This is a genomic window from Desulfobaculum senezii, from assembly GCF_054657395.1.
Genome location: NZ_BAAHYU010000002.1, coordinates 62,672 through 292,834 on the forward strand (window position 1 = coordinate 62,672; position 230,163 = coordinate 292,834).

Sequence of the window (230,163 nt, forward strand, 5' to 3'; positions counted from 1 at the left end):
TGCTGGACAGGGACAGCCCCATCAGCGCGCTGTAGGCCAGGAACATGCCCGTTGCCATGCCGGCGCTCATGCGCTGGATGCCAGCAGACAGGAAAAGCACCATGATAAAGGGCGCGAAGATGATGACGTAGCCCATGATGGACCCGCCAAAGAGCAGGTTCAGCATGGCGGGGCTGGACGCCGTAAGGAAGGCGCACAGCGCGGTGACGCCAAGGCCAGCGGCCATCCAGTTATACACGCCACGCATGAACGCATTCACGCCCTCGATGGAGCGCGTCTGCGAGCTGCTGACACTACCGAATCTGTTCATTGTATGTCCTCCTTGAGGATATTTGAGGCGTTTTACGTATGGGTGAATCTAATACCGATTGCGCAAACTGGCAAGTGCCACCGGATGGTACGGCGTAGAATGTGGCGAAAGTGCAGGGTTTTTCACATCGCGCAACTGTTCTACAACAGCGAAGGGACCCAGCGCACCAGTCCAAGCAGCAGCAAAAGCAGTCCTTCCTTGCGGCTGACCTCCCAGCCCGTGCGGATGCACAGCAGCACAATGGCCACGGAGCCTACCAGCATAAGTAGGCTGGTGGTGGCCGCGCCGGAAATGGCCAACGGATGCAGCAGGCTGGTCAAACCGAGCACGCCGCAAAAGTTAAACAGGTCCGAGCCGATGAGGTTGCCAAGCAGCATGTCGTTTTTGCCGCGGACCGACGCCGCAAGGCAGGTGACAAGCTCCGGCAGGCTGGTGCCTGCGGCAACAATGGTCACGCCAATGGCCCATTCCGAAACGCCGATGTGGCGCGCCAATTCCGTTGCCGCGTCCACCATCAGGCTGCCGCCGAAGGACACGCATACAAAGCCCACCAGCAGTTTGGGCGCGTCCAGCCATGTGGCAATACGTTCGTCACAGGCGGGCTCTTCGGTGCAGGCGGTCTTGGGACGCCGGAGAATAAGCACAAGGATGTACGTGACAAGGGTGCCCAGCAAAATTGTGCCGTCCACGCGGCTGAGGGTGCCATCCAGCGTGGTGAGGGTGATAAAGCCCACAACGCCAAGCAGCAGCAGGCCATCGCGCTTCAGCACGGGCTTTGCCGCGGCAATGGGGCGCAGCATGGCCATACTGCCGAGGATGATGCCAAGGTTGAAGATATTGGAGCCAACAACATTGGACAGCGAAATATCCGACAGCCCCTTGAAGGCCGCGGACGCGGTGACCAGAAACTCCGGGGCCGACGTGCCGATGGCAACAATGGTCAGGCCGATGATCAGTTCCGGCACCTTAAAGCGGCGCGCAATGGCCGCGGCGGCGTCAACAATAACTTCCGCGCCGAACCAGAGCAGCGCGGCGCTTATGAGAATGAACACGAACTGAATGAGCATGAAATCCTCAAGAATCAGGTCCGTCCGGGCATGCCACAGGCAGAGGGCGGGCGGACCCGGATGAGTGTTGGGTGAGTTGTCGAATACAGGATGATGCGTGCTCGTACCACATCATGAAGCAGCGGGTGTTGGCAACCTTGGGCCGACGAGGAAAAGCCCGGTCCAGCCGCGGTGGCGTCCGGGTCGAATCGTAATGAAAATCGTGGCCGTTGCCCGGCTCGTTTCTGTGGTGTTGATTCGCCTCAGGACACCCGGTTCGCGTACTGACCAGGCTTTGTGGGATACTAAGCAATACCCGTGCCGTTAGCGCTTTTTGGGGTCCATGGCATTGCGCGTTGGTATGGCGTCCTGCCAGGTGCATTCCTTCCAGCCAAGCGCCGTCTCGCGTGAAGGGTAAATGGTGACGGTGTGTTCGGTGTCACCCTGTGTGACGGTAACGGTGATGTCCGTTTCCGCGCGGCGCGCCTTGGGCGAGAACGACGCCATAAAGGCGGCGGCGTCACGCACGGCGTCTTCGGTCCATGCGCCGGCAAATTGACGCCCCAGCGCGAGGGGACCGGGATAGCCCACCACGTCAAAGACGAGGTCCGTCTCGGTGATGTTGCGGCGGATCATTTCATTACTATGCTGGTCGCGGCCGATGGTCAGCCAGTGCGTACCCGCCCAGTATTGCCGCCCCACGTTGGACAGGTAGAAGTCCTGCGCCGTGGGCGCGGGGTGGTGCTGGAACACCGGCGCGTAACGGCAGGCCGAGGCCTGTTCCGTCAGGCGGCAGCCGCCAGCGGGGGTGGGGATGTCCGTGATGCCGAATTCTTCGGCAAGGCGCAGCTGGTCCTTACGGCCACGGCCGGAGATGCCGTGCAGGCGCTCGCGGTCCACCAGACCGGATTCCTCCATGGGCGTGGGCGGCAGGGTTTTGGCGCACAGCGGGCGCAGCAGCAGACCTTCGGTGCCGGATTCATTGATGACGGAGTTCATGGCGTCACGCCGTTGCGACATGGGGCGCTGGCCCACCACCTCGCCGGTGGCGATGAATGTGGCGCCGTACTTCTCCAGCAGCTGGCGGGTGTGGCGCAGCATGATGATTTTGCAGTCCACGCACGGGTTGTAATACTTGCCAAAGCCGTACTTCGGCTTATTCAGCATCATCTGGACGTAGTCGTCGCCGATATTCACGACGTCGATGTCCAGCCCGTAGGTTTTGCGCCAGCCGCGCACGCGGCCCGGATGCCCAAAAAAGGGCGTGACGAAGTGCAGGCATTTGACGCGGAGGCCCTGTGCCTGAAGAACCTTGGCCGACAAGAGTGAATCGAGCCCGGCCGAAAACAGGGCCAGAGCGTCGTATGTGGTGTTCTTGGTCATGGGAAGAAAGGCTATACCCATGCTCGGCGCGGGTGGCAAGGGGTGAGGCTGGCGGGAAAACCTTATGCCAAGCGGCTTCGTCAATTATTCCGAGAGAAATGGTCGGAATGTTTGCTGCGCACAAATTTTCTCCTGCCGCCTCCCCTGCGGGGACACGTGCGCAGTTGCCGGACGGCGGGGGTTCTGCTATGTGTCGGAGGCTTTCGCTATAAATATTTCATGGAGTGATACATATGGCCAAACGTCGTACCCAGCAGCTGAGTCCCGAAGAAATGCGCAGGGAGGCATTGAGCACCGCTCTGTCGACCATTGAGCGCAAGTACGGTCAGGGTTCTGTCATGAAGCTGTCCGACGATGCGCATGTCAATATACCGACCATTCCCACCGGCTCCATTGCATTGGATATGGCGCTGGGTATCGGCGGCATCCCACAGGGTCGCGTCACCGAGGTCTACGGTCCCGAATCTTCGGGTAAGACCACGCTGACCCTGCATATCATTGCAGAATGCCAGAAGCAGGGCGGCGTTGCCGCGTTTATCGACGCGGAGCACGCTCTGGATATCAACTACGCCCGTCGCCTCGGCGTCAACACCGAGGAACTCATCATCTCCCAGCCGGACTACGGCGAGCAGGCGCTGGACATCGCCGACATGCTCGTGCGTTCCGGAGCCGTGGACATCATCGTCATCGACTCCGTTGCCGCGCTTATCCCGCAGGCCGAGCTGGAGGGCAACATGGGCGAGACGCAGGTGGGCGGACAGGCGCGCCTGATGTCCCACGCCCTCAGAAAGCTGACGGGTACCATCCATAAGTCCCGCGCTTCCGTCATGTTCATTAACCAGATCCGTATGAAGATCGGCATGACGGGCTACGGCAGCCCCGAGACCACCACCGGTGGTAACGCCCTCAAGTTCTACTCCTCCATCCGCATGGACATCCGCCGCATTCAGACCTTGAAGGACAAGGAAGAATCCTACGGCATCCGCGCCCGCGTGAAGGTGGTGAAGAACAAGGTCGCCCCGCCGTTCCGCGAGGCCCAGTTCGACGTACTCTACGGCACCGGCATCTCCCGCGAGGGTGAGCTTCTGGACATGGGTGTCGAGAACGGCATCGTGGAGAAGAGCGGCTCGTGGTACGCCTTCGGTTCCGAGCGCCTTGGGCAGGGCAAGGAGAACGTCCGCGCCATGCTGCAGGAAAACACGGAACTGGCCCAAACCATCGAGACGGCCCTGCTCAAGCATCTGGGCGTCATTGAAGACGATGAGGCCGAAGCCCCCGCGGCGGAGACGGAAAGCACAACCGAAACCACCCCGGCCGAGGCATAACTTTACCCCAATCGGCGGGCTGCTCGCACGGAGCAGCCCGCCGACCTGCCTTTATACCCTTGACCCGCCAAAAGAATTTCATCGCCCCGCAAGGGGCGAAACGCATGTGTACAGGAGAGCTGCATCGTGTTGAGTGCCAATGAGATCAGGACGAAATTCCTGGAATATTTCGAACGCCACGGGCATACCATCGTGGAATCCGCCTCCCTCGTCCCCAAGGATGACCCGACCCTGCTGTTTACCAACGCAGGTATGGTCCCCTTCAAGAAGATTTTTCAGGGGCAGGAAAAGCGTGACTACAAGCGCGCCACCACCTCCCAGAAATGTCTGCGCGTGGGCGGCAAGCACAACGACCTCGAAAACGTGGGCCGCACCGCGCGCCACCACACGTTCTTTGAGATGCTCGGCAATTTTTCCTTTGGCGACTACTTCAAGGAACAGGCCATCGGCTTTGCCTGGGGCTTCATCACCGAGGAACTCGGTCTGCCCAAGGATAAGCTCTACATCACCATCTACAACGATGATGACGAGGCCGCCGAGCTGTGGCAGCGCGTTGCAGGCGTTTCCCCGGACCGCATCTACCGCCTTGGCGAGAAGGATAACTTCTGGTCCATGGGCGACACCGGCCCCTGTGGTCCCTGCTCCGAAATCCACATCGATCAGGGCGAGCACATGTCCTGCGGCCCGGACTGCGGCATCGGCAAGTGCGACTGCGACCGTTTTCTGGAAATCTGGAACCTCGTGTTCATGCAGTACAACCAGCACGCCGACGGCACCCGCACCGACCTGCCCCGTCCCAGCATCGACACCGGCATGGGCCTTGAGCGCATCGCCGCCGTGTGTCAGGGCGTGTTCTCCAACTTTGATACCGACCTCTTCCAGTCCATCATTGGCTACACCGCTGAGCTCACCGGCGTGAAGTACCGCCAGCAAGGTGAGGACGTGGACACCGCGCTGCGCGTCATTGCCGACCACAGCCGCGCCATCGCCTTCATGATTGCCGACGGCATCCTGCCCTCCAACGAGGGCCGTGGCTACGTGCTGCGCCGCCTCATCCGCCGCGCCCTGCGCTTCGGCAAGCTCATCGGCCAGAGCGAGGCCTTCCTGTACAAGGTCGCCCTCAAGGTCACCGACGACATGGGCGGGCAGTACACCGAACTGCATGAGAACAAGGACTTCATGACCCGCGTGGTCCGTGAAGAGGAAGAGCGCTTCGCCCAGACCCTCGACAAGGGCCTCGTCATGCTCGAAGACGAGCTGGCCGCCCTGAAGGACGCAGGCACGACGCAGGTTTCCGGCGAGGTCGCCTTTAAGCTGTACGACACCTACGGCTTCCCCCTCGACATCGTGAACGACGTTGCCGAGAAGCAGGGCTACACCGTGGACGAGCCCGGCTTTGTCGCCCTCATGAAGGAGCAGAAGGAGCGCGCCAAGGCCGCGTGGAAAGGCTCCGGCGAGACCACCCTCGCCAGCCGCTTTCAGGCGCTGCTTGAGGAAGGCTTGCGCTCCGAGTTCGTCGGCTACGACTATCTTGCCGCCGAGTCCCGCATCGTCTCCCTCATGAACGATTCCGCCGACGCCGTGGACCAGCTGGCCGAAGGTGAGGAAGGCTACATTGTTACCACCCGCACGCCCTTCTACGGCGAGTCCGGCGGGCAGAGTGGCGACACCGGCATGATTTCCGCCCCCGAGGGCACTGCACTGGTGCTGGATACCCTCAAGCCCGCCGCCGAGTTGACCGTGCATCACGTCAAGGTCGACAAGGGCACCGTGCACGCCGACCAGGAAGTGCTGCTGGAAGTCACCGAAGAGGAGCGCCTTGCCGCCGCGCGCAACCACACCGCGACCCATCTGCTGCACGCCGCGCTGCGTACCGTTCTTGGCGAGCACGTTAAGCAGTCCGGTTCCCTCGTGGAGCCGAACCGCCTGCGTTTTGACTTTACCCACATCTCCGCCATGACCGAGGACGAAATCAAAGACGTGGAAGCCCTCGTCAATCGCGCCATCATGGCCGACATTTCGCTGGATGTGCAGGAGATGGACTATCAGGACGCCGTCTCCAAGGGCGCCATGGCCCTCTTTGGCGAAAAGTACACCGAGTCCGTCCGCGTGGTGGAAGTGCCCGGTGAATCCATCGAGCTGTGCGGCGGAACGCATCTGCGCAGCACCGGTCAGGCCGGGCCGTTCATGATTCTCTCCGAGACGGGCGTCGCCGCTGGCGTGCGCCGTATCGAGGCCGCCACCGGCTGGCGCGCCATGCAGCAGCTCATGGACTACCGCACCGTGACCAACGAACTCGCCGCGTCTCTCAAGGGCAAGCCCGAAGAAGTTGTGGACCGCGTTCACGCCCTGCAGAAGGAAGTCAAAAGCCTTAAAAAGGACATGGAAAAGCTGGCCGCGCAGGCCGCATCCGGCAAGGGCAGCAACCTCATGGACAGCGTCGAGGAAATCGGCGGCGTGAAGGTTCTGGCCGCCAAGGTGCCCGCCCCCAACATGGGCGCTCTGCGTAAGCTCATGGACGACGTGCGCTCCAAGCTGGACTCCGGCATCGCCGCCCTCGTGTGCGAAGCCGACGGCAAGGTCAGCCTCGCCGTCTACGTTTCCAAGGACCTGCACGACCGCTTCACCGCTCCCGCCCTCATCAAGCCCGTAGCGGCTGAGATCGGCGGCTCCGGCGGTGGACGCCCCGACATGGCGCAGGCTGGCGGCAACAACCCCGCTGGCATCGACGCCGCCCTTGCAAAGGTGAAGGAACTCCTCTCCGCCTAAGCATCGGCGCAGTCGCAACGAGACCCCAACGGCCGGGCTCCCTTCAGGAGCTCGGCCGTTTCTCATCATGGCGCGCGGGCGCCAAGGTTGACAGGCGGTCAGCCATATGGAAAACGCACCATGTGCAGACAGATATTACAGACGGCGCAATATTTCGCGTTGTTATCAAAGGAGACAATTATGATGAAGCATATCGTTCTGGCAGTGCTGCTTGTCGGCCTTGTGGCCGGATGCAGTGCTGTGAAGGACAGCCAAAGGGAAGAGTCCTCCATGTTACACTCCGTGGCGGCGCTTCGCGACGCCGTTGAGCAGCATGACGTCAAGAAAATTCGGACTTACATCGACCTGCACCACATTGTGGAGCAGGCCGTTCGCAGCGATACGAAGCGGCGTCTGGAGGCCGGGTTGCCTTCGCCCTTTGGGCACCCTTATGAGCTGCTGCAAAAAAAAGGCACGCAGGATCACCTCGTCACCATGTGGTACACCATCAGCAAGGCCGAACTGAGGCGTGGTGAAGACACACGATACGACGAGCCCATCGATCTGTGGCCCTATTCCGTGATGACCTATCAGCGCCTGCGCGCCATGCTGGCAGAGGATCCCGAAATCCGAGAGGACGGCGGCGTGTACCATGCAACGTTTCATATTCCGGAATTCGAGGGCGTCGCTCCCGTGGATGTCGATTTTGTGATGGTCAAGTCCGGCGAGATTTGGCGGCTTTCCTCCATCGATAATATTCAGGCTGTGATTGACGTTTTTGCTACGTCGATAAACGAGTAATTCGGCCATCGGCCCCTTTGGGCGAGGCAGACAACACAGGCCGGAGGCGCACAAGTGCGTCTTCGGCCTTTTCTTTTTTTTCTTTTTTGCTCCGCAGGCCAAAGGGCCGCGGGCCCTTTGGAATCCCATTTGCGCACAGGCCGGGTGCCTTAGGAGAGGGCGGTCGTCACCCCTGACGACTCTCGGGAGAGGAGGTCGTGATGGCGTGTGTTGGAGTGGGGGCGGGGCTTTTTTTGCTCCGCAGGCCAAGGGGCCGTGGGCCCTTTGGAATCCCATTTGCGCACAAGCCGGGTGCTTTAGGAGAGGGCGGTCGTCACCCCTGACGACTCTCGTCCGTGTGGAGGGGGAATTTTTTTTGGGGGGGCGCTGTGGAAGGGCGGTGAGAATCCCTGTTTGGGGGGGAAGGGAAGGTGGCTGAGGAGTTGGGTATTGTGGGAGTGTGTAATTCCACCCTAAACCCTGTATTTTCGGGGGCGGCTTCCGCCCCCGAAAATCCTAAGGATTCTTAAGGAAATTATTTCCTTAAGTCGCCGAAGGCATGCTTTTTCTTCATTTTTGCCTCCACCAATGAGGTGGGATGCGTATGGGCCTTCATTCAGCCGTGAAGGTCCATACGCATCCCGAACCACAACCCGTTTTCCGGCCCGGCTCTCTGTGGGCCGAAATTTGGGTGCCTGCTGAGGGTGGCAGCGCCTGAGCAGGCAGGAGGCAAACGGGTGTGTGCTACGTGTTCAGCCGTGGGCGCCTTAGGACGCGATGGCCTTGCGCAGCACCTCCATGGCGGGCTTGCCGTTGGCGGCTTTGACGCCCTTCAGCCAGGGGGCGATGGTCTTCATATTATTTTTGATCCACTTCGCGGCGACGGTTTCGGGCGCCTGTTCCTTAAAGCCGTACTCGTTAATCCACTCACTCTGGGTGTGGCCGGAGATGTACAGGTTTTTCAGGAAGGTATGCACCTGCGGGAAGCGGTCCTTAAAGTCGTTGCTGGCGAGGGTGTAGACGATGGACTCGTTAACGAGGCCTTCGGTGCCCGGCACGCCCGTGAGGAATTTCATATCCATCTGGAAGTTCATCCAGTGCGGGCGCCAGCCGTGGAACACAACCCACTGCTTGTGCTTAATCTTGTCCTGCACGGCCTTAATCATGGCCGGTACGGGGCTGCACAGCATTTTCCAGTCACCAAGGTTGGCGACGTTGTTGTCGATGATTTTTTCCGTAGAGGTCTGCATGCCGCTACCGACCTCAATGCTGTAGATGGTGTTTTCAAACTTGTCGGCATTGGGGGCCAGGTCGGCGATGGAGCGCACGCCGGCGTCCCACACGTAGTTGGGCACGGCGAGGCTGACGCCTGCTTCATCGAGGTTAGTGCCCACGATTTCGAAGGCGTTCTTTTCGTTCAGGGGGTTGAACAGTTCGTTCTGGAGCGGAATCCAGCTGGCGAGGTAGGCATCAACGTCGCCGGTGGTCAGGCCGTTGTAGACCATAACGGCGCTCACTTCGACCTGCTTGCTTTCGTAGCCAATGGCTTCGAGAATTTGGGCGACGACTTCGGTTTTAACGGTTACGCCCGGCCACGGCGGAACGCCGAATTTAACGGGCTGCGCATGGGCGCTGAGGGGGGCAATGATACAGAAAACGGCAATGGCGAGAGTTGCGAGTATGTTTCGCAAGCGAACCTCCTGGTTATGGTGCATAGGGTCGGCTTTGCATCCCGTGAGCGAGGCGTGCAGGAGCCGGACCGGGCCATCCCCTGCGCTGCATCGGTACATGTGCCGTGAAGCGGCTTACGGAGCCAGTATGGTGACCGGCTGGATGGTCCGGGGCCACGCGCCAACGGCAGGCCGTGCGGGGGCTGATGCCGGGGCGCTCTTTGGGCGGTCTGTCGGCGCGATGGCGACAGACCGCATGCTCACATCGTTCTAACCGGCAAAGTCCCGGCGAACGGCGTCGATGGCGGGGGCGCCGTCGACAGTTGTGACGCCGTCAAGCCACGTGGCGACGGTGTCGAGGTGCTTTCGAATCCAATCCGAGGCGACTTTCTCCGGGGCGATTTTTTCAAACCCGAAGCTGTTGATCCATTCACTCTGCGTGTCCGCCTTGACGGTGAACTGCTTCAGGAACGTATGCGCCTGCGGGAAGCGGTCCTTAAAGTCGTTGCTGGCGATGGTGTACACCATGCTCTTGCTCACGAGGTCCTCCGTGCCGGGGACGCCTTCAAGGTACTTGATGTCCATCTGGAAGTTCATCCAGTGCGGCTGCCAGCCGTGGAAGACCACCCACTGGTTATTGCGGATGCGCTCCTGCACGGCGGAGAGCATCACCGGCGTGGTGCTGCTGACAAGCTGCCAGTCCGCAAGACCAGCGACGTCGTTCTCCACCATCTTTTCCGTGGCGGCCTGCATGGCAGAGCCAACCTCAATGGTGTACAGCTCGTTGTCAAACTTGTCCGCGTAGGCGTCCAAATCCGCAATGGAATGCACGCCTGCGTCCCAAACATACGAAGGGACACAGAAGCTGATGTTGGCTTCGCTGATGTTCATGGCCACGACATCAATGGCGTTTTTTTTCTTCAGCGGCAACAGCATGTCGTTTTGCTGCGGCAACCATGCGGCAAGGCACGCGTCCACATCGTCCGTAGTCAGCCCCTTGTAGATAATGGGCGGGCCAATCTCGAGTTGGACGGCGTCATACCCCATGGAGTCCAGAATCTGACAGACAACCTCAGACTTCACAGTAACACCCGGCCACGGCGGGACACCAAAGCGTATGGAATCCGCACTCGCGGAAAGCGGTACACACAAACTCAGTACAAAAAGAAGTACACTAAGACAGAGCCTACTCAATACGACCTCCAGGTTGTGGTGGGAAAGTCCGGCGCGAATTACAAGATGATGCGTTTCACTGCGCGCCAGCTGAAAGACTGTGCAGTGTAGTAGATAGAAAATGCCGCAGTCCTTGTCAAATTCATCCCCACAGTACCCTATTAACGGGTACGTATCGGTTATATTCGCATTCTGCGTTTCCGCGCCTTTTCTCAGGTTCCGTGCCGCGCTGCGTTGCGTCGCTAGCCCAATACGACAGCGGCTTTGCCGTCATCCGGCGCCCACGTTTTTCACGAGTTCGCAGGCGCTTGCGCTGGTGTTCGCATTCTTGGTTTGCGTATGCGCACATGGTGGCATGAGTGGGGCGGATCGTGTGAGTGGGGATGTTTTGGGTATGTGGCGTGCAGAAAAGAGGGCGAGAAAGAAGAAGGCGATGATTTGTGCTCCGCAGGCCAAAGGGCCGTGGGCCCTTTGGAATCCCATTTGCGCACAGGCCGGGTGCGTGTGGATGACACTGCCGTCACCCCTGTATGGCTCGCGTCCGAGTGGATGGGAATATTTTGGAGGGCGCCTGCGCTGTGGATGGGCGGTGAGGATCCCTGTTGCATGTGGGATGAGGCATGTGTGGAGTACGGGGGAACTGCGGGTTTGAAGATTGTCTTTTATCCCTCAAGAACCTGTATTTTCAGGGGCGGCTTCCGCCCCTGAAAATTATAAGGATTCTTAAGGAAATTATTTCCTTAAGTCGCCGAAGGCAAAAAAAGGCCCGGCATTCCCTCCACACCTCCGCATGGCGCTCTGCACGCCCCAACACAAAAGCCCCACGACTTCCGTCGTGGGGCTTTTGTGTTGCGATATGTCTGGCGAGTGGGGGGGGCTAGTCTTGGCACTTTTGCATGTAGCGGTAGATAGTTGCTTCTGAGGCGTCGAGGTACTGTGCGACGACGCCGACGCTGCCTTTGATGAGGAAGACGCCTTTTCGGTTGAGTTCGGCGACGATTTCGGTTTTTTCGTCGGCGGTCATGCGTTCTGGCGGAATATTGTAGCGGCGGATGACGTTGAGGACCATATTTTCGGTGAGGTCTTCGATATTTTCGTGGAAGCTCTCTTCGCCGTGCGTAGGGGCGATATCGGGTGAGAGCGACGCGCCGAAGCCACCGTTTTCGATCATATTATCGAGCAGTTCGCGCACTTGGCAGACTTTGGTGACGTCCATGTTGAGACAGAGCATCCCGAGCAGTTCACCGTCGGCGTCTTTGATGAAGTAGGTTGCGGAGTGCAGGCGTTTGCCGTCTTTGGACAGCGAGCTGTACTCCATGATGAAGCTGCGGTTCTCGTACTGTTTTTCGCGCAGGAAGCTGAGTGCGAGATCGGTCAGGGGCGCGCCGATGCGGCGTCCGCTGATGTGGTTGTTGGCGATGGCGACGACGGATTTTTCAACGCTGGTTGTGTCGTGCAGGACGACTTCGCAATCCTTCCCCAAGAATGTGCCCAGGAATTCCACAAGGGGAATGTAATCCTCGATAGAGCACAGATGCGATGTTTTTTGAAAAGCCACTGCTGGTTCCCTTTGTTGTGTGTTGCGAATTGATGTTTGTGTATACAATGGCGTTTCCGTGTGTGCAATGTTGCTGTTTTTCATCGTTTAAAAGCGGCCCCGAACTATTCGGGGCCGCTTTGTTGTGTCATCTCGTCATGTTGAGCACTGGCGTATGAGGTAGGGATGGGTGCCGGTTGCTCTATGCGGCTGTTCCTTGACGAGTTGCCGCGTGCGGGCAGCCTTTTGACACCATGGTTTTAAGGATGACCTTGTCGGTTTCCTTCATGCCATGAGAGCCAAGGCAGCCGAGGTTGAGGATGGTCTTTTCGACATCATTGTCGACGATGCCTTCACTGCCGGAGATGCTGTGTCCCTTCATGGCGAGGAAGGCGGACTGCAGGCCGGTGCTGACGGCGGAGGCGACCTTGAGGGCGCAGCCGTTTTTGGCACCGTCGCAGATCATACCGGCGATGCTGCCGACCATGTTGTTAATGGTCATCTCCACTTCCTTGATGCCGCCGTCCAGCAGAAGGACGAGGGCGCATCCGGCGGCGGTACCGGCCACGGTGGCTCCGCACAGTGCGGACAGGCGTCCGAGGCTGTGCTTGATGTGGATGCTGGTGAGGTGGCTCATGATGAGCGCACGCGCCAGCTTTTCCTCGGAGGCTTCGAGGCGGTTGGCGCAGGCCAGCACAGGGATGGTGCAGGTCAGGCCTTGGTTGCCGCTGCCGGAGTTGCTCATGACGGGCATCTGTACGCCGTGCATGCGGGCATCGGTGGCTGCGGTGGAGAGCTTGACCGCCTCATTGATGATGGAATCACCCATGATGTGGTCTTTGATGCTCTCCTCGATGTTTTTGCCCACGCCGAGGCCGTAGGAGCCGCTGAGGCCCTTCATGGCCATGGCTTCGTTCATGCGGGCGGCTTCGAGGATGAAGGAGATGTCCTCAAGGGGCGCATTGTTTGCGAAGTCGAAGATGCTGTCCATGGTGAGGGACCATTCTTCGTGCTCTGCGTCCTCTGCGCTGCCGGAATCCACATGCATGATGACGTCGCCGTTTTTTTCTACGTAGACGAGGCCGGTGTGGTGGCCTTTGAGGATGACGCGCGCGGAGTCGTCGCCTTTGGTGGCGATGACTTCGCAGTAGATGAGCTCGTCATTGTCTGCGACGTCGAGGACCACACGTTCTTCGGCCAGCATTTGCTTGGCCTCTTCGGCCTGCATGGGTGAGAGGTCTTTGAGGACCTCAAGCATGGCTTCGGACTTGCCGCCTATGGCACCAGCGGCGACGGCGATATTCAGGCCGCGTTCGCCGGTACCGGGGACGCCGACACCCATTCCGTTCTTGAGCAGGTTGCCCGAGACGAAGGCTTCGAGTTTCTCGGGGGTGGCACCGAGGGTCTCTGCGGCCTTGGCTGCGGTAAGGGCCACAGCGATGGGTTCGGTACATCCGATGGCGGGAACGACTTCACGGTGAAGCAGTTCGATGTATTGGGTCCATTCGGCTTTCATGTCTGCTATCTCTTATTCGTTAGCGGCGGCTGCTTGGGCGTTGGCCTTTGTAAGCTCGCCGTTTTTGTTGAACAGTCCTTCCAGCATGAGGGCGATGGCGCCGTCACCGGTCACGTTGCACGCGGTGCCGAAGCTATCCTGCAGGGCGAAGACGGCAACCAGCAGGGCGACACCCGCGGGGTCGAACTGGAGCACGCCGACGACGATGCCAAGGGAGGCCATAACCGTGCCGCCGGGGACGCCGGGAGCGCCGATGGCGAACACGCCGAAGAGGATGATGAACAGGAACATGGTGCCGAAGGTCGGCAGGTGGCCGTAGAGCATCAGGGAGATGGTCATGGCGAAGAAGGTTTCAGTCAGCACGGAGCCGCACAGATGGATGGTGGCGCCGAGGGGAATCATGAATTCGCTGGTGTCCTTGGAAAGTACCTTGGACTTGCCGGCGCAGCGCAGGGCCACGGGCAGGGTGGCGGCGCTGGACATGGTGCCAACGGCGGTGAGGTATGCGGGGCCGTAGTGCTTGATGACTTCGATGGGGTTACGGCCGGAGATGATGCCTGCGATGGTGTACATCACGGTCAGCCAGATGGCGTGGCCGAGCAGCACCAGCACGATGACCTTCAGGAACACGGGCAGCTGCTTGGTCAGGCTGCCTTCGTATGCCAGAGCGGCAAAGGTGGTGGCGATGAACAGCGGCAGGACGGGGATGACCATCTTCTGGATGACCTTGAGCATGATGGCTTCAAACTCGAACAGGCCTTTCTTAAAGCCATCGGCCTTGGTCCACAGCACGGTCACGCCGAGGATGATGGCGGTGACGAGTGCGGTCATCACGGACATGATGGGCGGAATGTTCAGCTGGAAGGTGATCTCCGGCAGCTCGCGCAGGCCAGCAACGGCGGTGGGCACGGACAGGTGCGGGATGATCAGGTAGCCAGCGACACAGGCCATGGTGGCCGCGCCCACGGCGGAGAGGTAGGCGATGCTGGCGCCAGCGCCCAGCATGCGGTTGGCGTTATTCTGCAGCCGGGTAATGGACGGCGCGATGAACGCGATGATGACCAGCGGGACAGTGTAGAAAATGAACTGTCCAAGGACGTGCTTCAGGCTGCACACCACTTCCATGACGGCTTCGTTGGCGACGAGGCCAACGATCACACCTGCGGCGATGCCCATCAGGAGCTGGAGAATGAAACCCCATTCACTCTTCTTTTTCTGACTCATTGCAAAACCCCTCTTCAAGAATCGGTTGAGTGTGTCGCATCACCGCACTGCACACGAGGTGATGCGAGCCGCCCCACACAGCGTGGGGCGGCACAATTCGGACGGGAACAACTATTTGGCGGCGATAACTTCGATCTCCACCAGTGCATCCTTGGGAAGTCTGGCGACCTGGAAGCAGCTGCGGCCCGGGAAGGGTTCGCCGAAGTAGGAGGCGTACACTTCATTCATAGCGCCGAAGTTGGCCATGTCGCTCAGGAATACGGTGGTCTTGACCACGTCGGTGAGCTGCGCGCCGCCGGCCTCGAGGATGGCCTTGACGTTTTCGAGAGACTGCTTGGTCTGCTCTTCGATGCTCTCGGGCATGTCACCGGTTTCGGGATTGATGGGCAGCTGGCCGGAGGTAAAGATCAGGTTACCTGCGACGCCGGCCTGAGAGTAGGGGCCGATGGCTGCGGGGGCGGTGGTGGTATTGATGATATCGGGCATTGTTGGAGCTCTCCTTTGCTGGATTACCGTTTCGTGTGTTTGTGTTTTTGGGATAGTTCTGTTTTTCACGCTGGTCAATAAAAAATTTGCACAGCGATAAGAATTTTTTATTACACTGCGGCACCAGCCGTGAACGGCGTGTTGATTAAATGCTGGAATTTAAAAGGGTTGGCCGACACTCGCAGCGTGAGAGAAAATCGTGCAAGCGTGAGAATTTTTGTCTCATGGAGAGAAAAGCGCGTGCGAAAGAGGTGGAAAGGCGGTGGTTTCGCAAAAGGGAGAGCAGCGCTGATACGGGAGCGAATTGGTGCTGCGGCGAGAGATGGGCGGCAGAAATCAGAAGCGCTGGCGCGGGCGAAACAGGGCGCGGGCGTGGGGCGGATGATGCTGAACAGATGCAGGTGATGGCACTTGAGAAATGGCGGCGGTGGTCTGCGGCGCGGTGTGGTGCAGGCCGGGATGCGGCGTGTGCGAAGGAGCGCGGCGAGTGTGGGCCGAAGTGGGAACCCTATTCGTGGTTGCGCAAAATGTCCAGAATCTCAAAGCGCGACGCCTGCCACGCCGGGTAGCCGCCGGCGGCCAGGCCCAGCAGCACGGACCCCACAAGAATGCCCGCCATCAGCCCCGGACGGTATACAAAGGGGAATCCCGCCACGGCGTAGACCACGCTGATGAGGCCAAGGGCGCAGATGACGCCAAGGGTGCCGCCAATGCCGGAGAGCAGCCCCGCCTCGAAGAGGAATTGACTGATGATGTCCGAGCGGCGCGCGCCAACGGCGCGGCGGATGCCAATCTCCATGCGCCGTGCGCGCACCAGCAGAATCATAATGGACAAGATGCCGAGTCCGCCAACGGCAAAGGACACCGTGGAGCTGATAAGCCCCAGCGTGCCCACAAGGTCGAGGGCCTGTTGCTGGAGCTTGATGGTATCGCGCGCGGTGAGCACGGCAAAGTCGTCGGGCTGGCCTTCGGAAATGTTGTGCCGGTGGCGCAGAATGGCTGAGGCCGACTCCTTGGCGCGTTCTGGGTCCACCCAGTCCGCAAGCTGAACATACGCGCCGGAGATGGCGTCGGTGTTGGCCATGCGGCGCATATAGGTCGTGATGGGGACGAAGACCTGCTCGTCTTGGTCCGTGCCCACGATGTCGCTGCCTTTAGGCTCCATAACCCCAATCACGCGCAGGCGCGCGCGAAAGAAGGTGACGCGCTGGCCGAGGGCTCGTTCCGGCTGGCGGAACAGGCGGGTGGCAATTTTTTGCCCCAGCACGCAGACCATGGCCTTGTCGGTGACGTCTGCGGCGGAGATGAAGCGGCCAAAGTCCGGCGTGAGGTTGCGGACGGTGCTGTAGCCGGGCGTGACGCCGATGAGCACGGAGGGAATTTTGGTATCGCCCGCGCGGATGGGCATATCCGTTTGGGTGAAGGGGGCGTGGCGGCGCGCCCCGGGCATGCCGTCGGCGAGGGCTTGCGCGTCGGCCATGGTAAAGGTGCTGGCTGTATCCTTGACGCGGGCGTCGCCGCGCCGCCAGCGGATGCGTCCGGCGCGGGCCATGAAGAGATTTGGGCCGAGCTTTTGGATTTCCACCTCGGCCTTGCGCACCATGGCCGTGGACATGTGCTGGACGCCCGTCAGCGCCAATGCGCCTAAAAACACGCCAAGCATGGCAAGCGCGGTGCGCAGCTTGTGCGTTTGCAGGGACCGTATGGCGATGTTCAGGCTGAAGTGCATGCAGGGCTCCGCGTGTGGCGTCTGGTGGAATACGCGGCTTTCGTACGCCGCACCGCAGAGAATACGGGAAAAGACGGCGGGGGCAAAGCCCCGAAAGGATGGAAAAACGCGCCGCCGTCACCAGCTGGAAGGTGACGGCGGCGCGGGTGGGTTACATTTCCTGCGGCAGCTCTTTCAGCTCGGCCCACGAGAAGACGGGGCCGTCCACGCAGACGAATTTGTCGCCGATATTGCAGCGGCCACACAGGCCTACGCCGCATTTCATGCGGCGCTCCAGCGTGGTGATGATGCGCTCGGGCGGAAAGCCCAGCTCCTCCAGAGCCTGCACGGTAAACTTAATCATGATTGGCGGGCCGCAGGTGACGGCCACCGCGCCCTCGGGCGAGGGGTTCATTTCGCGCAGGATGTTGGGGATGAGGCCGACGTGGCCGGTCCAGTCGTCGGTGCCGTTGTCCACGGTCTGCACCAGTTCCACGTCTTCGCGCGCGGCCCAGTCCTTCAGGTCTTCATCGTAGCAGAAGTCCTCGGGCGAGCGGGAGCCGTAGAGGATGGTGATGCGGCCGTAGTCCTCGCGGTTGTCCAGCATGAACATGATGAGCGAGCGCAGGGGCGCCATGCCGATGCCGCCGCCGATGAACACGATGTCCTTGCCCTTCATATCCTCATACGGAAAGAAGTTGCCCAGCGGCGCGCGCACGCCGACGGTGTCGCCAACGCTGAGGCTGTGCAGGGCCGCGGTGACTTCTCCCGCCTTCATGACGCTGAACTGGAGCATGTCCTTTTGCGTGGGCGAGGAGTTGATGACAAAGGTGGACTCGCCCGTGCCAAAGACGGACAGCTGGCCCACCTGGCCTGGCTCAAAGGTGAAGGCCTTCATGCGTTCGGGCGCATTGAGCACAACGCGGAAGGTCTTGATATTGGCAGTCTCCTCCACAATCTCGGTGATGGTGCCGAGATCGGGGAGGTAGGGATTCGCGTCAGGCATTGTGCTTCTCCTTGGCACGCAGGACGATGGTGCGGATGTCGACTCCGGCGGGACACTTTTTGACGCAGCGGCCGCACCCCACGCAGCCGAACTGTCCGCCGTGTCCGGCAGGATGGTAGTTGAACTTGTGCTGGATGCGGTTGCGCAGGCGGTAGTTCTTGGTCATGCGCGGATTGTGGCCGCTGGCCTCACGCGTGTACATGGGCGACATACAGTTGTCCCATGTGCGCAGGCGTTCGCCGGAGGTGCCGTTGGCCTCGTCCGTGATGTTGAAGCATGAGCAGGTGGGGCACAGGTAGGTGCACGCACCACAGCTGAGGCACTGGGAGGCGATGTCGTCCCAGAACTCGTCATCGGCAAAGCAGGCCTGCAGGGCTTCGGGCGCGTCGGACAGGTCCGGGGCATCGCCAAGGCGCTCGCGCGCGGTGTCGTGCACGGCCTTGGCGGCTTGCTCCTGTTCTTCGGTGGCGTCGGCAAAGGGCGCTTCGGCCACAAGGGCGGCGCCTTTTTTCGTGACGCCGTCGGCGACGTAGCCGCCGTCAACAGGGGTCAGCAGGATGTCAGTGCCTTCGGTGCTGTCCGGACCGCCGCCGGTCCAGTGGCAGAAGCACGTCGCTTGCGGCCGGGCGCAGGCCACGGACACCAGCACGGCGTTGTTGCGCCGCGCGGCGTAGTAGGTATCCTCCACCGGGCCTTTGAGCAGAATCTCATCCAGCACGGCAAAGCCGCGCGCACCGCACGGGGGCGTGCCAAAGATGAGAACGCGGTCCTCTGAGACGGTGGGTTGCAGGTCCACCTGCGCGTTGCCGTCGTGTTCCGTGTCGCGGCGGATGCGGAAGCGGAAGAGCACCTCGGTCTGCGGGAATATGGCGTCCTTGGGCGGCATGGAGGGCAGCGTCTCCAGCTCGGGCATGGACGAGCCGTCATGCTGGCGGAAGACCACAGCCGCGCCCTCGCGCATGGGGGCGATGACGCGGTGGTCCTGCCCCATGCGGGACAGCCACGGGACGATGTCGTCATGGGCAAGAAAGCGTGTGGACATTACCACTCCTTCTCTTCGATATGGTCTTCCTCCACCTTAAAGGTGAAGAGCGGCGGTGTGGCGCTTTCGTCCAGTCCGGCTTCATAGTCGAACAGGTCGAGGACCTCGCGGTTCAGCTTCTTCTTGAGCATGAGCACCGGGATGTCCATGGGGCAGGCGCGTTCGCATTCGCCGCATTCGGTACAGCGTCCGGCGGTGTGCATGGCGTGGATGAGTTGGAACATCCATTTTTCCTGCACGCCCGTTTCCTGCGACAGCCAGTGCGGGTCGCGGGTTTCGGCGATGCAGTGGTCGCGGCACACGCACAGGGGGCAGGCGTTGCGGCAGGCATAGCAGCGCGTACACCGGCTGAGCTCCTCCTGCCAGAAGCGGAAGCGGTCCTCCAGCGGCTGTTCCTCGAACTTCTCAAGGCGGGCGAAGCGGTTTTCAATCTCTTCGCGAGGCTGGATGGGCTCGCCCGCGATGTGGTCGAACACCAGCGGGTTGGGATACTTGCAGGATAAACACTTGTCCGCGGCAATGTCCGCAAAGGGGAAGTCGCGCTCGTCTTCGTCGGTGGTGATGGTGATGGTCTCGCCGTGGAAGGTGACGCCGGTGACGCGGTTTACGTCCATATGGCGGCGCAGCTTGTTGTGGCTGACCACGCCCTCGCAGGGCATGCCGAAGATGACAAGATTGTCGCGGGAGATGAGCTTTTCCTGCAGTAGCTGGATAACGGAGCGGCTGTCGCAGCCCTTGATGACCACGCCCACGGTCTTGTCCTTGAGGCTGGGCAGATAGGTCGCCAGATTGTGGACGCAGCGCTGGTCAAAGACCATTTTGTCCACGTCCTCCGGGGTGTGCATGCGCAGGGGCGAGGCGTGCAGCGGGTCGTACCCGGCCTGCCAGCCAAGGACAAAGTCCACATCGCCTAGGCGGTCGAGGATGAGCTTTTTGAGCGTCTCTACGCGGGCCATACGTCGCCTCCCTGCTGCAGTCGGCTGATGATCTCGGCGCGGGGTTCGCTGAGGCGCGGGCCGGGGCCGAGGGTGTGGATGTGCTCCGTGAAGGTGGTGACGACGTTGCGCCACTTGTTGCCCTCGGAAGCGGACACCCACGTGTATTCAAAGCGCCGGGGGTCTATGCCGAGCACGGGCATGAAGCGCTTGAGCACCTCAAGCCGCCGCCGGGCGTAGAAGTTGCCCTCGGTGTAGTGACAGTCATTGGGATGGCAGCCGGAGACGAGCACGCCGTCAGCGCCGCCCATGAAGGCTTTGAGCACGAACAGCGGGTCCACGCGCCCGGTGCAGGGCATGCGGACGATGCGCAGGTCCGTGGGCTGGCTGAACCGGGCCACGCCGGCGGTGTCGGCACCGCCATACGAGCACCAGTTGCACAGAAAGCCGACTATGCGAAGTTCTCTTTGTTCCATTTCCGGCATAGGGCATTGACCTCGGCAAGAATCTGATTGTCAGTGAAATGCTGGAGCTGAACGGCCTTGTGCGGGCAAGCCACGGAGCAGATGCCGCAGCCCTGACAGATGGTTTCCACCACCTGCGCCTTGGGATTGCCGAACCGGTCCTCCACACTCTGGATAGCGCCAAAGGGGCAGACGGAGATGCATTTGCCGCAGCCCACACAGCGCCGTTGGTCCACAAGGGCGATTTGCGGGTCCGTCTCCATGGTCTCCTTGGCGAACATGGACAGCACCTTGGCCGCCGCCGCACTGCCCTGTGCCACGGAGGACGGAATGTCCTTCAGGCCCTGACAGGCGCCAGCAACAAAGACGCCAGCGGTGTTGGTCTCCACAGGGCGCAGTTTGGGGTGCCCTTCCATGAAGAAGCCGTTGGTGTCGTACGAGATGCGCAGATGCTCCGCCAACTCGCGCGCGCCGTGGGACGGTTCGCCGCCAACGGCCAGCACCACAAGGTCCGCGTCAATTTCCACCTGCGCGCCGAGCAGAGTATCCATGCCGCACACCGTCAGATGGTCCGTATGCGGGTGGATGCGCGACACGCGGCCGCGCACGTACTGCACGCCGTATTCGATTTTGGCGCGGTCGATGAACTCCTCGTAGCCCTTTTGCGGGGCGCGGATGTCCATATAGAAGACATAGGTCTCGGCGTCGGGGATATGGCTTTTGGTCAACACGGCCTGCTTGGCTGTGTACATGCAGCAAAAGCCGGAGCAGTAGGGCCGGTTCTTGGCCTTATCGCGCGAGCCAACGCACTGGATGAATACCACGCGTTTTGGTTCGCGTCCGTCCGAGGGGCGCGTGACGTGCCCGCCCGTGGGGCCAGAGGCCGAGAGCATGCGCTCGTACTGCAGTGAGGTGATGACGTCCGGGTACCGCCCGCCGCCGTATTCCTCGTACTTGGAGTGGTCGAACACATCATAGCCCGTGGCGGTGACAATGGCGCCCACCTTGTGGGTGACGGTTTCGTCCTTTTGCTCAAAGTTCACGGCCTGCACCGGGCAGACCTTGGCGCAGACGCCGCACTTGTCCTTGGTGAGCTTGATGCAGTGGTCCGCGTCGATGACGGCTTTTTTGGGGATGGCCTGCGGGAAGGCAATTTTGATGGCCGACGTGGTGCCCACGCCCTCGTTGAACGAGTCGAAGGACTTTTTGCTGGGGCATTTTTCCATGCACAGGCCACAGCCCGTACACAGGTTCCAATCCACGTAGGTGGTCTTTTTGCGGATGGAGACCTCAAAGTTGCCCACGTAGCCGGATACCTCGTCCACCTCGGCATTGGCGATGAGGGTGATGTTCGGGTGCTGGGCGACGTCCACCATCTTGGGGCCAAGAATACAGGTCGAGCAGTCCACCGTGGGGAAGGTTTTGTCCAGCTTGGCCATTTTGCCGCCGATGGTGGGGCTTTTTTCCACCAGCACCACGTCCAGCCCGCCGTCGGCGCAGTCCAGCGCGGTCTGGATGCCCGCCACGCCGCCGCCAATAACCAGCACGCGGCGGTTCACCTGAAAGGTCTTGGGCAGAAGCGGTCTGTCGCGCCGCAGTTTTTCCACGGCGGCCAGCACCAGTTCGGAGGCCTTGTTGGTGTTCAGCTCCTTGTCGCTGCCCACCCACGAGACGTGCTCGCGGATGTTGGCCATCTCGAACATGAAGCGGTTCAGCCCGCCGCGCTCCACGGCGCGCCGGAAGGTGTTTTCGTGCATGCGTGGTGAGCACGAGGCCACAACCACGCCGTCCAGCCGGTGGTCCCGGATGGCCTGCACAATGGCTTCCTGTCCTGGTTCGGAGCAGGTGTACATATGGTCCATGGCGAACACCACGTCCGGGTATTCGCGCGCCATTTCCGCCACGCGCGCACAGTCCACGGTGGCGGCGATGTTGCTGCCGCAATGGCAGACGAAAACGCCTACTCTCATGCGTCGTCTCCTGCCGCGTTGGTGTTGGCGAGCACCGCCTGCGCGAGGCCCTTGGGGCTGACGGCATGCTGGTCCAGGCCAAGGTCGCGGATGTCCAGACCAAGGGCCAGTCCCACCAGCTGCGTGATGTAGAATACGGGAATATGGTGCGAAGAATGGTTCGCCCGGTTCACCTGCCCCTGACGCAGGTCAAGGTTCTGGTGGCACAGCGGGCAGGCCGTGACCACGGCGTCCGCACCCAGTTCGGCCGCGGCGTCGAGGATGCGCCCGGTGTTGCGCATCACAATGTCCTTTTTGGGGATGCCGTAGGCGGCGCCGCAACATTCCATCTTGTACGAGAATTCTTCGGGCACCTCGGCGCCCAGTGTGCGGCACAGGCGGTCCATGGACGTGGGATTTTCCGGATCGTCAAAGTCCATCAGTCCCGCCGGACGCGTGAGCAGGCAGCCATAGTAGGGGACAATGGTCAGCCCGGACAGGCTGTGCAGAGCGCGCTGGGCAATGGTCTCTTCGCCCACGTCCTCCAGCAGAATCTGGAGGATGCTGCGACAGTCCACATTTCCCGCGTAGGGGCGGTCCAGCAGGCCGTTGACGCGCTCGCGGAATGCCTCGTCCTGCATCTTCGTATTGGCGGAGCGCAGGTTTTTCAGGCAGCCGGGGCACGGCGTTGCAACGGTGTTTTGCCCCGCAGTGCTGGCGATTTCGAGGTTGCGGGCCGAGAGGGCGGCGGCCAGTTCATGGTCCACCGTGTGCGCGGGCGTGGAGCCGCAACAGCTCCAGTCCGTCATTTCAATAAGCTCCACACCCAGCGCGGCAAGCACCGCGCGGGAGGAGCGGTCGTTCTCCCGGGATGTGCCCTCTTGCGAGCACCCCGGATAGTACGCGTAGGCCTGACTCACAGCGCGTGGCCTCCTTCCTTCTTGCGGCGTTCCAACCATCTTTTGGCGATGGCGGCGACCTCGGCCTTGCCCGCGATGTCATGCGGGCGCAGGGACAGCTTGCCCTTGGGCAGGATGCGGTGGGCGAGGTCGGCCCCGGTAAACGGGCGACCGGAACGCAGGTTGTACTCCGCCATCAGCCCCATTTCGTACACCCGCCCATGGCGGAAGATGCTGCGCAGGAAGCTGTCGTGGAAGAGCTTGACGTTGCGCTCCGAGGCAAAGCCTTCGCGGCGGGCCATGTGGCGCAAAACGTCCATCACCAATGCCACGTCAATGCCGTTGGGGCACCGCGTGGAGCAGGTTTCGCACGTGGCACACAGCCACAGCGAACGGGCGGAAAGCACAGCCTTGCGCTGACCGGCCTGAACAAGTCGGAGTATTTGGCTGACGGGAACGTCCGACGCGCTGGCGGCAGGGCAGCCCGCAGCACACTTGCCGCACTGGTAGCACAGCGCAAGGTCCTGCCCGCTGGCCTCCCGGACGTCCTGAATGAACGTGCGGTCGGACTCGTCCGTGAAACGTATGGTCTTCTCCATGAAGGACGCCTCCAATGGATGCAGTGCGCGGCGTAAACCCAATCCCCACCAAAGTTCAAGGGATGGCTTTTGCGCCGGAAGGGAATGAAAGCATTACTTCATAATGTCATACTTTGTCACCCTACCCTTCTGCGTGGGGGTTGCAGAGGAAAGAGTGGTGCGCTGAGGTGTGGGCAATATGAAAATCCCCGCGCCCCAGAGGTTTTGGCATTATGGTCATCATGCTGGCCGTGGTAGGGGAGCGGCTGTGCGGCATGCGCATTTTTCGTTCCGCATCCCTTTTTTTGCCCCGGATGGGGCGGTTTTTCCACCGAATCCGTGGAAGTTTATATGAGTTTTTCAAGAGCCAGCGGCCCTTGCGACGTCATATGTTGTAAAAGCCAGACTTTATAGATTTGGACTGGCCGGGTCGTGGCGCGTGGGTCAAGAGGATATCTCCGATGGCTTAAGGGCCTTGCCCTTAAGAATCCCACCATTGGGCGTTTTCCTCTTGGTAGGGCAGTTGCCCGGTGTGCCCGCGCTCCCACCCTTAAGAATCCTACCATTGGGCGTTTTTCTCCTGACAGGGCAGTTGCCCGGTGTGCCTGCGCTCCAGCCCTTAGCCCTGATAGAGGCCCCCCTTCAGCGCACCCCGGTGCGTGGAGAGGGGCTTTGCCAGACGTTATGGCTTGGGCTGGCCGGGTCGTAGCGCGTGGGTCAAGAGGATATCTCCGATGGCTTAAGGGCCTTGCCCTTAAGAATCCCACCATTGGGCGTTTTCCTCTTGGTAGGGCAGTTGCCCGGTGTGCCCGCGCTCCCACCCTCAGCCCTGATAGAGGCTGTCCTTCCAACGCACCCCGGTGCGTATAAATGGGATTCTCAAGGGCCCGCGGCCCTTGAGCAGCGCTGCTATCTTTATCTCTAAAGCCCTTTGTCCCTTCGGGCCAAACGACTTAAGAGCTAAAGCCGCCGGAGGCACTGTCTTTTCTCTATGCCGGAGGCATCTTTATCTCTTCGCTCCTTCGGCCGGGATGACCGGAGGAGCAAAGAGCAAAAGTCGCCACACTGGCTGGGCCACCTGTTAGGGGTTCAGGGTAATTTCGAACTTTTTCAGGTAGCCGATGGGGTTGTAGGATTCTTTGGCTTTTCTCAGGCCGGGGTCGCCGAGGTCCTGTTCGCGGTTGACGGAGACGTAGTCTGTGGCGTCGCCGGAGAGGAACATTTGGTTGATGGCCTGGTAGACGCCTTTGTAGGGCGTGTGCCCTTTTTCGAAGTGGATGACGAGGGTGTCGTTGGTAAGGCGTTCGGCCACGGTGTAGGCGGCCTGTGCGCCGTCCACTTCGATAACGCCGCCGAACACGCCGCACAGGGCGTCCCAGCTGGTGAGCACGCGGGCGATGGCGCGGTTTTCCGCAGCGAGGGTCTGCTGGGATTCTTCGTCGCGCCACGAGAACCATTCGTGCTGCATGTCAAGGGCGGCCTCAACGCAGTCGGGCGTCATGGAGTGGTAGACGTAGTCGTATTTTTTCTTGAACTGGTTGAGCAGGTTCTTCTTTTTGTGAAAGCGGTTGCCCTTGAGCTGGGAAAGCTCGGCCACGTCGTAGATGTAGTCCCAGTGGTCGCGGGCTTCATTGATGGAGATGGCGTCGCCGAAGGTGGCGCCCCAGATGTCGGCCAGCACTTCGGGCACGCGGATATAGCGGCCGCCCGGGGCGTTGAGCACGGGACATTTGGTCCAGTCGGTATCGGTCCACGGGCCGACGGGCGCCCAGTAGACGATGTCGGGGCGGGTCTGGCGCAGCCAGACGTGGGACTCGCCAAAGAACCATTCCAGGCCGTATTCCTCGGCCCAGCCCCAGATGTTGACGAAGCTGTAGTCCGATGCCTTTTGCGGGCACTGGGCGAAGCGTTCGAGATATTCGGCCTGCCTGTCCAGCGAGACGGGTGTGAATTCCGGAGTTGTCATATTTTCTCCGTTGGGGGCTTGTCTATTTACGCAAGGGGTTGCCGTTGGGTGTCAGCGGCGTCCCGGCCGGAGTGGTCCCGGTGCGCGATGTTTTCACTCTCCGTTTAATCATGGAGAAGCGTTGCCATTTACCGAAGACGAAGGCGTACAGGATAAGAAGCGCCTGTACGATTTGGGACGTGAGCTGGGAAATCCAGATGCCCGTCGCTTCGCCGATGATATGGTGCCCCAGCGTATAGGCCAGGGGCAAACGCACGCCCCACACGGTGACGCCAAAGATGACCATGCTGTACCATGTGGCGCCCGCGCCATTGAGCGCGCCGCCGATGATCATGCTGGTCAGGGTGAAGGGAATGGCGATGAGGTTAAAGAAAAGGTAGTTGATCATATGAGACTGTACGGCTGGCTCTGGCGTGACAAGGGCCGAAAGCGGCGTGACGTACTGCCACACCACAAGGGTGACGAGGCTCATGCCCGCACAGCCCAGCGCCCAGATGCGCAGGCCGTAGCGTTTGGCTTCGTCAACGCGGCCTTCGCCAATCAGATTGCCCACCAGCACGCTAGCCGTCATGTTAAAGGCGAATCCCGGCAAAAAGAGAATGGACTCAATACGCAGGCCCGCCGTCATGCCCGCAAGGGCGGGGATGCTGTCGTTGGGCAGGCTGGCGGTGATGGCAAAGAGGACCAAGTAGCCGCTCTGCCACAGAATCTGCATCAGGCCGGAAGGCCATGCGACCTTAAAGAGATAGGGCACGGCGCGGCGAATCCAGCGCATGGGCGGAAAGGCCCCGGCAGAGAGCATGCCCTTTCTGGAGACGCGGAAGAGGTTCAGCACCGCGCCGGCGGTCACGGACCAGAAGGTGGCCCACGCAAGGCCCTTGTGCCCGAGTTCCGGCAGTCCCCACAGCCCGAGGCCAAGGCCGAAGTCGGCCAGCGTATTCACGGACGTGATGAGAATCATGGCGTACAGGGGGTACATGACCTCCTTGCGGGCGCGGAACACGGCGTTGGTGATGAGCAGAATATAATAGGGCGGCAGCACGAGGGCGTAGACGTTCAGAAAGTCGCCGGTGATGCCGGATATGGCGTCCGGAACGCGCAGGGCGGCGAGGAGCTGTTCGTTAAAGACGAGGCCCAGCGTCATGATGATAAGGCCGAAGATGAGCGCCAGCTCCAGACACAGCCCCACGTAGCGCTTGGCGCGCATGGTGAGCCCCGCGCCGATGGATTGGCTGATGGCGGCCACGGAGCCGTTGGCGACGCTGACGGCGATGATGAGCAAAAAGAACAGACAGGATGAGATGATGCCGAGGGCGGCCTGCACTTCCTTATTGAGGAGCCCGGCAACATAGACGTCAACGAAGCCGATCCAGAAGTGGAAAAACATCATGATGATCTGCGGCCACGAAAGACGCCAGATGGTGCGGTATGGTGAAGTGTCAGTCATTGTTGGTGCATATATCCTTGGAAAATTCGGCGGAGGGAGTGGAGCCGCAATATTGCAGGATAAGGCCCGGAAGGCACCGGGTCAACCCCGCCGCAGGGCGACACCGAACGAAAAAACGGGCGGCGGAGATGCATCTCCGCCGCCCGTTCGTGTGAAGAGGGTGAAACGTTTTACGCAGGCTTTTGCATGATAAAGAACTCATACCCGTAGCTGTCGCCGTGGGAGGCGTACATATCCAGCTCGGCCTGCATGGTTTGGAAGATGGTCTGCGCTTCTTCGTCACCGGCGTAGGCCTCGCGCTGTTCGTTCAGCCGCTGCTGGAAGGGGCCGTAGTAGTCGTGCCAGCAGGAGGCGGGCAGGGGGAAGGTGGTGACGATGGTGTAGCCGTGGTCCTCAATGCTGCGGCGCACGTCAGGGACGGTGCGCATGGCGGGGTAGACCTCGCGGAAGAAGTCCGCCGCAGGCTGTGGGGGCTCCGGAGTAAACCAAATAAGCTCCGAGACGCAGAAGGTGCCGCCCGGACGGAGCAGGCGCTTCCACAGGTCAAGGCCGTTGTCGAAGCCGGAGATAAAGGCGGAGCCTTCACACCACAGCAGGTCAAAGGATTCGTCGCCGTAGGTGATGGCGCTCATGTCCATGTTGACGGCGCGGACGCGGTCCGACAGGCCTTCGCGCGCAGCAGCGCGGGTGAGGGCGTCCAGCACGGGCTGGTGCACATCGATGCCGGTGACGGTGCCGCCGGTCTCCTTGGCGAGGACGATGCTGTGGCGGCCGGGACCGCAGCCGATGTCGAGGATGCGCGGGGCTTCTGGCAGGTCCGGCACGAGGGACAGGGCCCGGCGGGTGTGCGCGTTGTCGCCGGGGGAGTGGATGTCCAGCGGGGTCATGGTTTCGAGAAACAGTTCCATAAAGCGCTCGCTCATATCAAGGAGCCTCCTTACGCGGTTCGGGGCGTTGTAGAGTTTTTGGACGAGGGCGGACTCGTCTATGGGGATGCCGAGGGCCTCCACAAAGCGGCGGTGCTCATCTGGGGCGGCGTCGTGGAAGGCTTGGTGCCAGCGGCGCATGGTGTCATGGTCCAGCCCGGAGGCATCGAGGAGTGAAGCCCACGCCGCATCGTCGCTGGTGTCGCAGGCGTCCAGCATCTCGCTGCTGGCGAGCAGGCGGGTGATGACGTCCTGTTGAAAGCGCAGGCGGCGGTGCTCCTGCGCCAGTTCCTCAAGGCGCGATTCCAAAATGTCCGTGGCGTCCGAGGCCGCGCCGTCCAGTAGAGCGGCGATGGATTTGAGCGGCATTCCGGCGTTGCGCAGGCGGCAGATGCGGCGCAGGCGGTGCGCGTCGTCCTCGCTGTAGAGGCGGTAGTCCGCCGCGGTGCGGCTGGAGGGAACAAGCAGGCCGATGCGCTCGTAATAGAGAAGCGTACTGCGGGCGAGGCCAAGCTCCCTTGCCAGTTTTCCAACGGTGTAGTGCATGCGGCACCTTGTCGGTCTGTGGCGCGCCGGGCGCTGCGCCTGTGTGTGAACAAATGACTGACCCGGATGGAGGAAGCATGAACCCGTCACCTGTAGACAGGTCAAGCGGGAAAAAGCCGAAAGGAGGGTCCATGACTCGGCGGAAAGGGAATCGCCTCGGATGGCGGGCAGTTGCGGGAAAAATGAAAAGTGAAAAAAATTTTTCACCTGCGGTGTTGACACCTCTGAAAGCGGCTTTATTTTTCTTTTCACCAAAACGGAGGTGAAGAAAATGGTAATCGATTTTGGAACCTTCTATGATTTTCCTCGTGAACTCAATCGGTTCTTTGAAGAGGTCATGCAGCCTGTGTCGATAAGTCAGCGCAGGGTGTCTTACCCGCAGGTCAACGTCTCGGAAGATGACGATGCACTGTATATTGAGGCTCGCGTCCCCGGTGTTGCAGAGGAAGACATTGAGCTGACTGTCACGGAAAATGACATTGTGCTCAAGGGCATGCGTAAAGCCGACGACGGCAAATACTACCGTCAGGAGCGTGGAACCGGAGCGTTCCAGCGCATCTTCAACATTGCCACCAACATTGACCGCGACAACGTCACGGCGACCCTGAAAGATGGCATTCTGGAAATCGTTCTGCCCAAGGCAGAGGCCGTGAAACCCAGAAAGATCTCCATCAGCGCGTAGGAGGGAGTCAGACATGTCCACCGAACTTGAAAAGACCACGCAGCAGGCTAGGAAGATGGAACGCGTCATCCCGGCTTCGGATATACTGGAGCGCCCGGACGGCTGGCACATTGTTGTCGATATGCCGGGCGTAAAGAAAGATGACCTCGTCATCGATATGCAGGAGCGTGAACTCATCCTGCGCGGCAAAAGCGCCTACACCTTCAAGGAAGGCCGCGAACTGCTGCGCAGCGAGTTTGCCCCGGTTGAATATGCCCGTACCTTTACCCTCAGCGACGAGATTGACCGCGACAAGGTGAAGGCGGTGTTCACAAACGGTGTGCTGGACCTCTTCCTGCCCAAGGCGGAACGAGCCAAGCCGAAACGCATTGAAATAACGGCAGGTTAGCCGGAAACTCGGACGGAGCCGCATGCGGGGCGCGTTTCCCCTGCCCGCCCCGTCCAGCCGCCACATTCGCGGACGTTCCACCCGCACTGGCGCTGGATGCTCCGTCCACACCGGCAGACCGAACCATGTGTTCTCCTGTGCGCGGACCGGCGCTGCGCGGCCTCTCGTCAGGCAGCGCGCCGGCCCGCGCCTCTTTCGGGTCCCCCCCGCCCGGAGTGCAGAGCAGAGCGACTCAATCAGCCCTACCTCCATCCACAGAAAAGGCCCGGCATATATGCCGGGCCTTTTCTTGTGCGCGATTCGGCGCGCAGAAGTGTGGCAAAAAGGGAGTCCCGCACTGCGAAAGGGGTGGGGCGTGCGCATCCCCTCTTGCGCGCTATTCGCCCGTGCGCATGAGCTGGTAGAAAAACGTCTGCACGAATTTGCCGGAAATGACGTCCGGCAGAATGAAGGACAGCGGCGTGCCAGTGAGAAAGCGCGAGGTAAAGGCAAAGAAGAGGTTGGAGGAAATGGACGACAGGGCCGCGGGCATGATGTTGGTCATGAGCGGGTCGCCGAGCTTTTCCGGCGGCAGGTCCGTGAGGCGGCAGGGCAGGGGGCGCCTGTCGAAGATGCGGCATTCGCCCCATTCGTTCAGGGGGCAGACCGTGCCGAGGGCGGCGTAGTCCTCATGGATGGCTCCGGTCAGGGTGGTGGGGTCCTGCGGGTCGTAGCCCAGTTGGCGCAGCTGCTTCCCCGCACCCGCGCTGACGCCGATGGCGTTTTGGCGTTCCTGCTGGGAGAGAGTCAGGTTCATGGCGTGGTTGATGTACACCGCCTCGACAAGGGGCATGGTGACCAGTTTGGTGCAGCAGGCCGAGTGGTCGCGGCCGCACAGCCCGTGCTCCCCGCCCTCGCCAATGAGGGCGTCCACGTGCGAGACGACGCGCTCGTAGTCCTTGAAGAAGGGCGTCAGGTCCACGAGGTGGCGGCTTTCCAGCGAGGGTTCGCGGATGGTGAGTTGACGCTCCTGCTTGCCGTAGCGGCGGATGAAGCGCCATTGGTCAAAGTTTTGGGGCTTGGAGCGCAGGGACTTGAGCTTTTTGTGCGCCAGCTTGTGCCCTAGGCCTTTGCGCAGCAGGTAGGCGTTGAGCACCGTTCCCGTGCGGCCAATGCCGTGGCGGCAGTGGATGAGGACGTGTTTGCCGAGGTAGATGGACTCGTCCAGCCAGTCGAGGGCCTTTTCCAGTTCCGCAAGGTCCGGCGTTTCCTCGTCGGGAATGGGGAAGTAGTAGACGTCGAAGCCTTCGCCCGCTTCAATCCAGTGCAGGTCGCAGAATTCATCACACAGGTTCAGGATGGCTTCCACGCCTTCGGCGCGCAGGCTCTCTAGGGAAATATAGGACATGGGCGCGCCGCCCACGGCGAGCTGGTCCGTGACCCATGTGAGGTCGTATCCCGCTTTGCCTGTGCCCATAACCATGCCTTTCCCCGCGCCTAAAGGGAGTCCAGAAAATCGTCCACAAGTTGTTGGACCTGATTGTCGCCGGTGAGGGCCATGTCCATAAGCCGCGTTTTGCCAAGCAGAGTGCCGATGAGCGTGAGGTTCAGCTCAATCTTGGGCCGGGGCGCGCGGTTGAGGGAGGCTTCCAGCATGTCGCCGGTGATGCGCACGGTAAAGCCTGCGTCCTTGAGCACCTTGTCCACAAAGGCGAGGCGGAGCTTGCGCTGGCCGATGCCTGCGCCGCCGCCCTTGAAGCGGAAGTTGATGTAGTTGGAGTCCGCGTGGTCGGTACTCATGGTGTCCAGCACGGCGAAGTGGTAGCCGAAGCGGATAAGCGCGTGCATGTAGTCCCGCGCAAGGATGACGTAGCTGGACAGGGTTTTGGACTTAAGGCTCACCACGCCCGCGCTCATGCGGTCGAACTCTTCCCAGTCAAAGGCCAGCAGGCTGCCGTCCCACTGGATGTCCGGGTGGTTCAGCCCTTCCCACAGGGCGCTGATGCTGTCGCTGGCAAAGTGGCACGGGTCCACGGCGCTGGCCTTGTGCGCCTGCGGGGTCAGCCCGCCGCCAAGGTCCAGAATATACATCACCAGCGGCAGGCCGCCTTCCAGAATCTTGGCCTGCGCCAGACCGCGTCCGCCCTTGTCCACAAGATTGAACATCTCGGCCACGGCCTTTTCGTGGCAGAAGCGCACAATGTCGTGCATGGTCCGGCACCCGTCCGGGGCGAAGTCGTCGCCTTCGGGGTCGGTGAGGTTGAGGGGCACGATGTGGTCCATGACCTTGCGCAGGCGGCGGTGGAAGGGCGTATCCTGAACATTGGCCCGCATGGCCGCGCGCTCTCGCAGTTCGGGGAGTTCGCCGTCGTAGACGTGCCCATGGTCGGCGTCCACGGTGACGAGGGCGCCGTCTGCGAGTTCTCGCGTGGCAAATTTGGCGTCCACAATGACCGGCACGCCGAATTCACGCGCGACGGAGGCAAAGTGGCTGGCCTTGGAGCCGGTATCTGTGATGACGGCGGCAAGGCGCTCCAGCACGCTGGCAAAGGAGGGAGACAGGGTGTCCGCCACCAACACGCAGCCTTCGGGTACGTCGTCCAGCTCCATGATGCGGTGGGGCTTGCATATCTGGCCGATGCCGACTCCCGGGCTGGCCGGGACGCCGTTCAGGATTGGTTCCGCGTCCGGTTCGGGCGGCACGTCGTGCTGGTCGTCGAGGGGCGCTTTGCGCGTGCCGAGGGGGCGGCACTGGATCATAAACAGCGAACCCCAGCGGTCCATGCACCATTCAATGTCCTGCGGGCCGCCAAAGGCGTCCTCAAGGGCCATGCCCCATTTGGCAAGGGTCAGGGCGTGCTCTTCGCCGAGGGCGGGGCCGTCTTCAGGAATGTCGCCGGAGATAATCTGCGGGGCGGCCGCGCCGGATGTGCGCGAAAGGATGCGCGGCGCGTCCTCGCGCGAGAGGGTGACGATATCCGGCGAGGAACTGCCGTCCACAAGGGAGCGGGCCATGCCCTCCACGGAGTACACGGACAGGCAATCGCCGTCGTGGTCCGAGGGGTCGTGGGTGTAGACCACGCCGCTGACGCGGGCGTCGATCATTTCCAGCACCAGCACGGCCATGGGGGTTTGCATGTCCGGCATGCCGTAGCGGATGCGGTAGGTGACGGCCTTGGGCGAATATTTGCTGGCCAGCACTTTTTTGTAGGCGTGGGAGAGGTCCGACAGGGACACGCCAAGCTCGCTGTCGTACTGCCCGGCAAAGGAGGCCTCGGTATCCTCGCCCACGGCGGACGAGCGCACGGCCAGTTGCAACTGCCCACCGCGCGCGGCGGCAAGGGTCAGGGCGTGGTCGCGGTAGGCTTCCTCCACGGCGGGCGGCACTTCCGCCTCCATGATGAGGCGCTGGATTTCCTCGCAGATGTCCAGCACAAAGCCGGGCGAATCGAGGGTGACCTTGGACAGCAGCGTTTCAATGCGTGAGCGCAGTTCGTTATATTCAATAAAATAATGGAACGCCCGTGTGGTGATGACAAAACCACCGGGCACGGGCAGGTCTTCCACCTCGGCAAGGCTGGACAGGCGCGCGGCCTTGTTGCCCGCCTCCGCCGCCGAAAGGTGCGCTTCGGACAGCGGTATGGCGTAGGGCGGGGCAAAGTCGAACTCCGGCGGCTCCGTCTGCATGGATAGATAAAAATCTATCTTGCGGCGGTAGTCCGGCAGGTCGAGGTAATGGCCCGGGCGCATGCGCATAAGCTCACGCGTAAGGCTCTTCACGTCGGCGGAGAGGGTGCGCGTGAGCATGGTCACGCGGGCCCAGTCCGCCGGGACGCGGCCATAGTAAAGCTCCTCCATCTCGGCGATGTGCTTCAGGCACGTGCGGTCAAGATCGAGAAGCCGTTTGAACGCTTCGTACTTTTTGCGCAGAAGCGTTCCCGGCGCAAAGACCTGATAGGTCCAGTGGCGGAAGAGCTGCTTGAGTTCCAGACTCATGATGTCCTTATGTGGTCAGTGCCTTGGAGACTTTTTCTTCCAGTTCGTCCTTGTCGATGGGCTTGACGCAGTAGTCTACTGCGCCCAGCTCCTGACATTGACGGGCCGTTTCAAGGGTGGGGTAGCCCGTAAGCATGATGACCTTGACGGCCTTGGAAATCTTTTTGATTTCCTCCAGCACTTCCACGCCGGTCATCTTTTTGAGTTTAATGTCCAGTATGGCAAGGTCAACGGTCTGCTTGCGGATATGGTCCAGCGCTTCTTCCTCCTCGGTGAAGGAGTGGACCACATGGCCCTTGCGCTCCAGTATTCTGCGGATGAGAATTCCCGCATCCATTACATCGTCCAGTACGACTATCTCTGCCACGACAGGCCTCCTGCTGAATAGTCTCCTTTGGAGGAGAGAACTTCCGTCACTTCGGGGCATTCCTCGTCGGGCAGCCCCTCCTTGGTGAGGGGCAGTTCCACGATGAACAGCGTGCCCGGTCCCGGGCGCGCGGAGGTATGTTTGTCCCCGCTTGTTTCAATATAGTCCAGCGGTGCGGGACTGATGGCCGATATGCGGCCCTTGTGGTCGCTGATGATGCCAAAGGACACGGCAAGGCCGAGCCCTGTGCCCTCGCCAGCGGGCTTGGTGGTGAAGAACGGGTCAAAGATGTGGTTGATGTCCTCCTGCGATACGCCGGAGCCGGTATCCGCCACACTGATGACCACCCGCCGCCGGTGGCTGCACATCTTGGTGCCCACAAAGATGGACCCGTCCGAGCCAATGGCGTCGAAGGCATTGTTCAGAAGGTTCATCCACACCTGTTTCAACTTGTCCTTGTCGCCGACAATAGGAGTGACCGTCGGGTCAAAATCCGTCACGATGCTGACACGTTCCTGCTTGAAGATGTGGTCCACAAGGGACGTAACTTCCTCTATGGACTGGTTCAGGTCCATGGTTTCCATGCTGCTTTCAATGTGCCGTGAAAAGCCCAGCAGGTCGGCGACAATCTTTTTGCAGACTTTGGTCTGTTTCTCGATAGTTTTCAAGTCTTCACTGAGTTGCGACCCATCCGGCGCGTCCTCGATGAGCAGCTGGGCATAGCCCAGCACAATGCCGAGGGGGGTGTTGATTTCGTGCGCCACGCCGCCGGCCAGCTTGCCGAGGTCCTGCATCTTTTGGGAGTGGATGAGCCGCTCCTGATATTGCTTGATGATGGTAATATCACGCGCGGTCAGCAGCAGGCCGATGATTTCGTCGTTGTCGTAGACCGGCACCTTGATAATGTGGAACCAGCGCTTCTGGTCGCCGCTTTGCAGCAGCTCCTGCTTGGACATGGGATGCCCGCTGAGCAGAATTTGCATGTCTTCGTGATAGTTGCCATCGGCGACGTACTCGTCAAAGAGGTCAAAGTCCGTGCGCCCGACGATGTCGGATTCATTGAGATGATAATAGGTGCAAAAGGCCTTGTTCACGGCCATGTAGCGCAGGTCCGTGCCCTGAAGTGACACAAGGTCCGGCGTCACGTCGAGGATGGTCTTCATGAGCTGCTGTTGGCGTTCAAGGTCCGCCTGCGTCAGCTGCAGTTCCTCAAGGTGCTCCTTGAGGGCGAGGGCCATGACGTCAAAGGTTTCGGCAAGGCTTTGGATTTCATCGCCCATATTCTCCACAAAGACATCACACTCGCGGCAGGTCTGGAGCTTTTCCGGGTAGGACTTGGGCGAGCAGTCCGGGCACAGCGTGCCCGCCAGATACCAGCACCGCCGCCTGTCGTCCTTGTAGGCCGGGCACTCGGTTTTGCCGCATTGCTGAATCTCCCAGCAGTTGCGGTACAGGCGCGGGCCGGTCTGCACGTCCAGATTGCCGCGGACCACGTCCTCCGCGCTTTGGCGCAGGGCGTTGATGCGCGCGGCCACATTGCGCGAGAAGATGCTCCCCAGCAGCACGGCCACGGCGGCCACTGCGGCGGTGACGCCCACAATGGTGGTCAGCACCCGCCGCTGCACGGCCTGCACCCGCGCCTGCGAGACGCCAAGGCGCACCGTGCCGAAGGTCCAGTCCCCAATGAGGATGGGCGCGGCAAAGTCGTAGATGCGTTTGTCTCCGGTATCCAGCAGCTGGATGCTGACGCCGTTCTCCTGCGGGGCGTTGGCGCCTATGAGCTCGACGGGAAAGCCGCGTTTGAAGGTGTGCACCAGCACGTCGTTGTTTTTGTCCTGAATAAAGGCGTAGAGCGTGTAGTCCGACAGGCGTTCTATTTCGTCCACGAGGTTTTTCAGGCGCAGAAAGTCCTTGGCCAGCAGCGGGTCCACGGCGCGCGAGGCCATATTGACGGCCATGCTGCGGCCCCGGTCGCGGTTTTCCTCCAGCAGGGTAATCACGGCCACGCGGCTGACCAGCACCGCAGACAAAACGCCGAAGAAAATCACCACGCTGGTGATGCCAAAGTTGATTTTGTCCTTAAAGCGCATCCGCGTGAGCAGGCGGATGCCGGGCATGGGTTTCCGGCCATAGGGGTCCAGCCGTTCGCGCAGAAAGCGCAGAAACGGATTGGTCAGGCGCTGGAGGATGGAAAGGGGTGCGTTGTGCTCGGTCATGCCGTCCTACCGGGAAAGGTTGAGGCCGATGCGCCTGGCAAGGTCCCGTACGGGGTCGAAATCCTTGTCGTGGGCCGGGATGATTTCAATAATTTGGGCAAGGTCCAGTATTTGTCTGTCGGCCGGGTCGTTCATGGAGAGGGACGCCATGGCCTCGCTGACCTTGCGGACCACCTCGGGGTCGAGGCCCTTGCGCGCGGCGTAGACCCAGCCGGGATACCAGCGTGTGGTGGCAAGGACGCGGATGCGCGACAGGTCGATGGCGCCTTCCAAAACGTCAAGGGTGCCCTCGCGGATGGAGCCGACGCCAAAGCGCCCGGAGTACACGCCAAGGACGACCTTCTCCTGCTTGCCGCCCGGTCCGGGGGCAAAGGCGATTTCCGCGAAGTCGTGCTTTTTTATGCCGTTTTCAAGAAAGTGCCCAAGGGCGAACAGGTAGCCGCCCGCGGAGGAGGGGTCCACTGCCAGCCAGTGCTGGCCCTTCACGTCCTGCAAAGTCTTGATGTCCGGGTTGTCGGTGCGGACGATGATTTGCCCGCGGAAGTTGGCACCGCGCCCGCGCTCCACCACTCTGGCAAAGGCGCGCGCGCCGTAGCGGTCCGCCAGCTTGACGTAGATGAAGGGGTTGGAGAACGAAATGTCGATGAGGCCTTCGCCCACCATGTTCATGTGCTCGTCAAACGTGTCTGGGAACACTTGGCGGAATTTCAGCCCCGTAGTCTCGGACAGATGCTCCACCAGCAGGTGGTGGCGCTGGTAGGACACGCTGTGGGAATACTGGGGCAGATAGGCGTAGGTGATTTCCCCTTTGCGGGCACGGAAGGTGACCTCTTCCCTGTGGGAGAGGTCCACTTTTTTCACCGGTTCGGGGTCCGTGCAGCCAAAGACCGCGACGAAGCCGAGAATGATGGTCAGCGCGAGGATGTACTTCAGGGGTCTGAACATGATGTTTTCCTTAAAGGTGCGATGGTAAGGCATAATCACCATACCCTGACCCGCCCCGAAGGGAAACCCCGCCAAAAGGCCGTGGAGCAAGGATTGTCGCGGGGCCGACGCGGATGCGGCGAGGGGGGCGCGAAAAAAAGTTCCAAAAAAATTTCGCAACAGGTGTTGACTATCCCCCCCGGCGGACTAATGTTTCATGCGTTGCCCGGTTTTCGGGTTTGCTTTTTGCTGAATCAAGCTATAACTGCTTAGCGTCGCGATTGGCACTCGCCATGACCGAGTGCTAACAGCGCATCGAAAAAATTCGCTAATGGAGGAACCGAAATGAAGTTGAAGCCGCTTAACGATCGAGTCCTGGTCAAGCGCCTGGAGAGTGAAGAAGTGTCCGCCGGAGGCATCATCATCCCCGACACGGCCAAGGAAAAGCCCATGCGTGGCGAAATCGTGGCCGCTGGCCCCGGCAAGACCGACGAGTCCGGCAAGACCATCGCTATGTCCGTCAAGGAAGGCGACATGGTTCTCTTCAACAAGTACGCCGGTACCGAGATCAAGATTGACGGTAAGGAACACCTCGTCATGCGCGAGGATGACATCCTGGCTATCGTCGAGCAGTAGAATTTTCGATCGCAAATAGATTTTTTAGAGAGGAGAGACCACAATGGCCAAAGATATCCGTTTTGACGCAAAGGCCCGTGAAAAGCTGAAAATTGGCGTTGACACCCTTGCCAACGCCGTCAAGGTGACCCTCGGCCCCAAGGGCCGTAACGTTGTCATCGAAAAGTCCTTCGGCTCCCCCATCATCACCAAGGACGGCGTCACCGTCGCCAAGGAGATTGAGCTGGAAGACAAGTTCGAGAACATGGGCGCCCAGATGGTTAAGGAAGTTGCTTCCAAGACCTCCGATGTTGCCGGCGACGGCACCACCACGGCGACCATCCTCGCTCAGGCCATCTTCACCGAAGGCGTGAAGCTTGTGGCTGCCGGCCGCAACCCCATGGCTATCAAGCGCGGCATCGACAAGGCTGTCGAAGCCCTCTCCGATGAGCTGGTCAAGCTGACCAAGCCCACCCGCGACCAGAAGGAAATTGCCCAGATCGGCACCATTTCCGCCAACAACGACGCCACCATCGGCAACATCATTGCCGAGGCCATGAACAAGGTCGGCAAGGAAGGCGTCATCACCGTTGAGGAAGCAAAGGGTCTCGAGACCACCCTCGACGTTGTGGAAGGCATGCAGTTCGATCGCGGCTACCTCTCCCCCTACTTCGTGACCAACCCCGAGAAGATGGTCTGCGAGATGGAAGAGCCCATGATCCTCATCAACGAGAGCAAGATCTCCAACATGAAGGATCTCCTGCCCGTTCTGGAGCAGGTTGCCAAGATGTCCAAGCCCCTCGTCATCATTGCCGAGGACGTGGACGGCGAAGCCCTCGCTACCCTCGTTGTGAACAAGCTCCGCGGCATCCTGAACGTGGTCGCCATCAAGGCCCCCGGCTTTGGCGAGCGCCGCAAGGAAATGCTCAAGGACATCGCCATCCTCACCGGTGGTCAGGTTGTGTCCGACGATCTCGGCCTCAAGCTCGAGAACGTCAGCGTCAACGACCTTGGCACCGCCAAGCGTGTTGTCATCGACAAGGAAAACACCACCATCGTTGACGGTGCTGGCGAAGCCGAAGACATCAAGGCCCGTGTGGCTCAGCTCCGCGCGCAGATCGACGAGACCACGTCCGACTACGACCGCGAGAAGCTCCAGGAGCGTCTGGCCAAGATCGTCGGCGGTGTCGCTGTGATCAACGTTGGCGCTGCCACCGAGACCGAGATGAAGGAAAAGAAAGCCCGCGTGGAAGACGCCCTCAACGCGACCCGCGCAGCCGTCGAAGAAGGCATCGTGCCTGGCGGCGGCGTGGCTCTGGTCCGCTGCTCCAGCGTGCTGGACAAGGTCTCCGTGGCCGACGATGACGAGGCCGCTGGCGTCTCCATCATCTCCCGCGCCATCGAAGAGCCCCTGCGCATGATCGCCAACAACGCTGGCCTCGAAGGCTCCATCGTTGTCGAGAAGGTCCGCTCCAACAAGGACGGCTACGGCTTCAACGCCGCCTCCTGCGAGTACGAAGACCTCATCAAGGCCGGTGTCATCGATCCCAAGAAGGTGACCCGCAGCGCTCTGCAGAACTCCTCTTCCGTGGCTGGCCTGCTGCTCACCACCGAGTGCGCCATCGCCGAAAAGCCCGAAGAGAAGGGCGCAGCTGCTCCCGCTATGCCTGCTGGCATGGGCGGCATGGGCGGCATGGGTGGCATGTACTAAACGCCATCCGCGACCATTCCATTGCGAAGACATATGGCCGGCCCTTCGGGGCCGGCCTTTTTTTGCGTCTTTGGCCTGCTGAGGGGGGAGAGTGGTGGTGGCTGAGGCTTCGGTCTGGACAACCATTCGGAGCGGGGTGGTTTGGGTGTGGGGAGGCGGTTGCGTAGTGGTGCCGGGCAAGGGCAGGGCTTTTTGTGCTCCGCAGGCTCAAGGGTCGCGGACCCTTGAGAATCCCGAGTGCGGTCATAACGGGTGCGCGTAGAGAAGGCGGTCGTCACCCCTGACGGCTCTCGTCCGTGTGGATGGGGATGGTGGAGCATGGGCATAAAGGGCGAGTGGGCGGGGAGGTGGGTGAAAGGTGGGGGAGTGGTCAGTCGCTTCTGGTGAGGCGAGAGAGGGGCGGTGTGTGGGGCCACGTCGGTGAAGGGCGAAGGGCGTGTGGGGGCGTTCCAAAACGGGGCAGGAGGGGGCTGTTTTCGTTCATCGTTTGCCACGCGTTGTGGCGTAGAAGATGTTCTTCTCGCCGCGGAAACATTTTTGAACATTTGCCCCTTATCGGATGTAATCACGCGTATTTGTCTCTCCTTGGGTTTTGGAGTGGACGAAAATTTGAGCGGTACAGCGTTTTGGCGGGCTTGAACGGGCCATAAAACGGGCGCGGGAGGGGGAAAAGAGAGGTGTGTTGTGTCGGCCAAATACTGTTTTTTGTTCGCCAAGCGCGCTGGGTCTGGGGCTGGTGAGGTGGTTATGGTGTGTAAGTGGTGTATTTTCTGGCCCAATTTGCGTTTTTTCCGTGCCGGACTGTCATATATGTCAATTGACAGACTCTAGAAGTCACTCTTCTAGCGGCAGAATATTTTCAAATAATTGGGTGTAATCAGCTGCAAATGGGTCTCAGTGCTTCTTATTGGGTTTGAGATTTTGGGCAAATGTTTCCGTATGGCAACACGTGAAGTGCTGGGAAAGGGATAAATGGGGGCGATTCAGGGTGAAAATCATGCAATGTTGTCACAAGACAACATGTCCCCGCTGGCAATTTTGAGCGCAAAAGGCTACACACGCACAGACGCGCATCACCTTCAACCACCGGCGACCCGCATGTTCAAGTTCATCGTTCTCGCGCTGGTCCTTATATGGATAATGGGCCTCTTTCTTGGCAGGAAGCGGCGGCTTATCAAAAGTACGTCCCAGCTTGTGCGCCTTATTCTTTGGGCGTGCTTTGGCTTTTTTGGGGCGACGGCTTTGCCGCGCATGGATATGTACCAAGGCCATAACGTGTTTTTGGCTGTCTCGTTGGTGCTGTGGATTGCCGCGTCGTGGTGGGTGGCGGGCGCGCTGACCCGGTCCATGGACAAGAAGAAGTCCTGACGCACGCCGCGCAAAAAAAGCCCGTCCACTCCGGCCTGCGGCGCGGCGTGAACGGGCTGGTATGCGTTGTGGCGCTGGGTGGTGGCCCTGCTAGGGCTTAACCACCAGCAGGAACATCTTGAAGCGCTTTTCCGCGCGCACGCCGTGGGGAATGTTGGCGGGCATGACGATGGCTTCGCCTGCGGGCACAGTGAAGTCCTCGCCGTCGATGGTGACGGTGGCTTCGCCGTCCAGCACGTGGACGATGGCGTCGCCCGGCGCGCTGTGGGTGCTGATGGCTTCCCCGGCGTCAAAGGCGAACAGGGTCGTGTTCACCGTCGGCCGCTGGCTGATGGTGCGGCTAACCACCTGACCGGGAGCGTAGTCCACGAGGTCCGCCATGACCACGGGCTGGGAAAAGGGCATGTTCTTTATAAGTGTTTCTTCTGGCATGGTGCCTCCTTGCCGGATATTCCGGCTGTGTCTGCATGATGTGTGTCCACAGTAGCCTACCACAGCCTCGCCGCCTTGACGTGCGTCAAACCCCGGCCACTTTTCCCAGACGGGCTTCTGCCTGCGCCGCCCTTTACAATATGGGCGGATTATTCCTATGTACCAGTCGCTGTGTGAGAGCGCGCCGCATCTGAACGTGGCCGCGCCCCGCAGCGATACAGCGCCAAGTCCCGCCCGCGACGCGTCGCCGCGACCCGCCCGCGCCGGGCCTCTCCCCGCAGACGGGGCCACAATCTAGCCAGGAGACCAGACCTATGCCGTCTTTCGACATTGTCAGTCAGGTGGATTTGCAGGAAGCCGATAACGCCGTGAACAACGTGGTCAAGGAAGTGGCCACGCGCTACGACTTCCGCGGCGTGCACACCGAAATTAAGCTGAACCGCAAGGATAAGGTCATCAGCATCGTCACCGGTGACGAGATGAAGATCAAAGCCCTGCGCGAAATGCTTATCGCCCACTTCACCCGCCGCAAGCTCGACTCCAAGTGCCTGGAGTTCAAAAAGCACGAGGCCACCTCGCAGGGCCAGCTCAAGCAGGACGTGGCCATCAAAGAAGGCATCTCCAAGGAGATGGGCCAGAAAATCGTGAAGACCATCAAGAATCTGAAGCTCAAAAAGGTGCAGCCCGCCATTCAGGACGATCAGGTCCGTGTGACGGCCAAGCAGATTGACGACCTTCAGACCGTTATGCAGACCCTCAACAACGCCGATTTCGACCTGCCGCTGCAGTTCGTGAACATGAAGCGCTAGCGGAGAGAGGCGTGGCGCTTATTAGCATCAAGGATATTCGGCTGGCCTTTTCCGACGCGCCCGTTCTGGACGGCGTCAGCATGCAGATTGAGGCCGGGGAACGCGTGTGCCTTGTCGGCCGCAATGGCGAGGGCAAGTCCTCGCTCATGCGCGTGGTCACTGGGGACATGAAGCCCGACGGCGGCGAGATAGCCATCGGCAAAGGCGTGCGTGTTGCCCGTCTGTCGCAGGACGTGCCGCAGGACATCACCGGAAGCGTGTTTGAGGTGGTGGCCACCGGCATTGGCGAGATGGGCACCGCCCTGTACGATTACCGCTCCGCCGTGGCCGCTGTGGAGCGCGACGCCTCGGCTATGCCCGCACTGGAGGCCGCCCAGCAGGCCGTTGACGCCAGCGGCGGCTGGGAATCCTACCGCACGGTAGAGACGGTGCTCTCGCGCCTGAAGCTGGACGCGGATGCCGAGTTCGCCACGCTGTCCGGCGGCCTGAAGCGCCGCGTTATGCTGGCCCGCGCCCTTGCCAGCGACCCGGACGTCCTGCTCCTTGACGAGCCCACGAACCATCTGGACATCGACTCCATCACGTGGCTGGAGGAATTCCTGCTCCGCCACGTGAAGACTCTTTTCTTCGTCACCCACGACCGCGCGCTGCTCCAAAAGCTGGCGACCCGCATTGTGGAGCTGGACCGAGGCCACCTGGCCGACTGGCGGTGCGACTACCAGACCTACCTCACGCGCAAGGAGGAACTCCTGAACGCCGAGGAAAAGGAATGGGACCGCTTTGACATCAAGCTGGCCGAGGAAGAGCAGTGGCTGCGAAAAGGCGTCACTGCCCGCCGTCGCCGCAACATGGGCCGCCTGCGCGACCTCAAGAAAATGCGCGAACAGCGCAAAGCGCGGCGTTACCGTCCCGGACAGGCCAAGATGCAGCTGCAGGAGGCCGGGCTGTCCGGCAAGCTGGTGGCCGAGGGGCAGGACCTGACCGTGGCCTTTGACGGCGCCCCGGTGTTCCGCAATTTTACCACCGCCATTATGCGCGGGGACAAGGTGGGCATCATTGGTCCCAACGGCGCAGGCAAGACCACGCTGCTGCGCACCCTGCTGGGCAAGCAGACCCCGGACAGCGGCGCCGTACGCCTTGGCACCAATCTGGAGATTGCCTACTTTGACCAGCTGCGCGCCAGCCTCGACATGGACGCCCGCGCCTATGACGTGGTGGGCGACGGGCAGGAGTGGGTGACTGTGGACGGCAACAAGCGCCACGTTATGGGCTACTTGCAGGACTTTCTGTTCACGCGCGACCGCGCCCGGAGCAAGGTGCATACCCTGTCCGGCGGTGAGCGTAACAGGTTGCTCCTTGCCAAGCTGTTCACGCGTCCGTCCAACGTCCTCGTCCTTGACGAACCCACCAACGACCTCGACGCCGAAACGCTGGACCTGCTGGAAGAACTCTTGATGCAGTATTCCGGCACCGTGCTGGTGGTCAGCCATGACCGTGCCTTCCTCAACAATGTGGTCACCTCCACCATCGCCTTTGAGGCGGACGGCGTGGTGCGTGAATACGTTGGCGGCTATGACGACTGGCTGCGCCAGTGCCAGCAGGCCGAGGAAAACGCCGGCCCCAAAAAGGCCGAAGCGCCAAAGCCCCGCCAGCGCCCCCGCGCCGACGGCAAGCGCAAGCTGACCTTCAACGAACAGCGCGAGCGCGACGCCTTGCAGTCGGAATTGGACGGGACCCCGGCGCGTATCGAAGCCATGGAGGCCGCCCTTGAAGACCTCAGCGCCAAGCTGGCGGACCCGGACTTCTATCAGCGCGACCCTGCTGGCTTTGAGGCCGCAACGCAGAATCTTGGCAAAGCCGAAGCTGACCTTGACGCCGCCCTTGAGCGGTGGGAGGAAATAGAAAGCCGTTTGGCGGAGTTGTCGGAAGACGGCCCGGCCGCGTAGGGTGGTGAAGACGGCATTCTGCGGCGGCATCTGCCCGCAGCGTGGCTGCTCCGGCTGGCTCTGTGCGCACTGGGCGCAGTGCCCCGCGCCGCGTTCCGCCGTTTTTGCGTCGCCCGCGGTGGGTGATTGTTGAGCGGACAGCTTGGGGCGCACGCCCCTAAAGGACCAAGGGAGACGCGTATGATCCGCATGCTGCTGAATATCCTGTGGCTTGTTCTTGGCGGCCTGCCCATGGCCATCGGCTGGTGGCTCTCCGGTGTGGTCATGATTGTGACCATCATCGGCATTCCGTGGGCGCGGTCCTGCTTTGTTATCGGCACGTTTGCCCTGTGGCCCTTTGGGCGCGAGGTGGCCGACCGCCGCGACGTGACCGGGCGTGAGGACATTGGCACCGGCCCGCTGGGTATGCTCGGCAATGTGATTTGGTTTATCCTTGCGGGCATTTGGCTGGCAATTGGGCACCTTGTGGCCGCTCTGGCCAATTTCATTACCATCATTGGTATTCCTTTTGGTTTCCAGCACTTGAAGCTGGCCGTCATCTCCCTTGCGCCCATCGGCAAGACCGTTGTGGTGCGCGAGGGGTAGGGCGCTGCGCGTTGGGGGCGGCAAAGCCACGTGTGGCGGGCTTTCGTCCGTCATATGGCCCGGTGCGGCCCATGGGGTTGCACAGTCGGTGGAATCGCGGGTATATGTGCGGAGGCAAAGACAATTTCAGCCGAGTCCACGGCTCGCCTGCAACCTTACACACGGCAACCTGCACGGTGTTCATGCATAGACGATACACTCTCCCGTCCACATCCCGCGGCGTTATGCGCCGCGTTCAGGCCCGGTGCATCATTGTCCTGCTCATGGCGGGGCTGATGCTGTCCATGACCGCTGTGGCCCACGCCGCCAGCCAGCGCACTGCGTTTCTTGACGCGGTGTCACGCTTTAAGAAGGTTGGGGCGTCCTCAAGCTTGGCCCAGCGCCGGGATATGTGGAAGGATGTGCACTCGCGCTTTCGGCGCGTGCTGAACATGAACCCGGGCAGTGGCTATGGGCCAAAGTCCCTGTACTACATGGCCCGCTGCTATGAGGAGCTTGCCGAGCGCTCGTGGCTGAAGTCCGACGCGCGCGAGGCGGTAGACGCCTTCCAGCGCGCGGTGAACCATTTCCCCGCGCGGCATAGCTGGGTGGATGATTGCCTCTACCGCAAGGCCGCGCTGTCGTATTCGCGCCTTGGCGACGCCGCCGGGGCGCGTTCGGATTTGGAGCGTTTGCTCCGGTCCTATCCCCGTGGCGATTACGCCGGACGCGCCAAAAAACTCCTTGCCGAGGTCAAGAAAAAGGCCCCGGCAGTGACGCGCCCTGCGCCCACCAAATCCGTATCCATGTCCTCGTCGGTGCTGCGCCGTGAATACACGCGCGCCGTGGACCGCTTTAAGGCGCTGCAGAGCGACCGCCGCGCCCAGCGCGATGATTTTTTGCGTTTGGCGCGGGAGTTCAACCGCCTGTCCCGCGTGCGGGGCGGGGGCGTGTATGCCGCGCGCTCCGCGTACTTTGAGGGCTATACTTACGATGAACTTGGCCGCCGGTCCGGGCGGCGGGACGATTCCCGCCTTGCCGCCGAAAAGTACCAGCGCGCCCACGATATGTTTGACGAGGATGACTCATGGCGCGATGACGCGCTTTTCCGCAAGGGCGAGGTGGAATACACCGCCCTTGGCGATGAGAATCAGGCCTATGCGGACCTGCTGCGCCTTGTGCGCGACTACCCAAAGGGAGACCGCTACGCCGACGCCAAGCGTCTGCTGCGCAAGATGGACCACGCCCGTGTGACGTCCAAGCCCAAACCCAAGAAAAAGCCCGCCGCCACGGCCGCGGCTCCGGCGGACTCCGGTGATACGGCGCGGCTGGTGAACATCCGCCACCGCAGTGGTGACGACTTCACCCGCGTGGTGCTGGATATGGACCGGTCCGTGAAGTTTGAGGACCACTCCCTGCCGCCGGACCCGTCCCACAACAAGCCCCACCGCATGTTCATCGACCTTGAGGGAACACGCCTTGCGCCGGATCTTGCCGCGCGGGTGAGTGTGAAGGACGGCATCCTGAGCGGCGTGCGCGCCGGGCAGAATGATGTGAAGACCGCGCGGGTGGTGCTCGATTTTCAGCGCCTGAACAAATATCACTTGTTCACGCTGGAAAATCCCTTCCGCATCGTTATCGACGTGTTTGCCGAGCAGCGCGCGGCAGGCGCGGCCCCGGTCAAAAAGACCAAGTGGCCCAAAATGCCCGACGCCAACCACAAGCCCACCACCAAGGACAAGCAGGTGGCCAAGGATGTGCTGGCGCAGCTGGGTATGACCATTGGCACCATCATGATTGACGCCGGTCACGGCGGCAAGGACCCGGGCGCGCTGGATTACGTCTACTACAAGGACAAGCGCGGCCGGAAGAAGCGCCGCATCCGCACCATGGAAAAGGACGTCACCCTGAGCCTTGCGCGCATTCTTGGGGCCAAGCTGCAAAGCCGCGGCTTCCGCGTGCTCTATACGCGTACCTCAGACACCAAGGTGCAGTTGGAAGACAGGGCCATGGCCGCCAACATCAAAAAGGCGGACCTGTTCATCTCCCTGCACTGCAACGCCAACCGGCGTTCGTCCGTGCGCGGCTTTGAAACGTACTACCTTGGCAAGGCGCGCAACGACATTGTCCTGCGCCTTGCGGCCAAGGAAAACGACGTGGACCCCATGCGCATTAGCGATACGCAGAAAATCGTCATGGACCTTGTGCACAGCTTTAAGATTCGCGAATCCAAGGTGCTGGCGCAGCACGTGCAGAAAAACTGCGTCACAACGCTCAAGCGCAAGTACAAGGGCGTGCGGGACCATGGCGCGCGCAGTGCGCCGTTCTTCGTGCTCATTGGCGCGCGGATGCCGGCCATCCTTGTGGAAACCGGCTACATCACCAACCCCACGGAAGTGCAGTGGCTGCGCAGTAAGGACTACCTGAACCGGGTGGCCGACGGCATCGTGAAGGGTGTGGAGGCCTACCGCAAGGAATTGGCGCAGGTCGGCCCCTAGGCGGGGCATGTGCGTGGCCGCCAGCACGACCGGCTGGCGGCAAGTGCTTCATACGGCAGCGGAAAATGCCCGCATGCCGGATATTTTTGCGGCCGCCGCATGGCATGCGCCATGCGGCGGCAAAGCGTCAGAAAGTGCTCTTTGCTTTTCTTGTCAGCGGAAATCTGGCATAGACTGACAGGAAGACCTTACCTATTTCCCGGCTGCGACCGTTGCGCCCAGTTGCCGGATGAGAGGGAACTATGGCTCTTGAGAATGAAACGTCACCCGCAATGCGGGTGCTGGTCATCGAAGACAGCGCAGTGCAGGCGAAAATTGTTTCGCGGCACATAGAAGGGCTGAGCAATTTTTCCACCGTATGGGCCGGGACGCTTGAAGAGGCCCGCTCTGTGGTGGAAGAAATGCGCGAGGAAATCTTCGTGGCCGTGGTGGACCTGAACCTGCCCGATGCGCCCGATGGCGAAGCCGTGGACCTCACCATGTCCTATGGCATTCCCAGCATCGTGCTGACGGCGACCTTCCATGACGATGTGCGCGACTCCCTCCTGGAACGCAACGTGGCCGACTATGTGCTCAAGGAAAGCATGGTGGTGCTGGACAGCGTGGTGGACGCCATCTCCCGGCTGTTCAAGAACCAGTTTCTCAAGGCCGTGGTGGTGGACGACTCCCGCGCGGCGCGCAATCTTGTCCGGACCCTGTTGGAGATTCAGAATTTTCAGGTTCTGGAGGCCGAAAACGGGCAGGAGGCGCTGGCCATGCTGGGCGAGCACCCCGAGGTCAGCCTTGTGGTCACGGACTGGGAAATGCCGGTGATGGACGGCTTTCAGCTGTGCAGCGAGGTCCGCAAAACCTACAAGAAGGACCGTCTTGCCATTGTTGGCATCTCCGGCGCGGGCGGCTCGGCCATGACGGCGAAGTTTTTGAAGCTGGGGGCTAACGATTTTCTGGCCAAGCCCTTCTCCGCCGAGGAATTTTCGTGGCGTGTGAACCAAACCATGGAAATGGTGGACCTCGTGAAGGAACTCCACGAATGTAAAAGAGAGCTCAACGGCGAATAAATCGTCACCCATACGACAGTATGGCGGCGGTCCCCACAGCGGGGACCGCCGCTTTTCTTTTGGAAAATGCCCACCGTGATATCCCCCAAAGTGCCCGTGAAACGGGTAATACCGTTGCACCTGCGATAATATGCCAAGGCTGGTGTCGGCTGATTGAGCGATCAATTTTTGCCATTGGCGTCAAAAAATGTTCCCGCAGTGTGCGAGAAAATGTTGCACTTTACGATAGTGTCATTTCGGGGTAATGATTTCGCGGTAATTCATCGCAACACTCTCGATTTCTGTAAGGATAGATCCAGATGGTTTCAGACAAAACCTTTGCAAGCGATAACAACTCGGGCGTGCACCCCAAGGTGATGGACGCCCTGAGCCGCGCCAACACCGGGCACTGCGTCGCCTATGGCGACGACGATTATACCCGGGCGGCGCGCGGGCGCTTCGCACAGGTCTTCGGTGACGATGCGCAGGTGTTTTTTGTGTACAACGGCACCGGGGCCAATGTGTCGGCCCTGTCCGCCATGCGGCGCTCGTTTCAGGGCGTTCTGTGCGCGGATTGCGCCCACATCAATGTGGATGAGGGCGGCGCGCCCGAGGCATTCATGGGCTCCAAGCTGCTGTCGTGCCAGACGGTGAACGGCAAGCTCTCGCCAGCGACCATGAAGCCCCACCTGCACGCCCTTGGCTTTCAGCACTGTTCCCAGCCCCGCGTGGTGTCCATCACGCAGGCCACGGAGCTTGGCACCCTGTACACGCCGGACGAAATCCGGGACATTGTGGACTTTGCCCACGACCATGGCTTTCTTGTGCACATGGACGGCGCGCGCCTTGCCAATGCGGCGGCCGCGCTGGAGGTGCCCCTTGCCGCGCTGACGTCGCAGGCAGGGGTGGATGTGTTGTCCTTTGGCGGCACCAAAAACGGCCTCATGTTTGGTGAGGCTGTGGTGGTGTTTCGCCCCGAGCTTGCCGGGGAGTTCCCCTATGTGCGCAAGCAGTGCGGACAGCTCCACAGCAAGATGCGCTTTATCGCCGCGCAGTACGACGCCCTGCTCAGCGATGGCCTGTGGCTGGAGAATGCGCGCCATTCCAACGCCATGGCCCAGCTGCTGGCGAGTCAGGCTGCGTCCCTGCCCGGTGTTGAGGTGTCCCGTCCGGTGGAGACCAACGCGGTCTTTGCCCGGGTCCCGCGCGAGGCGATACCCGCCCTGCAGGCCGTGTCGTATTTCCATGTATGGGATGATGCCACGGCCGAAGTGCGCTGGATGTGCTCCTACGACACCACGCCTGAAGACGTCCGGGCCTTTGTGGCCGGGATGCGCGAGGCGCTCCAAATCCAGCCCCAGACAGCAATGTAGAGACACGGCGCGGACGGCGCACGGGGCGGAACCAGCAACACATCCGCCCGTGTGCGCAGCCCGCGTTAGACAAGACGCTGCCGCGCACACGGCGCCGCGCGGCGGGCCGTTCGTCCTGCAAAGGACGGCGCGCCCCGGTTCCACACCGCCATTGGCGTATACGGGCCGAGCACGACAGAGCCGCTTAAGAGAGAAGGGAGGCCGTTCTTGATTCGTTTCCGCCGGGTCAACAAGTGGTATGGGGATTTCAATGTTCTGCAGAACATCGACCTGCATATCAAAGAGGGTGAAGTCGTCGTGGTCTGCGGACCGAGCGGCTCGGGAAAGAGCACGCTCATCCGCTGCATCAATCGGCTTGAACCTATCCAGGAAGGGGAAATCCTTGTTGACGGCCACAACGTCAACGACCCCAAGACCAATCTGACAATGCTCCGCGCCGAAGTGGGCTTTGTTTTCCAGCAGTTCAATCTGTATCCGCATATGACGGTGCTGGAGAACGTGACCCTCGCGCCGGTGATGGTCCGTGGGCTGGAACGCCGCGAGGCCGAGGACCTTGGCATGGAATACCTCGCCAAGGTCAATATACCGGACAAGGCCGGGCAGTATCCCTGCCAGCTCTCGGGCGGCCAGCAGCAGCGCGTGGCAATTGCGCGCGGCCTCGCCATGCAGCCCAAGATCATGCTCTTCGATGAACCCACATCCGCGCTAGACCCCGAGATGATCAACGAGGTTCTGGACGTGATGAAGACCCTGGCCCGCGAGGGCATGACCATGGTCTGCGTCACCCATGAAATGGGCTTTGCCCGCGAAGTGGCGGACCGCATCATCTTCATGGATGAGGGAATACTCATTGAAGAGAATGCCCCGAGCGAGTTCTTCTCCAACCCGCAAAGCGACCGGGCGAAGGACTTCCTGAGCAAAATCCTGAGTCACTAGCCCGTGGGGCTGGGCTCAGGTTTTTTGTTATGTATTGGCTCTTTGGATTCGGATTCACATCACTCTATTCGCATGGAGGAAGGGATGAAACTGTGGAAATGCGCCGCTCTGGCGTGCCTGACTGTGGCTCTTATGGCGCAGGCGGCCTTTGCCGGGCCTGTCTGGGACACCATTCAAAAGGACAAGGTGCTGCGCGCTGGCATCATGACCAACTCCATCCCCGGCGCGTTCTATGATGAGAACAACGAGTGGGTGGGCTTTGACGTGGACATCGCCGAGGAAGTGGCAAAGCGCCTTGGCTGCACCCTTGAGCGCGTGGCCGTAACGGACAAGACCCGCATCGCGTTTCTGCAGCAGGGGCGCATTGACATTTCCGTTGCGAACATGACCCACAAGCGCGAGCGCGATAAGTCCATCGACTTTTCCATCACCTACTTCTTCGATGGGCAGAAAATCCTGTGCAAGGATGGGAAGTACGCGGGCTGGAACGACCTTGTGGGCAAAAAGATTGCCACCACGCAGGGCACCACGTCCGAGCTGAACATCAAGGCGCTGCTCAAGAAGCTGGGCGACCCCAACTACCAGAAAAACGTCATTTCCTTCCAGGACTACGCCGCGGCCTTCAACGCCCTGAAGATGGGCCGCGTGCAGGGCTTCACCACCGACTCCACCATCCTGCTTGGCTACGCCGCCAAGGAGCCGGGCAAGTATGAGCTGGTCGGCGATTTCTTCTCCGACGAGCCTTACGGCATCGGCCTGCCCGAGGATGAGTCCAAGCTGCGCGACGCTGTGAACTTTGCGCTGCAGGACATGTGGAAGGACGGCACCTACATGGACATCTACAACAAGTGGTACGGTCCCGACACGCCGTACTCCTTCCCCATGACCGAACAGATCGAAATGTGGCCCTAGCACCGTGCGCTTATAACGCAGCCAACAGCATGAGCCCGGCGCGGTCCGGGCTCATGCCCCTCCCAAACGACTGGATGTCATGATCAGATACTGGATGGAAAAAACCTGGGTGCAATACCTTGTCCTGCTGCTCATCGTGCTGGGCATGGTGTATTACTGGGGCTTTGTTTTCGACTTTGGCTATACGTTCGACTGGAGCGTTTTATTCGTTACCAACGAGACCTACGGCCAGCACATGGGGCTTATGCTGCTCCATGGCCTGACGGTCACGATAGAGATTACCATCATCAGCTCGTGTATCGCCCTTGCCCTTGGGACGATATTCGGCCTTATGCGCGTCTCGTCGTTTAAACCTGCCTATTATTTCTCCACCGCGTGTGTGGAGTTTTTCCGCAATACGCCGCTTTTGGTGCAGCTGTTCTTCTGGTATTTCGCCATGCCCATGGCCCTGCCCGAAGCCGCGCGTGAATGGATATTCGAGCGCAATTTTGAGTTCTGGAGCGCCACCATTGGCCTGTCCATCTACACGGCGGCCTTTATGGCCGAGGTCATCCGCGCCGGACTCCAGTCCATCCCCAAGGGCCTCTTGGAGGCCGCCTACTCCAGCGGGCTGAACTACACGCAGGTGCTGCGAAAAATCATTCTGCCCGTGGCGTTCCGCGCCATCATCCCGCCCCTTGGCAGTGAGTTCCTCAACAATATGAAGAACTCCTCTCTTGCCATGGTTGTTGGTGTGTCCGAGGTGGTGTGGTCCATGCAGAACGTGGAATCCCTCACCTTTAAGGGCTTCGAGGCGTCCACGGCGGCCAGCGTCATCTATCTTTCCCTGTCTCTTGTCATTTCGTCCGTGCTGAATGCGGTGAACCAGCGCCTGCGCATAGCGCCGGGCCAGCGCCGTCCCTTGGGCGAACGGGTGCTTGGCATGGTGGTGGACCCCGCCGCCGGGGCGATGCGTGTGTGCACGCGTCCCGTGCGCCGCGAGATGCGCCGCAGGCAGCGTGCGACCCGCGCCGGAGTGGTGGTCCGCACCGGCTGGAAGGCCGTCGCCTGTGTGTGGGGCCGTCAGCTGTGGCGGGGGCTGGTGCTCTCGGCCAAGACGCTGTTTATTCTGGGCCTGCTTGGGCTGGGCTACGCCATCGCCATGGCGCTGTACCATTACAACTGGGACGTCATCTGGAACAGCCTGCCGCAGCTTTTGGTGTGGCGCTTCCCCAATGGCAACCATAACGAGCTCTTCTGGGGGCTTGGCGGCCTGTCGTACTCCGTGCTTATGGCCGTTATCGCCATCAGCGTGAGTTTCTTCATCGGCATTGTGGTCGCCCTTGGCCGGACGTCCAAGAATGCGCTGCTGCGCGTGCCGTGCCTTGTGTACATTGAGGTCATCCGCGGCAACCCGCTCATCATGGTCATTTTCTGGATTTACTTCTTCATTCCCATTTTGACCGGGGCATTTCTGGATGTGTTCTGGAGCGCAACGCTGGCGCTGACGGTGTTCACGGGCGCCTACCTTGCGGAAATCATCCGCTCCGGCATTGAAAACCTGCCCCCCGGCCAGAAGGAAGCCGCTCTGTCCACGGGCCTGACCTACTGGCAGACCATGCGCAAGATCATTCTGCCGCAGGCCCTCAAGCAGATGATTCCCGCCATCGTTGGGCAGTTTATCGCCATCTTCAAGGACACCTCGCTGGCGTACGTCATTGGCGTGCTGGAGCTGACCTTTGTGGCGCAGGGGCTGGATAACCGTTTGATGGTGTATTCCTTTGAGATTTACACGACTGTGGCCTTCCTGTACTTCGTCTGCTGTTACACCATGAGTGTGTACGCCAACAGGCTTGAACGCAGGCTGTCGCCGGAACGGACCCGGCTGCAGATGTAACCATCAGGAGGCACTGGCATGATTCGCATTCTCGTCACCGGCGGTACGCTGGACAAGGAATACAACCAGCTGGATGGTGAGTTGGTCTTTACCAAGACGCATATCACCGACATCCTGACGCAGGCCAAGTGCACGGCCGAGGTCACCATTGAAACGGTTATGCTCAAGGACAGCCTGCACATGGTGGATGCCGACAGGCAAAGCATTCTGGAGAGCATCCGGCGGTGCCCGGAGGACAAGGTCATCGTCACCCATGGCACGGATACCATGCCCGAAACCGCTGCGGTGGTGGGGCAGGCCGTCACGGACAAGACGGTTGTCTTCGTGGGGGCCATGGTGCCGTATTCCTTTGTGAATTCCGATGCCCTGTTTAATTTGGGCTGCGCCTTTACGGCGGTGCAGGTGCTGCCGCGCGGCAGCTACATCACCATGAATGGCAAGGTGTTCCAGTGGGATAACGTGCGAAAGAACCGCCAGAAGGGGGAGTTTGAACCCCTGAGGTAATTCCGGCCACACCCGGAGAATATGACGCGCCACAAGGCCCGCCGCATATGCGGCGGGCCTTTTTGTGTGCTATAGATAGGGCGTTATCTGTTCGCAATATATGTCATGAGCCGCCGTCATACAACAGCTCCCGTGCTTTCGCCCCCTTGGGGGCACCTGCCGCACCGCGCCGACCTCCATCGCCGCAACATGTCACGAACTCTCCCATATCCCGTCACATACTCGTCACAGTGCGTCCCTAGATAGAGGATGCGACGACGGTGGTTATCTGAATCGTCACATACAAGAAAAATCCATTTGGAGGAAAGGTATGCGGATCAAACATCTCCTGCTGACGGCGGCGCTGGTGCTGACCATGGTGTCCAGCTCCTTTGCGGCCAGCCTGAGCGTCAAAGGCTCCACGACTGTGCTCCCCATTATGCAACGCGCTGTTGAGGCCTACCAGAAAGCCAATCCCGGTATGTCCATCTCGGTCTCCGGCGGCGGCTCCGGCAACGGCATCAAGGCCATCATCGACGGCACCACCGATGTGGCCATGGCGTCCCGCTTCATGAAGAGCAAGGAAGTGAAGCTGGCCATGGAAAAGGGCGTCTACCCCGTTCCCTTCGCCGTTGGCATCGACGCGCTGGTTCCCGTTGTGCATCCCTCCAACCCCGTGAACAACCTCACCCGCGCCCAGCTCAAGGCCATCTATAAGGGTGAAGTGAAAAACTGGAAGGACGTCGGCGGCCCGGACCGCAAGATTGTTGTTATCTCCCGCGATACCTCCTCCGGTACCTACGAGACCTGGGAAGGCAAAATCATGAATAAGAAGCGCGTGTACGCCGGCGCTCTGCTGCAGGCCTCCAACGGCGCCGTGGTGCAGGCCGTGTCCAAGAACAAGTACGCCATCGGCTACATCGGCTACGGCTACCTGGACAGCTCCACCAAGGCTGTGACCGTGGACGGCATTGAGGGCAACCCCGAAACCGCCTCCAGCGGCGAATACCCCATCTCCCGCTACCTCTACATCTTCACCAAGGGCTGGCCCAAGGGTGAGACCGCCAAGTTCGTGATGTACCTCGTGAACCCCCGTCAGGGTCAGAAGCACGTCAAGGACGCCGGCTACGTTCCTCTGTACTAAATGACAGCCGAGCGCAGGCCGCACCCGGACCTGCGCACAGGGCGCCCCCTTCACGCTCCACGGAGCGGGAAGGGGGCCAGCTTGCGAACATGGCCGGGCAGACCGGCCATACTTGAGAGAGGATTCCAATGGCACTGAGTCGACAAATCAAAGAGCGGGTTATCCGTGCCGGGTTCTTCACCACGGCGTTTACATCCATCTTTGTGCTCGCGCTGATTATGTTCTTCCTGTTCAAGGAAGGACTGCCCATATTCGATGTGTACCCCATCAAAAAATTTCTTTTTGGCACGGAGTGGTACCCCACGGCGGATCCGCCGGACTTTGGCATTTTCCCGCTGCTGGTTGGCTCCATTCTGGTCACGGTGGCGTCCTCTGCCATCGCCATTCCCCTTGGGGTGATGACGGCCATTTATCTGGCCGAGATTGCCTCGCACCGGGTGCGCAGCATCGTCAAACCCATGGTGGAACTGCTGGCCGCGTTGCCGTCTGTTGTCATCGGCTTCTTCGGCATGGTGGTGTTTGCGCCGTTTTTGCAGAACTGGCTGGACGTGGCCACGGGGCTGAACCTCTTTAACGCGGCGGTGATGCTGGCGTTTATGAGTGTGCCCACCATCTGCTCCATCTCCGAGGACGCCATCTACGGCGTGCCCAATGAGCTGAAGGAAGCCTCGCTCGCTCTGGGGGCCACCCACTGGGAGACCATCTTTAAGGTTGTGCTCCCTGCCAGCCTGTCCGGCATCTCCACGGGCGTCATCCTTGGCATGTCGCGCGCCATTGGCGAGACCATGGTCGTGCTGATGGTAGCGGGCGGCGCTGGGCTTATTCCGGAATCCATTTTCGACCCGGTGCGGCCCATGCCGGCATCCATCGCGGCAGAAATGGCCGAGGCCCCGTTCCAGGGCGACCACTACTACGCGCTGTTTGCCACGGGCATCGTGCTCTTCCTCTTTACCCTGCTGTTCAACGTGCTGGCCGATTACATCGCGGAGAAGCACAAGCAGGTTGGCGCCGCCACGCTGTAGGCCGCACGAAGGAATCGATTCATGACAACGGAAACAACAATGAATGGACGGGAGTCTGCCGTGGGTACCGCCGAATCCACTTCCCCGGATATGACCATGAATGGCAAGGGCGCCCGCAGCGCTGTGGAAAAGATCATGTTTGGTCTGTTCCGCGGGGCCTCGGGCATTAACGGGCTGGCGCTCATCATCATCTGCGCCTTTTTGCTCTACAACGGTCTGCCCGCCATTTCGTGGGAGTTTTTGACCGAAGCGCCGCGCAACTCCATGACCGAGGGCGGCATCTTTCCCTGCATTGTGGGGACGTTCATCCTCTCCTTTGGAGCGATGCTGGTGGCGTTTCCCCTTGGAGTGGCCTCGGCCGTGTACCTGAATGAGTACGCCACCTCGCGCAAGATGGTGCGCGTTATCCGCCTTGGCATCAACAACCTCGCCGGGGTGCCGTCGGTGGTCTTCGGCCTGTTTGGGCTGGCCTTCTTTGTGACCTTCATGAAGATGGGCGTCAGCATCCTTGCGGGTGTGTTGACCCTTGGCGCGTTGGTGCTGCCTGTCATCATCGGCACGGCGGAAGAAGCCCTGCGGACAGTGCCGGATACCTACCGCGAGGCCTCCCTTGGCCTTGGCGCCACCAAGTGGCAAACCGTGCGCAGCGTGGTGCTGCCAGCGGCGCTGCCGGGCATGCTGACGGGCGCCATTCTTGGCCTGTCCCGCGCGGCGGGCGAAACCGCGGCCATCATGTTCACGGCCTCGGTGTTCTATACGCCCAAGATGCCGAACTCCATCTTCAGCGACGTTATGGCCCTGCCGTACCATGTGTACGTGCTGGCAACGGCGGGTACGGAAATCGAGAAAACCCGTCCCTTGCAGTACGGCACGGCGCTGGTGCTCATCGGTCTTGTGCTGGGCATGAACATTTTCGCCATCTGGCTGCGCGCCCGTTTGCAGAACAAGCGCTAACCGTTCATCAGGAAGCGAGCAATGGCGGGACTTTGCGCGGGTGTGCAAAATGTGTAACGTGATTGTAACACTGTAACAATACGCACGTCACAGTGGTGGTGTTGAAACACAAGCGTCACACATGCACGTACTCAGTCTGGAGAGCACATGGCCAACGAAAATATTTTGATTGTGGAAGACGACGAAGACATCCTGCAATTGTTGTCGTTCAACTTCGAGTCCGCAGGGTTTGTGGTGAACACCGCGCGCGATGGCAAGGACGGCCTCATGAAGGCGCGGGAAAAGCACCCCGACATCGTCCTGCTGGACCTGATGCTGCCGGGTATGGACGGCTTTGAGGTGTGCCGCGAACTCAAGCGCGAGGAAACCACCTCGGCCATCCCGGTCATCATGCTTACCGCGCGCGGGCAGGAAGTGGACCGCATTGTGGGGCTGGAACTGGGCGCTGACGACTATGTGGTCAAGCCCTTCAGCTTCCGCGAGCTGATGCTCCGCGTTCGCGCCGTGCTGCGGCGCGTTGGCGGCATTGCGCCGGAGCGCACCGTGCTGGAGCGCGGTGAACTGCTGGTGGACCTTGAGGCGCACAAGGTGAGCATTGGCGGCGACGAGGTGGCCCTGACGGCCACGGAGTTCAAGCTGCTGTCCGAACTCATCTCCTCAAGCCCGCGCGTGCAAACGCGTGATCAGTTGTTGTCCACCGTCTGGGGCTATGAGTTTGAGGGCTACGCCCGCACCGTGGATACCCACGTGCGCCGCCTGCGGCAGAAACTCGGGGACTGCTCCCGCTTTGTGGAAACCGTGCGCGGCGTTGGCTACAGGTTTAAGGAGTAGGGCGTGGCGGGCATGTCATTTCGTACACGGCTCCAGCTTGCGTTTATCCTCGTCATTGCTGCTGCCCTGCTGATTCCGGCGCTGTACTCCCGCTACGTCTTTCGCGGGGATGTGCTGGAGGACGCCAAAACCGGCGCAGTGCGCGAGCTGCGCCTAGCCGAACAGCTGCTGCTCATCCATGGGAACTTTCCCAGCGAGGAGAGCTTGCACCACTGGCTGGAAGACCTTGGCGTGCGGCTGGATTCCCGCATCACCTACCTGACCCGCGACGGCAGGGTGGTGGCGGATTCCCACGTTGGCTATTCCGTGGTGCCCACGCTGGACAACCACGCCTTCCGTCCGGAAATCGTGCAGAGCGAGTCCCAGCGCTATGGCCTCAGTGTGCGCTACAGCGGCACCCTGGAGCGAAAGCTTGTCTACGCGGCCAAGCGGGTGTCGGGCATTGAGGGACTGCCGGACGGCATCTTGCGTCTTGCCGTACCCTTTGCCGATGTGCGCGAACGCCTCGATAAAATTTATGACAACGTTGTCTACACCTTTGCCGCCGCCATCTTTTTGGCCTTTGTGCTCAGCTGGATCATGTCGCGGTCCATGGGCCGCTCCATCAAGGAGATGATTGACGTGGCGCAGGCCATTGGCAACGGCGAGTACGAAAAGCGCCTGCGCTTCTATCCGGGCCGGGAGTTTGAGCCGCTGGCGGATACCATCAACCAGATGGCCGGCTCCATTGAACAGCACGTCTCGGTCATCACCGAGAAGAAGCGTGAGTCCGACGCTATATTGAATGGCATGCGCGAAGGCGTGCTTGTGCTGGACGCCGACGGGCGCATCTCCAAGTACAACCCGGCATTGGCGGGCATCTTTCCGTCATCGCAGGAGATTATAGGCCTGCGGCCGCTGGAGATTGTGCTGTCACCCGAGTTGCAGCAGGCCTGTGATAAGGTCCTCGCCCCCGACGGCGACAACCGCGCCAAGCTGCAAATCGAGCCGGTGAAGGACCGCGTGTACGAGGTTGCCATTGAGCGGCTGGACAACAACAGCGTGGGCCTTGGCGCCATTGTCGTGTTCCACGACATCAGCGAGCTGAAACGGCTTGAGCGCGTCCGCCGCGACTTTGTGGCCAACGTCTCCCACGAACTGCGCACCCCGCTGACCACCATCAAGGGGTACTCCGAAACCCTGCTGGATAACCACATGGCGCGGGGCGAGCGCGCGGAGGCGTTCCTCGAAATTATTCTCAAGAATGCCGACCATATGGCGAAGATGGTGCACGACCTGATGAGCCTCTCCCGTCTTGAGGGCCGACAGGAGCGCTTCCACATGCAGCGCATCAACGCGCGGGGAGCCATGATGGAGGCCATACGTACCTGCCAGCCCCTTGCGGACGCGGCCGAAGTTACCGTGCATCACGACCTGCCGGAGTCCGGCGTGCCCGTGCATGCGGACTTTGACCGCGTGGTGCAGGTGTTCCGCAACCTGCTGGAGAACGCCATCCGCTACAGTCCGGCAGGGACGCAGGTGACTCTCTCGTCCCGCAAGGACGGCGATGACGTGGTGTTTAGCGTGGGGGACCACGGTCCCGGCATCCCGCAGGAAGACCGCGAGCGCATCTTTGAACGATTCTATCGAGTGGAAAAACACCGCACCAAGAACGGCAGCGGCTCCACAGGGTTGGGGCTGGCCATCTGCAAGCATATCGTCGAGGCCCACCAGGGGCGCATCTGGGTCGAGGCCCATGACGACGGCAGCTCCGGTGTGGTCTTTCATTTTACACTTTCCGCCGCCCGCTTTGACGAAGCCGGCACGGAACCGACCACGAACGAACAGGAAGCATAACGCATGCAAAAGCCACAGAAAATGGCCGCCACAGGGCTGGACTTCTATTACGGCGACTTTAAGGCGCTCAAAAACATCAGCCTCGGATTCGGGGAGAATGAAGTCACGGCGCTCATCGGTCCTTCGGGCTGCGGCAAGAGTACCTTTCTGCGGTGTTTGAACCGTATGAATGACCTCATCCTCGGCACCCGCGTGGATGGCGAGGTAACATTGGACAGCGCCGACATCTACAGCCAAAAGCTGGACGTGGTGGACCTGCGGCGGCGGGTGGGCATGGTGTTCCAGAAGCCCAACCCCTTCCCCAAGTCCATCTTTGAAAACGTCGCCTATGGCCTGCGCGTCAACGGCTGGCGCGACCGCACCCGCATTGCCGAGCGTGTGGAGCTCAGCCTCAAGCAGGCCGCCCTCTACGACGAGGTGAAGGACCGGCTGGACGAGTCTGCCCTTGGCCTCTCCGGCGGCCAGCAGCAGCGCCTGTGCATCGCCCGCGCCCTTGCCGTGCAGCCGGAAGTGCTGCTCATGGACGAGCCCGCCAGTGCGCTGGACCCCATCGCCACGCAGAAGATTGAGGAGCTGGTGCACCAGCTGAAAAAGGACCTCACCATCATCATCGTGACCCACAATATGCAGCAGGCGGCCCGCGTGTCGGATGTGACGGCGTTTTTCTACATGGGGGAACTCATCGAGTCCGACGCCACGGAGACCATCTTCACCAGACCACGCCAGAAGCAGACCGAAGACTACATAACCGGCCGATTCGGCTAGGAGGCCATATGAACGTAGAACGCCACTTTCACCGGCAGCTGGACGAACTCAAGATGCACGTTCTTGAGATGGCCGCCTATACCGAGCGCGCCGTGGTCAACGCCACCGAGGCGCTTCTGGAGCGCGACGCCGACGCCGCAGAACGCATCATCGAGGACGACGCCACCATCAACGATATGGAACTGCATATCGACGAGGTGTCCCTGCATCTCTTGGCCCTTGACGCGCCCATGGCGCGCGACCTGCGCTTCATCACCGGCGTGCGCCGCGCCATTATCGACTTTGAACGCATGGGTGACGAAGCCGTGAACCTTGCCGAAAAGACCATCTTTCTTGCCCGGCTGCCCGAGTTGCCGCATCCGCAGTTGTTGAACGAGATGGTCAGCGTGGTTCTTGATATGCTCAAGGTGACGCTGGAGGCCTTCCGCGAGCAGAATGTGGAAAAGGCCGTGGACGTATGCCGCATGGACTACAAGGCCGACGACCTCAACGTGAAGATTCTCAAGCAGACCATGGACGACATGGTGTGCGAGACCACGGGCGTTCGCCGCGCCATCAACACCATTCTTGCCGCCCGGCATCTGGAACGGGTGGGGGACCTTGCCACCAACGTGGCAGAGACGACCATTTTCATCGCCAAAGGCCTGAATGTGAAGCATCAGTGCCAAAAGACGTGACGCCGGGTCCCTCTCTCCCCGGTTTACGTGAGGGGCGGGGCTTCGTGGCGGCGAAGCCCCGCCGTTTTTTCCCCAGCGCGTGGCGCAAAAAAAAGCGGCCCTCCGGTCAATGACCGGGGGGCCGCCTTGTGCGTGGCGTACAATCAGGCCCGGCGTTAGCGGGCAATCATAGAGCGCAGGATGTCGGCACAATTTTCGGTATTGTGCGCCATGCCGTGCAGCTTTTCCACAAAGTGGATCAACTGGTAAATGTCTTTAAAGTCCATGTCTTCGTTGTAAATCTCGGACACCAGCTTGTTCTTGGCCTTAAAGATGGCGTGGCGCTTTTTGCGGATGGCCCAGAACTGGTCCTTGGTGCCGCGCCTGTCGAGGTGCTCGGTGTAGATAAGGCCAAGGGTGGCCTTGAGCGCCGGGCCGAGCATGTCGGTCAGGGAATCCACATCGTCGATAAGCTCGATGATTTTGCGCTGGTAGGGCACGGGGATGTCCACGGGGCGCATGGCCAGCCACTGCATGGCTTCCTGCGCTTCGTCGAGGACGTTGTCCTGCGCCTTGGTGTAGTTGAGGAACAGGGTTTTATCCACGGGCATGAACAGACCGCGCGGCAGGTGGTTGCGGATCCTGCGCTTAATCAGGTCGGCCTGATTTTCAATGTGGTCGATCTGCTTGGCGAGCTCCATGAACTCGCGGCACGCTCCGCCCGCCACGTAGCATTCCAGAGAATCCTTAATGATCTCCGTGCACTCGTGGATCTTCTCGTAGTGGTCCACCAGTCCGTCAAGCGGGCTGCGGGAGGTCAGCAGTCCAAACAAGGGCAAACGCATCGGGTGTCCTCCTTCCTCTATGAGGTATGGTCGTTACCTATCAGTAAACAGACCACTTTAAAAACTGAAAAATAACGATCGACGTCAGGGCCGCGATGGGTACGGTCAGCAGCCAGTAGATGACGATCTTGCCCAGTACACTGAAGTCCACGGCCTTAAAGCCGCGGGCAAGCCCCACACCGGTCACGGCGCCAACAGCGGCGTGGGTGGTGGACACGGGCAGGCCCAGCTTGGATGCCACGAGAACCGTCGTCGCGGCGGAAAAGTCCACGGCAAAGCCGCGGGTGTTGGTCAGCGTGGTGATCTTCTCGCCAACGGTGGACATCACCTTGTGGCCCAGTACGCAGATACCAAGTGCAATGCCCGCGCCGCCAATAGCCAGCATCCACAGCGGCACCTCGGCCTGCGTGAGGAAGGCATGCTGCTTGGACAGCACATAAATGGCGGCAATGGGACCAATGGCGTTGGCGACGTCATTCGCGCCCTGCGACAACGCCACATAACACGAGGTGAAAATCTGAAGGCGCCGGAAAATGCTCTCCACACCTTCCACGCTTTCGTCAAGCTCCATGGACAGGCGGGTGACCATGCGCACACCCACCAGCCACGCTGCAGCAGCCAGCATGATGATAACGCCGAGGGATTCCCACCACGTTAATGCCAGCTGTTTGCCTACAGGGGTCTTATACATAAAGGAAAAGCCCACCAATACCATGGTCAGGCCCATCCAGCGGGGCCCCCATGCCTTGGCATGCTTGATAAAATTGCGCCGCATAAAAATCTTGCGGCGAATCTGCGAGAAGATGAAAAAGGCAATGCCCGCCGCTAAAAACGGCGAAATAAACCACGAGAGGACAACCCCGCCAAGCTTCACCCAGTTCACAACGCTGGGGCCGCCAGCCACAAGGCCAAAGCCCAAAATGGCGCCCACAATGGAGTGTGTAGATGAAACGGGGAGCGCCGTGAGGGTGGCAATAAGCACCCAGAGCGCAGCAGACAGCAGGGCGGCGAACATCCCAATCAAAATCAACTTGGGGTCGCCAATGGTCGAAGCGTTGATGATGCCCTTACTCACCGTGGCCGTCACATGCGACCCAAGAAAAACAGCGCCGACAAAGTTCAGGCTGCCCGCGATAAACACGGCTTGCTTCACGGTGATGGCGCGCGCACCCACAGCAGATGCCATGGAGTTGGCGACATCGTTGGCACCAAGGTTAAAGGCCATCAAAAATCCTGCCCCAAGGGACAGGAGGAGAAAAAGATCATAAATATCCATCATTTGTTCCTTGCTGGCAGGGTGACGGTTTCGGCGTTCTCTGTTCGCGACGCCGAGCAACTGTCGGCGTGTATGTCACAGCTTTGTTACAGCTCTGTGTCGAAAACGTCATGCGGGACTCTTAATCGAAAACGGCCGTTTTGAACAGCACCACAGGCCGTTTTCGACCCCGGCTATAATTAACTGGGATTGTGGAACTTTTTGCCTGCGGCGCGGGAGGGGAAGAGGGCCTCCGGCGGGTTAAGGGAATGATTCCCTTAACAATCCCCAGGATTTTTCGGGCGGAAGCCGCCCGAAAAATAGGGGTGGGTGGGCGGGTTCTTCTGCCTTCTCTCTTCGTATTCTTGCGCATTCCGAACAGGGATTCTCACCGCCCTTCACGCACCACCAACGCCCCCCAAAAAAAATCTCTCCACATAAACACGGACGGGAGCCGTCAGGGGTGACGACAGTGCCCTCCAAGAGCACCCGGTCTGTGCGCACATGGGATTCCAAAGGGCCCCCGGCCCTTTGGCCTGCGGAGCAAAAAAAGCATCGGCCCACTCTCCCGCCGCATTTCCCCACAACGAAAAGGCCGCCGCGAGGTGCGGCGGCCGCTGTGGTGCCTGCGCGTTGCCACGCGGGCGCCCGTGTTAGAGCTTGGATTTCAGGACAAGGTCGGTGATGGGGCCTCTGGAGCGTTCGCCTTTGAGGACGAGGTGGGCGTAGTTGTCGGCGCCTTTGCACTTGCGCACGACCCAGTTGAGGCCGTTGTTGGCGACGCTGAGGTAGGGGTTATCGACCTGGCTTGTGTCGCCGAGGCAGATGCACTTGACGTTTTCACCCATGCGGGTGAGCAGGGCGCGGATTTCGACGCGTGAGAGGTTTTGTGTTTCGTCGATGATGACGCAGGCGTTTTCGATGTTCATGCCGCGAATGTAGGCGAGGGGGAGGATCTCGAATTTTTTGGGGTTGAAGCGCAGGGGCTCGGCTTTGGGGTCGATGAACAGGCGGTTTGCCGGGCGTGCGGAGTGCAGTTTGAGCAGCAGGTCCTTGATGTAGCGGACGTAGGGCTGCATTTTTTCTTCGATGTCGCCGGGCAGAAAGCCCATCTTGGCGCCGAGTTCGATGGTTGGTTTAAGGAGAATGATGCGGTTGAAGCGTTTTTGTTCCAGCACTTGGTAGAGGCTGGCGGCGAGGGCGAGGTAGGTCTTGCCGAATCCGGCTTCGCCTTGGACGGAGACGAGGTCGATGTCGGCGTTGAGCATGAGTTCCAGCGCGAGGTTCTGATAGACGGAGCGGGGGCGGGTATTCCAGACGTCATGCTGATAGGTGATGGCCTTGTCACCTTTTGGGGAGTGCAGCACGGGTTTGCCGTCCTGCCATGTAAAGCTGTTGGGAAGCGGGGCGTCGGCGTCGGAGAAGCCGGTGTAGAGCTGTGATTCGGATTCGAAGGGCTTGGAGTCCCGAAACTCCTCGCTGGCGATGTCCAGCATGGAGGCTTGCAGGCGGAGGATGCGGTCGTTGGTGACGAGGATGGGGTCTTCGATGTCTGTGGAGGACTGAATTTCCTTGAGGATGTAGTTGTCGACGAGTTCGTCCGTAAAGCGGGAGGAGCTGGAGCCGTTGCGGATGAAGCGGATGTTGTCTTTGTGCTCCAGCAGTTGGTCTATGACCTTGGCGATGATGTGCCGCAGGCGCGGGTTGGTCTTGAGTTGGTTCAGTTCGATGAGGACGTGGTAGGGAATGTAAATGTTGTTGTCGCTGCCGTTTCGCAGGTTAATGATGGATTGGGGATTTTCGATGAGGACGTTCGTATCAACCACATAGTTCTTGGGCGCGCTGTGCTGTGTGGACACGTCCTTTCCTTTGGGCTGGGGGTTCAGGCCCGGGGGCGGGCCTTTGTAACAGGCCTCGACCACATGCGACGATCCGGGGGACGATAGGCCCGGATTTGCAGAAAGGATATGACAGCGGAGGAATTGTGTAAACAGAGTCCAGAAAGAGACTGGACTTTTTCATATTCCCGTCACCAGATTGTCATACAAAACATGACGCACTGGTGACGGAAGGCAAAGATGCTTAGGAGGAGGTGAGTTGGCGCGCCATGGCTTCGCCTTGTGCGCCGCCGCCCGCCATGCGGACGAGTTCGGCAAAGACTTCGGCGTCGTCAAGGCGCTGGCAGGTGACGTGGGTGGCGCCGTCCATGATGTGCTTGGAAACCTGAAAATGCCGCGCGGCGCGGGACGCCAGCTGCGGCCAGTGCGTGATGAGAATGACCTGACGGTTGTCTGCGAGGGCGGCGATGCGGTCGGCCACGGCGTTGAGGGTGAGGCCGCCGATGCCGGCGTCCACTTCGTCAAAGATGAGTGTGGGGATGCGCTCGCGCGTCATGAGGCCTACAAGGGCAAGCAAAAAGCGCGACAGCTCACCGCCGGAGGCAATTTTGTCCAGCGGCTGAGGATGCTGCCCGGGGTTGGGGATCCACAGCAGGCGTGGGCGGTCCTCATATAGGCCGGGGGCAACTTCCGTGGGCAGAAACTCAAACTCCACGTCGACGGCTTCGTTGAAACCGAGGCCGCGCAGGTCCGTGGCGAGGGCGCCTGCAAGCTCTCCGGCGGCGCCCCTGCGCGCGCTGTTCAGCTGTTCCAGCACGCCGCCGAGTTCCGCGGACAGTTCGTCCTGCTTCTTTTCCAGCTGTTTGAGATCCAGCGTGCAGGAGTCGAGAAAGGAAATGTTGTTGTCGATTTCGGTCCTGAAGTCGACAATCTCTTCAAGGGTGCGGTTCAGCTTGCGTTTGAGCTGGGCGATTTCAAACAGGCGCGCCTCAATCTGCTCAATATCGGCGTCCCCGCCGTTCCCCCGGTCTGCGCCGCGCAGGCGGTTTTCCAGGTCCCTGAGGCGTAGGCGGATTTCCTCGGCGGATTCAGCGTCCTCGCGCCAGTCTTCATCAAGGTCCGCAAGGTGCTCCAATTCGCGCGAGAGAAAGGCGATGCGGTCCACAAGGCCGCCGTCCTCGCCGTAGAAGACGGACAGGGCGCCCTCAATGGCTTGCTCGGCCTGTGCGGATTCTTGATGCGACTGCTTGCTGGCAAGGAGTTCATCCTCCTCACCGGGCTGCGGGTCCACCTTTTCGATTTCAGCCAGCTGGAACTCAAGAAATTCGCGCTTGTCGGACAGTTCGCGGATGCGCTGGGTGAGGTGCTCGCGCTCCTTGATGAGGGCGGTCATTGCGCCAAGCAGGCGGTCTTTTTCTTCCACAAGGGAGCGGTCGGGCAGGAAGGTGTCCAGCACTTTGCCCTGATAGGACGGGGCCAGCAAACGCTGCTGGCCGTGCTGGCTGGTGTGCAGCAGCAGGCTGGGGCGCAGTTCGCGGACCACGGACTGCGAGCTGAGCTTGTCATCCACAAACTGGCGGCTGCGGCCCGTTTCGGCGGAGAGCTCGCGGCGCAGGATGCGTTCCTCGCCGTCCACATTAAAGACGGCCTCCACCACGGCCTTGTCCTTGCCGGGGCGCACCATGTCGCGGCCCAGCTTGTCGCCGGTAAGGAAGTTGATGGCGCGCAGGATGAAACTTTTGCCAGCGCCAGTCTCACCCGTGAGCACGTTCAGCCCACGGGAAAAGTCCAACTCAAGATCATCTATGAGTGCAAGATGTTGTATGCGAAGGTATTCTAGCATGATTTCACCCGGAGCGGACTGTACCTTGGGGATGTGATTTTGCCAATCCCTATTCCCCGGGTAGCCGTGCCCAGCGAAAACAAAAGTGCGCCTGCGAGTGGCGCCGCAGACAGCCGGAAAGGCTTGTGCGGTCCCGTAGCGGGTGATAGTCTGAGGAGGATATGGGGTTTACGCCCCGGCATGTGGAGATTTCGTGAACTCCCAGAAGAACCGGCCACTTATGCAGAGGGAGAATGCTAATGACTGCACCAGAAGAATACTCCGCCGACTCCGGCGATTGGTTCATTCCCGAGGAAAGCCGCAAGCACCTTGAGGAAGCCTTTGCAGACCTGAAGGGCGACGTTGCCATCGAGGTCTTTACCCGCAAGGGCGAGAACGACCCCTATAATGACGCCACAACCGGCTTCTGCCGCGACCTTGGGCGACTTTCAGATAAGATTGCCGTTACCTTTCACGATTGCGATTCCGACCATGCGAAAGAGCGCGACGTCACGCGTTCGCCAACCGTGGTCCTGCAGCCGGACGCTGTGCGCTTGCGCTACATCGGCGCGCCTCTCGGCGAGGAGGCCCGCACATTCATCGAAGCGGTGATGCTGCTGTCCTTTGGCGAGAGCCGCCTCTCGGACGTGTCCGCCGACCTTATGAAGGAGTTGGACGAAGAGCGCGCGGTGAAGGTGTTCGTCAGCCCCACGTGCCCGTACTGTCCCGGACAGGTGAGTAATGCCTTCCGCGCCGCCATGCACCGCCCCGACCTTGTCTCCGCCGAGTGCGTGGAGACTGGCGAGAATCCCGACCTCGCCGAAAAATACAGCGCCAATGCTCTGCCCAAGACCATAATTAACGAAACGTTCGAGCAGCGCGGCCTCTACCCCGAGGAGCGGTTCGTTGCCGAGTTGGTCTCCCTCAAGTCCGCCGATGAGTTGCAACACGCCATGGCCGAGCCAAAGGACGACAACGTCAAGAAGGTGGACGTGGTCATCGTCGGCGGCGGTCCTGCGGGACTCACCGCCGCCATCTACGCCGAGCGCGCAGGCCTCGCCAGCGTCGTGTTGGAAAAAGGTGTGGTCGGCGGGCAGGTTGCCCTGACGCCGGAGGTGGAGAACTATCCCGGCTTCAAGAAGGTCGGCGGCATTCAGCTTATGGACCTCATCGGTGAACAGGCTCGTGAGTACGGCCTCGTCAAAGAGGGGGAAGAAGCGCGCGAGGTCAAGGTCGGACGCGATATCGAAGTCTTCACGGACCGCACCCACTACGTGGCCAGAGCGCTTATTCTCGCCACGGGCGCGTCTTCAAAGCGCCTTGGCGTCCCCGGCGAGGATGAACTCTTCGGGCGCGGCGTTTCCGTATGCGCCAGCTGCGACGGCTGGGCCTACAAAGGCAAAGAGGTGCTCATGATCGGCGGCGGCTCCTCCGCACTCACCGAAGCTCTGCACCTGCACAACATGGGTATAGGCGTCACCATCGTCCATCGCCGCGACAGCTTCCGCGCCGAGAAGCATCTGCAGCAAAGCGTGGAGCGCGAGGGCATCCCCGTGCTGTGGAACACCGTCGTGGAGGAATTTGTCGGCGACGACAATGGCCTCAAGACCGTGCGTCTGCGTAACATTCAGGACGACACCAAAACCGAACTCGATGTCCCCGGCGCATTCGTCGCCATCGGCTGGCGTCCCGAAACCACCATCGCCCAGATGCTCGGCGTCAAAACCGACGACTACGGCTACATCGTCGCCGACCGCCACATGCGCACGAATATCCCCAGGATTTACGCCTGCGGCGACGTCATCGGCGGCGTCCAGCAAATCGTCACCGCCGTCGGCGAAGGCTCCACCGCCGCCCTCTCCGTCTTCGAAGACATCGCCAACCCCTACTGGAAAAAGCCAGAAGGCGAGTAGAGCGGTCGCGAGGAGGGATGGCGGCATCACCAATCATGAAAGCGCCCCGGAGACGGGGCGCTCTTTTTTGTGGCGGTGAAGGGAGAGGGCAGGCAGGGCTGCGGAGGAGAGCGGAAAGCAGGGGGAACGAGGCAAAAGAGGAGAAGTGCCTCCGGCGGTTTAAGGGCCATGGGCCCTTAAAAATCCCAAGTGCGAACAGGCCGGGTGCGCGTGGATGGGACTGTCGTCACCCCTGACGACTCCCGGGGAAAGGGAGGCGGGGCTGGCTTTGTGGAAGGGGCGGAGACGAGGCTTTTTTTGCTCCGCAGGCCAAAGGGCCGGGGGCCCTTTGGAATCCCATGTGCGCACAAGCCGGGTGCTCTTGGAGGGCACTGTCGTCACCCCTGTGTGGCTCCCGTCCGTGTGGATGGGAGAGTGTATTTTTGGGGGGCGTTGGCGTGTCCGGATGATCGGTGAGAATCCCTGTAGAACGGGACCTTAAACGGGCGAAGCTCCCATGGGACGCCCGCCGAGAAGAGTAATGTCCTTCATTCATTGAGGCCTCGGCACTGCCTTCTTCATTTGTCTTCTTCATACCCCCGCGCGAAGCACAGAAGCACCAAAGCCTTCGAACGCTTCCAAGCGTTCAGAGCGGCCCCGCCCGTGCCGTGCTCCGCCACACGCCCACCACCAACGCCCGCGCACAGCATCCGGCCTGCCCGTCACGATAAATACAATCCCACCACCCGAGCCATCACCTCCCCAACCGCCATCCCCCCGCGCGAAGCACAGAAGCACCAAAGCATTCGGACGCTTCAAAGCGTCCAGAGCGGTCCCGCCCGTGCCGTGCTCCGCGATGCGCCCACCACCAAAACCCGCGCACAGCACCCGGTCAGCCCGCCACGATAAATACAATCCCACCACCCGAGCCATCACCTCCCCAACCGCCATTCCCCCGCGCGAAGCACAGAAACACCAAAGCCTTCGAACGCTTCCAAGCGTTCAGAGCGGCCAAGCCCGTGCCGAACTCCACCATGCGCCCACCACCAACACCCGCGCACAGCACCCGGCCTGCCCGCCACGATCAATAAAATCTCACCACCCGAGCCATCACCTCCCCAACCGCCATCCCCCCGCGCGAAGCACAGAAACACCAAAGCCTTCGAACGCTTCAAAGCGTTCAGAGCGGCCAAGCCCGTGCCGCACTCCACCATGCGCCCACCGCCAACACCCGCGCACAGCACCCGGCCTGCCCGCCCAGCCACAGCCTAAAAACCACGCCCGAGACCGCCCCACATCCACCACCTCCAACAATCCGGCTCCGGCCGGAGGGGGACGGGTGTCCAGAGGGTGCGGGGGGAATGGTACAGTCCGGGTACATAGGTAACAGATTAGTCCGGGAACATGGGTAACACTTCAGGCATAGTCTGCCTGGAGGTAGCGTATGCCCTGGACAGAGGTAAGACCTATGGATGAACGGATTCGATTTGTTGTAGAGGCTGGGTCAGGAGCTGAGAACATGTCTTGGCTTTGTAGAAAATATGGCATTAGCCGAAAAACTGGCTATAAATGGCTCAATCGCGCACAAATGCATGGAATATTTGCTTTAAGCGAACACAGTCGAGCTCCGCGAAATTGTCCGCATCGCACGCCAATCGAGATGCGAGAGGCCCTCATTGCTTTGCGCAAAGCAAATCCAAGTTGGGGGCCAAAGAAAATAGCATCTGAAGTAAGCGATCGCTTTGGCCTAAGGCCTCCGGCGCCAAGTACGATTGCTTTGATTTTCCAAAAGGAAGGACTTAGCAAGCCCCGCAGACGCCGTAATGTTGTTATCCGCAACTGGCCCAACAAGCTCACTGAAGCAAGGCATCCTAATCATGTATGGACAATGGACTATAAAGGTTGGTTTGAGTTGCCCAATCGTAAGAAATGCTGGCCCTTCACTGTAATGGATCTGCACAGCCGTTACGTTTTGGCTTGTGATCCACTTGCCCAACCAGCCTTGGCCCCAACACAAGAAGCCTGTGACCGTGTTTTTTCCTACTTCGGCTTACCTCAAATTATCAGGGTGGATAATGGAATTCCCTTTGCGAGCTGTGCGGCCGGAGGAATATCGCGCCTTAGCGCCCAGTGGCTTCGCCTCGGAATAACCGTGGAATTCATTGAACCGGGAAAGCCTCAACAAAATGGTGCGCACGAACGAATGCACCGCTCTTTAAAGCGAGAACTTCGTAGAGCAGACACTCTTCGCCGCCAAAGACGCAGGTGTCAGACATGGCGGAGGATTTACAACCATAGCCGCGGTCATGAAGCTTTAGGCATGCGAACGCCTGCTGCTCTTTATGCGCCATCAAGCAGACGCCCACCAAGAATCCTTCCAGATTTCGTATACCCCCCTGAGTATATTCTGAGGCGAGTGAAGCGAAGCGGCTCCATACAATGGAGGGGACATCACAGATTTATCAGTCAAAGCCTGCACCGATGCACAGTGGGCCTTTTGCCAAACCAAAAGGGCGGTATGAATATCTATGCTGGATCAATCTTTTTAGGAGTACTGAATGATTCAGACACAAAAGGCTTAGTCAGGCCCTAGGGGCAACCTGTACCGCCAGAACCTGTTACCTATGTTCCCGGACAGAAGTGTTACCCATGTTCCGGGTTGTACAAATCCTGCAAGGTTCCCCCATCACCCTTTGGCCGTCGGAGACACGGCGACAACACCCAGAAATTCCACCGAAAGCACCTCTCGGCCCCGCCAACAAAAAGCACTACCACCGCCCCTCTCCCTCTCCCTCTTCTCTCTTCCACTGCCTCCCCCCCCACTCCCCAAACCACCCTCACCCCCACCACCCCTTGCCATTCCGACGAAAAAACGCAAAATTCCTCTTGACGAAAACGCTTAACGATAATAGTTCCTATTTGTGTAAGGAGGGTGCCGATATGGAAGCAAAGAGTCCCAAGAGGATGACGAAGCAACGGCGAATCATCCTGGAGGAGCTCCGCAAGCTCACGAGTCATCCAACTGCTGATGAGTTGTATGAAATTGTGCGGGAGCGGCTCCCAAGGGTGAGTCTTGGAACTGTTTACCGCAACTTGGAGGTCCTCTCCGAGAGCGGAGAGATATTGAAACTGGAATCGGCCGGAAGCCAGAAGCGCTTTGACGGTAATCCTATGGATCACCACCACGTGCGGTGCATGGGGTGTGGCCGTGTGGGCGATGTTGAGGTGCTGGGTGACGCAACGCTCCCCGCCCTTGAAAATTTCCGGTGCGAAGGGTTTTCCATTACGCGGGGCACGCTTGAATTTACAGGCCTGTGCGACGCGTGCAAGGAGAAGCTGGACGAAGAGGGCGCCATGCCCGAAGCCGCAACCCAGACCAGACAGTAGTCTCCCCCTCTTGACGAAGAAGACTTCTGACATATCCTCTACAATAGCGAACTGTTAAACATACTCGAACGGAGAATTCGACATGAAATCCATCAAGGGTACGCAGACAGAAAAGAACATTCTCACTGCTTTTGCCGGCGAATCTCAGGCACGCAACCGCTACACCTACTGGGCCAGCGTTGCCAAGAAGGAAGGCTACGTCCAGATTTCCGCCATCTTCACCGAGACCGCTGATCAGGAAAAGGAACACGCCAAGCGCCTGTTCAAGCTCCTTGAGGGCGGCGAGGTCGAGATTGGTGCGGCGTTCCCGGCTGGCACCATCGGTTCCACCCTTGAGAACCTGAAGGCCGCTGCCGCTGGCGAGCAGGAAGAGCACGAGCACATGTACCCCTCCTTCGCCAAGGTCGCCCGCGAGGAAGGCTTTGACGAAATCGCCGCCATTTTCGAGGCCATTGCCAAGGCCGAGCAGTTCCACGACGAGCGCTACCGCGACCTCGCCGCGAACATCGAAAACGGCACCGTATTCAAGAAGCGCGACACCATCGTGTGGCGCTGCCGCAACTGTGGCTACATCCACGAGGGCACCGAAGCTGTAAAGCTGTGTCCCGCCTGCGCGCACCCTCAGGCGCACTTCGAAGTGCTGACCAAAAACTGGTAGCCCCTGAGTGGTCGCGGCCAGCCGCGATATGAAAAAGACAGCCCCCGGCGCATGCGCCGGGGGCTGTTGTTTTGTGGGGGTGGTGCCGCTTGGCGCGGACTAGATGTCTGGCGCGGACGACCGGGCCGGGGACTTTTCCACCAAATCGCACAGAAGCAGGGCCGCGGTCAGGTCGCTGGCGTTGTCCTGCGTCATGGACGTCATGATGTATTCTTTGAGGGCGTGGCAGGTCTCCACCAGTAGCTGGCTTTTGGCGGCCTCGAAGTGGTAGGCCACATCCAGCAGACAGAGCAGGTGATACTGCCATTCCTCGTTGTCCTTCACGTGGTAGCGCAAAATCTCGCGAATTTTCAAAACGGCGAAGACCACGCTTTCCAGCTGTGAATAGTTCCGTGCGAATATCTGCCCGTCGTTGATGACGGGCGGTGGGTACGGTGTGAGCGGTGGTGATGCGACCGCCGCCTTGCGCGCCCTGAAGGCGTCAAGGGATACGACCTGCGGCATGCTCGGCCTCCATCTGTTGCAAATTCACGTGGGCCAGAGACGTCCAAAAGCGTCTCCGCTACACCTCTTTTCGGCGGCGGGGGCCAAAACATTAGGTCCCACCGTCAATTTCCCGCCTTGCTGCAACTGTGAGCCATGGGCAAAGGCCCTGCACGGTATGCATAGGCGCGGCGCTGCGGGACCTTCCACGGTCTGGACTGCTTTTTGCTTTTGCCCTTGGAGCGCATCCCGCGCGAGCGAAACCCGTCGCCGATGGCGGCACAGGAGCAGGGCAGCCATGAAATACGACTTCGGATTTGGCGAAAAAGGTGCGGCACTTCGGACGAACACCGCAGAGCAGACCATGCGTGTAGCCTTTCTTGAGGATATGCGCGAAGGCGGCATTTGCGACAGAATGATTCGTGAATACGGCGAACTGGCATCGGCCATGAGCCAGATGCTGGGAATGCTGAATGAAAAGGGCTTTGAAGACGGCCTGCGCGGTGCGGACCGCGAGCGCTACCAGCGCATCATGGCGCGGATGACCTCCTCCGCCACCCGAGCGCGCGGCGTCATTGACGAATCGTCCGAACTGGAGATGGAATCCCATCTCGTCCTGAGTGGCACCGAAAGCACAATGATGAATTAACCGCCGCCTGCGGCCTCCGTGTGGGGCTGTGGCGGTGTTTTGACGCAGAGACAGGCACAGGGCCGATTCCGCGAGGGATCGGCCCTGTGCCTGTTTTTGATGGATGGGGTGCGCGGTGGACTATTCGCCTGCGGCGGTGAGGGCAATGTCCGCCAAGGCGTTGACGCAAGCCGCCGCAAGGGGTGAGCCGCCTTTGCGGCCCGCAATGGTAATGAAAGGAACATCCGTGCGCTGGGCCAGTAGGGCTTTGGATTCCGCCGCGTTGACGAAGCCGACGGGCATGCCCACCACAAGGGCGGGGCGGATGGCGCCGGCGTCAATGTGCTCCATAAGGCGGAGCAGGGCGGTAGGCGCGTTGCCGATGACGAAAATGGCGGGCTGGAGGCGCTCCACGGCGGTATCCACAGCCATGCGGGCACGGGTGTGGCCGGTGGCCTTGGCCTGCGCCATAACGTCCGGATCATTCATGAGGCAGGTGACGGTGCACCCAAGGGGTGTCATGCGCCGCATGGGGATGCCCATGCGCGCCATCTCGGTATCTGTGACAATGGCGCAGCCCGAAGACAGGGCGGCGACGCCGGAACGCACGGCGCCGGGAGAAAAGCGCACAAGGTCCAGCATTTCAAAGTCTGCGCTGGTATGAATGAGGCGGCGGACAACGTTCCACCTGTGGCCGGTAAAGGGGCGCGGCTCGGGAACTTCCGCGTCGATGATGGCCATGGACGAGGACTCTATGCCGTGCGGCGAAAAGGCGGAGTGGAGTTTTGGGGTGTCGCTCATGCGGACTGCTCCGTAAGTTTGGCAAGCTGGAAGCGCAGGGTCTCGGCGTCCATGTGGTTGCCGAGGTTCTGGTGGCAAACCATGCGCAGATGCAGGGCCTGCGGCGTTTCGGAAAAGGGTTCGGCCAGCGCGAGGGCCTTTTCAAAGTCGCCGCAGTTCATGAGGCTAACGGCAAGGGCAAGGCTGATGCGCTCGTGGCCGGGGTTGCCGGTCAGTCCAAGGGCGAGAACACGGATGGACTCGGGGTATTCCCGGCGTTTTTGCAGCATCATGCCAAGGCCAAGGGCCGCTGTGGCGTCAGGATGGTAGGCGAGGGCGCGGCGGAACAGCTTCTCCGCGATGTCCGGCGAGTCCAGCACGTGCAGATTGGACGCGTAGTCGCCGTGGGCGAAGGTCATGCCAAGGCGCGCGAGGAAGTCCGCGTGCAAGGGGGCGAATTCGGGGTCGTCCACGAGTTCGATGGCGTCCACGAACTCCGGCAGCCACGAATAGTAGGTTTCCCGCAGGCGCGCGCCGTAGGCCTCGACCGTGGCAAGGTCCAGCGTGTCGTCCATCTCAAAGTATTTGATGTCCTCAACCGGGGCGTTCCAGACGTCGTCGGTGGCGCCGGTCTTTTCCTTGTACATCTCATAGAGCTTTGTTCCCGGAAAGATGGACAGGATAAAGAAATGCACAATAAGGGGGCGGATGTCGCGGATGAGGTCAAGGGACGCGGTAATGGTCTCCTCGGTCTCGCCGGGGCTGCCGTAGATGAAATAGGCGCGGGCAAGGATGCCGTAGCGCGTGGTGAGGTCAAAGGCGCGCCGTATATCTTCTGTGCGGACGTTTTTGTTCAGAAATTCGCGGATGTCCTCGCTGCCGGATTCTACGCCGTAGCTGATTTGGATGCAGCCCGCCCGGCGCATCCACGAGAGGATGTCCTCGTCCACGCGGTCCACACGCGAGATGGCCGCCCATTCGATATTCAGTCCCCGGCGCAGGATTTCCTGACACACGGCGATGACGCGTTTTTTGTCCATGGTGAACGTGTCGTCGGAAACATAAAAGAATGTTTCGCCGCGCTGTGTGAGCAGTTCCAGTTCATCCACGAAATGTTCTGGGCTGCGGAAGCGGACTTTGGCTCCCCACAGGGCGGGGGAACCGCAAAAAGTGCAGCGCCCCGGGCATCCGCGCGAAAGGGCAACGTGCTGGTACGAGAAGTGCCGTGCAGGAATGGGCAGGGCGTCCAGGTCGCGGATGCGTTCGCGCTGCGGGGTGTGGATGACGTTTCCGGCCTTGTCGCGTAGTGCAAGCCCGTGTATGTGGGAGAAGTCTGTTTCAGTATTGGCAAGGGCTTGGGCGAGCTCCAGCATGGTGTATTCGCCTTCGCCAATGACGCAGCAGTCCACATTGTCCGATGAGGCAAGGAAAAAGTCCGAAAGAGTCGTGGAGCCGACACCTCCGAAAACATTTATAACTTTGGGGTTCACCTGTTTGGCGATTTCGGCTATTTCAAGCGCGCCGAACCTGTTGGCCTGAAGCACGGAAAAACCGATGAGATCGGGCTTCTTTGCTTCCAGCTCGGCGCGGATGTCATCACCGCAGCCGACTTTGTCGTGCCAGTTGCAGACCTCCACATCAAAGCCGTGCTCTTTGAGCATGGCGGCGATCCAGTAGACCCCGATGGGGACGCTGACAACGTCTTCGGTGTGGGTGCGCTCTTCGAGCCAATAGGGATAGATGAGCAGAATGCTGAGTCTGTGAGGCATGGTCGTTTTGTTACGTCCTTGACGGTTGGCATTTGGGCGCGGACCTTCCGCTCCAGCGGGTGTACCCGAAGCAGAGTTCGACTTCCAGGGAAAACCGGGTAGGCTGCCCGAGGGCGGCATACCACGGTCGTGAAAAAATGAACAATAGGTTTGACGAAGTGGCCTAACATTCATTATATGCTGACCAAGTTTCAATCATGAGCGGATGTCTGAATAAGGGGGGCATCCGCCTGTCCGTGCATGGTTGAAATTGATTATCACGTGTTTACAAAATCTGCGGGATATTTCAGTAAAACGCGAAACATCCTGCAGACCAAGCACGCAAATCTCCCTTCTTCCAACAGAGTGTTGTCTTCCATGAAGCTAGCAGAACTGCTTACGACCCGGCGCGACGATATTCTCGAACGGTGGTTCGACCTCATCGTGAAGACCTACCCCGGTCTGAGCTCCATCTTTTTGAAAAAGGACCACCCCTGGGGCAACCCGGTTGGGGTGAACATCAAGACCGCCATCTCTGGCATCTACGACGAACTTCTTCAGGACGAGGCCTCCGACCGCCTCGCTCCGCTTATCGACACCGTGGTCCGCATCCGTGCGGTGCAGGAGTATTCTCCCTCCGAAGCCACGGCCATATTCATGCTTCTCAAACATGTCGTGCGCGAGGCCGCATCGAAAGAGGTTGAGGAATCCGGCGAAGCGCTTTCGCAGGAATGCATCCAAGACCTGTGGGACTTCGAGTCCAATGTGGACACCGTGGTACTCATTGCGTTCGACATTTACACCAAATGCCGCGAAAAACTCTTTGAGCTTCGGCTGAATGACTCAAAGCAGCGTTTTTCTGGTCTCTTGAGGAGAGCCGGCTTGGTTTGTGACTTCTCGGAGTGGGCCGAAAAAAAGGACGATGATGCTCCGGAGTCCGGTGACGGGTAACTGGCACTGCAACTTTAATCGAGGTAGGGGCTTATGAACGCTTTGTATTCACTGTTCACAGTCTTCGCACTCATCCTGATCGCTCTGTTGGGTGCGGGGGCGCTGGGAATGCATACCCTTTTTGGGATCGTCATTCCCTATTTGGCGATCGCTCTGTTCTTTGTGGGCGTCGTCATGAAGGTGATCGGATGGGCCAAATCGCCCGTCCCGTTCCGCATTCCAACAACTGCGGGACAGCAGCTTTCCCATAGCTGGATCAAACATGACAAGTACGACAACCCCGCCACTGGCTGGCAGGTGTTCGTACGCATGGCAATGGAAGTGCTGTTCTTCCGTTCCCTGTTCCGCAATCTGGCTGTGCAGCGCTTTGGAAGCACCGAGGACGGAGTGGACATGAAGGTCCGCTATGCTTCCGCCAAGTGGCTGTGGCTGTTTGCGCTGATTTTCCATTATTCTTTCCTGATTGTCTTTGTGCGGCATTTCCGTCTGTTTACGAACCCCGTTCCCGCTTTCCTTACCGGCATTGAGTGGGTGGACGGATTCCTGCAGATTGGCGCGCCCACGTTGTACATCACGGACGTCACCTTGGTGCTCGGCGTTACGCTGCTCCTGCTGCGCCGTATCCTGCTGCCGCAGGTTCGCTACATCTCCATGGTGAATGATTTCTTCCCGCTGTTCCTCATCATGGCTGTCGCCTGTTCCGGCATCCTGCTGCGCTTCTTTGCCAAGACGGACGTCATGGGCATTAAGGAGATCACCATGGGCCTGTTCAGCTTTGCGCCCCCGGCACAGCTGCCTGAGGTTGGCGTGGTGTTCTATGTCCATCTCTTCTTGGTCTGTGTGCTGATCGCGTATTTCCCGTTCAGCAAGCTGATGCACATGGGCGGTGTTTTCCTGAGCCCCACCAGGAACCTGGCCAACAACAACAGGGCGAAGCGGCACGTGAATCCCTGGAACGATCCTTCCATCAAGGCGCACAGCTACGCCGCCTACGAGGACGAGTTCCGCGAAAAGATGATCGATGCCGGTCTGCCCGTGGAAAAGACCGTCGAACAGGCCGAAACCGAGGCCCAGTAGCCCAAGGAGATAATGATGGCTTGGAATGTGAAACCAGAAGAACTTTTGCAGTACGACTACAAAGTTCCTTCAAAGAATTGGATGGATGTTCCGCCCGAGTTCCATCCGGGCAACTGGTGTTACCCCGGCAAGCCCGATGTGGTGAACTATCTCAATGACGCCACCAAGGGCCAGTTCCCCCATGCCAGGGAATGGACCCCCACCGATGAAGACTGGAAGCTGCCCGAGAACTGGCGCGAAATCGTCAAGAACGCTTTCCGCGAGCGCCTCGACAAGTACCGCTCCTTCAAGGTCTTCATGGATATCTGTGTGCGTTGCGGCGCCTGCGCCGACAAGTGCCACTTCTACATCGGTGGCGGCGACCCCAAGAACATGCCCGTGCTCCGCGCCGAGCTGCTGCGCTCCATCTACCGCGGCGAGTTTACGCTGGCCGGGAAGATTCTTGGCAAGCTCGCCGGCGCCCGTAAGCTGGAAGAGGACGTCATCAAGGAATGGTTCCTCTACTTCTACCAGTGTACTGAGTGCCGCCGCTGCTCCCTGTTCTGCCCCTACGGCATCGACACAGCGGAAATCACCATGATGGCGCGTGAAATCCTCCATGAGCTGGGCCTGAACATCAACTGGATCCTTGAGCCTGCGGCCAACTCGAACCGCACCGGCAACCACATGGGTATCCAGCCTCATGCCTACTACGACATGATGGAGTTCATGGTTGAAGACATCGAGGACATCACCGGTGTGAAGGTGAACTGCCCCGTGAACGAAAAGGGCCACGAAGTCCTCTTCATCACCCCCTCCGGCGACATCTTCGCCGACCCGGGCACCTACACCTACATGGGCTACCTCATGCTCTTCCATGAGATTGGCCTTGACTACACCTGGTCCACCTACGCTTCGGAAGGCGGCAACTTCGGTCTGTTCACCTCCGATTCCATGATGAAAAAGCTCAACGCCAAAATGTACGCCGAAGCCCAGCGACTGGGCGTGAAGTACATCATCGGCGGTGAGTGCGGCCACATGTGGCGCGTCATCAACCAGTATATGGACACCATGAATGGTCCCTCCGGTCTGGAAACCCCGGTCAGCCCCATCACGGGAACGCGCTTCGAGAACTCCGCGTCTACCGGCATGATCCACATCACCGAGTTCACCTCGGACCTGATCAAGCACGACAAGCTGAACCTGGACCCCAGCCGTAACGACCATTTGCGGGTGACCTTCCATGACTCGTGCAACCCGGCTCGCGCCATGGGTCTGCTCGACGAGCCCCGGGAAATCATCAAGAGCGTGTGTAACAACTTCTATGAGATGCCCGAGGATACCATCCGCGAAAAGACCTTCTGCTGCGCTGGCGGCTCCGGTCTGAACACGGACGAGTTCATGGAGATGCGCATGCGTGGCGGTCTGCCCCGAGGCAACGCCCTGCGCCACGTGCAGGAAAAGCACGACGTGAACATGCTCGCCACCATCTGCGCCATCGACCGTGCGACCCTGCCGCCGCTGGCGAACTACTGGGCACCCGGTGTTGACGTAACCGGTGTGCACGAGCTTGTGGCCAACGCCCTTGTTATGAAGGGTGAAGGAAAGCGTGAGACGGACCTGCGCGGTGAAGACCTGCCCAACGTGGAGTAATGGAGGGTACCTAAATGTATGACGGTGGAAAAATCATAGCCGGAATCATTGTGTTCCTCGGCTTGATGACGTTCCCGTTCTGGTACAACGTGGGCCAGGCGGCGTATGAAACGCCCGAGCTGCAGAAGCCCACGAAGGCCAAGGAATGCATCGAGGATGCACAGTGGATGAAGGCAGAACATATGCATCTGCTCAACGAATGGCGCGATGAAGTCGTTCGTATGAACAATCGTATCTACACCAGCAAGAAGACCGGCAAGCACTTCGAGATGAGCCTGCAGAAAACCTGCATGGATTGTCACTCCTCCAAGGAGAAGTTCTGCGACAAGTGCCATGACGCCGCTGCAGTCAGCCCGTACTGCTGGGACTGCCATATCGCTCCCAAGGAGGGTATGTAGGATGAAAAACACTCGACGCAACTTCCTGAAGGTCGCGGGCATCACGGCGCTTGGTGTGGCCGCTGGTGCAGGTAAGGCTGCTGCCAGCTACCTGCCCCATTACGACCACATGACCCCCAGCCCCGAGGCGCGCACCGCGAAGCGTTGGGGTATGGTCATCGATACCCGCAAGTTCCACTCTGCGGACGACTACAAGCCCCTCATCGAGGCCTGCCACAGCTACCACAACGTTCCTGAGTTCGACGGACCGCAGGAAATCAAGTGGATGTGGCTGGAGAGCTTCCACCACACCTTCCCGCATGCTCACGCTGAGTTCATGTCCGAAGATGTGGAGCACCGCCCCTTCCCGCTGCTGTGCAACCACTGCGAAGAGCCGCCCTGCGTGCGCGTCTGCCCCACGCAGGCGACCTTTAAGCGCGAAGACGGCATCGTGATGATGGACATGCACCGCTGCATCGGCTGTCGTTTCTGCATGGCTGGCTGCCCCTACGGCTCGCGTAGCTTCAACTTCCAGGACCCCCGCAAGGGCCTGAAAAAAGAGAATCCCGAATACCCCACACGCACCAAGGGTGTGGTGGAAAAATGCGACTTCTGCGTCGAGCGTCTGGCTCAGGGCAAAATGCCCGCCTGCGTCGAAGCAGCAGAAGGCAAGATCCTCTTTGGCGACCTGGAAGACAAGAACTCCGAGGTCAGGCGAGCCCTGGCGGAACACTACACCATCCGCCGCAAACCGGACCTGGGCACGAGCCCCAGCGTCTTCTACATCATCTAAGGTGGTGAGCCATGCTGGAAAAAGCGCTTACTGGAGATAAGAGATACTGGAGCTGGATAGGCTTCCTGCTGGTTCTCATCGCCATAGGCTTTGGCGCCTATGTGGTGCAGTTCCAGGAGGGACTGGCTGTCACGGGCATGAGCCGTGACGTGTCTTGGGCATTCTACATTGCCCAGTTGACCTATCTGGTTGGTGTGGCCGCCTCCGGCGTTATGCTGGTGCTGCCCTATTACCTGCACGATTATAAAAAGTTCGGCAATTTGGTCGTCTTCGGCGAGTTTATGGCTATCGGCGCTATCATCATGTGCCTGCTGTTCGTCATCGTCGACCTTGGCCAGCCCCAGAGGCTGTTCAACCTGCTGATCCACCCCACGCCGAACTCCATCCTGTTCTGGGACGCCATGGTTCTGAATGGATACATGCTCCTGAACATCATCGTGGGCTGGGCCTCCCTTGAAGCCCAGAAAAAAGGCGTCCCCTACGCGAACTGGGTGCGCGCGCTGGCAATCCTTTCGATTCCCTTCGCGTTCTCCATCCATACCGTGACGGCGTTCCTGTACGCCGGTATCCCGGGCCGCCACTTCTGGCTGACCGCTATCATGGCTGCACGCTTCCTGGCCTCCGCGTTCTGCGCTGGTCCGGCCATCATGCTGCTGCTGCTCATGATCGTGGAGAAGGTCGCGGACTTCAAGATCGGCAAAGAAGCCGTGCGCACCCTGGCGAAGATCATCACCTACGCCATGGCCGCCAACGTGTTCTTCTTCATGCTCGAACTGTTCACCGCGTTCTACTCCAACATTCCGGGACACAAGGCGTCCATCGTCTACCTGTTCTCCGGTCTGGAAGGTCACACCGAGATGGTGCCCTACTTCTGGACGGCGGCCGTGTTCGCCATCCTGTCGCTGGTGCTGCTCATCCCGTCCAAGACCCGCAACTGCAAGCCGGTGCTCATCTTCGCCCTCATCATCCTCGTTATCGCAACCTGGATCGACAAGGGCCTCGGCCTCGTCGTGGCTGGTTTCATCCCGAATATGTTCGAGGGTGTTACCCCATACATGCCCACCGGCATCGAGCTGACCATCTCCATGGGTATCTACGCCCTCGGCGCGCTCATCGTGACCGTGCTGTGGAAGATCGCCGTCAGCGTCAAGAAGGAAGCCGCCTCCTAAACGCGCGCTCCGCTTCATGACACCACAAGGCCCGCTCCCCAAAAGGAGCGGGCCTTTTTTGTCGCGCCTGCGCGGCGTGAGGAAGAGGAAAGGCTTGCCTCCGGCGGCTCAAGGAAATGATTTCCTTGAGAATCCTCATAATTTTCGGGGCGGAAGCCGCCCCGAAAATAGGGATGGGTGGGATCGTCTGTCCCTTTCTTTACACACTCATGACAGGGATTCTCACCGCCCAACCCCACCCACCAAAGCCCCCCAAAAAAATATCCACACGCCCGAGAGCCATACAGGGGTGACGACCGCCCAATCCACACGCACCCGGCCCGTGCGCACGCAGGATTCTTAAGGCCGGTAGTCCTTAAGCCGCCGGAGGCACAACAATCCCGCGCGTAGGCACCGCCCGCCAGCCACAAGGCAACCAAAAGAAACCCGAGAGCCATACAGGGGTGACGACCGCCTAATCCACGCGCACCCGGCCTGTGCGCAAATGGGATTCCAAAGGGCCCACGGTCCTTTGGCCTGCGGAGCAAAAAAAACCACACAAGCACCACCCACAGCCCAAAGGGTTGCCAAAAGAAATATCTCCCACGGTTCCAATCTGTTGTGATGTCCGCCACTGTCTGTGTTGTGTTGTTGGCAGGGGAGTTGCTTGTTTTGGTGGTGAATACTGCATTTCCTTGTCGTGTTCTCCTGCGCTTTTGCGTTCGTAATCCATTCCAATGAGTTGCGCAGATGCAGTTGTCTGACCGTGGCATGACGCGCCGTGTCGAAAGGCTGACACGGGCACTTGTGGTTGCAGCGTGTATCGACGGCTGGGGCTGATGCCTTGGCTGGTGGAGCGTGAATTGGAGGGGACGATGACGCATTGGGAAGATGTTGGGCTTGGGTGCGTGTTGGTTGTGGATGAGCGTACGTTGGTGCAGTCGTTGGTGACGCTTGAGTCGGTGCGCTGGAGGGGGCGTGCTGGGCTGGTGTGCGTGTTTGGCATTGGCGACAGCGTGACGGCTGTGTTGGGGGCGCTGCACTTCCCGGGGATGCGGGTGGTGAATTGCGCAGAGGTGCTGGAGGGCATCCCTGAGGGGGCGACTCCGGCGGACCTTGCCCCAGCGTGCGCGCTGTGGCTGCTGAAGGCGGCCCCGCAACTGGGGGGGGTGGCGATGCTGTCGCACGAGACGGTGCTGTGCCGCCCGGTGGATGAGCTGTATGCGTCGGCGGCGGAGGACGCGGCGCTGTTTACGTTGCGTGGTGGTCGCGCCCCGGGCACAGGCGCGGATGGTGCGCCGCCGTTTGTGGGCGTGCCCCGATGCCGCGAGGGGTACCAGACGCTGACGCGGTGGTCGCGTGCGGCGGTGGAAGGCCGCGTAGGCGATGTGGACGACATTGTGCGCGGCATTGCCAAGCGCGGTGATTGTGCGGTTGTTGCGCCATGGACCATGGACGCGCCGCTGTCTGGGGCGCTGGAGGGGGACGAGCCGCTGTTGCTGGATGGAAGCCCAGTGGGCCTGTGTTGGTTCTGGAAACCGGTGATTATGGAGCCGAATACATTTGTGCCGTGTTTTGATGAATCATGGCAGCCGGGCCTTGAGGCGCTGGAGCGGGTGGTGCTGCCGATGGTGCGCCGCCTTGCGGCGTTGACGGCGTTGGTGCGCAGTGTGGCGCCGGACTTTGACTGGCGGGTGCCGGTGTCGGCCAAGGCGGTTGGCGCGCGGCATGTGCTGGTGACGTGGCATGAGCCGGGCATGCCGCGCCTGCGGGCGCCGCACCTGCCTGTGCGCTTTGACGGTGATATTGTGGCGTACCTGCCGCCGGAGATGGTGCAGGCCAGCCCGGTGCTGCGCCCCGCGGGAGGGGGCGAATGCCTGTGGCATATTGATGACCTGCGCGGCGCGCCCCATGACGAGGCGGTGTACGCGGTGGAACATTTGTGCAGCGGAGCGACGGTGCTTGCGGAATTTGCGCAGAACCTGCGTGAGCAGCGCGAGACGTTCCCGCGGCATGGGGAGCTCCTTGGACGCGAGGCCGCGTTGCTTGCGGCGTCCGGACAGGGGGAGGCCGCCTGTGAGCGGTATCTTGAGGCCTGCGCGGCGGACCCCTTTGATGAAGATATGACCCGCAAGGCGGCGGGGTGCCTGTTGGAATTTGGGCGCGAGCCAGAGGCCTTTGCCCTGCTGGGGAATTGGCTGGATGCGTCGCCGGATTCCACGGAACTCTTTGCCCTGCACCAGCGGTTGATGCGGGCACGCATCGCACGATGCATTCAGGAGTGCGAGGTGGACGAGACAGGGTACGAGCGGCGGCAGTATACGCTGAGCGTTTTGGTGTCTTCCTACGCCGCAGAGGCTTTTATGCGGGAGTGCCTGAGTGATGTGATGAACCAGACCGTGGCCGATGAGCTGGAGGTGCTGGTGGTGGACGCGGCGTCGCCGGAGAATGAGGGGGCGATTGTCCGCGAATTTGCGCAGAGGTATGGGAATATCAGATACATCCGCGCTCCGCGCCGCATTACGGTGTACGAGGCGTGGAATGTGGCGGTGATGCTGGCGCGCGGACAATTCCTGACGCCGTTTAGCACCAATGACCGGTTGCACAACGCGGCGTATGAGCGTCTGCTGGCGGCCATCCGCGAAGACCCGGCCATTATGCTGGTCTTTGGCAATACGCGCCTGACCGATGCGCCGCACGGCACGTTTGAGCACCATTCGCCAAGCCCGGAGAGCGGCGGCTATTGGGAATGGCCGGACTATAGCTTTGCGTACAATCTGGACAAGCCGACGGTTGGGCCGCATCCGGTGTGGCGGGCCTGCGTGCATGATTCGGTAGGGTACTTTGATGAGCGGTACGAGCGCGTTGGCGATCAGGACTTCTTCCTGCGTGTGGGGCGCGCGCACCGCGTGGTGAACATCCCGGACTTTACGGGGCTGGCGTGGCTGGACCCGGACGCGGTGTCGCGAAACATTGCGGCGGTGCGGGAATTTGGGAGCATCCAGCGCCGGTATAAGCGCCGCGCCTATGCGGACATTGTGGAGAACGTCATTGCGCAGAATGCGGTGTCGCTGGCTGAAGATACCCTGCGCGAGGGCGCTGGGGCGCCCTTGGCGGGGCGCTTGGTGCATGGTCTGCCGGATACGGCGCTGGTGCGCGGCATGCGCAAGCTTATTGCCCGTATGGAGGCGCGCGCCATATGAGTGCCGTCAGTGTGTGCATCCCGGTGTACGGACGGCAGGAGCTGACCCTGCGGTGCCTTGAGGCGCTGTGCCGCCATAGCCCGGCGCGGGCGTTGGAGGTTGTGGTGGTGGATAATGGCTCGCTGGATGGAACGCCCCAGCGAGTGCCACAGCGCGGGGCGGAACTCTTTGGGGAGCGGTTCCTCTACGTGCGCAGAGAGCGCAATGATGGGTTTGCCATAGCCTGCAACGAGGCCGCACGGCATGCCACAACGCCCCTGCTGTTCTTTTTGAATAACGATGCGGAGGTCTGCGAGGGGTGGCTTGCGCCGCTGCTCAAGGTGTTCCGCGAGGAGCGGCGCATTGGCGCGGCAGGGCCGGTGCTGACGTACCCGGAGACGGGGCGCGTGCAGCACTGCGGCATTGCTTTTGATCCGTTTTTGCACCCTGTGCACCTGTACGAGCATTTCCCGCCGGAGCACCCGGTGGTGCGGCAACGCCGGCGGGTGCAGGCGCTGACCGGGGCGGCGCTGATGATGCCGGGGCAGGTGTTTGCGGATGTTGGCGGCTTTGATGAGGGGTACGTCAACGGGTATGAGGATATGGACCTGTGCCTGCGGCTTCGCGGCGCGGGATGGCGGCTTGTGTGCGTGCCGGAAAGCCGCGCCGAGCATGCCACCAGTTGCACCCCCGGACGGTTTGCCAACGAGGACGCCAACGTCCGGCGTTTCCGTGAGCGGTGCGGTGATGCCCTTGTGCCCGATGCGCACCGCATCTATGAGGCGGACGGCTTTCTGCCGCGGTTTAACGACTGGCTGTCGCTGTATGTGGCCATGCCGGGGGATACGCGCGTGGCGCTGGATGCGGGAGTGTGGACGGAGCGCAAGGCAGTGGAGCAGGCCTTGATGCGCCACCCGCTGTGGGAGAACGGCTACCTGTTCTGGCACGATATTGCGGAGCGTGAAGGGTGCGGGGACACGGCTTTTCTTGCGCGGTTCTTGCGGGCCGCGCTGTTTCCGGGCCGGGAGAGTTTTATTGATTTTGCGCAGGCGGCGGGAAATACGGGCGATGTGATCACCCAGCGCATAGCCATGGCCCGCCTGAAGCAGGCCGAGGCGCGCCAGCGCGACGGCGAGGGGCTTCGGGCGCGCGCCGATGCCATTGCCGACGCCGCCGAACAAAGCGGCGACGACGTCGCCCTGCGGATGTGCGTGCAGTGGTTCCGGCGCGAGGGACGCGGCGGTACACGCTAAAAAGGAGTGCTGGCGCACGGCCAGCAGCTAGACGCCTCAGGTCCCGCCGTAGCCGACAGTGACGGCGCCGTCCTGCACGATGACCGGGACAAGGCGCTTGCCGCCGGAATGCTCCCGCATCTCGCGCATTTTGTCCGGGTCTTGTTTGACGTCATGGTATGCTGCGCCGGGGTGGGCCGACCTGGCCTTTTCCGTATAGGGTCAACCAGCCTTGCCGTAGATGATGGTGCTCATGGCGTCTCCTCGGATAGATGATTTCAATAGATAGTCCGTGAAGACGATGTGGTTGTCAATGCGTGCGCAGGTTCGCGGCCGCAAGAAGGCTTTCGGCCTCCCGTGCGGGCACGGGCTGGGAGAAGTAGAAGCCCTGTGCGCAGGGGCAGTCGTACCCGCGCAGTTTGTCCGCTTGCTCGGGAATTTCCACACCTTCGGCCACGGCGCTAAAGCCAAGATTCTGGGCTAGCCCAACGATGGAGCGAACAATGGTGCCGCAGTCTGCGTCCGTGCAAATGCGCGAGACAAGGCTGCGGTCGATTTTTATGACGTCGATGGGGAATTCCACCAGATAGCTGAACAGCGAATATCCGGTGCCGAAGTCGTCCATGCTGATGAGGATGCCCATCTCCCGTAGGCGGCCCAGTGTTTCCACGGCCACGGGGGCGTTTTGCATCAGCACGGTTTCGGTGATTTCAAACTTTAAGAGATGCGGCGGTGCGCCGGTATCGCGCAGGATGTCGCGCACGTCCCCCAGCAGGGTGGGCATCATGAATTGCCGCGCGGAGAGATTGACGCTGACGGGGATGCAGAGGCCGCAGGCGTCGTGCCACTGGCGGACCTGACGGCAGACCTCGGTGAGCACCCACGCCCCAAGGGGAATGATGAGGCCGGTGTCCTCGGCAATGGGGATGAAGTCGTCGGGAGAGATGCGCCCAAGCTCTGGGTGGTTCCAGCGGATGAGCGCCTCCAGCCCGGACATCTGCCCGGTGCCGAGGTCCACAATGGGCTGGTAATACAGCTCAAAGTCCTGCTGGTCGAGGGAGCGGCGCAGGTCGGTCTCCAGCTTGAGTTGCCGCACGGCGTGGCAGTGCATCTTGTTATTGAAGACCTTAAAGCGGCCGCGTCCTTGCTCCTTGGCGCGGTACATGGCGGTGTCCGCGTCGCGCAGGATGGATTCCGCGTCCGCGTAGTCCTCGGAGATGAAGACAATGCCGATGCTGGCGGCGGTGAAGACCTCGCACCCGCCAAGGCGAGTGGGGCGGGTGATGGTGTGCAGAATGCGCTTGGCGACCTTGATGCTTTCGCGCGGGGCGCTCACGTCGTCCAGCAGCACGGCGAATTCGTCGCCGCCGAAGCGGGCGACGGTGTCCACGTCGCGCACGCAGGTGGTCAGGGTCTTGGCCACATGCGTCAGCAGCAGGTCGCCCACGGTGTGCCCGAGGCTGTCGTTGATGACTTTAAAACGGTCAAGGTCCAGATACAGCACGGCGAACAGTGTTTCGGGCGAGCGCTTTTTGCGCCGCATGGACATGTCGAGATGATTGAGGAACAGGCTGCGGTTGGGCAGGCTGGTCAGGGGGTCGTGAAAGGCTTGGTGCTTGAGCTGGGCCTCGTACTCCTTGCGGCGCGTGATGTCGTCCACTGAGCCTTCAAAGTGCAGAATCTCGCCACGCTTGTTGCGCACGCACCGCGCATTGAAGGCCACCCAGATGATCTGCCCATCCCGGCGGCGGGCGCGGGTTTCGTGGTTGGAGACGCTCCAGTTGGTGAGCAGTTTGCGCATGAAGGGGCGGTCGTCGCCTTCCTCAAGCAGCGGCGACGCACCAAGGGCGCTGAAGGCGGTGAGCAGTTCCGCTGGCGTGTCGTAGCCAAAGATGCGCGCCATGGCGGGGTTGGCGTCGGTGTAGGTGCCGTTTGGCGCAATGCGGAAGATGCCCTCTGTGGCGTTTTCAAAAATGCTGCGGTAGTCGGCTTCGGCCTCGCGCAGAGCGTTTTCGGCAATCTCGCGTTCCAGAATTTCCGCCTTGAGCTTGGCATTGGCCTGCTCCAGTTCGGCTGTGCGTTCGCAGACGCGGCGTTCCAGCCTGTCGTGGGCCTCGCGCAGTTGTTCCTCCACGAATTTGCGTTCCGTAATGTCGCGGATGATGAAGACCACGTCCGCATCCGGCCCGCGCGGGATGACGGAGACGGAGAGTTCTATGGGGAATTCCAAATCGCCGAGAACGGTTTCGAACTCCGCCGTGCCCCGGCGTTTGGTGGCGGGGGCATCGGCGCGGGCGGAGAGGGAGATGCCCGTCAGGGTGGCGATGTCGTCCATGGACTTATGGAGCAGATCGCAGATGCTCCGGGTGCGCAGTTCCTGCTCGGACAGGAGGAACATATCCAGCAGCGCGGGGTTGGAGGAGCGGATGACGCCCGTGCGGTTGGTGACCACAATGCCATCCGCCGTGGTGTTCATGATGGCGGTAAATGTGGACTGCGTGTCGGACAGGCGCGTTGTGGCGTCGTCCGCGGATTTTTTGAGCGAGGCGATGGATCCTGCCAGCTCGCGGGTGGTGGAGCGGATGGCGCGGGCGGCGTCGCCCACTTCATCGTCGGAGGTGATGCTGAGGTCGGCTGTGAAGTTGTGCCCCCGAACTTGACGCGCATAATCTGCCAGATGCCGCAGCGGACGTGTTAGCCTGTTGGTGTAGACCCACGCGGCAAGGGCAAACAGTGCGAAAAAGGCCAGCGCAAGAATTTGGTGGTCCAGAATGGAGCTGTGCATTGCGCTTTGCACGGGGCGGTGGTCCATGCCCACGTGCACGGTCAGGTCCGTGCCTGCCACAGGGCAGGAGCCGTCAAGGTAGCTTTGGGACTGCGCGGCGGAGATGCGGCGGATGCCGGTGGCGCTGGCCTGCATGGTGGCGGTCAGGAGCGGCTGCGGCACCTCGCCTGCAAAGGTATGGGCCACTGGGCGGCCTGCACTGTCGGTGACGAGCACATAGGACACGCCGTCAATGGTATCAATATGCTGCAAAAGCCCATCCAACGGCTCGGCCGCGCCGTTGGCCTGCGTGACATCGCGCGCGAGGTTGGCGGCAAGGGTTTGGGCGATGGCGAGGGCCTTGCCCTCGTGCTCTGTGGTGAGGCGGGTGGACAGGCGCCACGCGGAGTATCCGCCGGAAGCCAGTGCCAGCGCGCCGAAAGCAATGATCAGAAAGACGAGAACGCGGAGAAAGATGCGCGGTGATGGCATGTTACATTCCTCCGGGGGGCAGGGCGGAAACGACGCCTCGCACGGGCCGCAGGGACGCAGGGGCGACGCGCGGGGAAAAAGCAAGACGGCAGGTAAGCACAGTGACGGAGCGTGGTGGCGGCAACGGAAAAGGAGATGTGAGCGTCATGCAGGCTCCGGGTATGCGTTATGGTGTGGAATGTATTGACGGTGCATATCACTTTATCTATTGCTGTTCAATGCTTGTGCAATAGTCTGTTTTTCTTGTGCGTGGTTCAGACGCTTTGATGCGCCGTTTTTGTTGACGCAATGTATGCTTTTGCAGCGGGAGTGCATGCAGGTGAAGAGACGTCAATTTCTGCATATGGCAGGGGTTATCTCGGCTTTGACGCTGGCCCGGCCCCGGCAGGTCCTTGCGGCGGGCGCAGGGCGGACGCGTTGGCGCATGGGCGTGCAGTGGACGGCGGACATGCCCCTCCTGACCCGCGGCGTGTTTGCCTTTGCGCGCGAGGTCGCCCTTGTGTCCGAGTCGCGCCTTGCCATTGATGTGAACGTGGCGGGCGGTGCGGCGTCGCCCGGCGACATCCTTGCGCAGGTGGCGGCGGGCGAGTTGGACTGCGGGCACGTGCTCCTCAGCCACCAGCGGGGCAGTGGCGCGGCGCTGGAGGCGTTTGCTTCGGTGCCCTTTGGATTGGATGCGCCGGGCATGAATGCGTGGCTGTATCATGGCGGCGGCATGCCGCTGCTGCGCGAGGCGGCGCTGGAGCGCGGCGTTTTTGCCTTGCCTATGGGCGATACCGGCGGCGGGCCCTTTGCGTGGACGCGCGGCGTCGAAGTCGCCGCGGATGGCGTGAGCGGGCTGAGACTGCCGGCGCGCGGGCTGGGCGCACGGGTATTGACCGCCGCCGGGGCGCAGGTGCCGGAGGGCCTGCCCGCAACCGGTGCGGCGATGAAGGCGGCATTTGCCTCACAGCACCTTGATGGGGCATGGTGGCATGGACTCGCCTGCGAAATGGCCCTTGGGCTGGACGCGGCGGCGGACGCCGTGCTGCTGCCGGGATGGCTGCGGCCCTCGGAGCGCCTTGTTCTGATACTGAACAAGGCCGCGTATGAGGCGCTGCCCGCCGTGGTGCGGCATATGGTGGCGGTGTGCGCCGCACAGGCGGACCTGCGCATTCAGGCCGCGTGCCGCCACGCCGCCGCGGCGGGCTGGGCGGAGCTGTTGCGGCGCAGGCCCGATATGCCACGATATTTCCCGGCGCGGCAGCTTCGGAGGTTGCATGACGCGGCGGATGATGTTTTACAGACTGTGGCGGCCGGGGACGGATTGGCGTCCAAGGTGCTTACGCAGTACCTCGCGGCGCTCCCGCGCGCAATGCGTGGTGGCCGGTGGCCAGGAAACGGCGGGACCCGTGGGACCGCATGACTCGAATTCTTACAAGGATGACAACAGATGAAGATCGTCGTTTTGGATGGACAGACGCTGAATCCGGGTGACAACCCGTGGCTTCCCATAGAAGAGTTGGGTGATGTGACCGTCTACCCCCGCACCGAGCCGGAGGACATTGTGGAGCGCGCTCAGGGCGCACGCATGGTGCTCACCAATAAATCGGCGCTGACGGCGGATGTTATCGCCCAGCTGCCGGACATGCGCTACATCGGCGTGCTGGCCACAGGCTTTGACATGGTGGACCTTGAGGCCGCCGGACGGCGCGGCATCCCCGTATGCAACGTGCCCGGCTACGGCACCAACGCCGTGGCGCAGTTTGTGTTCGCCATGATTTTGGAGCTGAACCACCGCGTGCGCGACCATGACCTCAGCGTCAAGGATGGCGACTGGGCGCGCAGTGAGGACTGGTGCTACTGGCGTTCGCCGCAGGTGGAGTTGACGGGCCAGACCATGGGCGTTGTGGGCTTTGGCGCCATTGGCAGCCGCGTGTGCGAGCTTGCCCATGCCTTTGGCATGCGTGTGCTGGTGAACACCCGTACCCCCAAGCCCGTGCCGGACTACGCGCCCTTCAGCTACGCCTCCATCGAACAGGTCTTTGAGCAGTCCGACGTGGTCAGCCTGCACTGCCCGCTGACGCCGGAGAACGAAGGCTTTGTGGATGAGGCGCTGCTTTCGCGCATGCGTCCGGACGCGCTGCTGGTGAATACCTCGCGCGGGCGGCTCATCAATGAGCCTGACCTTGCCGCCGCACTGCATGCGCATAACCTGCGCGGCGCGGCGCTGGACGTGGTGTCCCACGAGCCCATCGCCCCGGACAATCCGCTCCTCACCGCGCCGGGTTGCCTGCTGACCCCGCACATTGCGTGGGCGTCCCTTACCGCGCGGCAGAACCTAATGCGTCAGGCCGCCGCCAATATTCACGCCTTCCAGCAGGGCCGTCCCATTAACGTGGTCAACGGCGACCTGCTTGTGGGTTAGTCCGCTCCCACGCGTTTTCAGCCCCTGAGGGGCAAGCGATACGAAAAAAGCCCCCGCATAAGCGGGGGCTTTTTTCGTGGCCGTATGGCGCAGGCCAACCCGTCTGGGGCAGACCGGTCTGGGCAGACCGGCTTAGTGTGCGGGGCTGCGCCGCGGCGCTTTGGCCGGAAGCGGCTCCACAAAGCGCAGGCGCAGGAAGAACCCAAAGCCGCCGCCAAGGGCGATGCCCAGCATGTTGGCCGCCGCATCCGCCAGCGTGCACCGGCGGTTTGGCAAAAAATTCTGCCAAAATTCAAGGGAAAAGCCGAGGAGCAGCAGCACCAAAAGGGCGGCAAGGGCCACGGTGCGGGTGCGGAAGGCTGGCGCGGCCACAGTAGCCAGCATGGCGAAGGCCATGAAGTGGAGGACGTTGTCCAGCGAAACAGAGAAGAACAGCGTCTTGTACGGCGGCATAAACCCGGAAAACAGGCTCACGGCCACCAGCGTGCAGATGCCAAGCACAAAAAGCAGGAAAAAGGCGCGCCGCAACAGCTCGCCATTGTGGGTATCATCCATGCGGGAGCTAGCGGTCCTTTCTGCGTGTGATGAGGTAGCGCGTCAGACCGGCCAGCAGGCCGCCGGTCACGCCAAGGAAAAATGCCCGGGGCGGGTCGAAGTGGAAGGCAAATGTGGCGATGACCCCAAGGGCTCCGCCAATGAGCACGCCGCGAAACAAGGCTTCCTTCATGAGTCGTCCTGTGGCTTTTGAGGTTTTTGGTGCAAGGCACCATACCTGTTTGCCCCGGCTTACGGAAGGGGGAAAGTTGGCGCTCCTCCCCCCGGATTGGCGGCAGGGCTGGCGCTAATAGGGATAGAGCGTTTCGCCGTCCCAGTACTGGGTGTGGTTGTGGAAGGCTTTCCACGCAAACCACATGCAGTCCATGCCGGGCATGGGCGCAAGGCGCGTTTCCCGCAGGCGGCCCTGCACGGCCACGCCGTGGTGGTTCCACTGGGTGTGGGTTTCTGTGTCGCGGATAACGCCGTCCACCAGTTCGAAATGCAGGGGCCTGTCGTTGACCGTGGCGGCAAAGGTGCGCACCGTGTCGAGTTGCGGGTCGTAAAAGGCGGCGACGGGGTTGAGGCCAAATCCGAGGGTGACGGCCTTCACCTGTTTGACGGTGTCCTTGTTGATGGCAAGGGCGGAGCCGCCGTGGTCGGCAAGGCCTATGACGCGCGTTTTGGGGTGCACGCGGGTGTCCGTGTGCAGCAGGGGATAGTACGAGCCGCCGGTGTCGTAGTAGGTGCCACTGCGGCGGTAGGAGCCATACGGGTCGCGGCTGTAATTGACGTTCGGGCCGGAGCGCGGGCGCGACAGCACCTGCGCGTCGGGGTAGACTTCGCGCGCGCGTTCCCATGTGGTCCACAGCAGGCCGAACCGCTGGAGAAATTCGCCCTTTACCGGGCCGTCGATGGCTTGCCCCAGAATCTGCGGCCAGCGCGCGCCGGTGGAGCGGTCGTACAGGATGCGGTTGGAGTTGAGCAGCTGGTTGGTGGTGCCAAGGCTGGTGGCGTCGCCCTCAATGCGGCCAATGTAGCCGATGAGGCTGCCCGTGAAGGGGCAATAGGTGACGCAGCGGAACTGCTCATCGCCCGCAATGTTGACCACCTCGTGCCGTAGCAGGACGAGGCGGGGATAGATGCGGACCACGCCGTCCGGGGCTTCCTCCACAAAGACGACTTCGTCGCGCTCCAGCACCAGCGAGGCGTTGGGCACGGAGATAAAGCGCGGACGGTCCACAGGGCGGACTAGGTCGCGGGCTTGGTCGTCACCGACGGTGTAGGCCTCAAAGGCCTTGAGGCGTTCCTCGGTGAGGGGACGCGCGGAGGCGCAGGTGGGGGACAGCAGCCAAACCACGGCAAGCGCGGCAAGAGCGGCAGGGAAAAAACGCAGCATTGCAAGGGGGATGAGTCTGTTTCGCATGGTGTTCTCTTCGGCCATAACAGACTCCGACTTTAGCCGTGGGCGGCGTTTCGTGCAAGGCGCTGGGCAAAAATCGCCGCGGCGGGGCGGCGCAGTCGGAAATCGGAGAGGAGAGATGTGGCGCATGCACACCCCTTCGTCTGCATGGGGTGAGGCATGATGTGAGCAGGGGGCAGCGCTGGGCTGCCAAGGGGGCGGGCGGGGGATGCATCAGGGCCAGCGCAGGGCCGGCCCTGATACATAGGCTAGTTCCAGAACGTCTGCATGGACGTGGCGGAACCGGACAGCAGCATCTGGAAGGAGCCGCCGAACATATCGTCGCCAGTCTGGGCAAGGTAGGCGGCAAGGCCCGTGCGGGCGCGCATCACCTGCGGATTGTGGGCGGTCTTGAAGCCCATTTCCGTCATCTCGGCAATCTGGTCGTAGGCTTTGACCAGCTGCGGGTCGTCCTTGAAGAGCTGTTCGATGGCGTCGGCGTGCTCGTGGTCGCCGGCCACAACAATGTTGCCCTCTTCGTCCTTGCGCAGGGAAAAATCTTCAATCTCCGAAAGACCTTCGTCTTCCAGCCGCTTGTTCACGGTGTTCAGGAACACCTCGCGCATGCTCTGCATCTGGGCCTGCAAGCCATCGAGCACGTTGGTGGTGGGGCTGGTGCGGACCATGGCGCTCAGGCGGTCACCCATGGTGGAGAAGGTGACGTCGTCAAGAGTGCGTTCCTCTTTGCCGGTCTGCTTGCGCGCTGCGGCTTCCTTGGACTCCTCGTCACCGACTTTCACGGACATCTGGTTGGTCAGGCTGTTGTAGACGCCACTGATGGCCATATGCGTTTCTCCTTCTTTGTGCAGTGGTAAAAGTTGCCGCTGTGGCGGCTTAAGGGGGTGAAATGCATAAGGCGGGCCAATGTGCGCCGCCCACAAAAAAGGCCACCCCCGAAGGGGTGGCCAAAGAGCCTGTGGTGTTTGCGGGGGTGATTAGGCTTCGACCCGTTTACCAGCCACCCGCACCAACACAACGATGGCGACAAGGCCGGCAGGCAGCACGATCTCGATAGGCAGGCCAAGGCCAGCCGGGATGTAGCCAAAGAGGATGGTCACGGTGGCGACGGAAAGCGCGTAGACAATCTGCGTTCTGACGTGGTCCAGATGGTCGCACGCCGAACCCATGGAGGACAGGATGGTGGTGTCCGAGATGGGGGAGCAGTGGTCGCCGAAGATGGCGCCGGTCAGCACCGCGCCAATGTTCATGATGACGTAGCTGTGTTCGGGGTTGATGGCGTAGGCCAGCGGAATGGCCAGCGGCATCAGAATGCCCATGGTGCCGTAGGACGTGCCCGTGGCAAAGGAGATGAACGACCCCAAGATGAAGATGATGGACGAGAGCAAAAACGCCGGAATGGCGTCCGACAGCACCTGCACAAGGTAGGTGGCGGTGCCCAGCTCCTTAATGATGGCGGACAGCGACCACGCCAGCAGCAGGATAACGGCGGTGATGTTCAGCGACTTCACGCCCTGCACCCAAATGGACACGGCCTGTTCCAGCTTCAGGATGCCCCGGCAGATGCCAATAAGCACGGCAAGAATGCCCGCAATAAGCGCCGCCTGGAAGAGCACCACAGAGGCGTCGGATGCGCCAAAGCATTCCTGAATCACGCGGAAGGACAGGGGCGACTCCTTCACCATGGCGATGACTGCGGCGTCGCCGCCGGCCATGATGACATCGCGGCCGTTGAAGTAGAAGCCAAGGAAGGCCGCCACGATAAGCGTGCCAATGGGAATGATGGCGTACCAGATGCTGGGCGTAATGTTGGGGTCGGGCTCCAGTCCGGTAGCTTCATCGGCAACCATGGGCTTGGCGTCGTCGCCGAGCACCTTGCCGGATGTGCGGGCGCGCATCTCGGCCTTGCGCATGGGACCAAACTCGCGCAGCAGAAAGATGGTGGCGATGATGAAGCACAGGATGAAGATATTGTAGAAGCGGTAGGGGATGGTCTCCACAAACGCGCCGTAGGCGTTGGCTTCAATGCCAACGGCCTGGAAGCCGTCGCGGATGAGACCAATCTCGTAGGCGACCCAGGTGGAGATAAGCGCAATGCCCGCGATGGGCGCGGCGGTGGCGTCGATGATAAAGGCCAGCTTCTCGCGCGAGACCTTCATCTTGTCCGTAACCGGACGCATGATGGGGCCAACGGTCAGGGAGTTGGCGTAGTCGTCAAAGAAGATGAGGATGCCAAGAATCCACGTCACTAACTGCGAGCTGCGCGGGGAGTTGGCGCGGCGGGCGAGGGCCTCGGCAATGGCCTTGGCGCCGCCCATTTTGGACACAACGGCAATCATGCCGCCGATGGCAAGGCACTGCAGGACGATGCCCGCGTTCCACGGGTCCGCCAGCGAGGCAAGAATCTCGTTGGACAGGCGCAGGAAGCCATGAACGATGCCGTTGTAGATGTTAAATCCCTTGCTCTCCAGCATAAAACAGCCGGAAAAGACGCCAATGAACAGGGAGAAGATGACGTTCTTCGTCATGAAGGCCAACACGATGGCGACAAACGGGGGGATAAGCGTCCACGCCCCGTAGTATTTCGCGTTGACCGGGCCGAGGCTGGCGTCAGCGGCGAAGGCGTATCCGGAAAGCAGTGTGACAAGTGCCACGGCCAGCGCCATGACGGTGGGAATCCTGTGCATCAGTCTTTGTCCCATTGGAAATGAACCTCTCTTAAGCTCTTGAGCGTGCTGTGCGCGTATGTGCGCGGTCATAATGAAACCATTGTGCAAACACCACGGGGCAATAGCCCAAAAGCGCGGCCCGGAGGGGTACTCCGGACCACGCTGATCGGCTGGCTCTTCTTTGCGGGCGCCGCGCGTGTCAGACGCGGCGCAGTACGCATAGCCTTTCGGCTACCGTTTTCGAGATTTGGGAAAGCCGAGCAGGATGCTCAGCACGGCTGCTGCTGCGAGAATGAAGCAGTAGTACATGTTCCCCACGATATCGAGGGGAGAGATGGCGGCAATGGAGCCGGCGAGGAGGATCTGCGCGCTGTAGGGAATAAGCCCCTGAATCACGCAGGAGAAGATGTCGAGAAGGCTGGCGCTGCGGCGCACGTCAAGGTCCGTCTTGGTGGCGATTTCCTTGGCGACACCGCCAGTGACGATGATGGCCACGGTGTTGTTGGCGGTGCAGCAGTTCACAAGGGAGACCAGAGCGCTGATGGACAGCTCTCCGGCGCGCTTGCTGCGGCTGCCCTTGGTCAGGCGCTCGATAAAGTTCAAGATGGCCGTAATGCCGCCACCCTTTTTGATGAGCGCGCTCAGGCCGCCAATCATCAGCGACAGCACAAGAATCTCATGCATGCCGGTAAAGCCGCTGTAAATGTCCTTGGACAGCTGCAGCAGGGAGTAGGCGTCCATGTACAGGAGGCCCACACCGCCAGCCAACGCAATGCCAACGGACAGGACGATAAAGACGTTCATGCCGCTCAGCGCAAGGCCAAGCACCGCAATGTAGGGCAGGACCTTGACGAGCTCATAGCTGCCCTCGGAGTGCACGTGGCCGCTCACGCCAAGCACAGCGAAGATGATAACGCTGATGATGGCGGCGGGCAGGGCGATGAGGAAGTTCATCTTGAACTTGTCCTGCATGTTGCAGCCCTGTGTGCGGGTGGCGGCGATGGTGGTGTCGGATATCATGGAAAGGTTGTCGCCGAACATGGCGCCGCCGACAACGGCGCCCATCAGCATAGCAAGGGAGATGTCTGTTTTGGCGGCCACGCCAACGGCGATGGGTGCTACGGCCGCAATGGTTCCCATGGATGTGCCCATGGCGGTTGAGATAAACGCGCCAATAACGAAAAGACCGGGCAGAACCATGGTAGCCGGAACGATGGAAAGACCAAGATTCACCGTGGACTCAACGCCGCCAACAGCGCTGGCGACGGAGGCGAAGGCACCCGCAAGCAGGTAGATCATGCACATGGTGACGATGCTGTACTCGCCTGCGCCTTCGATGAATGTACCGATACTTTCGGACGTCTTTTCCCGAGCCAACAGGACCGCGAGAACAATGGCCGGTAAAATGGCCACCGTCGCAGACACCTGATAGAAGGCCATCTCCGTACCCGAAATGGTCAACCAGGCCCCGGTACCGATAAAGATGACCAGAAATACCGCCAGCGGTAGCAGCGCCAGCGCATTCCCCTTGCCTGAATTCATTGGAAAAACCTTCCCTTGATGCAGACCCCGCGTGCGCGGGGGCTAAACGTGAAAATTGCTGTGTCAAGACCCAAAAGACGACATGAGTACGCCGAGAATCTGTAAAATGCAAGTGCGCTCCGTTGCAGAAAGCGCGTTGGCACTGTCGGCAGCCGCGAGGTGCGGGCGTAGTGCATTTCTGCCGGGCCGTGCGGGCAAATGCGGGCCGTGGATGCAAAAGCGCGCCGGATGCAATGGGTCTTGCCATCCGGCGCGCTGTGTTTTGCTCGGTTTTCCGTTGCCGCGTTAACTGGCGTCGCGCTCCACGTCCGTGCCGGGCAGTGGCGCCTTGTTTCGCTCGTAGCGGAACTCGTAGCGCAGGCCCGAGAGCAGGCACAGGCACAGGAGGAGCATAATGGCCGAGAACGGCAGCGCCGCTGCAATAGCCATGCGCTGCAAGCCCTCAAGCCCGCCTGTAAAAAGCAGTACGCTGGCCGTGGCCGAGACCGTCAGGCCCCAGATAATCTTTTTGCTGGTGGGCGGATTGTCCTGTCCGCCGGAGGTCATCATGGCCAGCACGAAGGTGGCGGAGTCCGCGGAGGTGATAAAGAACACCACCAGCAGAACAATGGTCAGCACCGTGAGCACGCCGCTGAGCGGGTAATGGGCGTAGAGCTGGAATAGGCCGGTGGACACGTCCTCGGCCACGGCGGCGGCAATGCCCGCGCCCTGATGCAGTTCCAGTTCAAAGGCCGCGCCGCCAAAGACGCTGAACCACACAAAGGTCAGCAGGGTGGGCACCAGAAGCGCGCCGGTGACGAACTCGCGGATGGTTCGCCCGCGCGAGATGGACGCCACAAACAGCCCCACAAAGGGCGACCAGGAAATCCACCACGCCCAGTAGAACAGCGTCCAACTCTGGGTCCACTCCAGCCCGCGGAAGGGGTTGGTGGACAGGCTCATGGTGAACAGCGACGAGGCATAGTCCGCCAGCGTGCTGATGAAGATGTTCATAATCATGGTGCTGGGGCCGACCACCAGCATAAAGGCGAGGATGGTGATAGCCAGCATGACGTTGGCCTTGCTGAGCAGTTGGATGCCCTTGTCCAGCCCGGTCATGCTGGAGATGATAAACAGCACCGTCACCACGCCGATGATGGCGAGGGTACTGGTGAACGTGGCCTTGAAGGGCAAGACGCTGGCAAGGCCGGTATTAATCTGCATAGCGCCAAGGCCCAGCGAGGTCACAATACCGAACACCGTGGCGAAGACGGCGAGGATGTCGATGGTGTAGCCCGCAGGGCCGAAGATGCGCTTGCCCAGTAGCGGGTAGAAGCAGCTGGAGAGCAGCGGGCGCATGCCGCGCCGGAAGGAAAAGTAGGCGATGGACATGCTCATGACGATATAGATGGCCCACGGGTGCACGCCCCAGTGGAAAAAGCTGTAGCGCATGGCGAACTTAGCGGCCTCGGGCGAGGCGTCGTCAATGTAGGCCGGCGGGTTCAGGTAGTGGCTCATGGGTTCGGCCACGCCCCAGAAGATGAGGCCAATGCCCATGCCCGCGGCAAAGAGCATGCTGAACCAGCCAAAGTAGGAAAAGCGCGGCTTTTCGTGGTCGTGCCCCAGCTTGATGTCGCCGTACCGGCTGAATGCCATAAATATGCAAAACGCCAGAAATAAAAAGGCCGAGAGCAGATATGTCCAGCCAAAGTGGGTGATGATGCTGGTGTGCATGACCGCGGTCCACCCATCAAGGCGCTCCGGCGCAACAATGCCCACAAGCACGAGGATAAGGACGATAAGCAGGGATATGCTGAAAACAGTGTTTTTGTCGTGTCTCACGCTGAGGATCCTTCTTCCTTGGCAATCTGGCGCGTCACCGGGTGCTGGTCCGGCAGAACGCACAGGTTCGGAATGATGAAGACGCTGCACGGGGCCTTGTGCAGGAGCATCTCCGCCGTGGACCCCACGATGCGCGTCATTGCGTCGGGGTCATCGGACTTGCCCACCACGATGAGGTTTGCGCCCTTGGCGCGCGCCTGCTTGACGATGGTCTTGGTCACCATGCCGATGGATTCAATAACCTCCAGCGTGTCGTAGGCGTGGGCGCATTCGGCCGCAAGGCGCTGGAGACCGGCGCGCAGGGTTTCACGCCGTTGCTGTTCCGTCTCCGGGTCCGGGGCGCGGTGCCCAACATGCAGCAGATAGAGCGTATGCGCGCGGAAGCGGCTGTCGCGCAGGTAGGGCATCACCGTGGCGTCGGTGTGCTGCAGGTCGGTGGCGTACATTACGCGCTCAATTTTGGGGGATTCGCCGATGAGGGAAGGCTTGTAGAGGAACGTCGGCAGATTGCTCAGGCGCAGGATGTCCGAGTCAATGCTGCCCAGCAGGGCTTGGCGCAGCAGGGCCTTGGGCTCCCACAGGATGGCGATGTACGCCGCGCCTGCCTCTTCCGCCACGCGGATGATTTCCGTTGGCGCGTGGCCGTTGCGGATGGAGTAGTCCACCGCCAGCCCCATTTTTTCGATGGCAGGCACCAGCCGCTCCATTTGCTCCTCTGCCGATTCCCGGTCGCGGTAGCTGGAACGGGTGCGGATGTGCACGAGGTGGACGTGCGTGGTGCCGAAGTGCTTGAGCTGGGCAATCATCTCAAGCAGTTTTCGGCGTGGCTCGTTCAGACTTGTTTTGACCGCCGCTTTGTGCAGCACTCTTGGCTCCTTGGGTCTGTTGTGTTCGCGTGGCGCCGTGTTGTTGCCGGGCGTGCTTTATGCGATGGAATTTATCATGGCGCGTATTTTGTAGTTTGTCATGAATGCGACACCACTGTTTCGCAGTGGTGGAATGATGCACGGCTACAGATATACTGCCTATCATCAGAGCGCGCCGCACGCAAATGCAGCGGGCGGGAGCGCATGGAGGCTAGCGGCGCAGGGCGCCGGGCAGGGCGGGCAGCCAGCCCAGATGGTGGACGGCCCACAGCCCAACGAGGATGGCTTCGGCGGCGTCGTGGCGCAGGGAGGTCGGGCGCTTGGCCCCAAAGTGGTCGATGACAGCGCGGGCGAGGGTGCCCGCGGCGAGTTTGGCCTGTTTGGCGTTGCGCATCAGGCTTGGGCGCAGAAAGTCCGCGCGCCACGTTTCGGCGGCCAGCATGGTGACGGCAAGGCCTTGGCGCTGGGCCTGTTTGCTCCAGATGTCGGCAATGGAACCGCCGCCCTCAAGGGCGATGTCGGTGAGGCCTTCGCAGCGGTGCAGGATGCCGGGCGCGCCGCGCCGCAGGCGGGTGTGGGAGCCGAAGTTGTGCGAGCGGTACCAGATGAGGCGCCCGCTCGCGTCATAGAAGGCAAGCCCCGTGCGGATGCCAAGGTCCACGGCAAGCAGCGACACGGTCAGCCACCGTGCAGCCAGCAGCGCACGCGGCGGCCCTGTCCCATATCGAGAAGGGGCGGGTGCTCCGCGCGGCAGCGGTCAAAGGCGTGGGGACAGCGCGGGGAAAAATGGCACCCCGGAGGCAAATCGTACAGGCTGGGGACAATACCGGAGATGGGGACCAGCCGCTCTGTGGCGTCAATGCGCGGCACCGAGCGCATAAGGCCCATGGTGTAGGGATGCAGCGGCTCGCGGTACAGCTCGCGCACCGGGGATTCTTCGACGATTTTCCCGGCGTACATCACGGCCACGCGCGAGCAGGTTTGGGCCACCACGCCAAGATCGTGGGTGATGAACACAATGGCCGCATCGCGTCGTTTTTTCAGGTCCAGCATCAGGTCCAGAATCTGGGCCTGAATGGTGACGTCGAGGGCTGTTGTCGGCTCATCGGCAAGGACGAGGCGCGGGTCGCAGGCAAGGGCCATGGCAATGACCACACGCTGGCGCATGCCGCCGCTCATCTCGTGCGGATAGCTGCGGGCGCGGCGCACTGGTTCTGGGATGCCCACCTGATGCAGGGCGTCCACGGCGGCGTCCATGGCGGCCTTGGCGTCCAGATGCTGGTGCAGGCGCACGGCCTCGGCAATCTGTTCCCCCACTCGGAAAACCGGGTTCAGGCTGGTCATGGGTTCCTGAAAAATCATGGAGATGTCGTTGCCGCGTATGGCGCGCATGCGCTCCTCGGGCAGGGCCAGCAGGTCCGTGCCGTCAAAGTGGATGCTGCCGGCGGCGATGCGTCCGGGGGGCGACGGCACCAGCCGCAGAACGGACAGGGCGAGCATGGTTTTGCCACAGCCGGATTCGCCGACGACGGCCACGGTTTCGCCGCGCGCAACGTCAAGGTCTACGGCGTCCACGGCGTGCGCGGTGCCCTGTGCGGTGTCAAAGGAGGTTTGCAGGCCCCGGATGCTGAGCAGGTGCATGAAAAGTTTGCCTCGTGGTGGGAATTGTGAAAGATACCGTTGCCAAGCTGCATTGTGCGGCGCGGGAGGAAGAATTGTCAACGTGCGTGGCTGGCGCGGAGTGCGTGGGGGCTTGCCCCGGGGCGCGTCCGTGCCTATTCTCGGACAAGACAAGGGCGCATGGCGCGCCATGCATGACATGAAGGCGGCGTTCCGCAGGGCGGGGCCGTACAAACATATACGAGGACAGTGTGAGCAAACCAAGAGTAGCCATCATCGGCGGCGGACTGGCCGGATGTGAATGCGCGTGGCGCCTTGCCTGCGCCGGTGTGCCGTGCGTGATATTCGAGATGAAGCCCGAAAAGTATTCTCCGGCGCATGTGGAGCCGGGGCTGGCGGAGCTGGTGTGCTCCAACTCCCTGCGCAGTGACGAGCCGACCACCGCCGTGGGCCAGCTCAAGCGCGAAATGCGCGACGCGGGCAGTCTGGTGCTGGAAACCGCGGACGACACCTGCGTGCCCGCAGGCAAGGCCCTTGCCGTGGACCGCGAGCGCTTTTCCAAAGCCATCACCGAGCGCATTGAAGGGCACGAGCTGCTCACCGTGGAGCGCCGCGAGATTGCCAGCATCGACGCGCCGGAACTTGCGGACTACGAGGTCGTGGTGGTCTCCGCCGGTCCGCTGGCCAGCGACGGCCTTGCCGCCAGCCTTGCCAGCGCCGTTGGCGAGGAGCGCCTGTATTTCTATGATGCCATCGCCCCCATCATCGCCGCCGACTCCGTGGACATGGACAAGGCCTTTTGGGGTTCGCGCTGGCGGCCCGAGGATGACGACTACCTCAACTGCCCCATGACCGAAGACGAGTACATGACCCTGTACAACGAGCTTCTGGCGGCGGATAAAGTGAAGCCCCATGACTTTGAGACGGAAATCCACTTCGAGGGGTGCCTGCCCGTGGAAGCCATGGCCGAGCGCGGCCCGCAGACCCTGACCTTTGGCCCGCTCAAGCCCGTAGGCCTCACGGACCCGCGCACCGGGGAGCGCCCCTTTGCCGTGGTGCAGCTGCGCGCCGAGAACAAGGAAAAGACCCGCTTCAATATGGTGGGCTTTCAGACCAAGCTCACCTACCCCGAGCAGAAGCGCGTGTTCCGGATGATTCCGGGGCTGGAGAACGCCGAGTTTGAGCGCATGGGCAGCATCCACCGCAACACCTACGTGAATGCCCCCCACGCCCTGACCCCGAACCTGCGCCTGAAAACGCGCGAGAACGTGTACCTTGCGGGGCAGATTACGGGCGTCGAGGGCTATGTGGAGTCCGCCGCGTGCGGCCTGTGGCTGGGCATGCACCTTGCCGCGCGCCTGACGGGTGGCGAGGTGACCCTGCCCCCGCGCGATACCGCTCTTGGCGCGCTCCTTGGGCACTTGCAGGAGGAGAGCAAGGACTTTCAGCCCTCCAATGTGCAGTTTGGCCTGATGCCGCCGCTTAATGTGCGCGCGGGCAAAAAGCGCCGCAAAGAACTCTACGCCCAGCGCGCCGAGAAAAGCTGGGCCGCATGGCGCGGGCAGGACGCCCCAGACGCCCCAAAGGCCCCGGACACCGACGCATAGCAGGGCGGACCACCACCGCCACATACGACAAGGAGCCACCATGTCCACGCAGTATTGGCTGATGAAGACGGAACCCGGAGCCTATTCCATCGACGACCTTGCGGCGGAAGCTGACCAGATAACAAGCTGGGACGGGGTGCGGAATTATCAGGCCCGGAACTTCATGCGCGACGATATGCGCGTGGGGGATAAGGTGCTGTTTTATCACAGCGTGAAGAATCCGGGCGTGGTGGGCGTTGCCGAGGTGGTACGCGAGTCCTACCCCGACCACACCGCCTGGGACCCGGAAAGCCGCTACTACGACAGCCGTAGCACGCCGGACAGGCCGCTGTGGTTTATGGTGGACATTCGCCTTGAACGCATATTCGACGTGCCTTTGCCCCTGAAGTACTTGCGCACGGTGGCGGGACTTGAGAACATGGAACTGCTCCGGAAAGGCTCCCGGCTGTCCGTCCAGCCCGTACGCCCCGAGGAGTTCCGGATCATATTGGACCACGCCGGGGAGCGCTCCCCGGAACACGACGCGTAGCGCGGCTTTCGCCGCGCCCGCGCCATACAAAGGAGGGTGCCATGCCGAAGACTATGGAAGATCGGGTGATCAGACTGGAAAGTGACGTGGCCCTGAACCTGAAGGTCATCGACGACTTGAACGACGTCATCACGGACCAGCAGAAGCAGATCGACCGCCTTGAGCGGCGTCTGGACCTTATGGCTGGCAAGCTGGCCGCACTGGACGTGCAGTCCGGAAACGGCCTGTCCGACGATCCGCCCCCGCCCCATTACTAGGTTATGCTACAGCGCCCGGTGCAAAGCCAAGGAGCTCCACAAGCGACTCCGAGGCCGCGTACCGGGCGCTCTGGTTCCATACGCTGTTCTGGACGGACCACAGGTCCAGCTCCGGATCAAGCTCCACCGCGCGCTGGATGATGCCGACAATGGTGTCCTCCGGCGCTTTGTCGTCCATAAGGCGCAGTACCTCGGTAATGATGCGGTGCGAAAACGCCGCGCGCTCGGGCTGACCTGCGGGCTGGGCCTGCAAAAAGTCCATGAGGTTTTCCGGGGCGCTTGGCTCTATGGCTGCGGTCCATGCCAGCGGCGCCCAAAAGCGCCCCCAGTGCCATGCCATATTTTGCGTGGCCTGCGATTCCGTCCACGGCTGGATGAGATGCAGGCCTGACTGCACTCCCACCAGTTGCCGGTTCCACACAGCTTCCTCGCTGGCCGCGGCCCATTCAAGGGCGATGGCTTGTCGCTTGTTCCACGGCAGGTCGCGCGGGAGGAAGCTGGCTTCCCCGTCCTCAAAGTGCACTGTGACGCTGCTCTCCAGCGGGTTTTCCGTGGTGGAGCGCTGCCATGTCCATGTGTAGCGCTGGTCGCGTCCGCGTCCCCGGTGGATGGTGGCCGTGCCCTGAAGCGTACCGCTCCCGGGGACGCTCTCAAAGGCAAAGTCGATGCTGGCTCCGGGCCAGCCCATGCGCGTCTCCTGCGGCATATTGTGGCGCAGGCCGCGCGCCCATAGGATGACAAGCCCCTGCGCAATGAGGCTCTGGGGCGTTTCGCTTTTTGGGCGCACGCGCTGGATGTACAGCTCCCGCCCCGAGGACTGGGGCGGCTGGTTGGCGACGGCTTCGGCGAGGATGGCCTGATAGTCCCGCGCAACGGCCGTGGTATCCAGCCCGGTGTCGCTGGCGAGTTCCAGTGCGCGGCGGGTGTAGGTCATGGCCCCAAGGGGTTCAATGCGGTCAAGGTCGTCAAAGAACCACGCGCAACTGGCCATGGAGGCCAGCGACCATTGCTCCATCTCCAGCAGGTCCCACGCGGTGGTGGCGTCCTCGTCCGAGAGGTTTGCGGAGAAGTGCGAGGCGCGGAAGGCCTCGGGGTCTGCGCCGCCCAAGCGCACCGAGCCGTAGGCCAACAGGGCGTCTGCGGGCTGCGGGAAATAGCGCTGGGCCGTGGCGGTGAAGTGCTTATGCACGGCGCTGCGGGCGTGGTCCTGCGCGCGGCGCAAGGGATCGCGCCAGCGCTGGGTCCAGTGCGGATGCCCGCCCGTGTTGCAGCCGCAGTCCGCCTTCCAGCGCTCTACGCCATGGGCGCAGCTCCACGAGGACGGCTCGTGCAGGCGCACGCGGTGGGTGGGCGGATGCGCGGCAAGGTAGGCCGCGTAGTTGGTCAGCGACAGGTCCGGGGCGTCCTCGGCCTGCATGAGCATATAGGCCAGCGCCATTTCGCCAAAGGTGAAGTGGTGCCCGTAGGTTTCGCCGTCCGTTGCCAGCGACAAAAGTCCCGGCAGGGTGGCGTCTTTCACGCGGGACCAGAACGCGCCGCCGTCGCGCAGCAGCTCCTCAAAAGCCACGGCCTGCGAGAGTGCGCCGTGGTAGAAAAAGACGCTGATGGTGCGCCCGGAGGGCAGTTCCACAAGGTAGGGCTGTGTGATGTCCAGTCCGCCTTCGTCCACATTGTGCCAGTCGTCGCGGCCTGTGGGGGCGGTGGCGGCGGCTTGGCGCGGGGCCAGAATGGTAAAGGCGATGCCCGCCTCGGCAAGGGCCTCAAGGGAGGCGCTGTCCACGGCGGTTTCGGACAGCCACATGCCGTCGGGCTGGCGGCCGAAGCGCGCCTCAAAGTCCTGCATGGCCCATGCGGTTTCGATTTTCTTGTCCTCGTCGCTGGCAAGGGGCATGATGACGTGGTGGCATATCTGGCCGAGGGCGTTGCCGAAACCAAGGCGCGAGCGCGAGGCCTTGTCCGCATCCAGAATGCGGTGGTAGGTTTCGGGGTCGCTCTTTTCCATCCACGAGAAGAGCGTTGGCCCAAAGTTGAAGCTGAGGTATTCATACACGTTGACGATGCGGGCGATGCGCCCCTTGTCGTCAAGCAGGCGCGCCCAGGCGAGGGGGGCGTAGCTTTCGCGGGCGATGCGTTCGTTCCAGTTGAGGCCCGGGGCGGCGCTGCCCTCGGGAAGGACGGTGCGCAGCCACGGGTCCTCGCGCGGTGGCTGGTAGAAGTGACCGTGAATGCAAAGGTGCTTCTCCATCATATCCCCCATGGTTTGCCGGAGTGCGGCGCTTGGTGGTGGTCCCTCGTCTGGTTTTAACAGATTCCGCCGCGCATGCGATAGTCCAAGTTGTAGACAGACGGGCTGGTGATATGTACAGAGGGCGGCACAACGCAGGTGCGCAGGCACAAGGAGACACGTTATGGCACACGATGAACGCGCCGAGCTTGAGGCGCTGTCGCATGAAGAGTTGCTCGACTGCTTCGAGGGGGCGCTTTTCGAGCATGTAACCGAGGGCAAGGAATTCCCGGAGATGGTGGAGATGACCATCGCGCTGGGCATCCGTAATTTCGTGGCAACGCGGCTGGCACCGCAGCAGGATGCCGATATTATCGACCTGTTCCTTGACGGCGACCGCGCCGTGGTGGAACTGGTGGACCACGCCGCAGAGCTTGGCCTTTTGGAATAAAGGGCCGCACAACACCGCAAAAGGCGCGGCGGTAGGCACTGCGCCCTGCCGCCGCGGACAAAAAAGGCCCGCATCATCGCCAGATGATGCGGGCCTTTCGTTGTGTGTGATGGCAGCCCGTGGGCTGTGGAGGACGCTAGTCCTTCTTCACGCAGACCTGCGGCCAGATTTCGTCGATGAGCTCAACGGGCGTCACCGTAATCTTGCGGCGCAGTTCGGCGGGCACGTCCACAAGGTCGCGCTCGTTCTGCTTGGGGATGAAGACCTGCCGCATGCCGTTGCCCACGGCGGCGAGGATTTTTTCCTTGATGCCGCCAACGGGCAGCACGCGTCCGCGCAGGGAGATTTCACCCGTCATGCAGACATCGGCGCACACCGGGGTGTCCGTGAGTGCGGAAATGACGGCGGTCACCAGCGTGACGCCAGCCGAGGGGCCATCCTTGGGCGTTGCGCCTGCGGGCACATGGACGTGCAGGTCCACGTTTTCCGTGAACTCGGGGTCCAGACCAAAGACGTCGGCGCGGCTGCGGGCGTAGGACAGGGCCGCCTGTGCGGATTCCTTCATCACATCGCCCAGCTTGCCGGTGAGGGTGAGCTTGCCCTTGCCCTTCATGGGCGTCACCTCAATATGGAGGATTTCGCCGCCAAAGGGCGTCCAGGCAAGGCCAAGGGCCACACCGGGGGGCAGGGTCTTTTCCATCTCATCGTCGCGGTAGTACGCGGGGCCAAGGAACTTTTCCAGCACCTTGGGCGTGACCCTGTAGGGGCCCTTGTCGCCCTCGGCCTTTCTGCGCGCCAGTTTGCGGCAAATGGAGCCGATTTGGCGCTCCAGATTACGCAGGCCGGCCTCGCGGGTGTACTCGCGCACGGTCTGGCCGATGACGGCATCGGAAATCTGCATTTCCTTCAGCTTGATGCCGTTGTCCTCGGCTTGACGCGGCAGCAGGTAGCGGCGCGCGATTTTGACCTTTTCATGCTCCGTGTAGCCGGGGATGCGGATGGTCTCCATGCGGTCAAGCAGCGCGGCGGGAACGGTGTCCAGCGTGTTGGCCGTGCAGATGAACATGATTTTGGACAGGTCAAAGGGCACGTTGAGGTAGTGGTCCGAGAAGGAGTTGTTCTGCTCGGGGTCCAGCACCTCAAGAAGGGCCGACGACGGGTCGCCGCGGAAGTCCGCGCCCAGCTTGTCGATTTCGTCCATCATGAACACCGGGTTGTTGGTGCCCACCTGCTTGAGGCCCTGAATGATGCGGCCGGGCATGGCGCCGATGTAGGTGCGGCGGTGGCCGCGGATTTCGGCCTCGTCACGCATGCCGCCAAGGGAGATGCGCAGAAACTTGCGGCCAAGGGCGCGCGCAATGGACCGCCCAAGGGAGGTCTTGCCAACGCCCGGAGGGCCCACAAAGCACAGAATCGGTCCCTTCATCTTGGGATTGAGCTTGCGCACGGAGAGGTACTCAAGGATGCGCTCCTTGACCTTCTCCAGATTGTAGTGGTCCTCGTTGAGAATTTTCTGCGCTTTGCGGATGTCCAGCCTGTCGCGCGAGGCCTTGTTCCACGGCAGTTCGGAAATCCAGTCCAGATAGGTGCGGATGACCGTTGCCTCGGAGGAATCCGGGTGCATGCTGGCGAGGCGCTTGAGCTGTTTGTCGGCTTCCTTGCGCACGTCTTTGGGCGGATTGGCCTTGTCCAGCGCGGTGGCGATTTCTTCCAGCTCTTCATTCTGCTCGTCGGCTTCGCCAAGTTCGCGGCGGATGGCCTTGAGCTGTTCGCGCAGGAAGAAGTCGCGCTGGGCCTTATCCATGCCTTCCTTCGCCATGGACTGGATCTTCACCTGCATGGAGGCCACTTCGATTTCGCGGGCCAGCAGGGTGTTGATCAGTTCCAGCCGTTCGATGGGGTCGAAGGTTTCAAGGATGGACTGGGCGTCCTCCACGCGCAGGCGCAGGTTGGACGCGATAAGGTCGGCAAGGCGGCCGGGCTCGTCCACGCTGTTGAGCACGCCCATGATGTCCTGCGAGGAGATGCCCTTCAGGCTCATGAGCTTTTCGCTCTGGTCCTTGGCCGCGCGGATCATGGCCTCGGTGGTGGGGGTGAGTTCTGTGGTGTCCTCGTCCTTGATCAGTTCCACGGTGGCGGTGTGGTAGGGCGAGTCGCCGGTGAAGTCCTTGACCCGTGCGCGCGAAACGCCCTGCACCAGCACCTTGAGGCGGCCGTCGGGCATTTTGAGCATACGCATGATCATGCCCACAGTGCCGATGGTGTACAGGTCCTCGGCGCTGGGGTCGTCCACCTTTTCGTCGCGCTGGGACAAAATGAGGATGTGGCGCTTGTCGGCCAGTGCGGCTTCCACGGCGGCCACGGATTTTTCCCGGCCCACAAAGAGCGGGAGGATCATGTAATTAAAGACCACGATATCGCGGACCGGCAGAACGGGCAGTTCTTCCGGAATTTCGGGCGCAGTGGCCTGTTCATCGTCGGAGGGAAGCTCCGTGATGGTTCCGGCGGACGCTGGGTCGTCACTATCTGCGATGACGAGAAGGGAGTCGAGAAGCTCGTCCGTCATAAGTATTCCTTTGGCGTACAGTTGTGCGAATCGGACGGCGCGGGGCATCATGCCCGGGGGCAGATGCACGGCGTCTGTCTAGGCTCTTTGGTCCGCCGCTGCGGACGAAAGGCATCCTGTCGGTGCAGGGTGCGTCAGGACCGGATATGGAACTCGTCGTGTTCCGTATCGTAGTCGATCCATTTGCACTGCACATTTTCAACCTTAGCGAGCGAAGGGCCGGCCAAAAGCCGCCGCTTGAGCGTATTCACCGCTTCGTCATCGCCTTGCGCCAAGACCTCGACGGTGCCGTCGGCAAGATTGCGAATCCAGCCGGTAACACCAAGGTTGTGAGCCTGGTCGTGGGTCCATACTCGAAATGCGACCCCTTGAACCGTTCCAGTGATAAGGCACTGAAGGCTTCGAACCATGACCGCCTCCTAGGTTGAGGTTGGCGCGCTGGGGAAATTCTGTTCTACAGCATCCCCCTGGACTGGAAGCTGAAATACTCGCCGCCGCTGACGACCAAGTGGTCAAGCACACGCATGCCAAGGTCGCGCGCGGCGCGGCAAATGCGGGCGGTCACTTCCTCATCCTGCGCCGATGGCCGAAGGTTTCCCCCCGGGTGGTTGTGGATGAGGATAATGGAACTCGCCTCGCGTTCCAGCGCTAGGGAGAGCACTTCGCGGACGTAGACCGGAGACTGGTCCACCGTCCCTTGGCTGAGTTGCTCCCAGCTCAGCAGCCTGTTGCGCGTGTCGAGCAGGGCAACCCAGAACTCTTCCTTCACGGCATGCCCCAGACGGGAGATGGCCATTTGCGCCACGGCCTGCGGGGTGCCAAGCACCTCGCGTTCACGCACGCGTGATTCCCCCATGCGGGCCCACGTTTCGCGCCACAGGTGCCAGAACTCCTCCAGCTTGGGGCCAAACCCCTTAACCTGACGCAATTCCGCGGGACGGGCCGCAAACACACCATACAGGGAACCAAAGCGCGACAAGAGGTCCTTGGCGAGGGGCTTTGTATCCTGCCGGACTATGACCTGACCGAGAAGTAGTTCCAGGACTTCATAATCGGCCAGCTCGCGCGGGTTGTGTTTCAGGCGGTTTCGCAGGCGTTGCCTGTGGCCCAGATAATGCCGGTTATCGCTCATAATAGGTCTTCGTCGCGAGGCGGGCAAGGGGGCCGCCCGGATTTTTTGGGGTGGCCGTGCGTGGAGGCGGTGAATGCATCCTGCCGGATTCAAGGAAGATTTATCGCATTCCGGCGGGTTTTGCATCCTGAAAAACTGTGTACAGGCCGCCGACAATGGCTTCAAAAGCCTGTTCCGGCGTGCGCTGGCCGCTCTTGATGCCGAATTCCGCCTCCATGGTGAGGTCCCAGATGCGGGACAGGCGGGCAGGACCAAGGCGCTTGGCCGTGGTGGTCATGGCGCGCTGGCGGGACTGGGGTACCCATGCGGAGGGTTTTTCGCCGTGGGCAAGCTCCCACATGATGCGTGCGTCGCGCTGGAGCAGCGCAAGGAAGGAAAACAAAATATTGTCCGACGAGCTGACCATGCGGTTGTCGAAAACTTTTTTCCACACGCGCTCGGGCGTTGCGCCGGATTGGAGCATGGAGATGAATTCAAAAACGTCCATGTCCGCCTCGGCGGCGATGACGGTGAGGTGGTCGCGCGTGACGGTGCCTGCGTCCCCGGCGGCAAGGGCCAGCTTGTCCAGTTCGCTGCGCGCGCCAAGGGCGTCGGTGGGCAGGGCGTCGGTCAGGGCGCGCAGGACGTCCGGAGCGATGTCCAAACCGTTTCGCTTGGCGTAGCTGCGGACAAAGTCCGGCAGGGTGCGGCGCGTCAGACCGGGGGACGACCAGACCCAGCCGCGTTTTTCGGCCACGGCCCAGTATTTTTGCTTGGTCAGCGTCTTGGGGACCTTGGGGCTGCCCTTTTTGTCCAGAGCGCCCTCAAGGCAGAAGATGGGCCAGATGGTGCTGCCCGCGCTGGCGAGGGCGGTTTCCAGCTTGTTCCACGTATCCACCAGAAAGGTGTTGGCGCGCCGAATGATAACAAGGCGCGAGGTGCCCATGAGGTCCGGGATTGTCAGGTCCTGCCAGAACGAGCCGGGCAGGTCGCCGTCGTCGGCCCAGTAGACGCGGCGCACCCATGTGGCGCCGTCGCCGTAGGTGGCGACGAGGTGATCCATCTCCTGCCGCAGCAGTTCGACGTCGGGGCAGATGAGGAATGAAAATCCGGGACGGGACATGGTTCTCCTTACCGTGGCGTTGATGCATGAAGCCGCACCGGCGCGCAGGCGCGCCGGTGCGGCTCGTATCGTCTGGCAATAGGGCCTAGTAGGCCTGGGACAGCCTGTCTGCGAGGCGGCGGACGGCCAAGGAGACCACCCGGCGCTCTGCGGCGTCCCTGTTGGTGGTGAAGGACTGGCTGGCGCTGACGGTACCGGAGTTCCACAGCTCCGAGCCATCGGCCCTGCTCACGATTCGTGCCTGCATGTTGATGTTGGCGCTGGATTTCACGGTTTCATCGTCGGAGTCCGTCAGCGACGCATCGGAACGGAAGGACGAGACTGTGATGTGCATGTCTGCCGTGGCGTCCTTGGCGGACGTCCACACGATGCTGCCGCGGCGGGTCAGTTCGTCGCGCACTTCGGCGCGGAGCAGGCTTTCCAGCCACGGTTTCAGCGTGGGGTTCTCCACACTGCGGATGCACAGGGCGCGGTGCGAGGCATCAAGCACAAGGGGCGCCTCGTCGTCGGGCAGGCGGTAGCCGCAGCCCGAAAGGACGAGAGCCAGAACAACAGCCGGGAGAATCGCGCGCAGGTATCGCATTTATCCCACCACAATGTTGACCAGTTTACCGGGCACCACAATCACCTTGCGCACGGTTTTACCCTCAATGTGCTTGGCGACGTTTTGCTCGGCGAGGGCGGCCTTTTCCACTTCGTCCTTGGGGGCGGAGGTGGAAACCGTCAGGCGGCCGCGGAGCTTGCCGTTGACCTGAACCACGACGGTGACTTCGTCGCGGGCCAGTGCCTTTTCATCGTGCTCGGGCCAAGGCTGGACGGCAAGGTGCGTGGTGTAGCCCATCTGCTGCCACAGTTCCTCGCACACGTGCGGGGCAACCGGGGAGAGCAGGGTCAGGGCGGTGCTCACGGCGGAGGAAAGCGCTTTCGTGCCTTCTTCGGTGCCGACCAGCTCGTCCCGGAGCTGGTACATGGTGTTCACCAGCTCCATCACAGCGGCGATGGCGGTGTTGAACTGGAAGTGCGTCACCACGTCGTGGGTGACCTTCTTGACGGTCTCGTGCTCCTTGCGGCGCAGCTCTTTGGCCTTGCCGGATACGTCCAGCGCGGCGCAGGGACCAACCGGGGAGAGGGACCCGCCAAGGTCTTCCACCAGACGCCACACGCGCTTGATAAAGCGGGCGGAGCCTTCAATGCCGGTGTCGCTCCATTCCAGATCCTTTTCCGGCGGCGCGGCAAACAGGCAGAACAGGCGCACGGTGTCTGCGCCGTACTTGGCGATCATCTCGTCGGGGTCCACGATGTTGCCCTTGGACTTGGACATCTTGGACCCATCAAGGAGCACCATGCCCTGTGTGAGCAGGTTGTCAAAGGGCTCGTCGATGTCGATGAGCTGTTCATCGCGCAGCGCCTTCACGTAGAAGCGCGAGTAGAGCAGGTGCAAAATGGCGTGCTCAATGCCGCCGATGTACTGGTCCACGGGCAGCCAGTACTTGACGGCTTCGCGGTCCAGACCCTGCTCGTCGTCGCGGGGGCTGGCGTAGCGCAGGAAGTACCACGACGATTCCATGAAGGTGTCCATGGTGTCGGTTTCGCGGTGCGCCTTGCCGCCGCATACGGGGCAGGTGGTGTCGAAGAATTCGGGCGTCTCGGGCAGCGGGCTGCGGCCGTCGGGGCGCGTCTGCACGTCCTCGGGCAGGGTCACGGGCAGCTGGTCCTCGGGGACGGGGACAATGCCGCAGGTGTCGCAGTAAATCATGGGGATGGGAGCGCCCCAGAAGCGCTGACGCGAGATGTTCCAGTCGCGCAGGCGGTAGTTCACGGTCTTGCGGCCGCGGCCCGTCTCCGCGAGGTAATCGGTAATGGCCAGCTTGGCGTCCTCGTTGGGCATGCCGTCGAAGCGCTCGGAGTTCACGAGGAGTCCGGGCTCGGTGTACGCCTCGGTCATGGTGGCCGGGTCGAGGGTTTCGCCCTCGGGCTGGATGACCACGGTCATGGGCAGGTCGTACTTGCGGGCAAACTCAAAGTCGCGCTGGTCGTGGGCGGGCACGGCCATAACCGCGCCGGTGCCGTAGTCCATGAGCACGAAGTTGGCCACGTAGATGGGCACGCGCTTGCCGGTGACCGGATTTACGCAGTACGCGCCGGTGAACACGCCTTCCTTTTCAAGGTCGTCGGAGCCGCGGTGGATTTTGTCCATGCCGCGGACCTTCTCCACAAAGGCGCGCACGGCGTCCGCTTCGGGCTTGCCCTTGATGAGCTGTTCCACCATGGGATGCTCGGCGGCAAGGCTCATGAACGTGGAGCCGTACAGGGTGTCGGGGCGGGTGGTGAACACGGCGATGCGGTCCTCCAGACCCTCCACCTCAAACTCCAGCTCGGAGCCGTAGCTCTTGCCGATCCAGTTGCGCTGCATGGTCTTGACGCGCTCGGGCCAGCCGGGGAGCTTTTCCAGGTATTCCAGCAGCTCGTCGGCGTAGTCCGTAATCTTGAGGAACCACTGGGACAGCTCGCGGTTTTCCACCACGGAGTCGCAGCGCCAGCACAGGCCTTCTTCCACCTGCTCGTTGGCGAGCACGGTGTTGCAGGTGGGGCACCAGTTGACGGGCGCCTTTTTGCGGTAGACGAGGCCCTTTTCAAACAGCTTGATGAAGAACTGCTGTTCCCACTTGTAGTACTTGGGATGACAGGTGGCCACCTCGCGGTCCCAGTCGTAGGAATAGCCCAGCCGTTTCAGCTGGGTGCGCATGGTGGCGATGTTCTCATAGGTCCACTTGGCGGGGTGGGTGCCGTGCTTCATGGCCGCGTTTTCAGCGGGCAGGCCAAAGGCGTCCCAGCCCATGGGGTGCAGCACGTTAAAGCCCTGCATGCGCTTGAAGCGGGCAACCACGTCGCCGATGGAGTAGTTGCGCACGTGCCCCATATGGATGCGGCCGGACGGGTAGGGGAACATCTCAAGGCAGTAGTACTTCGGCTTGTCGTGGTCGATGTCGGTCTTGAAGATGTTCTCGTCGGCCCAGAGCTTTTGCCATTTGGACTCGATGGATTCCGGAGCGTAGTCAGCCATTGAATTTCCTTTACAATCTTTCGCGGATGCGGGTGAACAGGCCGGCCATGCGCTCGGGCAACGTGGCGTTGCGCCGGGCTTCGGCCTCTTGCCGTTCCCGCAGGTCGATGTCGTAGCTGCTGTCAAAGACAACATGGGGGAACGCCTTTTGCCATGCGCGTACGCTCTCGTAAGCGGTTTCGCGCATGGTGTCGCCTATCTTGATGTAGACGACGCTGTCCGCCGTGTAGTGCGGCCAGAAGGCCTTGCCCCAAAGGACAAGGGCATCCGTGACCGAGTGGCCGAGGGCGGTGGAAAAGGACCCGGGGTCCAGCCACCACTCGTTCCAGCCAAGGTCGCGGATGGAGTCCGCCATGCTTTTGCTCCATTCGGCCACGCGCCCAGCGTTTGACGGAACCTCCCAGCACAGCTCATAGCGCTGCGTGGCGCGGTCCGACCATGCACAGATGGTTGGGCGTGCCTCATGAAGCGATGCGCCCGCGCGCCTGAGGTAGACGCGCGGCGTATCGGCAGGGCGCTGTTTGGCGTCCCTAATGAACCCTAAGTTGACCATTTTCAACAGCTTTGGCAACGGCGTCGAGGATGCCGTTGACGAAGTTCTTGGAATTGTCGTCACCGAAGCGTTTGGCCAGCTCCACAGCCTCGTTGATGGCCACCTTGAGGGGTACATCGGCAAGGTAGAGCATTTCGTACATGGCCAGACGCAGGATCGTCAGTTCGATCCGGGCAATCCGCGATAGCTTCCAGTGCTGGGAATACTCGCCAATGCGCTTGTCGATGTCTTCTTTATTCTTCCAGACACCGGAGACGAGTTCCCATGCAAATTCCTTCCTGCCGGTCGCGTTGCGTTCGGCTGCTTCTTCAGAGGGCGCCGGGGCCAGGGTGAAGGCGCGTTCCAGCTGGTCCATGGCCGTCACTTCATTGAAGTTAAGGCTATAGAGGACTTCAAACGCGCGCCTACGGCCACCCCGTCGGCTGCCTTTTTTGGTATCGGACATGGATTAAATCTGCTCCAGAACGCGGACCATCTCGAGGGTGGCGGAAGCGGCTTCCACGCCCTTGTTGCCAGCTTTGCTGCCGGCACGTTCGATGGCCTGTTCGAGGGTATCGGTGGTCAGGAGGCCGAAGCCGATGGGCACGTTGGTCTCCAGAGAGACCTGAGCTACGCCCTTGGCGCACTCGGCGCACACGTAGTCAAAGTGGGGCGTTGCACCGCGGATGACAGCGCCAAGACAGATCACGCCGTCGTACTTGCCGGACGCCGCCAGCTTGCGGGCCACGAGGGGCATCTCGTAGGCGCCGGGCACCTTGACGAGGGTCAGGTCGTCCTTGGATCCGCCGTTGCGGCCGATGTAGTCCACCGCGCCGCCGATGAGGCGGTCCACGATGAAGTCGTTGAAGCGGCTGGCGACGATGGCGAACTTGAGGCCCTGTGCCTGATACTGCCCTTCAATGGTCTTGATGTGGTACATGTGCATCTCCTTGCGAAATGGAAAATATGATGGAGGGTGGCCCCGCAGGGGGGCCACCGGCCGTTATTCCTCGTCGTCGAGATGGAGCATGTGCCCCATCTTCTGCTTTTTGGTCTCCAGATAGTGGTAGTTCCACTGGCAGGACTTCATCTCGATGGGCACACGGTCCACAACCTCAAGCCCGTAGCCCTCAAGGCCCACGATCTTTTTGGGGTTGTTGGTCATGAGCTTCATCTTGGTCACGCCGAGGCTTACCAGAATCTGCGCGCCGATGCCGTAGTCCCGAAGGTCGGGCTTAAAGCCCAGCTTCTGGTTGGCTTCGACGGTGTCATAGCCTTCGTCCTGCAGGGCGTAGGCTTTGATTTTATTGCACAGGCCAATGCCGCGGCCCTCCTGACGCATGTACAGCAGCACGCCCTTGCCCTCTTCGGCGATCATATTCATCGCCGTTTGGAGCTGGCCGCCGCAGTCGCAGCGCATGGAGCCGAGGGTATCGCCGGTGAGGCACTCGGAGTGCACGCGCACAAGCACGGGCTCGCCAGGTTCGATGTCGCCCTTCACCAGTGCCAGATGCTCCTTCTTGTCCACTTCGGAGTAGAAGGCCACGGCGCGGAATTCCCCGCCGAAGCAGGTGGGCATTTTGGCCTCGGCCACGCGGTCCACGGCAAGGTTGCCGAACTTCATGCGGTATTCGATGAGGTCGCGGATGGTGGCGATTTTGAGGTCGTGCTTTTTCGCGAATTCCTTGAGGTCGGGCATGCGGGCCATGTTGCCGTCCTCGCGCATGATTTCGCAAATCACACCTGCGGGCTTGAGGCCGGCAAGGCGGGCGAGGTCCACACTGCCTTCGGTCTGCCCGGCGCGGACCAGCACCCCACCGGGGTTGGCGCGCAGGGGGAAGACATGGCCGGGGGTGACGATGTCGCCGGGGGTGACGTCGTCGCGGATGGCCGTCAGGATGGTGGTGGAGCGGTCATATGCGGAGATGCCGGTGGTCACGCCTTGGCGGGCTTCGATGGACACCGTGAAGGGCGTCTCAAAGCCGGACTCGTTTTTCTGGGTCATCATGGGCAGGTCCAGACGGTCCACCATCTCTTCGGCCATGGACAGGCAGATGAGACCGCGGCCATGGGTGGCCATAAAGTTGATGACTTCGGGCGTGGCAAATTCGGCGGCGATGGTCAGGTCGCCTTCATTCTCGCGGTCCTCGTCGTCGACGAGGATGATCATTTTGCCTTTTCGGATTTCTTCAATGGCTTCTTCAGCCGTGCAAATGGGCATGGTTCCTACCTCTTTGGAATATATCGCGGGACGCCGTGGCGTCTCGGCAGACGGGCACACATGGACGCCATGCGGCACCGTAGTGGGTGTCGCTAAAAGCCGTTCATGCGGAGGAATTCCTCTGTGATGCCCCCGTCAGCGGAATCCGGGGGCGTGTCATCGCCGGTCCAGGGGGCGACCATACGACGCACGTACTTGCCTATCAAGTCCGTTTCCATGTTGACACTATAGCCGGATTTCCATTTGGCAATGGTTGTGGCGCGCTGGGTTTCAGGAATGATGTTCACTTCCAGCCAGTCCGCGCCGCAGGCATTCACCGTCAGGCTGATGCCGTCGAGGGTCACGGAGCCTTTTTCGATAACGTAGACGCCATGTTCCGAAGGGAAGGAGAGGCGGTAGATGCGCGACTGGCCTGCGGGGGTGACGGCCGACACGCTGGCAAGGCAATCCACATGCCCGCTGACGAGATGGCCGCCCAGCCGGTCGCCGAGGGCGAGGGCGCGTTCGAGATTGGCGATGCTGCCTGTGGTCAGGTCGCCGAGATTGGTGCGGGAGAGGGTTTCGGCGGAAGCGTAAGCCGTAAACCAGTTCTGCCCAAAGGTCTCCACGGTGAGGCATGCGCCGTTGACGGCAATGCTCTCGCCAAGGACCAAGTTGGGCAGCGAGTCGGCGGGAATCTCAACGCGAAGGCGCGATTCGCCGCCCCGCGCTTCGATGGAGCGGATGGTTCCAGTGGTCTGGACAAGTCCGGTAAACATGTCAGTCCGCCTCCCGACGGTAAATAATGAGCGTGTCCGCGCCGCAAGGGCGGGATTCGGCCGTGCGCAGGGTGATGGCTTCATCCATGGTCTGCGGGCTGCGGCCGGTGAACAGGTGCCGCGCCTCTGCGTCGCCCAGAATTTTGGGCGCGAGGAAGAGGCGGAACTCGTCAATACGGTCAGACGCGAGGAAACTCAAGGCCAAACCTCCACCGCCTTCGCACAGCACCCGCAAACATCGGGCTTCGCTGCGCAGGCGGACGAGCCCTGCGTCCACGCTGATGCCGCTGTTGTCCGTGGGCAATCCCCAGACGCGAGCGCCCCTTGCGCGCAGGTCGTCGGCGGCGCTGGACGCTGCGGCGGCCTCGGTGGTCCAAAAAATCGTCTCGGATGCGCGCCGTGTGGTGAGAGAAAATTTTTCGGGGTCGGCGGGCAGGGTGCCCGTCACAACCACGGCCAGCGGCTGGCGCAGGTCCTTTGGGGCATCGTCAAGGCGCACGTCGAGGCTCGGGTTGTCCTCGCGGAAGGTGCCGCCGCCCACGATGACGGCGTCCACGCGTGAGCGCAGTTCATGCACGGCGCGGCGCGACTCGGGACCGCTCACCCATTGGGAATGCCCGGAGCGGGTCGCGATTTTGCCGTCGATGGTGGCGGCCATCTTGAGGATGACGTAGGGGCGGTCCGTGGTCTGCCATGCGCGGAAGTCCGCGATAAGGTCCTCGCAGGCGCGGGTTTCGATGCCGGTGTGCACGTCAAGGCCGTGCTCGCGCAGCAGGGCCGCGCCGCCCTTGGCGATGGGGTTGGGGTCCAGCGCGCCAACAAACAGCGTGCGGATGCCCGCTTCAAGGATGGCGTCGGAGCAGGGCGGGGTCTTGCCGTGGTGGGTGCACGGTTCCAGCGTGACGAACATGGCGCACTGGGCCGGGTCCACGCCTTTGGCGCGGGCGTCGGCAAGGCACTCGCGCTCGGCATGCAGGCCGCCGAATTTCTTGTGCCAGCCCTCGGCCACGATGCGGTCATCGTGAACCAGCACGGCGCCAACGGTGGGGTTGGGGGCGGTGTGCCGCCGCCCGCGCTTGGCGCAGGCGATGGCGTGGCGCATAAAGCGCGCCGCGTCCTTAGCGGTGATAGTCGAGACGCTCAAGGCGCACCCCCGCTTCGGCAAACATATTCTCGGACAGTTCGTCCGGGTAGCCTTCGGCAAAATAGATGGTCTTTACGCCGCAGTTGATGAGCATCTTGGCGCAAATGAGGCAGGGCTGGGTGGTGCAGTAAATGTCCGCACCGGCGATGCTGACGCCGTGGATGGCGGCCTGAACGATAACGTTTTGCTCCGCATGCAGGCCGCGGCAGATTTCGTGGCGCTGGCCGGAGGGAACGCCGAGTTCCTCGCGCAGGCAGCCCACGTCGAGACAATGGGAGATGTTTGCGGGCGCACCGTTGTATCCGGTGGCAAGGATGCGCTTGTCCCGCACGGCAATGGCGCCGACTTTGCGGCGGGTGCAGGTGGAGCGTTCGGCAACCATGTAGGTTATTCCCATGAAATATTCGGGCCAGGGGATTCGGTTTTCCATGCGCGCATCCGGGTGGCGGCGGCGTGCCGCCGAGTCGAGTTTTCAAATTGGGCGTCAGTCGCCCACGCGTGCCGCGGGGCGGCAGTGGTGTCGGGTCAAAATTGAGAGGGCGGGAGACAGGCTCCCGCCCGGAATGCCGTCGGTGTTACCACGCGTAAAGCGGGAACTGGCGCGAGAAGGTCTCCACGTCCTTGCGGATTTCATCAAGGCGCGTGTCGTTCTCAATGTTCTGCAGCACGTCCACAATCCAGCCGCCAACCTTGGCGATGTCGGCTTCCTTCATGCCGCGGGTGGTCAGGGCGGGGGTGCCCAGACGGATGCCGGAGGTCACGAAGGGAGAGCGGGTCTCGAACGGGACGGTGTTCTTGTTGCAGGTGATGCCTGCCTTGTCCAGCGCGATTTCCGCGTCCTTGCCGGTGATGTCCTTGCTGGTGAGGTCCACGAGGATGAGGTGGTTGTCCGTGCCGCCGGAGACAAGGTCGTACCCGGCGTCCATCAGCGTGGTGCCGAGGGCGGCGCAGTTTTTCAGCGTCTGGGCCTGATAGTCCTTGAAGCCGGGCTTTAAGGCTTCGGCAAAGGCCACGGCCTTGGCCGCGATGACGTGCATCAGCGGGCCGCCCTGGATGCCGGGGAAAATCTGGGAGTTGAGCTTCTTGCCGTATTCCTCGGTGGAGAGGATCATGCCGCCACGGGGACCGCGCAGGGTTTTGTGCGTGGTTGTGGTGGTGATGTGCGCATGGCCGATGGGCGAGGGGTGCAGGCCAGCGGCAATGGGACCGGCGATGTGCGCCATGTCCACCATGAGCTTGGCGCCGACGGCGTCGGCAATGGCGCGGAAGCGGGCAAAGTCGATGACGCGGGGGTAGGCGCTGGCACCGGCGATGATGAGCTTGGGGGAGTTTTCGCGGGCGATGCGCTCCACCTCGTCATAATTGATGGTGCCGGTTTCCTTGTCCACGCCGTAGGAGACGACCTTGTACAGCTTGCCGGAGAAGCTGACCGGGGAGCCGTGGGTCAGGTGACCGCCGTGGGAGAGGTCCATGCCCATGATGGTGTCGCCGGGTTCGAGAAAACCGAAATAGGCCGCCATGTTGGCCTGAGAGCCGGAGTGCGGCTGAACGTTGGCATACTCCGCACCAAAGATTTCCTTGGCGCGGTCGCGGGCGAGGTCTTCGACCATGTCGACGAATTCGCAGCCGCCGTAGTAGCGCTTGCCGGGGTAGCCCTCAGCGTACTTGTGCGTGAGGACGCTGCCCATGGCCTGTCGGACTGCCGGGGAGGTGAAGTTCTCGGAGGCGATGAGTTCCAGCTTGCTGGTCTGACGATCGATTTCCAGGTTAAGCGCTTTGGCGATTTCCCGGTCCTGAAGCAGCAGTTCTTCCATTGGGACGACCCTTCCGGTTTATGGTGGTGTGGCGGGCCGGGGGCAGGTGCCGCCCGGCCAGCGCCATATTAATCGGTGAACTTCTTGAAGATGATGCTGGCGTTGGTGCCGCCGAAGCCGAAGGAGTTGGACATGGCGTATTCGCACTGCCGCTCCACGGAGCCGTTGGCGGTGTAGTCCAGATCGCACTCTTCACCGGGGTTCTCAAGGTTGGTGGTGCCGGGCACCACGCCGTGATGCAGGGCCAGCACGGAGAACACGCCCTCAACGCCGCCAGCGGCACCCAGCAGGTGGCCGATCATGGACTTGTTGGCGGAGATGGCGATGTTTTTGGCGTGCTCGCCAAAGGTCTGCTTGATGGCGCGGGTTTCGCACAGGTCGTTCAGGTGCGTGGAGGTGCCGTGGGCGTTGATGTGGTCCACGTCCTCGGGGGCAATCCCTGCGTCGTCCAGCGCGGCCCGCATGGCGATGGCCATGCCGGAGCCGTCCTCTTCCGGGGCGGTCATGTGGAAGGCATCGCCGGAGGCGCCAAAGCCGACGATCTCGGCGTAGATCTTGGCGCCACGCGCCTTGGCGTGGTCGTAGTCCTCCAGCAGCAGCATGCCGCAGCCCTCACCCATGACAAAGCCGTCGCGGTCCGCGTCGAAGGGACGGGAGGCCTTTTCCGGCTCGTCGTTGCGGGTGCTCAGCGCCTTGAGGGAGCAGAAGCCGCCAAAGCCCAAACGGGTGATGGTGGATTCCACACCGCCGCAGATCATGGCGTCCGCGCGGCCCAGCAGAATTTCGCTGAAGGCGTAGCCGATGCCATGCGTGCCGGAGGCACATGCGGACGTGGACGCAAGGTTGGGGCCCTTTGCGCCGACCTCAATGGACACCATGCCCGGAGCCATGTTGGCGATGACAATGGGGATGAAGAAGGGGGAAACCTTGCGGGGGCCGCCCTTTAGCAACTTTTCATGAGTGGTCTCGATGGTGTGCAGACCGCCAAGGCCACAGCCGAGATTGACGCCAACCCTGTGGGCTTCGTCCTCGGGGATGCTCCAATCGGCGTCCTGCAGCAGCTGCTGGGAAGCAGCCACGGCAAACTGCGTGAACCGCTCCATCCGGCGTGCCTGCTTGGCGGGCATGAACTCTTTGGGATCGAATCCCTTCACTTCGCCAGCGATGCGCGTGGCGTAGTCCGTGGCGTCAAACTGGGTGACGGGGCAGATGCCCGACACGCCGGCCACGAGGTTCTCCCAGCTGGAGTGGACGTCGTTGCCGATGGGAGTAATGGCCGACAGGCCAGTTACGACAACTCTTTTTCTTTTCATTGCTCCTCGCCTCATATCGGTCGGGGATGCGCCGATGGCGCGCTTGTGGGAAAAGCCAAAGCGCCTTGAGGCCCACAAGGAGCCGCAAGACGCTTCGGTGTCGATATCGGAAGCAGCAGGGCAGGGCCTACTGATGCTTGGAGATGTAGTCGATGGCGTCCTGCACCTTGACGAGCTTCTGGGCTTCGTCGTCGTCGATCTCGGTGCCGAATTCCTCTTCCATGGCCATGATCAGCTCGGTGAGGTCGAGGGAGTCGGCGCCCAGGTCTTCCACGAAGGAAGCTTCGTTCTTTACTTCGTCGGCGGAAACGCCCAGCTGGTCAACGATGATTTCTTTGATCTTTGCTTCAACGGACATATTGCCCTCCAATGAGTTTGTTTGCCCGATGGGCAGTGAGTTCGTGTTTGGGGTAGCTGTGTATCAGCCAACTACATGTGCATTCCGCCGTTCACGGACAGAACCTGACCCGTGATGTAGGACGCATCGTCCGACACCAGGAAGGCGACAGCGCCAGCGATGTCCTCGGCGGAGCCGGGACGCTGCATGGGAATCTGCGTCTTGAAGGATTCGAGGACCTGTTCGGGAAGGTCGGCAGTCATGTCCGTGGTGACAAAACCGGGGGCGACGGCGTTGACCGTGACACCGCGGGAGGCCAGCTCCTGCGCGGCGGTTTTGGTCAGGCCAATGAGGCCCGCCTTGGACGCCACATAGTTGGCCTGCCCGGCATTGCCGGCAAGGCCCACCACGGAAGCCATGTTGACGATACGGCCAGAGCGCTGGCGGACCATGATTTTGGCCGCTTCGCGCAGGCAGGTGAAGGCACCGGTGAGATTGACGTCCAGCACGCGGTCCCAGTCCGCATCTTTCATGCGGATGAGCAGACCGTCGCGGGTAAGACCGGCGTTGTTCACCAGCGCCGCAAGGTCCACCTGGCCTTTGATGTTCTCCTTGAAGAACGTGGCCACGGCGTCGCGGTCGGAGCTGTCGAGCTGGAACGCCCGGGCGGAGGAGCCGCCCGCCTTGATCTCGCTGACGACGGCTTCGGCTTCTTCAGGGCGGCTGACGTAGGTCAGGTACACCTGATAGCCTTCGCGGGCCAGACGCAAGGCGCAGGCCTTGCCAATTCCGCGCGAGCCGCCGGTGACGAGCGCTGTTTTTATGAGATCGCTCATGCTTTCAATCTTCCTCTTGTTCCGGGTTGGGAACCGAACCTGAGTATGTAGCTCAATTCCGTCTGGACTTCAACCTTGAGGCTCTCGAAGAAAGCCCCGCGATTCAAGGGGTTTGGCTTCCAAATTGCGTACGCACTCTTTTGTGGGAAAAAAAGTGCGGCCTAGAACCGCAACAGGAATGCCGCCCAAGTGAAACCGCCGCCAAAGGTGGTGACGAGCACGGTCTGCCCTGGGGTGATGTCGCCGTTGTCCACGGCCTCGGCGAGGGCGATGCCCACGCTGGCTGCGGACGTATTGCCGTAGTTTTGGACGTTGAAGTAGACGCGCTCGCGCTCGATGCCCAGCTTTTTGCCCACGGCTTCGATGATGCGGCTGTTGGCCTGATGGGGCACAAGCAGGTCCACGTCGTCGGTGGTGAGGTCATTCTGGGCCAGCAGGCGCTGGCAGACGTCCGTCATGCTGCGCACGGCAACCTTGAACACTTCGCGGCCCTGCATGCGGATGAAATGGCTGTCATCCACCGTGTGGCCGAGGGTGTACGGGTTGCTGGAGCCGCCGCCGGAAATGGTGAGCAGGTCACCATACTGGCCGTCGGACTCAAGCAGTGCGTCCACAAGTTCGACGCCGTCGTCGCCCTTGTCGGCGGTGATGACCGCCGCGCCCGCACCGTCGCCGAACAGCACACAGGTGGTGCGGTCCTGCCAGTTGACGCGCGAGGTCATGACCTCGGCGGCGCAGGCAAGCACCTTGGCCTCGGGGTCGAGGGCCAGCATGGCGCGGGAGGTTTGCAGGGCGTACAGAAAGCCGGAGCAGGCCGCATTGACGTCAAAGGCCATGCAGCCCGCCGCGCCGATCTTGTGCTCCAGCTGGGTGGCCGCGCTGGGGCAGTAGGCGTCGGGGGTGCAGGAGGCGCAGATGACGTGGGTGAGGTCTTCGGGGGCAACGCCGGCCTTGGCCAGCGCGGTGCGCGAAGCCTCGGCGGCAAGGTCGGATGCGCACTCGCCTTCGGCAACGACGTGGCGCTGCCGGATGCCGGTGCGCGAAGTGATCCATTCGTCGGATGTATCGACGATGTGTTCCATGTCCGCGTTGGTTAGAACCTTTTCGGGGACGTGGAAGCCGAGTCCGTGGATATATGCTTTGGTGGTCATTGCTCTATCAATCGTTGAGTGTGCCGCGTGATCGCCGCAATACCGGGCCATGGCCGGGTGCTGCGAGGAAGGGGGATGCTAGGCGCAGGCGCCGAAGTCGCTGTTGGACTGCAATTCTTCCTTGATATGGTCGTTGGCGCCGCTGGAGACGAATTGGCCGGCCATCTTTACCGCGTTGGTGATGGCCTTTTCGTTGGAGGCGCCATGGCAGACGATGACGATGCCGTTCAGCCCAAGGATGGGGGCACCGCCATATTCGGCGTAGTCCACGAACTTGGCGAAGCGGCGCAGGCGGCCCTTGGCCAAAAAGGCGCCAAGGCGGCCCAGCCAGCTGCCGAGCAGTTCGCGTTTGAGGACTTTGCCAAGGCTTATGGCAAGCCCTTCCGAAAGCTTCAGCGCAACATTGCCGACGAAGCCGTCGCAAACCACGACGTCCACGTCGCCGGTGAAGACGTCGCGTCCTTCCACATTGCCCTGAAAGGCCATGGAAGTGGCCTTGAGCATGTCGTAGGTCTCTTTGACCTGCGTGTTGCCTTTGCCTTCCTCCTCGCCAATGGACATCAGGCCCACCCGCGGCTTGCCGTAGCCCAGCACGTCGCGGGCGAAGACTTCGCCCATGATGCCAAACTGGAACAGGTGCAGCGGTTTGGAGTCCACATTTGCCCCAACGTCCAGAAGGACCATGGGCTTTTTGACGGTGGGAAGAACGCTGGCAAAGGCCGGACGCTTCACGCCCCGCACACGCCCAATGACGAACATGCCGCAGGCGGAGGTGGCGCCGGAATGTCCGGCACTGACTACGCCATCGGCTTCGCCATCCTTGACGAGGCGGCAGGCCACCTGAATGGAGGTGTCCTTCTTGCGTCGGAGGATTTCGGAGGGCTTTTCATGCATCTCAGCGACGTCCCCGGCGTGGACGACGGTAACGTCCAGTCCGGAGGTATCGAGTCGGTACAGCTCATTGCTGATCGTCGACTCGTCGCCAACGAGGATGACGGCAAGGTCATGTTCCCTCGCGGCCCGGACAGCGCCGGGGACGACGATGCTGGGTCCGTTGTCGCCGCCCATGGCGTCAACGGCGATGCGCGGCTTGATGTTAGGCTTCATCCTTAAAAAGCATCTGCTTGCCTTTGTAGGCGCCGCACTTGTTGCAGGCACGGTGGGGCAGGGCCGGCTCACCGCACTCGCAGTAAATCACGTTAGGAACGGAAACCTTGTCGTGAGAGCGACGCATGCCGCGCTTGGACTTGGACGTTTTCTTTTTGGGGACTGCCATTTTCGTCTACCTCGTTTTGTGTGATGTATGTTCGCCGCCCTGAAGGGGGCGGTGACATCCGTGTATTATTGCTTGTTCCGGTCCGGGACCTTCAGGCCGCGCAGGGCAGCCATGCGGGGGTCGCCGCTTTCGCTTTCGCAGGTGCACTCGCCGGTGTTGAGGTTTATGCCGCACTGGGGGCACAGACCTTTGCACTCGGGCGAGCACAGGGGCTTGACCGGAAGGGCAAGCACGAATTGTTCCCAGAGGATGGCCCCCGCGTCAAGGACAACGATGCCGCCCTCCTCGCGCATGCGGGGTTCGTCCGTTTCGTCCGTGTCGCCGATTTCTTCATAGATGTCGAAATCCTGCTCCACGTCGACAACGGCTCGCTCCATGCAGCGGTCGCACGGGATGGATACCCGGCCGGTAACGCTGCCCTGAATGACACAGGACTTGGGGCCTTGCGGGAGAACCCGCAGCCGACCTTCCAAAGGCTCCACCACGGCAACCTTCATGCCGCAGGCTTCCCATTGCCCGGACCACAGTGTAGGGTCCGTGAAAGTAAATTCCCGGCCCTCGGCCGGGATGTCGACTGTATTGATCATAAACTTGCTCATGTATTCCTCACAAGGGGCATTCTCTATATGTGAATATTTCACGTTGTCAAGGCTAAAGCGCTTGCATTTTGCCACGGGAAGGGATAAAGGGGCAAATTCCGTGTGAGTGAATCGTACTCGCTCCTGCGGTAGAAATCGAGTAAGATCACTTGGGCGGTGCGAATTATCTGCGCTAACCGCCGTGAAATAGTGGATTTTGAGGAGGTCTCCCATGAGTCAGTTTTGTGAAGTCTGCGGCAAGAAGCCCCAGGTTGGAAACAATGTGAGCCACGCGCACAACAAGACCAAGCGTCGCTTCAATCCCAACCTGCAGAAAATCCGTGTCCAGCTCGACAGCGGCGAAGTCAAGCGCGCCAACGTGTGCACCCGTTGCATCCGTTCCGGCAAAGTGACCAAGCCCGTGAAGTAGCGCGGATTGCCTGGTGCGTGCCGCGCACAGGAATTTTGCGGAAAAGCCCCGGCAGTGTGCCGGGGCTTTTTGTTTTGGTCCGGCCCGAAAAGGCCCCGCACGCGCGGCGCGCCGGAGCGTTCAATCAGGCCACCGCGCGCTTATGCCAGCCCCGCACCACGCAGGCCGCAGCGCCAACGAACCCGCCCCCGCAGGACGTGTCCTGCGGGGGCGGGTTTTGTGTGCTGAAAGCCGGGGGTGTGGCTACAGGGCCAGGGCGCGGTCCATGCGGGCCAGCGTCTTGTCCTTGCCAAGCACGAAGAGGGTTTCGTGCAGGCCCGGGCTGAAGGTGCGGCCGGTGACGGCCACGCGGATGGGTTGGGCGATTTTGCCGAACTTGATTTCCTTCTGCTCCACGAAGCCATTCAGGGCGGCGTCGAGAGCCTCTTCGGTGAATTCGGGCAGGTCGGCCAGCATGGCGCGGACTTCGGCCAGCAGCTCGCGCGCGGCGGGCTTCAAGTGCTTTTTCACGGCCTTTTCGTCGTACTCCAGCGTGTCGTCATCCACGAGGAAGAAGGCGCACTGCTCGGCCATGTCGGCCATGGTGACGGCGCGCGGCTGGTACAGGGGTACGATTTGGGCCAGCGTGTCGTGGCTTGCCGTGATGCCGAGGTCCTTGAGGTGGCGGTCCAGAAGGCCCACCAGACGCTCGACGCCGGCTTCCTTGATGTAGTGGGCGTTGACGCTTTCCAGCTTCTTCACGTCGAACATGGCGGGGGAGCTGTTCAGGCCGTCGGTGGAGAAGACCTTGAGCAGTTCGTCCATGGTGAAGAATTCGTCGTCGCCGTGGCCCCAGCCGAGGCGCACCAGATAGTTGCGCACGGCCTCGGGCAGAAAGCCCATCTTTTCGTATTCCATGACGCTCATGGCGCCGTGGCGCTTAGAGAGCTTCTTCTTGTCGTTGCCGAAGATCATGGGCACGTGGCCAAAGCGCGGCACGGTGAAGCCCAGCGCCTCGTACAGGGCAATCTGCTTGGGGGTGTTGGACAGGTGGTCCTCGCCGCGCAGGATGTGGGTCATGCCCATATCGGCGTCGTCAACGACCACGGCAAGGTTGTACATGGGGGAGCCGTCGGCGCGGCGGATGATGAAGTCGTCCACCATTTCCTCGTACTCCATAGCCATGTCGCCCTTGACCATATCCTTCCACGCGCAGGTGCCGGAGGGCGCCTTGAAGCGCACCACGCGGCCTTCGCCGGGGGCAAGGTTCTTGGCGCGGCATGTGCCGTCGTACTTGGGCTTGCGGCCTTCCTGACGGGCCTTCTCGCGCATGGCGTCCACCTCTTCGGTGGAGCATTCGCAGTAGTAGGCGCGGCCAGAGGCGATGAGCTGTTCAATGGCCTCGTTGTAGCGCTCCGTGCGCTGGCTCTGGAAGTAGGGGCCTTCGTCCCAATCCAGACCGAGCCACGTCATGCCGTCGAGGATGGCCTGGGTCATCTCCTCGGTGGAGCGGGCCTTGTCGGTATCCTCGATGCGCAGGACAAAGTGCCCGCCGTTGGCGCGGGCGAGCAGCCAGTTGAACAGGGCGGTACGGGCGCCGCCGATGTGCAGAAATCCCGTAGGACTCGGGGGAAAACGTGTAACCATTGCGCTCATTGGTTTCTCCTGAAATGCGAATATATTGGGCGGCGTCCGTGGAGCGCCGTGAGAAATAATGCTATACGACAAATGCCCCGCAGCCGTCACGGAGGCGGCGCGGGGCGGGAACGGCGAATGGGACGGGCCTGTTAAACAGCCTCAACGCCCTTGATTTCGGGGACTTCCTTAAGGATGAACCGTTCGATGCCGTGCTTGAGGGTCATCTGGGACATGGGACAGCCCTTGCAGGCGCCCTGAAGGCGGACCTTGACGATGCCGTCGTCGGTGACTTCGACGAGTTCCACGTCGCCGCCGTCGGCTTGGAGTGCAGGCCGGACTTGTTCCAGCGCCGCTTCAATCTTTTCCCGCATGGCAATCCTCCTTGCGCGGTGGTTTGCCTTGGGCGTGTAGCGCCAACGCCCCGCGCTTGTCAATTTCCCAGCCCACGATGGACCGGGCGTGTTCTTGACAAGACTGTACGCGAAACCGTAGGCCCGTGCATCCATTATACACGTGCCCGGCCCGGCGTGCCGGGCTGCATGATAACCGCCAACCACCGCTCTTTATGGAGTTTTAGCCCATGCGTGTCACCCTTGTGGTCGGAGCCCGTCCCCAGTTCGTCAAGGCCGCCGTCTTGGAGCGCGTCCTTGTGGCCGCCGGAATCGAGGTCCGGCTTCTGCACACCGGCCAGCACTACGATGACCTAATGTCGTCCATATTTTTTAAGGAACTGGGCCTGTCCGAGCCGCAGGTGAACCTTGGCGCAGGCTCCGGAAGCCATGGCGAACAAACCGCCGCCATGCTGGCGGGCATTGAGGCGGACCTGATGGACCAGCGTCCGGACGCCGTCATTGTGCCGGGCGATACCAATTCCACCCTTGCCGGGGCCCTTGCCGCCGCCAAGCTGGGCATTCCCGTCATGCATGTGGAGGCGGGACTGCGCTCCTTTAACCGCGCCATGCCCGAGGAGCACAACCGCGTGCTCACGGATCATCTGGCCGATGTCCTCTTTGCCACCACGCCCGCCGCCGTGGCGAACCTGCGCCGCGAGGGCAAGGACAATGTGGCGGCGGACGGCGCGCTGGTGCAGGCCGAAGACGTGGCGGACTTGCCCCTTGGAGCCGGCGCGCCGCTGGTGGTGAACGTTGGCGACGTGATGTTTGACGCGGCGACCCGCTACGGCGAACAGGCCGAGGAGCAGGGCCGCACGCTGGACAGGCTGGCCCTGAAGCCGGGCGAATACGTGCTGGCAACGGTGCACCGGGCCGAGAATACCGGCGTTGGCCGCAGGCTGTCCTTTATCTTCCGCGGCCTTGCGGAGATTGCGCGCCGGGTGCCTGTGGTGCTGCCCCTGCATCCACGCACGGGCAATGCCATCAATTCCGCCATTACCGGGCGCTGGCCCATCCCAATGGCTGGCATGACCGTTATTGAGCCGCAGGGCTACATGGATATGCTCCAGCTGGTGAAGAATGCCCGCGCGGTGTGCACGGATTCCGGCGGCTTGCAAAAGGAGGCCTACTTCTTTGGCAAGCCCTGCGTAACCCTGCGCGATGAAACCGAATGGACCGAGCTGGTGGATTGCGGGGCCAATGTGGTGGCCGGGGCCGACCCCGACACCATCCCCGAAGCCTACGAGGCCGTGCGCGATGCCGTCATTGAGCCATCGGGCGGCGTCTTTGGCACCGGCAAGGCTGGCGAAGCCGTGGCCGCTGTGGTACGTCAATTTTTGGAAAAGCAGGCATCCCAAACGGGATAAGCGCTTGCGGCGGCGCGCGGATTGACCGCGTTGCCCCGTCCCACGGTGCTTTTTCGCGGCGCGGACAGTTGTCTGCGCCGCTTGCGCAAGAATGGCCGGACGGGGTGTGACCGCCTGCGCCTTTTCAGCGCGCGGCTTTTCCGTCATCATACAATCAATCTGGAACCGCTCCGCTTGGGGCGGCCCATGGGCGGAGGCCACTTCCGCCGGAGGACGATATGACGCAGGACTCTCGGCCCGGGATTTCATGGCCCGCGCCTCGGGGCAGCCGCTACTATTCGCTGTTCCTGTTCACCCTCATCCTTTTTGCCCTGTATCTGGCGTACAGGGTATTTAGCCCATTTCTTCATCCCATCATTTTTTCCGGTGTGTTGGCGGCCATTTGTACGCCCATGTTCACCCGCATCTCCAGCCGCCTTGGCGGGCACGAAAATGTCGCCGCGGGCATTGTGGTGTTGCTGGTGACGGTGTGCGTGTTCATCCCCGCGTTCTTTTTCCTGACGGGGCTGGCCACGCAGGGCGCGCAGTCCATTGCCGCTGTGACCGACTGGATACGCCATACGGACTTTGACGCGCTGTTGGGGCAAAGCCGCTTTGACGCCGTGAGCGCGTGGCTGAGTGACAAGCTCCCCTACATCCATCTGGAGGACATCGACATCCAGTCCGGTCTGCTGCGCTTTTCGCGGCAGGTGGGCGAGACATCCATCCAGTTGGGCACGGGCCTGCTGACGGATGCGTTCAGCGTGCTGCTGGACTTTTTCATCATGCTGTTCATCCTGTTCTTTTTGCTGCGTGATGGACGGCGCATTGTTGCGACGGTGAAGTACCTTTCCCCCCTGCGCGAGGAACAGGAAGACTCCATCATCTACAGCCTGCGCCGCGTGTCGCGCTCCGTGCTGGTGGGCGGCCTGCTGGTGGCGATGCTGCAGGGACTGGCCGGCGGCGTGGGCCTTGCGGCCGTGGATATTCCCGCGCTGTTTTGGGGCACGATGATGGGCTTTTCCTCGCTCATTCCGGTGCTGGGCACGGGCCTTGTGTGGGTGCCGGCCTCGGGATACCTGCTCATTGTGGGCAAGTGGAAGGCCGCCGTGTTCCTGATGCTGTGGTGCGGGCTGCTGGTGACCAGCATTGATACGTTCCTGCGGCCGTACTTTATGCGCGGGGCGTCGGGGATGCCGCTGATTTATATTTTCCTTTCCGTCATTGGCGGGCTTCAGGCCTTTGGCCCGCCCGGACTCTTGTATGGCCCGCTTATCCTCTCCTTTGCCATGGTGATGCTGCGCATCTACGGCGAGGAGTACCGGGACGTGCTGATGGAAAAGGAATTCATTGGCCCCAAGCCCGAGGATTCCACCACGACACACGACGACTAAACAGCGCGCCGCACCGGCAGGACCGGGGCGGCGCGTTTTTTCTGGCAGGAGGCGCTGTGAAGGTTGTGCATATCATCACCGGACTCGGCGTTGGCGGGGCGGAAACCAGCCTTGCCCGTCTGGCCCCGCGCCTTGCGCGGCGCGGGGTGGTGCAGCAGGTGGTGAGTCTGCTGCCGCCCGGTCCCCTTGCCGCGCCCCTTGAGGCGGCGGGCGTTCCTGTCGCCAGCTTGCATCTGCGGCGTGGTGTGCCATCGCCAGCGGCGCTGTGCCGGCTTGTCCGGTTGCTGCGGCGCGAGAATCCGGACGTGGTGCAGACGTGGCTCTACCACGCGGACCTGCTGGGCCTTGTGGCCGCGTGGCTCGCGCGCCGGGGGCAGGTGGTGTGGAACATCCGATGCGCGGACATGGACCTGTCGCGCTACGCCCGGACCACGGCGTGGACCGTGGCGGCTTGCGCGCGGTTGTCCGGCCGCCCCGCCGCTGTGGTGACCAATTCCGGACGCGCCGCGTGGTACCACACGCACAAGCTGGGCTACCGCCCGCGCCGCGTTGAGGTCATCCCCAACGGTTTTGACGGCGAGGTCTTCCGCCCCGAGTCGCCCCCAACCCCTCCCCCCAGCCATCCGTCAGAGCATTCCCCGGAGCATCCCCTAGGTCAGCCCCAAAACGGCCATCCGGAGACGTCGCAGGACCACGGCCCCGCACCGGGCGCGCGGCGTCAGCGCGAGGCGTGGGGCATTGCGCCGGAGGCGTTCGTCATCGGCATGGCCGCACGCTTTGACCCCATGAAGGGGCACGATGTTCTTGCGCAGGCGCTGGGGCGCCTTGGGCCGGAGTCCGGCGTGGTATGTGTGCTGTGCGGCGAGGGGATGGAGGCGTCGAACTCAGAGCTTGCGGCCCTGCTAGGCAGCGCAGGTGCATCGGGCATGGTGCGCCTTGTGGGGCGGCAGGAGGATATGCCGGGCTTTTATACGGCGCTGGATGTGGCGGTGACGGCCTCGCATACCGAGAGCTTTCCCAATGCCGTGGGCGAGGCCATGGCCTGCGGCGTGCCCTGTGTGGTGACCGATGTTGGCGATGCGGCGGAGATTGTGGCGGAAACGGGGCTGGTGGTGCCCCCCGGTGCGCCGGACGAACTGGCCCGCGCCATCCTCGCCATGCGCGACATGCCCCGGCAGGAGCGCCAGCGCCGGGGAGCCGTGGCGCGCGAGCGCGTCCTTCTCTGCTACGGCGTGGACGTGATGACCGAAAAGTACATGCGCCTGTACCAGAGCCTAGTGGCTCCTGAGGGCTGACGGTGTCTCCGTCTGTGAACGGCCTTTCCCCGCTCCTTGGGCGCCGTCACCGCAAGCGTTGGCCATTGAGCGGCTGGGGGAGGGCTAGAAGGGCCAAAACGTTGGAATGAACAAGGCGGCCCCGCCGCAGGAGATGATGACCATGGGCAGGCCGAGGCGGAGAAAGTCCAAGAAGGTGTAGCCGCCGGGACCGTAGACGATGAGGTTGGTCTGATAGCCAATGGGCGTGGCGAAGCAGGCCGAAGCGCCAAAGGCGATGCCGATGATGAACGGCCGGGCGTCCACCCCAAGGGATGCGGCCGTGGCGATGCCCACCGGAACGAGAAGGACAGCCGTGGAGTTGTTGGACAGAAAGTGGGAAAGAAGACTGGTCAGCACAATAAATCCGGCCAGAATCACCTGCGGGCTCGCCCCGCCGAACAGCCCGAGAAAGGCCTTGGCGTACACCATATCCGCGCCGGATGTCTGCATGGCCAGCCCAAGGGCGATTGTGCCGATGATGAGCATAAGGATTTTGACGTCCACCGCCCTGTAGGCCTCCTTAAGGCTCAGGCAGCCTGTCAGGATCATGGCGAAGGCTCCGGCAAAAGCGCCGGTGAGGATGTTGGCCAGCCCCGAGACCACAGCGGCAATCATCAGCACAAAGATGCCAATGGCAAGGGGGGCTCGGCGGCGGTTGACAATGTCTTTGACCACATTGTCGTTGAGGACGATGAAGTTTTCTTCCTTGCGGATGCGGTCCAATGCGTGGGGTTTGAGTTGGACCAAAATAACGTCGCCCACCCGCAGTTTCATGGAGTGGGCCTTTGTCCAGGAGTAATGGGAGTGGCGCCGCAGCAAGCCGATGATGCAGTTTTCCTGATCGTCGGCCAGAAAGAGGTCGTCCAGCGTAACACCGCGGGCGTCGGAGCCTGACGGGACAAGCAGTTCCACGAGTTGGGTGTCGCTGAGGTGGGGGCACGCGAAACCGGGGTTGCCGGCATCCTCGCTGTTTAAAATGGACGTCAGGTCGTCGGCCGAGCCTTTTGCCAGAATGCGGTCGTCGGCCTGCAGCACCACGTTGTCAGTCTTGACGTCGTAGATTTCCTCGCCGCGGAACACCTCGTATATTGTGAGGGATTCATATTTTTGCGGCATGCCCTGCGCCGGGTTGATGCCCACGAGGCTACTGTCCGGATAGACCGTGAGCTCCGACAAATACAGGTCGGCCGCCGAGTTTTCGTGCGAAAAGGGAAAGGCGTGCTCCGGCAGGAGGACGTCGGCAAAAAAATACATGAACACCGCTCCGCAAATGGCAATGGGCACGCCCAGTACCGAGAGCTCAAACATGCCGATGGGCTTGGCCCCCAAGCTGAACGCCGTATCACTCACCAAAATGTTGGTCGAGGTGCCGATGAGCGTACAGGTGCCCGCCAGAATGGAGATGTAGGACAGCGGGATAAGCAGCTTGGACGGCGCGAACCCGAACCGGCTGCACGCGGCCATGATGATGGACATAAACAGGATGACCACAGGGGTGTTGTTGAGGAAGGCCGACAAGGTGCCCACCAGCAGCAAGCTGACAAGAAGCAGCCGCTTGCGGCTGCCCGCTGTAAATTTAATGGTGGTTCTGGTGATGAAGTTCAGAGCGCCTGTGCGGACGAGCCCACGGCTGACCACAAAGAGCGCCCCCACCGCAAGGGGAGCCGGATTGGCAAAGCCGGATACGGCCTGAACCGGGGTAAGCTGACCGGCCACCATCAAAACGACGACAAGGCCCAGACCGGTCAGGTCGACCGGGAGCTTCTCGGTGACCAGCAAAACGATGGCAATCACCAGAATGGAGCTGACGACAATGATGTCTGGAGTCATGTGAGATCCTTTGAGATGCTGTCACACTGGTTCTCGTATTGTTCCAGAATCAGGAAGCCATGCAGAAAAGTCAAGATGATGTGCGGGCGACAGTGCACCATCCTCATGGCGCCCTAGCGGAAGACGTGCGATGACGTCCCCGTGCTTTTTTCGCTGGCTCGAAAGGTGATTGCCCACGGTCGATACGCGCCACTGTGCGCCACTGTGGTGTGGCGCAAACGCCAGTGGCGTGGCCGTGATGAGAAGCGGGCAAGGCGCCCGTACCGGAATGTTTCGGCGCCCGGAGGCGGCGGCCTACTTCCGCCACTTGTTGCGGTGCGGCTCCTGCAATTCCTGCCCTTCGCCGGGGTATTCGGCGCGTTGGTCCTGCGGGGTGGGCACGGGGCGCGGCCAGTGCCCGGGCTGCGGCTCCGGGCCTTCCAGCGCCACATCCGAGGGGCGCGAATCCGCAAGGGCGGGGTGCGTGCGCGGGTCTGCATCTGCAACGGGCAGGGAGAATTCAATGGGGATGCCGTTGGGGTCAAAGCAGTACACGGACTTGATGAATCCGTGGTCCACAACCTCCGAAGGCATGCAGCCCATGGCGTCCAGCTTGTCCTTGACCTCCCACAGGTCCTCCATGGTTGCCACGCCAAAGGAGACATGGTCGAAGATAAAAGGGCCCTTGACGGGGTAGCCGTGGTCCTTTTCGGCGACGGGCTTGGTCTCCGGCCACTCGAAAAAGGCAATCATGTCGTCATCGGAAATTTGGAAAAAGTAGTGCCGGTAGCCCGGATGCCCCAGCCCCGCGACAAGGCGCATGCCGAGCAGGTCGCGCCAGAAGCGGATGGTGGCGTCCATGTCGCCGGTGGCCATGGCGAGGTGATTGATGCCGGTGTATGTGGGCATGGCGTCCTCCGGTGGTGCGCAGTTGCGGTGTCGGAAAATGGAGCGTTCGGGACGCTTTGGCTGGAGCATACCTGACGCCGCGCGCCGCTTCAACAGCCCGGAGGAAGCGGGTTACCCCTTGCCCCCGATGGCGGTGGGCGTTATCAAGTGCCCTTGATGTTCGGCGGCATGCGCCGCTGCCCCTACAGCGATAAGGAGAACACAGTGGGATTTATATCCGCCAGTGCGACGTTTACGCGATACCGCCTTCTTGAGGAGGTGCCGGAGTCTCTGTGGGCAGAGATACCGGACCGCCTGAAGCGCAACGCGTTTATGGACATAGACGATACCGCCGACGAGCGGTCTTTTGGTTGGGTGTGCTTTGACGATATGCTCGATACCCAGTGGGCCACAGCGCCGCCGGAAAAGGGCCATTATCTGACCTTTGGCCTGCGCCTCGACACCCGCCGCATGAGCGCGGCCGTGGTGAAAAAGCACTTCCAGATTGCGCTCAATCAGGAGATGGACCGCATCCGCGAGCAGGGCAAAAAGTTCGTCTCGCGCGACAGGAAGAAGGAGCTCAAGGAGCAGGTCACCCTGCGCCTTCGCGCCCGTACGCTGCCGGTGCCCGCGCAGTTTGACGTGGTGTGGAATATTCAGGACAACATTGTCTACCTCGCGTCCACGCAGTCCAAGCTGCGCAGCCTGTTCGAGGATATGTTCACCCTGACCTTCGACCTGCATCTGGAACCGCTGACGCCGTACTACAAGGCCGTTGAGCTCCTCGGCGAGGACAGGGCCAAGGCGTTGGATGACATCGAAGCCGAGCACTTCGCCTAGCCAAAGGACAAGCATATGGAAGACGCATATCTCGGACAGGCCAAGGATATCGTCCTTGGTCAGGATTTTCTGACGTGGCTCTGGTACAAGAGCGAAGCCACCGGCGGCATCTTCACCATGCCGGACGGTGAGAACTTTGCCCTGTTCATGGAACAGCGCATCTCCGTGCAGGGCGGCGAAGGGGACTCCAAGGAGACCACCTCCGTCACCGGCCTGATGAGCGAAATGCGCGAGGCCAAGCTCGGCCTTGCCATGGGCAAAAAGGTCACCAAGGCCCAGTTCCGCGTGGAGGTTGACTCCGACGCGTGGCAGTTCACCATCAAGGCCGAAGACTTCGCCTTCAACGGATTCAAAACCCCCAAGGTGGACACCAAGCGCGATGATGACGACGACCCGGATGGCATCTTCCTTGAGAAGATGTACCTCATCGAACGCGGGCTGTCCTTTGTGGACCACCTGTACTTTGAGTTCCTGAAGCTGCGCATGTCCTCCGAGTGGGAGGAGGAGCGCATGAGCGTTGGCGTGTGGCTGAGCAAGCAGTCCTAACGCGGGGCGATGCAGCGCGGCGGCCCCTCGGGAGAGACCGGCGCGTGGTGCTTTTCGTCCTCTCCCGGCTGAGGAGCCGTACATGATCACCTATCCGCATATCGACCCCGTGGCGCTGCACCTTGGTCCGTTGTCCGTGCGCTGGTACGGGCTGATGTATCTGGTGGGCTTTTGCGCCGCGTGGGGGCTGGGGCGTCTTCGCGCCTCGCGCCCCGGGTCCGGCTGGACCGGCGAAGAGGTGGACGACCTCATCGCGTGGGGCATGCTCGGGGTCATCCTTGGCGCGCGCCTTGGGTACATCCTGTTCTACGACTTCGGCGTCTACCTCGACCACCCTCTGGAGATGCTCAAGATCTGGAAGGGCGGGATGTCCTTCCATGGCGGGCTGGTGGGCGTTTTGGCCTGCGTGTTCATCTTTGCCCGCAGAACCGGGAAGACCTTTTTTCAGGTCACGGACTTCATCGCCCCCTTTGTGCCCATTGGCCTGTGCGCCGGGCGCATTGGCAACTTTATCAATGGCGAGTTGTGGGGCCGCGTTAGCGACGTGCCGTGGGCAATGATTTTCCCCGGCTACGAGGCCGGACCCTTCCCCCGCCATCCCTCACAGCTGTACGAGGCCGCCCTTGAGGGCGTTGTGCTCTTTATTGTGCTGTTTTGGTTCTCGTCCCGGCCGCGTCCGCGCCGTGCGGTCTCCGGGCTGTTCGCCCTTGGGTACGCAAGCGCGCGTATTTTCGTGGAGTTTTTCCGCGAGCCGGACGCGCAGCTTGGCTTCCTGTTTGGCGGCTGGCTGACCATGGGCATGCTGCTTTCCCTGCCCCTTGGCCTGCTGGGCATATGGCTCATCTGGAGCGCCTATCGGGGCGGGACCGCGCGCTAGCGGGACTGACCTGTTGACGAAAGAACAAGCCCCCGGCGAGATGCTCGCCGGGGGCTTTTTGCGTGCAGTGGGCGGCGGGACGCTACTTCGCGCCGCCGGCCAGCAGGGCAAGGCGGGCGAGGGTGTCGATTTCCTCATTCAGGGCCAGGGCGTGGGTGAGGTCGCTCCCCCACGTGACAAGGCCGTGGTTGGTCATGAAGATGGCCTTGTGCGTGCGCGCGGCGTCGCCTACGGCCACGCCAAGTTCTGGAGTTCCCGGCTGCATGGCGGCGACGGTGGTTAGCATCTCCTGATAGACGCCGGCTTCAAACAGCGGCAGGCCTGTGTCCACGTTGCCCTTGGCAATGCCGTAGGCGAGCAGGTGCGGCGGATGCGTGTGTACCACGGCGCGCGCCTCGGGCTGATTGCGGTAAATTTCCAGATGCACCGGCGCTTCGGTGGACGCCGCACCTGCGCCGGTCACTTTGCCGGTGTCGAGGTCCAGCGTGGTCAGGTCGCCGGGGCGCAGAAAGCCCTTGGCCGAACCGGACCGGGTGATGACAACGCTCCCGCCGATGCGCACGGAAACGTTGCCGTTAAAGCCGGAGAGCAATCCCCGCTCCCAGCCCGCGCGGCAGATGGCCTGCAGTTCGTGCCCAACGGCCGGGGTGATGCCGGAGCCCCAGTTTTCCCGCCCCGGCGTCTCGTTGGCGATGGGTTTGATGTCCACAATAGGGGTGCCGTCCAGCACTTCCAGTCGGTCCACGGTGAGGGTCAGGCCGTCAATGGCCAGCAGCCGGACATGGTGCAGGCCAATGGGGTTTGGCCTGTCGGGGGAGCGGGTGTTGAAGACGCCCTTCTTGGGAATGTCGCGGTTGCCGCGCGGGTGCACCTTGAGCACGCGGCGTGTGGACTGGTGCAGCCATGTAAAGAGTAACAGGTCCTGCCCCGGAGTGAGGGTGGACAGCCCCTCGGCATACTCTGGCGTAATGATGACCTGCGCCTGCGGCGCGCCCTCGGAATACTGCTTGGGGCAGGAGGAGAGGTCCTTGAGCGGGGACGAGACGGTGCCGATGATGGAAAGCGTGGTGTCCATGGCGCGTATCCTTAGGATGAGGTGGCGAAATGGTCGAAACCGGCGTGGCCAAAGGGCGTCTGCCCAAGGAAGAGGCCCGGGGATTCGGTGACGGTACCGATGATGGCGGCGTCCGGTACGGCCTGCGTCAGGGCCGGGACCTGCTCCGGGGCCACGGCGCCAAGCAGGGCGTAGTCCTCGCCGCCGAGGATGGCGAATTCTTCCGGCGACAGGCCTTCGCGCTGGCAATAGGCCGTGACGTCGCGGTGCAGGTGCTGCGGGGCAAGGGCAAGCCGCGCGCCGCGTTGCGGCCCGGTCAGCCGCGGCAGGTCGCGGGCGAGGCCGTCGGAAAGGTCCATGAGTGCGGTCACGCCCGGCAGTCCCGCAAGGGCCAGCCCCTCGGCCACGCGCGGACGCGGGCGCAGGTGCGCGGCAACGGCGTCAGGGTAGCGCGCGGGCGCGTCGCCGGGGTCGGCCTCAAGGGCCAGCAGGCCCGCCCGGGCCAGACCAATGCCGCCGCTGATGAAAATGGCGTCGCCGGGGGCGCAGGTCTCGCGCGTGAGGATGCGCCCCGTGGGACCGGGGGCGCCCCACATGGTTACGGAAAAGCCGAGGCAGGGGCCTTTGGACAGGTCGCCGCCCGTGAGGGGGATGCTGTGCTCCTCGGCGAGGGCGCTCATGCCGGAGAAGAGGCCGTCCCAAAAGGGGGCCTCAAGGGCGAGGGACGCACTGTGCGGAATGATGAGGCCAAGGCTGAAGCCTTCGGGGCGGCAGCCCATGCCCGCGATGTCGGAAATGTTGACGGCAAGGGCCTTGTGCCCGATATCCGCCGCGCTGAAGTAGCTGCGCCGGAAGTGGACATCCTCCAAAAAGAGGTCCGTGGTCATGACGGTTTCCGGGCCGTCCATGGTCAGGATGGCGCAGTCGTCACCGCGGCCAAGGCGCATGTGCGGATGCGCAGTGGGAAAATAGGCGTCTATCAGGTGCAGGAAATCCTGCTCGGAAGCTGGGGTTTTGGGCATTGGTCCTCATGTGTTCGGCACTGGCCGGGCTGGTGTAGCGTGTGCGCCGCAAGGGCCCAGAAACGATAGAACAAAAGGCCGCCAAAAGGAAGAAGCTCCCACAGCCGCGGTGGCTGGCGGAGAATCCCTTGCCGGAGGGCGGCACATCCGGCATACTCGGGGTTGACTCGGGGAGAGTGTCAACACACCAGAACACGGCGAGGAAGTGACGCGTGTCCATGAAAAATGCCATACGTATGAAGCAATACGAGCGTGCCATTGTTGACTTTGTGGCCAAAGAGGACGGCTGCTTTTTCATTCTGAGTCATGACAATACGTTCCTCAAGATGGTGCGGACCACCCTGAATAAGGAACTGGTCATCGGCACCGACCGCATCCGGACGCTGGCCGAGGAGTCGCAGGTCCTGCGCGAGCTCAAGACCCCGGCCTTCAAGGACAAACGGGTGGTCCTGCTGGTGGAGCGGCTGCTCAATAACCGCAACACCCTGCCTTTTATCAAAGACCTCAAGACCCTGTTCCCGGAAATGTACATCGTTGTCCTCACCGCCGAGGTGGAGCGGCAGGTGCTCATCCTGCTGCACGAGATTGGCGTGGGCAACTTTATTACCAAGCCGGTGTCCATGGCGACCCTTATTGAGAAGATTGCCTTCACCATTAAGCCGCAGGGCAAGATTGGCCAGTATATCGACCGCGCCAAGGCCTATCTGGAAAAGGGCAAGTACGAGGAAGCCACAGCCATTGCCGACAAAATTTTGGAGATGAAGCCCGGCAGCGCCGCGGCGCTGATGATCAAGGGCGACGCCTTCAAGGCCACGGGCGACTTGGACGCCGCAGGCAGCGCCTATGAGGAAGCCCACGACGGCGCAACCTTGTATCTGGAGCCGCTCAAGAAGCTGGCGGAGCTGTACAGGGAAAATGGCGACATGGACAAGCAGCTGGAATACCTTGAAAAGCTGGACCGCCTGTCGCCGCTGAATGTGGAGCGAAAAATTGCCATGGGCGAAATCCATATGGAGTCCGGCAATGCCGAAAAGGCGACGGAACTCTTTGAGCAGGCCGTGGAAAACGCCCGCAAGGAAGCCATGAGCATGATTGAAGAGGTCAAACGCTCCATCGCGGAAAAGTGCATCGAGAGCGCGCCCGACCTTTCCGAAAAATTCTTCCGCTCCATCCTCGACTCCAAGGCCGGCGGACTCAAAAAGTCCGACATTGAGACCTTCAACCGCCTTGGCATGGCGCTGCGGCGGCAGGGCCGCTGGAAGGACGCCATCGGCGAGTACGAGCAGGCCCTCAAGATCAATCCCAAGGACGAGAACCTCTACTTCAACGTCGCCATCGCCTACTCCGAAGGCCGGGACCATAAAAAGGCCGTGGAGAATGTGGAAAAGGCGCTGCAGCAGAATCCGGACCTGTGCCTCCTCTCCAGCGTGCTGTGTTTCAACATTGCGGTGATGTACTCCAACGCGGGCCAGCGCAGTAAGGCCATCACCTATCTGAAGAAGACGCTGGAAGTGGACCCCGACCATCAGGGAGCCAAAAAGCTGCTGTCCGCCATGTAGCCGGATGCGGGATGCCGGAAACGTCCGGGCGGATGCTTTACACACCGCCCCGGGCGTGTAGTATGCGAGAGGAGAGTCCGACCACGTAATCCGCATCCTCGGGGAGTAGTCGCACATGGCTTCAGCATCCACGGTTCGCTACGGCGTCAGCACATTTACCGACCACGATATCTATCTGTTCCGCGAGGGACGGCATTTTCGCCTTTACGAGAAGCTCGGCGCGCACGTCATGACCCATGACGGCGAGCCGGGCGTTCTTTTTGCCGTCTGGGCGCCAAACGCCACCAGCGTGTCCGTCATTGGCACCTTTAACGACTGGGACCCCACGGCGCATTATCTGTCCGCCCGGCACGACAGCTCCGGCATTTGGGAAGGATTTATCCCCGGCGCCGCCGAAGGGGCGCTGTACAAGTACCACATCCGCTCCGCGGCCGGGGGCGGCTTTGAGGGCAACAAGAGCGATCCCTTTGCCCTGCACGGTGAAGCCCCGCCCCAGTCCGCGTCCATTGTCCGTGACCTTGATTACGGCTGGAGCGATGGCGAGTGGATGACAGGACGCGGCGCGCGCAACGCGCTGGACGCGCCCATGTCTGTGTATGAAGTGCACCTTGGCTCGTGGATGCGCTCCGAGGAGGGCTACACCCTCAACTACACCGACCTCGCCCGCGACCTGCCCGGCTACGTCCGTGACCTTGGCTTCACCCATGTGGAATTTTTGCCGGTGATGGAGCATCCGTTTTTCGGATCATGGGGCTATCAGACGACGGGGTATTTTTGTCCGTCGTCGCGCCTTGGCTCGCCGCAGGAATTCATGGACCTTGTCAATGCCCTGCACCGCGAGGGTATTGGCGTTATTCTCGACTGGGTTCCTTCGCACTTTCCTGGCGATGAGCATGGGCTGTTCCGCTTTGACGGGACGCATCTGTACGAGCATGCCGACCCCCGGCAGGGCTTTCACCCGGATTGGGATTCGTACATTTTTAATTTGGGCCGCTATGAGGTGTGCTCGTTTCTTATCTCCAGCGCGCTGTTTTGGCTGGACCGCTATCATATTGACGGCCTGCGCGTGGACGCCGTGGCCTCCATGCTCTACCTCGACTACTCGCGCGAGGGCGGGGAGTGGATGCCAAACAAGTACGGCGGCAATGAAAACATTGAGTCCATCGAGTTTTTGCGCGCCCTGAACGAGACGGTCTACCGCGAGTATCCGGACGTGCAGACCATTGCCGAGGAGTCCACATCGTGGCCCATGGTGTCGCGGCCCGCATACCTTGGCGGCCTTGGCTTCGGCATGAAGTGGAACATGGGCTGGATGCACGACACACTGGAGTATTTCCACCATGACCCCGTGTACCGCAAATACCATCACGACAAGCTGACCTTTAACCTGTGGTACGCCTTTACTGAAAATTTCATGTTGCCCCTGTCCCATGACGAGGTGGTGCACGGCAAAGGCTCGCTGTATGGCAAAATGCCCGGGGACGATTGGCAAAAGCGCGCGGAGCTGCGGCTTTTGTACGCCTACATGTACGCCATGCCGGGCAAGAAGTTGTTGTTCATGGGGGCGGAGATTGGCCAGCACGGCGAATGGAGCCACGATGGACAGGTGCAGTGGGACCTGCTCCAAACCGAGGGGGGCGCAGGCCTGCACCGCTTTATGAAGGACCTGAACCGCGTGATGGTCGAAACCCCGGCCCTGTACGAGCGCGACTTTTCGCCCGAAGGGTTCGAGTGGGTGGACTTTCATGATGCGGAGTCCAGCATTATCTCCTTCCTGCGTAAGGACGGCGCAGGACGCCCGGTGCTGGCGGTGTTCAATTTCACCCCGGTCCCGCGCGAGGGCTACGCCGTTGGCGTGCCCAGCGGCGGCTACTGGCAGGAGCTCCTCAACAGCGACGCCGAGTGGTACGGCGGCAGCGGGTGGGGGAATTATGGCGGGTTGCCGACGCAAAATGTGGTGTCCCATGGCCGGCCCCAGAGCCTGTGCATCAATCTGCCGCCCCTTGGCATGGTGCTCTTTCGTCCGCTGGATGAGTAGATGCGGTAAGGAGACTGCGCGATGATGGAGCAGATGAAACAGCGCGGAAGCGGCGTGCTTTTGCACGTGACGTCCTTGCCGTCGTCCTACGGCATTGGCGATATGGGCTCCGGCGCGCGGGCGTTCATCAACTTTCTGGCGCAGGCGGGGCAGCGCTATTGGCAGATTTTGCCCCTGACGCCGACATCAACCTTCCTTGGCAATTCGCCGTATTCCAGCTTCTCCGCCTTTGCGGGCAATCCGCTGCTCATCAGCCCCGAGCGCCTTGCGGCGGACGGGTGGGTGCGGCTGGCGGACATCCAGCAGGGCGCCAGACCCACCTTGGAACGCGTGGACTACGAGGCCGCGGAGGCCTTGAAGCGGCGGCTTCTTGATGTGGCGTGGGAGCGCTCCAAGGATGCGCTGGACGAGGACGCCGGGTTTGCGGCCTTTGTGCGGCGGCACGGGGAGGCGTGGCTGAACGCCTTTGCGGCATTTTGCGTCCTGAAGGAGCGCTTTGGCGGTGCGGCGTGGAATACGTGGCCCCGCGAGTACCGCGACCGCGAGGGGGACGCCCTGCGCGCCCTGCGCGCCGAGGCCGGGGAGGCCCTGCGCAAGGTGTGCTTTGAGCAGTATCTGTTCTTTTCGCAGTGGGAGGCCCTGCGGGAGTATTGCCGGGCCAAGGGCGTGTCCATCATCGGCGACCTGCCGTTTTATCCCACTTACGACTCCGCCGACGTGTGGGAGCACCGCGATATTTTTCAGTTGGACGGGCGGGGCGATCCGCTCAAGGTGGCGGGGGTGCCGCCGGATTATTTCAGCGAAACCGGGCAGCGCTGGGGCAACCCGGTGTACGACTGGGGCGTGCTGATGCGCAGCGGCTACGCGTGGTGGGTGGAGCGCATCCGCCATAACCTGCTGCTGGCGGACATTGTGCGGCTGGACCACTTCCGGGCCTTTGCCGGGTACTGGGTGGTGCCGCCCGAGGAGGAAACCGCCATAAACGGGGAGTGGGAAACCGGCCCCGGCGACTCGTTCTTCTCTGTCCTGCGCGAGAGCCTGCACGACTTGCCTATCATTGCCGAGGACCTTGGCCTCATTACGCAGGACGTCATCGACCTGCGCCTTGCCTTTGATATGCCGGGCATGCGCGTCCTGCAATTTTCCTTTGGGCCGGACACAGGCGAAAGCGTGAACTCGCTCCATAACCACTGCGTGAACAGCGTGGCCTACACCGGCACCCATGATAACAACACCACCCTTGGCTGGTACGAGGACGACCTTGGGGACGAGGGGCGTGCGCGGCTTGGCGAATATGCCGGGCATCCCGTTGGCCCGCGTGATGTGGTGCGCCAGATGATGCGCCTTGCCCTGATGTCGCCCGCGCGCATTTGCATTATGCCCATGCAGGATGTCCTTGGCCTTGGCGGGGCGGCGCGCATGAATACCCCCTCCATGCCGCAGGGAAACTGGGGCTGGCGGGTGCCGCCACGGAAACTTTCGCCCCGCGCCGCCGATGAGCTGCGGCGCATGTGCACCCTGTATGGCAGATGCTGAGCCACACGCGCTGTGCAGTGGCCGGAAACCCGCCTGCACTATTGACTGTTCTGGGGTTTCGGGGCAATGTGCAGCCTTGATGCCGTGGGGGCATCTTTCCTTTTATGAGGGGAATGGTGGTAACAGGATGCAAAGGACGATTCATATGAGAACGCCGAACCTGAAATTGACTTTCGCCCTTGTTATGGTCGCCCTTTTGGCGGCTGTTCCGGCAATGGCGGAAACCACCGTTTACAACATGGAACAGGCTGTCGAGCGCGCCTTGACGGCCAATCCCAGCGTCCAGTCGGCCATGCATTCACAGCAGGGCGCCGAAGAGGGACGCAAGTCCGCACGTGGGTCCTTTGGACCGTCCGTGTCCGGCAGCTACGGCTACACCAGCCGTGACCATGCCAAGCCCACCGAGGACAACCCGAGCAGCGAGAAAGACCTCTTTTCCGCTGGCGTGACTGTGCATCAGGACCTGTTTACGGGCTGGAATATCCTGTCCACGTACCAGAAGGCCGCCCTGTCCAAGGACAAGGCCGACGCCACCCTGCGCAACGTGGAGCTTACCGTCACCGGACTGGTGCAGGAAAACTTCCTCAAGCTCCTTCAGGCGCGTGAAAATGTCCGCGCCGCCAAGGACTCCTTGGCCCGTTTGCAGGAACAGCTCAAGGTCACCACGGCCTTTTATGATGTGGGCCTCAAGCCCCGTCTGGACGTGCTGCAGGCCGAAGTGGACCTCGCCAAGGCTGAGGACGGCCTGATTGAAGCGCAGAACTTTGTTGCCACGCAGGAAGCGCGCCTCAATACGCTGCTGAATCTGCCGCTGGACGCCGATGTGGACTATGCGGGAACCCTCGACTACGTGCCGTTCTCCCTGTCCGTGGACGAGGTCATGAAGCGCGCCTACAAGGGCCGCCCGGATCTTGAAATTGCCGCCAAGAGTGTGGACATCGCCATCGAGGATGAGGACATCGTCAAGAGCGCCTTCTACCCGCAGGTGGGAGCCGACTTTAAGTGGACCTCCACCGGCGACGATATGGCCGCCTCCGGCAGTGACCTTATGGACACCGAATTCAGCGAGTGGTCCGTGGGCGTCAGCGCCAACTGGACCCTGTGGGAGTGGGGCAAGACCTACTACGCCGTCAAGCAGGCCAAGCAGAACGTTCGCAGCCTCATTGCCGAGGCCGAGAACACCCGGCAGGAAGCCACCTTTGACGTGAAGTCCAGCCACCTGAACATCCGCAAGGCCGCGGAAAGCATCAAGGTGAACCGCAAGGCCGTTGAGGCCGCGCAGGAAGGCTACCGCATGGCCGTAGCCCGCTATCAGGCGCAGGTGGGTACCAACACCGACGTGCTGGACGCGCAGGAGCGTTTGACCACCGCCGAGGCCGGACTCATCACCGCGCTGGCGGATTACCGCATTGCGCTGTCCAAGATGTTTGTTGCCATGGGCGAGCAAAACCCTGCCCTGCAAAGCTTCTAAGGCGTTACCAAGCCAATCAAGGCCGCAGCCCACCGGGTTGCGGCCTTTTTCATGCGCAGGCAGCGGGGCGGATATGCCCGGCAGGAGCGGAATTGCGCGCAGTGCTGCGGCCCTGCCGCCGTGGTGGGCGCGCAGAAAGGGTTGACACGGCGCGCCACTGGCAGGAAGACAGACCGGTGCCGCAGTGTCTTTTTCGGTGTCTCCCTAGCGCTGGCAGTGCGCCGGCCCTCGCGGGCGCGGGTGATTTCTGTTAGGGTTTCCGGGGGACTGAGGCAGAGTGCTCTTTGATTTGTGCCCGGCGCATCCGGCGCGGGGCTGCCTGCCACCTCCCCCCGTTGTTGTGGAATCCTTCGCGCCGCGGATGCGGCGCGGCATCGACAGTGCGTGCGCCAGCGCCCCCAGCCGCTGGCAAAGGAGATGACATGAGCCACACGCCCCGCCATGGCGTCGCGGTTGTCGGGTCCGGCTATTGGGGACGCAACCTCGTCCGCAACTTCCACGCCCTTGGCGCGCTCAAGCGCATTTGCGATACGGACGCAGAGGTGCTGCGGCGGTTTCGGGAGCAGTATCCGGGCGTTCGGACCTGTATGTCCCTGACGGATGTGCTGGCGGACGACGGGGTGCGGGGTGTGGTTATTGCTACGCCGGCGGAAAAGCATTTTACGCAGGCGCGCGAGGCGCTTTTGTCCGGCCGGGACGTGTACGTAGAAAAGCCCCTTGCCCTTGCGGCGGCGGAGGGGCGCGAACTGGTCCGCTTGGCACAGGCCGAGGGCCGGGTGCTGATGGTGGGGCATCTGCTGCACTACCACCCTGCGTTTTTGGAGCTGACGCGGCTGGTGGATTCCGGCGAGCTTGGGCGCATCAACTACATGTACTCCCAGCGCCTGAATCTGGGCAAAATCCGGCGCGAAGAGAACTCCCTGTGGTCCTTTGCGCCGCACGATATTTCCATACTGCTGGCCCTTGCCGGCGAGACGCCGGAGCGCGTGCGCGCCGTTGGCGGCAACTATCTGCACCAGCGCATTGCAGACGTGACCGTGACGCATTTGGACTTTCCGTCCGGGCTCAAGGCGCACATCTTCGTCTCGTGGCTGCATCCCTTTAAGGAGCAGCGGCTGGTGGTGGTGGGCGACCGCAAAATGGCCGTCCTTGACGACACACGTCCGTGGCCGGAAAAGCTGGCCACCTACGCCCACCGCATTGACTGGGAGGGGCATATGCCCATCCCCACCCGCGCGGATGCAACGTTTCATCCCGTGGCGGAGGACGAACCCCTGCGGCGCGAGTGCCAGCACTTTCTGGAGTGCATGGACGCGCGCAGCGCCCCGCGCACCGGCGGGGAAGAGGGCGTGCGGGTGCTTGACGTGCTTGGCGCGGCCCAGCGCTCGCTGGAGAGTGGCGGCGCGCCGCAGTGCGCCGCGTCTGCGCCTGCGGCGGAGCCTGACACTGCGCACGGCGGGGCGGCAGGCCAAGCGCCAGACGCAGGCCCCATGCCCGGCGTCAGCGTGCACGAGAGCGTGTACGTGGACGACGGCGCGCGCATCGGGCAGGGAACGAAAATTTGGCATTTTTCGCACATCATGCGAGGCTCGGACATCGGCCGCGACTGCCGCATTGGGCAAAGCGTGGTCATCGGGCCGGATGTGCGCATTGGAGACGGGTGCAAAGTGCAAAACAACGTCAGCATCTACAGCGGCGTCACGCTGGAGGACGGCGTGTTTTGTGGCCCGTCCATGGTGTTCACCAACGTCCGCAATCCGCGGTGCCACATACCGCGTATGCACGAAGCGCTGCCCACGCTGGTGCGCGCCGGGGCCACCCTTGGCGCCAACTGCACCATCGTCTGCGGGCACACCATTGGCCGCTACGCCTTTGTTGGCGCGGGCGCTGTGGTTACGAAGGACGTCCCGGACCACGCCCTTGTGCTGGGCAATCCGGCGCGGCGCACCGGGTGGATGTGCGCCTGCGGCGAACAACTTGACGATACCTTGACCTGCCCCGTTTGCGGCGCGCACCACGAGATGCGCGGCCCCGGGCTGGTCAGTCTGGACCAGACGAATCCCCGCGCAGAGCGCGGTACATATGGAGATGAAGTATGAAGATTCCCTTTATTGACCTGAAAGCGCAGTACCGCACCATCGAAGATGACGTGCGCAGCCGCATCAATGCCGTGCTGGAGCATGGACAGTACGTGATGGGCCCCGAGGTCCACGAGCTGAATGAAAAGCTGGCGGAATTCGCCGGAACCAAGCACGCCATTGCCTGTTCCAGCGGTACGGATGCCCTGCTGATGGCCCTGATGGCCCATGGCGTCGGCCCCGGTGACGCCATCTTCACCACGCCCTTCACCTTTGTGGCCACGGCGGAAGTCATCGCCCTCACCGGCGCGACTCCGGTGTTCGTGGACATTGACCCCGTGACCTTCAACATCGACGTGGAGTCCCTGCGCCGCGCCATCGCCGCCATGAAGTCCGGCGAACGCACCGGGTGCCGCCTGCCCCGCTGCGCCAAGGACTTGAAGCCCCGCGGCATCATCCCTGTGGACCTCTTTGGCCTGCCCGCCGACTACGACCCCATCATGGACGTGGCGCAGAAGCACGGCCTGTTTGTGCTGTCCGACACCGCGCAGGGCTTCGGCAGCGTGTACAAGGGCAAGCGCTCCGGCTCCCTCGGCCACGTGGCCGCCACCAGCTTCTTCCCGGCCAAGCCGCTGGGCTGCTATGGCGACGGCGGCGCCGTGTTCACCGATGATGATGAACTGAATGAGCTTATGCAGTCCGTGATGATCCACGGCATGGGCGAAAACCGCTACGAGAACGTGCGCATCGGCATCAATGGCCGCCTTGATTCTATGCAGGCCGCTGTGCTCCTTGCCAAGCTGAACATCTTCCCCGGCGAATTGGAACAGCGCCAGCGTGTGGCCGATGCCTACACCGAGCAGCTGGCCGGCATCCCCGGGCTGGTGACGCCCACCATCCCCGAGGGCTACAAGAGCGCGTGGGCGCAGTACTCCGTGCTGGCCGACGACCGCAACCTCATCCAGAAGGCCCTGCGCGACGCGGAAATCCCCACCGCCATCTACTACCCCCTGCCCCTGCACCTGCAGAAGGCCTTTGCCTCGCTGGGCTACAAGGAAGGGGACATGCCTGTTTCCGAGGACTGCGCGGGCCGTATCTTCAGCCTGCCCATGCATCCCTACCTCACCAACGAGCAGGTGGCCGAGATTGCCAGCGTCATCCGCGACGCCGTCAGCTAGCCCGCCCCGTGCCCAATGGCATATTCAGGCCGCTTCGCTTGTGCGGGGCGGCCTTTTTTTGCGCGCTGTTCAGGAGGCAGGTGAGGCGGGTTCGCCGCCAAGGTTTGGCTTTGGCGCAAGGGACTTTTTGGGGAGCCAGCAGGCAAGGGTTGTGGCGCTGTCCACGGTGGCGGCGGTGTTGGCGGCCACAAAGTCGTACGGGGCGGTTTGGAGCAGGTTGATGCGCTTTGGCGCGGTGGTGCAGAACAGCTCGCCCCAATTGTTGGTGTAGGCCAGCACCACGTCGCGGTAGGCAGGGTCGTCGCGTTCGGTCATCAGGTTGACCACAATGGCCGCGTGGGTGACGCGCTCGGCGGTCATGGTTTCCTCAATGCTGGTCTCGAAGACGTTGGCCTTGCGGAAGGCGCGGTGCAGCGTATCCAGCAGGTCCACGATGTTGGGCTGGCTGACGGGGGCCAGCAGGTCGCTGCCGCTCACGCTCATGCCCGGGGTGTACAGCCCGTTGGCCACCAGCCACAAAAGCAGGTGGGCCAGACTTTTGTGCCGCCGGATTTCCTCGGTCTGCTTCTTCTTGCTCCCCGGCTGGGCGGGCAGCTCGCCTGTGGCTATCCAGTCCACCGGGGTGCCGGGAATGCCCGCGGAGGAGATATGCACGCCCGTGAAAATTCCGTGTGGGGAATTCATGAAGGGGATGTGCAGGATCTTGTCCTGCCGGGGCTGGAAATGGGCAAAGATTTTGCGGCCAAGGCGCGTTACATCGTCCTGCGTGATGGACACGCCCTGCGCGCCCGCGCTTTTTTGAATGTTTTCGTAGGTGGAGAAGAGAAAGGAAGCCACGCGTTTGCCCAGCTGCATCTGCTGCGCAAAGCTGGCGGCGTTGTCGTCGAGGCTGAGGTGCTCCAACCCTGCGCCGGAGGGCAGCTGAGGCGAGACGTAGGGGTAGACGAATTCCAGTCCCGTATAGCCGCGCGTTTGTCCTTCCAGCACGGAGAGGCCCTCGCGCCGGGTGAAGCCGGTGCGGCTGTCAAAGGCAAGGTCCAAGAGGTGCAGGGCGTCTGTGCGCCCTGTGGCGCGGAAGTGCTCATGCGCGCATTTGTAGAGCAGGGCGTAGGGGTCCAGCCGCCAAAAGTCGAGGGCGTGGGTGGTGACGCTGGCCTTCACGGTTTCGCACAGCAGGGTACGCTTGGCCCTTGCGCCGGTGTAGGTATCCAGCAAGGCAAACTTGAGGATGGACTTGAACGGACTTTTGAGCGCCTTGACGATTTGCCACAGCGACGCGCCAAAAAATTCCTCCGGCGGAATCTGCGGCAGGTGCCCGAGGTTGATAAAATGCCCGCGTGGCAAGATGCCTGATGCCGCAACACGGGCAAGGGCGGCGTCCGTTTCAGCTGCGCCTGCGCCGGGAGGCGCGCACCACCATGCCGGGGCCTGTCCGGCCAGCACCACGGCGGTGCGGTAGAATTCCTCCTTGAGCAGCAGCGCCTGACTGGAGCCTACGCTCTCCGCGTCGCTAAAGCCAAAGTTGTTGTTTTGGATAGAGGTGAGGTCCATGACAAAGAAGTGCACTTCCAGCCCATGGACGTCGTCCGCCCACGCTTCAATGGCGCGGAGTTTGGCCCGGAAGGCGTCGGCTATTTCCGCCTCGGCCGCGTCTTCCTCCCAGCAGACCCAGATGTCGATGTCCGAGCGACCGGTTTGCACAATGGTGCCGATGCTGCCGATGGAGCAGACGGACTCCACGCGGATGGGGGCGGCGTCGCGGTCCGTGGCGGCAAGGGTGTCCTCTCCCAGCACGTCACGGGCGCGGTGCAAGGCGGCAAGGGTGGGCACAAAGCCGCGAATGCGCGCCCCCGGAGCAGGCGACCCGTCCGCAGGCAGGGCGGGGGCTTCCATGAGGATGGGCAAAAGGGCTTCAATGTCCGGCGCAGTGGCGGCAAGTTTGACGCCCGACCAGTCGAGCCGCAGCCGGTTGGCGTGCAGCCACCCCCGCATGGCGCATGCGGCGTCGCGCTGGGTTGCGGCGCGCTCCAGCGCGGCAAGCAGGGCCTTGGGCGCGGCCTTTGGGGCGGGGACCACATCATCGTCCGTTGCGGCCACGGCCTCAATGCGCCGCAGAGTCCAGTCGTCCTGCGCCGCAAGGATGGCGGCTTCATCGGATGTGACGGCGTGGACTGCCGTGCCCAGAACGCGCAGGCCGTGGCAGGGGCAATGCATAAAACTGCCGCCGGTTATGGCCGCACGGGCGAGCAGTACGTCCTGAAACGCTGTCCCTGCGCAGTCCACATTGGTCCATACGGAGAGCGTTGCGTCCACGTGCAGCAGTGTGCAGGAGCGCATGCGGCAGTCCGTGAACTGCGTTCCAGCAAGACTGGTGCGCGTCAGGGTGGAGACGCCAAAGCCGCAGCCGTCACAGCGCGCGCCATCAAACAGGCATCCCGTAAACGTACAGTCCACAAAGGTGCAGTCCTTAAAGCGCGAAAAGGAGAACCGCACCCCCCGGAAGGTACAGCCCGAAAAGGTCGCTTTGGTCATGGCGGCCCATGTCAGGTCCGTGTTGTGGAACTGGCACTGCGTGAAGCTGGCCTTGCGGATGGTGGCCGCAATAAGCGTGGCGCCCTTGATGGTGCACCCTTTGAGGGTGACGCCCTGCAGCCGCGCAGCGCGGGCAACGCCGCCCTGAATGGTCTGGCCGTCCAGCGTTGCCCCTTTGCCCAGCGCGGCGAGAGGGTGGGGCGGCGCAGTGGTTTTTGCCGCACTTTTGGCGCCCATAAGGCCCTTCATGCGGCCCATGAGGCCACTGGGCGGCTCGGGTGGCGGCGCTTGGTCCGGGTCGGGCTTGGGCTGGGGCACGGGCGGGATGGCGACTTCCGGCGGGGCTTGCGAGGACACGCGCGGCGAAACACCCGCTTTGGCGAAAACCTTGGGCGCGGCGTGGGCCGCGAGTTGGGCCAGCACGCCAAGGGCCGCCACCCGCTCAGGCGGGGCCAGATGGCGTAGCGCGTTCTTTTGCGCCGCCCATGGACTGCCAAGGAGAACGGCGGCAATGTCCGCGCGCTGGTCGCCCGCTTCGGTGAACAAGCGTGCGGCCTCGGCGGGAAATTCTAGCGCATCAATGCGGCGCAGCAGGCGCAGGGCGGCAAGGCGGACGGCGGGCGAGGAATGGTGCACGGCGCGCAGGGCGGTCTTATGGGCGGCGGGGTTGTCCCCGGTATTGGGGGCCAGCGCGCCAAGACTGCCCAGCAGGGGCACAATAACGCTGACGGAAGCGCCGGCCAGCAGACGGGCCAACTTGGGCGCCAACTCTGGGGCGTGCAGGCGGCTGATGGTGCGCGCCATGTAGCGCCGCTGCTGTTCGTCAAGGTCCATGGTCAGGAGTTCCTCCAGCCACAGGCGAAAGCGCCCCCGGAGCAGGGCATGCTGGAGGGGAAAGGCCACAGGTGCATCAGCGGCGGTCTGCGTGGCTAAAAACATGAGCACCGCGTCTGGGTCGGTCTTTTGGATGGCGGTGAGGCGCTCGTCCATCACGGCGGTAATGGCGCGGGGGATGCGCCGGGGAAACATGAAGAAGAGATTGATTTGGGCTAGCTGGCGGTGGTGGGGCAGATGCTCCAGAAGCATGCGCAGCTTTTCGGGCGGCAGCCCCTCGCGCAGGAGCAGGCCGGAGAGGGCGTTTTCCCCTGCCGCGCCAAGCTCGGACAGGGCGCTGAGGAGCGGCTGGGCGTCCTCTGGCGGGGCGTCTTCGGCCATGAGGGCGATGAGGCGGGCGGCGGCACTGGCCGCGCGTTGGATGTCCGGATCGTCGCGGTCCGCGCCGCGAAAGTGCCCCATAGCTTCGGCCACGGCGGAGTCCACTCCGCCCCGGGCGGAGCGCAGGGCGGCAAGCTGGTCAACAACGCCGCAAAGCAGGACAGCAGTGGCATCCATGAGCGGTTCGTCCCCCTAGGGCGCGCCTGTGGCGGCTTCGGCAAAGTAGTTGGTCTGCGGGCTGGGGCTCAGGTAGGCGAAGACGTCGCGCGGGAGATTTTCGGGCTTGCGCGTACCGAGAATGTCCAGCCCGTCCTCAATGCCGAGGTCCACCATCAGGGCTTCCGCCTTGGGAATGTCCGGGTGGTGCATGAGTACAACGGGCCGCGCCGCCGTGGCCGGCGTGGAGGACAGCACCATGCCAAAGTGTCCGTTGGATAGCTCCACAATGGTGCCGGGCGGATAGACGCCCATGTTGTGGATGAAGCTGGACAGAATGCGGGCGTCGAACTGGGGGCGCATGGCGGCGTACATATGCTTGAGGGCCCCGTGCGGGGTTTGGCGCGCGGCGCTGTCATTGATGAGGTTTTCAAAGGCGTTGACCACAGCCACAATGCGCGCCAGTGCGGAAATGGCGTTGCCGGAGCGCCCTTCGGGATAGCCGGAGCCGTCCATGGCCTCGTGGTGTTGGCGGACGACATCCACGGCGGCTTGGGGATAGTCGGCAAAGTCCTCCACCAGCCGGGCGCCAAGGATGGGGTGCTCGCGTTGGAATTTGGCGATGGCGCGGTTCATGGACGTGCCGCCTTTGCCGCTGGCGATGTGCATGGGAAGACGTCCCTTGCCGATGTCGTGAAACAGTGCGCCCATGCCAAGGGCGGTCATGGCCTTGTGCGGCAGGCCGATGTCTTTGCCCACCATCAGGGCCAGCACGGTGACATTGAGGGCGTGGTAGTTTTTTGTTTCCTCACGCGGGGGACCGCCCATCAGGGTGAGCATGGTCTCGCGCTGGTCCAAAAAGGTATCCACAAGGCTGGCAACAATGGCGCCCGCCTGTTCGGCCGCATCGCTGGAACGGGCCGAGGCGCGGCGGAGAAGGGCCACCACGCCGGACATGGTGGTCTCGTAGCGCTTTTCGCATTGCTTGTAGGAGCGCCGCCGCTCGCGGTTGCGCTCCACGGTTTGCTGGCGCAGGCCCAGAAGCTCGGCAGAGACGGGAGTGGGCGGCGTGTGCTGCGCTTTGTGGGGCGGGGCGGTGGTCTCATCCACCTGTGGCAGGGGCATCCGGTCCGAGCGTTCAAGGATGCAGATAATGGTTTCCACCCCGGCGGCGCGGATGGCGGCGATGTCCGATTCCCCGGCGATCTTGAACTCCTGCTTTTTCCAAAGCCCCTTGCCGACCTTGCGGTCGAGACGCACGTACAGCCCTGCAACGAGCTGGTCGGGGGATATGATGTATTGCGTCTCCACGGCAGTGTCCTCCGGCGCGGGAGTGGGTCATGCGTACGGCGAAAAGACGGGGCATATCACTATTTGAGTACGTTGTGGCGGTGGTGGTGTCAATGTGGCCGCGGCTGCAGCGGGGGCGCAGGAGAGGGCTGCTGAAAAGGATTTTTCCTTGTGTGGCAGGGGCTTGTTGGGAATGGCCAACCCGCAAAGCCGCGCTGAGGCTGGCGCAGGGTGCGGACAGGCGCTCTGGGAGAGGGGAGGGGACGTCGTCTCAGTGCGGCGTTGGACAGGCCTGAGGCGGCGAGGCAGGGACGCGGCGTAAAGTGGCGGCTTCCGTCGCGCGGAGCGTAACCGCTGGGTGAGAAACGGCTCGGCTGGCGCGGCTGGGCGCGGCGGGGTTAGCCCTCCGCCGCGGCGGCCATGTCTGTGTCGTGTGAGGGAAAAGCGCTTTCGTACACTTTGCCCCATTCGTACAGCTGTTCAAGGATGGGGATAATGCTGCGGCCAAGGTCTGTCAGAGAGTATTCCACGCGCGGGGGCACCTGCGGGTAGACCTTGCGGTGCAGCATGCCGTCGGCTTCCAGCTCGCGCAGTTGGCGGGTGAGCATCTTTTGGGTGATGGAGGGCATGCTCCGGCGCAATTCGCCAAAGCGCATGACGCCGCCGTCCTGCTGGTGCAGGTGGTAGAGGATGATGGGTTTCCATTTACCGCCGATGACTTGGAGCGAGAGCTCAAAGTGGCAGTAGTATTCCTTGTCGCCAAGGCGGCGCAGAGGGCACTGGGGGGAGTCCTTAGGCATGGGTGCTCCGGTGTGGGGTGTGGTATCAAAAAGGGTACTACATGACATATGGGTACCTACTTGCCTTTTGGAAACTTTTAGCCGACAAGATGACATCTGTAAATCACAACCACAGAGGAGAACCACAATGGATATCATGGAAGCCATGCACACCCGGCGCAGCATCCGCAAGTTCACTGACGCCCCGGTCACGGACGAGCAGCTGGAAACCATCCTCAAGGCCGCCATGGTCGCCCCCAGCGCAGGCAATGCCCAGCCGTGGCAGTTCATCGTGGTGACCGACCGGGAGATGCTGGACGCCATCCCCGAGTGGCAGCAGTACGCCAAAGCCTGCCACACCGCGCAGGCCGCCATTGTCGTCTGCGGCGATTTGTCTCTGGAAAAGTACGAGGGCTTCTGGGTGCAGGACTGCTCCGCCGCCACCATGAACATTCTGCACGCTGTGCACGGCCTTGGCCTTGGCGCGGTGTGGTGCGGCATTGCCCCGGTTCAGGAGCGCGTGGCCGCAGCGCAGAAGCAGTTTGGCCTGCCGGACAACGTTATCCCGCTGTCCCTCATCCCCATTGGCGTGCCGGACCAGAAAGCCGGAACCGTTGACCGCTACCGCGAGGACCGCATCCACCGTAACACGTGGAAGTAGGTGCCTGAAAAAACGGGCATTCCCCTTGAAAAAAATGCGCACTCAGAGCAATGTACCGTGAAAATTGGATGGCGTATAACCGTAAGGAGACAATATGGCAGATGTGTTTGATGCGGCGCAGATAGGCTCACTCACGGTTCAAAACCGCTTTGTCCGTTCTGCAACCTATGAAGGCATTGCAGCGGCGGACGGCGCAACCACCCACGGTCTCAATGCCATGATGCGGCATCTGGCCGTTGGTGGTGTAGGCCTGATCATCACCGGACATGCCTTTGTGCATCCGCAGGGGCGCGCTGGCGGACGCCAGCTTGGCATCCACGACGACGCCATGATTCCCGGCCTCAAGGAGATGACTGACGGGGTGCATGATGCGGGCGGCGCCATCTGTCTGCAGTTGGCCCATGCTGGTTTGCACGCGCTTACTTCGGTGACGGGTCAGCCCGCCCTTGGGCCGTCCTCTCATGACGAAAAGGGCACGGAGCGTGGCACTGCCATGACCGAGGACGACATCGCCGAGGTGGTGCGCAGCTTTGGCGAAGGCGCAGCCCGGGCCAAGGCCGCGGGCTTTGACGCCGTGCAGATTCATGCCGCCCACGGCTACCTGCTGTCGCAGTTCCTCTCCCCGTTCTTTAACCGGCGTCAGGACGCCTGGGGCGGCAGCCGCGAAGGCCGCGAGCGCATCGTCATGGATGTGTACGCCGCTGTGCGCGAGGCCGTGGGGCCGGACTATCCCGTGCTTATCAAAATCAACGCCCATGACTATATGATGGCCGCCAAAGAGTGCTACGAGGACGACGACATGCTTCACGTGTGTGGACGTCTGCAGGAGGCGGGCATCACCGCTGTGGAGCTTTCCGGCGGCACCATTTACGACTCCGGCAAGTACGGCCCCTCGCGCATGGGCATGATACGCGAGGCGCGCGAGGGCTATTTCCGCGCGCCGGCCCAGCGCTTTAAGGAGCAGCTGAGCGTGCCGCTTCTTCTTGTTGGCGGCATCCGCTCCCTTGAGCGCGCCGAGCACTTTGTGGACACCGGCCTGTGCGACTTTATCTCCATGTGTCGGCCCTTCATCTGCGAACCTGACCTCGTGAACCGGTGGAAATCAGGAAACAGGGAGAAATCCGCGTGTTTTTCTGATAATATGTGCCGCCGTCCCCTGATGGAAGGGGAGGGAGTGTACTGCGTGCTGAAGAAAAAGCGCAATCGCAACGCGAGAGAAAACGCGGAAGAAGTGAGCTAGAACGGGAGAGAACCATCGCGAAGGAGGCCGTCGCATGAGAGAATCGCTTGGACCCCTGAATGCCCTGTACCCGTCCTTGACCGTTTTGGTCGGGGCCGTCGTGGATGGACGCGAGAATTTTATCACCGTGTCCCACGCCGGGATCATGAACCATGGCAAGGTGCCCTATCTGTCCATAAGTCTGTCCAAGGAACACTACACCACCAAGGGGATACACGCGCACAACGCGTTCAGTATCAACATCCCCTCGGAGGACATGGTGGACAAGGTGGACTACTGCGGGCTGGTCAGCGGCAAGTCAACGGACAAGAAAGACCTCTTCGACGTCTTCTACGGCGATACGGATTTCGCCCCTATGGCGCGGCAGTGCCCGGTGTGCATGGAGTGCCGCGTGTATCAGGTGGTGGATTTCAAAACGCATGATGTGTTCATCGGCGAGGTGGTGCGCACCCATGCGGACGACGCCTGCCTTGTGGATGGCAAAATTGATATTACCACGGTCCGGCCACTGCTGTTTGACATGGCCTCCAAGAAGTACTGGGGACTGGGCCGCCCCGTGGCGGATTGCTGGAAGGTTGGCAAGACCCTCAAGCAGGAAGCCTGAAGGAGCCGCACACGCGGCGCAAGTAAGGAGTTGAACCGATGAAGAAGTCCCTCGGGGCAAAAGTTTTGGCATTTCCCACGCCCGCATGGGCTGTGGGGACCTATGATAAGGACGGCAAACCCAACGCCATGCTGGCCGCATGGGCTGGTCTGTGCTGCTCCAAGCCGCCGTGCGTTTCCGTTTCGCTGCGCGCGGCCACGTATTCCCACTCCGCCATCGTGGAGCGGCAGGCGTTTACCGTCAACGTGCCCTCCGAGGCGCAGGTGAAGGTGGCGGACTATCTGGGCATCGCCTCCGGACGCAACGTGGACAAGCTGGCCAAAGCCGGGCTGACCACCACCGCCAGCGAGCTGGTGGACGCGCCCATCATCAACGAATTCCCCATGGTGCTGGAGTGCAAGCTGGTGCATACCGCCGAGCTTGGCCTGCATACGCAGTTTGTGGGTGAGATTCTGGACGTGAAGGTTGCCGAAGAGGCCCTGAACGAACTGGGCGAGCTGGATACCGACAAGCTGCGCCCCGTGGTCTTTGGCCCCGGAACCCGCCACTACTACGGCGTTGGCGAAGTGCTGGGCAAGGCCTTCTCCATCGGCAAGGACATCGGCTAACGTTTCCTTTTCCCGCGTGGTCGGTCCGCTGTGCGTGGCGCGGCGGACCGGCCTCGTGGTGTTTCCCTGTCCTCTCCCTTGCACCCAGCGGACTGGGTTTTCTGCCCTTGCGCTGTGCGCGTTCCCTCTGTCCTGCCAGATTGTGCGCGGCCTTTGGCGTGGCGGTTGCCTTTTACCGGGACGCCGCGTAACCATCTCTCTATGCAGGTATTTCAAAACATCATCCCGCGTGGGCACTGGCGTCAGCAGTGCGCCGCGTTGGTCGTGCTTGCCGCCATGCTGTGCGGCGGGTGCGCGTCTGTGGTTTCGCCCCCGGCAGCGTCGGGCGGTCCCGCCATCCGCGATGAGGCGGCCCTTGTGCAGCGCGCCAGCGCCTACGTGGACGCGGCGCAAGCGGGGACGCCGCTCATGCCGCAGGATGTGGCCAAGAAACAGGCCACGTATTTTTTGGAGCGCTGGTTTGCGCCGTGGCACCGGAGCGCCCCGGAGACGGCGGCAGAGAAGGTGTTTGCCTATCTGCACAGCGCCGACCCCGGCGCCCTGTACGGCGAGGACACACGCGTGCGCGGGGCGCGCTGGCTGAGCGCCATGCGCCACCGGAGCGCCGTGGAGGAATATCCCAACGCCGGATACGCGGGCATCATGGTCCGCGCGGCGTCCATGCGTGTGTTGCCCACGGCCCGGCCCGCGTATCATAACCCCGCGCTGGCCGGACAGGGCTGGCCCTTTGACACCTTGCAGAACAGCGCGGTGTGGGCGCAGACCCCTGTGTACGTCAGCCATATTGCGCGCAACGGCGCATGGGTGTTTGTGGAAGCGCCCTTTGCCTACGGCTGGGTGCCGGCGTCCTCGGTGGTGCCTGTGGACGGGGCGACGTGCGAGGGCATTGAAAATGGCCCGCATATGGCCATCGTGCGCGACGAGGTGCCCATCCGCGGCACGGGGGGCTTGGCGTCCATGATGGGGCGCATCGGGATGATTCTCCCCGTGGTGCACGACGCCGAAGGCCGCGCTATTTTGGGCATTATCCGTTCCGGCGCGGTGGGGCAGGGCGTGCTGACATGGGGTGTGGTGGATGCGGACGCCATTGCGCCGTTTCCGCTCACGGCCACGCCGCAGGCCGTGGCCCGCATTGCCGACCAGATGCTGGGCGACGCCTACGGCTGGGGCGGCGTGTACGCCAACCGCGACTGCTCGGCCACGCTGATGGATCTTTTTGCGCCTTTTGGCATCCGCTTGCCGCGCAACTCGTCGCGGCAGGCCGAGGCCGGGCGCTTTGTCTCCTTTGAGGGGCTGGACCGGGCCGGCAAGCGCCAGCGCATTGCCGAAACCGCGCGCCCATGGATGACCCTGCTTTGGCAGCCCGGACATATCATGCTCTACATCGGCACGGCGGAAAATGGCGAGGCCGTGATGCTCCACAATATGTGGGGCCTTCGTACCCGCGACGCTTCCGGCGCTGAGGGCCGCCACGTGGTGGGGCGCTGTGTGATCACCACCCTGACTCCCGGAGCCGAGGTGCCGGGGCTGGTGACGCCGCAGGGGCTGCTTCTGGAGCGCATGGGGGGCATGAGCCTGCTGCCGCCGGTCGTGCCGGAGCCGCGTGAGGATGTGGCCTCGGGTGCATCTGCCTGCGGCGACAGGGCCAGCACGGAGTAAGGGCCTTGCCGCGTTCTGCACAGTAAGGCAGGTGGTGCGCCAGTTCGGGGGGACTCCGATGGATGTGGGGCTGGTGTGAGGCTGGCCCTCAGTACTCTGCCTCTACGGCAGAAGCGTGCGCACGCGGGCGGGCGTGGGGCGTACAGGCCCATAGCACCGCAGAATGCCCCATCACGCGAAGCCCGGAATCAATCCCGTCTATGAGAGTCTTCTCGCCCAGAACAACGCCGCATACGCCACCACAAATTTGAACCATGTATCGACGTGACGCGGGGCCGCATACGAAAGCCCGGCATCCTCAGTGAGGATGCCGGGCTTTTTGTGTCGCTACTTCTCCGCCCCATGGGGCGGGTGCTGGCGCTGGGCTAGCGGTCGCGCCGGGGGAAGATGAGCACGCGCTTGAGCGGGCCGTCTCCCTTGGAGCGGGTCTGAATGGTGTCGTCGTCCTGCAGGGCAAGATGGACGAGGCGGCGGTGATAGGACGAGAGCGGTTTGGTGCTCTGCGTGCGTCCTTGCGCCTTGGCCTTGTCCGCCAGATGCAGGGCCATACGGCGGAGGTTGTCGTCCTGCTTGTCGCGGTAGTCCCCTGCATCAAGGTGGATGCGGATGGCGGACTCGAACCGGCGCGATACGATGCGGTTGGCAAGGTACTGCAGGGCGGAAATGGTTTGGCCTTCGCGGCCGATGATCAGTCCGGAGTTGGCGTCGTCATCAATGCGGACCTTCACGCGGCCGGGCTCATGGGACAGGGTCAGGGTCGGCTGGTCGCCCGCAATGGGCTTCAGAAGCTCGGCCATGACTTCGCGGACCACGGCGTCCAGCTCGTCCTGCGGCGGCGCGGGACGGGAGGACTGTTCGGCGCGTGCGGGCTGGCGCGCCGGGCCGCCGCCACGCTGGGGCGTGCGGGGCTGCTGCGCGGGCTTGCTGCGAGGTGCTTCCGGACGGCGCTCGGGACGCGGGGCTGATTTCTCGGGCTGTGGTGTGGCGTCCTGTGCGGGCTGCTCTGGCGCACGTTTTTGGGGCGCGGACGTGGCCGGGGCACTGTGCTGTTTTGGGGGCTGGTCCGTTTGAGCTTTGGGCTGGGCCTTGGGCTGGGCCTTAGGCGCGGGCTGAGGAGCGCTCTTGGGGGAGGCATCCTTGGCCCTCGGCGCGCTTGGGGCTGCGCTGGCGTTGTCAGCAGGCGCGGCGGAGGCAGAGGAATCGGAAGAAGGGGACGGCTCGCCCTGCTTGTGGCTGGGGCGGCGCAGTTCCTTTTTGAAGAAGTCGTCTTCAAGGATGCCGCGCTCGGGGGTGAAGGAGCGGCGGCGGGCCGAAATGCGGGCCTGTTTTTTGCCAAGCCCAAAGATGCCACGGGTTCCGCCGTGGAGGATTTCGACCTCGAGTTTTTCGCGTTCTACGCCGAAATGGCGGCAGGCCATGGCAATGGCCTCGTCTACAGTATTACCCTCAAACTCCTTAAAATCCGTCATGTGGTCTCCTGGTATGGGCGACCGGTCGCATCAGCGTAAGCCGCGCCGGAAGGTGGCGTTGGTGCTCCCTTCCGGCGCGGAATGCAGGCTGAATTAGGCTTTGCGCAACATCATCCACTGCTGGGCAATGGAGAGAACGTTGTTCACGAGCCAGTAGACGACCAGTCCAGCGGGGAAGTTCAGGAACAGGAACGTGAAGATCACCGGCATGAAGAGCATCATCTTCGCCTGGGTGGGATCACCCGGAGAAGGCGTCATCTTCTGCTGGAGGAACATGGTCGCGCCCATGATCACGGGAGTCACGTAGAACGGATCCTTGGCCGAAAGGTCGGCCAGCCAGATCAGGTCCGTGAAGGGAACATGGGCAATAAACGGCGCGTGGCGGAGCTCAATGGCACCCAGCAGCGCCTGGTACAGACCGAGGAAGACAGGAATCTGGAGGAGCATGGGCAGACAGCCGCCCGCAGGATTCACCTTGTACGTCTTGTACAGGCGCATCATCTCCTCGTTCATCTTCTGGCGGTCGTCCTTGTACTGCTCGCGGACTTTGGCCATCAGGGGCTGAATCTTCTTCATCTGGTTCATGGACTTGTAGCTCTTGTGCGACAGCGGCCAGAACACAATTTTGATGATGATGGTCAGCAGGATGATGGCGAGGCCCCAGTTGCCCACGAAGCCGTGGAACAGGTGCAGCAGCTTGAGCAGCGGCTTGGACAGGACGTCAAAGAAGCCGTAGGTGACAAGCTGGTCCAGATTATTGGGGGCCGTTTCAAGATATTGGTCCATCACCGGGCCAAAGTAGTAGCTGGTGGCGACCTTCTGCATTGTATCGGGGGCGATGTTGATGGCTTCTTTGTCCATCTGCAGGCGGAAGAGGCCGTCCTGATAGTTGGTACGCAGCGCCACGTCGCCCGCTTCAGGCGCGATGGCCAGAGCGAAATAGTTGTTCTGAATAGCGCCCCACTGCACGCCGTTATTCAGCTGCATGCCCTTGCCGAGGTCGTCGCGGTCGTTTTCGTCGTCCACGCCGTCTGCGGTGAGGTAGGACACGCGCATGGGGTTATAGCGGCTTTCCTTGGTGGTCAGGTCGCCGGAAGCGATGGACACGCCAAGGCGGCCGGAAATCGGAAGTCCGCCCATATTGAGGAGCTCAACGGACTCGTCGATGCGGTACGTCTCGGGGTGGAAGGTGAGCGTGCGCTTGATGAGCAGGTCGCCCATGGCGCCAAGGAAGGTGAGGCTGTCCTCGCCGCCTTCATTGGTCACGATGACGTCCTTTGTGGTGGGTACGTTCCAGGTATCGCTGCGCCACGTTCCCTGTCCATTCCAGATGAGGCCGAGGGGACCACGGTTCATGCTCTGCTGGGGGATCAGGTTCACGCGGGCGGAATCGCGCTGGATGGTTTCGTGGTACTCCTTCAGCTCAAAAGAGGTGAGGATGCCGCCGGCGGAGTTGAAGACGGCTTTGTAGAGCGGAGTCTCCACAACAATGTCACGTCCGGCCCCTGCCTTGAATGCAGGTGCTGCGGGTGCGGAAGCCTGCTCCATGGTGGTGTTGGCGGCCTGAGACTGTGTCTGCTGCTGGGCCGTTTGGGTCTGGTTTGTCTGGCTGGGCTGCTGCTGCGGCTGTTGGGGAGCAAAGAAATAGCTCCAACCCAAGAGCACGAGCATGGACAGGCCCACGGCAAGGATGACTCGCTTGTTATCCATGAGAAGTACCTGCTAATCGGTGTCGTTTGAGTGAAAAGGGTCCAGACTGCTTTTTCTTGGGCGGGACGGGGTCGTAACCGCCCTTGCAGAAGGGATGACAGCGCAAGATGCGCCAAAGGGCAAGGAGAGAACCTTTGAAAATGCCATGTCGGCGCAAGGCTTCAATGGCGTACGAAGAGCATGTGGGCACGAACCTGCAAGTCGGGGGGAAAAGCGGGGAAATAAGGCGCTGATACGCGCGGATGAGCAAAATAAGGAGGTTGCGCATGCTCTTATCGTTTACGGGGCTTCCTCCCCGCCACGGAACCTGAAGCTTTCTGGGCTTTGACCAGCAGCGCGAGCAGTTCGTCCTGAACAGTAGACATGGACAGCGTGTTGGCGTCCACGTGCCGTTTGGGGACGACGACATAATCGTGTGCGGTCAGGATCCGGTCCTGATGCAGACGAAAGAACTCGCGCAGCAAGCGCTTGATGCGATTACGCCTGACGGCAGAGCCCACTTTCTTGCTTACGGCGAAGCCGGCGCGCCATACCCCATCGGCAGAGCCGGTGGGTAGCGCGAAAAGTAAAAAGTGCCGGGAATGGTATCGCCGGCCTCGCTCGTAGCAAGCCAGGAATTCCGGGCGCCTGGTCAGGCGGTGCGTACGCGGGAAACTTAGACTGCTAATCTTTTGCGTCCCTTGGCACGTCTGCGGCGCAGCACGGCACGGCCGTTCTTGGTGCGGGAACGGACGAGAAATCCGTGGGTTCTTTTCCTGCGGGTGTTGCTCGGCTGATATGTTCTCTTCATGGTGAATTCTCCTTGGCAAAGCTAAACGATAGTAAGTACCCCCAAGGTCATCAAAAGTCAAGGACGCACGGCAACCGCGCGCCCTCGGACCGTCTCGCTCCAGCGCTGGGGATGCGGTCTGGAGCGGTAAGCGCATCGCTGCATGACGCAGGATGTAAGAGGCGCTATGTGCCTCAACGCGAAGGTGATGTCAAGGGGATGCAACAGGTGTGGGTCATGTACGGCTTAAGAGCAGGAAAAGAGCCATGGAGGGGAGCGCGCTGTTTGACAGCGGCGCGGTGACTGCATCGGTGACTGCGATATTGGGGGTGATGCACGGCCCGCCGGCGCATCCGGGAAAAGGTGTTGAGTCCGCGCCATGTTTCGTGCCGGGATACTCTTTTGTGAGGCGGTCAGTAAAAAGATGTGCCGCCTGATGGTGGTGGCGCGCGCATCCGGAGCAGGTGCGGCCTGCCGGGCCTTGGGAGGCACTGTGCGGGGTGCCGGTCGCTGGCGGCGCAGGGGTGTGCGGTTTGGCCCGGAGTTCTTGTGTTTCGGTGTGTTGCGGGCGGTGGGGCAATTCCGACCAAATAACACAGGATTCCTTGACGCCGCCGCATGGCGTTACTACCTCAGGTTCAAGCGAGGTGAGCCCTGCGTCGCCTTCATCCAGTCCGGCGCGGGCGCACGTTGCCGCGCCGCACAGCCGTTCAAGCAGGGCGTCCGCTGCGCCGCACGTTGGCTGGTCAGCCGCAAGGCACCGCAGGGCGTCAGTATGCCCGCGCAGCCGTAGGGAGATGAGGGCAATATCGCACGCGGTAAGATGGCATGGAGCCGTCACCTGCGCCGCGCTGTCTGTAAAAATGCTCATCCCGCTGGCAAGGCGCGCCGAGGAATTGACCACGGCGGCGAATGCTGCGCCGATGGTGCATGATGGTGGGGCTGGGAAAATTGTCTGTTCATCCGAAGGCATGCGTCCTCCCGGACTGCTGTGCTTCGTGCCGTGGCCATGGTATGCGTGATGCTTACCTTGTCTTATCGGCATTCTGCCCTTGCGTCTTGAGGCGTCCGTGGCGGAAAAACATTAGGGATATCCTGCCGTGGCGGGCGTTAAGAGCGATTCGTCCGTAAAGCTGGCAGGTTGCATTCATACCGAAAACACCAAGGAGAGTCGGAAATGTCCGAAGCCGTCGATCAGTATTATGAACTGCGTCTGGAACAGACCAGAAAAGCCCTTGAGAAGAACGGATTCGCCGCCCATGTGGTCAAGGACAAGGACGCGGCCCGCCAGCTTGTGATGGACCAGATTATCCCCGGCCTTATCGAGGAAAAGGGCGCCAAGGTCGTTGGCCTTGGTGGTTCCATGACCATTACGGCCAGCGGCATTTATGACGCGGTGAAGGATGATGAACGCCTTGAGCTTATCGACTCCTACGGCGGCGACCCGGCGCAGTCCATCGCACTGCGGCGCAAGGCCCTGCTCTCCGATATTTTTCTCACCGGCACCAACGCCGTTGTGGAAGACGGCTGTTTGGTGAATCTGGACGGACTGGGCAACCGCGTGGCGGCCATGGCCTTTGGTCCGGAAAATGTCATTGTGGTTGTGGGCCGCAATAAGCTGTGCCCCGATGTGGACACCGCCATGTCCCGCATCAAGGAATTTGCCGCGCCGGCCAACTCCATCCGGCTGGACCGCAAAACCCCCTGTACCAAGACCGGCTCCTGCGCCGACTGTAGCGCGCCGGGCCGTATTTGCAATTCGTGGCTCATCACCGAAAAGTCCGCGCCAAAGCACCGTATCCATGTTGTGCTTATCGGCGAGGACCTCGGCCTGTAGGCGGGAGGAGCGATGCCCTTTGCAACTCCGGCTTGGGATTTGGCCCTGTTTAATGCACTGCATTTTGGCCTGCGGGGCACCGTCCTTGATGTGCTGATGCCGCTTGTTTCGTCGCCGCTTCTGTTATGGGCGGTGGTGGGCGGCGGTTTGGTCCTTGGCCTGCGCCATGTGTCGTGGCAGCGGCGGGCCGTTGTGCTCATCGCCTTGCTGGCGACGCTGGGGCTGACTGACGGCGGGACCAATATCGTGAAGCACAGCGTGGGCCGGGTGCGTCCGCTCAACGCCCTTGCCGGGGTGCATTACCACGAGGATGGCGCATGGCAACAGCGCCCCGCCGACTATGTGCAGACCAAGGAGCGCGGCAATTCCTATCCCTCGGCCCATGCGGCAAGCTCCATGGCCGTGGCGTGCCTGCTGGCGTTCTTCTGGCCGCGCGTGCGGCGCAGCATTTGGCTGCTGCCCCTTGTGGTGGGCTTCTCGCGCGTGTACCTCGCCAAGCATTACCCCCTCGACGTCGGCATGGGGTGGCTCTTCGGCATTGGCGCGGCCCTTGCGACTTGCGCCGTACTCATAGCCCTTGGTCAGGGCGCGCCCCCGGCGCAGGACGAGACCCCGCCGGACGCGTAATCCGGCCACGCCCCAAACGGCGCCCCATATCATCAAAAAAGCCCCCGGCAGAATGTTCTGCCGGGGGCTTTCGTTTATGCATGCGCGGGGCGGGTTAAGGCTCCACGGTGAGGATGTAGGCCTTGTCCCAGTTGAGGTAGGCCTTGGCGACGTTTTGGATGTCCTCGCCCGTCAGGTGCTGGGCTTTTTCAATGATGTCCTGCTCGTAGTGCAGCGGCTCATCGAGCATGACGTTATGCGCTGCCTCACGGGCGCGGGCGGACAGACTCTGGTTCTGGCGGTAGTAGGAGCCGCGCATCAGGTTCTGGGCGCGGCTGATGGTGGCCTTGGGCAGGGGCGCTTCCTTGAGCTGGGCCACGGTGTTGTGGAAGCCTTGCAGGGCCTTTTCCAGCTTGTTTTTGTTGGTGCCGATGTAGAAGGCGAGGAAGCCGGTTTTCGGGGCCTGCCACAACAGGGCGGTGACGGTGTAGCCCAGCCCCTGCTTGTCGCGCAGATCGCTGAAGAGCAGGCCACTCTGCCCGGCGAGGATGTCGCGCAGCAGGTCCAGCTCGGCCCGGTGTTCACCAAGTTCGCCGGGAACGGGGAAGATGGCGAGCAGGTGCGCCTGATTGCGCTCGGCAAGGTTCAGTTTCAGCTCGCGGTCCGTGTTCCAGTCCGGCGTGTTGTAGCCAAAGGGTTCGCCGGGCTGGGCCTTGGCGAAGGACTTTGCCATGGCAATGATGGCGTCACGGTCGTACGTGCCGCAGACGGCCAGAGTCCAGCGCTGTTTGCGCTGGCGCTCCCAGTAGGACAGCACGTCATCCCGCGTGAGTTCGGCCACATCTTCCACGGTGCCAAGCTGCGAGAGGCGGTAGGGCGTGTTCGCATACAGGAAGGGGAACATGTGCTGCAGGGCAAGGCCAAGGGGCTGGTCCTGCAGCTGCTTCACTTGCGCCATCTGCTCCTTGCGGGCGCGGTCAACTTCCTTTTCGGCAAAGGCAGGGGACTGCAAAGTCTCGCGGAAGAGCGGCAGCATCTCGTCCTCGTACCGGGTGGGATACCGCGCGGACAAGACGAAGAAGTCGCTCCCCGCGCTGGCGGAGATGGACGCCGCGCGTCCGGAGAGAGCCTTGCGGAATTCCGGCGCGCTCAGGCGAGTGGTGCCTTTGGTGAGGGCTTTGGCCGTAAGCGAGGATACGCCTTCTTCGCCGGGGAAGATCAGCGCGTTGCCGCCACGGAAGGCCATGGTCATGGCCGTGTAGGGCAGGGTGTCGTCGGGCTGGAGCACCAGCGTATGGTCGCCGGGCAGGTCGATGACTTCCGTTTTGGCGTCATCCTGCGCGGTGCGCTCGACGGATTGCGTCTTCTGCGCGGGCCAGACGTCCTGCATGGTGCTCTTCATGGCCGCGGTGACGGCTTTCGGCTCGTCTGAGGATTTATCAAGCTCCACGGCCACGCGCGCGGCGCCGGGCTGGATGTAGGTATCAATCAGGCGCTGGAGTTCCTTGGCATTCACGGCGTCCAAACGCGAGGCGTAGCGGTCTTCGGCCTTGGTGCTGCCTTCAAAGAACTGGAAGTAGCCCAGCTTGGAGGTCAGCCCGCCGATGGTTTCCCGGCTGGAATAGAGCGAGTCCTGAATGTTCAAGACGGCGCTCTCGTAGTCCTTGTCCGTGAAGGAGTCGCCCGAGAGTCCGGCAAGGGTGGATTGCAGCTCCTTCCAGAAGGCGGGGAGCTTGTCGCCGTCCAGCGTGGCGCTGATGTACAGCATGCCGACCTGATCAAGGGTCATGCTGTACGCGGAGATTTGGTCCACAAGGCCCTTGTCGTACTTGAGGTGGCGGTACAGCAGCGAGGTGTTGTCGCCGCCCAGCATGTGGGCCAAAAGGTCCAGCCCTGCGATGTCGTCGGAGTGCAGGCTGGGGATGGGGAAGGCCACGGCCAGATAGGTTTTGTTCCAAGGGCCCTTGGATACGGCAAAGTGCGGGCCGTCGGCTTCGGGCAGCGGCAGGGGCCGCTTGGGCTTCAGGGTGCGGGTGTTGGTCAGGGAGCCGAAGTGCTTCTGCACCAGCGCTGTGGCCTCGTCCATGTCCACATCGCCGCACACCACGGCCAGCATGGACTGCGGCTGGTAGTAGGTGTCGATGTAGTCCTTGATGTCCTGTCTGGTGATGTTTGTGACCGTCTCTCGGTTGCCGATGATGGGCCACTGGTAGGGCGTGCCGCCCCACAGCATGGGCTGCATGGCCTTGAACACACGGCTGGCGGCGGCGTCCTCGCCGCGTTCCAGTTCGGAGATGACGACCTTTTTCTCGCGCTCCAGTTCCTCGGGGTCGAGGGTGGCGCCAAAGGCCATGTCTTTGATGACGTCGACGCCAAGGGCAAGATGTTCGGCGGGGACGTCTACCTTGTAGACGGTGTAGTCAAAGCTGGTGGCCGCGTTCAGCGAGCCGCCAACGCTCTCCACGTCTGCGGCGATGTCGCCAGCGGCGCGGGTGTCCGAACCCTTGAAGACCATGTGCTCCAGCAGGTGGCTGATGCCCGCCTGCTCGCGCGTTTCGTAGGCCGAACCGGCGTGGACGTAGAGGCGCAGGGAGACAAGGGGAAAACGCGTGTCGCGCTGGACTAGAACGTTGAGGCCATTGGGCAGGACGGTCAGGCTCTGGTCTGCCGCGGCCAAGGCCGGCGCGGGCTTAAGCGAAGCGGCCATACCGAGCACTCCGATGAAAAATAGTAATTTGCGCAGCATAGTGCACTCCATGTTTCTCCTTCGTATGAACCGCCTTGCGGCGCGCGGCCGGGCAAGGCGGCATGACAGGGGCGGCATTGGGTCGTGTACGGACGGCCGGAAAAAAGCCCGCCCGTCCGGCTGATGGTAGTTCCGAATGGGAAAAAGACAAGGGGGAAGACGCAGATGACGCGTATGGAACGCCCCGGCCGGGCGGCCGTTATGGGCTGAACCCGCGCGGCGCGCGGAACGGCGCGCCGCGCAGGGGCGTATTTAGGTGAGGCAGGCTCCGCCGCCAAGGCAGTAGTTCTCAACAAATGTGCCAATCTGCACGCCAAGGTGAACGCATTTTGTGCCGTCAAGACAGTCAGCGGCGTCCTGCTCGCTGATGTGCGTGCTGAGGCTGTGTTCGCCGTTGTCGATGGAGATAAGCCAGTCGCCGGTCTGTTTGTCCTTGGTCACGGTTACACCAAGGCCATGCTTGCCAATTTCCGGGTACAGCGTGCGGATTTTCTCTTCCAGACTGCGTGCATCAATCGTCATGGGCGGACCTCCTCGTGGTCTTGCCTGTGTAGTTCATTGCACTTGCATCACGCTAGCATATGGCGCGCGGCGCCGCAAAAGGTTGCGGCAGCCGTCTCTCCTTTTACTTTTTACGCCATGCGCCTGATGGGTCCTGAATCCACCAGCCTCCGGGCGCCTTGTTTTGCCATGTGCGGGCGAAGACGTCCTGCACCTTGTGGGTTTCCGACGTTTCAAGCGCTTTGGCCACCTCGGCATAGAGGGTGTGGCGCAGTTCATTGTCTGCGCGGACCAGCCGTTTGAGGTCGGCAAAGCTCTTCATGGACAGCCCCCTTTTGTCGCGGATGACCACATCGCCGTTGTTGGCGATGCCGATGACGCCCGAGGCGTAGTGCGGGGCAAGCCGGCCGTGGTTCTGCTCCAGCTGGGCCTTGATGCCACGGATGGCGGCGTTGCTGACCGTGGCCGCGCTTTGGGCGTGGGCCGTGGACGGACCAAGGGCGGCGAGGAAGGTGCGGAGCATGCTCTCGCCGTTGGTGGCGGGCTGCTGCTCCTGTTCGCCGCTATCTGGGGTGTAGATGTCCTCCACAAGGGTGTCGGCGGCCTGCCGGACCTCGGCGGCGGGGAAATAGATATTCACCGTGACGCATGCGCCAAGCATGGTCAGGGCGGTGAGCCAAAACAGGGTGCGTGTGACGCGGCGGGTCATGGAGCCTCCTTGCCGGATTGCGGCGATGTTGTGGTGACGCGCTGAATGCGCTGCATCATGTCCGAAAAGGCAATCCTGTTCTGCGGCGTGCGGTTGATGACATTGATGCCGAAGAGCAGGGGCTTCTTGATCAAATACTCTATCCCTCCGTCGTGGAGCAAGCCCCGCACGGAAAAGATGTCGTCGTCCAGGTGGCAGTGGATGCCGATGCTGTCGTACCCAAATTCCTTAAACATGGACGCAAAGGCCCCCGCCCCAAGCCCGGCCAACCCCTGCCCCGTCCCGATGACGGAGATGGTGTTCACCGCCTTGAGGCTGACGCGCTTTGACACGCCCGGGGCGTCCGTGGAGCGCAGGGTGAGGTCCATGCCGACGGGCTGGCCGTAGGCCACCAGCACGCCCTGCGCCGTGAGGTTCAGCCGCCCGGTGATGCGCCCAACCTCCAGCGCGTCGCTGAGGGGTTCAAGATCAATATCCGAAATGGTGATGGCGTCCACGCCCGCCACCCGCGCGCCGGAAAACGGATGCCGCATGCCGATGCCGCGCAAGTCCCCCGTGCCGCCAAAGAATGTGACACCAAGGGTGCCGGTGGTGGTCAGGGCGTCCTCATCCAGCACGATGTGCCCAAGGGAGCCGGAAAGGCTTCCTTCAAGCGGTACGCTCGTTTCCAGTGCCGCAAGGTCCACGCCATCCACCCGCCCGGAGCACCGCAAGGTCGCGGCGGGGGAAAACGGCGCGTCCACGAGGATGCCGCGCAGGGTAAGGGTGCCGCCGTAAAGAGGCAGAGGGACTTCGCCGCGAGTGCGGCAGTGGTTGGGCTCCAGCCGGACCCGCAGGCCGATGTCCGACGCGGTCCCCGTTGGCAGGGTGAGGGCGGCAACCGTAAGGTGTCCCCAGTCTGTTGGCACGGGGAAGCGCTGCGGGGGGCGGCCTTCGGCGATGGAAAAGGGCAGAATCAGCGACAGGTTTGTGGCGGCCACCTCCAACTGCGGCGCAGTGGCTGTGAGGGCGGGGATGCGGAGTGTGCCGGTGGCGGCTAAGCCCGCCCGTGACGCCGCAATGTCTGCGCGCAGGCTGGCGCGGCCCGTGAGTGTGGCGTCTGCAATGGAGGGGACGATGGGCGCTAGTGGCTCCCTGATGAAGCGGGAAAAGAGCGGTGCGAGGGCGCTCATGTCGATGCGCACCGCCCCGGTAAGGCGCGGGCTGTTGCGCAGTGCGTCCACGCGCCCTTGCGTCAGGGCAAAGGTGGCGGCGTTGCCCACGTTTAGGGTGGCTGTTAGCTCGCGCAGGTGGTCCGCGCTGGGGCGCTGGCAGGCGGCGTCCAACACAAAAGGCATGTCTGCAAAGTTCATGTACAGCGTGGTGTAGAGCAGTTCGCCGCTCTCGCAGACCACTGTGGCCTGGATGTCGCGCCCTGCATTTTCTGCCGCAAGTTGGAGGTGCATGCCATCAACGAGCAGGCTGTCGTCCTCCGAAGCCATGGCGATATCGCGCAGGTCGGCATTCAGGCGGTAGCGCGGGCCGTGTGCGGTATGGTCCAGCATGAGCGCAATGTCTGTCGCGCCCGTCGCGGGCGGCACAACCTGCGGGAGCATATCAAAGGCGCGGAAGAACCCCAGCGCGCCGGAAAGCGTGGCATCCGGGGCGCGCAGACGCAGGGAAAAGCGCTCTGGGGTATCCAGCGGGATGGCGGCGGAGCCTGTGATGCGTCCAAGGGGCGCGGTGGTCGCGCTCAAGGAATCTATAGTCACGGCATCTTTACCGAGGCCCACAATACTCTGCGCCGTGATGGGGCCAAAGGGCAAGGGGCTGCCGGCAACACGCAGGGCATCCTTGGGAATGCGTAGGTCATGGATGGATACCACAGGCGCGAGCGGCGTTCCGGACAGGGCAATGCCCGCCTGCGCTTCTGTGAGGGAGAATGGCGCGTCAGCGTCCGCCGCTGCGTAGCGCAGGCCAAGGCGCATTTCGCCATCGAGTTTGATCTCTTCAAGGGAGTCCGGTGGGAGCATGAACGTCGCGCCCATGGTTCCGGACCAGTCAAGGCGTGTGGGCCCGTGCGGCCATGTGATTGAGAGGCCATCTGTGGAGATGGCGGCGCGTACCGGGGCTGTGCCCGTGTCCCCCGGTGGGCGGTCCAGCGCGCAGGTAAAGTGCACTGCGCCGTCAAGCTGTGGGCGCGCGCCCTGCGGCAACAGTACCCCGAAAAACGGGGCAAGGCGCTTTGCCTCGGGGATGATGCCCCGCAGGTCCAGTGCCTGGACGCCCTTTGGGGTGAGCGTTCCCGAGCCTTCGGTGTGCAGAACATTGTCTACCGTTATGGACAGGGACTGCACACGCAGAGTGTCGTCGGCAGTGAGCAAAGCGCCGGCCCCCCGCACATCGACGGATGTTATCGGAATCAACCGTTGGCGCTCTGGCAGGATGAGCGAGCGGGCCGTCAGGTCAACGGAGCGGACATGCAGGGTTGCCGCATCCCACAGAACCTGCGCCGTGAAGGCCGCATCACCCGTGAGTTTGGAGCTGGTGAAATGGATATTCGGCATGGTGACAAGGCCGTCCACAGCGCCGTCCGGCAGGATGCTGCCGGATGAACGCAGTGTGGCCGTGGCAGTCACCGACCCGTGTTTCTCCCGGGCGAAGGAGAGCGTCGCGTCGGAAATCCACCGCATGGCTAGGCCGTCACGCGCTGCCGTTATGGACAGATGCCGCAGCAGCGCATTGCCCTGCGGTGAGGTGATGCGCAATTGCCCATCATGGATGCTCAAGTGCTCCGCAAGGATTGGCAAAGGCGTCGGAGCAGGGGCGGGGGGCGCGTCTTTTGGTGCGGAGTCCGTCGCCTTGCCCGCCGCAAGCACAAGCAGCGGGCGCTCGATTTCAATGCGGGAGAGGATAGGGCCGGGGCCGAATATGCCGCCCGGTGCAAAAGTGACGGCACCTTTTGGAATGCTGAGGGTCATCCCCGGCGCGGAGGCTTTGGCGCGCAGTACCGTCAGGCGCGGCGGGGTGAACGACAGCGCAATGTGGTCGATATGCAGCGCGATATCCGCCGCATTGGCCGCGCGCTGGGCAAGGGGGATGAGCAGACGGGGGGAGGAGACAAGCGCCGTGGCCAGCGCAATGACCACAAGGAGTCCCGCCGCGCAGGCTAGGCCCGTGCGGCGCAGGAAAAGCCGCCGCCGTTTTGGGGGCGGCTGCGGGGAGGTGTGGACCTTCATGCGGGTGGCTCCAATGACATGAGCCAATCATAGCAGAACAGCCGCCTTGTGCCGAGGACCATTCCCGCCGCGCAGCCCACAGCTACGGAACGACAAAACGCCCCCCGGAGTGGTCCGGAGGGCGTTTCTCTCTCTTTCCCGAAGGGGTGCGGTCAGCCTTCAGCGGGGTTCAAATTTTGCTGGATGATGGCGGCATCGCCTTCCTCGGCCTGAGCGCCAAGGGCTTTGGATGCGCCGTGACAGATGATGGTTTCACCCGTCATCTCAACGTATCCGGCGGAAAGCACCGTGGAATAGGGCAGCTGCTCCCGCATCTCCTCGTGGCGAATCTTGTGGGAGAAGAGCACGGGGCTCGGCTGGCCGGAGAAATCTTCAAAAAGGATGTACTTCATGGGTCCTCCTGCTGGCAAAAGCCGGACGTGCGCCGTCCAGTCGTGGTGGATGTATAAAGCCAATCGTCCGCCTTGTAAATCCGTAACATGCCGGACAGGAAGAGGAAAGCCGCAAGCCCCCCCGCACCGCGCCTGCGACTGTGACAGCAGGCGAGACGACGGGGATGAAATGTCCAGTGCCGCGATGAAGTTGCAGTGTCCGGGAAAATGCCAACACAGGTGGTCGTCACCGATGTAAAGAAGAAGACAGAAAAAGAAAAGAGGCAGGACTTATGGAAACTGATGCACGGGTGTGAAACATCAGTTCCGTGGTGTGGCTATTTTGATGATGTGGTGAAGTTTGTTGGCAGAGGGGGTTGATTCAATGTGATAATTGTGCAAGATACTATGTACAGTCTACTCGAATGTTGTGAGCGGGAGTTTCCACATTCAGTTCTGGCGGAGTGCATGGAACGAAAGGATTCCTCGCCGGGAGTAAAAAAGGAGATGCTATGATGGACGATTACTTGAAAGAAGCACTTGAGATCGTCAAGGCGCAGGCGAGTGTCCGTACATTGACGGAAGAAGAGATAACGTCAATGGTCCAGAAGTTGGCAAACGGCATTAAAGGCATCGCCGAAGGCGCCCCCCGCGCCGAAGAAAAGCAAGAACCACCCGTCGATCCCAAGAAAGCCATCCGTGAGAAGTCCATCATCAATCTTGAAGATGGCAAGCCCTATAAGATTCTCACCAAGAAGAACCTCGCCAAGTTTGACCTGACTCCCGACGAATACCGCGAGAAATGGGGCTACAAAAAGGGCACCCCCCTCATCTGTAAAGCACTGCAGCGTGAACGCCGCAAAAAGATGAAAGACATGCGCCTGTGGGAAAAAAGAAAGGAAGCCCGCAAGAAGGCGAAGCAAAAGAAATAACCGCCCCATCGCGTCCTCCCTGTACGACCACAAAAGCCCCGCCAACCGCGGGGCTTTTTGTTGCGCCGCGCTGGCTGGGGGCAGGTGGAAGCGGGGGGGGGGAGATGGGCGGGGCTGTTTGTGCTCCGCAGGTTTAAGGGCCGCGGGCCCTTAAAAATCCCATGTGCGCACAAGCCGGTTACCCTTGTATGGCACAGCCGTCACCCCTGACGGCTCTCGTCTGTGTGGAGAATTTTGGGGGCGGTGAGCATCCCTGTTGAACGAGGCGAAAAGAATACGGAAGAGCCCCCCACACACGACGCCACACCCCACCCCTCTTTTCTGGGCGGCCCCCGCCCAGAAAAGTATAAGGATTCTTAAGGAAATTATTTCCTTAAGTCGCCGAAGGCCCTCTTTCCTTCTCTTCTATAAGACACCGGCCGGACATAAAAATGCCCGGCCGGTGTTGGTTGCTGTGAGAAAGCCGCGAGGTTGCTACGAGGCTTCACGCAGGGTGGAGTAGTCCTTGTGGCTGGTCATGCGCACTTTGGGTATGGCGTACTCCGGGGCAAAGAGTCCTGCGCTGTGTTGCATTTTGGTAAAGGAAATCCCGGCAAGCTGCGCAATGGTGATGGAGAGGGTGCGGGTGCTGTAGGGGGTGAGCTTGCGGGCTTTGATGCGCTGCGCAAGGCTGGGCGCATTGGCCGCGTATTGCGGCGAAAGCCAAGTGACAAAGGGGATTTCGACCATATGCCGGGAGGGATAGGCTTCGGAGCACCCTCTGATGTCGCGGCTGTCGTAGACATCTTGGCCGTGGTCGGAGAAATAGAGCACGGCGCTCTTTTTTGGGCCACCGTTTTTCATGGTGTTGATGACTTCGGAGACGAACCAGTCCGTGTAGTAGATGCTGTTGTCGTACTCGTTGATGTTCTTTTTGTGCTTGTCGTCAAACCACGGCTGGGACGGGATATCGTCAACAGTGGTGAAGTGGTTGAACGAGTGCGGATAGCGCAGGGAGTAGGACAGGTGCGAGCCGATTTGGTGCAGGAAAATGGCTTTCTTCGGGGCGCTGTCCTGAAGCGCTTTGTCCAGCAGGGGGAGCATAGCCTCGTCGTAGGTGCAGGTCTTCCCTGCGTTGCGGGAAAGGTTGACGTATTTGCGCACCTTGCAGTGGCTGTTCATGGTTTCCAAAACATTGGTCATGGATTTGATGACCGGCTGGTTTGAGAACCAATAGGTCTTGTAACCCGCGGCATTGAGCACATCAATGATGGAGTAGGAGTCTTCGAGGTCCTTGGCAGGAAAACGCAGGCATTGCTTGAGGCTGGGGATGGTGTGCGTTGCGGGTGAAATGACATCGTCGAAGACGGTAATTTCATTTTGCAGCGCGGCCAGCTTGGGAGTGGTTTGCCTATGGTAGCCGTAAATCCCCATGTGGTTTCTGTTGGCGGACTCGCCAACGATAATGACCAATGTGTCGGGGGCGTTTTGTATGGAGAGTTCTCCAAGGCTGGCGGGATCGAAATCTTCGGATGCCAGTTTAATGGAGCGGAGCTCGTTGAAGTAGCGGTTCACGCTCCACACGCTCATGTAGCCGTGGTGGGAGCTCAGAAGCTTAAAGCCTTCGTCGTAGGCTTTAAAGCCGATGACGCCGCTGGCGATAAGGAAGAAGGCAATAAGCGCCTGCCCCATTTTAGTTATCGGGGCAGGCCTAAGCTTGCGGTAGGCGTTGAGGCACAAGATGGGGACGACCCAGCATGCCAAGCACAGGGCGAGCTTGAAAAATGAAAATTGCTCCACCAGCAGTTCACTCGCCTCTTTAGGTGTGGTCTCGATGATTGCTTGGATAGCAAAGGGCGAGAGCACAGAGGTGTAGGTCGCAATGTGCAGAATGTTCAGTACGCAGCTAACGCCGAGGAAACCGAGGGCGAGAAGCAGGTAGACAATGCCAAAGCGCCCAAGGATGAGAAGCGGCGCGGCAAAGAGCATGTCGATAAGGAGCGAGCGCGCAGTATCGGCAAGGAAAAATATACGGAACGTGCTGAAAAAGAGAAAAAGCCCAATGAACAGGCTGAATGAGGCAAAAGCGGCATAGCCGAGGCCAAAGCGTTTGAGAGGCGTCATAATGTATCCTTGTGCGGGGTAAAGCAGCGGGGGCGGCGGCCCCGCGGGTTACATCCGTCTATCTTCTGTAGACAGGTACCACTGGTAGGTTTCGGCGAGGCCTTGGCGCAGGGGGCGGGTTGGGGTCCAGCCGAGGGCGGTGAGGCGGGTGGTGTCCAGCAGTTTTTGGGGAGTTCCGTCGGGACGGGAGGTGTCGAAGGTGATGTCGCCGGTGTAGCCCACGGTGTCGCGGATGCATTCGGCGAGTTCACGGATGGTCATATCCTTGCCGACGCCCACGTTGACGATGTCTTCGCCGGTGTAGTGCTGCATCAGGTGCAGGCTGGCGTCGGCCATGTCGTCCACGTGCAGGAATTCTCGGCGCGGGGAGCCGGAGCCCCAGACGGTGACGCTGGGCGCCCCGTCGAGTTTGGCCTCGTGGAATTTGCGCAGCAGGGCGGGGACGACGTGGGAGGATTCCAAGTCGAAGTTGTCGCCGGGGCCGTAGAGGTTGGTGGGCATGAGGCTGATGGCGTCAAAACCGTGCTGACGGCGGTAGGCCTGGCACATCTTGATGCCCGCAATTTTGGCGATGGCGTACCACTCATTGGTGGGTTCCAGTTCGCCGGTGAGGAGGTGTTCTTCCTTCATGGGCTGGGGCGCAAACTTGGGATAGATGCACGAGGAGCCGAGGAACAGGAACTTTGTGACGCCGGAGCGCCATGCCTCATGAATGATGTTGGTCTGCATGGCGAGGTTGTCGCGGATGAAGTCCGCAGGGCGCGAGGCGTTGGCGAGGATGCCCCCGACGCGCGCTGCGGCCATGAAGATATAGTCCGGCTTTTGCTCTGCCATAAAGTCGCGCACGGCCTGCTGCTCGGTGAGGTCGCAGTCCTTGTGCGTGGCGGTGATGATGTTCGAAAAACCGGCGCGCTGGAGGCTCCGGATGATGGCGGAGCCAACAAGGCCGCGGTGTCCGGCGACGTAAATGCGGGAATCAGGATGCATGTTCAGTCTCGTGTGGTTGCTGAGAGAAGACGCGCGTAGACGCCGCCGCAGGGTGCTGGGCGGCGCGCTGTGCGTCATGAAATATGTGCGAAAGGCTTATTCTATATCGCCGTTTTCGGCAATCTTCACATCCTCATAGGGCGCGAGGCGCTTGCGGTACCACTCCAGCTTGGCGTGCTCCATGGCGTTGGAGCACATGGCCAGCTTGGCATAGCTCTCGCCGGTGCGCTCCACGACAAGGGTTGCCAGCTTGTAGATGCAGTAGTTGAGCTCCCCTTCGCTGGTGACGTTGTCTGCCAAGGTGCGCAGGGCGTCGTCGAAACTGTCGCGTCGGTCCTGAGTGATGTAGGGCATGGCGGCTCCTACCGCGGGAGGCGGATGGTGTTGAGAATGTCCTGTGGCACGGCGTCTGCGGCGATTTCGCACAGGCGCTCGTGGTGGGTGAAGAAGATGACCTGCGTGCGCCGCGCAAGCTCGGCAAGGACGCCAAGGGTGGCGGCGGAGCGCTCGTCGTCAAAGTGCACAAGGATATCGTCCACCACAAAGGGCAGCGGGGCGTTGGCGTCCAGATACCGTTCCAGCGCGGCAAGGCGCAGGCTCAGGTAGAGCTGGTCGCGCGTGCCGTCGCTCATGCCGGTGACGGGGACGGTGTCCTCGCCGTTTCGAACGCCCACGATGACCGGAGTGTCGCGCTCGTCGATGTCCTGTTGCAGACCGCTGAAGGACTCCAGAGTCAGGCGCGAGAACAGTTCGCTGGCGCGGGTGAGGACGGGGGTTTGATGCGCCTTGCGGTAGCGCTCAATGGCGTGGGCGAGCACCGTGTGGGCGAGGCGCAGGCGGATGTAGCGGTCCACGTCCGTCTGGATGGCGGCAAGGGTCTGCTCCGCGAGTTCGGCGCTGCGGGCCGCGCGGGAGGTGCCGTCCATGGCCTCGCGGCGGGACTGGAGGCTGCCGATGGCGCGTTCCAATTCGCTGCGCTGGGCTTCGGCGTCGGCCTTGCGGCGTTCCAGTTCGGCCAGTTCGGCCGCGGCGGCGTCGGGATCCGTAGCGAGAACGTCCTTGATAAAGGCTTCGGGGTCTTCTCCGCCGCGGAAGGTGCGCAGTTGCTCTTCGGCCTCGCGCAGTCCGGTTTCGGCGCGGCGGCGGGTGCGCGAGCGCTCCTCGGCCTGCGGCAGTTCGTCGGTGCTGGCGACGCCCGCTTCGGCGCGCAGGGCTTCCAGCACGGCGGCGGCTTCCTGCGCGGCGGCGGTGACGGTGGCGAGTTCGTCGCGCTTGGCCTGAAGCTGGTCGGTGAGCAGAATGTGGCGCTGGTTGTCGGCGGCGGCCGTGGCAAGGCGGTCACCAAGGCGGGGGACGGCGTCCAGCGCGTCGAGTCCCTCAAGGTCTGGCGCAAGGTCGGCGATGGCGGCTCGGACGTCCTTGGCGTAGGCGTCGTAGTCGGCAGTGATGTCCGTGATGCGGCGCTCCGTGCGGGCGCGGGCATCAAGGGTGGTGAAGAGCTTGGTCAGCGTACCGGTGATGGTCTCCGCCATGTCGGGTTTGGCGCCGCTGGGCATGGCGAGGGGCGCAAGAGCGCTCTCCCATGCGTCGCGGGCGTCGCGGGCGGCGGCCTGTGCGTCGGCAAGGGCGGCCTCTGCGTCCTTGGCGGCGCGCTCAAGGCGGCGGAGTTCCGCGTCTGCATCCTCGCGCGTGCGGCGTGCGGCTTCGGCGGCGCGGACCATATCGTCACCAGCGGCAACGGCGTGCTGGAGCTTGGTGTCCGGCGGCAGGTCGGTGCCAAGGTCGCGCAGGCAGGCGAGGATATCGTCGCGGCAGGCGCAGACGGTGCTGGCGATGTTTTCCGTAATGCCGCGCTGGTCGCGGATTTCTGCGGCGTCCACGGTGCGCAGGGCCGTCAGGTCCTTGAGCCAGCTGAGCATGCCTTCGGGGTCGTGCGGGGTGATGCCTGCAGGCTCCCACAGGGCGACCCAGCTGCGCTCTAGCGCGGCGCGCTGGTCGCTGAGGGCGGCGGATTCCGTTTCAAGGTGGGCGATGTCGGCTTCAAGGCGGGCACTTTCTTGGCGCGCGGCGTCGGTGCGGGTGACGCGTTTTGCGTCGCGGAAAAGGGTGTCGGCGGCGTTGTCGGCTTCGTTTATGGCGGACTGGAACGCGTCGGCAAGGGCGTCCGGCGTGGGGTAGCTGTCGCGGAAAGATTCGTCCCCGGCGGTCCACGCCTGCCGGACAAGCTGCCATGCCCCGTCGCGGTGCTGGCGCAGGGCGGTGAGGGTGTCGCGGCTTGGGACCTCGCCGCCAGAGCGCAGGTGGTCCAGTTCGGCCAGCCTGTCGCGCAGGGCGGTGCGGGCTTGGTCGAGGGCGGTGTGCGCGGCTGTCTCGCGGTCCTGTTGGGCGCGGAATTCCTTTTCCATGTTGCGGACGGTTTCCACCGGCGGCACGGGCAACTGCTCGGCGGTCTCCAGTGTGGCGTCCGGCAGGCCCATACGGCGCAGGGCGCTGGTGGCCTTCTCCTGAAGGGCGCTCAGGCGGGTGCAGGCGTCGGTGTACTGCTTGCGCAGGTCGCCGTGGGCGCGGGTTTGTTCAAGAATATTGGCAAGGGCCGTGACGTCGGCTGGCTGGGGCAGTGCGCCGAGAGCCTCGCGCTGGTGGGCGAGGGCTTGCTGGGCCTGCGCCTGGGCGCGGCTGGCGCGGTCCTCGCGGTCCTGCATGAGGTTCAGCTGTTTGGCGGCGTGGGTGATGGCCGCCATCTGGTGGTCCGTCAAGCGGATGGTCTCCGCGTCCTCAAGGGAGAGGTCCGGGCGCAGGGCGTGGAGCAGACGCTCCGCCTGTTCCGCGTGCTCGCGGCTTTCGCGGGTCAGGGCGGTACGGTCCGTCAGGGCCTTGCGGTGGGTTTCCTCGGTGCGGGTCAGGCTCTCTATGCGCGACGTGGCGTTAAGGAGCGCCTGCGGAATATCAAGGGCGGAAATGTCGGCCTCAAGGGCGTCGATGGCCGCGCTGAGGTCCGCCGTGCGGGTGTCCGCGCTCCTGAGTGCGGCAAGGGCGTCGTGACGGCGGGAGGGGAAATCATCAGGCAGCAGGGGGGCGCCTGCTACGGCGGCGAGTTCCTCACGCAGGGAGTGCTGGCGGCTGACAACGGGGCGCGCGTCCCCAAGACGCTGCAGGCGGCTCATGCGGCGGGTGAGGTCGCCAATGGTCTGTTGCAGGGCGGAGCGGCGGGTTTCGTGCGTGGTGAGTTCCTGCTCCAGTTCCGTGAATTCTTCGGGCGTGGTGGCGGCGTCGCGCTCGTCCTGCCGGTGCTGCTTGAGAGTGGCAAGGGCGCTATTGATGCGCGGGTTGCTACCGCGCCCTTTAAACAGCGCGTCCTGCTCCGCGCCAAGGGCGCTGAGGGTGTCGCGCAGGTGGGCGATGCCGGAGCCTGCGGCAAAGAGGCTTTCGCCAAGGCTGCCGCCCGCGCTGAGGATGTCGCGCCCGCCCTGGGCGAGGGTCTGGTGGCTGATGCCAAAGAGCGCCTCGAACATGTCGCGGTCCACGCCGGAGAGCAGGCGCGCGAGGACGGCCTCGTCCATGGGCGCGCCGCTGTCGTCCTGCAGGGTGTTCTTGCGGCCCTTGCGGCGGGTGAGGCGGATGCTCTCGCCCGTGCCGTTCACAAGCTCCGCGCCGATGCGCAGGGCCTTGTTGGGATGCACAAAATTGTCCTGCGTTGCGTGGGGGATGCCGTAAAAGAGGTTCGTCACCGCGCGCAGGGCGGAGCTTTTGCCCGCTTCGTTGGGGCCGAACACCACGTGCAGGCCGCCGGTCCTGGCAGGAAAGTCCAGCGTGGCGTCGGTGAAGGGACCGTAGGCGGCAAGGTGCAGGGCGCGAAGCAGCATTAGGACGCCTCCCCGGCCCCGCTGATGCGCGGCAGCACAAGTTCGCGCACGTCGCGCAGGAGTGCGGCGCGCTGGGCGGGGTCGTCTAGGTCCGGCAGGGTGATGTCCGCTGCGCCGCTGCGGGAGAGGGCGGCGCGCAGGTCCTTGAAGTCGATGCCCAGTTCGGCAAAGGCTTCGCCGCTGACTTCCAGCTCATCCAAAAAGCGTACAAGGTCGCCTTGCGGGGTGTCGGAGTCGCGCAGGGCGTCGATGTCGATGGGGGTGGTGGTTTCGTCGATGACCTTTTCCACCCATGCGGAGCCACCGCTGGCATCCGTTGCCGCCGTGCGCAGGAGGTTCTGCGCGGCTTCCGGGTCGGCGGCGAGGGCGCTGTGGGCCGCGCAGGGGCCGGAAAGGTGAATGCGCATGGCGAGGGGGCGTCCCTCGGCCTCGGCAAGGTGGCGCTCCATGGCGGCAAGGAAGCGGTCGCAGATGGCGGCGGTGTCCGGCGCGTCCGCGGCGTCCACGGCAACGCGGGCAAAGCGCATGACGTCCAGCGGCATGAAGCGGTAGGCGGTGTGCCCGCTGTCGTCCACATCCACGCGCACGCAGCCCTTGGGGCCGGTTTCGCGGATGTTGCGGCCCTGAAGCACGCCGCTGTAGATGACGGGCGGCGTTTCCACCAGCACCTTGTGGTCATGCACGTGGCCGAGCGCCCAATAGTCGTAGCCATGGGCGGCAAGGTCCGTCTGCGAGCAGGGGGCGTAGTTGGCGTGGCCGTCAACGCCTGCCACCGCCGTGTGCAGTAGACCAATATTGTATAGCCCCGGAACGGGGGGAGGGTAGCTTGCGGCAAGGTTCTCCGTCACTGTGGCCCCGGCAAAACTCTGGCCGTGTACGGCAACGCCGATGTCGTCAAAGCGCACCGTCTCGGGCCGGTTGGCGCTGAGGACGTGCACGTTGGCGGGCAGCGTGAGGGAACGCGTCATTTTGTTTTGGGCGTCGTGGTTGCCCCGGATGAGCACAACATGGGTCCCGGCCTCGCGCAGACGCGTCATCTGGCTGGCGAAGAACAGCCCGGTCTGAAAGTCCTTCCAGTCGCCGTCGTAGACGTCTCCGGCAAGGACGAGGAGGGGGATATTGTCATCAATGATGATGTCCACGAGGGACGTCAGCGCGCGCCGCGATGCGCCGCGGACGTCGTCCACGGGCGCGCCGTCGTAGCGTTCAAGGCCTTTGAGCGGACTATCAAGATGGATGTCCGCAGCATGGATAAACGTGAGCATATGGTGTGTGTGGTCCCGCTTTGTGTGATGTCGTTGTCGTCAGGTCGTTAGGTACACGAAATCGGGAGGGGAATCCACAAGGGCGGACAGGCTGGGTGCGCCGCGGGGGGGGGACTGCCGCAGAGGGCGGCAGGGCGGCGGCAAAGTGGCCGGAAAAGGAGGAAAAAGGGCAAAAAAAAGAACCCGCCAGATGCGCTGTATCGGTTATCCGACAGACTCCCGGGCCAGTCACTGGCTGTCAGCCCTTGGGAATAGTCATGCGCGGCAGGTTCCCTGCAGGGGCGTCTCTGCACGCCCGGTATGGAGCTGGGGCTCTTGTCGCACATTACCTCCTGTTAAGGTGACACACGTGCTGTGTGTATCGGGTCAGGACAATTCCTGTTGACTCAACTGTAAAACGTGTGGCGCGGAAGTCAAGGCTTTTTGGAGTGTAAAAATGCGTTTGTGCAGTGCGCGGTGTTTCGCTTTGCAGTGTTGTGCAGTGCTTGCGGCATGTTGCTGTGTGTTTGTGCAGACAATGAATTTCCCCACTTTTTTGGGAGAAAATTCAAAAGCCGCCAGTGCCCGGCATTTTGGGCGCTGGCGGCGTGGTTTTGAGGGGGGGCAGTTAGTGGCAGCAGTCGTTGGCGTGGTCGTGCGCGTGGTCATGGGCGTGGTCGTGCCCGCTCTGCCTCATGCTGAGGATGACCAGCACAACGAGGGCGATGGCGCAGACCATGGTGAAGGGGGTGACGGATTCCACTTCCGTGCGGTTCATCCATGCGGAGATGTCCGTACCGAGGGCGGCGTAGAGGCGGTTGGTGAGCCAGCCAAGGCCAAGGGCGCACAGGGCGATGGCGCCGATGTACACAGCCACGGCCTTGCGCCCAAGAATGCGCGCCACAACGGCGATGGTGGCCGTGTTGGTGGCGGGACCAGCCAGCAGAAAGACCAGCGCCGCGCCGGGGGACAGCCCCTTAAGGGCCATGGACGCCGCAATGGGGGTGGAGGAGGTGGCGCACACGTACAGCGGCACGCCCACAACCATCATGATGACAAGGGAGGAGAATTCGCCGCCGAGGTAGTCTTCAAAGAATCCGGCGGGGACCAGCGCGCCGATGAAGCCAGCGGCCAGCACGCCGATAAGCAGCCACATGCCGATGTCCGAGAGCATCTCGCCAAAGGCGTAGCGCAGGGCGTCCTTGAGGCGGGTGAGAAACGGGGGCTTGTGGGCGCTGGCGGAGTCCGTTTCGCAGCATCCGCCGCTGCACCCGCAGGAGGAGGCCATGGGCAGCTCCGCCCCGCGGGTGGCTTCCGGCTCGTCGGGGAGGATATTCACCAGCAGGCCCGCCACCGTGGCGGTGATGAAGGCCGCCAGCGGACGCAGCACTGTCATGATGGGGTCAAGCAGCGCCCATGTGACGGCAATGGAATCCGCCCCGGTTTCGGGTGTGGAGATAAGAAAGGACGTGGTTGCGCCGCGGCTAGCGCCCTGTTTGCGCAGGCCCGCCGCCGTGGGGATGACGCCGCAGGAGCACAGTGGCAGGGGAATGCCAAGCAGTGCGGCCTTGAACACGGACCCGGACGACGAGCGCCCAAGGTGCCGCGCGACAAAGTCGTCGGGCACCAAGGCCTTGACGAGGGCGGATACAAGAAAGCCGAACAGCACAAAGGGCGCGGCTTCATTGAGGACAATCCACGTTTCGTTGGCGAAAGTGGCGAGAAAGTTCATATCGTCTCCTGTATGCCGGGGCGAATGTGCGCGACCCGGCAGGGCGTTGGAGTGTGGCGTGCGCTGGCCGGACCACGCTAGGTGGCGCTGCGGTCCTCAAGCACGTGGGCAAGACCTTGCCCCATGAGCAGGCGCACATGGTCGTCATCAAGGGCATAGAAGACGGATTTGCCGACCTTGCGGTTCCGCACCAGTTTGGCCTGACGCAGCAGACGCAGCTGGTGGGAGACGGCGGACGAGGACATGGAGAGCAGCGCGGCGATATCGCACACGCACAGCTCCTCAACGGAAAGCGCGTGCAGGATGCGCACGCGTGTGGGGTCGCCGAGCACCTTGAAGATGTCTGCCAGCCCGGTAACGGTGGAGTCGTCAAGCATCCGCTGGCCAACGCGGGCGATGGCGTCGTCGTGTTCGCAGTGCACTTCGCAGGTTGTGGGTGTCATATGGTCTCCTGAATATATGAGCAGTTGTTCATATGTTTAATTGTTCAATAATGACCACAGCGCGCGCCGTCAACCCCGGCGTGGGGGGGGGTGGGCGCGGTGGCGGAAAAGTCCCTGAAAGCAATGGAGGATTTTTTTGACGGCAACGTGTGGAGTGAGGGGGGAGGGGCGACGCCGCAGGAAAGGGCGGCGCAGAGACAGGTGACAACGCGGTGCGGGGACGGGAATGTGGCAGGGCAGACACGGGGCGCGCGGAGCGTGCCCGAGAGGTCAAATGAGAGGTGAAGCTGCCTGCCGGGCGGGTGTGGAAGGGAGGCGCCGCTGGGGCGGGAGGACGACGCGCGTCTCTGCACAAATGCGGCGCGGGGCTTGGCATGCGGGGGCCTGCCGCCTCTTCCCGGTACGCAAAACGGCCCGGCATATGCCGGGCCGTGGACTGGGCGTTTAGTTGCCGAGGACGTACATGAAGATGAGCGGCGCAACGATGGTGGCGTCGGAATTGATCATGAAGCGCGGGGTATCCGGAGCCAGCTTGTGCCAGGTGATTTTTTCGTTCGGCGGCGCGCCGGAGTAGGAGCCGTAGGACGTGGTGGAGTCGCCAATCTGGCAGAAGTAGGCCCAGAAGGGGGTGTCGTCCTCGTAGCAGTCCTGTATCAGCATGGGCACCACGCAGATGCTGAAATCGCCGGAGATGCCGCCGCCAATCTGGAAGAAGCCCACCGGGGTGCCCGCCTGCGCCTGCTCACGGTACCAGCAGGCCAAATGCTCCAGCTGCTGGGTGCCGGTCTTGATGGCGCCATGATTGGGGATGACCCCGCGCATGACGTTGGCGCAGTACACATTGCCGAGGGTGGAGTCCTCCCAGCCCGGGGTGTAGATGGGGATGCCCATCTCCTTGGCGGCCAAAAGCCACGAATGCTCGCGCGGGATGTGGAAGTGCTCCTCAAGGCCGGGGGTATCCAGCACCTCGTAGAGGTATTCGTAGGGAAAGCGCGCCGCGCCAGAGGCGGCGGCTTCGGCCCAGACGTCGTTTAGTTCGTGCTCAATGTGCACCATGATGGTTTCGGGAATGCAGGTATCCGTTACGCGGTTCATGCCCCTGTCGCGCAGGTCTTCTTCCTGCTGCGGGGTCAGGTCGCGGTAGTTGGGCAGGATTTCATAGTCCCGGTTGGAGAGCAGGTTGAAGACGTCTTCCTCAAGGTTCGCGCCGGTGCAGCAGATGCCATGGACTTTGCCCGCGCGGATCATTTCAGCAAGGGAGATGCCCAGTTCGGCGGTGCTCATGGCGCCGCCCATGGACAGGAACATCTTTCCCCCACCGTCAAGCAGCTCGCGCCATGCCTTGGCGGCGTCCAGCGTTTCGCGGGCGTTGAAGTGTTTGAAGTGCTGTTCCATGAACGAGCTTATGGCCGTCATTCTGCAAGGCTCCTTGGTTAAGGCTGAGGTGGCGCGGGGCGCCGGAAAGGTTACGCGGTTGCGGCGGCTTTTTTGTCCGGCCACAGCTGGGCCGTAAGCATGCCGGTGAGCATCAGCGCGCAGCCAACCATGCCGCGCGGCGTCAGCGTCTCATCAAGGATGAGCCAACCGCCGATGGCGGCGAACAGGGCCTCCATGCTGAGGATGATGGCCGCGTGGGTGGCCGGGGCGTCCTTTTGGGCGATGACCTGCAGGGTAAAGGCGACGCCCACGGGCATAATGCCGCCGTAGACGATAGGCAGCCACCCCGCGCTGAGGCTGGCGACGGTGATGTCCTCAAAGATGAAGGCGCAGACAAAGCACAAGAGCGACACCACGCTAAACTGCCCAAAGGCGAGGCGCACGCCGTCCAGCTTGGGCGAGAGCCAACTCAGCACATGCACATGGCAGGCCCAGATGACCGCGCCCGCGATGACGAAGGCGTCGCCCGGCGCAAGGGTAAAGTCTTTGGTGACGGAGAGCAGATACAGCCCGATGGCCGCGAAAAAGGTGCCCACAAAGCCGCCGACGCCGGGGCGCTGGCGCAGGATGAGGCCGATGAACGGCACAATCACCACATACAGGCCGGTAATAAAGCCGGCCTTGGCCGCCGTGGTGTACATGAGGCCGATTTGTTGCAGTGACACGCCGCCAAACAGCGCCGCACCGGCAATGCAGGGGCCAAGCAGGGCGAAGCGGCGGGAAACGCCGGGACTGATGGCGGCAACGCCGCGCTGGTGATGCCAGATGACCAGCGGCACAAGGGACAGCGCCCCAAGGGCAAAGCGGAAGGCGTTGAAGGTCATGGGGCCGACGTAGTCCATGCCGGAGCGCTGGGCAACGAATCCGGACCCCCAAATGGCCGCAGTCAAAAGAAGAAGTATGTTCGCGCGGAGAGTTCGTGTGTGCATAGCCGTAACGCAATATCGCGCTTTGTGCTCAAGCGCAATGGATAGCGCAGGGCGCATGTCTGCCGTGTGGCGTAGGAGATGAAGAGAACCTGCGTGGCTCATGCGCCACTGCGGCGTGCAGTGCGGCGTGCTGCGCCCTTGCCCCGCGGTGGCACGGGGAAAAGAAGGGGCCGCAGGGGCGGCGGGGCGCATGCGAGAGCGGGGACGCTACAGGGCCGGGGCCTCCTCGGTGTTGGAGTCGCCGCATGCGGCGCGCTGCTGTTCATGATCAATGCCGCACAGCGCGTCCACCAGAACGTTTAGCAGTGACGTGGGCATGGTAATGGTAATCTCACCGTCGGAGAGGGTGCATTCTTCGTCTGTGTGCCCAATGCGGTAGGCGCGGCGCTGGCGGCAGGATTCGTTGATGGAGGTGATGGCGATGGCGTGGTCGCCGCATGCCGCGCGGTAGAGGTGCTGGCGGGTCAGGGTGACGGCGTCGTCCTCAAAAAACGATGTGGCGGCGTACTGGATGCCGGGGAAGGTGATGGCCGGGCCGGTGTCGCTTTCCAGCGTGATGGTGGGCCGGGCCGTGGGCCTGTCGGATGCGGCGCGTGTGGTTTTGCCCTTCATGTGTGCCTCCTTTTAGGTTGGCAGCTTGAGCTGCACTGGTCCTTTGTGGCGGTTTTCGCGCTCGTAGGCGTCATCCACAAGGGTAATGAAGTATTCGGTCATGGTTGTGTCATGAACGGCGGCAAGGATGCGCAGTTTTTTGTGTGTTTCTGCAGGGATGCGGAGGGTGAGTTGCTTTCTGTCGCCAGCCGCCATGAACTGTGCTCCTGCGCCGCCTGCGTGAAGAGGCGAACATGCTGAGGGTGGATAACAAGACAAGATTAGCATCAAGTATGCACTGGTGCAAAGAGAAAGCGCGGCTTTCTTGACAGCTGCGCCGTCTTGTATGGCATGCAGAGGCGGGGGCGGACTGCGGCGCGCCGCTCGTGCCCGGGCAAGGAGACGGGGGACTGTTTTGCATATGGAGGGTGGAGGGCGGAATCCTCTAGCAGTTCTGTCGGAATAACGTCCCGAAAGGGCTGAAAACTGTTGCCGCACGGCAAACGTTGACTTTCGGGCCCAATACACACATTGTGGATAAAATACAGCTGGTGGAACCAGCACCCCTGCACGATACATCCGGGAGAGTTCATGGCCCAAGCACCTGTCCAGCAGGAGCCGTTGTTGCGACGCCTCGCCCCCATTGCGTGGCATTTTCTGCGCGTTTTTTTGCCGCTGGCCGTTATTCTGACGGCGGGTTCCATCCTGCTGTATGTCAAGGACGCCGAGCGCATTACCGAGTCCCTCAAGGCCATGGAAGAAAACCGTATGGCCATGGAGCGTGTCGACGTGGTGCGCGACCTGCGCGACGTGGTGTCCGACCTTGTCTTTCTGCGCGGGGTGTTTGCCACTGTGGAGAAGGACGCCCTGCCCGTCATCTTTTCCGAAAAATATGGCGAAAGTGAAACGTCCTCCCTGCATGCCATGCTCAAGAGCTTTGCCGTGGTGCGCGGGCGGTATGATCAGATTCGCTTTTTGGATACCAACGGGGACGAACGCCTGCGCGTGCAGTATGACATGGGCGCGGCGCACATCGTCCCCGAGGCGCAGCTGCAAAGGAAGGGCGAGCGGTACTACTTTAAGCACGCGGTGCCCCTTCGCCGCAACGAGCTGTTTGTTTCGCCCTTTGACCTCAACGTGGAGCAGGGCACTCTGGAACTGCCGTACAAGCCCATGCTCCGCATTGTGGCCCCGGTGCATAATGCCGAGGGCACGCGCCTTGGGTTCTTGGTGCTGAATTTTGAGGGGCGGCAGATGCTCAACGAACTCAAGCGCCAACACGTGAACTCTCCGGGCGATTTGATGATGCTCAATGCGCAGGGCTACTGGATGCTTGCTCCCTCGCCCAGCAAGGAATGGGGCTTCATGTTTGAGAACAAGCGCTCCATGACCTTTGCCAAGGAATACCCGGCACTGTGGGAACGCCTGTTGACCGGGAGCGAGGTGGGGCAGTTCCATACCCACAGCGGCATCACGAGTTATGGCATTATCCATCCGCTCTCAGTGGTGGAGCAGGAGGCCCGCCGCGTTATGCGCACGGCCCGTGTGCGCGCGCTGGGCGTGGGAGAGGTCCCCTACCGTTGGACCATTCTTTCGCACATTACGCCGCAGACCCTGCACAAGGAGCAGGCGTCCTCACGGCGGCTGTACGGCATGATGTATGGCGTGCTGATGCTGCTGGTGTTTGGTGGATCGTGGATTGTGGCGCGGGCAACGCGCCTGAGCGCCCTTGCCAACACCAAGCTCTCGGCCATCAACCGCGATTTGAATAACGCCGTGGAGCGCCTTGAGCGGCGCAACCGGGCCACGGTGCGCATCAATACCATGGTGGACTTTCTGCAGGCCTGCCGTACGGAGAAGGAAATCTACCGCATTGTGGCGTCCAACGCTTCCAGCCTGCTTCCCGGCACGGCAGGGTCCTTGAATATCTATGACGATGAATCTAGCCTGCTGGAGTGTGTGGCGTCATGGGGCGGGGACCAGTGCAGCCGTCCGCTCTTTTCCCGTGAGGGATGCTGGGCGCTTCGGCGCGGGCAGGTGCATGTGGTGGAGCGTCCGGGTGAAGGCCCGGTGTGTCCGCACTTTGCCAACGAGCCGGAGACGGGATTCATCTGTGTGCCCCTTATTGCCCATGGCAAGGTCACTGGTCTGCTGACCTCGCGCTTTGCCTTTGACACCACCTCCATGGAGCCGGAGCGATTGCACCGCTACGCCACGGGCATGGAGCAGCACCTTGTGGCTATTTCCGAACACGTGGCGCTCACCCTTTCCAACCTGCGCCTGCGCGAATCCCTGCGCGAGCAGTCCATCCGCGACCAGCTTACCGGCCTGTACAACCGCCGCCACATGGAAGAATCCCTTGCACGCGAGTTTAGCCGTGCCCAGCGCCATGAGCAGCCGCTGAGCGTTATTATGCTGGACGTGGACCACTTTAAGAATTTCAACGACACCTACGGGCATGAACTGGGCGATGAGGTGTTGCGCAAACTCGGCGAAACCCTGCGCCTGTTCAGCCGCCATGAGGACATTGCCTGCCGCTTTGGCGGGGAGGAATTTGTGCTTATTCTGCCCGGCGCCGCCGCCGATGACGCCTACCGCCGCGCCGAGGAATTGCGCACGACCGTGGCCGAGCGTATGGCCGTGCGCCACGGCGAGGAAAAGCTCACCGTGACCATCTCCCTTGGCGTCAGCGAGTATCCCGCCTACGCCACCAGTACGGAAACGCTTATCGCCACGTCGGACGCGGCGCTGTATGCGGCCAAGGAGGGCGGACGGAATCAGGTCCAGTTGGCTAAGCCCGTCACCGCCGTGGCCAACGGCGAAGGCGGGCGCACGCAGCGCGCCGCGCAGGACGGCGCAGCGCCGGATTCCGTCGACAAGGCGGACCGCACGCCACCGGACAGCGCAGCCGCTGAGGACGAGCGTAAAGAGGATTCAAAGAATGGGGATGATGCGCCGGAGGGCGAACGCGGCGAGTCCTAATCCGCCACCACGCGCTGTACAACCCATAAAAAACGGGCCGGATGCCATGGCATCCGGCCCGTTTGTCGTTTGCGTAAGGGGGCTTGGGGCTATTCTTCGCCCGCCGGGGTCTGCAGGACGCGCGTTCCGGCTGGGACGTCGCGGGTAAGCCAGACATTACCACCAATGACCGCGCCCTCGCCAATAGTGACGCGACCAAGAATAGTGGCGCCGGAGTAGACCACAACGCCATCCTCCACCACGGGGTGACGGGGGATGCCTTTGATGAGCTTGCCGTCGTCGCCCTTGGGGAAGCTCTTTGCGCCGAGGGTGACGCCCTGATACAGGCGCACCTTGCGGCCGATGACACAGGTTTCGCCAATGACGGTGCCTGTGCCGTGGTCGATGAAGAAATGCTCGCCAATGGTTGCGCCGGGGTGGATGTCTATACCGGTGGCGGAGTGCGCCATTTCCGTGATGATGCGCGGAATGAGCGGCACGCCCAGCGTGTGCAGCCGGTTGGCAATGCGGTAGTTGGTGACGGCGAGAATGCTGGGGTAGCAGAAAATCGTCTCGCCGGGGCCAACGGCTGCGGGGTCGCCCTCATAGGCGGCCATGACGTCCGTCACCAGCAGGCGGCGCAGTTCGGGCAGGGATTCGATGAACGCTCGACAGGTCTCCTCGGCTTCATCCTCGCACTTGGTACAGTCGCGGTTCTCCGCCACACAGACAAAACACTTGCCACGGTTAATCTGGTCCGTGAGCAGGCGGCGGATTTTATCGAGGTTGGTGCCGATGTGATAGCGCATGCTCTCGGCTTCCACTTCGGAGTGGCCGAAGTAGCCGGGAAACAGCACGGCGCGCAGCCGACTCACGACCTCGGTGAGAACCTCCACCGAGGGCATGGGCGCGTGCCGTTTGGGGCTGTGGTAGACGGATTCGTAGGAACCCGGCTCGCACAGTCTGTCGATGACGTCGTCCATGAAACCCATGTGATTCCTCTCTTTAGCCCTGCTACTTATCCTGAGTGAACAGGGGCGTGCTCAGATACCGTTCGCCGGTATCGGGGATGATTGTGACGATGAGCTTGCCTGCGTTTTCGGGGCGTTTTGCCTGCTCCACGGCGGCGTGCACTGCCGCACCGGCGGAGATGCCGCACATGATGCCTTCTTCGCGCATCAGGCGGCGCGCCATGGCGAGGGCGTCGTCCGTGGGCACGGGCGTCACCTCGTCCACAAGGCTCACGTCAAGGTTCTTGGGGATGAAGCCTGCGCCAATGCCCTGAATACCGTGCGGACCGGACGCTCCGCCCGAGATCACCGGGGATTCGGCAGGCTCCACTGCCACGATTTTTACGCCGGGCTTTTCGCCCTTCAGCGTTTTGGCAACGCCGCTGAGGGTGCCGCCTGTGCCGACCCCGGCAACAAAGATATCCACGCCGCCGTCGGTGTCGTCCCATATTTCATGGGCGGTGGTGCAGGAGTGGATGGCGGGGTTGGCCGGATTGTCGAACTGCAGGGGCATGAACGCGCCGGGCGTTTCGTCCACAATGCGCTGGGCTGTGGCGATGGAGCCGGACATTCCCTCCGCAGCCGGAGTCAGGCGGATTTCCGCGCCAAATCCGGCAAGCAGCTTGCGCCGCTCTATGCTCATGCTTTCGGGCATGGTCAGGATGAGGCGATAGCCGCGTACGGCGCACATCAGGGCAAGGCCGATGCCGGTGTTGCCGCTGGTGGGTTCCACCACTGTTGCGCCGGGCTTCAAGATGCCCTGCTGCTCGGCGGTGAGAAGCATGTTCACCCCCACGCGGTCCTTGACGGAGCCGCAGGGGTTGAAAAATTCCAATTTGGCGGCAACGGTTGCGGCGCAGCCCTGTGTCACTGCATTCAGGTACACCAGAGGCGTCTTGCCCACAAGTTCCGTCATGTCCCTAGCAATGTTCATGGCCGGATGTGTCCTTTGGTCGGCGGTTGCGGGGGCCGGGGTGCGGCCTCCGAAAGATGGTATTGTCCGGGATGGAAATATGGCCCGGAAACGCCGCGGGGCGCTTCCGGGCCGGAAGGGCATATCAACAGGTACAGGGCGGCAGCTCGGAGTCGTCGCCGCGGAAGGGGCTAATCTCGCGTAGGCGCGTGATGATGGCGGGCATTTCCTTGACCACAAGGTCCACATCCTCCTGCGTGGTGTAGCGCGACAGGGAGAAGCGGATGGACCCATGGGCAAAGGTAAAGGGCACGCCCATGGCGCGCAGCACGTGCGACGGCTCAAGGCTGCCGGATGTGCAGGCCGAGCCGGAGCTGGCGCAGATGTGCAGGCGGTCCATAAGCAGCAGGATGGCCTCGCCCTCAACGTACTTGAAGGAGATGTTGGTGGTGTTGGGCAGGCGGTTATCCGGATCGCCGTTGATGCGGGCGTCGTCTATGGCGCTCAGCAGGCCCTGTTCCAGATTGTCCCGCAGGGCTTTCACCGTGGTGTTTTCTTCCTCAATGTGCTGGGTCGCCAGTTCGACGGCCTTGCCAAGGGCGATGATGCCTGCGGTGTTTTCCGTACCGGCGCGGCGGCCGCGTTCCTGATGCCCGCCCAGCATAAAGGGGCGGAAGGGGGTGCCGCGGCGGACGTACAGGGCGCCAACGCCCTTGGGCGCGTGCAGCTTGTGGCCGGAGAGCACCAAAAAGTCCACGGGCAGGGTCTTCAGGTCAATGTCCACCTTGCCCACGGCCTGCACGGCGTCGGTATGCATGAGCGCGCCGTGCTCTTTGACGATGCGGGCAATCTCCGGGATGGGGAAGATGTTCCCCACTTCGTTATTGGCGTACATCACGGAGACGAGGGCCGTGTCCGGGCGCAGGCTGGCCCTGAGTTCCTCAAGGTCCAGATTGCCCTTTTCGTCCACGCCCAGGTAGGTGACGTCGTAGCCTTTCTTTTCCAGCTTTTGCACCACATTGAGCACGGCGGGGTGCTCCACCTTGGTGGTGATGATGTGGCGCTTGTCCGGCTGGGCGGCAAGGGCGGAGTGGATGGCGGTGTTGTCGCCTTCTGTGCCGCATGCGGTGAAGATGATTTCTCCCGGCTCGCAGCCAAGGCCTGTGGCCACGCGCTGGCGGGCTTCATCAAGCTTGGCGCCAACCTGTCCGCCAAAGGTGTGCATGGAGGACGGGTTGCCGTACAGCTCGGAGAAATAGGGCATCATCTCGTCAAGGACTTCCGGCGCGACCTGCGTGGTGGCGTTGTTGTCGAGGTAGATGGCGCGCTGGCTCATGCGGAGACCTCCTTGACCACGATTTCAGGATCCACCTGATCGCGGAGGGTTTTCTGGACGAAGTCCGTCAGCGTCAGCTGGCTGGAGGGGCAGTTGGTGCAGGAGCCGCGCAGGGCCACCTGAACCACGGTGCCGGTGATGTCCACAAGTTCTATATCGCCGCCGTCCTGTTGCAGGCGGGGGCGGATTTCTTCGTCAACGGCCTTCATGACCAGCTGCATGCGCTGGATGTTGCTGAGGGGCTTTGCGTCCTCAGTGGCGGCAGGGGCGGGTGCCTTTTCGCCGCGCACTTCGTGCAGCAGTTCTTCCAGCTGGGGGACACAGTCGCCGCAGCCGCCACCGGCCTTGGTGAAGTTGGTGATTTCTTCAACGGTTTTGAGGTCGTTTTCGCGGATGGCGCGGCGGATGGCTTCGTCCGTAACGCCGAAGCAGTGGCAGACCAACTCGCCTTCCAGCTCGACCTTTTCGACCTTTTCACCGCGGAAGTTCTTAATGGCGGCTTCCAGCGCTTCCTGCCCCATGACGGAGCAGTGCATCTTTTCCTTCGGCAGGCCGCCAAGGAATTCTGCGATGTCCTTGTTGGTGATGGACTGTGCCTCGTCCACGGTCTTGCCCTTGAGCAGTTCCGTGAGGGCGGAGCTGGAGGCAATGGCGCTGGCGCAGCCAAACGTCTGGAACGTGGCGTCCGTGATGACGCCGTTGTCGTCAATCTTGAGGAAGAGCTTGAGCGCGTCGCCGCAGGCAAGGCTGCCTACCTCGCCGATGGCGTTGGCGTCCTCAAGGGCACCGACGTTCTTCGGCTCCAGAAAAAATTCCTTCACTTTATCGGTATATTCCCACATGGGATTGCCTCCTGGCGTTTCGCCCGGCCGGTTTATTCCTCTCCGGGCTGAAGCATTGTTGAGAGTATAAGTCCGAATTCTTCCAGAGGGAAGTGATGCATGTCAAATTTTCAGAAATTGGTTCCGCAGTGCCCGTCATGAGCGGGAATGTACCTGTTTTGAGCGCGCTCCGCACGTGTCTTTGGCGCGGCGGAGGTGCGTTTGGGTTGTGGTGAGCATGGCCTTGACGGAAAAGACGTCGATGATGCGCTGTCTGGCGGCGTGCCCGAGGCGGCGGCGTTCATCACGAGGCAGGTTGAGCAGGGCGTGGACGGCGGCGGCGATGGCCGCTGGGTTTTCGGGTGGGACCACCCGTCCGGCTTCCCCGACAACATGGGCGGCGTCGCCAACGTCGGTCACCACGCAGGGAACGCCGCAGGCCATGGCTTCACCCACAACATTAGGAAATCCTTCACTCGCCGAGGTGAGGCACAGCACATCAAGGGCGGGGTAGAGGCGCGGCATGTCGTGCTCTGGGCCGTGCCAGACGATGTGCTGCGTGAGGCCGAGGGCGGCGGCCTGCTCCGTCAGCCGTGTGCGCAGGGCGTTGTCCCCGTCCCCGACGATGACCACGCGCAGATTGGGTACGCCAGAGACGAGCTTTGCCGCGGCGCGGAGGAACGTGGCGTGATCCTTCATAGGGTCGATGCGGCCGACAAGGGCGATGACTGGGGCGCCATTGTCGGCCCCCCAAGCATGGCGGCGCTGGGCGGTTTCGTGCGGGGAGGAAGCCTTTGGCGAGAATGCGTCAGTATCTATGCCGTTTTGGACAACGCACAGTGCGCCTGCGGGCATGCCCCGCTGGCGGGCCACAGCGGCCCCGGCATGGGAGTTGGCGATGATACAGGAGGCAAAACGGGAAAGGCGCGCCTCAATGAAGTGGGAGGCCGCGTGCATCCAGTCGTATTGGGACAAATCCATGTCAGAGGCTCGCACCCCCCACACCCGGCACGAGACGGGACAAAGCACGCTAAGGATATTGGGCGGCGTCATGAAGCTGTACAGCACGTCCGGGGCGAAGCCGCGGACCGCGCTGCGAAGGCGTATGAGGAAGCTGAACAGGTCCCAGCGCCCGGTCTTGCCTAGTGGCAAGAGGGAGACGCCGCGCAGGTCTTCTTCAAACCCTCCGCCCGAGTAAAAAACCGCAATGCCCACATCATGCCCAAGTGCGGCAAGGCCGTTGGCAAGGCACACGATTTGGCGCTCCGCGCCGCCAGTTTCCAGTGAACGGGCAAGGAAAAGGATGCGCATCACGTCCCCCGCTTCCACGCATCAAGCCACGCCTGAAACATGAGGACGTCCCAGAGGTAGTAGTACCAGTTGGACTCGCCGTCGCGGTACTCGGTCCACATGCGGCGCACCGTGGCCACATCAAGGTAGCCGTCCTGCCGCAGGCGGTTTTCGTCAAGCAGGCTCTCGCACCAGTCGCGCAGGTCCGTGCGCAGCCAGTGTTCGATGGGCACGGCAAAGCCCATCTTGGGGCGCTCCACAAGGCGGGGCGGAACATAACGGTGCAGGACGCGGCGCAGCACGTGCTTTCCGGCGCCGCCTTGAATCTTGTGCGCCGTGGGCAGGCGGGCGGCGAATTCCATGACCCGGTGGTCAAGGATGGGAACCCGTGCTTCAAGGGCGACGGCCATGGAGGCGCGGTCCACTTTGGTCAGGATGTCGTCATGGAGGTAGCCTTCAATGTCCGTCAGGCTCATGGCCCGCCACAGGTCGTCGTCCTCCGGCGGTGCTGGGGGCTGTGGTTCCGTGCCGCCAAGGACAAGGCGGTCTGGATGTTTGAAGTGCGACACAAGAAAGCGGTACAGCGCGGCATGGTTTGGCGAGGCCAGCCCGTCCAGCCGCCAGCGCAGGCGTTGGCCGCGCGGCCCGAGGACGTTCCACGCACGGGGCGGAAGCAGGCGCGCCAGCGACGGCAGCGCAGCGCGGACGGGGCGCGGTATCCTGCGGAGCATGGACCACAAACGGTGGGTCCAAAAATAGCGGGAATAGCCGTTAAAGAGTTCGTCGCCGCCGTCGCCGGAGAGGCACACCGTCACATGCTGCCGCGCCATGCGGTTTACGAGGAGGGTGGGCAGTTGCGAGGAGTCCGCAAAGGGCTCGTCCCAATGCCGGGGGAGTTCCGGTATGGCCCGGAGCATGTCCTGTGGCGTGAGAATGGCCTCGGTATGGGCGGTGCCGAGGTGGCGGGCGATGGCTGCGGCGTAGGGCGCTTCGTTGTAGGCGGCCTCTGAGAAGCCGATGGAAAAGGTTTGCACCGGGGTGGAACTGGCCTTTTGCATCAGTGCGGCCACGGTAGAGGAGTCGATGCCGCCCGACAAAAACGCCCCAAGGGGAACATCCGAGAGGAGGCGGCAGGCTACGGCATTGGAAAGCAGCGCGTCCAGTTCGTCCTCGGCGTCATCAAGGCTGCCGGAAAAGGGATTCTGCGCCCCCTGTTGCCAGATGCGGCGCGCGCTCCAGTAGGTGGTTTCCTGCGGTGGTGCATCGGGAGCGCGGAAGGTCAGGATGGTGCCGGGGCGCTGCTTGGCGATGCCTTCGTAGACGGTATATGGGGCCGGGATGGCATTGTGGCGGAAGTAGAGCGTCAGCGCGTTGCGGTCCATGGACGCGGCGCAATCCGGGTGCGCGCGCAGGGCCGCAAGCTGGGAGCCGAAAAGCAGAGCTTGCCCCGCCAGCCCATAGACAACGGGCTTGATGCCGAGCCTGTCGCGGACCAACGAGAGGGTGTGGGTCTGCGTATCCCACAGGGCAAAGGCGAACATGCCGACAAACCGTGACGTGGCGGCTTCCAGCCCCCAGTGCTCAATGGCGGCGAGGATGGTTTCGGTATCCGATGTGCCCTTGAAGGCCGGGGCTTGGCGGCCCAGCTCCACACGGAGGTCGTGGTGATTGTAGACCTCGCCGTTGTAGGTGATGACGTAGCGGCCCGTTGCGGAATGCATGGGCTGGGCCCCACGCGGCGACAGGTCGAGGATGGACAGCCTGCGGTGGGCGAGGGCGATTCCGCTGTCATCGGGGCACCAGAACCCCTCGGCGTCCGGCCCCCGGTGGGCAAGGGCGTCCGCCATGCGTTTCGCGATGGCGCGCCGTGTGGTCTGGGGGGCTGGCGCTGTGGTCCAAAATCCTGCAATGCCGCACATGGGGTTAGGGCTCCTTGGCGGTGCTGTGTGGGGCGGGCTGGGCGGTGAACACAATATTGGCGTAGCCGTGTGCAATGCCAGTCTTCCTGAGCAGGGTCCGCGCCCAGTGTACCAGCATGCTGCGCAGGCCGTACGGGTAGCGGGAGCTGTAGAACTGTACCCCCGTGTGCCGGGGCAGGAACTGCGGCGTCAGGCACTGCCGCAGGCGTTGGACGGTAAAGCTCTGCTGGTGGCCCCAGCGGTGAAAGCGTACTCCACAGTCGGGGCAGACTACGATGGAGTCTGCGAGGTTTTCCTCGTGGGGCACCGTCCCGAGGAGAAGTCCTTCCGGCTTGAGGACGCGGGCGAGCTCTGTGATGGCGGCGGCAAGGTCGGCGTCGCCGAGGTGCTCCAGCACCTCGGAGCAGAACACAGCGTCAAGGCTTGCGCTGGCAAAGGGCATGTCGGTGATGGACCCGCAGTGGGCCTCAACGCCGGGTATGTCCAGTGCCGCGACGGCTTCCGGGCTGATGTCCAGGGCCTTCATGGTCCAGCCGCGCTGCGCGGCGGCGCGTTCAATGTAGGCGTTGCCTATGCCGATGTTGAGCATGACGGGAGTGGCTGGCAGGTTTCGGGTATGGGCGGCGGCAAGGCGTACCAGATGTTCCAACTGGGTGCGGCTGTGCGCGAAGGAGGCGACGCCGCTGGTTTGAAAATAGGTCCAGATGGCTTCCTGATTCATGATGCGGCCTCCGGTGGGGTGGAGCGTGCGATGCGCCGCAGGGCAAGGGCGACATAGCAGAAGGAAAAAGCGTAAACGCATGATGTGGACAGCGCAATGCCTGCAACGCCAAAAATGCGTATGAACACGGCGTTGAGGATGATATTGAGCACAAGGTTGTAGAGCGCGGCGCGGGCAACGAGGGCATTGCGCCTGAGCGCCGCAATCAACCGGATGAGCATAATGGACGCGATGTAAAAGGGCAGTTGCAGAGCGGCCAGAGAGAAGACGCGGACCACGGCCTGCGCATCGTCCACGGCAAAGGCCCCGCGCTGGAACACAATGGTGATGGCTGGTTCCGCCACAAGAATGAGCAGGCCGACCGCCGGAATGGCTCCAAGGAAAATGCGCCGGACTGTGGTCCGTACAACGGTAAAGGCTTCGGGGGTTTTGTCCTCCGCCACCAGCTGGGCAAGGTAGGGGATGGCCGCATTGCCAAGGGCCATGGCCGTCAGGCCCATGGGCAGGAGGATGAGACGGTTGGCGTAGTTGAGTGTGGCGACACTTCCGGCGGGAAGGTGGGCGGCCATGGCGTTATCCACCACAAGCGTACTGCTCATGAGTACCGCGCCGCCAAGGGCGGGGGCGTATTGGGTAATTGCATCCACCAAGGGGGCGCGCGGAAAGGTTAACCGGGGCCGCAGGGACAGCCCCCTGCGGCGCAGGACAACGAGCAGTACAAGAATTTCCGAGGCCGCGCCGGCCACTTGTCCGCCCACAAGGCACATGACGCCCCACTGTGGATACAGAAGCAGCAGCATGATGGTGGCTGTGGGGGTGGTAATGGGGGAAAGCGCGGCGGCGGCAAAGCGCTGCTGGGCATTGAGAATGCTGGCGGCAAGCATGACGAGGCCATTGAGGAAAACCCATGGCGCCAGCACCTGAACGGCGCGGACGACGCCCGCTGTTTTGGCGGCATCAAAGCCGCCGGCAAGAAGGGGGACATACAGGGGCGCGCACACAGCCAGCAGCACTGATGCCGTCAGGAGCGCCGCGCCGCCAAGCAGACTGATGCCGCCAAGAAGAGCTTGGCCTGCATCGCGTCCCAGCCGAGTGGTGGTGCGTACGTAGGCCGGAATGACGGCGGAGCCAAAGGAGCCGCCAAGAATGCCCACGGCAAAAACCGGAAGCACCATAGCCATGGAGAAAACGTCCATGGCCTCGCCGGTGCCAAAGCGCTGGGCCGCAATGATGTCGCGGCCAAGCACGCCGAGTTTGACCACGGCGGTCAGGGCCGCAATAAGCGTCGCGGAGCCGAGAATGCTGGCAAAGGCGGATCGGGATTGCGGCACAAGGGACTCCCGTTGATCAGAGACCGGGCGCAGACGGAGAACGCATCAGTGTAAGGTAGCCGTAGGGGGAAAGTTCTGTCAACGCGAAGGGGCGTTTAGCGACGTGGCAGACATAACACAGCCGCCCCGGCCGAGCGTGGTCCGGGGCGGCTTGTCATATGGGGGAAAGAGTTCCGGCGCGCTGGGCGGATGCCGCACGCGCCGGGGGAAGCGCGGGGCGCTAGTAGTTTTTGATTTCGGCGTACCAGCCGCTGGATTTTTCCAACAGCTCGTTGATGCGCGCCACAAGGGCGTGCGGGTCGTTGAGGTAGCCTTCCTGCAGGAGCGCGCCTTCGTACAGGTGCTCCACGCTGGTGCGGAAGAACGGGTCCTCGGCGTCGCCCTTGTAGATTTTCAGCAGATTGCGGGCCAGCGCGTGGTCGCGGTTCAGCTCCAGAATTTTGACTGGGGGCGTGGTGTCCTTGGACATAATCTGCATCATTTTCTGCATCTGGGAGCTGGTGCCGTCCGCGCTGACGAGGCAGGCGGGGCTGTCCTTGAGGCGGCGGGAGACGCGCACGTCCTCCACGCGCTCGCCAAGGATGCTCTTGATGGCGGCCAGCACGTCGTCAAAGGTCTTTTCGTCCTCTTCGGACAGGGTCTCGGTGGCGGCGGGGCCGTCCTCGGTGTCCTTGAAGGCCTCAAGGGCGGCCATGTCGGCCTGCTCTGCGGCCACAAGGCGGAATTCCTTGTACTCGCGCAGGGCCTCCATGATGAATTCGTCAATGGGCTCGTAGAGGTAGAGCACCTCAATGCCCTTGCGGCGGAAAATTTCGCCGTGGGGGTTCAGGCGGATGGCTTCGCGGCTGTTGCCGGAGATGTAGTAAATCTCCTTCTGGCCGTCCTTCATACGCTCGGCGTATTCGGCGAGGGAGGTCAGGCCGTCGGCGTCCTCGTTGGCGGAGGAGTTGAAGCGCAGCAGTTCGGCAAAGCGGTCCTTGTTCATGAAGTCGCTGTAGCCCAGCTTGAACACCTTGTGGTGGTTCTTCCAGAAGGAGGCGTATTTTTCCGCGTCGTCCTCGGCCAGTTTGGCCAGACGGGTGAGCACCTGCTTGGTGACGGTGTTGCGGATTTTGTCGATGAGGACGTTTTCCTGCAGGGTCTCGCGGGAGATATTGAGGGGCAGGTCCTCGGTGTCCACCACGCCGCGCATAAAGCCGAGATACTGGGGGATGAGGTCCTTGTGGCGGCGGTCGATGAGCACGCGGCGCACGTACAGGTCCAGCCCGTAGGTTTCGGGATCATTGAAGAAGCCGCCGGAGGACATATCCGGCACAAAGAGCAGGGCGTTGAACTGTACGGGCGCGTCAACCGCGATGTGCAGGGTGTCCAGCGGGGCGTTGGTGTCGTAGGTGAGGAACTTGTAGAACTCGTCGTACTGGTCCTGCTTGATCTGGAACTTGGGCTCGCGCCACAGGGCGGGCTGGGTGTTCACATGCTCGCCGTCCACCTTGATGGGGAAGGAGATAAAGTTGGAGTGCTCGCGGATGATGCCCTTGAGGCGCTCGGTGTCCGCAAAGTCGGCGGCGTCTTCCTTCAGGTGGATGGAGATGGTGGTGCCGCGGGGCACGTCGCCTTCGGCGTCCTCGATAGTGTAGCTGCCCGTGCCGCCGGAGGTCCAGACCACGGGGGCTGCGTCCTGCATGGCGGAGCGGCTGGTGATGGTGACGTTGTCCGCCACCATGAACACGGAGTAGAAGCCAACGCCAAAGCGCCCGATGATGGAATCGGCCTGCGTGCCGTTTTTGGCGGCCTCTTCCATGAAGGAGGCAGAGCCGGAGTGGGCGATGGTGCCGATGTTGGCGATGAGTTCGTCGCGCGTGAGGCCAATGCCGGTGTCCGTCACCGTGATGGTCCGCGCGTCCTTGTCCGTGGTGATGGTGATGGCGAGTTCGGCGTCGGAGTCCACAACGTCGCTGCCGCTGGAGGTCAAAAAGCGGACCTTGTCCATGGCGTCGGACGCATTGGAGATAAGCTCGCGCAGGAAAATGTCGCGGTTGGTGTAGATGGAGTTGGTGATGATGTCGAGAAGCTGGGTGATCTCGGCCTTAAATGTATGTTCGCTGTGCTGTGCAGCCATGTGGGATTCCTCCTCTTTCAGACAAAAAATTTCTTCTTGCACATAATTTCGTGGTGCGGATTGTCAAGGGGGCGGGTGACAGAAACCCTGTGCGGTGGGCTGTGGACGCACCGTGCGGGCGGGGCTTTGGGGCAGGGCGGCGCGCCGCAGACGCTGGGCAGCGTCCGCGCCTGTTGCTTTGAGACATAGGGTGGACCCGTGGGACGTGGCACATCCCCGCCTAGTGGGCGGGCGGGGCCGCAGGCTCCAGCCACCGGCGATAGAGCGCGGCGTGGCGTTCGTCCCCGCGCGCGGCAAACAGGGCCGCGTAGCGGCGGGCGGTCTGGGTGAGGGCGGCGGTGTCCCGCTCCCGCGAGAGGAGGGTGTCGCAGGTGGCGGAGACGGCCCGGGCGAGGTCCGTGTGCCCGCAACGGGCGGCCAGCCCCGCAAGGGCGGCGGCATTGGCCGCGTGGGGCATGAACAACGACTGCGTATACCGAACACCCAGTGCGCCGCTCAGGTCCCCGGCGGCCTCCAGCCGGGAGATGGCAAGGTGGTAGCCTTCCTCCCAAAAGAGTTCACGGGCGAGGGTGTCCATGATGACGCTCAGGGGCTTATCCGCGGCGCGGCGCGCCAGTTCCTCCCCGCGTTCACGCGGCAGGGCGGGGTACGGATCAAGGGCGCGGGTGAGGCGGACCTCAAAGCCGTCGCGCGTGACAAGGGCGTGGAAGTCCGGCTCGAAGCAGTCCGGGCAGCGCTCGCGCAGCAGGCGGCCGTTGTGGATGTCGCTTGCAAAGCGTCCTTCTGTACTGCCCCCCACATGCAGCACCGTGCTGGAGGGCACAACCCGGACGCTGCGCCCGGCCTGACGCAGGCGGCAGCACAGTTCAAGGTCCTCGAATCCGTTGCGGTAGCCCTCGTGGAACGCGCCCATGTCATAAAAGAGGGGGCGCGGTATGAGCATGGCCGCTCCGGTGATGGCCTGCACCGGACGGCGCACCTGACACAGCGGGTGCGTGCCGGGAACGTGGGAGTAGATGTGCTCCGGTCCCATGTCCGGGTGGAAGGCGACGCCAAGGTGCTGCACGGTGCGCGTTTCCGGAAAGAGCAGCAGCGGCCCTGCGGCGCCAAGGTCCGGCGTGTCGTCAAAGGCGGCAAGGAGCGGGGGCAGCCAGCCGTCTTCGCACAGGGTATCGTTGTTGAGCAGAAAGAGAAAATCACTGTCTACGGCCTGTCCGGCGCGGGTGCAGGCGACGCCAAAGGGCGTGCCCGCCGGGTGTTGGAGCAGGAAGCCGCTTTCCGGAAAGGTGGCCGCAAGGTGCTTGTTCACCATGTGCAGGCTGTTGGCCTCAGAGCCATTGTCTGCCACCACCACGGCGATGCTGTGCCCCTGTGTGGTGGCCTTGATGGAGGTGAGGCAGTCGGAGGTCAGGGCAGGATTATTGAGTGCGGGGATGATGATGGCGACGCGAAAATGTGGCGTTTTCATGACGTTTCCCCTGGTGTTTTGAAACTAGTTCCCTGATTTATCATGCAAAAAAAGATCAGGTGGAAGACTGTTGTTCCCGCAATAATCATCTGTTATAGGTGACCACTGTTGCAGACAATCGGTGGGGCGCAGGCGCAAGTGGCGCCTGACGGATTGCAGTCTCGCTCCATCGTACAAAGATAACGCAATCTTGTGCCAAGGGAAATGTAAATTGGCCGGGACCCCGGCTGATTGTCGAAAAGCATTGACACACAAGACTTGCGGGGATAGTGGGTGAGCACTCACTATAGGGGATGTTGCACTATGATTACAGAAGAGAAATATTTTCTGACCAATTATCCAGGTTACGTCATTGCCCGCACGGGCAAGGCCATCAAGTTTGAGCTACGCCGCTACCTGCGCGAAGCCGGAATCGAAGTGACAAGCGAGCAGTGGGCGCTGTTGTGCCACCTGTGGGAGCAGGAAGGCCGCTCCCAGAAGGAGCTGGCCGAGTTGTCCTTCAAAGATACGGCGAACATCACTCGGATGATAGACGTCCTTGAAGGGAAAGGTATAGTCTACCGCGAGAAGGACCCCTCGGACAGGCGGACCTACAAAATCTATCTGACGTCCAAAGGTCGCGAGCTGCGCGGCGAAGTCATGCCATTTGTCATGGACCTCGCCAGCAAGGCGTTCTCCTGTCTGAGTGATGACGAACAGAAGGAACTGGTCCGTATGCTCAACACACTGTGTAACCACATCGTTGATATGCGCGAAACCACGAGTTAAATCGAGCCGCCATGAGGGCGGCCGGAGGTCTGCTTATGTCGCGTCTGCCTGCTGCTGTTGTCTTGTCCGCCCTCATCCTTCTTATGTGCGCCTTCCCTGCGGGCGCGCAGGAGGATTCCTCGCAAAAGAAGCAGGGACCACCTCCCGCCAAGGTTATCGTGACCAAGGCCGTCTCCGGTTCGGTGACGCCTCGGTCCGTGTACGTTGGCACGGTCTATTTCCCAGAGGTTGCCGATGTGGCCGCTGAAGTCAGCGGCCGTGTTGTGCGTGTAAGCTTTGAGGAAGGCGACCGCATTTCCCGGGGCACAAGTCTTGTGGCCCTTGATACCAGCCTGACCAAAGAGCGCCTTGCCGCATCCAAAGCGGCATTGGCCGAGTCTCGTGCGTCCCTTGAGCGGGAGCGTATTGAGTTTGGCCGCCTCAGCCGCCTGTATACCAGCAGAACCATTTCCGAACAGGATTTCGACGATTCCCGCTACAGCGTCATTGAACTGGAGCGCCGCGTGGACGCCCTGCAGGCCGAGGTGGCAGAAATGACCATCGAACTGGCCAAGGCCCGCGTGCCCGCACCGTTCACGGGCGTTGTTCTTGCGCGTGAGGTGGAGCGGGGCGAATGGCTGTCTCCCGGGGCAACCGTGGCCGTTTTGGCCCGTGACGACGCCGTGGACGTGCACGTGAACGTGCCCGCCAGCGTGCTGCGCACGGTGCAGAAAGGGGCGTCCGTTCCCGTCCGCGTCGGCGGCGAGGAGTACGAGGGTGTGGTCTTCGCCGTTATTCCGCGCGGCGACATAACCACCCGCACCTTCCCGGTGAAGGTCCGCATCAAGGATGCTCCCGGCCTTGCGCAGGGGATGGACGCGGAGGTCCGCCTGCCTATTGGCGCGCCTGTGCAGTCGCTCATTGTCCCGCGCGACGCGGTGGTCACATCGCCGCAGGGCACGGTTATCTTTACCATTGCCGATGGCGCGGCCCAGCCTGTGCCCATCCGGGTCAGCGATTATATGGGGCTGGACGCCGCCATATCCGGCGACGGCCTGTCGCCTGGCATGGACGTGGTGGTCAAGGGCAACGAGCGTCTGCGCCCGGGCCAGTCCGTCATCGTTTCCGACAGAATCTAGTTCGACCGCAATTCGCTTCCGCGCCGGGATTGGTGCGACTACCGGGGAGAGTTGATGGATTTCATCCAGTATTCCATTAAGAAGCCCGTGACCGTGCTTGTGGGCATCATTCTTGTGGTGCTCTTTGGCCTTATTGGCCTGTTTGGCATGCCCTACCAGCTAACGCCCACCGTGACGGAGCCGGAAATTACCGTCTCCACCACGTGGACGGGCGCCACCCCCTACGAGGTGGAACGCGACATCATCGAGGAACAGGAGAAGGTGCTCAAGGGCGTCTCCGGCCTTGTGGAGATGGAAAGCCGTTCCCAGACCGGCCGGGGCAGAATTTCCCTCAAGTTCAAAATCGGCACCGATGCCGACGACGCGCTGCTGCGCGTCTCCAATAAGTTGAACGAGGTTCCCTCCTATCCGCTGACGGCGGATAAGCCCGTCATCAGCGCCACGGGCGAGTCCACCAACCCCATCATCTGGATGATGCTCAAGAACCTGCCGGACAACGAGAAGGACATCGACACCTATCGGACATTCTTCGAGAACGAGGTGCGGCAGTATCTGGAGCGTGTGGACGGCGTGGCCGAACTCTTTGTGGGCGGCGGCACCGAGCGCGAGATGCATGTCATCGTGGATCCGGTGAAAATGGCCGCCCACCGCCTGACCATCGACAAGCTCATTGCGGTGCTCAAGGCCGAGAACATGAGCATTTCCGCTGGCAACATGGAGCTTGGCCGCCGCGAGTACCGCATCCGTTCCATCGGCGAGTTCAAGTCCCCTGCGGAGATTGAAGACATGGTCATCAGCTCCTCGGGCGAGCGGCGGGTGCACCTGCGCGACGTGGGCTTTGCCGAATTCGGCTACGAAAAGCGCGAAGCCTCCATCATGCACAACCGCGACCCCGGCATCGCCGTAGGCGTAAAGCCCGAACCCGGGGCCAACGTTTTGCAGGTCACCGACGACGTGTGGAACGAGGTGCAAAAGCTCAACGACGGCAAGCTGAAAAACCGGGGCGTGTTCCTCGATTGGTCCTACGACCAGCGTCCCTACATCAACGGCGCCATCGACCTTGTGAAGCGTAATATCATCATCGGCGGCGTGTTGGCGGTGTGCGTGCTGCTTATCTTCCTGCGCAGCTTCTCCTCCACGGTTATCGTAGCTGTGGCGATTCCCATTAGTATCATCGGCGCGTTCATCTTTATGAGCGGCTTTGGCCGCAACCTGAACGTGGTGTCCCTTGCGGGTATATCCTTTGCCGTGGGCATGCTGGTGGATAACGCTATCGTTGTTTTGGAGAACATCGACAGGCACCGGAAACAGCTGGGCAAGTCGCCCTTCCGCGCCGCCTATGACGGCACGCGCGAGGTTTGGGGCGCGGTGCTGGCCTCCACCCTGACCACTGTGGCGGTCTTCCTGCCAGTGGTGTTTATGGAGGAGGAAGCGGGCCAGCTGTTTAAGGACATCGCCATCGCCGTGACCTGCGCCGTGGCGCTTTCCCTGTTTGTGTCCGTGTCCGTCATCCCCATGCTGTGCAACCAGTTCTTCACCTTTACGGAGAAGCGCCTTGGCCGCGGCAAGGGTGGCAAAGACAAGGACGGGGACGCCGCCGCGTGCACGCGTGGCTGCAACCCCGTCACCCGCGCCTTTGACAGGTTTGGCGAGACCGTGACCGGCCTGATGATGGGACTGAGCGAACTTGCGCTGTCCTCACGCGTGTCGCGGCTCGTGACGGTGGTGTCGCTGACGGTGTTTGCCGTTGGCATGTCGTGGCTGTTCCTGCCCAAGATGGAATACCTGCCGCAGGGCAACAGAAACCTGCTGGTGAATATCCTTATCCCGCCGCCGGGGCTGTCCGTGTCCGAAAAGGACGCCATGGGCGAGCAGATTTTTAAGGAGACCGGACCGCTTCTGGATAATGACGAGTGGGAGGGCCTGCCCGGTATTCAGAACATGTTCTACGTGGGCGCGCCGGGGTTCAATATCTTTGGCGTGGTGTCCCGGCACGAGCAGCGGGCCGGCGAGCTTTTGGGCAAGATGTCGCAGGTGGCGAACTCCATCCCCGGCACCTTTGGCGTCAGCCTGCAGGCGGGCATTTTTCAGGACCGTCTGGGCGGTGGCCGCGCCATTGACCTCGACCTGTCCGGCGATAGTCTGGAACAGCTCACCGCCGCTGGCGGCGCGTTGTTTGGGGCCATCAATGGCGCTGTACCCGGCGCGCAGATTCGCCCCAAGCCGTCCCTTGAACTCTCCTTCCCCGAAGTGCGCATGACGCCAAACCGCGACCGCGTGCGCGCCGCTGGCATGACCGCCGGCGAAGTGGGCGTTGCCCTCGATGTACTCATGGACGGCCGCAAGGTGGGCGAGTTTAAGGAAGAGGGCAAAAAGAAGATTGATCTTGTGCTCAAGGCCTCGCGTGAGGATATCTCCACGCCGGAGGCCTTGTATGATGCGCAGCTGGCCACCCCCGCCACGGGGCTGGTGCCGGTCTCCCTGCTGACGGACCTTGAACGCGCCAACGGCATTACGGAAATCCGCCACCTTGAGCGCCGCCGTACCATCACCCTGCAGGTGACGCCGCCCGAGACCCTGCCGCTGGAGCAGGCCATGGAGACCATCCAAAACGGCATCATTCCCGATGTGCAGAAATCCGGCCTGCTGGAGAACATTGACGTGCGTCTTGCCGGTGCGGCGGACAAGCTGACCGTGACGCGTCAGGCCTTGCAGTGGAACTTTGTGCTGGCCATCGTCATCATTTATCTGCTGATGTCGTCGCTGTTCTCGAACTTCCTGTATCCGTTTGTCATTCTGTTTACGGTGCCTCTTGCGGCGGCGGGCGGGTTCCTCGGCCTGAAGCTGGAGAACCTGCTGATCACCTACCAGCCCCTCGACGTGGTGACGATGCTCGGCTTCGTTATCCTCATCGGCGTGGTGGTGAATAACGCCATCCTCATCGTACACCAGAGCCTGAACAATATCCGCGACCACGGCATGGCCTACAAGGAGGCCGTGCTGGAGTCCGTACGCACGCGTCTGCGCCCCATCTACATGAGCGCGCTGACGTCCATCTTCGGCATGCTGCCGCTGGCCGTGGCCCCCGGTCCTGGTTCCGAGCTGTACCGCGGCCTTGGCTCCGTGATTCTGGGCGGCCTTGCCCTGTCCACCATCTTCACGGTGTTTGTGATTCCCAGCCTGCTGATGTTCTTCCTTGGCTGGGAGCAACGCCGCAGTGAGGCCGAAGCCGCGTACGACGCCTAATAGCGCCACATATTGCACCAAAAAAACGCCCCCGCCGGACTGTCCGGCGGGGGCGTTTTGCGTGTGCGTTTGGGAGAGTGGGGCACTAGCCCTTGAAGTGAATCTCCGCGCGGGCGGTTTCGGCATCAAGGGGCTTGAGTTTGACGTCCACCTTCTCGTGGAAGAACTCCGCCGCGCCTTCAAGGATGCCTTGGAAGTAGGCAAACAGGGCGCGCTTGGAGTGGTAGTTCATGAACAGCACCTTGCCCTTGTCTTCAATGGTGAAGCCGGGCGGAACCATGCCGGGCATGTTTTTAATCACATCGGCGTGGGTGTCGTTCATGGTCAGGAGGAAGTCCTTGAGGTTGTCGGCCTTGAAGTAGCGCTTGTACATCCTGTGGAAGCCGCCAATGGTGTAGTGGCCCAGCTCGCGGAAAATGGTGTCGCGGCTTTTGCCTGTGGCACTGGCAGCGATGTCGGCCATTTGCGTCAGCACGTGGTCGGGGTAGCTTTCTGTAGGCAGGAAGGTCGGCTCGCCCAGTTCTTCCTGCACGGCGCTAAAGGCTTCGCTGCCGAGCTTTTGCTCAATGAACTCATGCATGAGCTGGGGCAGAACGCCCTTCATCATGCCCTCGCCCTCCTGCAGCATAAAGCCGGAGCTTGCGCCATCTTCGCCCGTGGCCTTGGCCAGGGTAAGCAGTTCGCTGGAGAGCTTGGCCAGGTCGCGGGTGGCGTAGGCCTGCTGGGATGCGCCTTCGTCGGCGTCGCGGGCAATGTCGGCGATTTCGTCGATGCTGCCGGAAATCTGTTCGGCGTGGCCGGACTGGGCGTCTGCGGCGGAGGCGATTTGCGCTACGCGGTCCACCATGTCGTCAATGCGCTCCATAACCTTTTCCAGTGACTCGCCGGCGCTGTTGGACAGCTCGGTACTCTGCTCCACCTGCTTGCCGGTGACGTCCATGGATTCCACGGCGTCCTTGGCGGAGCTTTGCACGGTGTGGATGGCGCTCTCCACTTCCTTGGTGGCGACCATGGTCTTTTCCGCCAGCTTGCGGACTTCATCGGCCACAACGGCAAAGCCGCGTCCGGCGTCGCCCGCGCGGGCGGCCTCGATGGCGGCGTTGAGGGCCAGCAGGTTGGTCTGGTCCGCAATGTCGTTGATGACGCCGATAATGCGGCCAATTTCACCGGTACGGTTGTCCAATTCGGCCAACTGCTCGGCAAGGCCTTTGGCGGACTTGGACAGCGCGTTGATGTGGTCCACGGCCTGACGCACCAGCTGCACACCGTCGGCGGCCTCGGAACGTGCAGACTCGGCGGCCTGTGAGGTGCCTGTGGCGTTCTCCGCCACCTCCATCACGGCCTCCATGAGCTTTTCCACAGCTTCGGCGACGGCCTGCGTTTGTTCCTTTTGGCGGCGGGAGCCTTGCGCCTGTTCGTCGGCGTGGGCGCTCATGAGTTCGGAGGAACTGGCAAGGCGCTGGGCCAGCTTGTTCACCGAGGCAAAGGCGTTTTTGAACTGCTGGCGTTGTTGTTCGGATTCCGTGCAGTACTTATCAATTTCGGTGGTGTCGCTCATTTGCAGGGCAAAGACGCCGGTATCCATGTCGCGCCCAATATGCACGCGGACCTGTTTGCCGGTGGTATGCAGGGTGCCGTCAACGCTTCCGGCGCGCCCCTCGCGCGCGAGGGCCAGTGCAAGGTCCTCGCCCAGCACATCGCGCAGGGGAAGGCCCTTGAGCTCGGACGGGTCGTCCGCGCCCACAAGCTCGGCCATGGCCATGCTGGCGCCCCAGACGGTTTCGGCGTCCGCGCAGACGATAATGGGCAGCTGCGCCGCGGCAAGGGCGCGGGAAAGCAGGCCCGCTTCCTCGCGGTAGGATTCAATATCGCGCTGGGCCAGGTCGGCCTGTGCGGCGGCCTCGCGCTGCGTCTTGGCCGCGCCAAGGTATAGAACTGCGGTGAGGATAAGGCCGATGACGGCCGCTCCGATTCCCGCCCACAACGAGGCCAGCGCTCCTGCGGCAAGGCACAGGACAGAGAGAACGCCGCCAAGAATCAGAAGGGGAGTTGTGCGGGAAGAAGAGGAAGACGTGTTGGCCATTGGGTGATCTCCTGTGCAGGAGGCAGCTGCACTGTTCTGGGTGAACTGGTCATGGAAACCGGAGATGCCACCATATGCGTTAGCCGCAGGGCCGGGGCGGGGCCTCGGCGTGCGGCGCCGTGGTGGTGCGTCGCCGGTGAAGCCATGCGCGTGCGCGTTGCACGCGGGCGGGATTGTCCGAATCACGCTGTGACGTTTATACCATAGTACAGGACCTCTTGTCCCGGATGTATTCCCCCCTGTGGTGGGCGGTGCTGGCCTGCGCCAAACCTGCGCAGCATAAGCGCAGCGCGGCCCGGATGCGGTTTTTTGCTTCGCCGGGGGCGCGTGATGGAATATCTTCAAAAAGTGCCCCGAAATTGCTAGGATAGTCCGACGCGGCGCCCGCCAATGCGTGGGACCGCTCCATCACAAGAGATATTCAAGCAAAAAGGATGCATATGCCCAAGGCAGCCCAGATTGTCGAACAGCATCTCAACCGGTGCCGCGCCGCGTACCGCAAGGGCGAGGAACTCAAAAGCCTGATTGCCCTCGCGGAAGCGCTGAAGCTGATGATTCAGCACAAGATACACTCCATGGATATGCAGCGCATTGGCAACCTGGTGCGCGAAAACCTCGGCAATGTCACCGGCATCGCCAAGGTCAAGGAAATGTCCGCCCAGCCGCTGTCGTGGAGCAAGGGGCAGGAGAAAAAGCTCCTTGCCGCACTGGTGCCCATCATCAAGGCCATGCAGGAGGACCAGCGGCGGGAGAGCATGGAGGCCATGCGCGAGCGCAAGCTCAAGATTGACCGCGCCCTGCTTGGCGGCACCCGCTATCTGGAGCGCGGCATGATCAAGGAAGCCCAGCAATCCTTCCGCGAGGCCGTGGACATCCATGTGGATGAGGACGCGCTGTTTTTGATGATTGCCGAGCGGTTGCAGGCCGCTGGATTTTATTCCGAATCCTTTGAGCACCTGCGCAAGGCCCTTGAGGTGGACCCCAACAGCCGCCGCGCGTGCGAGATGCTCTACGAAGCCGCCGTGAAGACCAAGGACCTCAAGCGCGGCATGGAGTACTTCCAGCGTGCCCAGAAAAAGAGCGGCGACACCGCCCATGTGCTCTTTGGCCTTGCGCGGCTTTCCGCCGCCGGAAAGCGCTATGATCAGGCGCTGACCCTTGGCCGCCGCGCCTTTGAACTGGGTCCGGACATCGTGCAGCTGAAAAAATTCCTGCGCACCGTGGAGCAAAAGGGCGGGGAAGCCGCCTAGTTGGCGCCAGCTGCGCGGGGACGCCCGCAGTCGCGCCATTGGCGGTGACGAGGCCCCCTTTGCGGCAAGGCCAGCCCCCCGAGTGTGCAACATCGCCGCCTCGCCCGGGTGCAGAGGCGGCGATTTTTCGTGTATTGTCAATATTTTCAGAGGAATGCATCCTGATCGGGCCACTGCTTGACAGGGTGGGGTGGAGACTCTACTTTCCACGTGAAACCCGAGTAAGGAGACATACCATTATGGCATACGATATTCGCCTGGTGAAGCTCATCAACGGTGAGATGGTCATCGGCAAGTACGACGAAGAAGCAAAGCAGCTGAAAGACGCCGCCATCCTGCAGACCGTTCCTGCCCAGCAGGGCGTGCAGATGATGCTGCTGCCTTTCGGTTATCCCTTTGATAACGAGATTGACGCCGAAATTTCCTACGAATACGTCATCTACGAATACAAAAACTGCCCCGATGACTTGAAGAACAAGTACATCGAGGCGGCTTCCAACCTCACCCTCGCCAAGCCGGGCGACCTGAACAACCTCGGCGGCCAGGGCGGCAACGTTTCCGACCTGTCCCAGCTTCTCAAGAAGTAGCGACTGGCGGTCCGGCGATGTTTTGGGGCGGCCTGCGGGCCGCCCTTTTTTTGCCACCCCAGTGGCTTTGCCCGCATGGGCTTTTCCACCAGTCACGACGACACAGGCGGATGCGCCAGCACCGCCGGAGGCGCACGAATGCGTTCACTACTTCCGCTTTTTAACGGTCCCAGCAAATATATGGGCACCGAACCCGGCACCGTGCACAAGGACCCGGCAACCGTGTCCGTGCGGATGGCGCTGGCTTTCCCCGACCTGTACGAGGTCGGCATGGCCTACCTTGGTCAGAAGATCCTCTATGGCATCATCAACGAGCGCGACGCGTTCTGGGCGGAGCGCGTCTTCACCCCGGGCGAGGATGTGGCGGCCATCCTGACCGAACGCGGCGAGCCGCTGTGTACGCTGGAGTCCGACACCCCGCTGGCGCAGATGGATCTGGTGGGTTTTCACGTCACGCACGAGCTGTGCTACACCAATATTTTGCATATGCTGGACCTTGGCGGCATTCCCCGCCGCACAGAGGACCGCATGGACCTGCCCCTTGGCGAGGCGCCCCTCATCATGGCGGGCGGCGGATGCACCTTCAACGCCGAACCCATTGCGCCGTTTATGGACTTTATGGTCCTTGGCGACGGCGAAGAGGTGCAGATGTGCATTCTGGAGCACATCGACGCCGCCAAAAAGGCCGGACATTCGCGCCGCGAGACGCTTGAGTCCATGCGCCACATGCCCGGTGTGTACATCCCCTCGCTGTTCGACAGCCCCGGTGCGCCGCAGCCGCCGCGCCCCCTGCGTGAGGACTACCCCCACGTGGAGAAGGCCATTGTCGAGAGCATGGAGGAAACGCCGTTTCCCACCAATCACATTGTGCCCTTTGCCCAGCCCGTGCACGACAGGCTGGCCGTGGAGATTGCGCGCGGGTGTACGCGCGGGTGCCGGTTCTGTCAGGCGGGTATGATTTACCGTCCCGCCCGCGAGCGCGACCCCAATACCCTCGACGCCCTCATCGCCGACGGGCTGGAGAAGACCGGCTACGAGGACCTCTCCTTCCTGTCCCTGTCCACGGGCGACTATTCCGGCCTGGAACATTTGTTCGAGCAGAGCTTTAGCCGCTGCCGTAAGGAGCAGGTGGCTATTTCCCTGCCGTCCCTGCGTGTTGGGTCCGTGAGCGAACGCATCATGGAGCTTATGGCCTCCATCCGCCGCACTGGCGCGACCATTGCACCGGAGGCGGGGAGCCAGCGCCTGCGCGACGTCATCAACAAAGGCGTCACCGAAGAAGGCCTCATCGCCCACGTCCGCAAGCTCTATGACCGCGGCTGGCAGCAGGTGAAGCTGTACTTTATGCTGGGTCTGCCCACGGAAACCTTTGAGGATATGGACGCCATTGTGGACCTGTGCCTCAAGGTGCGCGACTGCGCGGGCAAGTACGAAAAGCGCTTTCAGGTCACGGCGGCGGTGTCGCCCTTTGTGCCCAAGCCGCACACGCCTTTCCAGTGGGAGCGACAGCTCACCATGGACGAGGTGCGCGAGCGTGTGAACTACCTGCGTGAGAAGCTGAAGCCCCACAAGCGCATCAAACTGCGCTGGCATATGCCGGAGATGAGCTTTCTGGAAGGCATCTTCTCGCGCGGTGACCGCCGCCTTGCCCCGGTTGTGGAGCGTGCGGTGGCCAAGGGCGCGCTGTTTGCCAGCTGGATAGACCATATGAAGCTGGAGCCGTGGCTTGAGGCCATGGCGGAAGAGGGGCTGGACCCCATGGAATTTCTCGCCGCCCGCGACCTTGATGGTCCCCTGCCGTGGGACCACCTGCATCCGGGCGTGCGCAAGTCCTTCCTGCTCACGGAGCGCCGCCGCGCCGTTGAGGAGCGCTTGACCCCGGACTGCCGCTACCACGCCTGCCGCAACTGCGGTGTGTGCAATATGGACGGACGGCAGACCGAACTGGAACAGCAGGGCAAGGATATGGACATCCGCCCGCGCGTCATCTTTGAGCACCGCGACCAGTGCGACGCCACCGAGGAGTCCAACACCCACGCCACCACCGCGCCCGAGGCGCAGCCCGCCCAGCCTGAGCCGCAGGACGAGGCCGCTACGCCTGTGGAGGAGGCTCCGGCCAAGCCCGTGAACCCGCGTGCCAAGCCCAAGCCGCCGTCCCTCGGACCGCTGGCGGAGAAGGCCGCGCACTACCGCATTTGGCACGCCAAGAGCGGACTGGCGCGGTTCGTCTCGCAGGTGGAGATGCAGGTGATGCTGGAGCGTGTGCTCCGCCGCGCCCGTATTCCCGTGAGCTTTTCGCAGGGCTTTCACCCCTTGCCGCGCATGTCCTTTGGCATGGCGCTGCCCGTTGGGGTGGAGAGCGAGCAGGAGTGGTTCAACCTCTACCTGCGCGAGGCAATGCCCATTGATGAATTCTCGCGCCGCATCGCGTCGCAGTTGCCCATTGGCTTTGACCTTGTGCGGGTGGAGACCCTGTCGCTGGCGAAAAAGCAGCCCCAGCCCGTGGCCGAGGACTATGTGCTCACCTTCCTCGACGACGGCGCGGATGCGTGGATGCAGGCGTGGGAGACCGCGATGGAGCAGGATGAGATTCCGTGGACGCGCCAGACTAAAAAGGGTCCGCGCACCATGGACATCCGCCCCCGCGTCAAGCATTTCTCCCGCGAGGGGGACCGCACGCTGGCTGTCCGCTTTGACTGGAGCGAAAAATACGTCAATCCGCTGCGGCTCATTCTTGCCGTACTGCCGGACCTGACGCAGGACCGCTTTGTCCTGCGCAAGCTGCGCCAGTGGATGGAGATGCCGGACTAAGCACCAGAATCAGACGACACGACGCAAAGCGCCGGAACGGGAAGCCGTTCCGGCGCTTTTTTTGTTGCGTATGGCAGTGGGGGAAGAGGGGGCGGGCGGCTAGACGCTTTCCGCACGCACGAGGGCGTTGTGGGCGTCCTCGGCCTTGCCCTGCGCGGTGAGGGCGCGGGCGAGTTCCTTCCAGAATTGCGGCTGGCGCGGGGCAAGGGCGGCGGATTGGCGGGCCAGCACCTCCGCGATGTGCGGGTCCTCGCCGTTGTCGAGGTACAGCTTCGCCATCAGGTGCAGGGACACGGCGTCTTTGGGGTCGTGCAGAATGGCTTGGTGCAGGTGCTCGCGCGCTTCGTCAGGATTCTTTTGGGCAAGGGCGAGGCGGGCGAGGAAGCGGTGGGTCAGCTTTTCGCCCCCGCCAATGGCCGCCGCACGGGTGTAGTAGCCGCGTGCGGCATCAAAGTCGCCGTCGCGCTGGGCCAACTCGCCAAGGCGGATAAGGCTGAACACGTGGTCCGGGTCAATGGCGAGGCAGTCGTTGTATGCGGCGCGTGCGTTGTCATACTGCGCCATTTTCTGGCAGGCAAAGGCGTGGTTGTAGCGGGCAAACAGGTTGCCGCCGTCGCGGTCGATAACCGTTTGAAAGTGCTGTTTGGCCTTGGACAGCTGGCCCGTGCGCGCAAGGCAAATGCCAAGGGAGTTGCGGGCCACGGTGTTGCCTTCGTCCGCCAGCAGGGAGAGCTGGTATTCCTCAATGGCGTCGTAGATGCGCCCCTGCGCAAACAGCCGGTCCGCGCTGATGTTCAGGGCCACGGAGTCCAGCACGCCAATGCGCGGCGCCGGGAGCATTTGCGCGTAGGCAAGGGCCTTGCGGGCGTTATCCAGCGCGTCCGCGCGGGAGAAGCCAAGGTGCGGAAAGGGCGCGATGCCAAAGGCGGGCGGGGTGGTCAACACTGGCTCAAGGCGGCGCTGGACGGCGGCGCATAGGGCTGTGGCGTCATCCCCCGTGCATCCGGGCAGGAACCAAATCAGGCTGCCAATGCTGAAGCGTCCGCCCACGGCGCTGTCGCCAAATAGGTCCGAACAGATGGCGGAGACGTCGCGCAGGTGCATTTCCGTCTGCACGGGCGTATCGTTTTCCCCGGCGTCCGGCAGGCGCACCAGCACCATGCTGAAGCTGTCGTAGGCGTCGCGCTCCTGCGCGAAGTGGTCCAAAAAGTCGCGGTAGAGCAGCAGTCCTGTAAGCAGGTCGCGCCGGGGGGCGTCGCCGCGCGCGCCAGAGGCCGGAGCCTCTTCGGACTGCTGGGCAAGGGACAGGCGGTCCCCTGGGGTGATGGTCCACGAGGTGTCGGCAAGGTAGAGCACATCCGCCGTGGATGACGTGGCACGGACCTCCATGAGGACGATTTCACCCTTGTACATGGGGGGCGTGTCCGGCCCGCCGCCGTGGTCGTCGGACCACACGAGGTAGCGCTGGCCTTCGGCCGCGCCAACAGTGCGCCCAAGGCTGACGGTGATACGGTTCAGCGGCAGAATTTCCGTGACCGTGCCGCCTTCCTGGACAATTTGCCCAAAGCTGAACGCTGCGCCGTGGGTGGCGTAGCCTGCGGCGCGCGCGGCCTTGGCAAGGACGGCCCCGGCTTGCTCGCGAACGGACTGGCGCAGGGTGCGCGCGGGCATGTCCGTTGGGTAGTGGGTCAGGCCCACGGTGGCGTCCAGCGCCATTTCCATACCCAGCATAATGTCCGGGACGGCGACGGTTTGCAGGCCCGATGCAATGTGGTCCGCCAGTTCGCGGCAGTCCATGGGCGTGGCTCCGGGCCAGAAGACGCCAAGGGCGTCGCCGTCAAGGCGCGCGGCCACGGCCTGCTCCGGGAGCAGGTCGCGCAGGGCGGCGGCTGCGCTGCACAGGGCGCGGTCCCCAAAGGTGTAGCCGTAGCGGTCCTGCCATTCAGGCATGCTTGGTAGGGCGATGTGCACAAGGCCAAAGGAGGACGCCCCCTCGGTGCCGGGTGCGGCCAAACAGTCACCGGCCGGGGACATCAGGCCGTCCTGCGCTCCGGCAATGTCGCCGGACACCACGCGCAGAAAATGCGGGGCTGTGGCCAGCCCGGTGAGCGGGTCCGTCATTGCGGCCTTGTATAGTAGCAGTTTTTCCATGCTCTTCCACGCCATGGCCGCAAGGTAGGTGGGCAGCGACGGGGTGGGGTCCACCTCTACGCCGCGCGCGGCAAACACGCCAAGCAGCTGCCCATGCAGGGCCAGCGGCAGGAGCGCCTTGCCTTCCTCCGGCAGGATGACGGCGCGCCCTTCGCGCAGGTCCGCCCACGTTCCGGCCCCGTCCACAGAGCGCGGGAAAAAGAGGCTGTACGAGGTAAACGACAGGTACGAGGCTATCTCCTCCCGCAGGATGTCCTCGAAGGAGATCAGGTCGCGCCGCGACAGGGTCAGGCCGGTATCGGGTAGCAAGGAGGTGTTTTCGCTCATAGAAGCGGTGCATACCCCGGCGCGGCGAGGAGTTCAAGACACATGCGCCTATGGCGCGCGCAGGCGGCGCTTCGGCACGGGCGCATTCCGCGGGTAGATGGGGTTGGCCGCGGTCCACCAGCCGTCGCGGGCCTCGCGCGTGACCTCCAGCCTGTGCACGAATTTGATGCTTTTGTAGGCCAGCTGATAGGGCGCAACAAGCCGTGCGGGCGCGCCGCGGTCATGCGGCAGGGGAGCGCCGCCAATGCGCAGGGCCAGCAGGCAGTCCTGCGCGGGGTCCGTCAGGTCCGCAATGGACATGCACTCCACATAGGCCCGCAGACCATCCGGACCGCGCGGCGTGGCGCCAAGGGCGTGAAAGACCACATACCGCGCCGCCTTGTCAGCTTGGGCAAGGTCGAGCAGTGTTTTCAGGCGTACGCCGCCCCACATGATGTTCTGGACGGACCACCCCTCTACGCAGTGCATGTCCGAGGTCTGCTCCACCTGCGGCAGGGCGGTGAGGTCCGCATAGGCAAGGGCGGCTGGCGCCTGCACCAGCCCGTCAATGCGTAGGACATAGGGCGCGTCCGTGCCGTCAGGAAATTCCAGCATGCCCGTGCGCGGGGAAAAGGCGGGCAGGTCCTGCTCCACGGTGCGGGTGGGAAAGGCCCGGCGCATGGCCGCGCGTACCGGTGCGGGCAGGGCAATGCTCACCGGCAGCGTGAGCGCGCCAAGGAGCAGCGCGCGGCGCAGGGGCGAAAAGGGCAGATGCGGCATGGGGACCTCCTGGGCTGGACGTGACGGGGGCACCTCACTGTAGGATATGACGGTTGCTGGTGCAATGTTGTGTACCGAAACATGTCTGGGGGTGGACATTGTTTGGTATTTCGACAATGTTGTTCACCGTGGCAAAGCAGAAATTGCAAAGGAGAAGCGTATGGAACTCAGCGATAATCCAGTATTCAAGACGCTTTTTGAGCGCCGCAGTGTAAGGAAATTCACCGATGCTCCTATAACGCGCGACGAGGCGCTTGCCATTTTGGAGGCCGGACGCTGGGCCCCCAGCGGGCTGAACAATCAGCCGTGGCGGTTTATGTGTCTGTGGCCGGACGATCCGCGCTTTGAAGCCCTAGCGGGGTGCACCAAATACGCCGCCGTTGTGCGCGCGTGCGGTTTGCTCGTGGGCGTTTTTCTCGATAAGGACGCCATGTATTCGCCGCTGAAGGACCACCAAACCGCCGGGGCCTGCATACAGAATATGCTGCTTGGCGTGCACGCCCTTGGCCTTGGCGGGGTGTGGCTTGGAGAAATTATTAATCAACCGCAGCAGGTGCTGGACGCCCTGAAGCTGGACGCGGAGCGGTATGAGGTGATGGCCTTTATTGCCGTCGGCCATCCCGCGCATCCGGGTGCCAGCTCGCGCGAGCCGCTTGAAAAGCTGCTTATTGAGGAGTTTTGATGCAGATTCGGACCTACGCCCTCGGCCCCCTGCAAACCAACGGCTATCTGCTCTCCAGCGGAGGACAGGCCGTGTTTATCGATCCCGGGGGTGACCCTGCCAGCGTGTTGGACGTCATCCGGCAGGAGAACCTGACCCTGACGCATGTGCTCATCACGCATCTGCACTTTGACCATATTTACGGCGCGGCCAAGTTGGCGCGCGAGACTGGTGCTACCATCGCCGCCAACACCGAGGACGGCTTTCTGCTGGAGACTGAGGTCGGCGCCGGCGGCGCCATGGGCCTGCCCAAGGTGGAGCTGTTTGACTTTGCCCCTATCGCTCCGGGCGCCGCGACCTTTGTTGGCGAAGAGTGCCAAATTGTGGCGACGCCGGGGCATACGCCCGGCAGCCTGACCTTTGTGTTCCCCGGCGAGGGCGCGGCCTTTGTGGGCGACCTGATTTTTGCGCGCTCCATTGGCCGCACGGATTTTCCCGGCGGCAGCACGCCGACGTTGGTGCGCTCCGTGGAGCAGGGCATCTTTACCCTGCCGGAGGACACCACGCTGTATCCGGGCCACGGTCCGGCCACCAGCGTTGGCGACGAAAAGGCGCACAACCCGTTCTTTCAGCCCGGCGCGCCCGGGATGGGATTTTAGCGACATCGCCCCGCGGCCGGACGCCCTGCGCGTCCGGCCGCGCGTGCGGCGTGGAGCCTTTGGGACATGACTAGCGATAACGAAACGGTTTTTCTGGACCTGCGAGGCAAGTGCTGAGGCGTCGGGCTTGAGGTGGGGTGGTACCTTCGCCTGTCCCGCGCTTCGGTCATAGAAGTGCTTGTCCGCAAGGACGTGCTGGCGTCATTGGAAGACCAGCGCGCCACAAACGACAGCTGGCGGCTTGATGCCGCCGACGAGGGCGACCATGTTCGCGCACGGTTCGTCCATACACTGAGGGAGAAATCATGACGGTGCACAATGCGCAAAATGGCGGCACTCCGTTCGTCATGTCGTGCAGCCCGCGGCCGGGCGGCAACAGCGACAAGGCCGCGCTCCTCTTCGCCCAAGGCGCGGGAGACATCGCCGTAGACTTTTTGCGGCGCTACCGGGTGGAGCCGTGCGTCTCCTGCTATCGGTGCAAGCATGATCCGAAGCGGGCCTGCTACCTGACGGACATGGACCATAGCGGACGGCTGTTTCAGGGTATGCTGACTGCGCCGTACCTGTTCCTGTCCTCGCCCATCTATTATTATCACGTTCCGGCCCAGCTCAAGGCGTGGATAGACCGCAGCCAATGTCATTATCTGCGCAAACTGGACGGCGACGAATGTATGCGCGCACTGCCGCGCCGCAAGGCCTATGTTTCCCTGCTGGCAGGGCGTAAACACGGCGACAAGCTCTTTGAAGGCAGCCTGCTCACGCTGAAGTATTTTCTTGATGTCTTCAATTTTGAGATGCAGGAGCCGCTACTGTTTAAGGGCATTGACGAAAGCGGCGACCTGGAGGCCGATGTCTCCGGCTCAACCCAGCTTATTGAGCTTGGCCGCGCTGTGGCCGCCGAGCATGCCCCTGCGGCAACCTCTGTGGAGGAGCGGAGAGCCTAAGTGCTGCGGCGCCTTGTCCAGGCGGTCTGTGGCGCACGCTGCGGCGCGTGCGGTGTGGCCCTTGAGCCGGGCGAGCGCGGGCTGTGTTCCGCTTGCGCGCGCGAGTTGGCCCCGCGGACCACGGGCTACTGTCCTGCCTGCGGCGCGCTGTATCCTGCCCCGTCCGGCGGCATCTATCTGTGCGGCGCATGCCGCCGGGAGCCGCGACCATGGGACAGCTTGTATTTTTCCGGAGTCTACGACGGCCTGCTGCGGCGGTTGGTGCTGGACTATAAGTTCACTGGCCGTATTGGCCGCGGGCGCTTGCTCCAGCGGCTACTGCGCGAGGCCTGCCAGCGCGGTGGGTGGCCGGGCAGCGACCCTGCCGAGGCGCCCTCGTGGAGCGTGGTTCCCATCCCGCTGCATCCGGTCCGCCTGCGGGAGCGTGGCTTTAATCAGAGTTTAGAAGTGGCGCGCGGGCTTGCCGCGAGCGGGGCATGCGTGGATGCCCACGCCCTTAAACGCCATGCCGCCACCCGCCCACAGGTGGGGCTGAGCGCCGCGGTCCGGCGCGAGAATGTACGCGGCGCGTTTGGTGCGGATGCGGGCCGCGTTGCCGGGCGCAATATTTTGCTCGTGGATGATATTCTGACGACGGGCGGCACGCTGGAGGCCGCAACGCGCGCCCTTGAGCGCGCCGGGGCGGCGCGGGTGGATGTGGCCGTGCTGGCCAGAACGCCGGAGGCGTGAAAATGCTGGTCGGCGTGGGCAGAGTCCGCTACCATGGCCGAAGATGAACGGAGCGCGCCCGGTCTAAAACAGCCGGGATGCGGCTCTATCGGCGGCTTGGCCGTACGAGGAACCATCAACCCGCAGTGTCGTCTATCCATGAGTAAACAGGATACCACCCCCTGCACCGCGCCGGAACAACAGCACCTGTGCCGGCTTTTGTCCAAGGCGGGAGTCCCCTCGGAGCCGAGGTGGTACTCGCTTATCCTCTATATGCGGAGCCTTGAGTACAACGATACGTTGTCCGACGGACAAAAGGCCGCCATCCACGAGCTGTTTCTTGACCTCATCCGCCGCCGCGACTTCAGCGACGAGCGCTATGACGAAGTGGCGAGGCGGCAGGAAGAAATCCTGACCACGGACTACCGCGAGCGCCTTAAGGCCGCCTTGGAGGAATCCTCGGCGCTGCTGGAGGAGTTCGGGCAGCTGTTTTCCCGCCGCACGGGCGAGGTGCAAAACCTCGGCGAGGAAACGGTGCAAACCGTGCAAAGCGGCATGCCTACGGAAAAGATGGTGGAGTCGCTGCGCCGTTCGTTTAAGCAGTTGGTGGACGCCATGGGGCAGGACGCAATAGACCTGCACCGCGCGGCCAATACCGACGCCCTGACCGGGCTGGCCAACCGCAGGCGCTTTGATGATGAACTGCAGCGCCAGTGCGGCGAAGAGCGTGACGGGCCGCTGAGTCTGCTCATGCTGGATATTGATCTGTTTAAGCGCATTAACGACGCCTATGGCCATCAGATTGGCGATCAGGCGCTGAAGCTTGTGGCGCACCTTATTACCCAAGGGGTGAAAGGGCGCGCGGACGGCAAATGCCTGCCAGCGCGGTATGGCGGTGAAGAATTTGTGGTGATTGCGCCCGGCATGACGCTGGAGCAAGCCATTGACATGGCAGAGCATATCCGTGCCAGCATTGAGAAGTACCGCTTTGAGATCAAAAGCGTGGACGGCGATGTTTTGGAGCGGAATGTTGCGTTGACCATATCTATTGGTGTTGCGCAGTTTGATGAAAAATGGGAAGACAGCCACGCCGAGCGGTTAGTGCAAGGGGCGGACGCCGCTCTTTATGATGCAAAGAGGAGCGGACGGAACCGCGTGTCCGCTTATGAGGCAAATTAAAAAACTCAAGCGTGAGGGGTTGACTTTTTCTGCATTTGTCGGATATCTACCCCTCTCTCTTTCTTTGGAGGTAATAGGTCATGTATGCAATAGTTGAGTCCGGCGGCAAGCAGTTCCGTGTTGAGGAAGGCCGCACGATTGACATTCAGAAGATTCAGGCAGAGGCCGGTTCCGAGCTGGTTCTGGACAAGGTTCTGCTGGTGGATAAGTCTGGCGAAGTGACCGTGGGCGAGCCCTACGTCGAAAACGCCAAGGTTTCTTGCGAAGTGGTCGAGCACGGCCGCGAAAAGAAGATTATCGTCTTCCACAAGCGCCGCCGCCAGGATTCCCAGAAGAAGCAGGGCCACAGGCAGGACTTCACCACTATCAAGATCAAGGCCATCGAGGCCTAAGGTCAGTAAAGGAGTACTGAAATGGCTCATAAAAAAGCGGGCGGTAGCTCGAGAAACGGTCGCGATTCTATCGGTCAGAGACGAGGCGTTAAGCGCTTCGGTGGCCAGCAGGTCCTCGCGGGCAACATCCTCGTTCGTCAGCTGGGCACCAAGTACCACGCTGGCGAGAACGTTGGTGTTGGCAGGGATTACACCCTGTTCGCCCTCACCGACGGCGAAGTCAAATTTGAAAAGTTCACGCGCCGGAAGAAAGTTAAGACCCGGGTTTGCGTGGTTCCCTCTGAGGCATAGTCTCAGCGGTCGAGCACTTTCCGGGGCGGATGGCGCAGCTTTGCGCTATCCGCCCGTTTTTTATGCGCGAGTATCTCGCGCGGGGAGTTACCTATGCGCTTCGTAGATGAAGCACGGATTACAGTGCGTTCCGGCAAGGGCGGGCATGGCTGCGTGTCGTTTCGGCGCGAGGCCCATGTGCCCAAAGGCGGACCCGATGGCGGCGACGGCGGCAAAGGCGGCGACGTCATCTTCCGTGCGTCCGATAAGCTGTTGACGTTGTACGACTTTCGCCTGAAGCGCCTGTACGAGGCCAAAAACGGCCAGCCCGGCATGGGCAAGCAGCGCTTTGGCAGAAACGCCGAAGACCTCGTCATTGATGTCCCCGTTGGCACCTTGCTCTATGAGATTGACGAGGAAGGCACCGAAAGCCTCCTCGCCGACCTGACGGACCCGGACATGCAGGTTGTGGTCTGCAAAGGCGGACGCGGCGGCTTTGGCAACGAGCGCTTCAAGTCCTCCACCATGCGCACGCCGCGCTTTGCCCAGCCCGGCGGCGAAAATGAAGAAAGGACCCTGCGCCTTGAGCTGAAAATCCTCGCCGATGCGGGGCTGTTGGGCCTGCCCAACGCGGGCAAGTCCACCTTCATCTCCACCATTTCTGCGGCGCGTCCCAAGATTGCTCCCTATCCCTTCACCACCCTGACCCCGAACCTTGGCGTGCTTATCAATGAAGTGGGCGACCACTTTGTCGTGGCCGACATTCCGGGGCTTATCGAGGGCGCGCACGAAGGGCAGGGCCTTGGGCACACTTTCCTTAAGCATGTGGAGCGCACGCGCTTCCTCGTCCACATCCTCAGCGCCGAGGACCTTGACGTGGAATCCCCGTGGGAAGGCTTCGACATGCTCAATGACGAGCTGGCCCGCTATAATGATGAGTTGGCACACCGGCACCAGCTGGCGGTCATCAACAAGATTGACCTGCTTAGCGAGGACGACCTTGCCGCGCTCCGCCAGCGCGCCGAGGATGACGGCCGGAAGGTCTTTTTCATCTCCGCCCTCAATGGCGACGGAGTGGAAGAGCTTGTGAATGAAATGTGGCGGTTGTACCATACGGACACGGAGAGCTGAGCGGTTTGGACCGGATGGAAGGTTACACACGACCCGGAAGGCCTGAAATGGACTGGAAAGAGCAGAGACAACACGTCATCAAGGACGCCAAGCGTGTGGTCATCAAGGTCGGCAGCGCCGTCCTGACCGGACCGGACGGTCTGGATATGCGCGTTGTGAACCGGCTGGCGGACCAGATGGCCGCCATGCACGACAGGGGACTGGACGTTGTTCTTATCTCCTCCGGCGCAGTTGCCGCCGGACGCCGCGTTCTGGACACCGCCATCACGGGCGTTCCCGAGCGGCAGGCCGCTTCGGCCATTGGCCAGAGCCGCCTGATGCATGCCTATGACGAAGCCTTTGCGCGCTATGGCAAGGTCTCCGCGCAGATTCTGCTGACGCGTGACGACCTGCGCAACCGCGGCCGTTTCCTGAATGCATGGAATACCTTCCACAAGCTCCTTGACTGGAAGGCCATCCCCATCGTCAATGAAAACGACACCATTGCCGACGCCGTCAAGGAATTGAAATTCGGTGACAACGACGCGTTGGCGAGCCTTGTGGTCAACCTTGTCCACGCGGACCTGCTCATCAATATGACGTCCGCCTCCGGCGTGTACGACTCCAACCCGGATCAGAATCCGGATGCCGAGTGCCTGCAGTGCATTGAGGATATCTCGTGCATGGACATCGACTCCACCTGCGACGGCAAAACCTCCGCAGGGACCGGCGGCATGTATTCCAAGCTGCTTGCCGCGCGCCGCGTGGCCCAGCTGGGCGTGCCCACCCTCATTGTTTCCGGCGCGGAGCGCTACGTGTTGGAGCGCGTGTTCTCGGGCGAGAACATCGGCACATGGGTGGTGCCGGAGCACGAAACCATCTCGCGCAGAAAGTTTTGGCTGGCCTACAACAAGGTCCCGGACGGCAGCGTCAAGGTGGACGCCGGAGCGGCCAAGGCGCTGGTATGGCACGGCAAAAGCCTGCTTCCCGCCGGAATCGTGGGCGTTGAAGGCTCCTTTGGACATGGTGCGTTGGTGCGTGTGCTGGATGGATCCGGCGACGTTATCGGCGTTGGCCTCTCCAACTATTCCGACGAGGACCTGCGGGAAATCATGGGCCGCCGCAGTAGCGAAATCGAAGAGGTGCTCGGCGCGTGCCCCTACCCCGAGGCCATCCACCGCGACAATATGCTGCTGGACGCCGCCATTTGATGTGGCGCATCAGCGAGGCATTTTTCATCCCCCGTTCCCTGTGAGCGGGGGATTTTTTTTGCGGCTGGGGTCCGGGGCGGGGACGGCGGCGGTGGGGTGGTACTCTGCGCCATGCCCCGCAGGGGACGCAGGGTGCGTCGTCAGGGGCAGGGCCGCGCAGAAGCGTTCGCCGCAAGGCCGCGCGAAAACCGCGCGGGGAATGCGCCGGGTGCGGGCAGAACTTAGAGGGCTTCGGCGTTCTTGGCCACGGTCGTCAGGCGCGTTTGCGCCCAGACCAGCCACTTGGCCGCAGCGCTTGGGGCGTAGTTGACAGACAGTGGATTCATGAAGCCGTGCCCATGGGGCGTGGTGTGGCAGTGCACGTTCGGCGCGCGGTTGAGTACGCAAATCACATCGTCCACGCAGTAGTGCGGCTCGTGCGCGGGGAAGATGGCGTCTGTTGGCGCTTGCGGGGGCGTGTCCATCATGGTCCGGATGGCCGAGCCGTAAAAACATAGAACCGCGAGGAGGGGGACCGGAGACGTCTCCCGCGCGGCGGCCCATACCGCCCCGGCTCCGGCGCTGAATCCAACCAGCGCCACCGGCCCCGGCATCGACGCCAGCGTCTCCCGGACGCGGCGGGTGTAGGCCTCCAGCCCACCAGCTTCAACGTAGCGCGCGTAAGCTTCCCCTTCGCTGACAAAGCCTTGGTCCGCTCCATCGTACGGGTCCACCACCGTTACCGAAGTGGCAACGCGCCGAAACGTGTCGGCCATCATATCCACATGTGGGGTTCGTCCCCAGATTTCCGTTGCAAGAAGTATCTGCATTGGCGTCCACCTTCTGCTTGCGGTCGTTGCTTCGCCCCTAGCCATTCCTTAAATTGCGCCGTTTGTCACCTGTTTCGTCCGGAACGTGCGGGCCGCACCGCTGCAGTGTGTTCCTGCCAGAACGCATTGGCCCCTGCGCGCGGGGGAAAAGCGGGCGATGCACCGCCGAATCGGGCATCGTATATTGCGTAAAGGCTTTTGCAAGGGTAGAAAGGACAGTGGAGTGGTGCAGAGTAGGGCCGTGAAGACCGTCTATGGGAGGCTGGTATGGCGAAGACCGATATTCTGCTGGAAACCGGAACCAACGAGTTGGAAATACTGGAGCTGTTCATCAACGAGCAGGTCCCCGGGGGCGGACGTCCGGCGCCGAGCTTTTTTGGCGTCAACGTCGCCAAGGTGATGCAGGTCATCGAAAGTCCGGACCTTGATCCACCGGAATCGGCATCCAACCCGTGCTATATGGGAACCATTTCCCTGCGCAAGCACATCGTCCCGGTACTGGACCTTGCGGTGTGGCTTGGCATTGAGCGCGACCCCCACGAGTACGAGGTGGTCATGGTGACGGAATTTTCCAAGGCCGTGACCGGATTCCTTGTCTCTGGCGTGACGGAGATTCACCGCGTAGGCTGGCGCGATGTGGCCCCGCCGCACAAGTACGTCAACCGCATGGGCACATCCAGCATCATCGGCATGGTGCGGCGCGAGGATAGGTTCATCCAGCTGCTGGACCTGGAGCAGATTATTTCCGCCCTTGAGCCAAAAAGCATGAAGGACGATGAAGCGCCAAGCGTTATTGCCTCCAAGCGCTACCGCGCCGTGGTGGCGGACGACTCCCCAACCATCCGGCTGATGCTGCGCAAGAATTTGGAAGCCGCCAACTTTGACCTGCAAATCGTCAACAACGGGCAGGAGGCGCTGGACCTTGTGGAGAGCATCTCCGAGCGCGCCAAGGGCGAAGGCCGTCCCATCGGCGACTTTTTGGACATTGTCATCGCGGACATTGAAATGCCACTCATGGATGGCTTTACGTTGACGAAAAACATCAAGGACAACGAGATGTCCAAGGATATTCCGGTGATTTTGTATTCATCACTTATTACACAGGAACTGCGGCACAAGGGTGAATCCGTGGGCGCGGCGGAGCAGATTTCCAAGCCGGA

The 230,163-nt window shown here is 62.0% G+C and carries 195 protein-coding genes (2 of these 195 only partly in view); 83 read left to right on the forward strand and 112 right to left on the reverse strand.

What is annotated here, in order from left to right:
* The 3 genes from ACYQ2T_RS01130 to ACYQ2T_RS01140 form a co-directional block, all read right to left on the reverse strand.
* Nucleotides 1-310, reverse strand: the beginning of a protein-coding gene (locus ACYQ2T_RS01130; protein WP_404845629.1) for a Bax inhibitor-1/YccA family protein. The gene continues 401 nt to the left of window position 1, outside the view; only the first 310 of its 711 coding nucleotides appear in the window; it begins with the start codon at nt 308-310; its stop codon lies off the left edge, out of view.
* Nucleotides 311-450: 140 nt separating this feature from the next.
* On the reverse strand, nt 451-1,377 hold the full coding sequence (locus ACYQ2T_RS01135) for a calcium/sodium antiporter (protein WP_459897761.1): 927 nt from the start codon (nt 1,375-1,377) through the stop codon (nt 451-453).
* A gap of 303 nt (nt 1,378-1,680) precedes the next feature.
* Entirely contained in the window at nt 1,681-2,739 is a 1,059-nt protein-coding gene (locus ACYQ2T_RS01140) for an adenine nucleotide alpha hydrolase family protein (protein ID WP_459897763.1), read from the reverse strand.
* Between the two features lie 233 nt (nt 2,740-2,972).
* Here ACYQ2T_RS01140 and recA point away from each other — a divergent pair, with 233 nt between their 5' ends.
* From recA to ACYQ2T_RS01155, 3 genes are all read left to right on the forward strand, one after another.
* On the forward strand, nt 2,973-4,064 hold the full coding sequence (recA, locus tag ACYQ2T_RS01145; RefSeq protein ID WP_459897765.1) for a recombinase RecA: 1,092 nt from the start codon (nt 2,973-2,975) through the stop codon (nt 4,062-4,064).
* A gap of 126 nt (nt 4,065-4,190) precedes the next feature.
* Complete coding sequence (alaS, locus tag ACYQ2T_RS01150) at nt 4,191-6,833, forward strand: alanine--tRNA ligase (protein ID WP_459897767.1); 2,643 nt, start codon at nt 4,191-4,193, stop codon at nt 6,831-6,833.
* Between the two features lie 180 nt (nt 6,834-7,013).
* Nucleotides 7,014-7,613: a hypothetical protein gene (locus ACYQ2T_RS01155; protein ID WP_459897768.1), complete on the forward strand. Its 600-nt coding sequence runs from the start codon at nt 7,014-7,016 to the stop codon at nt 7,611-7,613.
* A gap of 746 nt (nt 7,614-8,359) precedes the next feature.
* Here ACYQ2T_RS01155 and ACYQ2T_RS01160 read toward each other — a convergent pair.
* The 17 genes from ACYQ2T_RS01160 to ACYQ2T_RS01240 all read right to left on the reverse strand — a co-directional run bounded on the left by ACYQ2T_RS01160 (nt 8,360) and on the right by ACYQ2T_RS01240 (nt 28,664).
* On the reverse strand, nt 8,360-9,283 hold the full coding sequence (locus ACYQ2T_RS01160; protein ID WP_459897770.1) for an ABC transporter substrate-binding protein: 924 nt from the start codon (nt 9,281-9,283) through the stop codon (nt 8,360-8,362).
* A 249-nt stretch (nt 9,284-9,532) separates the two neighbouring features.
* Nucleotides 9,533-10,456, reverse strand: a complete 924-nt coding sequence (locus ACYQ2T_RS01165; protein WP_459897771.1) for an ABC transporter substrate-binding protein — start codon at nt 10,454-10,456, stop codon at nt 9,533-9,535.
* Between the two features lie 856 nt (nt 10,457-11,312).
* Entirely contained in the window at nt 11,313-11,993 is a 681-nt protein-coding gene (locus ACYQ2T_RS01170) for a helix-turn-helix transcriptional regulator (RefSeq protein WP_404845637.1), read from the reverse strand.
* A 181-nt stretch (nt 11,994-12,174) separates the two neighbouring features.
* Nucleotides 12,175-13,488, reverse strand: a complete 1,314-nt coding sequence (locus ACYQ2T_RS01175) for an L-cysteine desulfidase family protein (protein WP_459897774.1) — start codon at nt 13,486-13,488, stop codon at nt 12,175-12,177.
* Nucleotides 13,489-13,500: 12 nt separating this feature from the next.
* Nucleotides 13,501-14,712 carry a dicarboxylate/amino acid:cation symporter gene (locus tag ACYQ2T_RS01180; protein ID WP_459897776.1) on the reverse strand — a complete coding sequence of 404 codons (1,212 nt, stop codon included), beginning with the start codon at nt 14,710-14,712 and terminating at the stop codon, nt 13,501-13,503.
* Nucleotides 14,713-14,823: 111 nt separating this feature from the next.
* On the reverse strand, nt 14,824-15,198 hold the full coding sequence (locus tag ACYQ2T_RS01185) for a RidA family protein (protein WP_459897778.1): 375 nt from the start codon (nt 15,196-15,198) through the stop codon (nt 14,824-14,826).
* A 508-nt stretch (nt 15,199-15,706) separates the two neighbouring features.
* The gene (locus ACYQ2T_RS01190; RefSeq protein WP_459897780.1) at nt 15,707-16,927 is read right to left on the reverse strand and encodes an ABC transporter permease; all 1,221 of its coding nucleotides are present in this window, start codon (nt 16,925-16,927) and stop codon (nt 15,707-15,709) included.
* Nucleotides 16,928-17,078: 151 nt separating this feature from the next.
* Nucleotides 17,079-17,912 (reverse strand): FAD/NAD(P)-binding protein, encoded by an 834-nt coding sequence (locus ACYQ2T_RS01195; protein WP_459897782.1) that lies wholly within the window; start codon nt 17,910-17,912, stop codon nt 17,079-17,081.
* Complete coding sequence (locus tag ACYQ2T_RS01200; RefSeq protein ID WP_459897784.1) at nt 17,905-18,954, reverse strand: 4Fe-4S dicluster domain-containing protein; 1,050 nt, start codon at nt 18,952-18,954, stop codon at nt 17,905-17,907. Before ACYQ2T_RS01200 ends, ACYQ2T_RS01195 begins: the two co-directional genes overlap by 8 nt.
* Nucleotides 18,954-19,910, reverse strand: a complete 957-nt coding sequence (locus tag ACYQ2T_RS01205; protein WP_459897785.1) for a 4Fe-4S dicluster domain-containing protein — start codon at nt 19,908-19,910, stop codon at nt 18,954-18,956. Before ACYQ2T_RS01205 ends, ACYQ2T_RS01200 begins: the two co-directional genes overlap by 1 nt.
* Nucleotides 19,898-20,374, reverse strand: coding sequence for a hydrogenase iron-sulfur subunit (locus ACYQ2T_RS01210; RefSeq protein WP_404845645.1), 477 nt, complete (start codon nt 20,372-20,374; stop codon nt 19,898-19,900). Before ACYQ2T_RS01210 ends, ACYQ2T_RS01205 begins: the two co-directional genes overlap by 13 nt.
* Nucleotides 20,341-22,323, reverse strand: a complete 1,983-nt coding sequence (locus ACYQ2T_RS01215) for a 4Fe-4S binding protein (protein ID WP_459897787.1) — start codon at nt 22,321-22,323, stop codon at nt 20,341-20,343. Before ACYQ2T_RS01215 ends, ACYQ2T_RS01210 begins: the two co-directional genes overlap by 34 nt.
* Nucleotides 22,320-23,222 (reverse strand): CoB--CoM heterodisulfide reductase iron-sulfur subunit B family protein, encoded by a 903-nt coding sequence (locus tag ACYQ2T_RS01220; protein WP_459897789.1) that lies wholly within the window; start codon nt 23,220-23,222, stop codon nt 22,320-22,322. Before ACYQ2T_RS01220 ends, ACYQ2T_RS01215 begins: the two co-directional genes overlap by 4 nt.
* Nucleotides 23,219-23,800, reverse strand: coding sequence for a 4Fe-4S dicluster domain-containing protein (locus tag ACYQ2T_RS01225; RefSeq protein ID WP_459897791.1), 582 nt, complete (start codon nt 23,798-23,800; stop codon nt 23,219-23,221). The genes ACYQ2T_RS01220 and ACYQ2T_RS01225 overlap by 4 nt, the downstream gene beginning before the upstream one ends.
* 1,060 nt (nt 23,801-24,860) lie before the next feature.
* Nucleotides 24,861-25,745: a DUF2156 domain-containing protein gene (locus ACYQ2T_RS01230; protein ID WP_459897793.1), complete on the reverse strand. Its 885-nt coding sequence runs from the start codon at nt 25,743-25,745 to the stop codon at nt 24,861-24,863.
* A gap of 22 nt (nt 25,746-25,767) precedes the next feature.
* On the reverse strand, nt 25,768-27,192 hold the full coding sequence (locus ACYQ2T_RS01235) for an MATE family efflux transporter (protein ID WP_459897795.1): 1,425 nt from the start codon (nt 27,190-27,192) through the stop codon (nt 25,768-25,770).
* A 170-nt stretch (nt 27,193-27,362) separates the two neighbouring features.
* Nucleotides 27,363-28,664: a methyltransferase domain-containing protein gene (locus ACYQ2T_RS01240; protein WP_459897797.1), complete on the reverse strand. Its 1,302-nt coding sequence runs from the start codon at nt 28,662-28,664 to the stop codon at nt 27,363-27,365.
* Nucleotides 28,665-28,935: 271 nt separating this feature from the next.
* On the opposite strand from ACYQ2T_RS01240, the gene ACYQ2T_RS01245 reads away from it, so the two are divergent.
* Together ACYQ2T_RS01245 and ACYQ2T_RS01250 are read left to right on the forward strand one after the other, a co-directional pair.
* Nucleotides 28,936-29,346 carry an Hsp20/alpha crystallin family protein gene (locus ACYQ2T_RS01245; RefSeq protein ID WP_404845652.1) on the forward strand — a complete coding sequence of 137 codons (411 nt, stop codon included), beginning with the start codon at nt 28,936-28,938 and terminating at the stop codon, nt 29,344-29,346.
* Nucleotides 29,347-29,359: 13 nt separating this feature from the next.
* A complete protein-coding gene (locus tag ACYQ2T_RS01250; RefSeq protein WP_459897800.1) occupies nt 29,360-29,734 on the forward strand; it encodes an Hsp20/alpha crystallin family protein in 375 nt (124 codons plus the stop codon).
* A gap of 376 nt (nt 29,735-30,110) precedes the next feature.
* Here ACYQ2T_RS01250 and ACYQ2T_RS01255 read toward each other — a convergent pair whose 3' ends face one another.
* Genes ACYQ2T_RS01255 through ACYQ2T_RS01275 form a run of 5 tightly spaced genes read right to left on the reverse strand, consistent with a single transcriptional unit; the run spans nt 30,111 to nt 37,237 of the window.
* Nucleotides 30,111-31,190 carry a protein-tyrosine phosphatase family protein gene (locus ACYQ2T_RS01255; RefSeq protein ID WP_459897802.1) on the reverse strand — a complete coding sequence of 360 codons (1,080 nt, stop codon included), beginning with the start codon at nt 31,188-31,190 and terminating at the stop codon, nt 30,111-30,113.
* A gap of 20 nt (nt 31,191-31,210) precedes the next feature.
* The gene (locus tag ACYQ2T_RS01260; protein ID WP_459897804.1) at nt 31,211-33,709 is read right to left on the reverse strand and encodes a PEP/pyruvate-binding domain-containing protein; all 2,499 of its coding nucleotides are present in this window, start codon (nt 33,707-33,709) and stop codon (nt 31,211-31,213) included.
* Nucleotides 33,710-33,716: 7 nt separating this feature from the next.
* Nucleotides 33,717-34,076, reverse strand: coding sequence for a response regulator (locus ACYQ2T_RS01265; protein ID WP_404845656.1), 360 nt, complete (start codon nt 34,074-34,076; stop codon nt 33,717-33,719).
* Nucleotides 34,064-36,292, reverse strand: coding sequence for an ATP-binding protein (locus ACYQ2T_RS01270; RefSeq protein ID WP_459897806.1), 2,229 nt, complete (start codon nt 36,290-36,292; stop codon nt 34,064-34,066). Before ACYQ2T_RS01270 ends, ACYQ2T_RS01265 begins: the two co-directional genes overlap by 13 nt.
* Nucleotides 36,293-36,298: 6 nt before the next feature.
* Entirely contained in the window at nt 36,299-37,237 is a 939-nt protein-coding gene (locus tag ACYQ2T_RS01275) for a phosphate/phosphite/phosphonate ABC transporter substrate-binding protein (RefSeq protein ID WP_459897808.1), read from the reverse strand.
* A gap of 324 nt (nt 37,238-37,561) precedes the next feature.
* On the opposite strand from ACYQ2T_RS01275, the gene groES reads away from it, so the two are divergent.
* From groES to ACYQ2T_RS01290, 3 genes are all read left to right on the forward strand, one after another.
* Nucleotides 37,562-37,852 carry a co-chaperone GroES gene (gene groES, locus ACYQ2T_RS01280; protein WP_404845659.1) on the forward strand — a complete coding sequence of 97 codons (291 nt, stop codon included), beginning with the start codon at nt 37,562-37,564 and terminating at the stop codon, nt 37,850-37,852.
* Between the two features lie 43 nt (nt 37,853-37,895).
* Nucleotides 37,896-39,542, forward strand: a complete 1,647-nt coding sequence (groL, locus tag ACYQ2T_RS01285) for a chaperonin GroEL (protein WP_459897810.1) — start codon at nt 37,896-37,898, stop codon at nt 39,540-39,542.
* A 1,098-nt stretch (nt 39,543-40,640) separates the two neighbouring features.
* On the forward strand, nt 40,641-40,910 hold the full coding sequence (locus ACYQ2T_RS01290) for a hypothetical protein (protein WP_404845661.1): 270 nt from the start codon (nt 40,641-40,643) through the stop codon (nt 40,908-40,910).
* Between the two features lie 90 nt (nt 40,911-41,000).
* Here ACYQ2T_RS01290 and ACYQ2T_RS01295 read toward each other — a convergent pair whose 3' ends face one another.
* Nucleotides 41,001-41,342 (reverse strand): cupin domain-containing protein, encoded by a 342-nt coding sequence (locus ACYQ2T_RS01295; protein WP_459897813.1) that lies wholly within the window; start codon nt 41,340-41,342, stop codon nt 41,001-41,003.
* Nucleotides 41,343-41,656: 314 nt separating this feature from the next.
* Here ACYQ2T_RS01295 and ACYQ2T_RS01300 point away from each other — a divergent pair, with 314 nt between their 5' ends.
* The 17 genes from ACYQ2T_RS01300 to phoU all read left to right on the forward strand — a co-directional run bounded on the left by ACYQ2T_RS01300 (nt 41,657) and on the right by phoU (nt 61,005).
* Nucleotides 41,657-42,151 carry a YajQ family cyclic di-GMP-binding protein gene (locus ACYQ2T_RS01300; RefSeq protein ID WP_459897815.1) on the forward strand — a complete coding sequence of 165 codons (495 nt, stop codon included), beginning with the start codon at nt 41,657-41,659 and terminating at the stop codon, nt 42,149-42,151.
* Between the two features lie 11 nt (nt 42,152-42,162).
* Entirely contained in the window at nt 42,163-44,097 is a 1,935-nt protein-coding gene (locus ACYQ2T_RS01305) for an ATP-binding cassette domain-containing protein (protein ID WP_459897817.1), read from the forward strand.
* 180 nt (nt 44,098-44,277) lie between these two features.
* Complete coding sequence (locus ACYQ2T_RS01310; RefSeq protein WP_404845665.1) at nt 44,278-44,682, forward strand: YccF domain-containing protein; 405 nt, start codon at nt 44,278-44,280, stop codon at nt 44,680-44,682.
* Nucleotides 44,683-44,864: 182 nt separating this feature from the next.
* Nucleotides 44,865-47,159 (forward strand): N-acetylmuramoyl-L-alanine amidase, encoded by a 2,295-nt coding sequence (locus ACYQ2T_RS01315; protein WP_459897819.1) that lies wholly within the window; start codon nt 44,865-44,867, stop codon nt 47,157-47,159.
* Nucleotides 47,160-47,401: 242 nt separating this feature from the next.
* Entirely contained in the window at nt 47,402-48,217 is an 816-nt protein-coding gene (locus tag ACYQ2T_RS01320; protein WP_459897821.1) for a response regulator, read from the forward strand.
* Between the two features lie 299 nt (nt 48,218-48,516).
* Nucleotides 48,517-49,569, forward strand: coding sequence for a threonine aldolase family protein (locus ACYQ2T_RS01325; protein ID WP_459897823.1), 1,053 nt, complete (start codon nt 48,517-48,519; stop codon nt 49,567-49,569).
* 207 nt (nt 49,570-49,776) lie between these two features.
* A complete protein-coding gene (locus ACYQ2T_RS01330) occupies nt 49,777-50,505 on the forward strand; it encodes an amino acid ABC transporter ATP-binding protein (protein WP_404845669.1) in 729 nt (242 codons plus the stop codon).
* 84 nt (nt 50,506-50,589) lie between these two features.
* Complete coding sequence (locus ACYQ2T_RS01335) at nt 50,590-51,417, forward strand: ABC transporter substrate-binding protein (RefSeq protein WP_459897824.1); 828 nt, start codon at nt 50,590-50,592, stop codon at nt 51,415-51,417.
* A gap of 79 nt (nt 51,418-51,496) precedes the next feature.
* Nucleotides 51,497-53,293, forward strand: a complete 1,797-nt coding sequence (locus ACYQ2T_RS01340) for an amino acid ABC transporter permease (RefSeq protein WP_459897825.1) — start codon at nt 51,497-51,499, stop codon at nt 53,291-53,293.
* Between the two features lie 18 nt (nt 53,294-53,311).
* Entirely contained in the window at nt 53,312-53,797 is a 486-nt protein-coding gene (locus tag ACYQ2T_RS01345) for an asparaginase domain-containing protein (protein ID WP_459897826.1), read from the forward strand.
* A 310-nt stretch (nt 53,798-54,107) separates the two neighbouring features.
* Nucleotides 54,108-54,920 (forward strand): PstS family phosphate ABC transporter substrate-binding protein, encoded by an 813-nt coding sequence (locus ACYQ2T_RS01350; protein WP_459897828.1) that lies wholly within the window; start codon nt 54,108-54,110, stop codon nt 54,918-54,920.
* 128 nt (nt 54,921-55,048) lie between these two features.
* Entirely contained in the window at nt 55,049-55,942 is an 894-nt protein-coding gene (gene pstC / locus ACYQ2T_RS01355) for a phosphate ABC transporter permease subunit PstC (RefSeq protein ID WP_459897830.1), read from the forward strand.
* Between the two features lie 135 nt (nt 55,943-56,077).
* Nucleotides 56,078-56,896 (forward strand): phosphate ABC transporter permease PstA, encoded by an 819-nt coding sequence (pstA, locus tag ACYQ2T_RS01360; protein ID WP_459900072.1) that lies wholly within the window; start codon nt 56,078-56,080, stop codon nt 56,894-56,896.
* A 147-nt stretch (nt 56,897-57,043) separates the two neighbouring features.
* Nucleotides 57,044-57,727, forward strand: coding sequence for a response regulator (locus ACYQ2T_RS01365; protein WP_459897832.1), 684 nt, complete (start codon nt 57,044-57,046; stop codon nt 57,725-57,727).
* Between the two features lie 12 nt (nt 57,728-57,739).
* Nucleotides 57,740-59,563, forward strand: coding sequence for a HAMP domain-containing sensor histidine kinase (locus tag ACYQ2T_RS01370; protein WP_459897834.1), 1,824 nt, complete (start codon nt 57,740-57,742; stop codon nt 59,561-59,563).
* 3 nt (nt 59,564-59,566) lie between these two features.
* Nucleotides 59,567-60,328 (forward strand): phosphate ABC transporter ATP-binding protein PstB, encoded by a 762-nt coding sequence (gene pstB / locus ACYQ2T_RS01375; protein WP_459897836.1) that lies wholly within the window; start codon nt 59,567-59,569, stop codon nt 60,326-60,328.
* An 8-nt stretch (nt 60,329-60,336) separates the two neighbouring features.
* Nucleotides 60,337-61,005: a phosphate signaling complex protein PhoU gene (phoU, locus tag ACYQ2T_RS01380; RefSeq protein ID WP_459897838.1), complete on the forward strand. Its 669-nt coding sequence runs from the start codon at nt 60,337-60,339 to the stop codon at nt 61,003-61,005.
* A 155-nt stretch (nt 61,006-61,160) separates the two neighbouring features.
* Here the strand turns inward: phoU and ACYQ2T_RS01385 are convergent, their stop codons facing one another.
* The 4 genes from ACYQ2T_RS01385 to ACYQ2T_RS01400 all read right to left on the reverse strand — a co-directional run bounded on the left by ACYQ2T_RS01385 (nt 61,161) and on the right by ACYQ2T_RS01400 (nt 66,765).
* A complete protein-coding gene (locus ACYQ2T_RS01385; RefSeq protein ID WP_404845679.1) occupies nt 61,161-61,829 on the reverse strand; it encodes a DUF47 domain-containing protein in 669 nt (222 codons plus the stop codon).
* 40 nt (nt 61,830-61,869) lie between these two features.
* The gene (locus ACYQ2T_RS01390; RefSeq protein WP_459897840.1) at nt 61,870-63,105 is read right to left on the reverse strand and encodes an inorganic phosphate transporter; all 1,236 of its coding nucleotides are present in this window, start codon (nt 63,103-63,105) and stop codon (nt 61,870-61,872) included.
* A gap of 632 nt (nt 63,106-63,737) precedes the next feature.
* Nucleotides 63,738-64,943, reverse strand: coding sequence for a PhoH family protein (locus ACYQ2T_RS01395; RefSeq protein ID WP_459897842.1), 1,206 nt, complete (start codon nt 64,941-64,943; stop codon nt 63,738-63,740).
* 223 nt (nt 64,944-65,166) lie between these two features.
* On the reverse strand, nt 65,167-66,765 hold the full coding sequence (locus ACYQ2T_RS01400; protein ID WP_459897844.1) for a DNA repair protein RecN: 1,599 nt from the start codon (nt 66,763-66,765) through the stop codon (nt 65,167-65,169).
* Between the two features lie 239 nt (nt 66,766-67,004).
* Here ACYQ2T_RS01400 and ACYQ2T_RS01405 point away from each other — a divergent pair, with 239 nt between their 5' ends.
* The 4 genes from ACYQ2T_RS01405 (at nt 67,005) to rbr (ending at nt 72,681) form a co-directional block, all read left to right on the forward strand.
* Entirely contained in the window at nt 67,005-68,657 is a 1,653-nt protein-coding gene (locus ACYQ2T_RS01405; RefSeq protein WP_459897845.1) for an FAD-dependent oxidoreductase, read from the forward strand.
* A gap of 1,447 nt (nt 68,658-70,104) precedes the next feature.
* Nucleotides 70,105-71,229 carry an integrase core domain-containing protein gene (locus ACYQ2T_RS01410; protein ID WP_459897495.1) on the forward strand — a complete coding sequence of 375 codons (1,125 nt, stop codon included), beginning with the start codon at nt 70,105-70,107 and terminating at the stop codon, nt 71,227-71,229.
* 347 nt (nt 71,230-71,576) lie between these two features.
* Entirely contained in the window at nt 71,577-72,023 is a 447-nt protein-coding gene (locus ACYQ2T_RS01415; RefSeq protein WP_459897847.1) for a Fur family transcriptional regulator, read from the forward strand.
* A gap of 82 nt (nt 72,024-72,105) precedes the next feature.
* Nucleotides 72,106-72,681: a rubrerythrin gene (gene rbr, locus ACYQ2T_RS01420; RefSeq protein WP_459897849.1), complete on the forward strand. Its 576-nt coding sequence runs from the start codon at nt 72,106-72,108 to the stop codon at nt 72,679-72,681.
* Between the two features lie 99 nt (nt 72,682-72,780).
* Here the strand turns inward: rbr and ACYQ2T_RS01425 are convergent, their stop codons facing one another.
* Nucleotides 72,781-73,185: a hypothetical protein gene (locus ACYQ2T_RS01425; RefSeq protein WP_404845686.1), complete on the reverse strand. Its 405-nt coding sequence runs from the start codon at nt 73,183-73,185 to the stop codon at nt 72,781-72,783.
* Nucleotides 73,186-73,462: 277 nt separating this feature from the next.
* On the opposite strand from ACYQ2T_RS01425, the gene ACYQ2T_RS01430 reads away from it, so the two are divergent.
* Nucleotides 73,463-73,813, forward strand: coding sequence for a hypothetical protein (locus ACYQ2T_RS01430; protein ID WP_459897851.1), 351 nt, complete (start codon nt 73,463-73,465; stop codon nt 73,811-73,813).
* A gap of 120 nt (nt 73,814-73,933) precedes the next feature.
* On the opposite strand, the gene ACYQ2T_RS01435 is transcribed toward ACYQ2T_RS01430, so the two are convergent.
* Nucleotides 73,934-74,593 carry a precorrin-8X methylmutase gene (locus tag ACYQ2T_RS01435; RefSeq protein ID WP_459897853.1) on the reverse strand — a complete coding sequence of 220 codons (660 nt, stop codon included), beginning with the start codon at nt 74,591-74,593 and terminating at the stop codon, nt 73,934-73,936.
* Nucleotides 74,590-76,341 carry a B12-binding domain-containing radical SAM protein gene (locus tag ACYQ2T_RS01440; protein ID WP_459897855.1) on the reverse strand — a complete coding sequence of 584 codons (1,752 nt, stop codon included), beginning with the start codon at nt 76,339-76,341 and terminating at the stop codon, nt 74,590-74,592. Before ACYQ2T_RS01440 ends, ACYQ2T_RS01435 begins: the two co-directional genes overlap by 4 nt.
* 357 nt (nt 76,342-76,698) lie before the next feature.
* Here ACYQ2T_RS01440 and ACYQ2T_RS01445 point away from each other — a divergent pair, with 357 nt between their 5' ends.
* From ACYQ2T_RS01445 to ACYQ2T_RS01480, 8 genes are all read left to right on the forward strand, one after another.
* Complete coding sequence (locus ACYQ2T_RS01445; protein ID WP_404845690.1) at nt 76,699-77,271, forward strand: RsbRD N-terminal domain-containing protein; 573 nt, start codon at nt 76,699-76,701, stop codon at nt 77,269-77,271.
* Between the two features lie 33 nt (nt 77,272-77,304).
* A complete protein-coding gene (gene dsrM / locus ACYQ2T_RS01450; protein ID WP_459897857.1) occupies nt 77,305-78,348 on the forward strand; it encodes a sulfate reduction electron transfer complex DsrMKJOP subunit DsrM in 1,044 nt (347 codons plus the stop codon).
* Between the two features lie 15 nt (nt 78,349-78,363).
* Nucleotides 78,364-79,980, forward strand: a complete 1,617-nt coding sequence (gene dsrK, locus ACYQ2T_RS01455; RefSeq protein WP_404845825.1) for a sulfate reduction electron transfer complex DsrMKJOP subunit DsrK — start codon at nt 78,364-78,366, stop codon at nt 79,978-79,980.
* A 14-nt stretch (nt 79,981-79,994) separates the two neighbouring features.
* Complete coding sequence (gene dsrJ / locus ACYQ2T_RS01460) at nt 79,995-80,378, forward strand: sulfate reduction electron transfer complex DsrMKJOP subunit DsrJ (RefSeq protein ID WP_404845692.1); 384 nt, start codon at nt 79,995-79,997, stop codon at nt 80,376-80,378.
* A gap of 1 nt (nt 80,379) precedes the next feature.
* Nucleotides 80,380-81,150, forward strand: coding sequence for a sulfate reduction electron transfer complex DsrMKJOP subunit DsrO (gene dsrO / locus ACYQ2T_RS01465; protein WP_459897859.1), 771 nt, complete (start codon nt 80,380-80,382; stop codon nt 81,148-81,150).
* An 11-nt stretch (nt 81,151-81,161) separates the two neighbouring features.
* Nucleotides 81,162-82,319 carry a sulfate reduction electron transfer complex DsrMKJOP subunit DsrP gene (gene dsrP, locus ACYQ2T_RS01470; protein WP_404845694.1) on the forward strand — a complete coding sequence of 386 codons (1,158 nt, stop codon included), beginning with the start codon at nt 81,162-81,164 and terminating at the stop codon, nt 82,317-82,319.
* 854 nt (nt 82,320-83,173) lie between these two features.
* Nucleotides 83,174-85,501 carry a glycosyltransferase gene (locus ACYQ2T_RS01475; protein WP_459897862.1) on the forward strand — a complete coding sequence of 776 codons (2,328 nt, stop codon included), beginning with the start codon at nt 83,174-83,176 and terminating at the stop codon, nt 85,499-85,501.
* Nucleotides 85,498-86,733, forward strand: a complete 1,236-nt coding sequence (locus tag ACYQ2T_RS01480; RefSeq protein WP_459897864.1) for a glycosyltransferase family 2 protein — start codon at nt 85,498-85,500, stop codon at nt 86,731-86,733. Before ACYQ2T_RS01475 ends, ACYQ2T_RS01480 begins: the two co-directional genes overlap by 4 nt.
* 36 nt (nt 86,734-86,769) lie before the next feature.
* Here the strand turns inward: ACYQ2T_RS01480 and uxx1 are convergent, their stop codons facing one another.
* Both uxx1 and ACYQ2T_RS01490 read right to left on the reverse strand, forming a co-directional pair.
* Entirely contained in the window at nt 86,770-86,967 is a 198-nt protein-coding gene (gene uxx1, locus ACYQ2T_RS01485; RefSeq protein WP_459897866.1) for a UXX-star selenoprotein family 1, read from the reverse strand.
* A gap of 55 nt (nt 86,968-87,022) precedes the next feature.
* Nucleotides 87,023-89,968, reverse strand: a complete 2,946-nt coding sequence (locus ACYQ2T_RS01490; protein WP_459897867.1) for an EAL domain-containing protein — start codon at nt 89,966-89,968, stop codon at nt 87,023-87,025.
* Nucleotides 89,969-90,281: 313 nt separating this feature from the next.
* Between ACYQ2T_RS01490 and ACYQ2T_RS01495 the strand changes: the two genes are divergently transcribed.
* Complete coding sequence (locus tag ACYQ2T_RS01495) at nt 90,282-91,373, forward strand: hypothetical protein (RefSeq protein WP_459897869.1); 1,092 nt, start codon at nt 90,282-90,284, stop codon at nt 91,371-91,373.
* Between the two features lie 27 nt (nt 91,374-91,400).
* On the forward strand, nt 91,401-92,375 hold the full coding sequence (locus tag ACYQ2T_RS01500; RefSeq protein ID WP_404845700.1) for a D-2-hydroxyacid dehydrogenase: 975 nt from the start codon (nt 91,401-91,403) through the stop codon (nt 92,373-92,375).
* Between the two features lie 132 nt (nt 92,376-92,507).
* Here ACYQ2T_RS01500 and ACYQ2T_RS01505 read toward each other — a convergent pair whose 3' ends face one another.
* The 10 genes from ACYQ2T_RS01505 to ACYQ2T_RS01550 all read right to left on the reverse strand — a co-directional run bounded on the left by ACYQ2T_RS01505 (nt 92,508) and on the right by ACYQ2T_RS01550 (nt 102,868).
* The gene (locus tag ACYQ2T_RS01505; RefSeq protein WP_404845701.1) at nt 92,508-92,930 is read right to left on the reverse strand and encodes a VanZ family protein; all 423 of its coding nucleotides are present in this window, start codon (nt 92,928-92,930) and stop codon (nt 92,508-92,510) included.
* A 7-nt stretch (nt 92,931-92,937) separates the two neighbouring features.
* Nucleotides 92,938-93,102 (reverse strand): hypothetical protein, encoded by a 165-nt coding sequence (locus ACYQ2T_RS01510; RefSeq protein ID WP_404845702.1) that lies wholly within the window; start codon nt 93,100-93,102, stop codon nt 92,938-92,940.
* 114 nt (nt 93,103-93,216) lie between these two features.
* Nucleotides 93,217-94,353 carry a DUF3179 domain-containing protein gene (locus ACYQ2T_RS01515; protein ID WP_459897872.1) on the reverse strand — a complete coding sequence of 379 codons (1,137 nt, stop codon included), beginning with the start codon at nt 94,351-94,353 and terminating at the stop codon, nt 93,217-93,219.
* A gap of 227 nt (nt 94,354-94,580) precedes the next feature.
* Entirely contained in the window at nt 94,581-95,156 is a 576-nt protein-coding gene (locus ACYQ2T_RS01520; protein WP_459897874.1) for a hypothetical protein, read from the reverse strand.
* A 150-nt stretch (nt 95,157-95,306) separates the two neighbouring features.
* Nucleotides 95,307-97,016, reverse strand: a complete 1,710-nt coding sequence (locus tag ACYQ2T_RS01525) for a Na+/H+ antiporter NhaC family protein (RefSeq protein WP_459897876.1) — start codon at nt 97,014-97,016, stop codon at nt 95,307-95,309.
* 213 nt (nt 97,017-97,229) lie between these two features.
* Complete coding sequence (locus ACYQ2T_RS01530; RefSeq protein WP_459897878.1) at nt 97,230-98,540, reverse strand: Na+/H+ antiporter NhaC family protein; 1,311 nt, start codon at nt 98,538-98,540, stop codon at nt 97,230-97,232.
* Nucleotides 98,541-98,825: 285 nt separating this feature from the next.
* Entirely contained in the window at nt 98,826-100,361 is a 1,536-nt protein-coding gene (locus ACYQ2T_RS01535) for a BCCT family transporter (RefSeq protein ID WP_459897880.1), read from the reverse strand.
* Entirely contained in the window at nt 100,358-101,227 is an 870-nt protein-coding gene (locus ACYQ2T_RS01540) for a universal stress protein (RefSeq protein WP_459897881.1), read from the reverse strand. The genes ACYQ2T_RS01535 and ACYQ2T_RS01540 overlap by 4 nt, the downstream gene beginning before the upstream one ends.
* 211 nt (nt 101,228-101,438) lie before the next feature.
* The gene (locus ACYQ2T_RS01545; protein WP_459897883.1) at nt 101,439-101,903 is read right to left on the reverse strand and encodes a hypothetical protein; all 465 of its coding nucleotides are present in this window, start codon (nt 101,901-101,903) and stop codon (nt 101,439-101,441) included.
* Nucleotides 101,904-101,905: 2 nt separating this feature from the next.
* Nucleotides 101,906-102,868 (reverse strand): ABC transporter ATP-binding protein, encoded by a 963-nt coding sequence (locus tag ACYQ2T_RS01550; RefSeq protein WP_459897885.1) that lies wholly within the window; start codon nt 102,866-102,868, stop codon nt 101,906-101,908.
* Between the two features lie 230 nt (nt 102,869-103,098).
* Between ACYQ2T_RS01550 and trmFO the strand changes: the two genes are divergently transcribed.
* Genes trmFO through ACYQ2T_RS01565 form a run of 3 tightly spaced genes read left to right on the forward strand, consistent with a single transcriptional unit; the run spans nt 103,099 to nt 105,240 of the window.
* Nucleotides 103,099-104,454 carry a methylenetetrahydrofolate--tRNA-(uracil(54)-C(5))-methyltransferase (FADH(2)-oxidizing) TrmFO gene (trmFO, locus tag ACYQ2T_RS01555; protein ID WP_459897887.1) on the forward strand — a complete coding sequence of 452 codons (1,356 nt, stop codon included), beginning with the start codon at nt 103,099-103,101 and terminating at the stop codon, nt 104,452-104,454.
* 40 nt (nt 104,455-104,494) lie between these two features.
* Nucleotides 104,495-104,983, forward strand: coding sequence for an EVE domain-containing protein (locus ACYQ2T_RS01560; RefSeq protein WP_459897889.1), 489 nt, complete (start codon nt 104,495-104,497; stop codon nt 104,981-104,983).
* Nucleotides 104,984-105,024: 41 nt separating this feature from the next.
* Nucleotides 105,025-105,240, forward strand: coding sequence for a SlyX family protein (locus ACYQ2T_RS01565; RefSeq protein ID WP_404845713.1), 216 nt, complete (start codon nt 105,025-105,027; stop codon nt 105,238-105,240).
* 1 nt (nt 105,241) lies between these two features.
* On the opposite strand, the gene ACYQ2T_RS01570 is transcribed toward ACYQ2T_RS01565, so the two are convergent.
* Nucleotides 105,242-107,488 carry a DUF3536 domain-containing protein gene (locus ACYQ2T_RS01570; RefSeq protein ID WP_459897891.1) on the reverse strand — a complete coding sequence of 749 codons (2,247 nt, stop codon included), beginning with the start codon at nt 107,486-107,488 and terminating at the stop codon, nt 105,242-105,244.
* A gap of 160 nt (nt 107,489-107,648) precedes the next feature.
* Here ACYQ2T_RS01570 and ACYQ2T_RS01575 point away from each other — a divergent pair, with 160 nt between their 5' ends.
* Nucleotides 107,649-107,915 (forward strand): hypothetical protein, encoded by a 267-nt coding sequence (locus tag ACYQ2T_RS01575; protein WP_459897893.1) that lies wholly within the window; start codon nt 107,649-107,651, stop codon nt 107,913-107,915.
* A 136-nt stretch (nt 107,916-108,051) separates the two neighbouring features.
* Here the strand turns inward: ACYQ2T_RS01575 and lon are convergent, their stop codons facing one another.
* The 21 genes from lon to ACYQ2T_RS01680 all read right to left on the reverse strand — a co-directional run bounded on the left by lon (nt 108,052) and on the right by ACYQ2T_RS01680 (nt 127,760).
* On the reverse strand, nt 108,052-110,481 hold the full coding sequence (gene lon / locus ACYQ2T_RS01580; protein ID WP_459897895.1) for an endopeptidase La: 2,430 nt from the start codon (nt 110,479-110,481) through the stop codon (nt 108,052-108,054).
* A gap of 134 nt (nt 110,482-110,615) precedes the next feature.
* On the reverse strand, nt 110,616-110,891 hold the full coding sequence (locus ACYQ2T_RS01585) for an acylphosphatase (protein WP_404845717.1): 276 nt from the start codon (nt 110,889-110,891) through the stop codon (nt 110,616-110,618).
* Between the two features lie 44 nt (nt 110,892-110,935).
* Nucleotides 110,936-111,613: a RadC family protein gene (gene radC / locus ACYQ2T_RS01590; RefSeq protein ID WP_404845718.1), complete on the reverse strand. Its 678-nt coding sequence runs from the start codon at nt 111,611-111,613 to the stop codon at nt 110,936-110,938.
* A gap of 100 nt (nt 111,614-111,713) precedes the next feature.
* Complete coding sequence (holA, locus tag ACYQ2T_RS01595) at nt 111,714-112,715, reverse strand: DNA polymerase III subunit delta (RefSeq protein ID WP_459897898.1); 1,002 nt, start codon at nt 112,713-112,715, stop codon at nt 111,714-111,716.
* Between the two features lie 85 nt (nt 112,716-112,800).
* Nucleotides 112,801-113,298 carry an LPS assembly lipoprotein LptE gene (gene lptE / locus ACYQ2T_RS01600; protein ID WP_404845720.1) on the reverse strand — a complete coding sequence of 166 codons (498 nt, stop codon included), beginning with the start codon at nt 113,296-113,298 and terminating at the stop codon, nt 112,801-112,803.
* A complete protein-coding gene (leuS, locus tag ACYQ2T_RS01605) occupies nt 113,299-115,779 on the reverse strand; it encodes a leucine--tRNA ligase (protein WP_459897900.1) in 2,481 nt (826 codons plus the stop codon).
* Nucleotides 115,780-115,789: 10 nt separating this feature from the next.
* Complete coding sequence (locus tag ACYQ2T_RS01610) at nt 115,790-116,332, reverse strand: hypothetical protein (protein WP_459897902.1); 543 nt, start codon at nt 116,330-116,332, stop codon at nt 115,790-115,792.
* Nucleotides 116,310-116,777: a transcription antitermination factor NusB gene (gene nusB, locus ACYQ2T_RS01615; RefSeq protein ID WP_459897904.1), complete on the reverse strand. Its 468-nt coding sequence runs from the start codon at nt 116,775-116,777 to the stop codon at nt 116,310-116,312. The genes ACYQ2T_RS01610 and nusB overlap by 23 nt, the downstream gene beginning before the upstream one ends.
* Before the next feature lie 3 nt (nt 116,778-116,780).
* Nucleotides 116,781-117,251, reverse strand: a complete 471-nt coding sequence (gene ribH / locus ACYQ2T_RS01620; RefSeq protein WP_459897906.1) for a 6,7-dimethyl-8-ribityllumazine synthase — start codon at nt 117,249-117,251, stop codon at nt 116,781-116,783.
* Nucleotides 117,252-117,314: 63 nt separating this feature from the next.
* Complete coding sequence (locus ACYQ2T_RS01625; protein ID WP_404845725.1) at nt 117,315-118,532, reverse strand: bifunctional 3,4-dihydroxy-2-butanone-4-phosphate synthase/GTP cyclohydrolase II; 1,218 nt, start codon at nt 118,530-118,532, stop codon at nt 117,315-117,317.
* 92 nt (nt 118,533-118,624) lie between these two features.
* Nucleotides 118,625-119,290 (reverse strand): riboflavin synthase, encoded by a 666-nt coding sequence (locus ACYQ2T_RS01630; protein ID WP_459897908.1) that lies wholly within the window; start codon nt 119,288-119,290, stop codon nt 118,625-118,627.
* Between the two features lies 1 nt (nt 119,291).
* Entirely contained in the window at nt 119,292-120,434 is a 1,143-nt protein-coding gene (ribD, locus tag ACYQ2T_RS01635) for a bifunctional diaminohydroxyphosphoribosylaminopyrimidine deaminase/5-amino-6-(5-phosphoribosylamino)uracil reductase RibD (RefSeq protein ID WP_459897910.1), read from the reverse strand.
* A complete protein-coding gene (locus ACYQ2T_RS01640; protein ID WP_459897912.1) occupies nt 120,409-120,864 on the reverse strand; it encodes a deoxycytidylate deaminase in 456 nt (151 codons plus the stop codon). The genes ribD and ACYQ2T_RS01640 overlap by 26 nt, the downstream gene beginning before the upstream one ends.
* Before the next feature lie 145 nt (nt 120,865-121,009).
* On the reverse strand, nt 121,010-122,248 hold the full coding sequence (glyA, locus tag ACYQ2T_RS01645) for a serine hydroxymethyltransferase (RefSeq protein ID WP_404845728.1): 1,239 nt from the start codon (nt 122,246-122,248) through the stop codon (nt 121,010-121,012).
* A gap of 68 nt (nt 122,249-122,316) precedes the next feature.
* Entirely contained in the window at nt 122,317-123,561 is a 1,245-nt protein-coding gene (gene fabF / locus ACYQ2T_RS01650; RefSeq protein WP_404845729.1) for a beta-ketoacyl-ACP synthase II, read from the reverse strand.
* Between the two features lie 127 nt (nt 123,562-123,688).
* Entirely contained in the window at nt 123,689-123,919 is a 231-nt protein-coding gene (gene acpP / locus ACYQ2T_RS01655) for an acyl carrier protein (protein ID WP_404845730.1), read from the reverse strand.
* Nucleotides 123,920-123,990: 71 nt separating this feature from the next.
* The gene (fabG, locus tag ACYQ2T_RS01660; protein ID WP_459897914.1) at nt 123,991-124,734 is read right to left on the reverse strand and encodes a 3-oxoacyl-[acyl-carrier-protein] reductase; all 744 of its coding nucleotides are present in this window, start codon (nt 124,732-124,734) and stop codon (nt 123,991-123,993) included.
* Between the two features lie 161 nt (nt 124,735-124,895).
* Complete coding sequence (locus ACYQ2T_RS01665) at nt 124,896-125,885, reverse strand: beta-ketoacyl-ACP synthase III (protein WP_459897916.1); 990 nt, start codon at nt 125,883-125,885, stop codon at nt 124,896-124,898.
* A 78-nt stretch (nt 125,886-125,963) separates the two neighbouring features.
* Complete coding sequence (gene plsX, locus ACYQ2T_RS01670; protein ID WP_404845733.1) at nt 125,964-126,992, reverse strand: phosphate acyltransferase PlsX; 1,029 nt, start codon at nt 126,990-126,992, stop codon at nt 125,964-125,966.
* The gene (gene rpmF, locus ACYQ2T_RS01675) at nt 126,982-127,161 is read right to left on the reverse strand and encodes a 50S ribosomal protein L32 (protein ID WP_404845734.1); all 180 of its coding nucleotides are present in this window, start codon (nt 127,159-127,161) and stop codon (nt 126,982-126,984) included. Before rpmF ends, plsX begins: the two co-directional genes overlap by 11 nt.
* Before the next feature lie 65 nt (nt 127,162-127,226).
* Nucleotides 127,227-127,760 (reverse strand): YceD family protein, encoded by a 534-nt coding sequence (locus tag ACYQ2T_RS01680; protein ID WP_459897918.1) that lies wholly within the window; start codon nt 127,758-127,760, stop codon nt 127,227-127,229.
* Between the two features lie 211 nt (nt 127,761-127,971).
* On the opposite strand from ACYQ2T_RS01680, the gene rpmB reads away from it, so the two are divergent.
* Nucleotides 127,972-128,169 carry a 50S ribosomal protein L28 gene (rpmB, locus tag ACYQ2T_RS01685; protein ID WP_459897920.1) on the forward strand — a complete coding sequence of 66 codons (198 nt, stop codon included), beginning with the start codon at nt 127,972-127,974 and terminating at the stop codon, nt 128,167-128,169.
* Between the two features lie 243 nt (nt 128,170-128,412).
* On the opposite strand, the gene gltX is transcribed toward rpmB, so the two are convergent.
* Both gltX and ACYQ2T_RS01695 read right to left on the reverse strand, forming a co-directional pair.
* Nucleotides 128,413-129,804, reverse strand: coding sequence for a glutamate--tRNA ligase (gene gltX / locus ACYQ2T_RS01690; RefSeq protein ID WP_459897922.1), 1,392 nt, complete (start codon nt 129,802-129,804; stop codon nt 128,413-128,415).
* Nucleotides 129,805-129,935: 131 nt separating this feature from the next.
* Nucleotides 129,936-130,157, reverse strand: coding sequence for a NifU family protein (locus tag ACYQ2T_RS01695; RefSeq protein WP_404845739.1), 222 nt, complete (start codon nt 130,155-130,157; stop codon nt 129,936-129,938).
* Nucleotides 130,158-130,366: 209 nt separating this feature from the next.
* Here ACYQ2T_RS01695 and ACYQ2T_RS01700 point away from each other — a divergent pair, with 209 nt between their 5' ends.
* The 3 genes from ACYQ2T_RS01700 to ACYQ2T_RS01710 all read left to right on the forward strand — a co-directional run bounded on the left by ACYQ2T_RS01700 (nt 130,367) and on the right by ACYQ2T_RS01710 (nt 134,213).
* Complete coding sequence (locus ACYQ2T_RS01700) at nt 130,367-131,545, forward strand: UDP-N-acetyl glucosamine 2-epimerase (RefSeq protein ID WP_459897924.1); 1,179 nt, start codon at nt 130,367-130,369, stop codon at nt 131,543-131,545.
* 218 nt (nt 131,546-131,763) lie between these two features.
* The gene (locus tag ACYQ2T_RS01705; RefSeq protein WP_404845741.1) at nt 131,764-132,918 is read left to right on the forward strand and encodes an AI-2E family transporter; all 1,155 of its coding nucleotides are present in this window, start codon (nt 131,764-131,766) and stop codon (nt 132,916-132,918) included.
* 56 nt (nt 132,919-132,974) lie between these two features.
* On the forward strand, nt 132,975-134,213 hold the full coding sequence (locus tag ACYQ2T_RS01710; RefSeq protein WP_459897927.1) for a glycosyltransferase: 1,239 nt from the start codon (nt 132,975-132,977) through the stop codon (nt 134,211-134,213).
* An 84-nt stretch (nt 134,214-134,297) separates the two neighbouring features.
* Here the strand turns inward: ACYQ2T_RS01710 and ACYQ2T_RS01715 are convergent, their stop codons facing one another.
* Entirely contained in the window at nt 134,298-136,064 is a 1,767-nt protein-coding gene (locus ACYQ2T_RS01715; RefSeq protein ID WP_459897929.1) for an SLC13 family permease, read from the reverse strand.
* 294 nt (nt 136,065-136,358) lie between these two features.
* A complete protein-coding gene (locus tag ACYQ2T_RS01720) occupies nt 136,359-136,952 on the reverse strand; it encodes a VOC family protein (RefSeq protein ID WP_404845744.1) in 594 nt (197 codons plus the stop codon).
* 204 nt (nt 136,953-137,156) lie between these two features.
* Between ACYQ2T_RS01720 and rdgC the strand changes: the two genes are divergently transcribed.
* From rdgC to lgt, 3 genes are all read left to right on the forward strand, one after another.
* Nucleotides 137,157-137,771 carry a recombination-associated protein RdgC gene (rdgC, locus tag ACYQ2T_RS01725; RefSeq protein ID WP_404845745.1) on the forward strand — a complete coding sequence of 205 codons (615 nt, stop codon included), beginning with the start codon at nt 137,157-137,159 and terminating at the stop codon, nt 137,769-137,771.
* Nucleotides 137,772-137,786: 15 nt separating this feature from the next.
* The gene (locus ACYQ2T_RS01730) at nt 137,787-138,317 is read left to right on the forward strand and encodes a hypothetical protein (RefSeq protein ID WP_459897931.1); all 531 of its coding nucleotides are present in this window, start codon (nt 137,787-137,789) and stop codon (nt 138,315-138,317) included.
* Between the two features lie 82 nt (nt 138,318-138,399).
* A complete protein-coding gene (gene lgt / locus ACYQ2T_RS01735) occupies nt 138,400-139,194 on the forward strand; it encodes a prolipoprotein diacylglyceryl transferase (protein ID WP_459897933.1) in 795 nt (264 codons plus the stop codon).
* An 82-nt stretch (nt 139,195-139,276) separates the two neighbouring features.
* Here the strand turns inward: lgt and tsaA are convergent, their stop codons facing one another.
* Together tsaA and thiL are read right to left on the reverse strand one after the other, a co-directional pair.
* The gene (gene tsaA, locus ACYQ2T_RS01740) at nt 139,277-140,269 is read right to left on the reverse strand and encodes a tRNA (N6-threonylcarbamoyladenosine(37)-N6)-methyltransferase TrmO (RefSeq protein ID WP_459897935.1); all 993 of its coding nucleotides are present in this window, start codon (nt 140,267-140,269) and stop codon (nt 139,277-139,279) included.
* An 11-nt stretch (nt 140,270-140,280) separates the two neighbouring features.
* Complete coding sequence (thiL, locus tag ACYQ2T_RS01745) at nt 140,281-141,270, reverse strand: thiamine-phosphate kinase (RefSeq protein ID WP_459897937.1); 990 nt, start codon at nt 141,268-141,270, stop codon at nt 140,281-140,283.
* Nucleotides 141,271-141,488: 218 nt separating this feature from the next.
* Between thiL and ACYQ2T_RS01750 the strand changes: the two genes are divergently transcribed.
* From ACYQ2T_RS01750 to ACYQ2T_RS01775, 6 genes are all read left to right on the forward strand, one after another.
* Nucleotides 141,489-142,829 (forward strand): tetratricopeptide repeat protein, encoded by a 1,341-nt coding sequence (locus ACYQ2T_RS01750; protein WP_459900073.1) that lies wholly within the window; start codon nt 141,489-141,491, stop codon nt 142,827-142,829.
* 115 nt (nt 142,830-142,944) lie between these two features.
* Complete coding sequence (glgB, locus tag ACYQ2T_RS01755) at nt 142,945-144,867, forward strand: 1,4-alpha-glucan branching protein GlgB (RefSeq protein WP_459897939.1); 1,923 nt, start codon at nt 142,945-142,947, stop codon at nt 144,865-144,867.
* Nucleotides 144,868-144,888: 21 nt separating this feature from the next.
* On the forward strand, nt 144,889-146,403 hold the full coding sequence (malQ, locus tag ACYQ2T_RS01760; protein ID WP_459897941.1) for a 4-alpha-glucanotransferase: 1,515 nt from the start codon (nt 144,889-144,891) through the stop codon (nt 146,401-146,403).
* Between the two features lie 145 nt (nt 146,404-146,548).
* Nucleotides 146,549-147,874 carry a TolC family protein gene (locus tag ACYQ2T_RS01765; RefSeq protein ID WP_459897943.1) on the forward strand — a complete coding sequence of 442 codons (1,326 nt, stop codon included), beginning with the start codon at nt 146,549-146,551 and terminating at the stop codon, nt 147,872-147,874.
* Between the two features lie 422 nt (nt 147,875-148,296).
* The gene (locus ACYQ2T_RS01770) at nt 148,297-149,973 is read left to right on the forward strand and encodes a Gfo/Idh/MocA family oxidoreductase (RefSeq protein WP_459897945.1); all 1,677 of its coding nucleotides are present in this window, start codon (nt 148,297-148,299) and stop codon (nt 149,971-149,973) included.
* Nucleotides 149,970-151,130, forward strand: coding sequence for a DegT/DnrJ/EryC1/StrS family aminotransferase (locus ACYQ2T_RS01775; RefSeq protein ID WP_459897947.1), 1,161 nt, complete (start codon nt 149,970-149,972; stop codon nt 151,128-151,130). The genes ACYQ2T_RS01770 and ACYQ2T_RS01775 overlap by 4 nt, the downstream gene beginning before the upstream one ends.
* Nucleotides 151,131-151,199: 69 nt before the next feature.
* Here the strand turns inward: ACYQ2T_RS01775 and ACYQ2T_RS01780 are convergent, their stop codons facing one another.
* From ACYQ2T_RS01780 to ACYQ2T_RS01790, 3 genes are all read right to left on the reverse strand, one after another.
* Nucleotides 151,200-155,054, reverse strand: coding sequence for a class I adenylate cyclase domain-containing protein (locus tag ACYQ2T_RS01780; protein WP_459897949.1), 3,855 nt, complete (start codon nt 155,052-155,054; stop codon nt 151,200-151,202).
* 15 nt (nt 155,055-155,069) lie between these two features.
* Entirely contained in the window at nt 155,070-156,344 is a 1,275-nt protein-coding gene (locus tag ACYQ2T_RS01785; RefSeq protein WP_459897951.1) for a cyclic di-GMP phosphodiesterase, read from the reverse strand.
* Nucleotides 156,345-156,721: 377 nt separating this feature from the next.
* A complete protein-coding gene (locus ACYQ2T_RS01790; protein ID WP_459897953.1) occupies nt 156,722-157,123 on the reverse strand; it encodes a winged helix-turn-helix transcriptional regulator in 402 nt (133 codons plus the stop codon).
* Nucleotides 157,124-157,250: 127 nt separating this feature from the next.
* Here ACYQ2T_RS01790 and ACYQ2T_RS01795 point away from each other — a divergent pair, with 127 nt between their 5' ends.
* From ACYQ2T_RS01795 to ACYQ2T_RS01815, 5 genes are all read left to right on the forward strand, one after another.
* Complete coding sequence (locus ACYQ2T_RS01795) at nt 157,251-157,763, forward strand: nitroreductase family protein (protein WP_459897955.1); 513 nt, start codon at nt 157,251-157,253, stop codon at nt 157,761-157,763.
* A gap of 94 nt (nt 157,764-157,857) precedes the next feature.
* Entirely contained in the window at nt 157,858-159,003 is a 1,146-nt protein-coding gene (locus ACYQ2T_RS01800) for an NADH:flavin oxidoreductase (protein WP_459897957.1), read from the forward strand.
* Nucleotides 159,004-159,037: 34 nt separating this feature from the next.
* Nucleotides 159,038-159,607 (forward strand): flavin reductase family protein, encoded by a 570-nt coding sequence (locus ACYQ2T_RS01805; RefSeq protein WP_459897959.1) that lies wholly within the window; start codon nt 159,038-159,040, stop codon nt 159,605-159,607.
* 38 nt (nt 159,608-159,645) lie between these two features.
* Nucleotides 159,646-160,215 carry a flavin reductase family protein gene (locus tag ACYQ2T_RS01810; RefSeq protein WP_459897960.1) on the forward strand — a complete coding sequence of 190 codons (570 nt, stop codon included), beginning with the start codon at nt 159,646-159,648 and terminating at the stop codon, nt 160,213-160,215.
* 201 nt (nt 160,216-160,416) lie between these two features.
* Nucleotides 160,417-161,874, forward strand: a complete 1,458-nt coding sequence (locus ACYQ2T_RS01815; RefSeq protein ID WP_459897962.1) for an SH3 domain-containing protein — start codon at nt 160,417-160,419, stop codon at nt 161,872-161,874.
* A 365-nt stretch (nt 161,875-162,239) separates the two neighbouring features.
* On the opposite strand, the gene jag is transcribed toward ACYQ2T_RS01815, so the two are convergent.
* The 6 genes from jag to ACYQ2T_RS01845 all read right to left on the reverse strand — a co-directional run bounded on the left by jag (nt 162,240) and on the right by ACYQ2T_RS01845 (nt 166,795).
* A complete protein-coding gene (gene jag / locus ACYQ2T_RS01820) occupies nt 162,240-163,343 on the reverse strand; it encodes an RNA-binding cell elongation regulator Jag/EloR (RefSeq protein WP_459897963.1) in 1,104 nt (367 codons plus the stop codon).
* 93 nt (nt 163,344-163,436) lie between these two features.
* Nucleotides 163,437-165,053 carry a membrane protein insertase YidC gene (gene yidC / locus ACYQ2T_RS01825; RefSeq protein WP_459897965.1) on the reverse strand — a complete coding sequence of 539 codons (1,617 nt, stop codon included), beginning with the start codon at nt 165,051-165,053 and terminating at the stop codon, nt 163,437-163,439.
* Nucleotides 165,046-165,321 (reverse strand): membrane protein insertion efficiency factor YidD, encoded by a 276-nt coding sequence (yidD, locus tag ACYQ2T_RS01830; protein ID WP_459897967.1) that lies wholly within the window; start codon nt 165,319-165,321, stop codon nt 165,046-165,048. The genes yidC and yidD overlap by 8 nt, the downstream gene beginning before the upstream one ends.
* Before the next feature lie 4 nt (nt 165,322-165,325).
* The gene (gene rnpA, locus ACYQ2T_RS01835; RefSeq protein WP_459900074.1) at nt 165,326-165,721 is read right to left on the reverse strand and encodes a ribonuclease P protein component; all 396 of its coding nucleotides are present in this window, start codon (nt 165,719-165,721) and stop codon (nt 165,326-165,328) included.
* Nucleotides 165,709-165,843 carry a 50S ribosomal protein L34 gene (gene rpmH, locus ACYQ2T_RS01840; protein ID WP_404845829.1) on the reverse strand — a complete coding sequence of 45 codons (135 nt, stop codon included), beginning with the start codon at nt 165,841-165,843 and terminating at the stop codon, nt 165,709-165,711. Before rpmH ends, rnpA begins: the two co-directional genes overlap by 13 nt.
* 214 nt (nt 165,844-166,057) lie before the next feature.
* A complete protein-coding gene (locus ACYQ2T_RS01845; RefSeq protein WP_459897969.1) occupies nt 166,058-166,795 on the reverse strand; it encodes a hypothetical protein in 738 nt (245 codons plus the stop codon).
* A 204-nt stretch (nt 166,796-166,999) separates the two neighbouring features.
* Between ACYQ2T_RS01845 and ACYQ2T_RS01850 the strand changes: the two genes are divergently transcribed.
* Together ACYQ2T_RS01850 and ACYQ2T_RS01855 are read left to right on the forward strand one after the other, a co-directional pair.
* On the forward strand, nt 167,000-167,659 hold the full coding sequence (locus ACYQ2T_RS01850) for a lactate utilization protein (RefSeq protein WP_459897971.1): 660 nt from the start codon (nt 167,000-167,002) through the stop codon (nt 167,657-167,659).
* A gap of 12 nt (nt 167,660-167,671) precedes the next feature.
* Nucleotides 167,672-168,286: a phosphatase PAP2 family protein gene (locus ACYQ2T_RS01855; RefSeq protein ID WP_459897973.1), complete on the forward strand. Its 615-nt coding sequence runs from the start codon at nt 167,672-167,674 to the stop codon at nt 168,284-168,286.
* A gap of 94 nt (nt 168,287-168,380) precedes the next feature.
* Here ACYQ2T_RS01855 and ACYQ2T_RS01860 read toward each other — a convergent pair whose 3' ends face one another.
* From ACYQ2T_RS01860 to ACYQ2T_RS01880, 5 genes are all read right to left on the reverse strand, one after another.
* Nucleotides 168,381-170,972 (reverse strand): M16 family metallopeptidase, encoded by a 2,592-nt coding sequence (locus tag ACYQ2T_RS01860; RefSeq protein ID WP_459897974.1) that lies wholly within the window; start codon nt 170,970-170,972, stop codon nt 168,381-168,383.
* 291 nt (nt 170,973-171,263) lie between these two features.
* A complete protein-coding gene (locus ACYQ2T_RS01865; RefSeq protein WP_459897976.1) occupies nt 171,264-171,533 on the reverse strand; it encodes a hypothetical protein in 270 nt (89 codons plus the stop codon).
* A 103-nt stretch (nt 171,534-171,636) separates the two neighbouring features.
* Nucleotides 171,637-172,221 carry a DUF1318 domain-containing protein gene (locus ACYQ2T_RS01870; protein ID WP_459897977.1) on the reverse strand — a complete coding sequence of 195 codons (585 nt, stop codon included), beginning with the start codon at nt 172,219-172,221 and terminating at the stop codon, nt 171,637-171,639.
* Entirely contained in the window at nt 172,218-175,439 is a 3,222-nt protein-coding gene (locus ACYQ2T_RS01875) for a translocation/assembly module TamB domain-containing protein (RefSeq protein ID WP_459897979.1), read from the reverse strand. Before ACYQ2T_RS01875 ends, ACYQ2T_RS01870 begins: the two co-directional genes overlap by 4 nt.
* 152 nt (nt 175,440-175,591) lie before the next feature.
* Nucleotides 175,592-175,831 (reverse strand): hypothetical protein, encoded by a 240-nt coding sequence (locus ACYQ2T_RS01880; RefSeq protein WP_459897981.1) that lies wholly within the window; start codon nt 175,829-175,831, stop codon nt 175,592-175,594.
* Between the two features lie 494 nt (nt 175,832-176,325).
* Here ACYQ2T_RS01880 and ACYQ2T_RS01885 point away from each other — a divergent pair, with 494 nt between their 5' ends.
* Nucleotides 176,326-176,742, forward strand: a complete 417-nt coding sequence (locus ACYQ2T_RS01885; RefSeq protein WP_459900075.1) for a Ros/MucR family transcriptional regulator — start codon at nt 176,326-176,328, stop codon at nt 176,740-176,742.
* 474 nt (nt 176,743-177,216) lie between these two features.
* Here ACYQ2T_RS01885 and ACYQ2T_RS01890 read toward each other — a convergent pair whose 3' ends face one another.
* The 11 genes from ACYQ2T_RS01890 to ACYQ2T_RS01940 all read right to left on the reverse strand — a co-directional run bounded on the left by ACYQ2T_RS01890 (nt 177,217) and on the right by ACYQ2T_RS01940 (nt 190,287).
* Entirely contained in the window at nt 177,217-178,845 is a 1,629-nt protein-coding gene (locus ACYQ2T_RS01890; protein WP_459897982.1) for a sulfatase-like hydrolase/transferase, read from the reverse strand.
* A 48-nt stretch (nt 178,846-178,893) separates the two neighbouring features.
* Nucleotides 178,894-179,832 carry a GDP-L-fucose synthase gene (fcl, locus tag ACYQ2T_RS01895; protein ID WP_459897984.1) on the reverse strand — a complete coding sequence of 313 codons (939 nt, stop codon included), beginning with the start codon at nt 179,830-179,832 and terminating at the stop codon, nt 178,894-178,896.
* Between the two features lie 96 nt (nt 179,833-179,928).
* The gene (locus ACYQ2T_RS01900) at nt 179,929-180,186 is read right to left on the reverse strand and encodes a DUF6899 family protein (protein ID WP_459897986.1); all 258 of its coding nucleotides are present in this window, start codon (nt 180,184-180,186) and stop codon (nt 179,929-179,931) included.
* Nucleotides 180,187-180,194: 8 nt separating this feature from the next.
* The gene (locus ACYQ2T_RS01905; RefSeq protein WP_459897987.1) at nt 180,195-183,695 is read right to left on the reverse strand and encodes an AAA family ATPase; all 3,501 of its coding nucleotides are present in this window, start codon (nt 183,693-183,695) and stop codon (nt 180,195-180,197) included.
* Entirely contained in the window at nt 183,695-184,960 is a 1,266-nt protein-coding gene (locus ACYQ2T_RS01910; RefSeq protein ID WP_459897989.1) for a metallophosphoesterase family protein, read from the reverse strand. The genes ACYQ2T_RS01905 and ACYQ2T_RS01910 overlap by 1 nt, the downstream gene beginning before the upstream one ends.
* A gap of 607 nt (nt 184,961-185,567) precedes the next feature.
* On the reverse strand, nt 185,568-186,671 hold the full coding sequence (locus tag ACYQ2T_RS01915) for an SO_0444 family Cu/Zn efflux transporter (RefSeq protein ID WP_459897990.1): 1,104 nt from the start codon (nt 186,669-186,671) through the stop codon (nt 185,568-185,570).
* 77 nt (nt 186,672-186,748) lie between these two features.
* Entirely contained in the window at nt 186,749-187,114 is a 366-nt protein-coding gene (locus tag ACYQ2T_RS01920) for an ArsR/SmtB family transcription factor (protein ID WP_404845778.1), read from the reverse strand.
* A 444-nt stretch (nt 187,115-187,558) separates the two neighbouring features.
* Nucleotides 187,559-188,530 (reverse strand): deoxyhypusine synthase family protein, encoded by a 972-nt coding sequence (locus tag ACYQ2T_RS01925; RefSeq protein ID WP_459897993.1) that lies wholly within the window; start codon nt 188,528-188,530, stop codon nt 187,559-187,561.
* A 50-nt stretch (nt 188,531-188,580) separates the two neighbouring features.
* Nucleotides 188,581-189,480, reverse strand: coding sequence for a DMT family transporter (locus ACYQ2T_RS01930; RefSeq protein WP_459897995.1), 900 nt, complete (start codon nt 189,478-189,480; stop codon nt 188,581-188,583).
* Nucleotides 189,481-189,687: 207 nt separating this feature from the next.
* A complete protein-coding gene (locus tag ACYQ2T_RS01935; RefSeq protein ID WP_459897997.1) occupies nt 189,688-190,092 on the reverse strand; it encodes a hypothetical protein in 405 nt (134 codons plus the stop codon).
* Between the two features lie 12 nt (nt 190,093-190,104).
* A complete protein-coding gene (locus ACYQ2T_RS01940) occupies nt 190,105-190,287 on the reverse strand; it encodes a hypothetical protein (RefSeq protein WP_459897999.1) in 183 nt (60 codons plus the stop codon).
* 375 nt (nt 190,288-190,662) lie between these two features.
* Here ACYQ2T_RS01940 and ACYQ2T_RS01945 point away from each other — a divergent pair, with 375 nt between their 5' ends.
* A complete protein-coding gene (locus ACYQ2T_RS01945) occupies nt 190,663-193,053 on the forward strand; it encodes a sensor domain-containing diguanylate cyclase (RefSeq protein WP_459898001.1) in 2,391 nt (796 codons plus the stop codon).
* Between the two features lie 89 nt (nt 193,054-193,142).
* Here the strand turns inward: ACYQ2T_RS01945 and ACYQ2T_RS01950 are convergent, their stop codons facing one another.
* From ACYQ2T_RS01950 to ACYQ2T_RS01995, 10 genes are all read right to left on the reverse strand, one after another.
* Complete coding sequence (locus ACYQ2T_RS01950; protein ID WP_459898003.1) at nt 193,143-194,024, reverse strand: serine O-acetyltransferase; 882 nt, start codon at nt 194,022-194,024, stop codon at nt 193,143-193,145.
* Nucleotides 194,025-194,046: 22 nt separating this feature from the next.
* The gene (gene cysK / locus ACYQ2T_RS01955) at nt 194,047-194,976 is read right to left on the reverse strand and encodes a cysteine synthase A (protein WP_459898004.1); all 930 of its coding nucleotides are present in this window, start codon (nt 194,974-194,976) and stop codon (nt 194,047-194,049) included.
* Nucleotides 194,977-195,100: 124 nt separating this feature from the next.
* Nucleotides 195,101-196,291, reverse strand: a complete 1,191-nt coding sequence (nifS, locus tag ACYQ2T_RS01960; RefSeq protein WP_459898006.1) for a cysteine desulfurase NifS — start codon at nt 196,289-196,291, stop codon at nt 195,101-195,103.
* Nucleotides 196,288-197,133, reverse strand: a complete 846-nt coding sequence (gene nifU, locus ACYQ2T_RS01965) for a Fe-S cluster assembly protein NifU (protein WP_404845787.1) — start codon at nt 197,131-197,133, stop codon at nt 196,288-196,290. The genes nifS and nifU overlap by 4 nt, the downstream gene beginning before the upstream one ends.
* 135 nt (nt 197,134-197,268) lie before the next feature.
* Entirely contained in the window at nt 197,269-198,423 is a 1,155-nt protein-coding gene (locus ACYQ2T_RS01970) for a glycosyltransferase (protein ID WP_459900076.1), read from the reverse strand.
* Nucleotides 198,423-200,321 carry an asparagine synthase (glutamine-hydrolyzing) gene (gene asnB / locus ACYQ2T_RS01975; RefSeq protein WP_459898009.1) on the reverse strand — a complete coding sequence of 633 codons (1,899 nt, stop codon included), beginning with the start codon at nt 200,319-200,321 and terminating at the stop codon, nt 198,423-198,425. The genes ACYQ2T_RS01970 and asnB overlap by 1 nt, the downstream gene beginning before the upstream one ends.
* Nucleotides 200,322-200,325: 4 nt before the next feature.
* Nucleotides 200,326-201,042: a class I SAM-dependent methyltransferase gene (locus tag ACYQ2T_RS01980; RefSeq protein ID WP_459898011.1), complete on the reverse strand. Its 717-nt coding sequence runs from the start codon at nt 201,040-201,042 to the stop codon at nt 200,326-200,328.
* Entirely contained in the window at nt 201,039-202,373 is a 1,335-nt protein-coding gene (gene murJ, locus ACYQ2T_RS01985) for a murein biosynthesis integral membrane protein MurJ (protein ID WP_459898013.1), read from the reverse strand. Before murJ ends, ACYQ2T_RS01980 begins: the two co-directional genes overlap by 4 nt.
* 220 nt (nt 202,374-202,593) lie before the next feature.
* Entirely contained in the window at nt 202,594-204,492 is a 1,899-nt protein-coding gene (gene htpG / locus ACYQ2T_RS01990) for a molecular chaperone HtpG (protein WP_459898015.1), read from the reverse strand.
* Between the two features lie 220 nt (nt 204,493-204,712).
* Nucleotides 204,713-205,960 (reverse strand): glycosyltransferase family 2 protein, encoded by a 1,248-nt coding sequence (locus tag ACYQ2T_RS01995; RefSeq protein ID WP_459898016.1) that lies wholly within the window; start codon nt 205,958-205,960, stop codon nt 204,713-204,715.
* 303 nt (nt 205,961-206,263) lie between these two features.
* On the opposite strand from ACYQ2T_RS01995, the gene ACYQ2T_RS02000 reads away from it, so the two are divergent.
* From ACYQ2T_RS02000 to ACYQ2T_RS02010, 3 genes are read left to right on the forward strand one after another with little or no spacing between them, the layout of a single operon-like run.
* The gene (locus ACYQ2T_RS02000) at nt 206,264-206,728 is read left to right on the forward strand and encodes a MarR family winged helix-turn-helix transcriptional regulator (RefSeq protein ID WP_404845794.1); all 465 of its coding nucleotides are present in this window, start codon (nt 206,264-206,266) and stop codon (nt 206,726-206,728) included.
* A gap of 35 nt (nt 206,729-206,763) precedes the next feature.
* Nucleotides 206,764-207,846, forward strand: coding sequence for an efflux RND transporter periplasmic adaptor subunit (locus tag ACYQ2T_RS02005; RefSeq protein ID WP_459898019.1), 1,083 nt, complete (start codon nt 206,764-206,766; stop codon nt 207,844-207,846).
* A gap of 54 nt (nt 207,847-207,900) precedes the next feature.
* Complete coding sequence (locus tag ACYQ2T_RS02010) at nt 207,901-211,092, forward strand: efflux RND transporter permease subunit (RefSeq protein ID WP_459898021.1); 3,192 nt, start codon at nt 207,901-207,903, stop codon at nt 211,090-211,092.
* Between the two features lie 85 nt (nt 211,093-211,177).
* Here ACYQ2T_RS02010 and ACYQ2T_RS02015 read toward each other — a convergent pair whose 3' ends face one another.
* Nucleotides 211,178-213,175 (reverse strand): methyl-accepting chemotaxis protein, encoded by a 1,998-nt coding sequence (locus ACYQ2T_RS02015; protein ID WP_459898023.1) that lies wholly within the window; start codon nt 213,173-213,175, stop codon nt 211,178-211,180.
* A 440-nt stretch (nt 213,176-213,615) separates the two neighbouring features.
* Here ACYQ2T_RS02015 and ACYQ2T_RS02020 point away from each other — a divergent pair, with 440 nt between their 5' ends.
* The 3 genes from ACYQ2T_RS02020 to ACYQ2T_RS02030 all read left to right on the forward strand — a co-directional run bounded on the left by ACYQ2T_RS02020 (nt 213,616) and on the right by ACYQ2T_RS02030 (nt 217,823).
* The gene (locus ACYQ2T_RS02020; RefSeq protein WP_459898025.1) at nt 213,616-214,425 is read left to right on the forward strand and encodes a tetratricopeptide repeat protein; all 810 of its coding nucleotides are present in this window, start codon (nt 213,616-213,618) and stop codon (nt 214,423-214,425) included.
* 239 nt (nt 214,426-214,664) lie between these two features.
* Nucleotides 214,665-215,012, forward strand: a complete 348-nt coding sequence (locus ACYQ2T_RS02025; protein WP_404845799.1) for a hypothetical protein — start codon at nt 214,665-214,667, stop codon at nt 215,010-215,012.
* 138 nt (nt 215,013-215,150) lie between these two features.
* A complete protein-coding gene (locus ACYQ2T_RS02030; RefSeq protein ID WP_459898027.1) occupies nt 215,151-217,823 on the forward strand; it encodes a TIGR03960 family B12-binding radical SAM protein in 2,673 nt (890 codons plus the stop codon).
* A 99-nt stretch (nt 217,824-217,922) separates the two neighbouring features.
* On the opposite strand, the gene ACYQ2T_RS02035 is transcribed toward ACYQ2T_RS02030, so the two are convergent.
* Together ACYQ2T_RS02035 and ACYQ2T_RS02040 are read right to left on the reverse strand one after the other, a co-directional pair.
* On the reverse strand, nt 217,923-220,301 hold the full coding sequence (locus ACYQ2T_RS02035) for a tetratricopeptide repeat-containing diguanylate cyclase (protein WP_459898029.1): 2,379 nt from the start codon (nt 220,299-220,301) through the stop codon (nt 217,923-217,925).
* A gap of 48 nt (nt 220,302-220,349) precedes the next feature.
* Nucleotides 220,350-221,060, reverse strand: a complete 711-nt coding sequence (locus ACYQ2T_RS02040) for a molybdopterin-dependent oxidoreductase (RefSeq protein ID WP_459898031.1) — start codon at nt 221,058-221,060, stop codon at nt 220,350-220,352.
* Between the two features lie 160 nt (nt 221,061-221,220).
* Between ACYQ2T_RS02040 and ACYQ2T_RS02045 the strand changes: the two genes are divergently transcribed.
* The 10 genes from ACYQ2T_RS02045 (at nt 221,221) to proB (ending at nt 228,194) form a co-directional block, all read left to right on the forward strand.
* On the forward strand, nt 221,221-221,742 hold the full coding sequence (locus ACYQ2T_RS02045) for a nitroreductase family protein (RefSeq protein ID WP_459898033.1): 522 nt from the start codon (nt 221,221-221,223) through the stop codon (nt 221,740-221,742).
* On the forward strand, nt 221,742-222,380 hold the full coding sequence (locus ACYQ2T_RS02050) for an MBL fold metallo-hydrolase (RefSeq protein WP_459898034.1): 639 nt from the start codon (nt 221,742-221,744) through the stop codon (nt 222,378-222,380). Before ACYQ2T_RS02045 ends, ACYQ2T_RS02050 begins: the two co-directional genes overlap by 1 nt.
* Nucleotides 222,381-222,512: 132 nt before the next feature.
* Nucleotides 222,513-222,689, forward strand: a complete 177-nt coding sequence (locus tag ACYQ2T_RS02055) for a hypothetical protein (protein ID WP_459898036.1) — start codon at nt 222,513-222,515, stop codon at nt 222,687-222,689.
* On the forward strand, nt 222,686-223,324 hold the full coding sequence (locus ACYQ2T_RS02060) for a flavodoxin family protein (protein ID WP_459898038.1): 639 nt from the start codon (nt 222,686-222,688) through the stop codon (nt 223,322-223,324). The genes ACYQ2T_RS02055 and ACYQ2T_RS02060 overlap by 4 nt, the downstream gene beginning before the upstream one ends.
* Nucleotides 223,325-224,053 carry a ComF family protein gene (locus ACYQ2T_RS02065; protein WP_459898040.1) on the forward strand — a complete coding sequence of 243 codons (729 nt, stop codon included), beginning with the start codon at nt 223,325-223,327 and terminating at the stop codon, nt 224,051-224,053.
* Nucleotides 224,054-224,191: 138 nt separating this feature from the next.
* A complete protein-coding gene (locus tag ACYQ2T_RS02070) occupies nt 224,192-225,211 on the forward strand; it encodes a GGDEF domain-containing protein (protein WP_459898042.1) in 1,020 nt (339 codons plus the stop codon).
* Between the two features lie 80 nt (nt 225,212-225,291).
* Nucleotides 225,292-225,603: a 50S ribosomal protein L21 gene (gene rplU, locus ACYQ2T_RS02075; RefSeq protein WP_404845808.1), complete on the forward strand. Its 312-nt coding sequence runs from the start codon at nt 225,292-225,294 to the stop codon at nt 225,601-225,603.
* 21 nt (nt 225,604-225,624) lie between these two features.
* Nucleotides 225,625-225,894 (forward strand): 50S ribosomal protein L27, encoded by a 270-nt coding sequence (gene rpmA, locus ACYQ2T_RS02080; protein ID WP_404845809.1) that lies wholly within the window; start codon nt 225,625-225,627, stop codon nt 225,892-225,894.
* 93 nt (nt 225,895-225,987) lie between these two features.
* Nucleotides 225,988-227,004 carry a GTPase ObgE gene (gene obgE / locus ACYQ2T_RS02085; protein WP_459898045.1) on the forward strand — a complete coding sequence of 339 codons (1,017 nt, stop codon included), beginning with the start codon at nt 225,988-225,990 and terminating at the stop codon, nt 227,002-227,004.
* Between the two features lie 47 nt (nt 227,005-227,051).
* A complete protein-coding gene (proB, locus tag ACYQ2T_RS02090; protein ID WP_459898047.1) occupies nt 227,052-228,194 on the forward strand; it encodes a glutamate 5-kinase in 1,143 nt (380 codons plus the stop codon).
* A 221-nt stretch (nt 228,195-228,415) separates the two neighbouring features.
* Here the strand turns inward: proB and ACYQ2T_RS02095 are convergent, their stop codons facing one another.
* A complete protein-coding gene (locus ACYQ2T_RS02095) occupies nt 228,416-229,003 on the reverse strand; it encodes a dienelactone hydrolase family protein (RefSeq protein ID WP_459898049.1) in 588 nt (195 codons plus the stop codon).
* Between the two features lie 267 nt (nt 229,004-229,270).
* Here ACYQ2T_RS02095 and ACYQ2T_RS02100 point away from each other — a divergent pair, with 267 nt between their 5' ends.
* On the forward strand, nt 229,271-230,163 hold the 5' portion of the coding sequence (locus ACYQ2T_RS02100) for a chemotaxis protein (RefSeq protein WP_459898050.1). It continues 64 nt past the right edge of the window; 893 of the gene's 957 nt are visible here — the first part of the coding sequence; it begins with the start codon at nt 229,271-229,273; its stop codon lies off the right edge, out of view.

Excerpts from the sequence above, each read along its gene's own strand:
- ACYQ2T_RS01135 (WP_459897761.1), bottom strand. The coding sequence starts at position 1,377 with ATGCTCATTCAGTTCGTGTTCATTCTCATAAGCGCCGCGCTGCTCTGG.
- ACYQ2T_RS01140 (WP_459897763.1), bottom strand. The coding sequence starts at position 2,739 with ATGACCAAGAACACCACATACGACGCTCTGGCCCTGTTTTCGGCCGGG.
- recA (WP_459897765.1), top strand. The coding sequence starts at position 2,973 with ATGGCCAAACGTCGTACCCAGCAGCTGAGTCCCGAAGAAATGCGCAGG.
- ACYQ2T_RS01155 (WP_459897768.1), top strand. The coding sequence starts at position 7,014 with ATGATGAAGCATATCGTTCTGGCAGTGCTGCTTGTCGGCCTTGTGGCC.
- ACYQ2T_RS01175 (WP_459897774.1), bottom strand. The coding sequence starts at position 13,488 with ATGAAAGCCGAATGGACCCAATACATCGAACTGCTTCACCGTGAAGTC.
- ACYQ2T_RS01180 (WP_459897776.1), bottom strand. The coding sequence starts at position 14,712 with ATGAGTCAGAAAAAGAAGAGTGAATGGGGTTTCATTCTCCAGCTCCTG.
- ACYQ2T_RS01185 (WP_459897778.1), bottom strand. The coding sequence starts at position 15,198 with ATGCCCGATATCATCAATACCACCACCGCCCCCGCAGCCATCGGCCCC.
- ACYQ2T_RS01190 (WP_459897780.1), bottom strand. The coding sequence starts at position 16,927 with ATGCACTTCAGCCTGAACATCGCCATACGGTCCCTGCAAACGCACAAG.
- ACYQ2T_RS01195 (WP_459897782.1), bottom strand. The coding sequence starts at position 17,912 with ATGCCTGACGCGAATCCCTACCTCCCCGATCTCGGCACCATCACCGAG.
- ACYQ2T_RS01200 (WP_459897784.1), bottom strand. The coding sequence starts at position 18,954 with ATGTCCACACGCTTTCTTGCCCATGACGACATCGTCCCGTGGCTGTCC.
- ACYQ2T_RS01205 (WP_459897785.1), bottom strand. The coding sequence starts at position 19,910 with ATGGCCCGCGTAGAGACGCTCAAAAAGCTCATCCTCGACCGCCTAGGC.
- ACYQ2T_RS01210 (WP_404845645.1), bottom strand. The coding sequence starts at position 20,374 with ATGCCGGAAATGGAACAAAGAGAACTTCGCATAGTCGGCTTTCTGTGC.
- ACYQ2T_RS01215 (WP_459897787.1), bottom strand. The coding sequence starts at position 22,323 with ATGAGAGTAGGCGTTTTCGTCTGCCATTGCGGCAGCAACATCGCCGCC.
- ACYQ2T_RS01225 (WP_459897791.1), bottom strand. The coding sequence starts at position 23,800 with ATGGAGAAGACCATACGTTTCACGGACGAGTCCGACCGCACGTTCATT.
- ACYQ2T_RS01230 (WP_459897793.1), bottom strand. The coding sequence starts at position 25,745 with ATGACAACTCCGGAATTCACACCCGTCTCGCTGGACAGGCAGGCCGAA.
- ACYQ2T_RS01235 (WP_459897795.1), bottom strand. The coding sequence starts at position 27,192 with ATGACTGACACTTCACCATACCGCACCATCTGGCGTCTTTCGTGGCCG.
- ACYQ2T_RS01240 (WP_459897797.1), bottom strand. The coding sequence starts at position 28,664 with ATGCACTACACCGTTGGAAAACTGGCAAGGGAGCTTGGCCTCGCCCGC.
- ACYQ2T_RS01245 (WP_404845652.1), top strand. The coding sequence starts at position 28,936 with ATGGTAATCGATTTTGGAACCTTCTATGATTTTCCTCGTGAACTCAAT.
- ACYQ2T_RS01250 (WP_459897800.1), top strand. The coding sequence starts at position 29,360 with ATGTCCACCGAACTTGAAAAGACCACGCAGCAGGCTAGGAAGATGGAA.
- ACYQ2T_RS01255 (WP_459897802.1), bottom strand. The coding sequence starts at position 31,190 with ATGGGCACAGGCAAAGCGGGATACGACCTCACATGGGTCACGGACCAG.
- ACYQ2T_RS01260 (WP_459897804.1), bottom strand. The coding sequence starts at position 33,709 with ATGAGTCTGGAACTCAAGCAGCTCTTCCGCCACTGGACCTATCAGGTC.
- ACYQ2T_RS01270 (WP_459897806.1), bottom strand. The coding sequence starts at position 36,292 with ATGACCGAGCACAACGCACCCCTTTCCATCCTCCAGCGCCTGACCAAT.
- ACYQ2T_RS01275 (WP_459897808.1), bottom strand. The coding sequence starts at position 37,237 with ATGTTCAGACCCCTGAAGTACATCCTCGCGCTGACCATCATTCTCGGC.
- groES (WP_404845659.1), top strand. The coding sequence starts at position 37,562 with ATGAAGTTGAAGCCGCTTAACGATCGAGTCCTGGTCAAGCGCCTGGAG.
- groL (WP_459897810.1), top strand. The coding sequence starts at position 37,896 with ATGGCCAAAGATATCCGTTTTGACGCAAAGGCCCGTGAAAAGCTGAAA.
- ACYQ2T_RS01290 (WP_404845661.1), top strand. The coding sequence starts at position 40,641 with ATGTTCAAGTTCATCGTTCTCGCGCTGGTCCTTATATGGATAATGGGC.
- ACYQ2T_RS01295 (WP_459897813.1), bottom strand. The coding sequence starts at position 41,342 with ATGCCAGAAGAAACACTTATAAAGAACATGCCCTTTTCCCAGCCCGTG.
- ACYQ2T_RS01300 (WP_459897815.1), top strand. The coding sequence starts at position 41,657 with ATGCCGTCTTTCGACATTGTCAGTCAGGTGGATTTGCAGGAAGCCGAT.
- ACYQ2T_RS01310 (WP_404845665.1), top strand. The coding sequence starts at position 44,278 with ATGATCCGCATGCTGCTGAATATCCTGTGGCTTGTTCTTGGCGGCCTG.
- ACYQ2T_RS01315 (WP_459897819.1), top strand. The coding sequence starts at position 44,865 with ATGCATAGACGATACACTCTCCCGTCCACATCCCGCGGCGTTATGCGC.
- ACYQ2T_RS01320 (WP_459897821.1), top strand. The coding sequence starts at position 47,402 with ATGGCTCTTGAGAATGAAACGTCACCCGCAATGCGGGTGCTGGTCATC.
- ACYQ2T_RS01325 (WP_459897823.1), top strand. The coding sequence starts at position 48,517 with ATGGTTTCAGACAAAACCTTTGCAAGCGATAACAACTCGGGCGTGCAC.
- ACYQ2T_RS01335 (WP_459897824.1), top strand. The coding sequence starts at position 50,590 with ATGAAACTGTGGAAATGCGCCGCTCTGGCGTGCCTGACTGTGGCTCTT.
- ACYQ2T_RS01340 (WP_459897825.1), top strand. The coding sequence starts at position 51,497 with ATGATCAGATACTGGATGGAAAAAACCTGGGTGCAATACCTTGTCCTG.
- ACYQ2T_RS01345 (WP_459897826.1), top strand. The coding sequence starts at position 53,312 with ATGATTCGCATTCTCGTCACCGGCGGTACGCTGGACAAGGAATACAAC.
- ACYQ2T_RS01350 (WP_459897828.1), top strand. The coding sequence starts at position 54,108 with ATGCGGATCAAACATCTCCTGCTGACGGCGGCGCTGGTGCTGACCATG.
- pstC (WP_459897830.1), top strand. The coding sequence starts at position 55,049 with ATGGCACTGAGTCGACAAATCAAAGAGCGGGTTATCCGTGCCGGGTTC.
- pstA (WP_459900072.1), top strand. The coding sequence starts at position 56,078 with ATGTTTGGTCTGTTCCGCGGGGCCTCGGGCATTAACGGGCTGGCGCTC.
- ACYQ2T_RS01365 (WP_459897832.1), top strand. The coding sequence starts at position 57,044 with ATGGCCAACGAAAATATTTTGATTGTGGAAGACGACGAAGACATCCTG.
- ACYQ2T_RS01370 (WP_459897834.1), top strand. The coding sequence starts at position 57,740 with ATGTCATTTCGTACACGGCTCCAGCTTGCGTTTATCCTCGTCATTGCT.
- pstB (WP_459897836.1), top strand. The coding sequence starts at position 59,567 with ATGCAAAAGCCACAGAAAATGGCCGCCACAGGGCTGGACTTCTATTAC.
- phoU (WP_459897838.1), top strand. The coding sequence starts at position 60,337 with ATGAACGTAGAACGCCACTTTCACCGGCAGCTGGACGAACTCAAGATG.
- ACYQ2T_RS01385 (WP_404845679.1), bottom strand. The coding sequence starts at position 61,829 with ATGCGTTTGCCCTTGTTTGGACTGCTGACCTCCCGCAGCCCGCTTGAC.
- ACYQ2T_RS01390 (WP_459897840.1), bottom strand. The coding sequence starts at position 63,105 with ATGGATATTTATGATCTTTTTCTCCTCCTGTCCCTTGGGGCAGGATTT.
- ACYQ2T_RS01400 (WP_459897844.1), bottom strand. The coding sequence starts at position 66,765 with ATGCTAGAATACCTTCGCATACAACATCTTGCACTCATAGATGATCTT.
- ACYQ2T_RS01405 (WP_459897845.1), top strand. The coding sequence starts at position 67,005 with ATGACTGCACCAGAAGAATACTCCGCCGACTCCGGCGATTGGTTCATT.
- ACYQ2T_RS01410 (WP_459897495.1), top strand. The coding sequence starts at position 70,105 with ATGGATGAACGGATTCGATTTGTTGTAGAGGCTGGGTCAGGAGCTGAG.
- ACYQ2T_RS01415 (WP_459897847.1), top strand. The coding sequence starts at position 71,577 with ATGGAAGCAAAGAGTCCCAAGAGGATGACGAAGCAACGGCGAATCATC.
- rbr (WP_459897849.1), top strand. The coding sequence starts at position 72,106 with ATGAAATCCATCAAGGGTACGCAGACAGAAAAGAACATTCTCACTGCT.
- ACYQ2T_RS01425 (WP_404845686.1), bottom strand. The coding sequence starts at position 73,185 with ATGCCGCAGGTCGTATCCCTTGACGCCTTCAGGGCGCGCAAGGCGGCG.
- ACYQ2T_RS01430 (WP_459897851.1), top strand. The coding sequence starts at position 73,463 with ATGAAATACGACTTCGGATTTGGCGAAAAAGGTGCGGCACTTCGGACG.
- ACYQ2T_RS01435 (WP_459897853.1), bottom strand. The coding sequence starts at position 74,593 with ATGAGCGACACCCCAAAACTCCACTCCGCCTTTTCGCCGCACGGCATA.
- ACYQ2T_RS01440 (WP_459897855.1), bottom strand. The coding sequence starts at position 76,341 with ATGCCTCACAGACTCAGCATTCTGCTCATCTATCCCTATTGGCTCGAA.
- ACYQ2T_RS01445 (WP_404845690.1), top strand. The coding sequence starts at position 76,699 with ATGAAGCTAGCAGAACTGCTTACGACCCGGCGCGACGATATTCTCGAA.
- dsrM (WP_459897857.1), top strand. The coding sequence starts at position 77,305 with ATGAACGCTTTGTATTCACTGTTCACAGTCTTCGCACTCATCCTGATC.
- dsrK (WP_404845825.1), top strand. The coding sequence starts at position 78,364 with ATGGCTTGGAATGTGAAACCAGAAGAACTTTTGCAGTACGACTACAAA.
- dsrJ (WP_404845692.1), top strand. The coding sequence starts at position 79,995 with ATGTATGACGGTGGAAAAATCATAGCCGGAATCATTGTGTTCCTCGGC.
- dsrO (WP_459897859.1), top strand. The coding sequence starts at position 80,380 with ATGAAAAACACTCGACGCAACTTCCTGAAGGTCGCGGGCATCACGGCG.
- dsrP (WP_404845694.1), top strand. The coding sequence starts at position 81,162 with ATGCTGGAAAAAGCGCTTACTGGAGATAAGAGATACTGGAGCTGGATA.
- ACYQ2T_RS01475 (WP_459897862.1), top strand. The coding sequence starts at position 83,174 with ATGACGCATTGGGAAGATGTTGGGCTTGGGTGCGTGTTGGTTGTGGAT.
- ACYQ2T_RS01480 (WP_459897864.1), top strand. The coding sequence starts at position 85,498 with ATGAGTGCCGTCAGTGTGTGCATCCCGGTGTACGGACGGCAGGAGCTG.
- ACYQ2T_RS01490 (WP_459897867.1), bottom strand. The coding sequence starts at position 89,968 with ATGCCATCACCGCGCATCTTTCTCCGCGTTCTCGTCTTTCTGATCATT.
- ACYQ2T_RS01495 (WP_459897869.1), top strand. The coding sequence starts at position 90,282 with ATGCAGGTGAAGAGACGTCAATTTCTGCATATGGCAGGGGTTATCTCG.
- ACYQ2T_RS01500 (WP_404845700.1), top strand. The coding sequence starts at position 91,401 with ATGAAGATCGTCGTTTTGGATGGACAGACGCTGAATCCGGGTGACAAC.
- ACYQ2T_RS01505 (WP_404845701.1), bottom strand. The coding sequence starts at position 92,930 with ATGGATGATACCCACAATGGCGAGCTGTTGCGGCGCGCCTTTTTCCTG.
- ACYQ2T_RS01510 (WP_404845702.1), bottom strand. The coding sequence starts at position 93,102 with ATGAAGGAAGCCTTGTTTCGCGGCGTGCTCATTGGCGGAGCCCTTGGG.
- ACYQ2T_RS01515 (WP_459897872.1), bottom strand. The coding sequence starts at position 94,353 with ATGGCCGAAGAGAACACCATGCGAAACAGACTCATCCCCCTTGCAATG.
- ACYQ2T_RS01520 (WP_459897874.1), bottom strand. The coding sequence starts at position 95,156 with ATGGCCATCAGTGGCGTCTACAACAGCCTGACCAACCAGATGTCCGTG.
- ACYQ2T_RS01525 (WP_459897876.1), bottom strand. The coding sequence starts at position 97,016 with ATGCACAGGATTCCCACCGTCATGGCGCTGGCCGTGGCACTTGTCACA.
- ACYQ2T_RS01530 (WP_459897878.1), bottom strand. The coding sequence starts at position 98,540 with ATGAATTCAGGCAAGGGGAATGCGCTGGCGCTGCTACCGCTGGCGGTA.
- ACYQ2T_RS01550 (WP_459897885.1), bottom strand. The coding sequence starts at position 102,868 with ATGCACCTGCTCAGCATCCGGGGCCTGCAAACCTCCTTTGACACCGCA.
- ACYQ2T_RS01560 (WP_459897889.1), top strand. The coding sequence starts at position 104,495 with ATGTCCACGCAGTATTGGCTGATGAAGACGGAACCCGGAGCCTATTCC.
- ACYQ2T_RS01565 (WP_404845713.1), top strand. The coding sequence starts at position 105,025 with ATGCCGAAGACTATGGAAGATCGGGTGATCAGACTGGAAAGTGACGTG.
- ACYQ2T_RS01570 (WP_459897891.1), bottom strand. The coding sequence starts at position 107,488 with ATGATGGAGAAGCACCTTTGCATTCACGGTCACTTCTACCAGCCACCG.
- ACYQ2T_RS01575 (WP_459897893.1), top strand. The coding sequence starts at position 107,649 with ATGGCACACGATGAACGCGCCGAGCTTGAGGCGCTGTCGCATGAAGAG.
- lon (WP_459897895.1), bottom strand. The coding sequence starts at position 110,481 with ATGACGGACGAGCTTCTCGACTCCCTTCTCGTCATCGCAGATAGTGAC.
- ACYQ2T_RS01585 (WP_404845717.1), bottom strand. The coding sequence starts at position 110,891 with ATGGTTCGAAGCCTTCAGTGCCTTATCACTGGAACGGTTCAAGGGGTC.
- radC (WP_404845718.1), bottom strand. The coding sequence starts at position 111,613 with ATGAGCGATAACCGGCATTATCTGGGCCACAGGCAACGCCTGCGAAAC.
- holA (WP_459897898.1), bottom strand. The coding sequence starts at position 112,715 with ATGTCCCGTCCCGGATTTTCATTCCTCATCTGCCCCGACGTCGAACTG.
- lptE (WP_404845720.1), bottom strand. The coding sequence starts at position 113,298 with ATGCGATACCTGCGCGCGATTCTCCCGGCTGTTGTTCTGGCTCTCGTC.
- leuS (WP_459897900.1), bottom strand. The coding sequence starts at position 115,779 with ATGGCTGACTACGCTCCGGAATCCATCGAGTCCAAATGGCAAAAGCTC.
- ACYQ2T_RS01610 (WP_459897902.1), bottom strand. The coding sequence starts at position 116,332 with ATGGTCAACTTAGGGTTCATTAGGGACGCCAAACAGCGCCCTGCCGAT.
- nusB (WP_459897904.1), bottom strand. The coding sequence starts at position 116,777 with ATGTCCGATACCAAAAAAGGCAGCCGACGGGGTGGCCGTAGGCGCGCG.
- ribH (WP_459897906.1), bottom strand. The coding sequence starts at position 117,251 with ATGTACCACATCAAGACCATTGAAGGGCAGTATCAGGCACAGGGCCTC.
- ACYQ2T_RS01625 (WP_404845725.1), bottom strand. The coding sequence starts at position 118,532 with ATGCCCATTTGCACGGCTGAAGAAGCCATTGAAGAAATCCGAAAAGGC.
- ACYQ2T_RS01630 (WP_459897908.1), bottom strand. The coding sequence starts at position 119,290 with ATGTTTACCGGACTTGTCCAGACCACTGGAACCATCCGCTCCATCGAA.
- ACYQ2T_RS01640 (WP_459897912.1), bottom strand. The coding sequence starts at position 120,864 with ATGGAAAACCGAATCCCCTGGCCCGAATATTTCATGGGAATAACCTAC.
- glyA (WP_404845728.1), bottom strand. The coding sequence starts at position 122,248 with ATGGAAGAACTGCTGCTTCAGGACCGGGAAATCGCCAAAGCGCTTAAC.
- fabF (WP_404845729.1), bottom strand. The coding sequence starts at position 123,561 with ATGAAAAGAAAAAGAGTTGTCGTAACTGGCCTGTCGGCCATTACTCCC.
- acpP (WP_404845730.1), bottom strand. The coding sequence starts at position 123,919 with ATGTCCGTTGAAGCAAAGATCAAAGAAATCATCGTTGACCAGCTGGGC.
- fabG (WP_459897914.1), bottom strand. The coding sequence starts at position 124,734 with ATGAGCGATCTCATAAAAACAGCGCTCGTCACCGGCGGCTCGCGCGGA.
- ACYQ2T_RS01665 (WP_459897916.1), bottom strand. The coding sequence starts at position 125,885 with ATGACCACCAAAGCATATATCCACGGACTCGGCTTCCACGTCCCCGAA.
- plsX (WP_404845733.1), bottom strand. The coding sequence starts at position 126,992 with ATGAAGCCTAACATCAAGCCGCGCATCGCCGTTGACGCCATGGGCGGC.
- rpmF (WP_404845734.1), bottom strand. The coding sequence starts at position 127,161 with ATGGCAGTCCCCAAAAAGAAAACGTCCAAGTCCAAGCGCGGCATGCGT.
- ACYQ2T_RS01680 (WP_459897918.1), bottom strand. The coding sequence starts at position 127,760 with ATGAGCAAGTTTATGATCAATACAGTCGACATCCCGGCCGAGGGCCGG.
- rpmB (WP_459897920.1), top strand. The coding sequence starts at position 127,972 with ATGAGTCAGTTTTGTGAAGTCTGCGGCAAGAAGCCCCAGGTTGGAAAC.
- gltX (WP_459897922.1), bottom strand. The coding sequence starts at position 129,804 with ATGAGCGCAATGGTTACACGTTTTCCCCCGAGTCCTACGGGATTTCTG.
- ACYQ2T_RS01695 (WP_404845739.1), bottom strand. The coding sequence starts at position 130,157 with ATGCGGGAAAAGATTGAAGCGGCGCTGGAACAAGTCCGGCCTGCACTC.
- ACYQ2T_RS01700 (WP_459897924.1), top strand. The coding sequence starts at position 130,367 with ATGCGTGTCACCCTTGTGGTCGGAGCCCGTCCCCAGTTCGTCAAGGCC.
- ACYQ2T_RS01705 (WP_404845741.1), top strand. The coding sequence starts at position 131,764 with ATGACGCAGGACTCTCGGCCCGGGATTTCATGGCCCGCGCCTCGGGGC.
- ACYQ2T_RS01715 (WP_459897929.1), bottom strand. The coding sequence starts at position 136,064 with ATGACTCCAGACATCATTGTCGTCAGCTCCATTCTGGTGATTGCCATC.
- ACYQ2T_RS01720 (WP_404845744.1), bottom strand. The coding sequence starts at position 136,952 with ATGCCCACATACACCGGCATCAATCACCTCGCCATGGCCACCGGCGAC.
- ACYQ2T_RS01730 (WP_459897931.1), top strand. The coding sequence starts at position 137,787 with ATGGAAGACGCATATCTCGGACAGGCCAAGGATATCGTCCTTGGTCAG.
- lgt (WP_459897933.1), top strand. The coding sequence starts at position 138,400 with ATGATCACCTATCCGCATATCGACCCCGTGGCGCTGCACCTTGGTCCG.
- tsaA (WP_459897935.1), bottom strand. The coding sequence starts at position 140,269 with ATGGACACCACGCTTTCCATCATCGGCACCGTCTCGTCCCCGCTCAAG.
- thiL (WP_459897937.1), bottom strand. The coding sequence starts at position 141,270 with ATGCCCAAAACCCCAGCTTCCGAGCAGGATTTCCTGCACCTGATAGAC.
- ACYQ2T_RS01750 (WP_459900073.1), top strand. The coding sequence starts at position 141,489 with ATGAAAAATGCCATACGTATGAAGCAATACGAGCGTGCCATTGTTGAC.
- glgB (WP_459897939.1), top strand. The coding sequence starts at position 142,945 with ATGGCTTCAGCATCCACGGTTCGCTACGGCGTCAGCACATTTACCGAC.
- malQ (WP_459897941.1), top strand. The coding sequence starts at position 144,889 with ATGATGGAGCAGATGAAACAGCGCGGAAGCGGCGTGCTTTTGCACGTG.
- ACYQ2T_RS01765 (WP_459897943.1), top strand. The coding sequence starts at position 146,549 with ATGAGAACGCCGAACCTGAAATTGACTTTCGCCCTTGTTATGGTCGCC.
- ACYQ2T_RS01770 (WP_459897945.1), top strand. The coding sequence starts at position 148,297 with ATGAGCCACACGCCCCGCCATGGCGTCGCGGTTGTCGGGTCCGGCTAT.
- ACYQ2T_RS01775 (WP_459897947.1), top strand. The coding sequence starts at position 149,970 with ATGAAGATTCCCTTTATTGACCTGAAAGCGCAGTACCGCACCATCGAA.
- ACYQ2T_RS01780 (WP_459897949.1), bottom strand. The coding sequence starts at position 155,054 with ATGGATGCCACTGCTGTCCTGCTTTGCGGCGTTGTTGACCAGCTTGCC.
- ACYQ2T_RS01790 (WP_459897953.1), bottom strand. The coding sequence starts at position 157,123 with ATGCCTAAGGACTCCCCCCAGTGCCCTCTGCGCCGCCTTGGCGACAAG.
- ACYQ2T_RS01795 (WP_459897955.1), top strand. The coding sequence starts at position 157,251 with ATGGATATCATGGAAGCCATGCACACCCGGCGCAGCATCCGCAAGTTC.
- ACYQ2T_RS01800 (WP_459897957.1), top strand. The coding sequence starts at position 157,858 with ATGGCAGATGTGTTTGATGCGGCGCAGATAGGCTCACTCACGGTTCAA.
- ACYQ2T_RS01805 (WP_459897959.1), top strand. The coding sequence starts at position 159,038 with ATGAGAGAATCGCTTGGACCCCTGAATGCCCTGTACCCGTCCTTGACC.
- ACYQ2T_RS01810 (WP_459897960.1), top strand. The coding sequence starts at position 159,646 with ATGAAGAAGTCCCTCGGGGCAAAAGTTTTGGCATTTCCCACGCCCGCA.
- ACYQ2T_RS01815 (WP_459897962.1), top strand. The coding sequence starts at position 160,417 with ATGCAGGTATTTCAAAACATCATCCCGCGTGGGCACTGGCGTCAGCAG.
- jag (WP_459897963.1), bottom strand. The coding sequence starts at position 163,343 with ATGACGGATTTTAAGGAGTTTGAGGGTAATACTGTAGACGAGGCCATT.
- yidC (WP_459897965.1), bottom strand. The coding sequence starts at position 165,053 with ATGGATAACAAGCGAGTCATCCTTGCCGTGGGCCTGTCCATGCTCGTG.
- yidD (WP_459897967.1), bottom strand. The coding sequence starts at position 165,321 with ATGCGCAACCTCCTTATTTTGCTCATCCGCGCGTATCAGCGCCTTATT.
- rpmH (WP_404845829.1), bottom strand. The coding sequence starts at position 165,843 with ATGAAGAGAACATATCAGCCGAGCAACACCCGCAGGAAAAGAACCCAC.
- ACYQ2T_RS01845 (WP_459897969.1), bottom strand. The coding sequence starts at position 166,795 with ATGCCTTCGGATGAACAGACAATTTTCCCAGCCCCACCATCATGCACC.
- ACYQ2T_RS01850 (WP_459897971.1), top strand. The coding sequence starts at position 167,000 with ATGTCCGAAGCCGTCGATCAGTATTATGAACTGCGTCTGGAACAGACC.
- ACYQ2T_RS01855 (WP_459897973.1), top strand. The coding sequence starts at position 167,672 with ATGCCCTTTGCAACTCCGGCTTGGGATTTGGCCCTGTTTAATGCACTG.
- ACYQ2T_RS01860 (WP_459897974.1), bottom strand. The coding sequence starts at position 170,972 with ATGGCCGCTTCGCTTAAGCCCGCGCCGGCCTTGGCCGCGGCAGACCAG.
- ACYQ2T_RS01865 (WP_459897976.1), bottom strand. The coding sequence starts at position 171,533 with ATGACGATTGATGCACGCAGTCTGGAAGAGAAAATCCGCACGCTGTAC.
- ACYQ2T_RS01870 (WP_459897977.1), bottom strand. The coding sequence starts at position 172,221 with ATGACCCGCCGCGTCACACGCACCCTGTTTTGGCTCACCGCCCTGACC.
- ACYQ2T_RS01875 (WP_459897979.1), bottom strand. The coding sequence starts at position 175,439 with ATGAAGGTCCACACCTCCCCGCAGCCGCCCCCAAAACGGCGGCGGCTT.
- ACYQ2T_RS01880 (WP_459897981.1), bottom strand. The coding sequence starts at position 175,831 with ATGAAGTACATCCTTTTTGAAGATTTCTCCGGCCAGCCGAGCCCCGTG.
- ACYQ2T_RS01885 (WP_459900075.1), top strand. The coding sequence starts at position 176,326 with ATGGACGATTACTTGAAAGAAGCACTTGAGATCGTCAAGGCGCAGGCG.
- ACYQ2T_RS01890 (WP_459897982.1), bottom strand. The coding sequence starts at position 178,845 with ATGACGCCTCTCAAACGCTTTGGCCTCGGCTATGCCGCTTTTGCCTCA.
- fcl (WP_459897984.1), bottom strand. The coding sequence starts at position 179,832 with ATGCATCCTGATTCCCGCATTTACGTCGCCGGACACCGCGGCCTTGTT.
- ACYQ2T_RS01900 (WP_459897986.1), bottom strand. The coding sequence starts at position 180,186 with ATGCCCTACATCACTCAGGACCGACGCGACAGTTTCGACGACGCCCTG.
- ACYQ2T_RS01905 (WP_459897987.1), bottom strand. The coding sequence starts at position 183,695 with ATGCTGCTTCGCGCCCTGCACCTTGCCGCCTACGGTCCCTTCACCGAC.
- ACYQ2T_RS01910 (WP_459897989.1), bottom strand. The coding sequence starts at position 184,960 with ATGCTCACGTTTATCCATGCTGCGGACATCCATCTTGATAGTCCGCTC.
- ACYQ2T_RS01915 (WP_459897990.1), bottom strand. The coding sequence starts at position 186,671 with ATGAACTTTCTCGCCACTTTCGCCAACGAAACGTGGATTGTCCTCAAT.
- ACYQ2T_RS01920 (WP_404845778.1), bottom strand. The coding sequence starts at position 187,114 with ATGACACCCACAACCTGCGAAGTGCACTGCGAACACGACGACGCCATC.
- ACYQ2T_RS01925 (WP_459897993.1), bottom strand. The coding sequence starts at position 188,530 with ATGACGGCCATAAGCTCGTTCATGGAACAGCACTTCAAACACTTCAAC.
- ACYQ2T_RS01930 (WP_459897995.1), bottom strand. The coding sequence starts at position 189,480 with ATGCACACACGAACTCTCCGCGCGAACATACTTCTTCTTTTGACTGCG.
- ACYQ2T_RS01935 (WP_459897997.1), bottom strand. The coding sequence starts at position 190,092 with ATGAAGGGCAAAACCACACGCGCCGCATCCGACAGGCCCACGGCCCGG.
- ACYQ2T_RS01940 (WP_459897999.1), bottom strand. The coding sequence starts at position 190,287 with ATGGCGGCTGGCGACAGAAAGCAACTCACCCTCCGCATCCCTGCAGAA.
- ACYQ2T_RS01945 (WP_459898001.1), top strand. The coding sequence starts at position 190,663 with ATGGCCCAAGCACCTGTCCAGCAGGAGCCGTTGTTGCGACGCCTCGCC.
- ACYQ2T_RS01950 (WP_459898003.1), bottom strand. The coding sequence starts at position 194,024 with ATGGGTTTCATGGACGACGTCATCGACAGACTGTGCGAGCCGGGTTCC.
- cysK (WP_459898004.1), bottom strand. The coding sequence starts at position 194,976 with ATGAACATTGCTAGGGACATGACGGAACTTGTGGGCAAGACGCCTCTG.
- nifS (WP_459898006.1), bottom strand. The coding sequence starts at position 196,291 with ATGAGCCAGCGCGCCATCTACCTCGACAACAACGCCACCACGCAGGTC.
- nifU (WP_404845787.1), bottom strand. The coding sequence starts at position 197,133 with ATGTGGGAATATACCGATAAAGTGAAGGAATTTTTTCTGGAGCCGAAG.
- ACYQ2T_RS01970 (WP_459900076.1), bottom strand. The coding sequence starts at position 198,423 with ATGCGCATCCTTTTCCTTGCCCGTTCACTGGAAACTGGCGGCGCGGAG.
- asnB (WP_459898009.1), bottom strand. The coding sequence starts at position 200,321 with ATGTGCGGCATTGCAGGATTTTGGACCACAGCGCCAGCCCCCCAGACC.
- ACYQ2T_RS01980 (WP_459898011.1), bottom strand. The coding sequence starts at position 201,042 with ATGAATCAGGAAGCCATCTGGACCTATTTTCAAACCAGCGGCGTCGCC.
- htpG (WP_459898015.1), bottom strand. The coding sequence starts at position 204,492 with ATGGCTGCACAGCACAGCGAACATACATTTAAGGCCGAGATCACCCAG.
- ACYQ2T_RS01995 (WP_459898016.1), bottom strand. The coding sequence starts at position 205,960 with ATGAAAACGCCACATTTTCGCGTCGCCATCATCATCCCCGCACTCAAT.
- ACYQ2T_RS02000 (WP_404845794.1), top strand. The coding sequence starts at position 206,264 with ATGATTACAGAAGAGAAATATTTTCTGACCAATTATCCAGGTTACGTC.
- ACYQ2T_RS02005 (WP_459898019.1), top strand. The coding sequence starts at position 206,764 with ATGTCGCGTCTGCCTGCTGCTGTTGTCTTGTCCGCCCTCATCCTTCTT.
- ACYQ2T_RS02010 (WP_459898021.1), top strand. The coding sequence starts at position 207,901 with ATGGATTTCATCCAGTATTCCATTAAGAAGCCCGTGACCGTGCTTGTG.
- ACYQ2T_RS02015 (WP_459898023.1), bottom strand. The coding sequence starts at position 213,175 with ATGGCCAACACGTCTTCCTCTTCTTCCCGCACAACTCCCCTTCTGATT.
- ACYQ2T_RS02020 (WP_459898025.1), top strand. The coding sequence starts at position 213,616 with ATGCCCAAGGCAGCCCAGATTGTCGAACAGCATCTCAACCGGTGCCGC.
- ACYQ2T_RS02025 (WP_404845799.1), top strand. The coding sequence starts at position 214,665 with ATGGCATACGATATTCGCCTGGTGAAGCTCATCAACGGTGAGATGGTC.
- ACYQ2T_RS02030 (WP_459898027.1), top strand. The coding sequence starts at position 215,151 with ATGCGTTCACTACTTCCGCTTTTTAACGGTCCCAGCAAATATATGGGC.
- ACYQ2T_RS02035 (WP_459898029.1), bottom strand. The coding sequence starts at position 220,301 with ATGAGCGAAAACACCTCCTTGCTACCCGATACCGGCCTGACCCTGTCG.
- ACYQ2T_RS02040 (WP_459898031.1), bottom strand. The coding sequence starts at position 221,060 with ATGCCGCATCTGCCCTTTTCGCCCCTGCGCCGCGCGCTGCTCCTTGGC.
- ACYQ2T_RS02045 (WP_459898033.1), top strand. The coding sequence starts at position 221,221 with ATGGAACTCAGCGATAATCCAGTATTCAAGACGCTTTTTGAGCGCCGC.
- ACYQ2T_RS02050 (WP_459898034.1), top strand. The coding sequence starts at position 221,742 with ATGCAGATTCGGACCTACGCCCTCGGCCCCCTGCAAACCAACGGCTAT.
- ACYQ2T_RS02060 (WP_459898038.1), top strand. The coding sequence starts at position 222,686 with ATGACGGTGCACAATGCGCAAAATGGCGGCACTCCGTTCGTCATGTCG.
- ACYQ2T_RS02070 (WP_459898042.1), top strand. The coding sequence starts at position 224,192 with ATGAGTAAACAGGATACCACCCCCTGCACCGCGCCGGAACAACAGCAC.
- rplU (WP_404845808.1), top strand. The coding sequence starts at position 225,292 with ATGTATGCAATAGTTGAGTCCGGCGGCAAGCAGTTCCGTGTTGAGGAA.
- rpmA (WP_404845809.1), top strand. The coding sequence starts at position 225,625 with ATGGCTCATAAAAAAGCGGGCGGTAGCTCGAGAAACGGTCGCGATTCT.
- obgE (WP_459898045.1), top strand. The coding sequence starts at position 225,988 with ATGCGCTTCGTAGATGAAGCACGGATTACAGTGCGTTCCGGCAAGGGC.
- proB (WP_459898047.1), top strand. The coding sequence starts at position 227,052 with ATGGACTGGAAAGAGCAGAGACAACACGTCATCAAGGACGCCAAGCGT.
- ACYQ2T_RS02095 (WP_459898049.1), bottom strand. The coding sequence starts at position 229,003 with ATGCAGATACTTCTTGCAACGGAAATCTGGGGACGAACCCCACATGTG.